At 33.5% G+C, this 230,686-nt stretch carries 208 protein-coding genes, 1 tRNA gene and 1 riboswitch (1 of these 210 cut by a window edge); of the genes, 86 read left to right on the forward strand and 123 right to left on the reverse strand.

Annotated elements, in window-relative coordinates; translation table 11 throughout:
• Positions 1 to 12 precede the first annotated feature (12 nt).
• The 6 genes from I130_RS08645 to pckA all read right to left on the reverse strand — a co-directional run bounded on the left by I130_RS08645 (position 13) and on the right by pckA (position 6,008).
• On the reverse strand, positions 13 to 369 hold the full coding sequence (locus I130_RS08645; RefSeq protein ID WP_034921718.1) for a hypothetical protein: 357 nt from the start codon (positions 367 to 369) through the stop codon (positions 13 to 15).
• 390 nt (positions 370 to 759) lie between these two features.
• Positions 760 to 2,439 (reverse strand): SulP family inorganic anion transporter, encoded by a 1,680-nt coding sequence (locus I130_RS08650; RefSeq protein WP_034921720.1) that lies wholly within the window; start codon positions 2,437 to 2,439, stop codon positions 760 to 762.
• Positions 2,440 to 2,481: 42 nt separating this feature from the next.
• Positions 2,482 to 2,859 (reverse strand): DUF983 domain-containing protein, encoded by a 378-nt coding sequence (locus I130_RS08655; protein ID WP_034921722.1) that lies wholly within the window; start codon positions 2,857 to 2,859, stop codon positions 2,482 to 2,484.
• 84 nt (positions 2,860 to 2,943) lie between these two features.
• Positions 2,944 to 4,140, reverse strand: a complete 1,197-nt coding sequence (locus I130_RS08660; protein WP_034921724.1) for an isocitrate/isopropylmalate family dehydrogenase — start codon at positions 4,138 to 4,140, stop codon at positions 2,944 to 2,946.
• A gap of 3 nt (positions 4,141 to 4,143) precedes the next feature.
• Positions 4,144 to 4,359 (reverse strand): hypothetical protein, encoded by a 216-nt coding sequence (locus I130_RS08665; protein ID WP_034921725.1) that lies wholly within the window; start codon positions 4,357 to 4,359, stop codon positions 4,144 to 4,146.
• A 41-nt stretch (positions 4,360 to 4,400) separates the two neighbouring features.
• The gene (gene pckA / locus I130_RS08670; RefSeq protein ID WP_034921728.1) at positions 4,401 to 6,008 is read right to left on the reverse strand and encodes a phosphoenolpyruvate carboxykinase (ATP); all 1,608 of its coding nucleotides are present in this window, start codon (positions 6,006 to 6,008) and stop codon (positions 4,401 to 4,403) included.
• A 143-nt stretch (positions 6,009 to 6,151) separates the two neighbouring features.
• Here pckA and I130_RS08675 point away from each other — a divergent pair, with 143 nt between their 5' ends.
• Complete coding sequence (locus I130_RS08675; protein WP_034921729.1) at positions 6,152 to 6,856, forward strand: Crp/Fnr family transcriptional regulator; 705 nt, start codon at positions 6,152 to 6,154, stop codon at positions 6,854 to 6,856.
• 210 nt (positions 6,857 to 7,066) lie between these two features.
• Here the strand turns inward: I130_RS08675 and I130_RS08680 are convergent, their stop codons facing one another.
• Together I130_RS08680 and I130_RS08685 are read right to left on the reverse strand one after the other, a co-directional pair.
• A complete protein-coding gene (locus I130_RS08680) occupies positions 7,067 to 8,416 on the reverse strand; it encodes an OprD family outer membrane porin (protein WP_051119661.1) in 1,350 nt (449 codons plus the stop codon).
• Entirely contained in the window at positions 8,413 to 9,444 is a 1,032-nt protein-coding gene (locus tag I130_RS08685) for a c-type cytochrome (RefSeq protein ID WP_034921732.1), read from the reverse strand. The genes I130_RS08680 and I130_RS08685 overlap by 4 nt, the downstream gene beginning before the upstream one ends.
• Before the next feature lie 750 nt (positions 9,445 to 10,194).
• On the opposite strand from I130_RS08685, the gene I130_RS16240 reads away from it, so the two are divergent.
• Both I130_RS16240 and I130_RS08695 read left to right on the forward strand, forming a co-directional pair.
• Entirely contained in the window at positions 10,195 to 11,151 is a 957-nt protein-coding gene (locus I130_RS16240; RefSeq protein ID WP_051119662.1) for a DUF302 domain-containing protein, read from the forward strand.
• A gap of 247 nt (positions 11,152 to 11,398) precedes the next feature.
• Complete coding sequence (locus tag I130_RS08695) at positions 11,399 to 11,659, forward strand: hypothetical protein (RefSeq protein WP_034921734.1); 261 nt, start codon at positions 11,399 to 11,401, stop codon at positions 11,657 to 11,659.
• 219 nt (positions 11,660 to 11,878) lie between these two features.
• Here the strand turns inward: I130_RS08695 and I130_RS08700 are convergent, their stop codons facing one another.
• The 4 genes from I130_RS08700 to I130_RS08715 are packed head-to-tail and all read right to left on the reverse strand — an operon-like array spanning position 11,879 to position 15,418.
• Entirely contained in the window at positions 11,879 to 12,754 is an 876-nt protein-coding gene (locus tag I130_RS08700) for a sterol desaturase family protein (RefSeq protein ID WP_034921736.1), read from the reverse strand.
• Between the two features lie 14 nt (positions 12,755 to 12,768).
• The gene (locus tag I130_RS08705) at positions 12,769 to 13,740 is read right to left on the reverse strand and encodes a sulfurtransferase (protein WP_051119663.1); all 972 of its coding nucleotides are present in this window, start codon (positions 13,738 to 13,740) and stop codon (positions 12,769 to 12,771) included.
• On the reverse strand, positions 13,724 to 14,197 hold the full coding sequence (locus tag I130_RS08710) for a hypothetical protein (RefSeq protein ID WP_034921738.1): 474 nt from the start codon (positions 14,195 to 14,197) through the stop codon (positions 13,724 to 13,726). Before I130_RS08710 ends, I130_RS08705 begins: the two co-directional genes overlap by 17 nt.
• Positions 14,198 to 15,418, reverse strand: a complete 1,221-nt coding sequence (locus tag I130_RS08715) for a sulfite oxidase (RefSeq protein WP_034921741.1) — start codon at positions 15,416 to 15,418, stop codon at positions 14,198 to 14,200. It abuts the gene before it with no gap.
• Positions 15,419 to 15,634: 216 nt separating this feature from the next.
• Between I130_RS08715 and I130_RS08720 the strand changes: the two genes are divergently transcribed.
• Both I130_RS08720 and I130_RS08725 read left to right on the forward strand, forming a co-directional pair.
• Positions 15,635 to 17,158, forward strand: coding sequence for a bifunctional metallophosphatase/5'-nucleotidase (locus tag I130_RS08720; RefSeq protein ID WP_232224044.1), 1,524 nt, complete (start codon positions 15,635 to 15,637; stop codon positions 17,156 to 17,158).
• A gap of 54 nt (positions 17,159 to 17,212) precedes the next feature.
• Positions 17,213 to 17,740, forward strand: a complete 528-nt coding sequence (locus I130_RS08725) for a DsrE family protein (RefSeq protein ID WP_034921745.1) — start codon at positions 17,213 to 17,215, stop codon at positions 17,738 to 17,740.
• Positions 17,741 to 17,859: 119 nt separating this feature from the next.
• Here the strand turns inward: I130_RS08725 and I130_RS08730 are convergent, their stop codons facing one another.
• The 3 genes from I130_RS08730 to I130_RS08740 all read right to left on the reverse strand — a co-directional run bounded on the left by I130_RS08730 (position 17,860) and on the right by I130_RS08740 (position 22,078).
• Positions 17,860 to 19,287, reverse strand: coding sequence for a bifunctional metallophosphatase/5'-nucleotidase (locus tag I130_RS08730; protein WP_034921747.1), 1,428 nt, complete (start codon positions 19,285 to 19,287; stop codon positions 17,860 to 17,862).
• 81 nt (positions 19,288 to 19,368) lie between these two features.
• Positions 19,369 to 21,432 carry a protein-disulfide reductase DsbD family protein gene (locus I130_RS08735; protein ID WP_034921750.1) on the reverse strand — a complete coding sequence of 688 codons (2,064 nt, stop codon included), beginning with the start codon at positions 21,430 to 21,432 and terminating at the stop codon, positions 19,369 to 19,371.
• A 52-nt stretch (positions 21,433 to 21,484) separates the two neighbouring features.
• Positions 21,485 to 22,078, reverse strand: coding sequence for a TlpA family protein disulfide reductase (locus I130_RS08740; protein ID WP_034921753.1), 594 nt, complete (start codon positions 22,076 to 22,078; stop codon positions 21,485 to 21,487).
• Between the two features lie 794 nt (positions 22,079 to 22,872).
• Between I130_RS08740 and I130_RS08750 the strand changes: the two genes are divergently transcribed.
• Entirely contained in the window at positions 22,873 to 24,912 is a 2,040-nt protein-coding gene (locus I130_RS08750; RefSeq protein ID WP_034921758.1) for an LTA synthase family protein, read from the forward strand.
• Positions 24,913 to 24,924: 12 nt separating this feature from the next.
• Here I130_RS08750 and I130_RS08755 read toward each other — a convergent pair whose 3' ends face one another.
• The gene (locus I130_RS08755) at positions 24,925 to 26,088 is read right to left on the reverse strand and encodes a hypothetical protein (RefSeq protein ID WP_034921761.1); all 1,164 of its coding nucleotides are present in this window, start codon (positions 26,086 to 26,088) and stop codon (positions 24,925 to 24,927) included.
• Position 26,089: 1 nt separating this feature from the next.
• Positions 26,090 to 27,397 (reverse strand): YaiO family outer membrane beta-barrel protein, encoded by a 1,308-nt coding sequence (locus I130_RS08760; RefSeq protein ID WP_232224045.1) that lies wholly within the window; start codon positions 27,395 to 27,397, stop codon positions 26,090 to 26,092.
• 446 nt (positions 27,398 to 27,843) lie between these two features.
• On the opposite strand from I130_RS08760, the gene I130_RS08765 reads away from it, so the two are divergent.
• Genes I130_RS08765 through I130_RS08775 form a run of 3 tightly spaced genes read left to right on the forward strand, consistent with a single transcriptional unit; the run spans position 27,844 to position 30,710 of the window.
• Positions 27,844 to 28,191: a hypothetical protein gene (locus I130_RS08765; protein WP_034921764.1), complete on the forward strand. Its 348-nt coding sequence runs from the start codon at positions 27,844 to 27,846 to the stop codon at positions 28,189 to 28,191.
• Complete coding sequence (locus I130_RS08770) at positions 28,191 to 29,252, forward strand: hypothetical protein (protein ID WP_034921766.1); 1,062 nt, start codon at positions 28,191 to 28,193, stop codon at positions 29,250 to 29,252. Before I130_RS08765 ends, I130_RS08770 begins: the two co-directional genes overlap by 1 nt.
• Positions 29,253 to 30,710 (forward strand): glycosyltransferase family 2 protein, encoded by a 1,458-nt coding sequence (locus I130_RS08775; RefSeq protein ID WP_034921768.1) that lies wholly within the window; start codon positions 29,253 to 29,255, stop codon positions 30,708 to 30,710.
• A gap of 194 nt (positions 30,711 to 30,904) precedes the next feature.
• Here I130_RS08775 and I130_RS08780 read toward each other — a convergent pair whose 3' ends face one another.
• From I130_RS08780 to I130_RS08820, 9 genes are all read right to left on the reverse strand, one after another.
• Positions 30,905 to 31,747, reverse strand: a complete 843-nt coding sequence (locus I130_RS08780) for a hypothetical protein (RefSeq protein ID WP_034921769.1) — start codon at positions 31,745 to 31,747, stop codon at positions 30,905 to 30,907.
• A 13-nt stretch (positions 31,748 to 31,760) separates the two neighbouring features.
• Positions 31,761 to 32,150: a hypothetical protein gene (locus I130_RS08785; RefSeq protein WP_034921772.1), complete on the reverse strand. Its 390-nt coding sequence runs from the start codon at positions 32,148 to 32,150 to the stop codon at positions 31,761 to 31,763.
• A gap of 15 nt (positions 32,151 to 32,165) precedes the next feature.
• Entirely contained in the window at positions 32,166 to 32,588 is a 423-nt protein-coding gene (locus I130_RS08790; protein WP_034921774.1) for a hypothetical protein, read from the reverse strand.
• 17 nt (positions 32,589 to 32,605) lie between these two features.
• Entirely contained in the window at positions 32,606 to 33,070 is a 465-nt protein-coding gene (locus I130_RS08795) for a GreA/GreB family elongation factor (protein WP_316928455.1), read from the reverse strand.
• Entirely contained in the window at positions 33,045 to 34,349 is a 1,305-nt protein-coding gene (locus I130_RS08800; protein ID WP_034921776.1) for a Glu/Leu/Phe/Val family dehydrogenase, read from the reverse strand. Before I130_RS08800 ends, I130_RS08795 begins: the two co-directional genes overlap by 26 nt.
• Positions 34,350 to 34,557: 208 nt before the next feature.
• Positions 34,558 to 34,743 (reverse strand): hypothetical protein, encoded by a 186-nt coding sequence (locus tag I130_RS08805; protein ID WP_034921779.1) that lies wholly within the window; start codon positions 34,741 to 34,743, stop codon positions 34,558 to 34,560.
• A 496-nt stretch (positions 34,744 to 35,239) separates the two neighbouring features.
• On the reverse strand, positions 35,240 to 36,565 hold the full coding sequence (locus I130_RS08810) for a sigma-54-dependent transcriptional regulator (RefSeq protein ID WP_034921783.1): 1,326 nt from the start codon (positions 36,563 to 36,565) through the stop codon (positions 35,240 to 35,242).
• A gap of 16 nt (positions 36,566 to 36,581) precedes the next feature.
• A complete protein-coding gene (locus tag I130_RS08815; protein ID WP_034921785.1) occupies positions 36,582 to 37,661 on the reverse strand; it encodes a sensor histidine kinase in 1,080 nt (359 codons plus the stop codon).
• A gap of 422 nt (positions 37,662 to 38,083) precedes the next feature.
• Positions 38,084 to 38,509: a PepSY-like domain-containing protein gene (locus tag I130_RS08820; RefSeq protein WP_034921788.1), complete on the reverse strand. Its 426-nt coding sequence runs from the start codon at positions 38,507 to 38,509 to the stop codon at positions 38,084 to 38,086.
• A 251-nt stretch (positions 38,510 to 38,760) separates the two neighbouring features.
• Between I130_RS08820 and I130_RS08825 the strand changes: the two genes are divergently transcribed.
• The 9 genes from I130_RS08825 to I130_RS08865 all read left to right on the forward strand — a co-directional run bounded on the left by I130_RS08825 (position 38,761) and on the right by I130_RS08865 (position 46,870).
• Complete coding sequence (locus tag I130_RS08825; RefSeq protein ID WP_034921790.1) at positions 38,761 to 39,432, forward strand: response regulator transcription factor; 672 nt, start codon at positions 38,761 to 38,763, stop codon at positions 39,430 to 39,432.
• On the forward strand, positions 39,432 to 40,712 hold the full coding sequence (locus I130_RS08830) for a sensor histidine kinase (RefSeq protein WP_034921793.1): 1,281 nt from the start codon (positions 39,432 to 39,434) through the stop codon (positions 40,710 to 40,712). The genes I130_RS08825 and I130_RS08830 overlap by 1 nt, the downstream gene beginning before the upstream one ends.
• 241 nt (positions 40,713 to 40,953) lie before the next feature.
• Entirely contained in the window at positions 40,954 to 41,805 is an 852-nt protein-coding gene (locus I130_RS08835) for an SdiA-regulated domain-containing protein (protein WP_034921795.1), read from the forward strand.
• Entirely contained in the window at positions 41,805 to 42,524 is a 720-nt protein-coding gene (locus tag I130_RS08840) for a TVP38/TMEM64 family protein (protein WP_034921798.1), read from the forward strand. The genes I130_RS08835 and I130_RS08840 overlap by 1 nt, the downstream gene beginning before the upstream one ends.
• 247 nt (positions 42,525 to 42,771) lie before the next feature.
• Entirely contained in the window at positions 42,772 to 44,175 is a 1,404-nt protein-coding gene (locus I130_RS08845; RefSeq protein ID WP_034921801.1) for an NAD-dependent succinate-semialdehyde dehydrogenase, read from the forward strand.
• Positions 44,176 to 44,330: 155 nt separating this feature from the next.
• A complete protein-coding gene (locus tag I130_RS08850) occupies positions 44,331 to 44,963 on the forward strand; it encodes a Crp/Fnr family transcriptional regulator (RefSeq protein WP_034921804.1) in 633 nt (210 codons plus the stop codon).
• Positions 44,964 to 45,041: 78 nt separating this feature from the next.
• Complete coding sequence (locus I130_RS08855; protein WP_034921807.1) at positions 45,042 to 45,845, forward strand: sulfite exporter TauE/SafE family protein; 804 nt, start codon at positions 45,042 to 45,044, stop codon at positions 45,843 to 45,845.
• Positions 45,846 to 45,856: 11 nt separating this feature from the next.
• A complete protein-coding gene (locus tag I130_RS08860; RefSeq protein ID WP_232224046.1) occupies positions 45,857 to 46,237 on the forward strand; it encodes a rhodanese-like domain-containing protein in 381 nt (126 codons plus the stop codon).
• Between the two features lie 9 nt (positions 46,238 to 46,246).
• Positions 46,247 to 46,870 carry a class I SAM-dependent methyltransferase gene (locus I130_RS08865; RefSeq protein WP_034921810.1) on the forward strand — a complete coding sequence of 208 codons (624 nt, stop codon included), beginning with the start codon at positions 46,247 to 46,249 and terminating at the stop codon, positions 46,868 to 46,870.
• Between the two features lie 200 nt (positions 46,871 to 47,070).
• On the opposite strand, the gene I130_RS08870 is transcribed toward I130_RS08865, so the two are convergent.
• From I130_RS08870 to I130_RS08880, 3 genes are all read right to left on the reverse strand, one after another.
• Positions 47,071 to 47,499 carry a sulfur reduction protein DsrE gene (locus tag I130_RS08870; RefSeq protein WP_034921813.1) on the reverse strand — a complete coding sequence of 143 codons (429 nt, stop codon included), beginning with the start codon at positions 47,497 to 47,499 and terminating at the stop codon, positions 47,071 to 47,073.
• A complete protein-coding gene (locus tag I130_RS08875; protein WP_034921816.1) occupies positions 47,496 to 47,903 on the reverse strand; it encodes a DoxX family protein in 408 nt (135 codons plus the stop codon). Before I130_RS08875 ends, I130_RS08870 begins: the two co-directional genes overlap by 4 nt.
• Positions 47,904 to 47,977: 74 nt before the next feature.
• Positions 47,978 to 48,328 (reverse strand): hypothetical protein, encoded by a 351-nt coding sequence (locus I130_RS08880; protein ID WP_034921819.1) that lies wholly within the window; start codon positions 48,326 to 48,328, stop codon positions 47,978 to 47,980.
• A 76-nt stretch (positions 48,329 to 48,404) separates the two neighbouring features.
• Here I130_RS08880 and I130_RS08885 point away from each other — a divergent pair, with 76 nt between their 5' ends.
• The 7 genes from I130_RS08885 to I130_RS08915 all read left to right on the forward strand — a co-directional run bounded on the left by I130_RS08885 (position 48,405) and on the right by I130_RS08915 (position 55,635).
• Entirely contained in the window at positions 48,405 to 49,103 is a 699-nt protein-coding gene (locus I130_RS08885; protein ID WP_034921820.1) for a nitroreductase family protein, read from the forward strand.
• 224 nt (positions 49,104 to 49,327) lie between these two features.
• Positions 49,328 to 50,662, forward strand: a complete 1,335-nt coding sequence (locus I130_RS08890; RefSeq protein WP_034921823.1) for an MBL fold metallo-hydrolase — start codon at positions 49,328 to 49,330, stop codon at positions 50,660 to 50,662.
• A gap of 199 nt (positions 50,663 to 50,861) precedes the next feature.
• Complete coding sequence (locus I130_RS08895; protein ID WP_034921827.1) at positions 50,862 to 51,347, forward strand: acetyl-CoA carboxylase biotin carboxyl carrier protein subunit; 486 nt, start codon at positions 50,862 to 50,864, stop codon at positions 51,345 to 51,347.
• Between the two features lie 63 nt (positions 51,348 to 51,410).
• Positions 51,411 to 52,853 carry an acetyl-CoA carboxylase biotin carboxylase subunit gene (accC, locus tag I130_RS08900; protein WP_034921829.1) on the forward strand — a complete coding sequence of 481 codons (1,443 nt, stop codon included), beginning with the start codon at positions 51,411 to 51,413 and terminating at the stop codon, positions 52,851 to 52,853.
• Between the two features lie 119 nt (positions 52,854 to 52,972).
• A complete protein-coding gene (locus I130_RS08905; protein WP_034921832.1) occupies positions 52,973 to 54,514 on the forward strand; it encodes an acyl-CoA carboxylase subunit beta in 1,542 nt (513 codons plus the stop codon).
• A 144-nt stretch (positions 54,515 to 54,658) separates the two neighbouring features.
• On the forward strand, positions 54,659 to 55,216 hold the full coding sequence (locus I130_RS08910) for a YeeE/YedE family protein (RefSeq protein WP_034921836.1): 558 nt from the start codon (positions 54,659 to 54,661) through the stop codon (positions 55,214 to 55,216).
• 2 nt (positions 55,217 to 55,218) lie between these two features.
• Positions 55,219 to 55,635 (forward strand): DUF6691 family protein, encoded by a 417-nt coding sequence (locus I130_RS08915; protein WP_034921839.1) that lies wholly within the window; start codon positions 55,219 to 55,221, stop codon positions 55,633 to 55,635.
• Between the two features lie 2 nt (positions 55,636 to 55,637).
• On the opposite strand, the gene I130_RS08920 is transcribed toward I130_RS08915, so the two are convergent.
• On the reverse strand, positions 55,638 to 56,276 hold the full coding sequence (locus tag I130_RS08920) for a trimeric intracellular cation channel family protein (RefSeq protein ID WP_034921842.1): 639 nt from the start codon (positions 56,274 to 56,276) through the stop codon (positions 55,638 to 55,640).
• A 170-nt stretch (positions 56,277 to 56,446) separates the two neighbouring features.
• On the opposite strand from I130_RS08920, the gene trxB reads away from it, so the two are divergent.
• Positions 56,447 to 57,427, forward strand: a complete 981-nt coding sequence (gene trxB / locus I130_RS08925) for a thioredoxin-disulfide reductase (RefSeq protein WP_034921845.1) — start codon at positions 56,447 to 56,449, stop codon at positions 57,425 to 57,427.
• A 78-nt stretch (positions 57,428 to 57,505) separates the two neighbouring features.
• Here the strand turns inward: trxB and I130_RS08930 are convergent, their stop codons facing one another.
• The 6 genes from I130_RS08930 to I130_RS08950 all read right to left on the reverse strand — a co-directional run bounded on the left by I130_RS08930 (position 57,506) and on the right by I130_RS08950 (position 61,634).
• Positions 57,506 to 57,820 (reverse strand): hypothetical protein, encoded by a 315-nt coding sequence (locus tag I130_RS08930; RefSeq protein ID WP_034921848.1) that lies wholly within the window; start codon positions 57,818 to 57,820, stop codon positions 57,506 to 57,508.
• Positions 57,821 to 57,885: 65 nt separating this feature from the next.
• Positions 57,886 to 58,707: a GIN domain-containing protein gene (locus tag I130_RS08935; protein WP_034921851.1), complete on the reverse strand. Its 822-nt coding sequence runs from the start codon at positions 58,705 to 58,707 to the stop codon at positions 57,886 to 57,888.
• Between the two features lie 60 nt (positions 58,708 to 58,767).
• The gene (locus tag I130_RS16630) at positions 58,768 to 58,932 is read right to left on the reverse strand and encodes a hypothetical protein (protein ID WP_157480562.1); all 165 of its coding nucleotides are present in this window, start codon (positions 58,930 to 58,932) and stop codon (positions 58,768 to 58,770) included.
• A 2-nt stretch (positions 58,933 to 58,934) separates the two neighbouring features.
• The gene (locus tag I130_RS08940; protein ID WP_034921854.1) at positions 58,935 to 60,776 is read right to left on the reverse strand and encodes a PspC domain-containing protein; all 1,842 of its coding nucleotides are present in this window, start codon (positions 60,774 to 60,776) and stop codon (positions 58,935 to 58,937) included.
• Positions 60,769 to 61,113 (reverse strand): PadR family transcriptional regulator, encoded by a 345-nt coding sequence (locus I130_RS08945; RefSeq protein ID WP_034921859.1) that lies wholly within the window; start codon positions 61,111 to 61,113, stop codon positions 60,769 to 60,771. Before I130_RS08945 ends, I130_RS08940 begins: the two co-directional genes overlap by 8 nt.
• Positions 61,110 to 61,634 (reverse strand): DUF4870 domain-containing protein, encoded by a 525-nt coding sequence (locus I130_RS08950; RefSeq protein ID WP_034921862.1) that lies wholly within the window; start codon positions 61,632 to 61,634, stop codon positions 61,110 to 61,112. The genes I130_RS08945 and I130_RS08950 overlap by 4 nt, the downstream gene beginning before the upstream one ends.
• 145 nt (positions 61,635 to 61,779) lie before the next feature.
• Between I130_RS08950 and I130_RS08955 the strand changes: the two genes are divergently transcribed.
• From I130_RS08955 to I130_RS08965, 3 genes are all read left to right on the forward strand, one after another.
• Positions 61,780 to 62,244, forward strand: a complete 465-nt coding sequence (locus tag I130_RS08955) for a DUF4442 domain-containing protein (RefSeq protein ID WP_034921863.1) — start codon at positions 61,780 to 61,782, stop codon at positions 62,242 to 62,244.
• A 63-nt stretch (positions 62,245 to 62,307) separates the two neighbouring features.
• Positions 62,308 to 63,108 (forward strand): TIGR00266 family protein, encoded by an 801-nt coding sequence (locus tag I130_RS08960; RefSeq protein ID WP_034921866.1) that lies wholly within the window; start codon positions 62,308 to 62,310, stop codon positions 63,106 to 63,108.
• Between the two features lie 132 nt (positions 63,109 to 63,240).
• Positions 63,241 to 63,435, forward strand: a complete 195-nt coding sequence (locus tag I130_RS08965) for a hypothetical protein (RefSeq protein WP_034921869.1) — start codon at positions 63,241 to 63,243, stop codon at positions 63,433 to 63,435.
• Positions 63,436 to 63,459: 24 nt separating this feature from the next.
• Here the strand turns inward: I130_RS08965 and I130_RS08970 are convergent, their stop codons facing one another.
• Complete coding sequence (locus I130_RS08970) at positions 63,460 to 64,416, reverse strand: LysR family transcriptional regulator (RefSeq protein WP_034921872.1); 957 nt, start codon at positions 64,414 to 64,416, stop codon at positions 63,460 to 63,462.
• A gap of 76 nt (positions 64,417 to 64,492) precedes the next feature.
• Entirely contained in the window at positions 64,493 to 64,918 is a 426-nt protein-coding gene (locus tag I130_RS08975; protein ID WP_034921875.1) for a DUF2141 domain-containing protein, read from the reverse strand.
• Between the two features lie 543 nt (positions 64,919 to 65,461).
• Between I130_RS08975 and I130_RS08980 the strand changes: the two genes are divergently transcribed.
• Positions 65,462 to 68,026 (forward strand): glycoside hydrolase family 3 protein, encoded by a 2,565-nt coding sequence (locus I130_RS08980; protein WP_034921878.1) that lies wholly within the window; start codon positions 65,462 to 65,464, stop codon positions 68,024 to 68,026.
• Positions 68,027 to 68,425: 399 nt separating this feature from the next.
• Here the strand turns inward: I130_RS08980 and I130_RS08985 are convergent, their stop codons facing one another.
• Positions 68,426 to 69,169: a peptidylprolyl isomerase gene (locus tag I130_RS08985; RefSeq protein ID WP_034921882.1), complete on the reverse strand. Its 744-nt coding sequence runs from the start codon at positions 69,167 to 69,169 to the stop codon at positions 68,426 to 68,428.
• On the opposite strand from I130_RS08985, the gene I130_RS08990 reads away from it, so the two are divergent.
• Positions 69,168 to 69,809 carry an NUDIX hydrolase gene (locus tag I130_RS08990; RefSeq protein WP_034921885.1) on the forward strand — a complete coding sequence of 214 codons (642 nt, stop codon included), beginning with the start codon at positions 69,168 to 69,170 and terminating at the stop codon, positions 69,807 to 69,809. The genes I130_RS08985 and I130_RS08990 overlap by 2 nt on opposite strands.
• A 62-nt stretch (positions 69,810 to 69,871) precedes the next feature.
• The gene (locus I130_RS08995) at positions 69,872 to 70,675 is read left to right on the forward strand and encodes a lysophospholipid acyltransferase family protein (RefSeq protein WP_034921888.1); all 804 of its coding nucleotides are present in this window, start codon (positions 69,872 to 69,874) and stop codon (positions 70,673 to 70,675) included.
• A gap of 88 nt (positions 70,676 to 70,763) precedes the next feature.
• On the opposite strand, the gene I130_RS09000 is transcribed toward I130_RS08995, so the two are convergent.
• The 3 genes from I130_RS09000 to I130_RS09010 all read right to left on the reverse strand — a co-directional run bounded on the left by I130_RS09000 (position 70,764) and on the right by I130_RS09010 (position 73,178).
• Complete coding sequence (locus I130_RS09000; RefSeq protein WP_034921892.1) at positions 70,764 to 71,684, reverse strand: sterol desaturase family protein; 921 nt, start codon at positions 71,682 to 71,684, stop codon at positions 70,764 to 70,766.
• 358 nt (positions 71,685 to 72,042) lie between these two features.
• Complete coding sequence (locus tag I130_RS09005; protein WP_034921896.1) at positions 72,043 to 72,678, reverse strand: hypothetical protein; 636 nt, start codon at positions 72,676 to 72,678, stop codon at positions 72,043 to 72,045.
• A gap of 5 nt (positions 72,679 to 72,683) precedes the next feature.
• On the reverse strand, positions 72,684 to 73,178 hold the full coding sequence (locus I130_RS09010) for an RNA polymerase sigma factor (RefSeq protein WP_034921899.1): 495 nt from the start codon (positions 73,176 to 73,178) through the stop codon (positions 72,684 to 72,686).
• A gap of 189 nt (positions 73,179 to 73,367) precedes the next feature.
• Here I130_RS09010 and I130_RS09015 point away from each other — a divergent pair, with 189 nt between their 5' ends.
• A complete protein-coding gene (locus I130_RS09015; protein WP_034921901.1) occupies positions 73,368 to 74,672 on the forward strand; it encodes an NAD(P)/FAD-dependent oxidoreductase in 1,305 nt (434 codons plus the stop codon).
• A gap of 84 nt (positions 74,673 to 74,756) precedes the next feature.
• Here I130_RS09015 and I130_RS09020 read toward each other — a convergent pair whose 3' ends face one another.
• A complete protein-coding gene (locus tag I130_RS09020; protein WP_034921904.1) occupies positions 74,757 to 75,191 on the reverse strand; it encodes a hemerythrin domain-containing protein in 435 nt (144 codons plus the stop codon).
• A gap of 204 nt (positions 75,192 to 75,395) precedes the next feature.
• Between I130_RS09020 and I130_RS09025 the strand changes: the two genes are divergently transcribed.
• The 3 genes from I130_RS09025 to I130_RS09035 are packed head-to-tail and all read left to right on the forward strand — an operon-like array spanning position 75,396 to position 77,795.
• Positions 75,396 to 76,724 (forward strand): 2TM domain-containing protein, encoded by a 1,329-nt coding sequence (locus tag I130_RS09025; RefSeq protein WP_034921907.1) that lies wholly within the window; start codon positions 75,396 to 75,398, stop codon positions 76,722 to 76,724.
• A 5-nt stretch (positions 76,725 to 76,729) separates the two neighbouring features.
• A complete protein-coding gene (locus I130_RS09030; RefSeq protein WP_034921910.1) occupies positions 76,730 to 77,023 on the forward strand; it encodes a 2TM domain-containing protein in 294 nt (97 codons plus the stop codon).
• A gap of 16 nt (positions 77,024 to 77,039) precedes the next feature.
• A complete protein-coding gene (locus I130_RS09035) occupies positions 77,040 to 77,795 on the forward strand; it encodes a LytR/AlgR family response regulator transcription factor (RefSeq protein WP_034921913.1) in 756 nt (251 codons plus the stop codon).
• Between the two features lie 368 nt (positions 77,796 to 78,163).
• Here the strand turns inward: I130_RS09035 and I130_RS09040 are convergent, their stop codons facing one another.
• From I130_RS09040 to I130_RS09060, 5 genes are all read right to left on the reverse strand, one after another.
• Complete coding sequence (locus I130_RS09040) at positions 78,164 to 78,955, reverse strand: anti-sigma factor domain-containing protein (RefSeq protein ID WP_034921915.1); 792 nt, start codon at positions 78,953 to 78,955, stop codon at positions 78,164 to 78,166.
• Positions 78,955 to 79,485, reverse strand: a complete 531-nt coding sequence (locus tag I130_RS09045) for an RNA polymerase sigma factor (protein WP_034921918.1) — start codon at positions 79,483 to 79,485, stop codon at positions 78,955 to 78,957. Before I130_RS09045 ends, I130_RS09040 begins: the two co-directional genes overlap by 1 nt.
• A gap of 94 nt (positions 79,486 to 79,579) precedes the next feature.
• Positions 79,580 to 80,161 (reverse strand): superoxide dismutase family protein, encoded by a 582-nt coding sequence (locus tag I130_RS09050; RefSeq protein WP_034921921.1) that lies wholly within the window; start codon positions 80,159 to 80,161, stop codon positions 79,580 to 79,582.
• Positions 80,162 to 80,282: 121 nt separating this feature from the next.
• Positions 80,283 to 81,500 (reverse strand): bifunctional alpha/beta hydrolase/OsmC family protein, encoded by a 1,218-nt coding sequence (locus I130_RS09055; RefSeq protein WP_034921924.1) that lies wholly within the window; start codon positions 81,498 to 81,500, stop codon positions 80,283 to 80,285.
• Between the two features lie 29 nt (positions 81,501 to 81,529).
• Entirely contained in the window at positions 81,530 to 82,423 is an 894-nt protein-coding gene (locus I130_RS09060; protein ID WP_034921926.1) for a diacylglycerol/lipid kinase family protein, read from the reverse strand.
• 63 nt (positions 82,424 to 82,486) lie between these two features.
• On the opposite strand from I130_RS09060, the gene I130_RS09065 reads away from it, so the two are divergent.
• The gene (locus I130_RS09065) at positions 82,487 to 83,455 is read left to right on the forward strand and encodes an App1 family protein (RefSeq protein WP_034921929.1); all 969 of its coding nucleotides are present in this window, start codon (positions 82,487 to 82,489) and stop codon (positions 83,453 to 83,455) included.
• A gap of 438 nt (positions 83,456 to 83,893) precedes the next feature.
• Here I130_RS09065 and I130_RS09070 read toward each other — a convergent pair whose 3' ends face one another.
• From I130_RS09070 to I130_RS09080, 3 genes are all read right to left on the reverse strand, one after another.
• Complete coding sequence (locus I130_RS09070) at positions 83,894 to 84,727, reverse strand: DUF1080 domain-containing protein (protein WP_083932895.1); 834 nt, start codon at positions 84,725 to 84,727, stop codon at positions 83,894 to 83,896.
• Between the two features lie 41 nt (positions 84,728 to 84,768).
• Positions 84,769 to 86,247, reverse strand: coding sequence for a Gfo/Idh/MocA family protein (locus I130_RS09075; RefSeq protein WP_034921931.1), 1,479 nt, complete (start codon positions 86,245 to 86,247; stop codon positions 84,769 to 84,771).
• Positions 86,248 to 86,431: 184 nt separating this feature from the next.
• Positions 86,432 to 87,418, reverse strand: a complete 987-nt coding sequence (locus I130_RS09080; RefSeq protein WP_034921934.1) for a sugar phosphate isomerase/epimerase family protein — start codon at positions 87,416 to 87,418, stop codon at positions 86,432 to 86,434.
• 153 nt (positions 87,419 to 87,571) lie between these two features.
• Here I130_RS09080 and I130_RS09085 point away from each other — a divergent pair, with 153 nt between their 5' ends.
• The 10 genes from I130_RS09085 (at position 87,572) to I130_RS09130 (ending at position 109,627) form a co-directional block, all read left to right on the forward strand.
• Positions 87,572 to 89,281, forward strand: coding sequence for a GMC oxidoreductase (locus I130_RS09085; RefSeq protein WP_034922311.1), 1,710 nt, complete (start codon positions 87,572 to 87,574; stop codon positions 89,279 to 89,281).
• 2 nt (positions 89,282 to 89,283) lie between these two features.
• Complete coding sequence (locus I130_RS09090; RefSeq protein WP_034921936.1) at positions 89,284 to 89,928, forward strand: gluconate 2-dehydrogenase subunit 3 family protein; 645 nt, start codon at positions 89,284 to 89,286, stop codon at positions 89,926 to 89,928.
• Between the two features lie 232 nt (positions 89,929 to 90,160).
• Entirely contained in the window at positions 90,161 to 93,292 is a 3,132-nt protein-coding gene (locus I130_RS09095) for a TonB-dependent receptor domain-containing protein (protein WP_034921939.1), read from the forward strand.
• A 15-nt stretch (positions 93,293 to 93,307) separates the two neighbouring features.
• A complete protein-coding gene (locus tag I130_RS09100; protein WP_034921942.1) occupies positions 93,308 to 94,966 on the forward strand; it encodes a RagB/SusD family nutrient uptake outer membrane protein in 1,659 nt (552 codons plus the stop codon).
• A 116-nt stretch (positions 94,967 to 95,082) separates the two neighbouring features.
• Positions 95,083 to 98,379, forward strand: a complete 3,297-nt coding sequence (locus I130_RS09105; protein WP_083932896.1) for a VCBS repeat-containing protein — start codon at positions 95,083 to 95,085, stop codon at positions 98,377 to 98,379.
• Between the two features lie 5 nt (positions 98,380 to 98,384).
• A complete protein-coding gene (locus I130_RS09110) occupies positions 98,385 to 101,741 on the forward strand; it encodes a VCBS repeat-containing protein (protein WP_034921945.1) in 3,357 nt (1,118 codons plus the stop codon).
• A complete protein-coding gene (locus I130_RS09115; protein ID WP_232224047.1) occupies positions 101,725 to 105,003 on the forward strand; it encodes a VCBS repeat-containing protein in 3,279 nt (1,092 codons plus the stop codon). The genes I130_RS09110 and I130_RS09115 overlap by 17 nt, the downstream gene beginning before the upstream one ends.
• Position 105,004: 1 nt before the next feature.
• Entirely contained in the window at positions 105,005 to 106,351 is a 1,347-nt protein-coding gene (locus I130_RS09120) for a vanadium-dependent haloperoxidase (protein WP_034921949.1), read from the forward strand.
• A gap of 4 nt (positions 106,352 to 106,355) precedes the next feature.
• The gene (locus I130_RS09125; protein WP_034921952.1) at positions 106,356 to 107,279 is read left to right on the forward strand and encodes a GyrI-like domain-containing protein; all 924 of its coding nucleotides are present in this window, start codon (positions 106,356 to 106,358) and stop codon (positions 107,277 to 107,279) included.
• 224 nt (positions 107,280 to 107,503) lie between these two features.
• Positions 107,504 to 109,627: a Tex family protein gene (locus tag I130_RS09130; RefSeq protein WP_051119670.1), complete on the forward strand. Its 2,124-nt coding sequence runs from the start codon at positions 107,504 to 107,506 to the stop codon at positions 109,625 to 109,627.
• A gap of 52 nt (positions 109,628 to 109,679) precedes the next feature.
• On the opposite strand, the gene I130_RS09135 is transcribed toward I130_RS09130, so the two are convergent.
• The 4 genes from I130_RS09135 to I130_RS09150 all read right to left on the reverse strand — a co-directional run bounded on the left by I130_RS09135 (position 109,680) and on the right by I130_RS09150 (position 116,052).
• Positions 109,680 to 111,695, reverse strand: a complete 2,016-nt coding sequence (locus I130_RS09135; RefSeq protein WP_034921954.1) for an alpha/beta hydrolase family protein — start codon at positions 111,693 to 111,695, stop codon at positions 109,680 to 109,682.
• A gap of 201 nt (positions 111,696 to 111,896) precedes the next feature.
• Positions 111,897 to 113,255 (reverse strand): M28 family metallopeptidase, encoded by a 1,359-nt coding sequence (locus tag I130_RS09140; RefSeq protein WP_034921956.1) that lies wholly within the window; start codon positions 113,253 to 113,255, stop codon positions 111,897 to 111,899.
• A 135-nt stretch (positions 113,256 to 113,390) separates the two neighbouring features.
• Complete coding sequence (locus tag I130_RS09145) at positions 113,391 to 113,678, reverse strand: YtxH domain-containing protein (protein WP_034921959.1); 288 nt, start codon at positions 113,676 to 113,678, stop codon at positions 113,391 to 113,393.
• A gap of 160 nt (positions 113,679 to 113,838) precedes the next feature.
• The gene (locus I130_RS09150) at positions 113,839 to 116,052 is read right to left on the reverse strand and encodes a bifunctional alpha,alpha-trehalose-phosphate synthase (UDP-forming)/trehalose-phosphatase (protein ID WP_034921961.1); all 2,214 of its coding nucleotides are present in this window, start codon (positions 116,050 to 116,052) and stop codon (positions 113,839 to 113,841) included.
• A 94-nt stretch (positions 116,053 to 116,146) separates the two neighbouring features.
• Here I130_RS09150 and I130_RS09155 point away from each other — a divergent pair, with 94 nt between their 5' ends.
• Complete coding sequence (locus I130_RS09155; protein WP_034921963.1) at positions 116,147 to 117,940, forward strand: glycoside hydrolase family 15 protein; 1,794 nt, start codon at positions 116,147 to 116,149, stop codon at positions 117,938 to 117,940.
• On the opposite strand, the gene I130_RS09160 is transcribed toward I130_RS09155, so the two are convergent.
• The 11 genes from I130_RS09160 to I130_RS09210 all read right to left on the reverse strand — a co-directional run bounded on the left by I130_RS09160 (position 117,937) and on the right by I130_RS09210 (position 134,923).
• Complete coding sequence (locus tag I130_RS09160) at positions 117,937 to 118,938, reverse strand: mechanosensitive ion channel family protein (RefSeq protein WP_232224048.1); 1,002 nt, start codon at positions 118,936 to 118,938, stop codon at positions 117,937 to 117,939. The genes I130_RS09155 and I130_RS09160 overlap by 4 nt on opposite strands.
• A gap of 190 nt (positions 118,939 to 119,128) precedes the next feature.
• On the reverse strand, positions 119,129 to 120,187 hold the full coding sequence (locus tag I130_RS09165) for a zinc metalloprotease (protein WP_034921966.1): 1,059 nt from the start codon (positions 120,185 to 120,187) through the stop codon (positions 119,129 to 119,131).
• Between the two features lie 426 nt (positions 120,188 to 120,613).
• Entirely contained in the window at positions 120,614 to 122,422 is a 1,809-nt protein-coding gene (locus I130_RS09170; protein ID WP_034921968.1) for an acyl-CoA dehydrogenase family protein, read from the reverse strand.
• 75 nt (positions 122,423 to 122,497) lie between these two features.
• Positions 122,498 to 123,688 carry an acetyl-CoA C-acyltransferase gene (locus I130_RS09175; protein ID WP_034921970.1) on the reverse strand — a complete coding sequence of 397 codons (1,191 nt, stop codon included), beginning with the start codon at positions 123,686 to 123,688 and terminating at the stop codon, positions 122,498 to 122,500.
• 39 nt (positions 123,689 to 123,727) lie between these two features.
• Positions 123,728 to 124,075 (reverse strand): four helix bundle protein, encoded by a 348-nt coding sequence (locus tag I130_RS09180; protein ID WP_034921972.1) that lies wholly within the window; start codon positions 124,073 to 124,075, stop codon positions 123,728 to 123,730.
• 56 nt (positions 124,076 to 124,131) lie between these two features.
• Entirely contained in the window at positions 124,132 to 126,537 is a 2,406-nt protein-coding gene (locus I130_RS09185; protein ID WP_034921974.1) for a 3-hydroxyacyl-CoA dehydrogenase/enoyl-CoA hydratase family protein, read from the reverse strand.
• Between the two features lie 59 nt (positions 126,538 to 126,596).
• Positions 126,597 to 127,049: a MarR family winged helix-turn-helix transcriptional regulator gene (locus I130_RS09190; protein WP_034921975.1), complete on the reverse strand. Its 453-nt coding sequence runs from the start codon at positions 127,047 to 127,049 to the stop codon at positions 126,597 to 126,599.
• 168 nt (positions 127,050 to 127,217) lie between these two features.
• Positions 127,218 to 128,993, reverse strand: coding sequence for an AMP-dependent synthetase/ligase (locus I130_RS09195; RefSeq protein WP_034921976.1), 1,776 nt, complete (start codon positions 128,991 to 128,993; stop codon positions 127,218 to 127,220).
• Positions 128,994 to 129,111: 118 nt separating this feature from the next.
• Positions 129,112 to 132,780 (reverse strand): phosphoribosylformylglycinamidine synthase, encoded by a 3,669-nt coding sequence (purL, locus tag I130_RS09200; protein WP_034921977.1) that lies wholly within the window; start codon positions 132,778 to 132,780, stop codon positions 129,112 to 129,114.
• 141 nt (positions 132,781 to 132,921) lie between these two features.
• The gene (locus I130_RS09205) at positions 132,922 to 133,701 is read right to left on the reverse strand and encodes an endonuclease I family protein (RefSeq protein WP_034921978.1); all 780 of its coding nucleotides are present in this window, start codon (positions 133,699 to 133,701) and stop codon (positions 132,922 to 132,924) included.
• Positions 133,702 to 133,711: 10 nt separating this feature from the next.
• Positions 133,712 to 134,923 carry an RsmB/NOP family class I SAM-dependent RNA methyltransferase gene (locus I130_RS09210; RefSeq protein ID WP_034921979.1) on the reverse strand — a complete coding sequence of 404 codons (1,212 nt, stop codon included), beginning with the start codon at positions 134,921 to 134,923 and terminating at the stop codon, positions 133,712 to 133,714.
• 73 nt (positions 134,924 to 134,996) lie between these two features.
• Here I130_RS09210 and I130_RS09215 point away from each other — a divergent pair, with 73 nt between their 5' ends.
• The gene (locus I130_RS09215; RefSeq protein ID WP_034921981.1) at positions 134,997 to 136,040 is read left to right on the forward strand and encodes a WD40/YVTN/BNR-like repeat-containing protein; all 1,044 of its coding nucleotides are present in this window, start codon (positions 134,997 to 134,999) and stop codon (positions 136,038 to 136,040) included.
• Between the two features lie 75 nt (positions 136,041 to 136,115).
• On the opposite strand, the gene I130_RS09220 is transcribed toward I130_RS09215, so the two are convergent.
• The 7 genes from I130_RS09220 to I130_RS09250 form a co-directional block, all read right to left on the reverse strand.
• On the reverse strand, positions 136,116 to 136,568 hold the full coding sequence (locus tag I130_RS09220; protein ID WP_034921983.1) for a hypothetical protein: 453 nt from the start codon (positions 136,566 to 136,568) through the stop codon (positions 136,116 to 136,118).
• A gap of 3 nt (positions 136,569 to 136,571) precedes the next feature.
• The gene (locus tag I130_RS09225) at positions 136,572 to 137,081 is read right to left on the reverse strand and encodes a hypothetical protein (RefSeq protein ID WP_157480564.1); all 510 of its coding nucleotides are present in this window, start codon (positions 137,079 to 137,081) and stop codon (positions 136,572 to 136,574) included.
• 38 nt (positions 137,082 to 137,119) lie between these two features.
• On the reverse strand, positions 137,120 to 137,665 hold the full coding sequence (locus tag I130_RS09230) for an RNA polymerase sigma factor (RefSeq protein WP_034921988.1): 546 nt from the start codon (positions 137,663 to 137,665) through the stop codon (positions 137,120 to 137,122).
• A 395-nt stretch (positions 137,666 to 138,060) separates the two neighbouring features.
• Positions 138,061 to 139,884, reverse strand: a complete 1,824-nt coding sequence (locus I130_RS09235; RefSeq protein ID WP_034921991.1) for an ABC transporter ATP-binding protein — start codon at positions 139,882 to 139,884, stop codon at positions 138,061 to 138,063.
• 9 nt (positions 139,885 to 139,893) lie between these two features.
• A complete protein-coding gene (locus I130_RS09240) occupies positions 139,894 to 141,624 on the reverse strand; it encodes a phospho-sugar mutase (RefSeq protein WP_034921992.1) in 1,731 nt (576 codons plus the stop codon).
• 44 nt (positions 141,625 to 141,668) lie between these two features.
• Positions 141,669 to 142,628 carry a glycosyltransferase family 2 protein gene (locus I130_RS09245; RefSeq protein WP_034921995.1) on the reverse strand — a complete coding sequence of 320 codons (960 nt, stop codon included), beginning with the start codon at positions 142,626 to 142,628 and terminating at the stop codon, positions 141,669 to 141,671.
• Between the two features lie 15 nt (positions 142,629 to 142,643).
• Entirely contained in the window at positions 142,644 to 143,123 is a 480-nt protein-coding gene (locus I130_RS09250; RefSeq protein WP_198012045.1) for a DUF4199 domain-containing protein, read from the reverse strand.
• Positions 143,124 to 143,355: 232 nt separating this feature from the next.
• On the opposite strand from I130_RS09250, the gene I130_RS09255 reads away from it, so the two are divergent.
• The 3 genes from I130_RS09255 (at position 143,356) to mtaB (ending at position 146,453) form a co-directional block, all read left to right on the forward strand.
• Positions 143,356 to 143,607, forward strand: coding sequence for a type B 50S ribosomal protein L31 (locus I130_RS09255; RefSeq protein WP_034922001.1), 252 nt, complete (start codon positions 143,356 to 143,358; stop codon positions 143,605 to 143,607).
• A gap of 147 nt (positions 143,608 to 143,754) precedes the next feature.
• The gene (locus I130_RS09260; protein WP_034922003.1) at positions 143,755 to 144,927 is read left to right on the forward strand and encodes a GlmU family protein; all 1,173 of its coding nucleotides are present in this window, start codon (positions 143,755 to 143,757) and stop codon (positions 144,925 to 144,927) included.
• Between the two features lie 191 nt (positions 144,928 to 145,118).
• Positions 145,119 to 146,453 (forward strand): tRNA (N(6)-L-threonylcarbamoyladenosine(37)-C(2))-methylthiotransferase MtaB, encoded by a 1,335-nt coding sequence (mtaB, locus tag I130_RS09265; RefSeq protein WP_034922006.1) that lies wholly within the window; start codon positions 145,119 to 145,121, stop codon positions 146,451 to 146,453.
• Here mtaB and I130_RS09270 read toward each other — a convergent pair.
• Positions 146,450 to 146,755: an N-acetyltransferase gene (locus I130_RS09270; protein WP_034922009.1), complete on the reverse strand. Its 306-nt coding sequence runs from the start codon at positions 146,753 to 146,755 to the stop codon at positions 146,450 to 146,452. The genes mtaB and I130_RS09270 overlap by 4 nt on opposite strands.
• 404 nt (positions 146,756 to 147,159) lie before the next feature.
• Between I130_RS09270 and I130_RS09275 the strand changes: the two genes are divergently transcribed.
• Together I130_RS09275 and I130_RS09280 are read left to right on the forward strand one after the other, a co-directional pair.
• Positions 147,160 to 147,843, forward strand: a complete 684-nt coding sequence (locus I130_RS09275) for an alpha/beta fold hydrolase (RefSeq protein ID WP_034922011.1) — start codon at positions 147,160 to 147,162, stop codon at positions 147,841 to 147,843.
• A 17-nt stretch (positions 147,844 to 147,860) separates the two neighbouring features.
• The gene (locus tag I130_RS09280; protein WP_034922014.1) at positions 147,861 to 148,793 is read left to right on the forward strand and encodes a lytic transglycosylase domain-containing protein; all 933 of its coding nucleotides are present in this window, start codon (positions 147,861 to 147,863) and stop codon (positions 148,791 to 148,793) included.
• Positions 148,794 to 148,878: 85 nt separating this feature from the next.
• On the opposite strand, the gene I130_RS09285 is transcribed toward I130_RS09280, so the two are convergent.
• Together I130_RS09285 and I130_RS09290 are read right to left on the reverse strand one after the other, a co-directional pair.
• Positions 148,879 to 149,586, reverse strand: a complete 708-nt coding sequence (locus I130_RS09285) for a TlpA family protein disulfide reductase (protein WP_232224049.1) — start codon at positions 149,584 to 149,586, stop codon at positions 148,879 to 148,881.
• Positions 149,587 to 149,723: 137 nt separating this feature from the next.
• Positions 149,724 to 150,239, reverse strand: coding sequence for a membrane protein (locus I130_RS09290; protein ID WP_034922019.1), 516 nt, complete (start codon positions 150,237 to 150,239; stop codon positions 149,724 to 149,726).
• Between the two features lie 162 nt (positions 150,240 to 150,401).
• Between I130_RS09290 and rpmH the strand changes: the two genes are divergently transcribed.
• The 3 genes from rpmH to I130_RS09300 all read left to right on the forward strand — a co-directional run bounded on the left by rpmH (position 150,402) and on the right by I130_RS09300 (position 153,985).
• On the forward strand, positions 150,402 to 150,560 hold the full coding sequence (gene rpmH, locus I130_RS16460) for a 50S ribosomal protein L34 (protein WP_006990417.1): 159 nt from the start codon (positions 150,402 to 150,404) through the stop codon (positions 150,558 to 150,560).
• 104 nt (positions 150,561 to 150,664) lie between these two features.
• A complete protein-coding gene (carB, locus tag I130_RS09295; RefSeq protein ID WP_034922022.1) occupies positions 150,665 to 153,517 on the forward strand; it encodes a carbamoyl-phosphate synthase large subunit in 2,853 nt (950 codons plus the stop codon).
• A 75-nt stretch (positions 153,518 to 153,592) separates the two neighbouring features.
• Positions 153,593 to 153,985 carry a DUF423 domain-containing protein gene (locus I130_RS09300; RefSeq protein WP_034922025.1) on the forward strand — a complete coding sequence of 131 codons (393 nt, stop codon included), beginning with the start codon at positions 153,593 to 153,595 and terminating at the stop codon, positions 153,983 to 153,985.
• A 12-nt stretch (positions 153,986 to 153,997) separates the two neighbouring features.
• On the opposite strand, the gene I130_RS09305 is transcribed toward I130_RS09300, so the two are convergent.
• From I130_RS09305 to I130_RS09340, 8 genes are read right to left on the reverse strand one after another with little or no spacing between them, the layout of a single operon-like run.
• Positions 153,998 to 154,957 carry a bile acid:sodium symporter family protein gene (locus tag I130_RS09305; RefSeq protein WP_034922026.1) on the reverse strand — a complete coding sequence of 320 codons (960 nt, stop codon included), beginning with the start codon at positions 154,955 to 154,957 and terminating at the stop codon, positions 153,998 to 154,000.
• Positions 154,958 to 155,503 carry an acyl-CoA thioesterase gene (locus I130_RS09310; RefSeq protein WP_034922029.1) on the reverse strand — a complete coding sequence of 182 codons (546 nt, stop codon included), beginning with the start codon at positions 155,501 to 155,503 and terminating at the stop codon, positions 154,958 to 154,960.
• Entirely contained in the window at positions 155,503 to 155,871 is a 369-nt protein-coding gene (locus tag I130_RS09315) for a hypothetical protein (RefSeq protein ID WP_034922031.1), read from the reverse strand. The genes I130_RS09310 and I130_RS09315 overlap by 1 nt, the downstream gene beginning before the upstream one ends.
• 1 nt (position 155,872) lies before the next feature.
• On the reverse strand, positions 155,873 to 157,021 hold the full coding sequence (locus I130_RS09320; RefSeq protein ID WP_034922034.1) for a serine hydrolase domain-containing protein: 1,149 nt from the start codon (positions 157,019 to 157,021) through the stop codon (positions 155,873 to 155,875).
• A 4-nt stretch (positions 157,022 to 157,025) separates the two neighbouring features.
• Positions 157,026 to 158,471: a DNA recombination protein RmuC gene (rmuC, locus tag I130_RS09325; RefSeq protein ID WP_316928456.1), complete on the reverse strand. Its 1,446-nt coding sequence runs from the start codon at positions 158,469 to 158,471 to the stop codon at positions 157,026 to 157,028.
• A 56-nt stretch (positions 158,472 to 158,527) separates the two neighbouring features.
• Positions 158,528 to 159,298, reverse strand: coding sequence for an ABC transporter ATP-binding protein (locus tag I130_RS09330; RefSeq protein ID WP_083932897.1), 771 nt, complete (start codon positions 159,296 to 159,298; stop codon positions 158,528 to 158,530).
• Positions 159,299 to 159,323: 25 nt separating this feature from the next.
• Positions 159,324 to 160,355, reverse strand: coding sequence for a FecCD family ABC transporter permease (locus I130_RS09335; protein WP_034922042.1), 1,032 nt, complete (start codon positions 160,353 to 160,355; stop codon positions 159,324 to 159,326).
• Entirely contained in the window at positions 160,356 to 161,489 is a 1,134-nt protein-coding gene (locus I130_RS09340; RefSeq protein ID WP_034922045.1) for an ABC transporter substrate-binding protein, read from the reverse strand.
• Between the two features lie 70 nt (positions 161,490 to 161,559).
• Positions 161,560 to 161,837, forward strand: a riboswitch (cobalamin riboswitch).
• A gap of 63 nt (positions 161,838 to 161,900) precedes the next feature.
• Between I130_RS09340 and I130_RS09345 the strand changes: the two genes are divergently transcribed.
• Entirely contained in the window at positions 161,901 to 163,835 is a 1,935-nt protein-coding gene (locus tag I130_RS09345) for a TonB-dependent receptor plug domain-containing protein (protein WP_034922049.1), read from the forward strand.
• Positions 163,836 to 163,907: 72 nt separating this feature from the next.
• Here the strand turns inward: I130_RS09345 and I130_RS09350 are convergent, their stop codons facing one another.
• Entirely contained in the window at positions 163,908 to 165,368 is a 1,461-nt protein-coding gene (locus I130_RS09350) for a S41 family peptidase (protein ID WP_034922052.1), read from the reverse strand.
• 133 nt (positions 165,369 to 165,501) lie between these two features.
• Here I130_RS09350 and I130_RS09355 point away from each other — a divergent pair, with 133 nt between their 5' ends.
• From I130_RS09355 to I130_RS09370, 4 genes are read left to right on the forward strand one after another with little or no spacing between them, the layout of a single operon-like run.
• Entirely contained in the window at positions 165,502 to 166,011 is a 510-nt protein-coding gene (locus I130_RS09355; RefSeq protein WP_034922056.1) for an RNA polymerase sigma factor, read from the forward strand.
• On the forward strand, positions 165,998 to 166,450 hold the full coding sequence (locus I130_RS09360; RefSeq protein ID WP_034922059.1) for a hypothetical protein: 453 nt from the start codon (positions 165,998 to 166,000) through the stop codon (positions 166,448 to 166,450). Before I130_RS09355 ends, I130_RS09360 begins: the two co-directional genes overlap by 14 nt.
• A gap of 12 nt (positions 166,451 to 166,462) precedes the next feature.
• Positions 166,463 to 166,996: a DUF4252 domain-containing protein gene (locus I130_RS09365; protein WP_034922062.1), complete on the forward strand. Its 534-nt coding sequence runs from the start codon at positions 166,463 to 166,465 to the stop codon at positions 166,994 to 166,996.
• A 3-nt stretch (positions 166,997 to 166,999) separates the two neighbouring features.
• Positions 167,000 to 167,545: a DUF4252 domain-containing protein gene (locus I130_RS09370; protein ID WP_034922065.1), complete on the forward strand. Its 546-nt coding sequence runs from the start codon at positions 167,000 to 167,002 to the stop codon at positions 167,543 to 167,545.
• Between the two features lie 71 nt (positions 167,546 to 167,616).
• Here the strand turns inward: I130_RS09370 and purB are convergent, their stop codons facing one another.
• The 11 genes from purB to I130_RS09425 form a co-directional block, all read right to left on the reverse strand.
• Positions 167,617 to 168,954 carry an adenylosuccinate lyase gene (gene purB, locus I130_RS09375; RefSeq protein ID WP_198012046.1) on the reverse strand — a complete coding sequence of 446 codons (1,338 nt, stop codon included), beginning with the start codon at positions 168,952 to 168,954 and terminating at the stop codon, positions 167,617 to 167,619.
• A 586-nt stretch (positions 168,955 to 169,540) separates the two neighbouring features.
• Positions 169,541 to 169,708: a hypothetical protein gene (locus I130_RS16990; protein ID WP_410503377.1), complete on the reverse strand. Its 168-nt coding sequence runs from the start codon at positions 169,706 to 169,708 to the stop codon at positions 169,541 to 169,543.
• 176 nt (positions 169,709 to 169,884) lie between these two features.
• Positions 169,885 to 170,067: a DUF2892 domain-containing protein gene (locus I130_RS09385; protein WP_034922070.1), complete on the reverse strand. Its 183-nt coding sequence runs from the start codon at positions 170,065 to 170,067 to the stop codon at positions 169,885 to 169,887.
• Between the two features lie 18 nt (positions 170,068 to 170,085).
• Positions 170,086 to 170,391: a hypothetical protein gene (locus tag I130_RS09390; RefSeq protein WP_034922320.1), complete on the reverse strand. Its 306-nt coding sequence runs from the start codon at positions 170,389 to 170,391 to the stop codon at positions 170,086 to 170,088.
• Positions 170,392 to 170,447: 56 nt separating this feature from the next.
• On the reverse strand, positions 170,448 to 173,648 hold the full coding sequence (locus tag I130_RS09395) for an efflux RND transporter permease subunit (RefSeq protein ID WP_034922073.1): 3,201 nt from the start codon (positions 173,646 to 173,648) through the stop codon (positions 170,448 to 170,450).
• A 105-nt stretch (positions 173,649 to 173,753) separates the two neighbouring features.
• Positions 173,754 to 174,827 carry an efflux RND transporter periplasmic adaptor subunit gene (locus I130_RS09400; RefSeq protein WP_034922077.1) on the reverse strand — a complete coding sequence of 358 codons (1,074 nt, stop codon included), beginning with the start codon at positions 174,825 to 174,827 and terminating at the stop codon, positions 173,754 to 173,756.
• 50 nt (positions 174,828 to 174,877) lie between these two features.
• Complete coding sequence (locus I130_RS09405) at positions 174,878 to 176,191, reverse strand: TolC family protein (RefSeq protein WP_034922081.1); 1,314 nt, start codon at positions 176,189 to 176,191, stop codon at positions 174,878 to 174,880.
• A 17-nt stretch (positions 176,192 to 176,208) separates the two neighbouring features.
• Complete coding sequence (locus tag I130_RS09410) at positions 176,209 to 177,360, reverse strand: NAD(P)/FAD-dependent oxidoreductase (protein WP_034922083.1); 1,152 nt, start codon at positions 177,358 to 177,360, stop codon at positions 176,209 to 176,211.
• 2 nt (positions 177,361 to 177,362) lie between these two features.
• Complete coding sequence (locus I130_RS09415) at positions 177,363 to 177,680, reverse strand: ArsR/SmtB family transcription factor (RefSeq protein WP_034922086.1); 318 nt, start codon at positions 177,678 to 177,680, stop codon at positions 177,363 to 177,365.
• A 289-nt stretch (positions 177,681 to 177,969) separates the two neighbouring features.
• Positions 177,970 to 178,650, reverse strand: a complete 681-nt coding sequence (locus I130_RS09420; protein WP_034922089.1) for an SIR2 family NAD-dependent protein deacylase — start codon at positions 178,648 to 178,650, stop codon at positions 177,970 to 177,972.
• Between the two features lie 121 nt (positions 178,651 to 178,771).
• Positions 178,772 to 178,845, reverse strand: a tRNA-Met gene (locus I130_RS09425).
• A gap of 195 nt (positions 178,846 to 179,040) precedes the next feature.
• Here I130_RS09425 and I130_RS09430 point away from each other — a divergent pair.
• Together I130_RS09430 and I130_RS09435 are read left to right on the forward strand one after the other, a co-directional pair.
• Positions 179,041 to 179,427: an START-like domain-containing protein gene (locus I130_RS09430; protein ID WP_034922092.1), complete on the forward strand. Its 387-nt coding sequence runs from the start codon at positions 179,041 to 179,043 to the stop codon at positions 179,425 to 179,427.
• Between the two features lie 56 nt (positions 179,428 to 179,483).
• Positions 179,484 to 180,329 carry an aminotransferase class IV gene (locus tag I130_RS09435; RefSeq protein WP_034922095.1) on the forward strand — a complete coding sequence of 282 codons (846 nt, stop codon included), beginning with the start codon at positions 179,484 to 179,486 and terminating at the stop codon, positions 180,327 to 180,329.
• Here the strand turns inward: I130_RS09435 and I130_RS09440 are convergent.
• The 5 genes from I130_RS09440 to I130_RS09460 all read right to left on the reverse strand — a co-directional run bounded on the left by I130_RS09440 (position 180,326) and on the right by I130_RS09460 (position 184,853).
• Positions 180,326 to 180,886, reverse strand: coding sequence for a YqgE/AlgH family protein (locus I130_RS09440; protein WP_034922099.1), 561 nt, complete (start codon positions 180,884 to 180,886; stop codon positions 180,326 to 180,328). The two genes, I130_RS09435 and I130_RS09440, sit on opposite strands and share 4 nt — an antisense overlap.
• Positions 180,887 to 181,004: 118 nt before the next feature.
• Positions 181,005 to 181,277, reverse strand: a complete 273-nt coding sequence (locus I130_RS09445) for an HU family DNA-binding protein (RefSeq protein ID WP_026838369.1) — start codon at positions 181,275 to 181,277, stop codon at positions 181,005 to 181,007.
• A 185-nt stretch (positions 181,278 to 181,462) separates the two neighbouring features.
• Positions 181,463 to 182,410, reverse strand: a complete 948-nt coding sequence (gene fmt / locus I130_RS09450) for a methionyl-tRNA formyltransferase (RefSeq protein WP_034922102.1) — start codon at positions 182,408 to 182,410, stop codon at positions 181,463 to 181,465.
• Complete coding sequence (locus I130_RS09455) at positions 182,410 to 184,311, reverse strand: ATP-dependent DNA helicase RecQ (RefSeq protein ID WP_034922105.1); 1,902 nt, start codon at positions 184,309 to 184,311, stop codon at positions 182,410 to 182,412. The genes fmt and I130_RS09455 overlap by 1 nt, the downstream gene beginning before the upstream one ends.
• Before the next feature lie 2 nt (positions 184,312 to 184,313).
• Positions 184,314 to 184,853, reverse strand: a complete 540-nt coding sequence (locus I130_RS09460; protein ID WP_034922108.1) for an AAA family ATPase — start codon at positions 184,851 to 184,853, stop codon at positions 184,314 to 184,316.
• 82 nt (positions 184,854 to 184,935) lie between these two features.
• Between I130_RS09460 and I130_RS09465 the strand changes: the two genes are divergently transcribed.
• The 3 genes from I130_RS09465 (at position 184,936) to murA (ending at position 187,321) form a co-directional block, all read left to right on the forward strand.
• Complete coding sequence (locus I130_RS09465) at positions 184,936 to 185,229, forward strand: DUF493 family protein (RefSeq protein ID WP_034922111.1); 294 nt, start codon at positions 184,936 to 184,938, stop codon at positions 185,227 to 185,229.
• Positions 185,230 to 185,352: 123 nt separating this feature from the next.
• Entirely contained in the window at positions 185,353 to 185,994 is a 642-nt protein-coding gene (locus I130_RS09470; protein WP_034922113.1) for a DUF4290 domain-containing protein, read from the forward strand.
• A 13-nt stretch (positions 185,995 to 186,007) separates the two neighbouring features.
• Positions 186,008 to 187,321 carry a UDP-N-acetylglucosamine 1-carboxyvinyltransferase gene (gene murA, locus I130_RS09475; protein WP_034922116.1) on the forward strand — a complete coding sequence of 438 codons (1,314 nt, stop codon included), beginning with the start codon at positions 186,008 to 186,010 and terminating at the stop codon, positions 187,319 to 187,321.
• Positions 187,322 to 187,396: 75 nt separating this feature from the next.
• Here murA and I130_RS09480 read toward each other — a convergent pair whose 3' ends face one another.
• On the reverse strand, positions 187,397 to 188,851 hold the full coding sequence (locus tag I130_RS09480) for a nicotinate-nucleotide adenylyltransferase (protein WP_034922120.1): 1,455 nt from the start codon (positions 188,849 to 188,851) through the stop codon (positions 187,397 to 187,399).
• A gap of 101 nt (positions 188,852 to 188,952) precedes the next feature.
• Here I130_RS09480 and I130_RS09485 point away from each other — a divergent pair, with 101 nt between their 5' ends.
• Both I130_RS09485 and I130_RS09490 read left to right on the forward strand, forming a co-directional pair.
• Positions 188,953 to 189,714: an MBL fold metallo-hydrolase gene (locus I130_RS09485; protein WP_034922124.1), complete on the forward strand. Its 762-nt coding sequence runs from the start codon at positions 188,953 to 188,955 to the stop codon at positions 189,712 to 189,714.
• Positions 189,714 to 190,211, forward strand: a complete 498-nt coding sequence (locus I130_RS09490) for a hypothetical protein (protein ID WP_034922127.1) — start codon at positions 189,714 to 189,716, stop codon at positions 190,209 to 190,211. The genes I130_RS09485 and I130_RS09490 overlap by 1 nt, the downstream gene beginning before the upstream one ends.
• Here I130_RS09490 and I130_RS09495 read toward each other — a convergent pair.
• The 6 genes from I130_RS09495 to I130_RS09520 all read right to left on the reverse strand — a co-directional run bounded on the left by I130_RS09495 (position 190,208) and on the right by I130_RS09520 (position 196,976).
• Positions 190,208 to 190,867: an alpha/beta hydrolase gene (locus tag I130_RS09495; protein WP_034922132.1), complete on the reverse strand. Its 660-nt coding sequence runs from the start codon at positions 190,865 to 190,867 to the stop codon at positions 190,208 to 190,210. The genes I130_RS09490 and I130_RS09495 overlap by 4 nt on opposite strands.
• 3 nt (positions 190,868 to 190,870) lie before the next feature.
• Positions 190,871 to 191,197, reverse strand: coding sequence for a DUF4870 domain-containing protein (locus tag I130_RS09500; RefSeq protein ID WP_034922136.1), 327 nt, complete (start codon positions 191,195 to 191,197; stop codon positions 190,871 to 190,873).
• A gap of 44 nt (positions 191,198 to 191,241) precedes the next feature.
• A complete protein-coding gene (locus I130_RS09505) occupies positions 191,242 to 192,504 on the reverse strand; it encodes a dihydroorotase (protein WP_034922139.1) in 1,263 nt (420 codons plus the stop codon).
• Positions 192,501 to 194,417 (reverse strand): BatA domain-containing protein, encoded by a 1,917-nt coding sequence (locus I130_RS09510; RefSeq protein ID WP_034922142.1) that lies wholly within the window; start codon positions 194,415 to 194,417, stop codon positions 192,501 to 192,503. The genes I130_RS09505 and I130_RS09510 overlap by 4 nt, the downstream gene beginning before the upstream one ends.
• Before the next feature lie 60 nt (positions 194,418 to 194,477).
• Positions 194,478 to 195,677: a sensor histidine kinase gene (locus I130_RS09515; RefSeq protein WP_034922150.1), complete on the reverse strand. Its 1,200-nt coding sequence runs from the start codon at positions 195,675 to 195,677 to the stop codon at positions 194,478 to 194,480.
• A gap of 90 nt (positions 195,678 to 195,767) precedes the next feature.
• Positions 195,768 to 196,976, reverse strand: coding sequence for a GAF domain-containing sensor histidine kinase (locus tag I130_RS09520; protein WP_034922161.1), 1,209 nt, complete (start codon positions 196,974 to 196,976; stop codon positions 195,768 to 195,770).
• A 247-nt stretch (positions 196,977 to 197,223) separates the two neighbouring features.
• Between I130_RS09520 and I130_RS09525 the strand changes: the two genes are divergently transcribed.
• Positions 197,224 to 197,988, forward strand: a complete 765-nt coding sequence (locus I130_RS09525; RefSeq protein ID WP_034922172.1) for a TIGR02757 family protein — start codon at positions 197,224 to 197,226, stop codon at positions 197,986 to 197,988.
• A 7-nt stretch (positions 197,989 to 197,995) separates the two neighbouring features.
• Here I130_RS09525 and I130_RS09530 read toward each other — a convergent pair whose 3' ends face one another.
• Positions 197,996 to 198,664 (reverse strand): ABC transporter ATP-binding protein, encoded by a 669-nt coding sequence (locus tag I130_RS09530; protein ID WP_034922175.1) that lies wholly within the window; start codon positions 198,662 to 198,664, stop codon positions 197,996 to 197,998.
• 48 nt (positions 198,665 to 198,712) lie between these two features.
• The gene (locus tag I130_RS09535) at positions 198,713 to 201,160 is read right to left on the reverse strand and encodes a DUF5916 domain-containing protein (RefSeq protein WP_034922178.1); all 2,448 of its coding nucleotides are present in this window, start codon (positions 201,158 to 201,160) and stop codon (positions 198,713 to 198,715) included.
• 140 nt (positions 201,161 to 201,300) lie between these two features.
• Here I130_RS09535 and msrA point away from each other — a divergent pair, with 140 nt between their 5' ends.
• The 3 genes from msrA to I130_RS09550 are packed head-to-tail and all read left to right on the forward strand — an operon-like array spanning position 201,301 to position 202,805.
• Complete coding sequence (msrA, locus tag I130_RS09540; RefSeq protein WP_034922181.1) at positions 201,301 to 201,855, forward strand: peptide-methionine (S)-S-oxide reductase MsrA; 555 nt, start codon at positions 201,301 to 201,303, stop codon at positions 201,853 to 201,855.
• A gap of 1 nt (position 201,856) precedes the next feature.
• Positions 201,857 to 202,450: a GTP cyclohydrolase I FolE gene (gene folE / locus I130_RS09545; RefSeq protein ID WP_034922186.1), complete on the forward strand. Its 594-nt coding sequence runs from the start codon at positions 201,857 to 201,859 to the stop codon at positions 202,448 to 202,450.
• 46 nt (positions 202,451 to 202,496) lie between these two features.
• Complete coding sequence (locus I130_RS09550; RefSeq protein WP_034922188.1) at positions 202,497 to 202,805, forward strand: hypothetical protein; 309 nt, start codon at positions 202,497 to 202,499, stop codon at positions 202,803 to 202,805.
• Positions 202,806 to 202,876: 71 nt separating this feature from the next.
• Here I130_RS09550 and I130_RS09555 read toward each other — a convergent pair whose 3' ends face one another.
• From I130_RS09555 to I130_RS09590, 8 genes are all read right to left on the reverse strand, one after another.
• Entirely contained in the window at positions 202,877 to 205,087 is a 2,211-nt protein-coding gene (locus tag I130_RS09555) for a TonB-dependent receptor (protein ID WP_034922191.1), read from the reverse strand.
• A 56-nt stretch (positions 205,088 to 205,143) separates the two neighbouring features.
• Entirely contained in the window at positions 205,144 to 205,479 is a 336-nt protein-coding gene (locus I130_RS09560; protein WP_232224050.1) for a hypothetical protein, read from the reverse strand.
• Entirely contained in the window at positions 205,472 to 205,780 is a 309-nt protein-coding gene (locus tag I130_RS09565) for a DUF6787 family protein (RefSeq protein ID WP_034922193.1), read from the reverse strand. Before I130_RS09565 ends, I130_RS09560 begins: the two co-directional genes overlap by 8 nt.
• A 43-nt stretch (positions 205,781 to 205,823) precedes the next feature.
• Complete coding sequence (locus tag I130_RS09570) at positions 205,824 to 206,252, reverse strand: DUF6146 family protein (protein WP_034922195.1); 429 nt, start codon at positions 206,250 to 206,252, stop codon at positions 205,824 to 205,826.
• 37 nt (positions 206,253 to 206,289) lie between these two features.
• Positions 206,290 to 206,907, reverse strand: a complete 618-nt coding sequence (locus tag I130_RS09575; protein ID WP_034922198.1) for a DUF937 domain-containing protein — start codon at positions 206,905 to 206,907, stop codon at positions 206,290 to 206,292.
• A gap of 131 nt (positions 206,908 to 207,038) precedes the next feature.
• Complete coding sequence (locus I130_RS09580) at positions 207,039 to 207,992, reverse strand: D-2-hydroxyacid dehydrogenase (protein WP_034922201.1); 954 nt, start codon at positions 207,990 to 207,992, stop codon at positions 207,039 to 207,041.
• Positions 207,993 to 208,038: 46 nt separating this feature from the next.
• Complete coding sequence (serC, locus tag I130_RS09585; protein WP_034922203.1) at positions 208,039 to 209,103, reverse strand: 3-phosphoserine/phosphohydroxythreonine transaminase; 1,065 nt, start codon at positions 209,101 to 209,103, stop codon at positions 208,039 to 208,041.
• A 328-nt stretch (positions 209,104 to 209,431) separates the two neighbouring features.
• Positions 209,432 to 210,490 (reverse strand): acyl-CoA reductase, encoded by a 1,059-nt coding sequence (locus I130_RS09590; RefSeq protein WP_034922206.1) that lies wholly within the window; start codon positions 210,488 to 210,490, stop codon positions 209,432 to 209,434.
• A 153-nt stretch (positions 210,491 to 210,643) separates the two neighbouring features.
• Between I130_RS09590 and I130_RS09595 the strand changes: the two genes are divergently transcribed.
• Positions 210,644 to 210,997 (forward strand): 4Fe-4S dicluster domain-containing protein, encoded by a 354-nt coding sequence (locus tag I130_RS09595; protein WP_034922209.1) that lies wholly within the window; start codon positions 210,644 to 210,646, stop codon positions 210,995 to 210,997.
• Positions 210,998 to 211,546: 549 nt separating this feature from the next.
• On the opposite strand, the gene I130_RS09600 is transcribed toward I130_RS09595, so the two are convergent.
• Positions 211,547 to 212,854 (reverse strand): carboxypeptidase-like regulatory domain-containing protein, encoded by a 1,308-nt coding sequence (locus tag I130_RS09600; RefSeq protein ID WP_034922211.1) that lies wholly within the window; start codon positions 212,852 to 212,854, stop codon positions 211,547 to 211,549.
• A 142-nt stretch (positions 212,855 to 212,996) separates the two neighbouring features.
• Here I130_RS09600 and I130_RS09605 point away from each other — a divergent pair, with 142 nt between their 5' ends.
• Positions 212,997 to 213,584, forward strand: a complete 588-nt coding sequence (locus tag I130_RS09605) for a hypothetical protein (RefSeq protein ID WP_034922214.1) — start codon at positions 212,997 to 212,999, stop codon at positions 213,582 to 213,584.
• Between the two features lie 32 nt (positions 213,585 to 213,616).
• On the opposite strand, the gene I130_RS09610 is transcribed toward I130_RS09605, so the two are convergent.
• Positions 213,617 to 214,069 (reverse strand): T9SS type A sorting domain-containing protein, encoded by a 453-nt coding sequence (locus I130_RS09610; protein WP_034922219.1) that lies wholly within the window; start codon positions 214,067 to 214,069, stop codon positions 213,617 to 213,619.
• Positions 214,070 to 214,332: 263 nt separating this feature from the next.
• Between I130_RS09610 and I130_RS09615 the strand changes: the two genes are divergently transcribed.
• Entirely contained in the window at positions 214,333 to 215,526 is a 1,194-nt protein-coding gene (locus I130_RS09615) for a hypothetical protein (protein WP_034922222.1), read from the forward strand.
• Positions 215,527 to 215,607: 81 nt separating this feature from the next.
• Here I130_RS09615 and I130_RS09620 read toward each other — a convergent pair whose 3' ends face one another.
• Positions 215,608 to 218,328: a TonB-dependent receptor gene (locus tag I130_RS09620; protein ID WP_034922226.1), complete on the reverse strand. Its 2,721-nt coding sequence runs from the start codon at positions 218,326 to 218,328 to the stop codon at positions 215,608 to 215,610.
• A gap of 307 nt (positions 218,329 to 218,635) precedes the next feature.
• Between I130_RS09620 and ychF the strand changes: the two genes are divergently transcribed.
• From ychF to mscL, 5 genes are all read left to right on the forward strand, one after another.
• The gene (gene ychF, locus I130_RS09625) at positions 218,636 to 219,730 is read left to right on the forward strand and encodes a redox-regulated ATPase YchF (protein ID WP_034922228.1); all 1,095 of its coding nucleotides are present in this window, start codon (positions 218,636 to 218,638) and stop codon (positions 219,728 to 219,730) included.
• A gap of 541 nt (positions 219,731 to 220,271) precedes the next feature.
• Positions 220,272 to 222,125, forward strand: a complete 1,854-nt coding sequence (locus I130_RS09630; protein WP_034922231.1) for a DNA topoisomerase IV subunit B — start codon at positions 220,272 to 220,274, stop codon at positions 222,123 to 222,125.
• Between the two features lie 3 nt (positions 222,126 to 222,128).
• Positions 222,129 to 222,617 (forward strand): hypothetical protein, encoded by a 489-nt coding sequence (locus tag I130_RS09635; protein WP_034922234.1) that lies wholly within the window; start codon positions 222,129 to 222,131, stop codon positions 222,615 to 222,617.
• Positions 222,617 to 225,280: a DNA gyrase/topoisomerase IV subunit A gene (locus I130_RS09640; RefSeq protein ID WP_034922237.1), complete on the forward strand. Its 2,664-nt coding sequence runs from the start codon at positions 222,617 to 222,619 to the stop codon at positions 225,278 to 225,280. Before I130_RS09635 ends, I130_RS09640 begins: the two co-directional genes overlap by 1 nt.
• Complete coding sequence (gene mscL, locus I130_RS09645; protein ID WP_034922240.1) at positions 225,280 to 225,732, forward strand: large conductance mechanosensitive channel protein MscL; 453 nt, start codon at positions 225,280 to 225,282, stop codon at positions 225,730 to 225,732. The genes I130_RS09640 and mscL overlap by 1 nt, the downstream gene beginning before the upstream one ends.
• Before the next feature lie 284 nt (positions 225,733 to 226,016).
• Here the strand turns inward: mscL and I130_RS09650 are convergent, their stop codons facing one another.
• Positions 226,017 to 226,394 carry a hypothetical protein gene (locus I130_RS09650; protein ID WP_051119666.1) on the reverse strand — a complete coding sequence of 126 codons (378 nt, stop codon included), beginning with the start codon at positions 226,392 to 226,394 and terminating at the stop codon, positions 226,017 to 226,019.
• Positions 226,395 to 226,526: 132 nt separating this feature from the next.
• Entirely contained in the window at positions 226,527 to 226,952 is a 426-nt protein-coding gene (locus I130_RS09655; protein ID WP_034922243.1) for a helix-turn-helix domain-containing protein, read from the reverse strand.
• Between the two features lie 280 nt (positions 226,953 to 227,232).
• Between I130_RS09655 and I130_RS09660 the strand changes: the two genes are divergently transcribed.
• The 5 genes from I130_RS09660 to I130_RS09680 form a co-directional block, all read left to right on the forward strand.
• Positions 227,233 to 228,384: a M14 family zinc carboxypeptidase gene (locus I130_RS09660; RefSeq protein ID WP_034922246.1), complete on the forward strand. Its 1,152-nt coding sequence runs from the start codon at positions 227,233 to 227,235 to the stop codon at positions 228,382 to 228,384.
• A gap of 78 nt (positions 228,385 to 228,462) precedes the next feature.
• Positions 228,463 to 228,942 (forward strand): Lrp/AsnC family transcriptional regulator, encoded by a 480-nt coding sequence (locus tag I130_RS09665; RefSeq protein ID WP_010232169.1) that lies wholly within the window; start codon positions 228,463 to 228,465, stop codon positions 228,940 to 228,942.
• 87 nt (positions 228,943 to 229,029) lie between these two features.
• Positions 229,030 to 229,548, forward strand: coding sequence for a DinB family protein (locus tag I130_RS09670; protein WP_034922249.1), 519 nt, complete (start codon positions 229,030 to 229,032; stop codon positions 229,546 to 229,548).
• On the forward strand, positions 229,545 to 230,519 hold the full coding sequence (locus I130_RS09675; RefSeq protein ID WP_034922252.1) for a YihY/virulence factor BrkB family protein: 975 nt from the start codon (positions 229,545 to 229,547) through the stop codon (positions 230,517 to 230,519). Before I130_RS09670 ends, I130_RS09675 begins: the two co-directional genes overlap by 4 nt.
• A gap of 128 nt (positions 230,520 to 230,647) precedes the next feature.
• Positions 230,648 to 230,686, forward strand: partial view of a type 1 glutamine amidotransferase domain-containing protein gene (locus I130_RS09680; RefSeq protein ID WP_034922255.1) — the 5' portion only. It continues 510 nt past the right edge of the window; the window shows 39 of its 549 coding nt (coding positions 1-39); its start codon is at positions 230,648 to 230,650; its stop codon lies beyond the right edge, outside the window.

Consider the following 230,686-nt stretch of genomic DNA (forward strand, 5'->3'; position numbering starts at 1 on the left):
CTAGAGGCATTGTTACTGACAGATCTCTTTTAAAAAAGCAGCAAACTCACTAGTTATCCTAGTTCCTTTTGCCACTAAACTCCAATCCCTTGTAACTACTTTGCCGGTAGCCTCATTGAGCCATCTGCGTCGGGTTATGTGTAAAAAAACATTCTTTCCTCGTATGGGAAAATCCTGAACAGTAGCCTCTGTGAAGAAACCTTTAGACTGAAGCTTGATCCCGATAAATTCCTTTGGAACCTCATTGAGTTCGATAAAATAGAAGTGTAGCTCTTCACCCTTGATCTCGTGCTTGGTCAGATCAAAATAGGTTACAAGTACTTCGGGAAGCAATAAATTGGCTATCGCTAATAAGGTATCTGAGGGCATGGAAATTTTAAAGCAAAGTTCTCCCATTTTCTATTACCCCACAAGTTTTTGTATTGACCCAGTTTTTGTGACTTCATCCTAGTTGTTAAATACCCTAGACGTAAAACAAAGGATTTCTAAATAGTGGAGAAAAGATGTTTGGGATTAAATTTCACCTAAACATCATTCTTCTATCAAATCATAATACCATTCCTTAGCATTTATAATGGCTTGCTCCAATGATTCACCTTCTATATATTTTCCTTTGATTATCAACGATTCTATGATTTCGAATACCCTTTCCTTAATTATCGGATCCAGTGAATCTAATTCTTTTGTGAAGTGTTTATACATTTCAATTTCTGTTTATACTGCATTTTATTATGTTCAATTTATTTTGAATTAAATCTTTCAAGATTTATTATTTTCTTTTAAGAGATATCTAGCTCTTTCTATCGCTATTTTGATATTGTCAGTAATATTATGTTTACCAATTAAAGAATATGCATCTGCTTTTAGAAGCTCTTTCTTAACCTTTCGGTTTGCACCAGAGATTATTATTTGTGTCTTATTTTCTTTGAATTGAAGACAAATTTCTTTTAGCCTGTTCATTCCTGATGCATCTATAAATGGAACATTTCTCATTCTTAAAACAAGCACTTCAGTTTTAAAATTTAAATCGGTGATTACTTCCTGAAATTTTTGGGACGCTCCAAAAAATAAAGGACCATTAATCTCATACATTAATATTCCTTTAGGAATTCCTGGAATTTCTTCTTCAAATAATTTCTCTTTATAAATTTCATTATATTTTAATAAATGCGCAGTATTCTCAAATGTCGTTTCCTCACTCATTCGTTTCATAAATATAAAGCTGGAAAGGATCATCCCAATTTCTATGGCTAATATCAAATCAAAGAATACAGTAAGAAAAAATGTGGTTAAAAGTACAATTACATCCAATCTATTGCTTTTCAATAAGGAAAAAAAGTGATGCCATTCTCCCATATGCCATGCTACCACGACTAATATTCCGGCTAAACAAGAGAGCGGAATTAATTTAGCTACCGGAGCAAATAATAGCATTATTAACAAAAGAACAATCGCATGAATAATACCTGCGATTGGAGTTCTTCCTCCATTTTTAATATTTGTGGCTGTTCTTGCAATTGCGCCAGTGGCAGGAATACCACCAAATAATCCAGAAAAAATATTTGCAGTTCCCTGAGCTATCAACTCCATGTTAGATCGGTGTCGCCCTCCCGTCATCCCATCCGCTACAACAGCCGAAAGTAGGGATTCAATACTTCCCAAGAGTGCAATAGCAATTGCAGGCTGAATTAATTGTTGAATAATGGCGAAATTTATATTAGGGATTTCAGGAAGAGAAATGCTGTTCGGGATTTCTCCAAACCTACTTTCTATGGTGTCTACAGGTAAATTAAAATAATAGACTACTACGGTACTAATTACTATAGCAACAATAGACCCCGGGATCTTTGGACTAATTTTGCTGAATTTTAATGAAATAATCACTGTGGCTATCGCGATGCTGAACGCTTGCCAGTTTACTTTTAAAAAATTACTTGTATAGGTTTCCCATTTATCAATAAAATCTACTGGAACTTCTCCCATATTTAACCCAAAGAAGTCTTTGATTTGTGATGAAAAGATAATTACTGCAATTCCGCTGGTGAATCCTACAATGAGAGGGTAGGGGATAAATTTTAAATAATTTCCCATCCGGGCTAAACCAAAACCAATAATTATAAATCCAGCCATAAAGGTTGCAATGGTAAGTCCTCCAATTCCATGTTCCTGAACAATTCCATAAATAATTATAATGAAAGCGCCTGTAGGACCTCCAATTTGTACACGGCTACCACTAAGTAGAGAGATTGTGATTCCGGCTATTACCGCTGTTATTAATCCTTTTTCTGGCGATACCCCAGATGCGATTGCAAAAGCTATAGCGAGAGGTAATGCCACAATGCCAACTATAATTCCGGATAAAATATCATTGGATAGCTGTTTTTTTGTAATACCTTCTTTAAGCAGCGTAAATAGCTTCGGGGTGAATTCTGTTTTCATTTTATGCTAATGTTATTGTAGAATTTCCATTTCTCTAGATTGTTAAAAATGTTTATTAAAATCGACATGCATATTTAATAAAATTGCTCTGGTGAAACGCATTAATGGAATTTGAAACAATAAAGATAGAACGACGATCCCAGGGTAAAGAACTGTGAAAAACATGTGAAGACTTTTTAAGGAGAATCCAAGAATTATCAATGGAATAAAAACTACAAGTACTATTGGATAGCTTATCCATAAGGCAGCAGTGTAAAAACCGGGTTCTACATTATAGCTGAGGTTACAATTACTGCATTCTTCAGGCATATCGAGAATTTGCTTGTAAACAATCCAGCCTGTATTTATAAATAAATCTCCTTTCTGGCAGCGAGGACATTTTAAATTTATAATACTATATAGTTTGGTGCCTTTCGTCATAATTTTCTTATTGCAATATTAAGCTTTGAGGAAAATTTATTACTCTAAGCTTTAGGATTTCAGGGTTTAAATCCATTAAATAAATCACATATTATATATTATTTCCTTTCCAAACTGGGAGCATTTTAATGCTGTTGTTCTTACTGTTGACCTCTTAAGATCAGAGCTTAATGTATTTTTGGCTATAGCACCCTCAAATCCTTTCAGAATAAAATTTGCTGCTTCAAACCATCCCATATATTCTAACATCATTACTCCTGACAGAATTTGCGAAGAAGGATTTTCTTTTTCTGAAGCTGTATTTCTAAGAGCTGTTGCACTACGAACTTCAAATATTGCTACACCAGTTTCATAATTAATATTAGCGCTGGGAGTAAAACTATTGCCATTAACAAGCTGTGTTAAGGCATCAGAGATGATATTTTCATTTGAATTTGGCGTTAAAATAACATCATATTGTAACGGTTCTAAAATAAATTCTTTCAGAAAAATATCAGCTTGAACATCCTTGATTATTATTTGGTAATTTTCTTTTTTAATCACCATCCAGGATCCAAATTTATAAGATATAGCACCAAATTCTGCTTTTGCTAGCTGATATGCGGTATCTCTGAATTCAACATTACTGAATTCTATATTATCTGTATTATTTACAATTGTTACAGAATGTCTATTATTTTCAATCGCATATTTTATCGCTGCTCTAATAATTCTTTGTGCAATTAATTTGGAGACAGCTTTCCCCGCTACTAAATTAGTAGGTGAGCTATAGTTGATTTCTTTTTTGAAATTACTTGTATTTGGCAATGCATTAAAGCATTCGTTCGCTTCCATGAATCTCTCAGTATTTTCATGGAATAATACTATATCTAATAGTTCAGAATTTTTTGCAAGGAAACTGGAATCCTTATAAAATTTTATAGGAATAACATGTGCAAAAAGCTCAAGTTCTTGTATAAGAGCAAGGTTAATAGATCTTGTTTTTCCAGCAATGATTGTATTTAATGGACCTTTAAGAATAACTAAGTGTTCCTTAATATTTTCCAGGGTTCTTATTGGTAAGCATTCTCCTTTTTTAGAAAATGCTTTCTCCCCGGCATAAACCTGTTTCCAAAATATTTTTCTTTCCCCTCCGTATGCTATCTCAATAGCAGTATCAATTACATCTTTAGTTGCTTTCCAAATACTCTGGCCAGCACCGTCTCCTTCTATGTACGGAATAATTGGAAACGGAGGAACTTTTAATTTTTTATTTTCAAAGATGATTTTTTCTCTAATCATGTTTTATTCTTCTAATTTTCTTGCTTTTTTTAGAATGGATTTAATCGTTGTTTCCCAACAATTTTTTCTGCTCAATATATTTTTCAGCATTTTCACATAGTAACTACGGTATACTTCATCTTCAAGAAGAGTATGCACATCTACATTCGTAAATCCAAGCCGCTTTAATTTTTCAATAGCCAAATTGTTTAATGTTCTTTCTCTATATGAATTGCTCATAAGAATGTATTAATATTCTAGAATGTAAAACAGTAGTAACTTTAAAGACTATGACTTTTAATACTCGGTCCACCTTTTAAAATTTCAGCATTAGCAAATTCAGAATATTTCTTAAAGTTGGTTTTAAACATCGAAGCAAGATTTTCTGCAATTGCATCATATCTATATTTATCAATCCAAGTATTTCTTGGATCTAATATTTCTGTAGGTACGTTTGGACACGAAGAAGGTATTGCGAGTCCGAAATAATCATCTTCATTATATTCGGCATTTTCTAGTTTCCCTTCTAAAACAGAACTTATCATTGCTCGGGTATAACTCAATTTAATGCGTTCTCCAACTATATATTCTCCACCAGACCAACCAGTATTAATTAGCCAAACTTTTACATTATGTTCTTTTATCTTATTTCCCAATATTTCTGCATATTCAGTAGGATGAAGGGGTAAAAAGGGTTCACCAAAACAGGCAGAGAAAGTCGCTTGTGGTTCATTTATTCCTGCCTCTGTTCCGGCAACCTTTGCGGTATAGCCTGATATGAAATGATACATAGCTTGACCTGGAGTTAATTTTGAAATAGGGGGTAAAATTCCAAAAGCATCACAGGTAAGAAAGAATATGTTTTTTGGTATATCTCCAATTGAGGGAACAATAGCATTATTAATAAAATGGAGAGGATATGCTGCCCTGGTGTTTTCCGTAATGCTGGTATTAGAATAATCTACTTTATTGGTTCCAGGATAGAACTCCACGTTCTCGAGTAAGGTTCCTTTTTTTATCGCATTAAATATTTGAGGTTCCTTTTCTTGGGTGAGGTTTACACATTTAGCATAACAGCCACCTTCAAAATTAAAAATTTTGGTGTCGTCCCAGCCATGTTCGTCATCTCCAATAAGTTCTCTTTCTGGATCTGCGGAGAGAGTTGTTTTTCCAGTGCCAGAAAGTCCGAAAAATATAGCTGTATCTTTTTTAGCACTACTATTAGCAGAACAATGCATAGGAAGAACTTTTCTTTCTTTTGGTAAAATAAAATTCAAAATTGTAAACACACTCTTTTTAATCTCTCCAGTATAGGCACTTCCACCGATTAAGATTTTTTTACGTTTAAAATTTATGATTGTAAAATTTGACTGTCGTGTGCCATCTATCTCAGGATTAGCATAAAAACCCGATGCAACAATTATTTCCCAATCTGGAACAAAATTTTCAAGTTCAGGTTTTGTAGGTCTTAGAAAAAGATTATTAGCAAAAAGATTTTGCCAAGGAGTTTCAGTGACTATTTTAAGATTTAATCTATATTCATTAGAGGCACAGACGTAAGAATCCCGGATATAAACATCCTTATTTTCGAGGTAAGAAATGACTTTTCTATAAAGATTTTCGAAAACTTCAGTCTCAAGAGGCTGGTTTACATCACCCCACCAAATAGTATCTTTTGTGATTTCGTCTTTTACAATAAATTTATCCTTTGGGGAGCGTCCAGTATAAGTTCCTGTATTTACTGCTAAAGCCCCAGATTCGGTTATTAAACCTTGATTTAATTTAAGTGTTTTTTCTATTAGGATCTCGGGGGGTAGATTATAAAATATATGTTTATCTCTTAGAGATTTTAAAGCATTACTTTTTGTTGATTTATCTAAAATACTCATAGTATGTTTTTTTCAAGTCAAAAGTAAGGTTAGGTATATTCTAAATTCTTGATACATATTTGATAAAAACTTGATCTTGATCAAGTTTTCTATTGATAGCAGAGATCTTTATTTACCTTTGGTTAGAACGAAATTTATTTAAAATGTCAGAAAGTATAGGTTTTCCTATCGATGATTATCATTTTAAGAGCCATTCTATTTTTGAAGAATTACCTAAGGAGGATCAAAATTTTATAAAGTCGGTAATGCTCCTGAAAAAATATAGTAAAGGAGATATGGTTTTTATAGAAGGATCTTATCCTTCCGGAATATTTTACCTAATTGAAGGAAAGATAAAAAAGTTTAAAGTAGATAAGGATGGTCGGGAACATATAATTTATATATGCAATACTGGTGAGCTCTTGGGATATCCTGCATTATTAAGCGAAGAAACATTTTCAGATTCAGCTATGGCTTTAGAGGATATAAAAGTAGGATTTATTCCCGGCAATAAATTTCTGGAATTACTTGAGAAATCTAAAGTTCTATCCAGTAAACTTCTAAAAAATTTAAGCCATGAATTTGCTGTTCTTGAAAACAACATACTAAGTATAGCTCATAAAACGGTAAGAGAGAGACTTGCACTTACATTACTTATTTTAAGAGATAAATTTAAAGCAAGTGAGAAGCCCAATGAAATTGTTGAAATTACCCTTACCCGCGAGGATCTGGCAAATATTCTAGGAACCGCTGTTGAAACACTAGTACGATTTTTAAGAGAATTTAAAAATGAGGATATTATAGAAACTAAGGGCAGAACTATTCGTATTTTGAAAGCTCACAAGTTAGTTGAAATCGCAAATATTTAGCGAGAATCTAATTAACTTAGTTTTTTGAATGTATTATTTCAGAGGTGGAAAGTATATTTATTAGACAAAATTTTTAAGCGGTCTTATTGTATTTATGAATTTTCAAATTTCACCAAGCTCTTGTTGTATTTCTTTTATATAAAAATTCATTAATGGGGAATTATTAAAATCCCTCTTTAAAATAGGATAGCTTGATATCGCAGGTGTGTTCTAAAAATTATAATTCAAAATTACATCTAAATGAAATAGATCAGTTTTATTTAAATAGAAATTTGGATTGTCTGGGAAATCCCCGCTTGCAAACTTACTTACCAATAATAATTCTGGTTTGAAATTTTTCCATTTTTTGATATCGAAGAACAGATCTAAGTTGATGTGTGTATAATCTGGAACAGCATATTTATTAAGAATAGGATCTAAAACTGAAGGTTTCCATTGATGCCCTAAACTTATAATCGATATTAAATTTAATTTGTCTTTGCCAATTGGAAGTGTATTAGTATAATAGACAACCAACGCATGATTATCTCCAGTTCCTTCACTGCGCTCTCTTTTTTGAAAACTGAATAGAAATTCTCTACCCCATTCCCTTGGAAAAACAAACTGACCTTTTTTAGGGATTCGGTTGTACGATAATGAAAGAGAAGAGTTGCTCCAATCGTAGGCTGCTTTTATACCAAAATTATCAGAAGAGTTGCTCTGAAAATAACTTAGGGAATCAATTGCATTTCCACCATTATTTATTCTATTTTGATGCAACCATTCCGCTTCAATATTGAAACTTTTTGAAACTTGATATTTAGGTTTTAAATACAGGGTATTAGAGACATTGTCTGTATAATAATTCCAGAATTCTACAGAAGTATTTTGAGTAATTTTAAAATCTGCATTGATGATAGCTAAATAATCTGAATCGGTATTCCCTCCATATAAACTCGGCTTTCCATTTTTATTTCTTCCGGAACCATAAGTTCCTATACTCTGCCCTATTGAATAAAATTCTCCTGTAGATCTTGGTGCAATTTGATTAAATATACCTGCTTGTATTTTATTTGTTTTGGGGCTGCTATAAGCATACCAAAGACCTTGAGCTAAAGTAGGAATCATACGTCCATCCTGTGGATTTACTAAAGGAGATATAATTTTCATTCTACCTACAGTAAATTCGTGCTGGGTAGTCTTGTAATTGGCATATAGTTCGCCTAAAACGAAAATATTTTTATTATCTAAATTTATTCGGTCAAACAAACCTTCTTCATACCGGCTTAATTGTCCAGTTGATATATCAGGAATCCTAAGATCTTGTATATTTAAATTATTGGAATTATATACTGCTCCTCCAAAGGTTAACTTTTCTTTGAGTTTGAGTTCATATTTAATATGGCCTCCGGTAGCCAAAGCGGTAAAGTCCTTAAGCTCCCCTTTATTATAAGTATTCATATAGTAAGATCTCAATTGTCCTGAAAATTTCCCCTTTACAATTGATTCTTCGGATTCTTGAGCGAAACTTAAGAATGGAAAAAGTAAAAATAAATAACCTAAATTTTTAAAATTCATCATTTAGTTTTTGTGATTTGGTATTGCTCCTTATAATACCTAACAATAGGAGGAAAAGGTCCAAACTTATGTTGGTTGGCAGAAAATGAATCTTCCCAAGGGCCATATGGAGTTGAAACCGGTTTTAACTTTTTATCTGGATAATCATTTTGGGTATTATTTTTTACCGGCCTCTCAAAACTGTTTATATAGCCCGCTAAATGATACGCCTCTTCATCGGTTAATTTTGGGTTATCCCAAGTCGCCTCGCCAAATGGCATATTTCCTTTTATAAATTCAGCAGAGGTAATTACCCGGTGCATTCCTGCACCAGTATTATAACTATCTTGACCCCAAAGTGGAGGGTATTGATAGCCTTTTGTTGAATCGGCAAGTTTTACCCCTTGCCCATTTTCTCCATGACAAAGCATACACTGGTTTAGATAGAGCTCTTTTCCTTTATCCAGATCTACTGCCACATTAGGAAGCTCAATTGCAACATAGCCTTTAAATTCCTTTTCTCGCTCGGGTGGTAAACCTTCTCCCAACCATTCCATATAAGCTACTATAGCTTTCATTTCTTTAGAATCTGTAGGAAGTTTTTTTCCGTCCATACTCCTTTCCATACAACCATTAATTCTTCCCTCTATGGTACTTTTACTGTTGGAGCGACCGCTAAATTCAGGAAATCTTTCTGTCACTCCTACCCAAGATGCAGAACCTGCTTGAGTTCCTGCTTTTAAATGACAATTCATACACGCCAAATTATTACCTGCAAAATGCATGGAGGGATCTTCGGCCTGAGGCCCCATATATTTTGGGGACTGTGAAATTAATTGATACCCATACTTCACCTGAGGATCCATAAATCCAAAATCAAGTTCTGCTTCAATATCTTTAGGCTGCCAATCTTCAGCACTTATTTTTTTTTCGATAAATAGATAAGGATTATTATTATATAAATAAAGCCCAGAGAAAATGATAATGGTTAAAACTAGAAGTGAGCTAAACAGATAAGCAATGGATTTTACTATTGAGCGGTATGTTGTCATTTCAAAAAAATATTATTTCAAAATTTCTTTAAATATCTAGAATAAATGAGAATGTTGATTTATTTTAAGTAATAAATACAGTAAATCTGACAAATCTAAAAATTCAAATCTTTAATTTATGTAACAAATGTTACAGATAAACCAGTGTAAGAAGATAGAAAGGTGAAGTTTATTCTAAGTATGTTTAGTAATTACTATATCGATTCTTAAAAATGATATAGTAAAAACTTCTAACTTCTGGCTGCCTTTAATTTTTAGAATCCTTTCTAACAACTGATGCGAAAATTTATAGCTTAAAAATGTTGTCAATAAATTATTGCTAAAAATTCACACTGTTAATCAGTTAATTAATATAAATTCTCATGTCTAATATCTTCATTCGTAGTGGTCTTTTATCTTTAAGAAAACAATGCTTATTCCCATATATGTTCTACAAAAATTATAAATTAATAAGTTTCAAATACTCTATAAAATTTAACTAATAAGGTTGTAAGAATTTAATGAATTTTATCTTGATAAATAAAAAAAATATTTGGTCAAAACCAAGAGCTTTAGCCTTTATCTCGGCAGGAAAATAATTTTAATATATCGAAGCTCGCTTAGGGAAATGAAATTCTATTGAAGAAACAAATTCCATATAATCTATACTTTTTTTAATTTTTGAAACCCTTAACTTATAATGGTTAAAAAAAGTTAAAGTAATTTATATCGTTATGGTTCTTGACTTAATTTACAGTAAATCAAATTTTTATGAAAAATTCAATTCTACTTTTCAGCTTATTGCTGGGTTTAAATTCTTGCTCTCAAAATGAAATAGATTCTTCTGAAAATAATATTTCACAAACTAATTTTAAGACATCCGAAAATTTAAACAATGCAGATTTTCCAATAGGAACCAATTATTCCAATAGTGCAATTGCAATTCAAGGCGCATACAATCAGTTTATTCAAAAACTAAGAAAGAACGATGCTATTAGTATTGTAGCGCAAGTAGATCATTCGAAAAATGCTAACTCTGTAGGGCTGAAATTAGATTATACTAGAATAGTTTTTTTTGGAAACCCAACTTTAGGTACTCCCTTAATGCAAGAGAACCAATTGGCAGGATTAGATCTTCCGCAGAAAGTTCTTTTTTACAGAACAGACAATAAAAGTGATATTTTGATATATAATAGTGTGTCCTATTTAAGATCGAGACACAATTTAGACGGAGTAGCAACCTTAGATAAACTCTCAAATGCACTAGAAAATTTAGTTTCTGATGTTTCCAAAAGTCCCGTAATGGAATCTTCTAATCAAAATGTTGAATTTATGGAGGGTATTATCACAAAGGAAAGCAAACAGGATTTTGAAACTTCTTATGCTACTCTTAAAAATGCTATTGTCAACAATCCTAATCTTTCAATCGTAGCTGAATTAGACCATCAAGCTAATGCTAATAGCGTTGGGTTGGACTTGAGACCAACGAGACTTATAATCTTTGGAAATCCAAACCTTGGTACCCCTTTGATGCAGAACGAGCGAACAATAGGCTTAGATCTTCCTCAAAAAATGTTGGTTTGGAAAGATCAAGATGGAAATGTGAAAGTGTCCTATAACGATATTTATTTTCTTGCTGAAAGACATGAAATTGAAGGAAATAAAGAAATTTTAGATAAAATTTCTACTGCTCTAGAAAATTTAAGTAATGCTGCTGTCGGAAAATAAAAAATAACACCTTTTTACATTAGGGTTTAATAAAACTTTTGAGATGCGGGATTTCCTATACGGATTTCCCGCTTTAGTTTATATGTTGTTTTAACAACAAAACTCGATATGGGACAAAAGCAAAAAATTTAGAGTACAACTATCAACAAGTCTTAAACTTCATTGATATAAAGGTTGTTTATCGAATAGGCAAAAGACAATTGAGTAGGGATAGATACATCAAAAAATTCAATATCTATGAGCGTTAATGATAGGTATTAATGAGGATGAGATTATAGATTTCATTAAACTTTTAGCAATACAGCCTATTCATATTCAATTTAAAGAATTTATGACTTTTGATGGCAATCAATATGACATGTCTAGAGTAGTTGCTTATAATGAGGTTTTAAATTATTTTGATGCTACTTTAGAAGAAACGAATGTTCAAAGAATAATTGATCGACATTCCCATAATTCAACAATTTATCAAGAAATGGCTATAAAGACACTTTCGCACCATAAGTAATGGGGAAAAATAAATGCTTTTTGTGATATTTGTAATCGCATACGTCTTATGGCGAATGGTCAGATCAAGAACTGCACAACAATCAAGGCTACAGTTCCATCACTTATTGAAAAAGCATCATTAGCGTCAAAAACTATTATAGGAATGGATACTTTAGAAAATGTATAGACCTATTTCCAATTCTAAAAAAAAAATAAGACTGTTTGTTTTAGGTTTATATTAATCCTGTCCTTTCTTAAACCCATAGGTATTTTGACGAATAAAATCTTTAGGGAATTTTTCATCTCCTGGAAAACCTAATTCAACATTTCCACTGTCTTCAGGAATGTAGTTGGTTTTAAATATATAATCCCACAGACTTAAACTAATACCGAAATTCACTCCATATTTACCATCAGGAAGATCATATGCATGGTGGTATAAGTGCATTACTGGATTATTAATAATGTATTTAAGCGGCCCCCAAGTAATCTTAATATTAGAGTGATTAAAGTGTCCAATTGTAATTGCTATAAAATGTACGATATATGCCTGCTCTGGCTCAAATCCGAACAATATCATTACAGCAAATGTTTTAAGCGGTTTATATAAGATATTTTCCATCCAATGATAACGTAAATGTGCTGCAAATCCCATTTCTTTTACACTGTGGTGTACTTTATGATACTTCCAAAAGAATGGATATTTGTGTAGTAACGTATGCGTAAACCATTGTACAAAATCGAGAATAATAAAAAACACGAATAACTGTAATAACATTGGCCATGACGAAGGATCAAACAATGCTAAGGATTTGTCTGAAACACCTAAATCCTCAAAACCAACCTGAAGTAGTTTATAAAACCCACTTATGGCGATAGAGAAAATAAAGAAGTTAAAAAACATATAGAAACCGTCTAACCAAAAATCCTTCCTAAAAATGGACTGTTCTTTGCGCCATGGAAAAATCATTTCTAGACTCCAAACAATAAGAGAAATAGCAATTAACCCCCAAAAGTAATTAGTATACCACGGGACTTCAAATAATATAGATTGCCATGTCCAATCTACAGTTCCAGTAAAAGCATTTACAAATGCATCTAAATATTCAATCATATTTTATTATTTTATTATTCTATTATTGTTGTTATACTATCTTGGTCAAATGATAAGTCGTCAAACTGGCTCCATTCTGTCCATGATCCATCATAATTTTTTACATTTTTATAACCTAATAGTTGAGTGAGTACAAAAGTTGTATGTGCAGATCGAAAACCACTATGGCAATAAGCTATAATCGTATCATTTTTTGAAGCTCCAAGCTTACTATATATTTGAACTAAAGCCTCTGTAGATTTCATTTTTTTATCATCATTGTATTTAACAGCATTCGCCCAATCTATTGAGATACTATTTGGTATTCTACCTGCTTTTGCCGCTCCTTCTTTATGCTTTTTTCCTGAAAACTCATCGTCTGTTCGAGCGTCTACTATCATCATCTTATTCTTTACTGCTTGTTTCATTTCTTCTTTTGAACCATAATACTTCATAGATGGCGTATTAGATAGTTTAAATACTGACTTATTTACTACTGGTATTTCCGATGAAACATTACCATTTTGTGCTTTCCAAGCTGTTATTCCTCCGTGTAATAATCTCACATTTGTAAAATCATAATTTTGCAATATCCACCATAATCTTGTAGAATCCACCAAACCATTATCGTCATAAATGATTAAAATATCATTTGAATCAATTCCTAAACTACTAAGCAGAGTCTCCATTTGCTTTTTTCCAGCCATCATGCCTTTATAAGGAAATGATACATCTTCAATATCTGTGCGCCAAATATTTAAAGCACCTTCAATATGTTCATTTGCATAAATTTCAGATTTTCTAAAATCTAAAATTTTGATGTTCGGGTCATTAGCGATTTTCAGTAACTCATCAACTTCGATCAAATAGTTAATTTTACTATCATCTTTGTTACTAATATTTAGATTAACTTCTTCATTTTTGGTAACCTCTACTTTATTTTTTTTCTCTTCCTTACAAGATGAAAATGCGAGCAAACAACATAAAAAACTAATTCTCCAGATCATACCATTCTATATTTGTTAAATTTTCACGTCTCCCTTTTTCCGTAACTGGATAATTAGTAACAAGATAATTCACGATTATCTCTTGATTATCACCTAAATCCCACAGGTTTTGAGTTTCTTGCATCCACTTAATCGTCTCATTCCAACGCTCGGCGCTCATTCTATTCTGGGTGACTAATTTGGCAGAATGACAATTGGTGCAATTATTCACAACCGCCATTAATCCTGAACCTTCAACAAGCCCTGTACGAACATGGATCCCATTCTCTATTAGGTTCTCATCTATCTCTTCTGGAGTAATAACTAAAGTTTCTGTATTATTTTTAAAGACCGAAAAATTTGGGTCGTAGTTATAATATATCATTGCTCCTCCAGCAACCATAAATATGCTGAAGATTAAAGCCATTAAATGATATAGCTTCTTAGCGAATTTTTTAAATTCTTCTTCTTTTGTCATTTAAGTTACTTTGATAGCAATTCTATGGCAGGCATTATTTAAATAACCTTTTGGATTCCAGCCGGGTAAGAGCATTGGTTGTGCGATACCTTGAGTGTCTGTTGCTCTAGCCCAAATTTCGTAATATCCTTTCTTAGGAAAATCTATAGATGCTGAAAAATGTTGCCAAGCTAGACGATTTACTGGTTTCTCTATAGGGCAGTCTTTCCAGGTTGCCCCAAAATCTATGGAATATTCCATTTTTGAAACTTCTAATTCTCCAGCCCAAGCGTGGCCTCTAATCTTTAAGGATGTTCCATCTTGTATAATCGCGCCAGATTTAGGATATGTTATTATTGATTTTACGGGCATAGATTCTATAATGCACATATCTTCATCTTTAACCTTTTCTCCTGGTGCTACTGGTTCGCAAGGCACACGGTACGCTGTACCCGTCATCTTAGTGCCATCATGTACTTTGTTTCTAATACTTATACGATTCACCCATTTTCCAGAAACGGATGCTGGCCAACCACCTGCTACTAAACGCAAGGGATATCCATGAATTAAGGGAATGTCTTTTCCATTCATTTTAAATGCTAATAGAGTTTCATCTTGAAGTGATTTAATCATAGGTGCACCTCTAGAAATAGGTTCTTTTTTGGGATCTCCACTTAAGTGCAGATCTGCTGAGTGATATCCAATATAAACAGCGTTATTTTTAATTCCTGCATCCTCTAAGACATCACGTAAGCGTATTCCAGTCCAGGTAGCACAATGTACCGCACCAACTGTCCATTGGTTTCCTTTTGCCGGCGGATTAAATTCATTTCTTCCATTTCCCCCACATTCTAAGGTTAATTGATAGGTATGTTGCTCGAATTTCGATTTTAAGTCATCCAGCGTATATGTTTTTTGGGTCACTACAGATTCTCCATCTATAGTAAGAGTCCAATTCTTAGCATCAATACCCTCAGGAACTAATCCATTATTTCTAATGAACATGGCTGTATTTGGCGTGATTTTATTATCGAGTAGGTGAGCTTGAGCTTCAATATTCCAAGGTTTATCATTTAGCACGATCATTTCCTTATTCTTATTGAACATCTTAAATGGGTCTGGATCTTGTACTGCTAGTAGATTATATCCTTCCAATAAATTGGAGCCAAAAACAATTTCGGCACCAATTAAGGTAGCCAAAGAACTCAGGGTTGTTTTTCTTACAAAATCTCTTCTTTTCAAACGATTTAATTTATAAAGTGCCTACTAACAAAATCACAATATACAATGTGCTATATTTATTTACTGTAACAAATGTTACATTTAGACTTCTCTGAGAAGGTTAATTTTAAAATTTAAAAATCTAACTTAATGAGATATAACAAATTCTTTATTCCAGTTTTAGGAATAACTTCAATTTTGATTCTAAGCTGCAATTCCACGAAAAAATCAGCATCAATGGATAAGTCAATCCCAACAAAAGTTCATTCAATTTCAATCCTTCATACTAATGATATGCATGGCTCTTATATGCCATTTGAAGCAAATTTAGATAATGCCACAGCCCAAACTGGAGACTCTATAGATAACCTTATGAATTTTGATCGCAAGGCGATGATCGGGGGATTTGAATATATGGCAAGTGCTATTAAATCTGTTAGAAAAATTAAAGGAGAAGATAATGTAATTTTATTGGATGGGGGAGATACTTTTAGCGACGACCAATTAGGCAATTTTACTAAAGGGGAAGCTATGATAAAGATGATGAATGAAGTGAATTATGATCTTATGGCGCTGGGAAATCACGATTTTGACTATGGTCTTGAAAGAACAAATGAATTACAAAAATTGGCAAACTTTCCAATTCGGGCAGCAAATATTAAAGTTAAAGAAACTGGAAATCCAATTTTTGGGGAACCATATGTGATTATAAATAAGCAAGGTGTTAACATAGGTATACTTGCATTAAGCTATAGAAACACCCCACTCACTGGAAATTCTAAAAATATAGAAGGTTTGGAGTTTGGAGTAGGTGTTGAAGCAGTTAAAGAATATCTCCCAATTATTTCGGAAAAGGCTGATATCATTATATTGTTATCACATGAAGGAATGGCGGTAGATAAAATCATTGCAGAAGAGATAGAAGGAATAGATCTTATTGTAGGTGCGCATAGTCATGATGTAATTTCCCCTCCCATAAAAATAAACAAGACTTATATAGTTCAAGCATTATCTGACGTTGCAATCTTAGGGGAAACAGAAATACAAGTAAGTAATAATAAGATAGTAAATATTAATGCAAATTATCATTACCTATGGCACGATCAAGTGTCTCCAGATATGGAATTGCAAAAAATGATTAAGCAACTTCGAGATCCATATTTATCTAAATTAGAAGAGAAAATTACAGAAACAAATACTATAATTGGAAGGCAATATAAATCTGAAAGCCCTTTTGATAAGATGGTTACTAGCATGATGATTGATAAATTAAATGTAGATGCTGCATTTTTACCAGGAGTTGGGTACGGGATATCTTTACATGGAGATATTACTTCCGAAGATATTTATAAATTATTGCCGCATCCTGCTAAAATCGTAACCTTAGAAATGACAGGTGAGCAATTGAGAAAAACGTTGGAGCAAACCGCTACCAATCTTAATCCTAATGATAAATTGAATACTGTAGGAGGCTTAATTCAATCTTCTGGTATAGAATATAATTTAAACCTCAATAAACCTATTGGACAAAGGGTTGGTGATATTAAAATAAACAATGAGGTATTGGATTTGGAAAAATCCTATAAAATTGCTACTCATACAGGGATGCTTAGTGGGATTCATAATTATGAAGAATTTGGAAAAGGCACTAATATCCAAAAAACAGATAATATCCTTACTGAATTTGTATTACGAAACCTTAGAGAAATAAAAGAGCTATCCTTTCCAAAAAGAATGGGAGAGGTGATTCTTAATAAATAATTACTTTCTTGAACATCTAACTCTTACTGAATTTTAATTTTAAATACTATAGACATGAAAAGCATAATAAGTTTAGTTTTAATATCCATATTTAGTTTCCAAATGCAAGCACAAGAGTGGCAAACTTCAAAAATTGAAGGTTATGGGAAAATTAAATATTTTGAAGATGCAGCAGAGCAACCAGACTCTACCCTAAATTATAAATTGGTTTTTGATATTAAAGATGGAAAAGAAAAAGAAGGAGTAAATGTAGGTTTGTTGAAAATTGCTCGTGCCCTTAATATGTTAGAATCAGGAAAAATTTCATCTAAAAAAATTGATGTCGTAGCAGTGGTCCATGGTGATGCGACCGATTTGGTCCTTTCTAATGAAAAGTATCAAGAGAAATATAAAAAGTCAAACCCGAACATAGAGTTATTAAAGTTATTGAAAGAAAATGGGGTGAAAATTTTTGTTTGCGGACAAGCTACAGCTGCTAGAAACATAGCGCAGGAAGATATGAATGAATCTATTCAGTTGGCGCTTTCAGCTTTATCGGTTTTATCAAATTATCAACTTAGAGGCTACGCTTTAATTCCTTAAATTTTTTTTTAATTCATTCGTATAAATAAAAAGGAGCAAATTTGCTCCTTTTTATTTATATAATATTAGAATTCAAATTTTAATATCTTCATCGTTTAGAATCACTCAATCCTTACTGCTTAAACCAGCCTGTAGCTACCTATTTTGTTTGGTGTGAAATTCGGGTTGTTCCTTAGATAATCTTTCATCGCCTCAACAGCTTTTTTATCATGATTTTCTCGGTTTTTACCGTATTTACTCGCTACACCTTGAGTGGTGACAAAACCCACTTTGTATGTCTTTTCAAAATCAATGTGCTTTCCTCTAAAGTATATTTCCTGAATGCGATGACCTTTAGGATTTTCAATTCGAAAATTTACTTGTAGTCCTATGCATCGTTTAACATAACCACCCATTTGTCCAAATGGATTACAGCAAAAGGTACGCTCTAAATTTTCCTCCAATATTTCTTTGATTTCCTTCCCGGTAAGGTCTACGGTTGAGACAGGAGGATTCATTGGGGCAATGTTATATAAGTCATTCTCAGTTATCTTACCTTTTGCGATGGGTGCTCCGTAACGCCATCCGTTCGAAAAAGCAATTTCAGTTTTTGTACTTTGGGCAATAGCGCTAAGTAGCAGTTCGTCTAAGGTGGAATTTATAGTATTATAACGATGTAAAATCTCACTTGTACTTCCTAAAGGAGTGGTACTAATTTCTTTATATGGTTTCAAAATGTCTTGAACCATAGAATCCACTTCTTTGCTTTTTTGTGAGGAAGCATCAACTTTAACAAGTTCATAATTATAGTTTTTAATTTTTTTATCTTCCACTTCAAGAGTGAATTTACCTACGAATGCACCGTGACAACCGCATTGTATTATACGTGCACCATTTACCTCTACGGGTTGATAAATTCTGTTATGGGTATGAGCACTCAGGCAAATATCAATGCCGTCCACTTTTTTTAAGAGTTCAACATCCTGCGGAAAACCGTTATGGGAAAGTAATATTATCATATCAGACCCATCGGCTTTTAGCTTTTTTATTTGTTCTGGTAACTCATCCAATCCCGATGTGAACGTTAAACCCTCACTCATCTTTTCGGGCATTACTTTATCCACAATCATTGCACAAATACCAATCACTCCAATTTTAAATCCTGCTTTTTCGAGCATGGCAGTGGGCTGTAAAAAATTTGATCCATCTTTTGTAAATACATTACATCCTAATATGGGAAAATCTAACTGACTACCGGTTTCTTTTAATCTTTCGGGGCCATATGCAAAGTCCCAATGGCCCACTAGTGCATCAAGTTTTAATGCATTTAAAATGGGAATTACGGCTTTGCCCCGCGAATCTACCAACGGCTTGGTACCGTGTAAAGTATCTCCTCCATCAAAAAACAATGTATTAGGGTTTTCTTTTCGAATACCTTCAACGAATCCCGCAATGTGAGCATAGCCGCCAGCAGTTTCTATCACTTCTCCAGTTTCATTATAAAAAAGCTCGGGATGTGGAGCTAGATAACCGTGCACGTCGTTTATAAATAAAATATTTAATTTCATATCATAATTTTTTATAGAACCTAATGTGATTTTAATCTTTTAGACAAAGGGCTACTTAAGGTACTGAATTTTTCTTTCCATTTATTCCTGAAATAGTTCATTAGCTGCAATATTTTTTTCTTGTCTTGCTACGAATTCTTGCTTACCGTTGTCCAAAAATTTAATAAAATTTTCAACATTTAGATCATAACCTTTTGGAGTTGAAAGTAGTTCCTCGTTATTTCCAACCAATGTATAATAAGGTTGTGCATTAGCATTTAGTCTTTGGATCATAAAATCCAAATTTTGTTTACCAATGGTTTTCTTTGTTTTTCCATCGTAGTCGGAAATGTACCATTCAGTTTCTGGTAATTCTGTTTTTTCATCTACATACAATGCAACTACCACATAGTCATTTTTAAGTCGTTTGAGAACCTCTGGATCACTCCAAACTGTTGCTTCCATTTCTCTACAATTAACGCATCCGTGTCCAGTAAAATCAATAAATAATGGCTTGTTTTGCTTCTTAGCACATGCTAAGGCTTGATCATAGTCATAATATCCTTGAATATTATGAGGTAGCTCCAGTAAATCATCATATTTAGGTGTCCCACAAGTTGTTATATTACCACTTTTATTATTCGGTTCAGAATAAGATTCCAGCATGTTAAAATCCTGACTACCCATTGGAGGTAAGTAACCTGCCAAGGATTTTAAAGGAGCACCAAACAGACCTGGTATTAAATAAACAACGAAGCTAAAAACCAATATGGCTGATATCACTCTATATACTGAAGTGCTTTCAGTTTTCTTCTCATGAGGGAATTGAATTTTGCCTAATAAATAGAATCCTAAAAAGGAAAAAATCACAATCCACAGAGCCAAATAGATATCACGATCTAGAAATTCCCAGTGATAAACTTGGTCTACTATACTCAAAAATTTTAGAGCTAGCGCTAATTCCACAAATCCAAGCACTACTTTAATAGTATTAAGCCAGCTACCACTTTTTGGTAAGGATTTTAACCAATGTGGAAATATAGCTAATAGTGTAAAAGGCAGTGCAAAAGCTAATGAGAAGCCAAGCATCCCAATTAATGGCTTTATAGTCTCTCCATTTGCTGCTTGCAGAAGGATTGTTCCAGCAATAGGACCAGTACAACTAAAGCCAACCAACACTAAAGTAAAGGCCATAAAGAAAATTCCTAAAATGCCCCCTTTATTAGATTGCGCATCTATTTTATTTACAAATGAATTTGGTAAACGAATTTCAAATAAACCAAAAAAGGATAAGGCAAATAATAAAAAAACAGCAAAGAAGAATAAATTGGGTATCCAATGGGTACTAAGAAAATTAGCAAAATCGGCTCCAAAAAACAATGAAAAAACCACTCCAATAAGGGTATAAATTAGAATAATAGAAAAACCATATAACAGCGCTTGTCTAATTCCATTTGCGCGACTACCGCTGGATTTGGTGAAATAAGTCACCGTCATTGGGATCATTGGAAAAACGCATGGAGTTAATAAAGCTGCCAATCCCGCTCCAAAGGAGAGTAGAAAAAAGCTAAGAAGAAATACTCCACCCTCCTCGTTTTCTTCAACTTTAAAATCATTTTCAAAGGATTTTAAATCTTTGGTAGAGGTATCATCAATTATTTTTTCTGATGCCGTATCTCCGTCAACCTCATATCCTTCATTTTCATTCCACATCAGATCTGTTTCAAAAGGAATACACTGTCCAGTAACATCTGAACAGATCTGATATATCGCTACAGCTTTGATTACTGGACTGTTTTTTAGAAGCCTTAAACGTTGTTGGAATTCAGCTTTACCAGTGAAATAGGTGTATTTACCTTCCCATAACTCATCATATTTCTCTTTAGATCCTATAGGAATAAGATCCCCAATAATTTCATAATCAGAATTTTTACTGAAATTAATTTCGGTAATCATTGGTCCCAAGTCGGGATCAAAGTCATTGGAATATAAATACCAATCCTCGGGTATTTCAACCTTAAAGCTAACCACTACAGTATCTCCGATTTTTGGATTTTCTTTGGTAACTGAAACCTCCCAGTTAGGAGGTTCCATTACCTGTCCAAAAGTTGAGAGCGATGGTATAAAGCCAACTAACAAGAGGATAAACAGTTTTATAAATTTCATAAGTGTGTTTTTAACTGAAGATTTAAATGAATAATAGATAACAGAATAGTATCTATTTAAGATTGGTTAAAAACTCTTTGAATTCCTCGCTATCATAGTCTCCCATACCTTTATGTGTTAGAGCCAAATTGCCTTCTGTATCTATTACATAGGTGGTTGGAATTGCTTGGGACGCATACATAGGCGGCAAACTACCTGCTAGTTTATAAACTTCAAAATCATATCCTTTTCTTTTATTAAAATCAATTGCCTTTTGAAAGTCATTATCTACAGAAAGCATAATAAAGGCAACATTCTCATCCTTCATATCATTGTACATATTATTTATACCAGGCATTTCTGCAACGCAAGGAGGACACCAAGTAGCCCAAATATTGAAGAAAATCACTTTACCTCTAAGCGCTTCCATTTCAACACGTTCCCCTTTGGAGTTGATGAGGCTCATGTTAAAATCTGCTTTAGGTTTTTTTGATTGAACGGTGGATGCTGGTTTCGTTTCCAAATCAGGATCCATTATGCCAGTTTTTAATATACCTCGTTGTACAAAACCGAAAACTTCAGTATGTAATCCGGTTAAAAATAATGTGAGGATTATTGTTCCTGTAATACCAAACTCTATGAGATTCTTTTTTACTTTTTTATTCATCTTAAAATTATTGAAAGCAAGAGCATACGTGCGTTAAATATTAAAATAAACACATCGTGATGATTCTTTTGCCTGATTATTAATTGAGTATGAAGCAGAATTTACCAGCTTCTTAGAAAATTGAAAAGTTCAATTAGATTTAGAACTTTATAATAAATCAGGAATATTTAGGAGGAGGAATAAATTTGTAATTATACGCCCTAGTTTCAGCGAAAATCGGCCTAAAATTGCGTTTAAATTTTGTTGGAGAAAATAGTTCGTAATTAACAAAAGAATCTATCTGGTACACAGAATTGCAAAAAGAATTAAATGTAATCTGAATCCCATCATGAGTTTGATTAAATTTTGTATCGTCAGATTTTTTATGTGAATTAAAATCACATTTTTTCTTTACATAACTGATTTCGTCAGTATTCACTATCTCGCCCAAGACATTAGAGTCCAAGGCTAGCATTTTACCAATCATAATAAAGATTAGAAAAAGTGATATGTAAGTTTTCATTTTCATCGACTTCAAATATAAAAAGTCTTGAATGAACTATATGTAACTTATGTTACTCACAGTTTTTTCCGACTTAAATATGTCATCAAAATACTATACCAATAGTTTTAAAAATAATCTCTGAAAAGAAATGTATTAAATCTAAAATCTTCACAGCTGAAATAAGAGGAACCTGCAGTTTTTCAAGTTTTTATATTATCCCAAAAGAGTAAAGCACTATTAAAAATTAATTCTATTTTTGAATGTTTAAAAATACAGCTTACCTCAAATCACCTATTTTAACAATTATAGAATGGCAAAGAATACTAGTAGAGTATCATTAAAGGAACGATTAATTCACGCCACAAGAACATTTGCAAGTTTCTCGCTTATTTGGTTGATCCTGATGTTTGTATTTAGTGTTGCAGAATTAACATTAAACTCCTTCACCAATGGATTACCTAGTGGGTTTTTTAATTTGATGCTATGGAGTTGGTATTTAGATCTTTTGTTTTGGCTTAAATGGGTACTTATAATTTATATTATATATGTGCCTATATATCTATTGTCTCCAAGATTCGCGAAAATCACATTCCAAGGGCTTTTGCTGCTCTTTTTTATAATTCAAATAATATTGCTTAATTATTTTAATGCTGCTTTGGTAATGCTGGGAGCAGATCTTTTTGGATATAGTATAGAAGACATAAAGCAAACAGTAGGATCATCTGGAGGCTTAAATGCGATAACTATTATTATATTTATTTTGCTAATAAGTATAGTTTTATTTTCTACCCATTTCTTCACTAAAAAGGTAAGACCTTCTATTTATATAGCATTAGGATTGCCTATTGTTTCTCTCTTGTTCATGTCTTTTAGCGGGTATAAAGCAGTAGGGAAAGTTAATTTGGAATCAGATTTTGCTAACAATTTGGTGACCAATAAGTCCGATCATTTTTACAGCAGCGCGTATTCATATTATAATCCTGTTATTTTAGAAACTGATATTTATGCAGACAATTACATTGGTGATTTTTTCGACAAGTTTAGTGAAGGAATTGCTTTTAATTTTATAGATGAAGAAAATTATCCATTTTTACATGGAGAAGTAACGAATGATGTGCTAACTCCTTTCTTCACTCCTAAAGAGAAAGCGCCTAATATTGTTATAATCGTAGTGGAAGGTTTGGGTAGAGCATTTACCAATGAGGGTGCCTATTTGGGTAATTTCACACCATTTTTAAGTGATCTGGCTGAAGATGGTATGTATTGGAAAAACTTTTTGAGTCAAGGTGGCCGAACTTTTGCTGTTTTACCTTCTTTACTTGGATCTCTCCCATTTGCTGAAAACGGATATTTAGGAATGGGAAATAATATGCCTAAACAATTATCCTTATTAAACACCCTTAAATTTAATGGCTATAATACATCTTTCTATTATGCTGGTGACGCGAATTTTGATAATATGGCGCTCTATCTCAACGCAAATAAAGTAGATGAAATTAATGATGAAGAAACCTTTCCTGCAGGATATAAAAAATTGCCTCAAAACAACGGATTCTCATGGGGATATAATGATAAGGAACTCTATAGGTATTTTCTAAATTCAAGAAAAGAAGTAGAAGAAAAACCGCAGTTGAGTGTACTTCTTACGGTTACCACACATAGTCCATTTTTAATAGATGAGGTAGATAAATATAATGCTAAGTTTGAGGAACGCCTAGAGTATCTAAGGTTTGATGAAGCTGAAAAGGAATCACATAGAAATTATTCAAAACAATATTCAACTATTATGTATGCAGATGATGCATTGAAAAACTTCTTCGAGGATTATAAAAAAAGAGCAGATTATGATAATACTATATTTTTAATAACAGGAGATCACAGGATTCCAGAGATCCCTATGAGTACTAAGATAGATAGATATCATGTGCCTTTAATAATTTATTCTCCATTATTAAAAAGAACCGCAGAAATTGAATCTATTTCTACTCACTTCAATGTTACCCCAAGTATATTGGCTTACTTAAAAACTAACCATGATATAAAACTGCCAGAATATACCAGTTGGGTGGGGAAGGGGCTAGACACTACTCGAAGCTTTCAGAATATTCACTATTTACCGCTGATGCAAACAAAAACGAGCTTGGATGATTTTATCATGGGAGAATATCATTTAAATGGTGATAATCTCTATAAATTGAATAAAGAAATGGGAGAAGACGTAGTTGAAGATGAAGTAGAAAAAAATAGAATAAAAGGAGCTTTTGAGCAATTTAAGCAGCGTAATTCCCAAATTATTATAGGGAAACAAATAATTCCCGACTCTATTTTTTCAAATTACACTCCAAAATAAAAAAAACACCAATTAATCTTTACTTGATTCTTCAATATATTCTTCAAGGATGGTATTAATTAATGGGCGATAGTATTTCCAGAAAAAGCTAGTTCTTTCTGTAATATCATCATCGTTGTAAAACATGCCTTTAAAATATCCGATACCTTTAAAATAAGAAGAATTATAGTTTATAGGATTATCACTAAAATCTCCAGAAAAGTAGAAGAAGCTATAATCTGAATCCTTATGCATAGTTATTGCAGGGAAGTTATTAGGAATTCCATACTTGTTTAACTCCTCATTACCCTCCTTATTGGTACTGATGTTAAAAGATGATATTACTAGATTCACCTTTTTATTAGGTTTCATTACATCAAACCAAAAGGAATATTTCATCTCCTTAGGTAATCCATAGTGATCTTGCGCAAACTGATTACTAATTATGTGCGGCATTGAATTGGTAAGATGCGTATCCTCTTCCAAGATCACTACTTGATCTTTATCATTTACAAATGCAATTCCAGATTTTTTAAAAGGCCATTGGTTGTTATTCGCTTTTTTATAATTATTAATTAACCAATTTGGTAACTCTTTATTTACTTCCAGATCTAAATTATTGAAATATCGAGCGGTCCATCCTGTCCATTCTAAACCAAACATCTCTTCGAATAATGCTCTATTTCTTGACTGAGTAGGAGAACCAATAGTGTTGAATTCAGTTATTATCAACTTTTTTTTCTCCTTCATTAAAGCAAGTAATTCTATATCCTTATCGCTTAGCCCTCCATATAACATTCCGGAACGTTCATTGAGATTGGTGTGCTGAAACCATTCGTTGTTATAAATCCCATAAGTATCTGTGAAATAGACCATATCTGCATCATCACTTAATTGATCTAGCTGCTTTGAGGTAAATCTCTCTAAACCTTTTAATTTATACTCCTCGTTTTCTAATGGAAAAAAGCCAAAATAGTCATGATCTATCTCGTAAGGATCTATAGAAGTTTTGGTATATCTATTATAATTGAGGATCCAATTAAAAGAGATATGTTCCTGACCTTGTTTTGTAAGTACTGTTTTATCTACAATTGCTGCTACAAATTTTGTTTTAGGTGTAAAAACCCAAGCAAGCCACATAAATAAGGGTAAAAAAAGGAGCAGTAAAATTATTGTAAAGACAATGTTCTTTTTCATTTTAAAACCTTTTGGTAAATCCTGCGCCAATAGTAAATTGATATCCCTTTTTGTCTAAAGCATATTCTTGATTTTCTGCACTTAAATCTATTGAGAAAATGTTAGACTGATTAATGGATTTTCTATAACCTAAATTAATGTTACTAGATTTTAAATTCTCTTGATCTAGAGATCCAATAACATTGTTATTTTCATCTAATAAAATATAGTTTTCAGGTCTATCTGGGGAAAGTCCAGAACCCACTCTCAAACTTAAGTAATCATCTGCTCCGGCTAAATAGTACCTCACAGTTAAAGATATAGATTTAGAAAGAGAACTATTAGATGGCGTTAAATAGGTTCTTAAATTAAACCAGTAATTGCTATAGTATTTACCTACAGAGGCTGTATAAATCCATGTAGATTTGCTAAAACTTAGAAATCTAAACCCTGCATCTGCTTCAAATGACTTTGGAAGATTTGCATACAAAGAAAAGCCAGCACGATATCTAGGAAATATCCCTCCATTTTCTGAAATTCCTCCACTCACGTAGGCATAAAATGTATCGGAAATTCTTGGGTAGGCATCTACTTCAAATTGTACTCCGTTGGTTGTAAATCTATTTGCATAATTAAGCCTACCAGTCACAGAACCAATCCCTGTTCGCCTTCCATAACTCACGCTGGCCAAGTGCCAAGGGTCGCTAAAACGTTCGTCAAAATAAACAAAATCATAGTCTATCCCAATTTGATTATTTGATGAAAGGTCTTTAATTTTCTGACTAAAGGCTCTGGCTTCAGAATCCTTTGGATGAAAAACTAATAATTCTTCGAGTGTTTTATTTGCTTCAGTAAATTTTTCTAGATTATTCTGAATTTTAGCCTTTAGCATCATGAGACTTTTAGAGCCTGGATTTTTATCTATTCCAGGTTGAATAATTTCCAACGATCTTATGGGATTATCATTCCAATATTCTAAATATCCATAAGCCAAATGCGCATCTTCATACCCAGGATTTGTTTCAATCACTCTGTCAAATTCTTTTCTTGCCAGAGCCACTTCATCTGTCCAAGTATACAGCCTTCCGAGAAAAATACGGATATCAGAATAATCCGGGCTAATCTCTAGAGCTTGCTTGGTAATTCTTATGGCTTTAGGATAATCATCTTCATCAAATGCTGCTGTTCTTGCATTTATAAACAGTTCGTCTGAAGATAAGGTGTCTTGTGCATGTAAGTTTGCAGAAATAACCACAAAAAATAATAACAAACTGAAGGATGGAAAAAAACTAATTTTTCCAGCAACTAAGTTGGGTAGGTGATGTTTCACAAAAGGGGTTTTTAGGGTAATTTTAATTAATTGGTTAAACATAATTCGCAATAACTATCTAATATATTGTGAGTTATAAAATTGCTTAATCAAATAAAAAAATAAAGATAAATAAATAATAATGTCTCAAAAATTAGTTTGTACTTTATTTAATTCATTTTCACATTATTGCTCTGGAGTGTTTAAAAAAACGACATACTATTGATTAAAATCTAAAACCGAGATTTCAGATTTATCGTAAATATATATTGTTCAATTACAGACAGATGAATAGAAGGTCTTCATAATTGTAATATATCATTAATAAGTGTTATTATTACAAGTTCCTATTTAATAAATTAATAAAATTAGAATCGCCTATAGAAAAAAAATTACCGTTTGAACTTTTAAAAATCCCCAATGAATATTTATACTTTCTACGGTGTTATAAATTTTCGTAAGTTTTAATGCGAAAAGCACTGGTTATACAAGAGGATATTATTATCCTAAAGATCATAGAACGTTTGGTTATCTTAAACCAATACGAGTGCAGGGCTATTAGATCTATTAACGATCTTGATATTGAAGATCAGTCTGCAAATTTTGATGTAATTATCTCCGACATCCTTTTTGAAGGAATTGCACCCTTAGATTTTGTGTTTCAGATTCAAGAAATCATCCTTCATAAATCTTTGATTATTGTCACGAATATGGGACAGAATAAGATTGAGAAGGAAATATTGGCTTCACAAAATGTTAGAGGATTCTTTCCAATTCCTTTAGATATGGATAATATTCAAAAGCTTATAGCCTAATGAAAGCTGAAATATTAATATTATTAATAAAAATTTTATTGCTTGTATTAGTAATAGTATTTGGGTCTATTGCTTACAGCATGATTTATAGAAGATGGCGAACAAAGCGGTTGCAATTAATTGAATCTACTTTTGCTAAAATTTGTTCTTTATACTTATATCCTGCGCCTAATGAAGAATCAAACTTAATTGAGATTCAAAGAGAATTGAAAGCTGTGGGAATTGTACCATCCAAACCAAGAAATGTACAATATTTAATAGATTTAATGATTAGGACACAAAGATCTATTCTGGGGAATAATTATACTAAACTAAAAAAACTTTTTACTCAAATTCCTCCATACGGCGCTTCAGCTAGTAAGTTAACAAGCTCAAAATGGTACATAAAAGCAAGGGGAATACGGGAGATTTATGAAATGGATCAAAGTCAGTATACTCGGGATCTAATTAAACTTAGGAACGATGATAATATTTATGTAAGGAGAGAAGCTCAAATTGGGATTGTAATTTTTCTTGGTTGGAAAAGTCTGAGATTTTTGCCATATCTAAAAAGACAAATGACGCTTTGGCAACAAATAAAAATCGTAGAAAAATTGAATGATCTCTATCCTATTCCAGATCTAAATCATTTAAGAAGAGCATATAATAGTGATAGGCCATATGCGAATGAATTGATAATGAGAATTATTAGAAAATTCCATCTCACTGAAGACATTGCTTATATTATTCAATTTATAGATAATCCAAAATTTGAAATAAGAGAAGCAGCAATTTACTGTATTTCTTCATTTTCATTAAGTGCAGAACAACTGAGAGAAATAAAGGAAAAATTTTATCATATTAGCAATACAGAACAGCAACTAATGCTTCTTAAATATATACAGAGAATTTCAATGGATATAGACTTGCCTTTCTATAAAGATCTATTATATAATGGTAGCGATATTATCAAACTAAGCACTGCAGATATTCTTTGGAATAACGGTTATAAGGAAGAAGTTCAAGAATACTATTACCACCAATATACCCAAAAGGCGGATAGTGAATCTATTTCAGTTTAGATGGTTATTTTAGTGGAGATAGATCTTTATTATTACATATTCTGGATCTTAAATTACTTTTTCCTGTTATATGGTTTGTGTTTAATTGCGCTCTATTTTTTTGCAATTATTCTCTCTACAAGATCTGTTAATAGGAATAAGAGGAAAGCTCGTTTCTTACAAGTAAATGATATTGTAAGCGCCACAGATATTCCTTCCATTACCTTAATTGCTCCTGCTTTTAATGAAAGCAAAACAATTGTAGAAAATGTAAAATCATTATTAGCTCTTCAATATCCTTATTATGAATTAATCATAGTAAACGATGGCAGTACAGATAATACACTACAACTATTAATAGATAAATACGATCTAGAATCGTTCGATTCTACCTTTATAACACAACCCATTCCTACTTCAACCGTCAACAAGATATACCGAAGCAGGAAATTACAGTTTAAACAACTTACAGTAATAGATAAGAATAACGGTGGAAAATCTGATGCCAACAACGCGGGAATCAATTTTGCCGCTACAGAATTAGTGCTTTGTACAGATGCAGATTGTATTATAGAACAGGATGCATTATTAAAAATGGTAAGGCCTTATTTGGAGGAATTTAATCAGGAGATCGTTGCTTGTGGTGCTGCAATTGGAATTATTAATGATTCTATCGTTAAAAATGGGGTAGTAGAAAAACTTCGTTTACCAGACAGCTTAATACCGATGATCCAAGTTGTAGAATATATAAGAGCTTTTTTATTGGGTAGAATGGCATGGAGTGAAATTAATGGAGTAATGTTAGTTTCGGGTGCTTTTGGGCTTTATGCTAGAAACAGAGTTATAGAAGTAAATGGATTTAATATTCATACCGTAGGAGAAGACTTGGAACTTGGAATTCGATTGAGAAAACATATGGAGGAAATTAAAGTTCCTCATAAAATGGTGTATCTGCCAGAAACCCTTTGTTGGACAGAGGCTCCAAATAATATTGATGTTTTAATAAAGCAAAGGGATAGATGGGCCCGTGGACTATGGGAAACTATGACACTGCACAAGGATTTATTCTTTAATAGGAAGTATAGAGATATGGGATTATTCTATTATCCCTATTGGATGGTTTTTGAGTTAGGTGCACCTATAGTGGAATTTCTAGGTTTATTAAGCTTAATCGTATTTACAATGCTGGGTCTTATCAATTGGAATGTTGCAATTCTTCTTTTTACCAGTATATATCTTTTAGGGTGTATATTTTCTACTATTTCAATATTTATCTACGTTAAGAATTTTAAACATTATAATACAGGCAAAGAGGTAATAGAGTTGTTACTCGCTGCTTATCTGGAACCTTTTCTATATCATCCAATTTTGGTTTTAGGACAGATTCAAGGATATTATAAAAAGATCTTTGGAGTTAAATCTGGATGGGGCAATATGGATAGAAAAGGATTTAAAACACTTCCAAAAGAAAGGCTTTAGCTAAGAGATTTTAGCTTAGTTTCTACTTATTATTTTTGAAATAAACTAAATTAAATTTATTTTCTATTGGTTGTTTTTTTTTCTCCGAATTCATCAAAAATGGAAGCCGGAAATAACCAATATAACAACATAATTCTAGAATTGCCAAGTAGAATTATAAACAGAGAAAATTTAAGATAACTATTATTTGTATTTTAACTGTGAAGAGCAATTAGAGGAGCGTGTTGCAAAGGTCCAAAATTCGTAATCCAAGAAGTGCTTAGTCCACACATCCTCCAAATATTTGGTTTTTTATCTATTAAGCAAATAATGTAACTACAAGCAATATTTGATCTTTCTTTTAATTCATTAATAGATTCAATATTTTCCAATTTTATTTTATTGTTGGAGAAGTTCGCTACTTCTAAGAAAGCAAGGTTTTGATTATATTTTTGTAATGTCGTCATTTCATCCTTTTTGGAAAGCGTGACAATTTTTATAGTTCCTTTGGTGATTTTCACTAAATGACACCAACTCTGAAGGTCAGATGTAGAGAGCTCATTCTCAAATTTTGAAACTAGAATAAATTCTGGTTTTTTATGAAACTTAGCCGTAGGAGGGAGGATGATTACGGGGCATTCTCTTATGTTTTCAATGATGCGTATTGTATTTCTACTGTACTTTTCGCTGCTATTGTTGGTATCCTTTTTCCCTGGAAAAACAACAATATCAATTTCATTTTCTTTAATAGCTTTTTTAATACCTTCAATCAAATTGGTACAATCAGTTAGGGCACTAAAAAGATGTTTTTTTGCTCGATTGTTATAGAGGTACTTATTAGTTACTGCCCTCATTTTGTTTTCAGAATAATTTTTAGGTTTTTCGAACCAATTTTCATCTGCCTGAAGCAGTTGTATCGCATTTAAGCCCTGTACATCATAAGTAAAAGTGTTGAAAAAGTAAAAATGACACGCCTCGTCTTCAAAAAATTTAATAGCATAGTTAATTGCTTCATAGCCATTAAAATTAAAGTTGATTGGTATTAAAATCTTTTTCATGTCTTTAAAGCTTCTATCTGCGCTGATACATAGATAGGTCAAGGTATATTTCTCGTTTAACCTGATTGAATTCTGAGATAAATGATGAGTGAACATCACGTTTCTTTTCGTGCTCTTCTGCCCGTGTTAGATTATATTCACTTTTTCCATACTCATATTCTGTTTTTAATTCTTGCTCATATTTACACAACATTCCCATTAATAATGTATTTTTTCTTCGTAAGCCTTGAAGGTTCGCTTCAATATTGCTGTTCTTCAAAAGCTGCTTCTCAATTAATTTTAAATAGCCTAATTCCTCATTAATGTTGGAAAGGATATCTATCCAATGACTCAGTTCTATGAGATCTTTCTTGATACACAGCTTTCTTTGAACATCAGTTTTGTATGGTAATGTAGTTTCCAATTAGTATCTACTTTCTTAAGATTTGTTATTAATCCAAGAAAATTGTCCCTGTACTTTGCTGAAAAAGTCATCTTTCAACTTTCTATATTTATCCAGATGATATAAATAACTTCTTCTGTAACTCTCATGTTCGGTTATATAAATCATATCGCACTGGGTATCTTCACACTCCCGAATATCCCCTCTAGAACCCATGTATTTATGGAGTGCCTTTAACAATAAATCGTTTTCTGAATCTTTCTTTTGAAATTTTTGAAGTATAGTTTCGTCCTTAAATTCACTACTTAGATCCTCTCCATAGAGGCCAATAAGATTGCTCAATTCTTTTTTTATATATTTTAAATGATTGATCCAATTATCTAATTCAATCGAATTTATCTTATGAGTCACATCAATTTTAGAATCGTGATTATATATTTCAGTTTGTAATATTTCCATTTTTGATGTTTTTAAATTTAGACTTCAACTTTTTTCTGAAGCTCATCTTGTACAACCGCAATTATTTTTATTACTTGTTTGCCAGAAGGAAAATCCCATTCTATGGTATCTCCTTCGGAATAACCAAAAAGAGCAGCGCCCATTGGGGTTAGAATAGAGACCTTATCTTGCTTGACATCTTTATCTTGCGGTATTACAAGTTGTATAGATTTTTCCCAGCCACTTTCAGAATACACCATTATTCTACTATTAAATCTAATGACGTCCGTAGGCATTTCAATTTCATCTACAATTTGAGCGTTCTTAAGTTCATCAATCAGCCTTTGCAAAGATTTCTTTGTTTGAAAATCTTCTGCATAGCCCGAGATGTTGAGTATGCGCTTTAAATACACATACTCTTTCTTATCTATTATTAAACTCCCGTATTTCATCTCATTTGTATAAAAGTGTTCTACATTATGGGAATATCCCTCTTTGTACATAAGCTTTTTCTATGCGTTTAATAGCAATACAAAAAGCTGCCGTACGTAAATCCATTCCTTCTCTTTCAGAATATTCATAAACTTTATTAAAAGATTCCAGCATCTTCTTATCAAGTTTTGCCATCACCTCATCTAATTGCCAAAGCTCTCCATTTCGGTTCTGTAACCATTCAAAGTAGCTACCTACAACACCCCCAGAATTACATAGGATATCAGGAATTATTGTTATTCCTCTTTGCAAAAGAATCTTTTCACCTTCTACGCTTGTAGGACCGTTTGCACCTTCAGCAATTAATTTTGCTTTAATGTTAGTAGCATTAGTTTCCGTGATCTGGTTACCTAAAGCCGCAGGGATACAGATATCACAATCAGTTCCGTAGAAATTATCACTTGCTATATCCTTTGCCTCAGGAAATGAGACGATACTACCATTATTTGCTATACTGTAGTTAAATAGATTTTCAACAGAAATTCCATTTTGGTTTTCTATACTTCCAAAAGCATCTTGAACTGCTACTAATTTTGCTCCCTCTTTTTCTAGAAAATGAGAAGCCCAATAGCCAACATTCCCAAAACCTTGAACAATAAACTTCTTGCCAGAAAGAATTTCGTTATTGCGCTTTGCCCAAAACTTTATATTTAAGAATACCCCGTATCCAGTTGCACGATCACGACCTTCCAATCCACCACTACCATCTGGTTTTCCTGTTACCACATGCTGATTTGCAGTTCTTTCTGCGGGAGGACGTGTGCTCATGTAAGTATCTGCGATCCAAGCCATTGTCTGGCTGTTTGTGTTTACATCTGGAGCAGGAATATCATGTTCTGGTCCAATATTATCGGCTAAAGCAAAGGTAAATCTACGAGTGATTCGTTCTAGTTCTCCCTCAGAGTATATAGAAGGATCTAATTGGATTCCTCCTTTACCACCTCCATAAGGTAAACCTGCAAGAGATGTTTTCCATGTCATCCACATAGCAAGAGCTCTTGCCGCATCAATATCTACTGTTGGATGATAGCGTAAACCGCCTTTATACGGTCCAAGTGCATTATTATGTTGCACTCTATATCCAGTAAAAATTTCTACCTCACCATTGTCCATTTTCACAGGGAAATGTACTACGATCTCATTGTTTGTAATACTTAATATCTTACGAATATTAGGATGAAGATTAATATGATCTGCGGCAGTATTAAATTGCTGCATCACATTCTCCATCATACCCTTAACAGGAGCCTTTTTTGTTTTGTTATTTAATTTTGCTGTAATTGTTGTCATAATTATAGACTATTTATAAAGTGTATTATTGGATTTGGTTTATTTAAAAAGACGGTTACTTATACGTCTTTGTTCATATCTGCTATTATGAGAAACCTCATTTGAATCTGATTTTTCGATTCCTGATTGCAATTTATTTTTTACTGAATTCCTGTTTGTAAATGTTGTTACTAGGGAGTTAAATATCATGGTTACTATTATTAGAAAATTATGCCATCGCCATTTCTGGCTGACCTTCAATACTTATAGAAGATTCTGAATTATTGTGGTGATCTGACTCAGATATATCCTCGTCATATTCACTACAAGACCAAACTTGGTTCTTTTGTTGAGTCAACACACAGGTCTCTTTATGAATGCACGTGGGACAAATATTAAATGGATTAGATTTCATAGTACATGGTTATTGTTTTATAGGAAAAGGCAAGCTGTGTGCCAGCACTTATAAGTTCAGGTCTAGATGCACCTAAAAACAGTGAATCGCTTGCTGTATAGGGATTGGAAGAAATTATTGAATGTAGCGTATATAATGGCAATCGATACAAAATCTCCCACCTGGGAAAAATTGTATCATTATTTTGTTATTAAATAGGGCTTAACGATTTGCGAATAAATTATAGATCAATTCTATATTTAAGGATCAATTATTTAATTGGCACAATGGCATTGCCTTGCTTTGAAGTTTTGGAAGTCCAAAGCTGGAAAATAATTTAAAATAAAGATGATTGAAGAAAGATCTCATCAATATTATTGAAATCTTTTAAAAGTGAAAAATGGAAGATTGTTGATATCACTTTCCTTTAGATGGAAAAGAAATTTATTTCAAGGATTTTTAATCCTAGTTGCTGAAAATCTAGAATAAATGTAATATCGAGAATGTAAAGAAATGTTTAATCTTCTAATTTCATTCTAATTGTTTTTCGATCGATGCCTAATATCTCTGCAGCCTTGGTTTTATTGTTATTAGTTAGGTTGAGCACTTTTTGGATATATCGTTTCTCCATATCTTTAAGTGGCATCAATTCATTTTCAGGGAATTGAATACTGTACTTTAAGGAATCTGGGAGACATTCAACTTCTACTGTTTTATCACACATTATAACAGCACGTTGAATCACATTTTCAAGTTCTCGTATATTTCCCGGCCAGTCATAACGTTCTAAAATAGCAGAAGCTTCTTGACTAATTTTCACAAAGCGATCTTTGTATTCCACACCATATTTAAAGAGAAACTTTTCTACTAATAATGCAATGTCTTCTTTTCGCTCTCTCAATGGTGCTACCTCTATTTCCACCACTGTTAGCCTATAGTACAGATCTTCCCTAAAAGTTTCTTTTTTGATCATTTCTTTTAAGTCACTATTAGTCGCGGCAATGATGCGAACATCAATTTTTTCTGCTTTTTGAGCTCCTACTTTTACTACTTCTTTTTCTTGAAGAACACGAAGTAAACGAGATTGAACAGCTGTGGAGGCATTACCTATTTCATCTAAAAAAATGCTTCCGCCATTTGCTGCCTGGAAAAATCCATCTCTATTTTTTTCTGCTCCCGTAAATGCTCCTTTGGTATACCCAAACAATTCTGCTTCCAATAGATTTTCAGGAATTCCTCCACAATTTACAGTGATAAAAGGTGCTCGAGAAAATTTACCCTGATAGTGTATAGCGCGTGCAACTAATTCTTTTCCCGTCCCACTTTCACCTTTAATAAATATTGTAGCTTTATTATCTTTTACCCGCTCTATTATTTGAATAACATCATTAATCTTTTCGGAATTTCCTATAATTTCTCCGTAAGCTTTCTCATGTGTAGGCTCTACTTTAGAAGAACTAATAGTATCTGTCTTACCTTTAACAGATTTATTGATCGCTTGTTCCAATTCTGCCCTAGTAAATGGTTTTGTTAGATAATCTACCACGCCAGATTTGATTGCAGAAAGTGAATCTTGTACTGAAGGATAACCTGTTATTACAAGCTTGGGCAGCTTTGGATAATGTTCTGAAACAAATTTTATAAGCTCCGAACCATCGATGTCCGGCATTCTTAAATCTGTGATGAGTAAATCAATTTTAGTATCCCGTAAGATCTGTACAGCTTCCTTTACAGAAACTGCTTTATAGGTATGGTAATTCCAGGATTGTAGGTGACGCTGCAATAACTCCCGGATATTGATGTCGTCATCTACAATTAGTATGTTTTCTTTTTTTAATTGCATAGCATCACTAAATTAATCAAGTTTTAGGAAGTCGAACTGTAAAGGTCGCACCTTTTTGTGGATTGTTTTCTGCCATAATAGATCCATCATGGCTGGCTACAATACCATGAACCACACTTAGTCCTAAGCCAGATCCATCGCCTGTAGGTTTTGTAGTGAAAAAGGGTTGGAAAATTTTTTCTAAGGATTCTTCAGCTAGTCCGGAGCCTTCATCTGAAATTTTAAATATGATCTCATTTTTAGATTGAAATGCCTCTATCGTAATTAAGCCATCTTTAGGTGAAAAGTAAATTGCATTAATTATTAAATTGAATATAATTTGTGTTAACTGAATTGTATCTGCTCGTAAAAACAGTTTTTCCTCTTCAATTTTTACAATATATTTCACTTCTGCTTTTTTAAAGGAAGCATCTAATAAAGTCACCGCATTTTTAATGCTTGGAACAATGTTCACTTTTTGCATTTCCTGAGGCATTTCACAAGCAAAGAACATGAGTTTCTTAACAACTTCTCGAGAGAAAATTGCATTTTGAATGATCTTATCTAAATCTTCTGATATATGTTTATCTTTAGAATGATCATTTTTCAAGAGTTCTGCGAAACCAAGAATATTAGCCAGTGGAGTGTTGAGCTCATGGGAGATCCCAGCGGTGATCTCTCCTAAAATAGATAAACGGTCAGATCGTTCCATCTGTCTTTTTAATGAGGTCTCATTTCTCTGAATCTCAATGCGCTCTAAAAGATTTCCGATTTTTAAAGCAACACTATCTAATAATTGTTTTTCTTCCTTTAGAAAAGAGCTCTTATCATTTTTTAAAGATGCAATGATGGCTCCATTAGTTTTATTAAAAACCCTAATTTCTGAAGTTAGATTTATATTCTTATTAATGTTACCAGTTTCTATGGCACTAAGCGATGTTTCAATGGCAATCTCAGTATGTTTAGGGTATTGAAACCCGTTTTTAAGACTGAATGCAATAGCATTTAAAGCCTCATCCATTTCCTCAAAATCGGCATTTACTATTATAGATGATACTTCATAAAGACAGGTAAGTTCTTTGATTCTTTCTTTAAGTGCTTTTTCGGTATTTTCCATTTTCAACTTTATACATCAATTTTTTAAAGATAACATACATTCTATATTATGAAATAGATCATGGCTTATTCTATTTGTATAATAAGATTCTTAAATGATTTTCTTCATATATAAAATTAAGTCAATCCTATTGTGACTTCTAAAGATCTATTTTAATACCAAAAATAAGGAATAGCTTATGACTTGAGTATCGATTGCCATATGTTATGCGACATTTAGAGTAATTTTTATTACATGACCTTGAGTATAAGAAATAAGCTAGCTCAATTTCAGATTTTAATTCTGAATTAGAGATCTCTTGAAATAAAATTATATTTAAAGCAAGATTTGTAAAATCTCATTCAATTTTTTCAAAAATTAAAAAGGCTGAAAACACATCCAGCCTGTTTTAATTCATCTATAGCAGTGCTTAGATTTTCTTCCTATAAGATACTTCCATCTTCAGCGATCATCAATTTTACATCTTCATTAAACCATTTTTCCAATTCTACTTCATAGGTTTTTTTACCTTTTGCTTCACTTAGCTCAACTTCATCTATATCGTATTTTGGATATTTACTCTTAATAGTTGCTATTACTGCACTTGGTAAATCTTCTAAAGTTAGCTCCTTTTCGGTTTTCAATATTTCCCCGTTATTAGAATACCAGATTTCGTTTTCCATATTGTCCTGATCAAACTCCACTTTGAAATTTACTCCATCTTTTTCCCATTCAATATCTGAAGCATTAGGAAAAGCTTTTTGAAAACTACTATTTAGACTAGTTGGAACTTTATCATTTGCAATGTCCTGTGCAGAAACAGTTGCCGTTGCTAATAAAGCAATTGCAGCGATCTTTAAATTTTTCATTTTTTAGGTTTTTAAATTTATACAAAACAAGAAACTAAATCTGGAAAGAAAAGGGAATGTAAGCTCCAGGATTGTAAATATTATCTTATTATGTTTTTCTAGTTTCGGCTACTTTGATTTTTATTAAAGCCAAATTGATACTATGTTATACTTTATTGTAATTATTCTACCAGATAAAATTTTGCGATTAATTATAAATTCCAGAATGTTTATAGAATTCTATTATATTATTGTAAAAATATAAAGAGAACATGAAAATTCTTATTGTTGAAGATGAACCGCAAATGCTTCAGAATATGCGACAAAGCCTAGAAAAGGAGCATTACAATGTGGAAGCTGTTTCAGATTTTAGCTCGGCATCAGAGAAAATAGGAGTTTATAATTATGATTGTATTTTGCTTGATATAGGTTTGCCAGATGGTAATGGATTAGAATTGCTGAAACTGCTAAAGAAATTAAATAAAGATGGAGGAGTGATAATTGTTTCAGCAAAAGATTCTTTAGATGATCGGTTAAAAGGATTGGATCTGGGTGCAGATGATTATCTGCCTAAGCCATTTCATATGGCAGAACTACATGCCCGTGTAAAGGCCGTAATGCGCCGTCGTAATTTTGATGGAAATAAGATCGTTGAAGTAGGGAATGTAATTATCAATCTTGAAAATAGGTCTGTACATATAGAAGAGAAAGAAATTAATTTTAATCGTAAAGAATATGATATCCTAATGTATCTTATTACCAATAAAGCGAGATTGGTAACAAAAGCGGCTTTAGCAGAACATGTATGGGGAGATCATATTGACCAAGCCGATAGTTTCGATTTTATTTATTCTCAAATGAAGAATCTGCGAAAAAAATTAGAAAATGCGACAATTAATGTAGAAGCTGTTTACGGGGTAGGTTATAAATTACAAATTAGTTAATGAAATTACTTAATTATACCTCTAGATATTTAGCTCTACTACTACTGTTGCTTATTTCGGTTTGGGCGGTGTTATTTTATTATGCAATGCTAGATGAGATATATGACAGTCTTGATGATGGACTAGAAAATCAAAAGTTTTTAATGGTGGAAAGGGCTACAGAAGATCCCAGCATACTTTTACAAGATGACCCTGAGTTTAAAAAGCATATTTATAATTTCACTCCAATTTCAAAGGAAACCTATCAAAATTTTAAAGAAAGTTACCGGGACACTTTAATGTATATGCTTAACGAGAAAGACTTTGAGCCAGTTCGAGTTTATGAAAGTGCAGCGGTCTATGGCGACAAGTATTATAAATTAAAGATTATTACTTCAATGGTGGAGGAAGATGATCTCGTGCAGCATCTCGCAGTTTATTTAATTGGTTTATACCTAATATTATTAGTTAGTATATTATTCTTGAATAATTTATTACTCAAAAGAATATGGAAACCTTTTTATAGTCTCATAGATCAACTTCGTAAATTTAAAATTGAAAAAGGAATACCTATAGTGATTCAATATACTCCTATAGAAGAGTTCAATTTGCTAAATACAACAGTAGAAAAGTTAATCCGAAAATCTTCAGATAGTTATATTGCTCAAAAACAGTTTATAGAAAATGCTTCTCATGAGTTACAAACACCGCTCGCCATATCCATTAATAAACTAGAATTGCTACTTGAAAATAATGATCTTACTAAAGATCATACTGAAGACCTTGCTACAATATTAGATAATTTAGGTAGGCTAACACGAATGAATAGATCTCTAGTGTTATTATCTAAAATTGAAAACAAACAATTTGAAATAGAAGAAGAAGTAGATTTTGCGATCTTGACAAAACATATAGTTGCAGATTTTGAAGATCTTGCAGAACATAGGAATATGAAAATAAAGATCGTTTCCAATCATTTGCTGAAACTTCAAATTAATGAAGACCTTGCTATTGTTTTACTTATAAACCTTATAAAGAATGCTTTGGTACATGGTAAAAAAGGTTCAGAAATTAAAATTGATATTCAACCAAATAGTTTGCAAATTAGCAATTTTGGAGATCCAGAATCTATAGATGAGACTTCTATCTTTAAGCGTTTTGCTACAGCAAGTAATAGTAAAAAATCCACAGGTCTCGGCTTGGCAATAGCTAAAGCCATTGCAAATCGTTATTCAATAAATTTGAGCTATAACTTTAATAAAACTCATAACTTCTTATTAGAATTTCCCTCTGGAGATTAAATAATTCAACTCTTATCTTATATATCCTTATTCCAAATTCTTTACAGATTCATAACTCATTTTTGTAGTTGAAAAGAGTATTCCTTTAAGTGGTACACAGCTAAGATTAATTCTGGCTTTTATATTTTAATGCTAGAATTTTTTTCTACGGAATGCCTATAGCAATAGCTTACACTTTTAGAATTTAGAACAACTAATTATATAGTACAGCATATTGCATTTTAACCAATAAAATTAGATTATGAAAACTTTAAAATATGCAGTAGGAATAATTATAGCGGTATTCGCCCTAGTAGCGATTTTCAGCTTTATGATACTCAGTAAAGACGAGAATAAAGTAGTTAATATAAATTATAGTATAGAACAAGTTTGGGAGTTGCCAAAAGAACTCAAAGAGGTGAGTGGTATAGCTTGGCTTAAAGATGGCAAAATTGCAAGCGTTCAAGATGAGGAGGGAATAATTTTTATTTACCATCTTGAAAAGAGGAAGATCGTAGATGAAATTAATTTTGCTGAAGAGGGAGATTATGAAGGTATCGCCATCAATGATGATGATGCTTATGTCTTACGTAGTGACGGTACTATCTTTGAAATATTAGATTTTCGGGGAAGTAATAAGTCAACAAACAATTTTGATACAGGTTTTTCAGCGAAAAATAATATGGAAACACTAGAAATTGATAAAAAAGATAATAATCTTATAATTGCTCCAAAGGATAGAGATCGTACAAAAGATTTCAAAGGTTTATACCAGATCTCAATAAATTCAAGAAAGACCGAGGCTATTCCTAAAATTAAAATTAATATGAATGACGCTGCTTTTAAAAATAAGAAAAGGCAGAAGCTCTATAACTCATTTAATCCCTCAGATATGGCTATCCATCCTAAAACTGGTGAATATTACGTGTTAGAAGGAATAAACCCTAAACTCATGATCCTCAATAAAAGTGGAGCCATTAAAAAAATATATGAATTAGATAAAAAAAGCTTCGCGCAACCCGAAGGGATCACGTTTGGTGCAGATGGAACCCTATATATATCAAACGAAGCAGGAGATAATGCTGCTAACATAATGGAGATATCATTAAAATAATGAATGACTATAAAAGCAATAAAACTGAGAAAAGTAATCTTCCTCTCTATTTATCCATTGTTTTGGTAGTAGGATTAATAGCATGTTATTTTTTAATACCTAGTGTCCAGCAATTTTTAGATAAAGCGTGGGGTGTTTTAACAAGTAACGACAATCAACGTATCAAACAATGGGTTGATGGGTTTAGATGGTATGGTCCAATGGTTATTATTTTGGCAATGATTCTACAGATGTTTTTACTAGTTATTCCAACAATAGCGCTTATGGTAGTGTCCATTTTAGCTTATGGACCTATATGGGGAAGTCTTATTATTTTGGTCTCTGTATTTGCTGCCTCAACTGTTGGTTATTTAATAGGGAGATATCCAAGTCAGAGTTTTATAATAAAACTATTAGGTCAAAGGACCAAAAAAAAGATTGAAAATTTCATAGAAAATTATGGTTTTTGGGCGGTAATTGTAACGCGTCTCAATCCATTTCTGTCTAATGATGCCATTAGCTTTGTGGGTGGAATTTTAAAAATGGGATATTGGAGATATATAGCCGCAACGATGGTTGGTATTATGCCTCTTACTGTTTTAATTGCTATTTTAGGAAAGAGTACTGACCAATTAAAATCAGGTTTATTATGGGGATCTTTGGCTAGCTTAATTTTGTTTGGCGCTTATATCTTTTGGGACAAATCTAAATCTAAAAACTCTGCAAAAATTGAGAGCTAGTTTTACGGAAAACAAAATTAGTCTTGTCTTATAGATTGCTACTTAGGATCCAAATTTCATGGCTTTTCTCAATCTTTTATCTAGATGGAAGAATAATCACAAGTCTAATCAGTAGATTCCACGCATTCATCAACTGTTAAATACCTACTAAAAAAAACACTGATAATAAAGGTTTAACGTCCATTTAAGAGCGATTGCCTTTGCTTTATTTTACTTTTAAATATTGATAAAATTTAAACAAAATAATATGTCTTCAGAAACTGATAAAAATAAAGATGAAATAGTAACTATTAATCCAGCTACTGGCGAAAAAATAAAATCTTATAAATTAATGAGCTCAAAAGAGGCAGAAGATGCTGTAAAAAAGTGTCATGAAGCCTTTTTAAAATGGAGGCTAAAATCTCCAGAAGAAAGAGCAAAGGTAATAAAGGCAATTGGTAAGAGTCTTGGAAAATATAAGGATGAATTAGCAAAGTTAATGACCCAGGAAATGGGGAAATTAGAATCTCAAGGAGGCGATGAAGTTGATCTTTGTATTGGAATATGTGATTGGACAGCAGAGAATGCTCCAGAAAGTTTAAAATCTGAGGAAAGAGATCTCCCAGATGGTGGTAAAGGACATGTGACTTATTCCCCAATGGGAGTTGTGTATGGAATTCAACCTTGGAATTATCCAACATATCAAGTTATAAGATATGCCATCGCAAGTTTAATGGCAGGAAATGGAGTTTTGTTGAAACATGCCGCAAATGTTACGGGATCTGGACTTTTAATTGAAAAAGCATTTTTAGATGCCGGATTACCAGAGCATTTATTTACCGTATTAAAAATTTCTCATGATACTTCAAATAAAATCATCGAAAATGATCTGGTACGCGGAGTTACCTTAACTGGAAGTCCAACAGCTGGGAAAGCTATTGGTGAATTAGCGGGGAAAAACTTAAAGAAATCTGTTTTAGAATTAGGGGCGAATGATGCCTATATGGTTCTGGAAGATGCAGATGTGGATTTAGCAATAGAAATGTGTGTAAAAGGCCGTCTTTATAATAATGGAGAAACCTGTATTGCAGCTAAACGTTTTATCGTTGTGGACTCAGTTTTTGAAGAGTTTAAAAAAGGCTTTGTTTCTAAAATGAGCGCTATTAAATATGGAGATCCTACAAAAGAAGGTAATGATATTGGCCCAATGGCAAGAAAAGACCTTCGCGAAGATCTACATGAACAGGTGACTGAAAGTGTGAAAAATGGAGCAGAGATCTTATGTGGTGGAAAAATTCCAGAAGGGAAAGGATATTATTATCCTGCAACTGTCTTAGGTAATGTAAAACCGGGTCAACCAGCTTACAGCGATGAACTTTTTGGACCTGTAGCCTCATTAATTCATGCTAAAGATGACGAAGATGCAATGAGACTTGCTAACGATAGTAGATTTGGACTTGGTGGTGGCATCTTCTCTAAAAATGAAGATAAAGCTATTGAGCTGGCTAGTAAGTATTTTGATACTGGAATGGTGTTCATAAACTGCTTTGGACTAGCTATACCTAATATGCCTTTTGGCGGGGTGAAAAATTCTGGTTATGGTAGAGAACATGGTGGTTTTGGATTACTAGAGTTTGTAAATGTGAAATCAATAATGTTGATGAAGAATTAATTTGCATATATAATATTGAATTAAAAAAGGTGATGTGAAAACATCACCTTTTTTTTATTATAAGGTATACTTTTCAAAGAAATAAGTGACCTAATTTAAATTTTGCGATATTATCAATTAATTAATATTATTTTTAATCTTTAGAAATATACTAGATGTTACAAGAGGTTTTTGATGCATATTCGTTTGTTTTTGAAAAGGAACTTTTAGAAGAAATTTCAGAAGTTGGGATTCTTAAAGATTTCGAAGCAAATGAAAAGATAATAGAAATTGGTGATAGTGTTAGCTCTATGCCTTTGCTACTAAGTGGAGCCATAAAAATATTACGGGAAGATCAAGATGGAGATGAATTGCTTCTTTATTTTCTAGAACGCGGTGATACTTGCGCTATGACTCTTTCATGTTGTCTAGGTAACACCAAAAGTGAGATACGTGCAGTTGCCGAAATGCCAACTAAATTGATTATGATTCCCATTGAAAAAATGGAAGAATGGACTTCTAAATATAAAAGTTGGAGAAATTATGTTTTTGAAAGTTATCACTCCAGACTCTCTGAAATGCTGGACACAATAGATACCATTGCATTTTTGAATATGGATGAGCGATTGCTGAAGTATCTTAGAGATAAAGCGAAGATTAATCAAAATGAACTGGTTCAAATAACACATCAAGAAATTGCATACGATCTGCATACATCTAGAGTAGTAATCTCTAGATTATTAAAGAAATTAGAGCTAAAAGGAACTATCGCACTTAATAGAAATAGCATTAAGGTGATAGATTTGTAAATTGAACTATCTGTGTAACCAATGTTACTGTATAAGGAATGTAGGAATAATACATTTGCCGTATTATAAAAAAATATAATGGGGATTATAGAAATCTTAGGTTACGTTGGTGCTTTGTTAATTGGCGGTGTGTTAGGTTTAATTGGTGGTGGTGGTTCAATTTTAACGGTTCCAGTATTAGTATATTTATTAGCAATAAATCCGGTTACCGCAACTGCTTATTCTCTTTTTGTAGTAGGATCTGCTTCCTTGGTTGGGACCGTAAAAAATATTCAAAAAGGATTAGTAGAATTTAAAACGGCTATTTCTTTCGCTATTCCTGCCTTTATCGCGGTTTTTAGTACTAGAAAATTTCTTGTTCCCGCAATTCCTGAAGAAATATTTACCGTTTTTGAGTTTACACTTACCAAGGATATTGCGATTATGTTGTTTTTCGCAATTCTTATGTTGGCCGCCTCTTTTTCTATGATCAAGGACAGAGACAAACTACTTGCTAACAAAGATGAAAATGCAAAACCCAAATATGGGGCACTAATTCCTTTAGGTTTTGTAACTGGAATTATCACAGGTCTTGTAGGTGCTGGCGGTGGTTTTATAATTATCCCTATTCTAGTGATTCTCGCTAAACTCCCAATGAAAAGCGCAGTAGGAACCTCACTATTTATAATCGCAATTAATTCTCTAATTGGTTTTTTAGGAGACTTAGGCAATATTAATATAGACTGGGTGTTCTTACTTATATTTACTGGTTTATCTATTGTAGGGATATTTATAGGGATCTACTTCAGTAAATTTATAGATGGTAAAAAGCTAAAGAAAGCTTTTGGATGGTTTGTTCTAGTCATGGGTATTTATATTATGTGGAAAGAATTAAGTGCTTAAAAATTAAAAATATGTCAAAATTAAAATTAGTTATTGTTATGGGATTTTTCGCTTCAATATTTGGTTTAAACGCTCAAAGTACAAAAGAGATTACTGTTTTAGATGCAACAGAATTCAAGCAGAAAATTTCTGAAGGAAAAGTTGCATTAGTAGATGTAAGGACTGCAAATGAATTTAATGCGGGAAATATAAAGAAAGCAGTAAATATAGATTTTTTCGATCCTGAATTTATTACCTGTTTTTCAGAGTATGATAAAGATGAACCTATCTATTTGTATTGTCAAAGTGGTAATAGAAGTGGAAAGGCTTCAAAAAAGCTTGCTGCCTTAGGCTTCACTAAGATCTACGATCTAAAAGGAGGATATTCTGGTTGGAAGACTACTTCAAAATAAATTATTTATATGGATCATATTGAGTCTAAAAAGAAGCATTGGGAAAATATTTATGACACCAAAAAATTAAATGAAGTTAGTTGGTACCAGCCTGTTCCTGAGAGTTCTTTAAATTTTATCAATTCTGTTGAATTAGCTAAGGATGCTCGAATTATCGATATTGGAGGAGGAGATAGCTTTTTAGTAGATAATTTAATTAGTCTGGAATATACCAACCTAAGTGTGTTGGATATTTCTTCAAATGCTATAGCCAGAGCAAAGCAGAGATTAGCTGATAAAGCTGATGAGGTAAAATGGATAGTTTCAGATGTTACCGATTTTAAACCGAGTGGAACTTATGATCTTTGGCATGATCGCGCCGCATTTCATTTTTTAACTTCATCAGAAGATATTAAGAAATATTTGAATACAATGGAATCTGCAATATCACCAAATGGCTATTTGATACTTGGAACTTTTTCTGATAAAGGTCCTACCAAGTGCAGTGGGATAGAGATCAAACAATATTCTATAAAAGGATTAAAAGCTTCAATTCCAGATACCTTTACATTCATTGAAGGGAAAAATATAGATCATACAACCCCCTCTGGTAGTATACAGAATTTTACATTTTGTAAATTTAAAAAGAAATAGATAGTAGAATATAATTTAATATTATTACTCTCCAGAAAAGATAAAAAAGCCTCAATGATTTGAGGCTTTTTTATATTTATGTATCTAAGAAATTTTTTTAAGCTCATTCTATCTATAGATTATCAACACACAAAATTTAATTTTTGAGCATTATAATCTCCCTTAATTTATATCAAACTGAGGGAGATTTTTAATAAAAATTATAGTGCGATATTATAATAACCCTTCTTCTGAAGCTGAAAATCATAAAGAATGCCATTATCTACAACTTCAACTTGTTCCGGCAGATCGTCTTTTGAAACTTTGAATTTTTTAAGAGAAAAACCACAAGCTACAATGCTTATATGTTGTTTTTCTGCCTGATGTAAGAAATCGTGCATCAACTCTTTATTTACTAGATCTTCAACTGTTTTTCCGCAAATAATAACTTGGAAGTCACCATAATTACTACCGTCTTCAGAAGCTAATACTTCCGCAGCTAAAAAGATGGGTTTTAATTGGGCTACTTTTTTTGTTAATACTACGTAGTTATTCTTTGAACTGTCATGCTTTTTGTGTTCTAAAGTTTGTGCGTTTAAGGATGTAATCCCTATTAATATAAGGAGTGCACTAGTGAATATGGTTTTCATAAGTTATTTGTTTTTGTTTTATTAAAATCGTTTAAAATAAAGAATAGGAGACCTCCTAAAATGGCAATGTTTTTAAACAAAGGTCCAAGAGTGGTGATTTGTCCTACTTGAATAGTTAATGTTATAGGGATAAGTACAGCGCAAAGAATTATTGCCGCCCATTTTATTTTGTATCCCAGCAACAGGCTAATACCGGCAATAAGCATAACAATTCCTGAGGAAATGACCATTAATTTAGGTTCTCCAAAAAAATGTGCCAGGCCTTTAAATCTTGCTTGTTCTATTCGTAGTAGTGTTTTTTCCAAGTTTAGTAGGTGGCTTAAACTCGCCACTAAAAAAATACCACTGAGCATCACTCTAAATATTACCAAAGAGCGCTTACTTACCAAAATTTCAGTTTTCATTTTTATAATGTATTTGTTATGATCATTAAAAGTGAATTCACTTATAATGATAGAAAAAATTATGTAAAACTGATTTAAACTTTTGGTGGAGGGTACTGATTATTAAAATAATCTGAAGGAATTGTAGATATTTTATAATCTATTTTTTGAAGATACTTTGGCTGAAATAAATTATCCCAATTGGATATTTCTAAATTATAAGGTGTAGCACATACATATTGAAACGTATGATTTATATCTGAATTCAGAATAGTAAATTGAGTAGTAGTGTTGGTGGATGGAGGCTTTATTTTTTTACAATGCGGATTTATATGAGAAACAAAATTAGTTTCTGTAGCAAATTCAATAAATTTAGCATCTATAGAAATTAGTTTTCCTATAAATACAATTAGTAATATAAAACCTATGTAATTTTTGTGTCTCATATATTTTAGCAAATATATAATACATGCATAGAAATATATGTGACAAATGTTACAATTAAATTTATACCTCAACATTATGAGTGCAGCAGTAGAAAAAAATAAATTAATAAACGGATATAAACATAGTCTATATGAAGCTGTCTCAATACCTGAAGAAGAACTTTTGAAGACTTCAAATCAGTTTTTAGAACATCTAGACAAAAGACGTTCGGTAAGGGAATTTTCAGATAAAGAGGTTTCAAAAGAAGCTATAGAAAATATAATAAAATCTGCATCTACAGCTCCGTCTGGCGCTCATAAGCAGCCATGGACTTTTTGTGCTATTTCAAATTCAGAATTAAAATCTAAAATAAGAGAGGCTGCAGAAGTTGAGGAGTTGGAAAATTATTCTGGGAGAATGAGTGAAAGCTGGCTTAGAGATTTAGCTCCATTAGGAACAACCATGGAAAAGCCATTTTTAGAAGAAGCTCCTTGGTTGATTGTGATTTTTAAAAAGGTTTACGAATTTGATGAAACTGGTGCAAAACATAATAATTATTATGTAAATGAGTCTGTGGGAATTGCATGTGGAATGCTTATAACTGCAATTCATAATGCAGGCTTAGTTACACTAACGCATACTCCTAGTCCAATGAATTTTCTTACTAAAGTTCTGGGTCGACCTGCTAATGAGCGTCCTTATTTATTAATGCCTGTAGGGTATGCAAAAAATCCGGCTTATGTTCCAGATATCCAGCGAAAGGAACTTGATAAAATATCTCAATTTTACGAATAATCCATAGAAACTGATTACCTAAGAAAAACCGCTTCCAATTTTATAAATGCTTCTCGATAATTGATAATTAGAAGTGTAACATATGTTACTTCCTTAACGCATACAAATGTTTATTTTTGCAGTGTAAACCTAAAAAAGGTTGGAAAAGTATTTAAAAAACATAAAAGAATCATTCTCAGATATTCTAATTATCTGGTATAAGAAATAATAAAAAAACGTAGAAGATGAAAGTAAAACAATTTAACGATGCCCCTTTGGCACATTATTCCTACGCAATTGTAAGTAACGGTAAAATGGCTTTGGTAGATCCTAGTAGAGATCCAATGCCTTACTACAAGTATGCTGAACAAGAAAACGCAGAAATCGTTGCGGTATTTGAATCACACCCTCACGCAGATTTTGTTAGTAGTCATTTACAGATAAGTCAGGAAACTGGAGCTGATATTTATGTGAGTAAATTATTAGGTGCAGATTATAAGCACAAGGCATTTGATGATGGTGACTCTTTGAAATTGGGAGATATTACTTTTAAAGCCATAAATACTCCTGGACATTCTCCAGATAGTATCACTATAGTTGCTGAAGAAGGAGAGGAAACCATTTTATTTACTGGAGATACTTTGTTTATTGGAGATGTTGGGAGACCAGACCTTCGTGAAACTGTTGGAAATATGACTGCTAAGCGAGTAGAACTTGCTAAAGATATGTATCATACCATTCAGAATAAATACGATGCACTACCAGATGATGCAATTGTATACCCGGCTCACGGTGCAGGATCTTTATGTGGAAAGAATATGAGTACAGATTCTTCTAGTACTTTAGGAAACGAACGTCGAGGAAACTGGGCTTTCCAAAAGCAAACGGAGGAAGAATTTCTTGCTGAAATATTAAAAGATCAACCCTTTATTCCTTCTTATTTTGGTTTCAACGTAGATATCAATAAAAAAGGAGCTGAAAACGTAAATAAAGCCAAAGGAATAGATCTTAGATTGAATGTGAATGAATTAGATTCTAGCATCATTAAAGTTGATGTAAGGAACGAAGAAGTTTATAAAAAATCACATCTTTTTAATAGCATTAATATTATGGCAAGTACTCCAACTCAAAAATTTGAGACTTGGTTAGGAGCTATAATAGAGCCAAATGAAGCTTTCTATATTGTTGTAGATAGTGTAGAAGACATAGAAGAAATTTTAAGCAGAGTGGTTAAGATTGGTTACGAAAAGCAGCTGATGGCTTTTGTTACATTATCTAATGATATTTTAAATGCTTCAGATGAATTAGATCTGGTGGATTTCAAAAAAAATATAGATAAATATACTATAGTAGATATTAGAAACGAAGGAGAAATTGCTGAAGGTAAGATATTCGAAAAAGCGATTGGTTCTCCTTTAAATGAGTTGAGAGATAATTTGAATGAAATTCCAACAGATAAGCCAATAGTGGTTCATTGTGCTGGAGGATATCGTTCTGCAGCGGGGAGTAGTATTCTTGAGAATAAGTTTAAAAACACTAAGGTTTATGATTTAAGTGATGCTATAAACGATTTCAACTAAATAATAATAGGACGAGAGAAAAAGCTTTCTTTAACATTTTCTACCCCAACTAGAAATTTAAAAACCTTTAAAGTGTAACAACTTTAAGGGTTTTTCGTTTTTTGTAGGTGCCAATTTCGTTGCGGAATTATTAAATTTTCCTTTGACATTTTTCTATATTTACAACCTTCAAAGGATTTTGGCATTCAAACTATGAATAATGGATAAAAAATATAAAGTAAAGGTGAACGGTTCCTATGAACATCAATTCACCGATAAGGATATTAACTCACTCGATACCCAAGAAGTTTCACCTTCTAAAATTCACGTGTTAAAGGATAGCTCCTCCTTTAAAGCTGAAATTATAAAATCAGATTTTCTTAAAAAGACTTATTCTGTAAAGATCAATGCAAACGTGTATGATGTGGAGATCTCTAATGAATTGGATCTTTTGATTGAAGAAATGGGTCTAACTATAGTTTCCTCTAAAGTTGTGAATGATATAAAAGCTCCAATGCCTGGATTAATTCTGGATGTTTTAGTGGAGCAAGGAGCCAGCGTTAAAGAAGGTGACTATTTAGTTGTGCTTGAAGCAATGAAAATGGAAAATACACTTACTGCGCCTAGAGATGGTGTAGTGAAGGCTATTTCAGTTAAAAATGGCCAAACAGTAGATAAGAATCAGCTTCTTATTGAAATGGAGTAGAACAAGTCCTTCGGGTTTTCTTCCGAAGATTTCAAAATATAATAGAATATAATTCTAGATTAAATGAAAAAGATATTAGTTGCCAATCGTGGGGAGATCGCATTACGAGTAATGAAGACCGCGAGAAAAATGGGCATTAAAACAGTTGCTGTTTTTTCTAAAGCAGATAGAAACGCACCACATGTGAAGTTTGCAGATGAGGCGGTTTGTATTGGTGAAGCGCCATCTAATCAATCTTATTTATTGGGTAGCAAGATCATTCAAGTGGCAAAAGAACACGATGTAGATGCAATTCATCCAGGATACGGATTTTTAAGTGAGAATGCAGATTTTGCCGAGGAAGCAGAAAAGAATGGGATCACATTTATTGGACCTGGTTCTAAAGCAATTCGAGTAATGGGAAGTAAGCTTGCAGCTAAAGATGCGGTTAAAGCTTATGATATCCCAATGGTGCCGGGAATAGATGAAGCCATTACAGATGTAGAGAAGGCAAAAGCAATTGCCAAAGACATAGGATTTCCAATTCTAATAAAAGCTTCTGCCGGCGGTGGAGGTAAAGGAATGCGAGTGGTAGAAAAGGAATCTGAATTAGGAGATCAAATGAAACGAGCGATCAGTGAAGCAGAATCTGCTTTTGGAGATGGTTCGGTTTTTATTGAGAAATATGTAGGTTCTCCAAGGCATATTGAAATTCAGGTTTTAGCAGATACGCATGGAAATTTTGTTCACCTTTTTGAGCGGGAATGTAGTATTCAAAGACGTCACCAAAAAGTTGTAGAGGAAGCTCCTTCAGTGGTTCTAGATGAAAAGCTTCGAAAAGAAATGGGAGCAGCAGCAATTAAAGTTGCACAAGCTTGTGATTATGTTGGTGTTGGGACTGTAGAATTCTTGATGGACGAACAGAAAAAATTCTATTTCCTAGAAATGAATACCCGTTTACAAGTAGAACATCCAGTAACAGAATTTATTACGGGAATAGATTTAGTTGAACAACAAATTAAAGTTGCCAGAGGCGAGAAATTAGCGTTTGGTCAAGAAGACTTAAAGATCAAGGGACACGCATTAGAATTACGTGTGTATGCAGAAGATCCTATGGAAGATTTTATGCCTAGTGTAGGGACCTTAGAACGTTATAGAACCCCAAGTGGCGAAGGTATAAGAATGGACGATGGTTTTGAAGAGGGAATGGAAGTGCCTATTTATTACGACCCGATGTTGGCAAAATTGATCACTTATGGAAAGACCAGGGAAGAAGCCATTCAATTAATGATCGCTGCAATAGATTCTTATGAAATTATAGGTGTAAAAACCACCCTTCCTTTCGGGAAATTTGTGTGTGAACATGAAGCCTTCCGTAGTGGAAATTTTGACACTCATTTTGTGAAGAATTATTACTCTGCAGAAAAACTAGCTTCAAAGATCGAAGAAGAGGCAGAATTAGCTGGGATTATTGCAATAAAGCAATATTTAAAAGATCAGGAAATAACAAGATTACCGCATAATTAATGAGAAGGCACCCTAAACTTGATTCAGGGTCTCTTTTAAACCTGCAGAGATGCTGAAACAAGTTCAGCATGACGGAAATTTGAATAAAACTAGTTTAAAAGAAAAATCATAACAAAATTATGAGCAAGAATATAGAAATTTTAAATAATAAGATTGCTGAAGCTCATTTGGGTGGAGGTGAAAAACGTATTGCTAAGCAGCACGAAAAAAAGAAACTTACCGCTCGTGAGCGTGTGAATTATTTTTTAGATGAAGGCTCTTTTGAAGAGATTGGGATCTTGGTAACCCACAGAACTACAGATTTTGGAATGGAGAAGCAGCAATTCTATGGAGATGGAGTTGTAACAGGATATGGAACAGTGAACGGAAGATTGGTTTATGTATTTGCTCAAGATTTTACAGTTTTTGGAGGAGCGCTTTCTGAAACACATGCCGAAAAGATATGTAAGGTTATGGATCATGCCATGAAAGTGGGTGCTCCTATAATTGGATTAAATGATTCTGGTGGTGCTAGAATTCAAGAAGGAGTTCGTTCTCTAGGCGGATATGCAGATATTTTCTACCGAAATGTACAAGCTTCTGGAGTGATTCCGCAGATCTCGGCTATTATGGGACCTTGTGCTGGTGGAGCAGTATATTCTCCAGCAATGACAGATTTTACTGTTATGGTTGAAGGGAGTAGTTATATGTTTGTTACTGGCCCAAACGTGGTGAAAACTGTAACCAATGAAGAAGTAACCTCAGAAGAATTAGGAGGGGCAAGTACTCATTCTACCAAGTCTGGTGTAACGCATTTAACTTCGAATAATGATATTGCTTGTTTGGAAGATATCAAGCATTTATTGAGTTATTTACCGCAGAACAATAAGGAAACCACTACTAAGTTGCCTTATGAATTAACAGATGAAATAAGAGAGGTTCTGGATGATATGATTCCAGATAGTTCTAATAAACCTTATGATATGCATGAGGTGATCAAAGGAATTATAGATGAAGATTCTTTCTTTGAAATTCATAAAGATTATGCAGATAATATTATTGTTGGTTTTGCAAGATTAGGCGGTAGAAGTATTGGGATTGTAGCAAACCAACCTATGAGTTTGGCTGGAGTTTTAGATGTAGATTCTTCTAAAAAAGCAGCTAGATTCACAAGATTCTGTGATTGTTTTAATATTCCTCTTTTAGTATTGGTAGATGTTCCAGGATTCTTACCTGGTACAGATCAAGAATGGAACGGGATCATCTTGCATGGTGCAAAGCTTTTATACGCATTAAGTGAAGCAACGGTGCCTAGAGTAACAGTGATCACTAGAAAGGCCTATGGAGGCGCTTATGATGTTATGAATTCTAAACATATTGGAGCCGATCTAAACTTTGCTTGGCCTACAGCAGAAATTGCCGTGATGGGAGCAAAGGGAGCTAGTGAGATTATCTTCAGAAAAGAGATTCAAGAATCTGAGAATCCAGAGTTGATCCTTTCTGAAAAAGAAGCTGAATACGCAGAGAAATTTGCTAATCCATTTGAAGCAGCTAAACGCGGATTTATAGATGAGGTGATCATGCCGAGAGATACAAGAAAGAAATTACTAAAAGCCTTTAGTATGTTAGAAAATAAGAGTGTGCATAGAATTGATAGAAAGCACGGGAATATTCCTCTATAAAATTAATCACAAGTTGATGAGCCGGATCAATTGTATTGATCCGGCTTTTATTTATAAGTTTTTCAATTTAATTACGACTGTAACAATTGTTACTGTAAACACTCACAAAATTGGTGTTCTTTGCACCTAAATAAAAATTTAAATATGGAATGGATCTTTGAACCTTGGCCTTGGTATGTGGCCGGACCACTTATAGCTTTTATAATGTTTCTTTTAATATTTATAGGAAAGCAATTTGGAATGTCTTCTAACCTTCGGACCTTTTGTACGATGTGTGGAGCAGACAAAACTGCTAGTTTTTTTAATTTCGATTGGAAATCACAAAGATGGAATTTGGTTGTTGTCGTGGGTGCCGCTTTGGGAGGCTTTATTGGAGCGCATTATTTATCTAATGATGTTGCAGTTGCAATTAACCCAGATACTATTGCTATCCTAAAAGATTTAGGATTTAATAGTGCAGGATCTGCTTATCTACCAGATGAACTTTTTAGTTTAGATGCTTTAACAAATGTAAAATCTGTCGGACTTTTATTGCTTGGTGGATTACTTATTGGATTTGGTGCTAGATATGCAGGAGGCTGTACTTCTGGACATGCAATTTCTGGATTAAGTAATTTACAATTACCATCGCTTATTGCCGTAATAGGATTCTTTATAGGAGGATTATTTATGGTTCATGTATTATTCCCTTTAATATTTTAGAAATGAAAAAAACACTTAGTTATTTATTTATAGGAATGTTCTTCGGAATCGTAATGTACAAGTCTGAAGCTGCATCATGGTTCAGGATCTATGAAATGTTTCAATTTCAATCTTTCCATATGTACGGAATCATAGGATCTGCATTGGTTCTTGGAGTTATAGGAGTACAATTGATCAAGAGAAATAACCTTAAATCTATTTATGGGGAACCTATAAAATTTGTTCCGAAAGAAAAAGGAATTACAAGGTATTTACTTGGAGGAACTATTTTTGGTCTTGGTTGGGCATTGGCTGGGTCTTGCCCTGGACCCATTTACACATTAATTGGAGCTGGATATGTATCAATTTTAGTCGTACTTTTTGGAGCAATCGTAGGGACTTTTATCTACGGCTTGTTAAAGGATAAATTACCTCATTAACATTAAGGGGTATCTACATCTGAAGGATCTATATAAAAGGAGGGAAGTGCGATTTTAAACTTCACCACAACTAGTCTTATACTGATAACAATTAAAGAGGTGACTATATAGATAATGTCTTTATCTACATTAAGGTCATATAGGACTACATACGCAAGAGATCCAATAATACAAGCGGTAGCGTATATTTCCTTTCTAAAGATCACGGGAATTTCATTACAAAGAATATCCCGAATAACACCTCCAAAAGTTCCTGTAATGGCACCAAGAGCAATGGATATTATAGGGCTTAATCCGTTTTCTATTCCTGCTTCGACTCCAGTAATTGTAAAAACTCCTAGGCCTATAGTATCAAATAGAAAAAGGGAGGTCTTTAGATGATTAATTTTATGTCTAAATACAATTGCCAAAAAGGTAATAATGCTAATTAGGTAGATGTAAAATGTATTTTCCATCCACATTACAGGATTATTACCAATTAGAATATCTCTAACTGTTCCTCCGCCGGTAGCAGTAACAAAAGCAATTATAAAAATACCGAATATATCTAGCTTTCGGGACATAGCGGCTAGTGCTCCAGAGATAGCAAAGGCCACGGTTCCTAAAAGATCGAAAGTGCTAAAAAGTGAAATGTCTATCATTGACGGCAAAGTTAATTCTTAAAATAATATATACTAATAGGATCTATTAAAATCGCCTTTTTTAAACCTTGCTATTCAATAGAATTATAAACAAATAGTAAATCTTAATAACAATTCTTGTAAGTTTTTAACTAAACTCCCTACTTTTACAAGAATAAATAAATATTGAAATGTCAGATACTGTAGAAAAAATAAAATGTTTGATTATTGGTTCGGGACCTGCTGGTTATACAGCAGCCATATATGCAGCCCGTGCAGATATGCATCCAATTATGTACACTGGAATGGAGCCTGGAGGACAATTAACAACTACAACAGAGGTTGATAATTTCCCTGGTTATCCAGAAGGAATAGATGGTCCTGCAATGATGGTAGATCTTCAAAAACAAGCTGAGCGTTTTGGAACCCAAGTAAGATTCGGGATGGTTACAGAAGTACAGTTTAATGAAGAGCCAGGTGGAATTCATAAAGCCTGTATAGATAATTCAACTTGGGTAGAAGCAGAGTCGGTTATTATTTCTACTGGAGCTACTGCGAAATATTTAGGATTACCTAGTGAGCAACGTTTGCGTGGAGGTGGAGTCTCTGCTTGTGCTGTTTGTGATGGGTTCTTCTATAAAAATCAGGATGTTGCCATAGTTGGTGGGGGAGATACTGCTGCTGAAGAAGCAACTTATCTTGCTAATATTTGTAGTAAAGTAACAATGTTGGTTCGTAAAGATGAGATGAAAGCTTCTAAAGCTATGCAGCATAGAGTTACCAATACGAAAAATATTGTTCTAAAATATAACACTCAAGTAGATGAGGTATTGGGAGAGCAAGTAGTTGAAGGTTTAAGAATGGTAAATAATGAAACTGGTGAGAAAGAAGAAATTGCTATCACTGGATTATTTATAGCAATTGGGCACAAACCTAATACAGATATCTTCAAGGGACAACTGGATATGGATGATATGGGATATCTTGTAACAAAAGGGAAAAGTACCAAAACCAATATTCCGGGAGTTTTTGCATCTGGAGATGTACAAGATAAAGAATATAGACAAGCAATTACTGCTGCAGGTACGGGTTGTATGGCAGCATTAGATGCAGAACGCTACTTGAGTTCTGTTGAAGAATTAAAAGAAAATGAAGCTGAAGCCAATATGTAATCTTTTAAAAATTACATTATTAGTACAATAAAAAAAGCCTCTGCATTTGCAGAGGCTTTTTTTATTGTTAAATGAGGACTAGTTATCCCTTTTTACTTTTACCTCACCACCATCAACTTTTACCTTAGATTCACTACCATCTGCTCTGTCTACTTTTTTCTTATATTCTCCATCATCTTTCTTAATTTTAATTTCATCGCCTTCAGCGGTTTCAATTTTAATCTTATCTCCATCCTTACTTATTTCTACCTTATCATCAGAATCTAAGTTCATTTCTTGACGAATAGCACTTTCATCATCTACATCATCTGCCGCATTTTTTTCATCTCGGCAAGAAACCAAGGCTATAGATAACAAAGAAAAGATCAAACCATTTCTTAAAATATTTTTCATTCTATTGTAATTTAGAGATTAATAGGTGTAAACATAGTGTAATTTAAAGAACGTCTATCTAATAATTAATTTTTTTTAGAAAGAACTGCTTTTTGTGAAAACTCCACTAAATCTATTTCTGGAGAATTATAAAGATCTATTTCACTTTTATCTTTTGCAGAAAGTTTTAAGTTTTTGGAAACATTAATACTATTCTTAGAATTCCCGGTTGTAAAAACTTCCGCAGTTTTAGAAGTTAGTTTTTCGCCATCAAATTTTGCGGATTTTGCAGCACTAAGATTTAGTTGATCAATAGCTCCTTTTAATTTTGCTGACGATTTATCTAATGCTTTTACACCTAATAAAGGTGATTTTAATGATCCTTCTAATTCACTTGATTCTTTTAATTCTAAAATTATTTCTTCTGAAGTTATCTCTACTTCAACTTTGGCATCTCCAGAGTTGTTTAATTTGAAGATGTTCGTGGTTGCAGATAACTTGCTTTTCGATTTTCCTTTAGCAATAAATTCAAAATCTTGTAAATACAGCTCTTGAAGGGTTTCAAATTCTACCTTACCATCAATACTAATCCTTGTTAAAGTATCATTGAATGTGATGCTTAATTTCTGAGATTTGCTATTAGAGATCTTTGCAGATGGCTTTATATAAAGAACATTATTCACCACTTCAATTTGAATAAGTTCATGTAAATTGTCATCTGCTTCAACTTCTACCATAGATCGGCTTCCTTTTAAAAGTCCCACTTCAAATTCTCCATCCATTTCTATGGATGTAAATGATTTAATATCTATTTGCTCTGTAGTTACATTTCTGCTTCCCTTTACATTTTTTTGTGCTTGAGAATTTAATCCTATTAAAAGAAAAGCTACAAGTATATATTTGTACATAATTTTATAATTATAATTCAGGCAAATATAGAAAAAGCCCCCAAACTTTGGGGGCTTTATTTAGCTAGCTACAAAGACTTGTGAAGGCTTTATAAATATTTTTATTTTTTGTTGGTTTTGGTATAGTTCTAAATAATGGCCATTTTCACTTACTTTTTCTTCAGTTGGCTCACCTGAGAAAACAGATAAGACTAATACGATTATGAGCTTAATTAATGCAATCATGACTAGTTCTTTTTAATTTCTATTCCGTTTTCATCAATCTTAATTTTCTTATTATTTTTCTTTTCAATTTTAATTCCGTCTGAATTTAATTGGATGTTAACTTCATGAGGTTCATCAAAACTGTCAGATTCTTCCCAGTTATCTGCATTCTTTTTAATTTGTACTCCATTTGCGTTTATTCGAACCTTTATTTCATCGTCATCATTAAAAGAATCTGACTCTTCCCAACTATCATCTGTGTTCCAAGAGTCGTCACTAGAATCTATATGTACTTCAGGACAAGTTTCGCAAAGGGTTTCATTCTCAATCACTTTTACAAAGTGCTCTTCTTGGTCATATTTTAAAATTCCTCCAGCGTTGTCTGAGTATCTATAATAATCACTTACATTATTATCTACAAATAATACAGTTCCTTCTGGGACATAAACCGTTACTTTAACTTCTTGGTCTCTATAGTATTCATTCAAATTAGAGGTAAGATAGGAATCCAGATAAAGTTTGTTTCCGGCAAAACTGGTCTTATAGCTAATATTTTTCGCCCTGTTTTTAGCGTCTTTATAGTCACTCCCATCCGCGGTTTTTACGATTTCTATTTTACCGATAGAATCTTTGGTAGATTTTACCACCACATTAATATCTGTTATGTACATGATTTTGTTATCATTATTATCGTACATAATTTCAACATCTTTTCTCCAGGTATTAGAAGAATAGTCTGGATTAGACCTCATTGCTAAATACAAAGTATCTTGAGGTTGGATTGGCAATTTTTCAGTAATTACTATTTCTCCATCAAACGCTCTTAAGGTTGCTTGTTTTACTCCCAAAAATATTAAACCAATTACAGACAATAACCATAAACCTAACAAAACCATTTTAGCAAGTGTACCTATAGACTTTAGTTTTCTTACCATAATTTTCAAGCCTAAGATGAAAAGGAAGAAAAATGGAATCCCTACAGCAAAAAATGTAAGTAGAGAGATTGCCCAAATCGGAGCACCAATAGCAGCCATCTCAATATAATCTGTCCAAGGTGCTTCTACAATTCCAAAGGTTCCAACAGTAAATAGACCAATAAATAAAGCAATTAAAGTAGATCCTGCAATCAATAGAATAAGTAAGCCTATAAATTTAACGAAGATATTAAGGATTGCTAAAATAGCTGAACTAATCCCTGTAGCAGCAGAACTGGCACCAGATTTTACTTGTCTACCATACTTATCGTAATCTGCATTTCTAACTTTTCCAGCAACATCATCAAAACCTTCTTTGATCTTGCGTTCTATGTTAGAGATATTTACTTCTTCTCCCCGCATAGAAAGTTTATCTGCAGTTGTTTTAGCTTCAGGAACAAAGATCCATAGCGCTATATAGATAAGGATGAATGCGCCACTAGATGCAATGGTTAGGATTATCCATAATAAACGTACCCAAATGGCTTGTATTCCTAAGTAGTGACCTAATCCGGATGAAACTCCTCCAATATAAGAATTTTCGGTATCTCTAAAAAGCTGTTTTCCTGTAGTATTTGCAGTGTTAGTAGTTTTAGCATAAGAAGGTTCATCTTCAAAAATCTCATCATCTAACATATAATCTTCTGGTTGGCCCATTGTTGCGATTACTGCTTCCACTTCTGTATTTCCAATTACCTGCTTTACGTCTTTTATCTTCTCATTAAAAAGTTCAGCAATACGAGCTTCTATATCAGCAATGATCTCTTCTTTACCCTGTGTATTAGTAAGCGAGTTTTTTATTGCCTCTAAATAATGTTGAAGTTTGGCGTATGCATCTTCATCAATATGAAAGAAAATGCCGGCAAGGTTTATATTTACTGTCTTATTCATGATTTTTATTTTTTTGAGTGGTTACAACTTTTACAGCGGTTTGTAGTTCATCCCAAGTATGGGTTAGTTCAGTTAAAAATGATTGGCCAGTATCTGTTAAGCCGTAATATTTTCTTGGTGGGCCACTGGTAGATTCTTCCCAGCGATAGCTTAATAATCCAGCATTTTTAAGTCTGGTAAGCAAAGGATAAATTGTTCCCTCCACCACTAATAATTTTGCGTCTTTAAGGGTGTCTAAGATCTCTGCCACATAGGCATCGTTATCTCGTAACACCGATAGAATACAATACTCCAGCACTCCTTTACGCATTTGTGCTTTGGTGTTTTCAATCTTCATAGCGTTTGGTTTTGAATGTTGTTAAACTGTTCATTGTTTGATTGATTTGTACCAACCTGAGTTGGTTTGATGAAATTGATGGTTAACGGATATTTATATAGTTGTCCTTCACTTGCTTTGATGGTAGCAAGAATTACAGCTACAAAATCCAGAACGAATAGTCCTACTAATAGGAGTCCTAGGATTGCTGCAAAAACGAACAACGATATTAAATTTTGTGGATGTCCTGTACTTATATAGTTGTCAGAAATTATAAAAGGGTCATTTAAATTAAAATGAACTCCCCAAAAAACAACACCTGCAACTCCTATACATACTAATAGTATAAAATACAGAAACATACTTATTTGAAAATTTAAAGCTTGTTTTCCATGATGATCTACAAATGGATCTTTTTGCTTAGCCGTCCAAAATATTAAGGGAAAAATAAAATTTCCGAAGGGAAATAAATACTTACTAAAGGTTGATAGATGGATAAAAGCTGCGATTGTTTTATCCGGATGTGATGATGTAGTTTCCATAGCTGATTGATTTTCTTATACAAATATATATCTTTAAGATGGTATTATGCAAAACAAAGTACTGTATGTTAATTAATTTAAGAAAAGTTTAACATTTCGCTGTTCAGTATTTTTTAGATACTTTTAAGGAAAATTAAATGCTATAATGAAAATAACACCCGGAAAACTTAATAAATTTTTAATTCTGAAATTGCCAAGTGCATGGTTATGTGGTGTAAGAGTTAAAGAGATAAATGAAGAAAGTTGTACTGTAAAGGTCCGGCATAGATGGATTAACCAAAACCCATTTAATTCTATGTATTTTGCAGTACAAGCAATGGCTGCCGAGCTTAGTACAGGAGCTATGGTTATTGGTCAGATCAAGGAAAGTGGAAAAAAGATCTCTATGTTAGTTGCACAAAATAAAGCACACTTCACTAAAAAGGCAACTGGTAAGCTAGAATTCACTTGTAAGGATGGTCATTTAATATCTGAAGCAATACAGGAAACTATTAGTACAGGTGAAGGACAAACTTTCTGGATGAAATCTATAGGCTTAAATGAAGATGGAGTGGAAGTGTCCACGTTTGAATTTGAATGGACAGTTCGGCTAAAAGGTAAAAAACAATAAAATCGTTTATAGTAGTGTAACGTTTTTGACGATTCAACTACTTATTTCTTTAAATAAGTTATTATGAATTCACATGAAATAGATTATAAGATATTTGGAGAGGAGATGCAATATGTGGAATTAGAGTTAGATCCTAATGAAGCAGTAATTGCTGAAGCAGGTAATTTTATGATGATGGATAGTGGGATTAAAATGAACACTATTTTTGGAGATGGATCCAAACAAAACGAAGGTTTTCTTGGCAAAGTACTTGGCGCAGGAAAAAGACTTCTTACAGGAGAAAGTTTATTTATGACAATTTTTTCTAATGAAGTCTCTGGTAAGAAAAAGGTAAGTTTTGCATCTCCTTATCCCGGGAAAATACTTCCCTTAGATCTCAATAAATATGGAGGAAAATTCATTTGTCAAAAAGATGCTTTTCTATGTGCGGCTAAAGGTGTTTCTATAGGAATAGAATTCAGCAGAAAATTAGGAAGAGGGTTCTTTGGAGGGGAAGGCTTCATTATGCAAAAAGTAGAAGGAGATGGAATGGCCTTTGTACATGCCGGTGGAACTATGGCCCGAAAGGAGTTAGCTAGTGGAGAAAAATTATGTGTAGATACTGGATGTATAATCGGGTTCACCCAAGATATTAATTATGATATTGAATTTATAGGTGGTATCAAAAACACCATTTTTGGTGGGGAAGGATTATTCTTTGCAACCTTGACAGGACCAGGAGTAGTATATGTGCAATCCTTGCCTTTTAGTAGATTAGCCAACAGAGTACTTCAAGCTGCACCTCAGGGCGGAGGTAAGGATAAAGGAGAAGGCAGTATTTTAGGCGGGATAGGAGATATTATAAGTGGGGATAATAGATTTTAAATTTATTAACATTATATTACCATTGTAATATACATGAAATTTCCTATCTTAGAGAGGATTTAATAATACCTGCCTATAGTATAATTCTACTTTTACTTAAATTAAATCATCAACTTAAAACAGTATCAAATTATGGCGAGAGCGATGTTTGAATACACCAAAACAATACTTGATAAAGTAAGTTTTGATGCCGTATTATTCTGCAAAGAAGTTAAAAAGGCACTTCAAAGATTATTACCTCATGAAATTGAGGAATTGAAAATCTGGATAGTTTCCCTGACTCAGCAGAACCCAGAATTAAATAAATGTCTAATATATTTAAACTAAAAGATCGGCCTTTTGGCCAATCTTTTAGTTTACTATATTTTTTCTTTTATTTACGGGACTTATGATCTTTACGTTTTGGAAAGCGATAGCTCCTTTCACAACGCCCGCAATCGTAGTGCGAAGCGCTTCTATAATCTGCATTTTTAATTCACTTTTCGTGTAAATTAAACTTACTTCTCTAGCTGGTACTGGCTCCTCGAACATTTTTAGTCTCTTGTTTTCTTTTTCTCCAAGATCCATGGTATGTAAATAGGGGAGCAATGTCATTCCTAATCCTTCATTAGACAGTTTTATTAAAGTTTCAAAACTTCCACTTTCTAACTGAAAATGATCTCCATCATAATTTCTAGATGCTTTACAGAGATTAATAATCCCATCTTTAAAGCAATGTCCATCCTCTAAAAGCAACATATCATCAATATCTAAATCCTCTACTTTTAAATTACTTTCGGTTGCTAAGCGATGTCCTTCAGGAATATAAGCCACAAATGGTTCATAGTATAAAACTTGCTCTTTTATCCCATCTAGTTCCAAAGGGGTTGCAGCAATAGCAGCATCTAAGTGCCCGTCATTTAAACGTTCAATTATCGCTTCCGTATTTAACTCTTCGATCTTTAGCTTAACTTTGGGATATTTTTTTATAAAGTTTGTAAGAAACATAGGTAGAAGCGTTGGCATAATGGTAGGAATTATACCTAATCTAAATGTACCTCCAATAAATCCTTTTTCTTGATCTACAATATCCTGAATACGATCACTTTCATTAACAATATTTCGTGCCTGATTTACAATCTTTCTCCCAGTCTCGGTTAATTGAATTGGTTTCTTTGTTCGGTCAAAGATCTTTACACCTAGTTCATCTTCCAATTTCTGAATTTGCATACTCAAAGTAGGTTGAGTTACAAAAACCTTTAGCGCTGCTTTTGTGAAATTTTGATGTTCTGCAACGGCTAGAACATATTGAAGCTGAGTTATAGTCATATAATAGAATTAATACGTTTACAAAGGTATTGATTTATTCTATTATAAAATATAATTCAGCTTCGCTTACCTATAGTTAGTTTGTCAGCTTTATAGTCATATTTACAGACTGGTCTTCAAGTTCAAATTTAGCATCAGTCCATTGAGGTGGTCCATAATTATCGATTCTATTATTCGAAATTCCGTAAGGTTCTAAAGGCATTCCTGTTGGTTCGAAGTCCATTTGCGAATTTCCGTTTTTATCATGAAAGCAAGATATTGCATAGGTTCCTGGAGGAAGGTCCTTAAATGTTATGCTTGCTGCTCCATCTACAATTTCGCTTTGGCCGCTAAATTTTGGCGCCGCTTTTAGAAAGGTGTTCTCAGTATACACCCCGAATATAATTTTTCCGGTATCATTTTTTATGTTTTCTACACTTACAGATATTTCTGGAGAACTATCGTTTTGTGCATAAAATAGTTGAGTTAAAAATAACGCGATCAATACTGCAATTGTTTTCATAATTAAAGGTTTTTAGATGTTATAAGATCAAATGTAGTTTCAGTTCTGTTTTAAAGAATATTTAATTTACTGAAATGTACAGATTTAAAGATGAATTGAGTTTTAATAGAACTATGCTAATATATATAAATCTGCTTCAGGACTAATAATCTATTCTCCTCTTTGAAATTGTTACGTTACCCTTTCTCCTAATATTGATTCTCAGGATATAAATAACCCATATGGATAATGAAAAAGGTTAAAGCCAATTTTGGCAATGTGGCTCATATAGATAGATTTACACTTTTTATGGAAAAACAAATATGTATGTTTAAGATGAAAATAGTTTTCCTAAACACTAAACTGACCTAACCAAGATACAGCTATGATTTTAAATATTGCACGTATGGAAAATGTTCAGCAATCCATTAGGAGACTAAGGAATATGATGTTTCTGGCTCTGAAATTTATAATTAAATAAAGAAATATGGTAACTTATGCCGTAAACTTATAATCTTTGTAGCCAACTACTATAGTATCAATACCACTAAAAAACTCTTCATTATGCAGGCTATCAGGTCTTTTTTATCATTCATTTCACTCGTATGTGTTATCTCTATTCTTATTGTTGGCTGCACTCCACTAAAAACTCCTGTAGAATCATCTAATGGAATAGATGCAGAAAAAAAAACAGAGGTAGTTCAATTAACGTCAGAAAATAAAGTTACTCCTGAAGATTGGCCAGTCATTAAACAGCTACCATTAGACCCAGCTATTGAAGCACAAATAGATGAATTATTGCCTAAACTAACTTTGGAACAAAAAGTAGGTCAGGTTATTCAAGCAGACAATGCATCGATCACTCCAGAGGAGTTGAAAAAATATCGATTAGGGTCAATACTCAGCGGTGGTAATTCAGCACCGGGACCGCTGCCCTACGCAGATACCAAAACATGGTTGGCAATGGCTGATAAATATTATAATGCCTCAATTGACCCTGAAGGTGTTGAGGTAGCTATCCCGTATATATGGGGAATTGATGCGGTACATGGGCATACCAACCTGCGCGGAGCTATTGTCTTTCCACATAACGTTGGACTTGGCGCTATGCACAACCCAGATCTAATAGAAAAAATAGCAGCAGTGACCGCTCACGAACTCACCATATCTGGTCACGATTGGACTTTTGCACCAACCTTAGCGATACCCCAAGACTTACGTTGGGGTAGAAGCTATGAAGGATTTTCTGAAGATCCAGAAATTGTTAAATCGTACGCAGACCGAATTGTATATGGTCTGCAAGGTCATATTGGCGATCCAGATTTTATGGGTGATGGCCGCGTCATATCTAGTGCCAAACACTTTTTAGGTGACGGAGCTACAGAAAATGGGATTGATCAAGGTGACGCCAAGATTAGCGAAAAAGAATTGCGAGAGGTTCATGCTGCAGGGTACTACAGCGCTATACCTGCAGGTGTGCAAACTGTAATGGCCTCTTTTTCTAGCTGGGAAGGCAGAAAACTGCATGGTGATAAAGAACTGTTAACAGATGTATTGAAAGGTAGATTGGGTTTTAATGGTTTTGTTATTGGAGATTGGAACGGTCACGGTCAAGTTACCGGTTGTACGAATACTGATTGCCCACAGTCTTTAAACGCAGGCCTCGATATGTATATGGCTCCAGATAGTTGGAAAGGTTTATATGAAAGCACCTTAAAGCATGCGAAGAATGGCACAATCCCCATGACCCGCTTAGATGATGCGGTGCGACGTATACTTCGAGTAAAAATTGCATCTGGTATATTTAGCAAAGGGGCTCCTAGCACGCGTAAAAATGCAGGAGATGAAAGCCTTTTGGGCCTTCCTAAAAATAGAGCCATTGCCCGGCAAGCAGTACGGGAGTCAATGGTTTTACTGAAGAATAATGGTGGCGTATTGCCATTAGATGCAACTAAAACGATTTTGGTAATTGGTGATGGGGCAGATAATATTGCTAAAACCAGCGGTGGTTGGACTCTTTCATGGCAAGGTACGGGCCATACAAATGATGAATTTCCGAATGGCCAGTCCATACTTGAAGGGATCAAGGAAGCCGTTAAAAGCGCTGGCGGACATGTAATTTTTTCAGCCAATGGCGATTCAAACGAAGCAGCTGATGTGGTGATTGCAATATACGGTGAAAACCCATACGCGGAATTCCAAGGGGACCTTGAAAATCTGGACTTTATTCCAAACGGTTTTGACACCAACATACTTGAAAAATTTCGTAGTAAAGGTATACCTGTGGTGTCGGTTTTTCTATCGGGCCGCCCAATGTGGAGCAATCCTGAAATAAATAGATCAGATGCATTTGTAGCTGCATGGTTACCTGGCAGCGAAGGAGGTGGTGTCTCTGACCTATTATTTCAAATAGACCCGTTATATGACTTTACTGGTCGCCTATCTTTCTCTTGGCCAAACAGTGCAGTAGTGCCAGAAGATCTAGCAGAACGAGAGTCTACAATGTTGTTTGAGTTAGGTTATGGTCTAACTTATGAAAACGATGTGGTCATTGATCAACTTTCAGAAGATGCTGGTTTAGAAAATATTGAAGTAGTTTCAACAGGTGTTTTTTTTAGCAAAGGTGCTTCTATCGCGCCTTGGAATTTATGGCTAAAAACAGGAGACTTGAACAAACAAATCGGCAGCTTTCCAACCTCTGTAGGAGGGCTGATTGTTAGCAAAACTGACCACACCGCACAAGAGGATGCATTACGCATTAATTGGACGCTACCAGATTATGACCAACTAATTTTAAGTGCGGCTTCGCCAAGTAATATGAGTCGTCAAACCAATGGCGCGATAGAACTGACCTTCTCCGCAAAATCCTTTAATGCCAAGTCCGCGACTGTCAAAATTGGCATGTGTAATGAAGGTGCGGCTTGTGATAAAACTGTTAATATAAATATCGCTGCCAATGAGTGGCGAGAATATAGGATAAGCCTAAGTTGCTTTGCTGATCTTGGTGTTGATATGAGTAAAATTAGCAATGCATTCATGGTGACGGCTAGTGAAGGTGTAGATATAGGACTTAGCAACATTCGCTTAGAACCAGATATGGATGCTAAGCCAGGATGTAACGGCAAGTAACACCTTTAAGTTTCATTTAGAACTGAAGAGATAAGGCGTTTAGTTTATACTTTTTCAACCATAAATTGTTAAGAAACAAAAACTAAATAGGTTGGAAAAGAATAGGGTTCATGCAACAGGAGATTTTATATACTAACAATTGGAAAAAGGAGATTACTAGATTTCAACACATTTAAAACCTAATTTGGAGAATAACTTTGATAAAATAGAAATGCGATAGATAAAAACTTACCTTTTTTACTTTCATTATTAGTTTAATCTTTGGAAACTAGTTAAAAATTTCATTATAAGATTTCATAGCAGATCACTTTACTACATTTAACAGATCTTAGAATGATTGAAACTATCTCTTTTGAAATATTTAAAACTATTCACTTGTAAAAAAGTTACAACCAAATTTTATTCTATGATCTCTACAGTGATTGGAATGTTGATTAATGGCCATTCTCCTTCTCCAATTGGTTGCTTGGCAATTTCATCTACAACATCCATTCCCTTTGTAACTTTCCCATAAACTGTGTGATCGTTGTCTAAATGATGCGCTCCACGATCACTTTGTACAATAAAAAATTCAAAAGGGGAAGAGGCTTTGCTAATATTTTGTTCTGCATATTTGGCTGCGGAAAATGCTCCTCGAGTGTGTCTATGGCCAGCTTCAAATTCGCTTGGAATTAAATAGGAACCCATATTATTCCTTTTGGTACTAGTCTCTCTATTATCTGAATTACCTCCTTGGATGACAAATCCATTAGCAACTCTATGGAAAAAAGTACCATTAAAATATCCTTTCTTAATCAACAATATCATATTTGCCCTATGTAAGGGAGTGTCATTGTACAGCAAGACTTCAATATCGCCAAAACTCGTGCTAATTCTAAATTTATTCTCATGATTCTTCTTTCCATATTCGGTTAAAAAAGGGATTAACTTTTCCTGAACAATCATGGGTTCGTCATGTAGATATAATTTATCTTTCTTTGGTTTTGCAGTATTAATATTATTACTATCTGTAGTGTCCTTTATCTTAATACTAGTCTTGTTTGTGGAGGCTTTTGTATTATTGATCTTTGATTTTTGTGTATCTTCACAACTTGCAGTTAATAGAATAATAAAAGCGAAAAAGAAAGTAAGTCGTCTAGTCATGAAATTCACTGAATTTAATTATAAAATTTCAAAATTAAAGAATTTAGAACTTCCAGGGGTAGAGGCACAGCATAAATTGGCTCCTTTACTTCGTATTCAGGAATTGACAGATTTAGATATTGAAGCTAAAAAACCAAATAAAGCAGGTGTAATGGCACTTTTTTACCCTGATAAAAACGAAATCACCCATTTAGTATTAATTCTAAGAAAGACCTATAAAGGTGTTCACTCCAATCAAGTAGGTTTTCCTGGAGGACGAGTAGAAAATTTCGATAAAAATTTAAAACACACAGCTTTACGGGAGACAGAAGAGGAAGTTGGAATTCCAAAAGCTGATGTAAGGGTTGTAAAAAAGTTAACCAAGTTATATATTCCTCCAAGTAATTTTTGGGTGCATCCATATGTTGGACTTATAGATAGAACGCCTAATCTTATTCCGCAAGAGTCTGAGGTTGAGAAAATATTAGAAATAGACCTTGAACATTTTATGGACGAACGAAATTTGATCTCACAGGAGTTAAGTACTTCATACGCTAAGAATATTCAAGTTCCTGCATTTTCTCTGAATGGTCATGTTGTATGGGGAGCAACTGCGATGATGCTAAGTGAATTAAAAGATTTATTGAAGTTAGCTCTTTAAAGTTTATTAGTATCTTTGACTTCTTTAAGATAACATTAACAATTTAAGATCAATAATACAACATGGGGCTACTTACAAAAAATCCATTTGGACATTATCTTTTTATAAAAAAATGGCTAATTCGTATTTTTGGTGTTTTATCGCATAGACGTTATAGAGGATTTAATGAGTTGAATATTGAAGGATCCGAAATCATTAAAAATCTTCCAGAAACAAATGTGCTTTTTGTTTCTAATCATCAGACCTATTTCGCAGATGTCACAGCGATGTTTCACGTTTTTAATGCGAGTTTAAGTGGGAGAGTGGATAATATAAAGAATGTGGGATATTTATGGCAACCCAAACTAAACCTTTATTATGTTGCTGCCAAAGAAACCATGCAAGCAGGATTGCTAACAAGAATTATGGCCTATGCAGGAGCAATTACGGTTGAAAGAACTTGGCGCTCTAAAGGGCAAGATATTAAGCGGGAAGTTAATACAGAAGATACAGATAATATTGGAGTTGCTTTAGATGATGGATGGGTGATCACTTTTCCACAAGGAACAACTAAGCCTTTTAAGCCAATTAGAAAAGGAACTGCCCACATTATTAAACAGCATAAACCTATAGTGATTCCTATTGTTATAGATGGCTTTAGAAGGTCTTTTGATAAAAAAGGAATCCGACTTAAGAAGAGGGGGATACTACAAAGTTTTCAGATTAAACCAGCATTAGAATTCGACTACGAAAATGATTCTATAGAAGATATTGTTGAGAAATTAGAATATGCAATAGAGCAACATTCTTCATTTTTAAAGGTTATTCCACAGGAAGAAATTGACCATATGGAGGAATTGAATGAGAAAAGGAAGTGGGAATATTAAATCAATTTAAAATTTAGTATTCAAGATTATTTATTCTCCCAATTTTATCTATTATTTCTTCAAACTTAACGAAAACGAGATTCAAAAGTTAACTATCTATTTTTAATGCTTTTCGCATCTGTTTAACCGTTTTGGTACTCCCATCGTGACTCCAACCAGGAGGTCCAAAAACATACATGAATTTATGTTTCCAATTTTTAGTTTTTTTGGTATCCTCCCAAATATTCTTGTATTCATGAGTTAGGATTACCCATAAGTTATATGATTCAGGTGGTGTAGATACCCCATATTCTATGTCAACTTGAGGATCTAGCTCTTTCCATGTACCAAAGATCCTGTCAAAAACATTTAAAATACCTCCATGGTTTTTATCCATGTATTCCAGGTTCTTCGAATGGTGGACTTGGTGCATGGTATGAGTATTGAGAAACTTTTCTATAATTCCCATTTTAGGAACATATTTAGTGTGTAACTGGAATTGCCAGAGGGCTTCAATTCCAAGGCATACCACCACCATTTCTGGGGAAAATCCTATTATGACTATCCACACGTAAAAAAAAGGTTTGTAGAGAATTGTGAACCAACCATTACGAACTGCAGTTCCAAGATTAAAATTATCTGAGGAATGATGAACTATATGGGCTGCCCAAAAAAATCGAACCATATGGTTTTGTCTATGAAACCAGTAATAACTAAAATCGTCTAGTAACATACATATAATCCAAATATACCAAGCATACCCAAAGGACTCATATCCCATAATATTTGTTCTTACCCCTTCAACAAATGGGTTAAACAATTCATAGACAATTTCGAATAAAAGAATAATAGAAACGGTTTTTATCAATGCAGCGATTACCGCAGATCCAATCCCCATAGAAAGGCTCGAAAAAAGATCTTTCCATTTATACAGATCTGTGTTGTGATGAGTTTTACTATAGGTTAGTTCTAACAGAATTAGCGCTAAGAAAGCTGGCACCCCATAGATCAGGGGATTTGTAAATTCCATTCTTATGATTTTTTAATAGTGGAGGGAAAAAACTATTTTTTGCAAAAGTAACCTATTTAAAGGGTTATTACTGAATAAACCTAAATTAAAAAAGGAAACAACAGTTAATAGGGATCTTTCCTGAGATAAGAATAAAGCTCATTTTCTAAGCAATTAGTTACATCTCAGCCTTTCAATGAACAAGTAATATTGCTTATTCTATAATTGACAATCCTCAACATTCAACAAAAATATAGTTCTTAAAATTACTCAAATATTAATTACAGTATTTAGAGATGAAAGTAATAAGTGGAAAAAGCAAATAGCAATTTATAATTCAAATTCAATATTGAATCAATTCCTCTTTCTAATATCTCAATTACATTTCTAACTTCTTTAATTCTATATAATTTCTGTGTAGCCTTTTAAGCAAAATCCCATAAAGCAATCTATAGAACAACCAGATTAATCCTAGAAATATTCCTAAAACCAATGCACTTATTCCAATAAACTTAAGCCAATCTAAAGCGTCAAAGGCATATTTGGAAATAGGTTCTACCTCTTTATTGCTATGTTTTATAATCATAAATCCAAGTATTCCTACCACTGTTAATCCTGTAGAAATTAATACATATGCAATGTAAAACTTTACTGTTCTTCTAGTTCTTAAAATATTCTTCATTAAAGTTGCAGCATCATCTGTAGTAGATATCCTTTGGTAATTCCTATAAAATCTATAAATAAAATAGAAGGTGATTGCATAACTAACAATATATAATATTGTAATTATTTCCTCTAAATTGTTCTTTTCTATTCCTTCCCAATACTTATTACCGGAGAAAATTATATTTATAACAGTACCAGCCAACAATTCTATTAAACTAATATAGAATATCCATTTCACAATAGAATGAGAACGCTTCCATATCATTTTGTAGATTTGGTCAAAGCTAAGCTTGGGATAATTCCCTTGCTGCTTATTCCAATCTCTTTTTAATAAATCTAACTCATCCATACGCTTTACGGATTTAATATTTTTTTAAGCTTAGTTTTAACTCTATTCATTTTTACACGTGCATTTACCTCACTAATACCCATTGTTTCGGATATTTCTTTATAATTTTTATCTTCCAGATATAAAAATATTAAGGCTTTATCAATATCATTCAATTCTTTAACCGCATTATACATCAGTGACAATTGTTGCTCTGTAGCATCATCATACTCGTCTACCTTAATTCTAAACTGAACAGAATCGTAATCCTGAGTCTGAATTCCACGTTTTTTCTTACGATATAAAGTAATAGCTGTATTCAATGCTACCCGATACATCCAAGTACTAAATTTTGCATCTCCTCTGAATTTTGGATATGCTTTCCAGAGTTGTATGGTTATTTCTTGAAAAAGGTCGTTGTGGGAAGCCTGATCATTTGTATAAATCCTACATATTTTGTGAACAATATTCTGGTCCCTCTCCAGATTTGTTACAAACTGATGTTCTAATTCTTTCTCCACAGATGCTATTTACAATTTGTTAGTCTTTGATTCTTGCACAGTGTTACATCTAGTAGGGTAAATTCTAAACTGCCAGCTTAAATTCTTTTAAAAGCTAAATTATTCTTATTTTCGAAGATATATAAATTGAGGAATAATAGATTACCTTAATACATATTTATACGAATAAAATAATTTTGAGCTTTATAAATGAATATACCTAAGACTGATTTACCACGTGTTGTAATAATAGGAGGAGGATTTGGTGGAATTTCGTTAGCCAAAAAACTTCTGAAACTTAAATTACAAACAGTTTTAATAGATAAGCATAACTATCATACATTTCAACCCTTGCTTTATCAGGTTTCCACTTCAGGTTTAGAACCAGATTCCATCGCTTATCCACTTCGTAAAATTATTAGATCTAGTGACTGTGGTTATTTTAGAATGGCTGAAGTAACAGAAATTGATGCAGAAAATCAGTTAATTCACTCAAATATTGGAGAGATCTCCTATGATTATCTGGTGATCGCAACAGGTTCTAAAACTAATTTTTTCGGAAATAAAAGTATAGAGGAGAATGGGATCTGGATGAAAACCGTGCCTCAGGCCCTAAATATTAGGAGTTTGATCTTACAAAATTTAGAGCAGGCTGTTATAACAGATGATCCTGAAGAAAGAAAAGCATTATTGAATTTTGTAATTGCGGGTGCTGGGCCAACAGGAGTTGAATTAAGTGGTGCCATTGCAGAGCTTCGAAATAATATAGTAGCTAAAGATTATCCAGACTTGGAACCTTCAGAAATGGAAATTCATCTTATTGAAGGAATGGACAGGGTACTGCCCCCTATGAGCGAAAAATCTTCTGTAAAAGCAGCTAAATTCTTAAAGGAGTTAGGTGTTCAAGTGCATTTGAGTACACAAGTAAAGTCTTATGATGGTGTGCTGGTGGAAACGAATACAGATGTTAGTTTTAGAACCTATACATTTATATGGAGTGCGGGAGTTACCGGAGCTCCAGTAAAGGGACTTAATGCTTCTGCACTTATAGAAAAAGCAAATAGATACGAGGTTAATCAATTTAATCAAGTGAATGGTTATTCTAATATTTTCGCAATTGGGGACATTGCGGTGATGGAATCTGAAGATTTTCCAAAAGGCCATCCGATGGTAGCTCAGCCTGCTATCCAACAAGGGAGTCATCTCGCAAAAAACATTAAAAATATTCTTAATAATAAAGAATTAGAACCTTTTAAATATTTTGATAAAGGAACTATGGCCACGGTAGGTAGGAATAGGGCAGTTGTAGATCTGGGCAAAATTAATTTTGGAGGATTCTTCGCTTGGTTTGTTTGGATGTTCGTGCATCTCTGGTTTCTTATTGGATTTAGAAATAGACTTGTAACCTTCTTTAATTGGGTTTACAATTATGTGAATTACGATAAAGCTGCTAGATTAATCATAAGGCCATATAAAAAGCCATATAATAAGATAAATGAAAGTCAAGAATTATAGTATCCTATATTATTAGCTTTAAATGAAGTAATAAAAATACCCAGAACTGCTTCTGGGTATTTTTTTATAAAAACTTGAAAGACTTTATCTATTTTTTGTAATTGCCTTATTATAATCATCGGCAAGAGATAATTTTTGTTTTTCGGTAAGAACTTTTCCTGCCATTTGGAAAACTTCGTGCTCTTCCTCATCTAAGTGGTGTGTAACTTTATGTTCTAGATCTTTCGCGATCTTTAACCAATTAGAGGCACTCATTTCTGCATCTTCTAGCTGTTCTACAAGTTCATCCATCTCATGATGCTCTGCTACACTATGTCTTGCTTTTTCTTGAGTCATATCCTTTTTTATTAAAGGAATATAAAAATGTCTTTCTTCAGCATCAGCATGTATTGCAAGCTCATGTTTTAATTGAGTGAAGATCTTTTTTCGTTCCTCAGTATCACCATGTGTTTCAACAAGTTTTTTTACAAGATCTCTTTGGATTTCATGTTCCTGACGTAAAGCTTCAAAAATATTCATAATTTAGGTTAGATTGTTTTAAGATTTCAAGATATAAAATATAGTGTTAAGGAAAATTTAAAATCCTGAAACGAGTATCTTTTGGTGACAATTTCTCTGGTTTACAATTCATCCTGAAATTATCACAGTTCGGTTTCTAATATTTTCGACACTCATATGTTTTGAAGATATTCGAAGTATAATAACTGAAATTTAAATTCTCAGATGTATAAATACATTTACAAATTATTCAAATTAAGTATTCTCATCACCATAATTCTGGTTACGTTAGAGATGGTTTTTGATCAGTCTACATCCTTAAAGGACCTATTTGATATCAGTTTTCTAGGTATTTATTTCTTTTACAGTTTCGTGTTGTCTTTAGTAAATGGATTGTTCTTTTATTTTATGAATTATAAAATAAATTGGGAAGGGAAAGGGGTAAAAAGAATAATCGTTGGAGTTATTGGAGGAATCGCAGTAACGCTGGTAGCTTTCTTCTTCTGCAGACTTGTACACATGGTGTATTTTATTAATAGATATAATGTATCTGAATTTTTAGAGAATGAAAAAATAAGTACCTATTTATTTCCTCTATTATTTACAGCAATAGTATCTCTAAGTTTTCACCTCTTTTATTTTTATAAAGCATTACAGGAGCGAAGAGTTGCTGAACAAAAAATTATTGCTGGAACTGCTTCAGCAAAATTTGATGCCTTAAAGAATCAATTAGATCCGCATTTTCTTTTTAATAGTTTGAATGTCCTCACTTCTCTGATAGAAGAAAATCCAATAGCTGCACAAAAATTCACCACTTCATTATCTAAAACTTATAGGTATGTATTAGAGCAAAAGAATAAAGATCTAGTTGAACTTTCTGAAGAAATTAAATTTGCGAAAACTTATATAAATCTACTCAAAATGAGATTTGAAGATGGAATTAATTGTTCTATTCCATTAGAGCTTAATCTTGCTGAAGCTAAAGTAGTGCCTTTATCGCTTCAATTACTACTAGAAAATGCAGTTAAGCATAATAGAGTTTCTCCACAACAACCATTACATATAGAGATCTTTGAAGATAAGAATGAATTGGTAGTAAAGAATAACCTTCAGAAAAAGGAAATATTAGGAAAGGGAAGTAAGGTTGGCTTGATTAATATACAGCAACGATATGGATTGCTTACAACAAGAAAAGTCCAAATAAATAAATCTGAACTTTATTTCGAAGTTCGATTGCCATTACTAACTAGAAAAATTGAAGTTATGAAAAAGGAAAAGACATGGAATTCAGACAAAAGTTATTTGAGAGCTCAGGAAAAGGTTAAAAAATTAAGAGGCTTCTATGGTAATTTAACCTCTTATTGTATAATAATTCCGGCTTTAGCAGTCTTTAATTTTCTTTCCAATAGCGGTTTTCCTTGGGTGATCTTTCCAGCAATTGGGTGGGGAATTGGTTTGCTTTTTCATGGTATGGAAGTATTTGGCTATAATCCTCTATTAGGTAAGGATTGGGAGGAAAAGAAAATTAAAGAATTTATGCAACGTAATAAATAATAAACATGGAAAATTCAGAAAATAGTTACCAGAGAGCTAAAGAAAGAGTAGAAGAATTAAAAAAATTCTACAGTCATCTTCTAAGCTATATTGTAGTAAATGTCTTTCTTGCAGCATTAAATTTTTATTCAAATGAGTGGAGAAACCCTTGGTTTCTATGGGTGACTGCAGGATGGGGAATTGGGATTGTTTTTGACGCTTTAAGAGCATATCAAATAAACCCAATGTTCAACAAAGATTGGGAAGAACGAAAAATAAAATCTTTTATGAAAGAAGAAGAAAAGCAAAGATGGGAATAGTACTTAAATTTATTTGATGCGAGCAGTAATAATTGAAGACGAAAAACCGTCTGCGAGGAGACTTAATAGAATGCTAGATGTATTGGATCTAGATGTGATCACCATGTTACATAGTGTAACAGAAGCTATAGAATGGTTTAAGAATAATGAGCATCCTGAACTCATATTTCTGGATATTCAATTAAGCGATGGTTTATCTTTTGAGATCTTCGAAAATGTTGAAATTAAGAGTGCCATTATATTTACTACTGCTTATGATGAATATGCATTGAAAGCTTTCAAATTGAATAGTGTAGATTATTTATTAAAACCAATAGATGATGAAGAGTTAAGCGAAGCGATTCAGAAATATATGTCTAATAGAGTTAAAAAGAGCCCAAATTTTATAAAGGCAGAAGATATTCACAAAATGTTTGAGCAATCTAACCAAAAGGATTATAAAAAGCGATTTACCATTCAGGTAGGGCAACATCTTAAGATCTTTGAAGTAAATGATGTTTGTTGTTTTTATTCAGAAAATAAAGGTACCTACTTACATACCAATAGTGATAGAAGTTATTTATTAGATCTTAGCTTGGAAAAATTAGAAGTAGAACTAGATCCAGAGAAATTCTTCAAAATTAGTAGGAAATTTATAGTAAACCTTAGTGCTATAAAAGATATTGTAAGCTATTCTAATTTGCGTTTAGAAGTAAAATTGGACCGCTTCAATAAGCAACAGTTAATTGTAAGTAGGGAAAGAGTGAAGCTTTTTAAGGAGTGGTTAGGATAATTTTTCTTTATCCAAATGTTAAAAAACTCAAAATTTAAAACCCTATCATTTTTATTCTCGTAAGTATGGTATAAGAGAGTTACTGTGGGTAGCCTAAGAAATTGAATTTAGCCATTTTGCTAGCTAATATTTAATTTAATCTGCCCCCTTAAATTAAAAATTGGTTAGCCTAATTATTTTTTAAATTCTACTCTTAGAATAAATGCTTTTGATTTTTTTGGTTGGTTAGTGAAGAGTTTGTTCCTTAACGGTGCAGACTCTTTGCATTTAAAAGTACTTTTAGATAGTGTTTATAAAGAAAATCACCTTTAAAATCACGCTAATTTGCGACTTTAAAGGTGATTATTTAATCTGTTAAGAGAGATCTTTTAAGAGGATACTACTCCTAAAGTATACAATTGTTCCATAGTTGGAGTTTTGCTTCCACCAGCAGGTTCCAAGGTAATTCCAAATGCTTCAGAAGAATTCATATTCTCCAATGCAAATATTTTATTGTCGTCTTCTGCATATTTATCCAATACCCCAATACTCGTTGGTGTTAATGGTTCTAGTTGTAAAGACCACACTTGATAAACCATTCCTCTTGGGGGCTCTGGTAAATCTTTCACATCTATATAGGTAATGTTTGTATTCTTATCCCAATAAGCCGCTGCATAGGCATCTGGAGCAACTGCTTGTCCAGCTAAAGGAACTTTTACAATATTCTTATCTCTTATTATAGATAGAAGCTCTTTAGATTTATCTGCATCAGTTCTAGCTTCAGCAATTTGAGTTTCCATTTGTGCTTTTTCACCTTGTAATGCTTGTAAATCTTTTCTTAGCTCCTGATTCTTATTAAACATTAAAAACAATCCAATTAAGAAAAGTAAACTGGCAGCCCATCCAATATACATAGGTATATTAGACCTGCGGTTTTCCATGGTTACCACTTTGGGATTATGGGCAAGCTTCTGCTTAATAGATAATATTAAATTCTCGGCATTTGCAGGTGCTACTGCAGCAGAAAGTTGAATAAGTACATCTTCAATCTCCTCTACTTCAGATTCTACTTCGGGGTATTGTTTTAATATTCGGGTAACTTCTCTACTTTCTGTTTCTGAAAGAGCGCCATATACATAGAGCTCAAGAATACCAGATGATACATAATTGTTAATATCCATTATTGTAATACTTTAGATCGTAATTTATCGATACACACCCTGTTCTTTGTTTTAACAGTTCCCAGTGGCATTTGTAGTTCTTCTGAGGTTTCTTTTTGAGTATAGCCTTTAAAGAACAGCAAGTCTATTAGACTTTTACATGTTTCTCCTAGAGCATCAATGTATTTCTGTAATCCAATAGCATCGATTTGTCCAAAAAAGTTAGTCTTAGACTCCAATATATCTACGAAATTATCACTCTTAAGGTTTAGCTTTTTGTTTTTAAAATCTTTAGATCTAATTTTATCTATTGATGCATTCCGTGCAATATTGAGAACCCACGTAAAAAATCTGCCTTTATCGGGATTATAACTTGAAGCATTATTCCATATTTTAATAAAAACATCTTGTAATATTTCTTCTGAAATAGGAGTGTCTTTTATTATACTATATATGATACCATAAGTACTGTGTGAGTAAAGTTCATAAATACGTTCAAAGGCTTTTTGGTTACCAGCTTGAAGCTCTTCAATTAACTTATCTTGTTGCATAGAATTAAATTATGCTTAAAAATAGAAAATAAATCTATTTAAAACAGAAAAAGCAACCCGAAGGTTGCTTTTATTATTACATCTTTAAAATGTACTACATTTTAATTGTTCCACATCCAACTCTAGTTCCAGCTGCGCCAGATGGTTGAGACGTGAAATCATCTACACCATCATGAACTACTACAGCTTTACCAATGATGTTCTTAGCATCATCATCACAGCCAATACACCATTCATCTGTAGTCATTGTAATAGTTCCATTTCCATTTCCATCAACTTTGAAATTCCCTATATCTCCTTTATGATATCCTGCGGCATCACCCCATTTCCCATGTTGTTTAAAAGTAGGATTCCAATGTCCTCCTGCAGAAGATCCATCTTTTGCAGAACAGTCTGCATTTTCATGAATATGTATGGCATGCATACCTTGAGATAACCCATCTATAATTGCTGTCATAGTTACTTCACCATTTTCCTCGGTGAATACAACATTTCCAGATAGTTTACTGTCACTCTTAGAATCTAAAGTGATTTTCACTTTTTTAACCTCAACTTCCTTTTCCTGAGTCATCTCAGTGTCTGAAGTTTTATTTTCATCTTTTTCTTTTTTGTCATTTTTACATCCTATAATTAATAGGGATGCACAGAATAAAAGTGATAAACTAATACGTTTCATAATTTATATAGATTGGTTTTACATTGAATTCATCTAAAGTACTTGTATATTCAGGAACCTCCAAAGATTTAAGGATTGCTTAACATAGATTTCTTGCTAATAAAAAATGATATAAAAACCTCTATTCATTATCTCTCAAGCTAGTAATGATTTGTGTTTCTGAATGCAAGGTTTTATGAACAGGACATTTATTTGCGATCTCTAATAATCGCTGTCTCTGTTTATCATCTAAATCACCTTTAATGATAAGCTCCCGTTTGAAAGTGTCTATTTTTGTCCCACCTTCTTCGCATTTTTCACAATCCAAAGCATGCTCTTTTCCGTAATTTACTTGCGTATCTACAGAGTCTATCACCCAACCTTTACGCTTAGCATACATTTGGAGAGTCATAGAAGTACAAGCTGCTAAACCTGCAGAAACATACTCATAGGGGTTAGGTCCAAAATCATTACCTCCTACCTTCTCTGGTTCATCGGCTATAAAGTTATGTCTTCCAGCTTTTATTTGTGTGGTAAAACCTTCTGGTCCTAAATGAGCAATGACATCTAGATCGGTTTTTAATTCAGTTTCTATAGGAATGTCTATGTATCTATTTGCCCACGTTCCAATCACTTCACCTGCATAGTTTGAATCTACTCTATTAGATAATAAATGATCTGCACCATCTAAAGAGATAAAGCTTTTAGGATGCCTGGCAGCGACATATATTTCTTCAGCATTTTTAATACCTACAATACTATCTTGGGGCGAGTGAAGAATTAATAATGACTTATTTAAATTTGAAATAATATCTGGAAGATCATTATTTTCCAGATCATCTAAAAATTGCTTTTTTATATTGAAGTTTCTGCCTCCTATATTTACCTCGGCGATTCCATTTTTATTGATATCTTCTACATCATTTTTCAAAAGATTCTTAACATGTCCAATATGTGATGGTGCTCCAATAGTTGCTACTGCTGTGATGGAATCTAATAAAGTTGAAGCAAATAAAACTGCCGCACCTCCAAGAGAATGACCAATCAACAATGAAGGAGCTTTATAATTGGTTTCTAAATAGCCAGAAGCGCATACAAGATCTTCTACATTTCCGGAAAAGTTTGAATCTGCGAAGTCGCCCTCACTTTCACCCAATCCAGTAAAATCAAATCGTAATACTCCAAAACCTTTAGCCGTTAATGCTCGACTTATATTTTTTACCGCTAAAAAATTCTTATTACACGTAAAGCAATGCGCAAAAAGCACAAAATTATGCGGAGTTCTATTATCAGGTAATTCTAAACTTCCTTTCAGGTCTAAGCCTTCTTTGTTTTTAAATGTAATTTTTGAAGTGCTCATATTATATTTTTAAGAATTTGTATTTCAATTTATGCAGGTTTAAAATTTTCCGGCACAGCAATTTTCAGTTTTTTGTCTGAAACATTCACCTTAACTTTCTTTCTCTTTCCAATAAACTCTCCATCAATTTGAAATGCGACGGGCTTTTTGCAATTAATCACTGCTTCCTCAACAGAAATAGCTTCCACAAAATTGGAATCCATTTCCGAATTTTTGAGCAAAGTTTTTATAATTTGAAAGATGTTCAATCTTTTAAAAATAAGAATTTCAAATTTTCCATCATTCAATTTTCCGTTGGGATTTATATTTGCTCCAGTGCCAAATTTATTTGCATTAGCAATAGCTAAAAGCACTCCTTTTTTTACATATCTATGTCCATTAGCGTCAATTGTAAACTTATAAGGAAAATTAGATTTAAATAAGGTTGGGAATGATTGAAGAAAATATCCCAACTTTCCTCTAATACTGGAATGCTCATAATGTCTAATGAGTTCTGCATTTATACCTAAATCTGAAATATGCAGGCACATTTCTCCATTTAATTCTAAAGTATCTATAGTAAATGTTTTATTGCCTGTGGCAATTTTAATTTGATCTAGAAGATTATCTGGTAGCTCAAGATTAATTGCAAAACCATTTGCAGAACCTGCAGGTAAGATTCCCATAACAAGATCAAAGTCTTTAAGAACTTTTGCTACAAGTTGGATAGTTCCATCTCCTCCAGCTACTAATAATCGCTCTGGCTGTTGTTCTTTTATTAACTTTCTTATCGCCGTTTTATCTCCTTCACCTTGAGTTTCATAAATAAGAAGTTTAATATTGTTACTAGATAGTTCTGCCTCAACTGTTCTAATGAGATTAGCTTTGTCAAAACTTCCTGAAATTGGATTTACAACAAGTAAAATTTTATTTTTTGGTTCCATGCACTGTAAATTGTTGCTAAAATTAACTATTTTGGAAGTATTCTTTCGTTAATAAAATCTCAATTGACAAAAATCGACTTAAAATTATATCGTGGATATTTAAACGAGCAGCAGCTGGTAGTTTTTGGCCATGTGTTTAAGTCTTGGGCTCCAGATAAATACAGAATAGATAGACGCGGAATTAAGCATGCCATGTCTATTATACATATGTTTAATATAAAACCAATTCCCAATATTAGGGTCAATCTAGAATTTCAGGGTATAGAAGTTCATACTAAAACATTGAACGATGGATATTTTAGATTTAATATTCCATTTAATAAAGAATTGGATAGTGGTTGGCATCAGTATCAAGTGTCTTGTGATTTTAATGGATTTGGAATTATAGATACTGGTGAACTTCTGAAACCTTTCGAAAGTAAATATGGGATAATATCTGACATTGATGATACTTTTCTAATTTCTTATAGTGGTAATTTTTTCAAGAAACTCTATGTAATGCTACTTAGGAATATTAATAAAAGAAAAATATTTGAAGATGTTGTGCCGCATTACAAAGCATTAAGTTCTTACGGGCAAGATAATGATCAAGCTTTCAACTCCTTTTTTTACGTCTCTAGTAGTGAATGGAATTTATACGATTTTATAAATGAATTCGCTAAAAGACATGAGCTACCTAAAGCTGTAATAAAGTTAAAAAAGATTAAATCAGGGATTTCAGATTTTTTGATGACGGGCCGTGGAGGACACGATCATAAATTTGAAAAAATTAAGGATATCATCTCATTTTACCCTAATCTAAAATATGTGCTTATTGGAGACGATTCTCAAAAAGATCCCTATATATACGAGCGAATATGTAAAATTTTCCCTTTGAGTATAAAGGCAGTTTATATTAGGAGAACCAATTCTAAAAAAAAGGACAAGGTTATTACAGTACTGGAAAATCTTAAAGGATTAGGAGTAGAAACTTGTTATTTTATACATAGTGAAAAAGCAATAGAACATTCCAAAGAGATCGGGATAATTTAGTAGGTATATTCGATTTTTAAAATGATTCATTATAATTTCTAGGTTTAATAGTTATATATTTCAATAAAAATTTACTATATCCACCATGGTAGTTCATAAATAGACTTAGCCTATAAAAGTCATAACGAATAAACAGACTCTTTCATATTGGATAGTTGGCCACTGGGCACTAACTGGAAATACAATAGTTTTATTAAGACTTTCAAATTCATTAGATATCTAATTTTAGCATACGCCGCCTTTTTATGTTTTTTGAGAATTTATAATATAAATAGTTGTAAAAAACAAACTGAGAATTAAACGTAAATTAAAAGTCCAATTAAGATAGTTTGCACTAGCATAATTGGACTTTTTTAAATCCAAGAATATTTCAGCTTAGATTTGGAATTAGTTAACATAAATTAAACTATAAGTACAAAACTTATCGATACTTATTCTTTACATTTTTTTTATTTTGATATTTCTAAACCACACATCATCTCCGTGATCTTGCAAGCCAATAAAGCCTTGTTTATCTTCTCCGCCTGCATTTAGAAAGTTCTCCCAATCTTTAAATTTGCTGTTTTTTACCATTTCCTTCCAGTTATCTGTCCATAAATGATATTCCACCACATTTTCACCATTTTGGTTATGTACAACGGTACCGCGGTAAACAAGTATAGAAACTTTATTCCATTCTCCTACGGGCTTCGCGTTTTGAGGTTTAGCTGGAATAAGGTCATATAAAGAACCCGCCTGTCTATTTCCATCTGTTCCTAACCTTGCATCAGGATGTTTGTCATTGTCAAGAACTTGCATCTCCGGTGCTGAAGTATAAATAGGTTCACCTTCTATTTCCTGCGCCAAATAAAAAATACCGCTATTACCTCCTTCAGAAACTTTCCATTCCAGTGTTAATTCGAAATCCTTGAATTGCTCATCATAAACAATATCGCCACCGCCACCAGCTTCCCCGGCACCCGATCCTTGAACTTTTATAGCTCCATTTTCAACAATCCAACCTTTAGTAGGGAATGCCTTATTATTATAACTTCTCCATCCATCTGTAGATTCACCATCAAATAGTAATTTCCAACCTTCATCTTTCTCCTTCTGAGAAAGTTCGTTCACTTTTGCTTCAGAAGCAACTTCTGTAACTTCGACCTCTTGAATTTCTTCAGTGTCTTTCTTTTTCTCACCACAAGAAGTGAGTAAAGATGCGATCAGGATTAATGATACTGGTAATGTATAGATTTTCTTTATATACTTAGTTATCAAAATAGTTTTTTTCATTTTATGTATTGATTAAATTATTTTTTCAATTTTTAAAAAGATTAAGATAATTCCCAACCTTCCCTGTAATTGTGTTTAATATACTCTTCTGAAGCCTGTTTTGCATTTATTGTTTCGTACTGAGTATCAAATTTTGGATCACCGTTAATAACTGTAAACTTATCTGTAGTTACAATTTTAACTTCCTCATTGTCTCCAATATTTGTAATCTTCATATTCTCACCATCCCAATCTAGTTTTTTCTTAAGATCCTGCAACCTAATGGCAAGATTACCCATTACAACTACTTCATTGAAAGGTCCAGCATAAGCGAAGTTAGAACTCGCTTCAACACGGCTTGCTTTAGGCTCCTTACATGCACGTACCCAGTCCATTTCATGGCTAAGTTCTACACGTGGAATTACTTTTTTAACTTGTGGAGGATTGTTTTCTCTTCCTATAATATAAGGATCGCGTCCGTATGTACTACATATTATAGTTCCTTTGGTACCAACAACCATAGCACCGCCGCCACCGTCACCCATTATTTTACCAGGTTCCATTCCCGCAGGTCTTTCAGGCAACAATCCGCCATCATACCAATTAAATTTAAGTGCAGGCATTTTTATTTTATCTAGACTCTTTCTTTCAGGAAAATAATAAGTGACCATTCCCGCAATAGGTGCGCTCTCTGTGTTTACTTGGGAAGAACTTCCCTCGAATGCGGTAGGATGTCCAAGATTAAGTGCTAAATACACAGGATCCATAAGATGGCATCCCATATCTCCTAATGCTCCTGTTCCAAAATCCCACCAAGCTCTCCAGTTCCAAGGTGTATATGCTGGGTGATAAGGTCTGCTTTTAGCTGGTCCAAGGAAAAGATCCCAGTCTAATGTGGATGGCACTGGGGGTTGCTCTTCGGGTCTTTCCAAACCTTGAGGCCAAATAGGACGATTTGTCCATGCATGTGCCTCTATTGGATCACCAATTTCACCATTCTGAATCCATTCTGCGAATAATCTTGTACCTTCATTGGAATGACCTTGATTTCCCATTTGGGTAGCAACGCCTGTTTGTTTTGCCATTCCTGTTAAATACCTGGATTCATAAATTGAATGGGTAAGTGGCTTTTGGAGATATACATGTTTTCCCATACTCATGCTTGCCCCGGCTGTAAGTGCGTGAGTATGGTCTGGAGTTGCAATAACAACTGCATCTATATCCTTATCCATTTCCTCAAGCATTTTACGATAATCTAAATATTTTTTAGCATTGGGATAATCGTTAAAAGTTTTTGCAGAATAATCCCAATCTACGTCACAAAGCGCAACAATATTTTGACCTGTGATGTTTGTTAAGTTTGCTCTTCCCATACCTCCAATACCAATACCGGCTATATTGAGAGTATCACTAGGGGCTGTAAAACCTACTCCTCCAAGTACGTGTCTTGGAACGATCATAACTCCCGCTGCGGTCAAAGCTGTACTTGCAATGAATTTCCTTCTGGAAACACTATTAGTTTCTTTTTTATTTTCTTCCATGATACTAGAATTTACATTTTTAAGGTTGAGAAAAAGTTTGTTAAAATTGTATGGTTAATAATATACAATTTAAAAAAAACCAATGCATATTGTTAATAAAATCTAAATATAATTAGATTCTTATTATTTAAATTTGTTTCATAATTCATAAACAATTGACCATCAATTACTTACGAATATTAATTTACTGTAATTTTTTTCCTTCTGAAATTAAAAGTTTTTTTGTTGCAATTATACCTTCTTCTGCAGAGAGATTTTGGCCTTCATATTCAACGCCTATATAGCCTGTATACCCTGCATCTTTTACGATTTTAAGAATCTTCTCAAATTCCATAATAGTTTCTTGACCTTCCAAATTAAAATTATAAGATTTTGCGCTTACTGCTTTCGCAAACGGCATCATTTCTTTAATCCCCTGATATCTTGGGTATTCTTCTACACATTTGGCTTCCCAACGTTCTCCTCCCTCACGTTTTAAGCAAAAATTACCAAAATCAGGAAGGGTACCAACATTGGAAAGGTTAACACCTTCCATTACCTCGACAAGAAGTTTTGCATTGGAAGATAAGTAGCCGTGGTTTTCTACCAAAACATTTACCCCTTTGGTGGCTGCATATTCTCCTATATTTTTAAGACCTTTAATAGAATTTTGTTTCCATGTTTCAGCATCATTGCTTCCAAACAGATTTACTCTAATAGAGTGGCATTTTAAAAATTGAGCGGCGTCTACCCATTTTTTATGATTATCTACTGCTTTATTTCGCTCCTCTGTACTAGAGACAGCAAGATCTCCTTCCCCATCAATCATAATGAGAACATTTTCAACATTAAATTTTTCACTTCTCGCTTTTAAAGTATCCAGGACAGTTTGTAAATCACTTTCTTCAATTTGGGTAGAGTAAAGTCCACTAACATATTCAATACCGGAAAATCCCATATCATGAGCTTTCTCAGCAAAATCCATAGGGTTCATTTTTCCTTCTATTATTGGCTTACTAAGGGACCATTGAGCTAATGACAGTTTGAAAAACAATTCTTTTTCTTTGGATTGCTCTTGGACTATTTCTTGTTCAGAAACTTTTTCTGGTTTGTTCTTACAGGATGCAGTTACTATTAATAGCAGAAAAGTAAATAGTAAAAACTTTGAAAATTTTGCACTTTGGTCGATCATAAAACAATGGTTTAGAGATTGATTAAATAATTTTATTAACAATAAGTTTAGAAATTTAAAAATAGACTTAATTTTTGAATCCCATTTTATTTTAGCTTTAATTGATATATTTGGAAATACAGATTGGATTTAACTTTAATAAATATTAAAAGCTTGAGCAAAAATTTAGAATCGGAAACCTTTGATGCAATTGTTGTAGGTACCGGAATTAGCGGCGGATGGGCTGCCAAAGAATTATGTGAAAAGGGATTTAAAACACTTGTTCTTGAACGAGGTCGTATGGTAGAACATATTAAGGATTATCCAACAATGAATGACGATCCATGGGATTATGAATTTAAAGGTCAAGTTCCCAGAAAAGAAGCGAAAAGACAAGAAAAACAGGCCAGAACAGGTTATACAGTTAATGAAGTATCCAAACATTGGTTTGTGGACGATATTAAACATCCTTATAATGAGTCTAAAAGGTTCGACTGGATTCGTGGGTATCATGTTGGAGGGCGATCTATTATGTGGGGTAGGCATAGTTATAGATTAAGTAATTTAGATTTTGAAGCCAATAAAAAAGACGGTATAGCTGTAGACTGGCCTATTCGTTATAATGATATAGCCCCTTGGTATGATTATGTTGAATCTTATATAGGAGTAAGTGGAGAGAATCTAGGACTTCCACAATTACCAGATGGTAAGCTTTTACCAATGATGGACCTAAATTGTGTAGAAGATCATCTTAAACAAAATATTGCTAAAAATTTTACAGACAGAGTGCTTACTGCAGGTCGCGTAGCTCATATTACAAATAATGATTCCTTTGAGGGAAGAGCGCCTTGTCAATACAGGAATCGCTGTATAAGAGGCTGTCCGTATGGAGCATATTTCAGCAGTAATTCCTCTACTTTACCTGCTGCAGCTCGCACAGGAAATATGACCTTACGTCCAAATTCTATTGTGAGTGAGGTAATTTATGATGCCAATACTAAAAAGGCAACAGGGGTAAAGGTAATTGATGTGGAGACTAAGGAAGTGCATGAGTTTAGTGCAAAAGTTATATTCTTATGTGCATCTACTATTGCATCTGCCAGTATTTTAATGCAATCCAAATCAGATAGATTTCCTAATGGGATGGGAAATGATAGTGGGGAACTTGGTCATAATGTTATGGATCATCATTTTGATGCCGGAGCTACGGGGAAATATGATGGTTTTGAAGACATGTATTATAAAGGTAGAAAACCAAATGGAATATATTTGCCACGATTCAGAAACCTATCAGAAAACGAAAACTTCAATTTTATACGTGGCTATGGATATCAAGGTGGAGCAAGCCGGGACAATTGGAATGATACGATTGCCGAAGCTAGTTATGGAAAAGAATTAAAGGATGCGATATCTAAACCGGGAGGCTGGACAATGGGATTAATGGGATTTGGGGAAACGCTCCCATATCATGAAAATAAGATGACTCTTAATTATGATAAACTAGATGATTGGGGACTTCCAACTGTAACGTTTGATGCAGAATTCAAAGAAAATGAATTGAATATGCGAAAAGATATGATAGAACAAGCCGTATTAATGTTGGAAAAGGCAGGATTTAAAGATGTTCAGGGTTACGATAATTTAGGTGCTCCTGGACTAGGAATCCACGAGATGGGTACAGCAAGAATGGGTAGAGATCCTGAAACATCGGTTTTAAATGAAAATAATCAGTTACACTCAGTATCTAACGTATATGTAACAGATGGTTCCTTTATGACATCGGCGGCTTGCCAAAATCCATCGTTAACATATATGGCAATGACAGCAAGAGCAGCAGATCATGCAGCTAAACATTTTAAAGTAACCGAAGCTGAAATTTTATAATTATGAACAGAAGACAAGCTTTAAAAAACTTTGGCCTAGGTGCGGGAATTCTTATAATAGGACCGAGCACTTTAAGTTTACTGCATAGTTGTAAAGGAGAAAATAAATACGATTGGGAACCAAACTTTTTAAGTGTTTCTAATGGTTTTGCTTTAAAACAAATACTAGATATTATACTGCCAGTTACAGATACTCCGGGTGCGGGAGATTTAAATATAGCTCAATTTATAGATTCCTATATGGATGAAGTTGCCACTAAAAATCAACAAGAAAATTTTTATCGAAATGCAAATGCTTTTGCCTCAGTGTTTAAAAAGGAATATGACAAAGAGCTCGAAGAAGGTTCCGCAGAAGAATACGAGAAAATAATAGCAAAGTATTTGAGAGCAGCACCAGAAAAGAGAGAGGAATATGCAAAAAGAAATACCGAAACACAAGATCCACAGGATAATGACCCTAATATTAAAGATGATATAGATGTTAGTAGCTATGGTTATCTTACAATAATAAGGGAGATGGGAATTTGGGCATGGAAAACAAGTGAAGAAATCGGGGAAAATATACTATGGTACGATCCTGTACCAGGACGATATATTGCTTGTGGACCTCTAAAAGAATTAGGAAATGGAAAGGCGATGTCTTTATAGAAAGCAATTTTTCCTTTAACAATGCGTCTTTGGCAATTTTGTGATTGATTAATTAATATTTATCCTTAAACATTTATTTTTTAGAAATTATTTAAAAAAATAAATGTGCTATTTTCTACGAAATCGATTTCGTGGATATAATTGTTTTTTTCCTGTTATGAACAATATTTTACATAAATTTATTAGATTCTTAATGTTTAATTAAGAAAACTACCAACTAAAACTAATTCTTATGAAAAAAATTACTTTCAGGAGCTTTTTGTTTGCTATTGTTTTTCTATGTTTCGGAATAGTGAATGCGCAACAAACTGTTTCCGGAACGATTACAGATGGAAGTGGGCCAATGCCTGGTACAACTGTTGCAATTAAAGGTACATCTACAGGAACCACTTCTGACTTCGATGGAAAATATACTTTGAACAATGTACCAGCCGATGGAGTTTTGGTATTTAGTTTTGTAGGATATGAAATCCAGGAAATTGGAGTTAATGGTCGTTCTACAATCGATGTAAATTTATTAGCAGATGCCTCAGAATTGGAAGAGGTTGTGCTTATTGGATATGGAACTACTACCATAAAAGATGCTACAGGTTCTGTTTCTTCTGTTACTTCCGAAGAATTTAATAAAGGGGTCATTGCTTCCCCAGAGCAATTAATTCAAGGTAAAAGTGCTGGGGTACAAATTTCAGAAACATCTGGTGCGCCTGGTGCGGGTATAAATGTTCGTATTAGAGGATCTAACTCTATTCGTTCTGGTAACAATCCTTTGTTCGTTGTTGATGGAGTTCCACTTGCTTCAGGCTCAGCTCCTTCATCTAGCGTTGGTGGAATTGGTACTGCTGGTGGTCAAAATCCATTGAGTTTCATTAACCCGAACGATATAGAAAGTATATCTATTCTAAAAGATGCTTCAGCAACAGCGATCTACGGTTCTCGTGGCGCCAACGGAGTAATAATTATACAAACCAAAGGAGGTAGAGGTGCTTCAGAGGGTAGATTTGAATTTAATTCTAGCTTAGGGATTGGAACACCTGCTAGTGAATATGACCTATTAAATAGAGAACAATATTTAACCGCCATCGCTTCTGTAGGAAACGATCCTGATGCTTTGGACTTTGGTGCCGATTCTAATTTCCAGGATTTTTATACTCGTACCTCTTATTCAGAAAACATTGATTTAAGTTACTCAAAGAGTTATACAGGAGGAAATGTTCGTGCTTCTATTGCTTACAACGATCAAGAAGGAGTAGTAAGAAATAGTTATTTGGAACGGTTAACAGGTAGATTAAATGCCAGCCAACGGTTATTAAATGATAAATTAACTTTAAGCATTCAGGCCTCTATTTCTAAGATCGATCAGCAAAGTGCTCCTATTAATGGAGAGGCTGGATCTACAGGTGATTTAATTGGTGCTTCTATTACACAAAACCCAACAGCACCTATAGATCCAACATTTAACCCAGGAGGAAATGTTTTGAACCCAACGAGCTTACTAAATAGCTATCGAGGTCTTTCTGAAGTTGAAAGATTTTTAGGAAACGCTTCAGCAGAATATGCTGTTACTAATGAATTAAGTGCCAAAGTAACCATAGGTTACGAAAAGGCAGATACGGAAACTACTTCCGTGTTTGGTTCAGATGTAATTGGTTTAAATGGAATTTCCGGAATTGGTAGAGGTAGATATGACACTTTCGATCAGGAAAACTCTCTTCTTGAAGCAACCTTAAACTATAAAAAAGAATTTGACAACTCTGTTCTCGATGTGGTTGGAGGATATTCTTATCAGAAATTTGACAGAAATGGTTTCGGATCTGAAGGAGCAGGTTTTAATACTGCAGATCTTAGAGTGATGGCGCTTCAGTTAAAAGATGCTTATAGAAGTGTTACAGGAGCTATAAATGGTCCTTACACTGTATTTGGTTACGGAAATGATGGGACTTATTTAAATAATCTTTTACCTTCTTTTACAAGTGGTGAACTACCAGAAGGTTTTGACAGACCAATCCCAGCATATGTTTTAAATTATACTTTCGATAATTTTGATGAATTACAGTCATATTTTATGAGAGCAAATTATACACTTGCTGAAAAATATTTGTTTACAGGTACGTTTAGAGCAGATGGTTCTTCAACATTTGGTGAAAATAATAGATATGGATACTTTCCTTCAGGAGCAGTTGCATGGCAGATCCATAAAGAAGATTTTATTGGAGATACATTCTCTACCTTAAAGCTTCGATTAGGTGCTGGTATTGTAGGTAGTCAAGAAGGTTTAGGATATGGACGTTTTGTTCAACGAGAACGTGCTGCAGGAGGAGGAATAAGTAATGACCTTAATGTACTTGGAGCACCGGGAACTTTTATAGATGGAGATCCAAATCCAGACCTTAAATGGGAGGAAACTACAGATTACAACGTAGGGGTAGATTTTGGATTTAACAATGACAGGTTTAGTGGAACGGTAAACCTATATCGTAAAGAAACAAATGACCTATTGTTGCCAAGACCATCTGCCGCTCCAAGTAGTGGTAGTATAATTTTTAGTAACCTGTTGGATGGTAAAGTAATTAATGAAGGTGTAGAGCTTTCTTTAGATTACGATTTTGCAAATACCGAAGACTTTGGTTTCTCTGCTAATTTCAATGTAGCTTACAATAGTAATGAAGTACAGGATACACAATTCACAATTCCAACCGGTGCTATTAGAGGTAATGGATTAACCAACGCTTTTGCTCAGCAATTACAGGCAGGACAACCTTTATTTTCTTATTTTATGGCAGAGTTTACAGGTTTTGATACAGATGGAAATCCTACATACCTTGATGTAGATGGAAATGGTATTGGTGATCCAGATGCCGATAAATTCTTTGTTGGTAAAGATGCTCAGGCAGATTGGAATGCTGGTTTGTCTTTAAATGCGAGATATAAGAATTTTGATCTTTCTACGTATCTTAATGGACAATTCGACTTCTATGTGTATAATGCTACTAAGAACGCATTTTTCACAAAAAGTGCTTTACTTATTGGTAAAAATACAACACAAGAGGCAGCATCAAATAACGAGAACCCAGCATCTTCAGTTGCTGTTTCAACAAGATTTCTTGAAAAAGGTGATTTTATAAGACTTTCATCAGCATCATTGGGTTATAGTGTACCATTAAATGAAACCAGTCAAGTAAGTTCTCTTAGATTAAGTGTAACAGGACAAAACTTATTCCTAATTACTGATTATAGTGGATTAGATCCTGAAGTTTCTACGAATACTGGAAACTTAAACGATTCTGGAATTCCAACTGTAGGTATAGATTATGCAGCGTATCCAAGACCGCGTACTATATCTTTTGGTGTAAGTGCAACATTTTAATAAAAAAAAAGGACAATGAAAAATAAAACAATTTTTAAAACTTCAGCCAGGTTGCTATCGGGATCGCTAATTCTAGCGACTGCTTTCCTTTCCTGTACAGATTTAGAGATAGAGGGAACTGACTCTATTATAGTAGATGCCAGCGAAGCAGGCTTTCAAGGAGTTAGTGATCCAGATTCTTTTTTGGACAATGCCTATAATAGTTTAAACGGGTTAATAGGAAACCAAGCAGACCTTTATGCTCTAGCTGAAGTAACAACAGATGAGGCTTTGGTGCCTACGAGAGGTTCTGACTGGGGTGATAATGGTATTTGGAGACAACTGCATCAACATGATTGGACAGCCAATCATAACTTTCTTTTAAATGTTTGGAATCAATGGAATACTTTACATTTTCAGGGAGCTCAGGTTCTTTCTGATTTAACTAATAGTACGCCGCAACAAGAAGCAGATGCTCATTTTTTAAGAGCACTTGGAATGTGGATTATCTTGGATAATTTTGGACAAGTACCCGTACGTGATCCAGATGCTCCAGTATTTGATGACCCTATTGTGCTAAAAGGCCAAGAAGCTGTAGACCAAATAGTTTCTGATCTTAATTTAGCAATTGCAGATTTAAACGCAATTGGACCAGGAGCGGGAGTAGGAGATGCTGCTGCACCTAATGCGCGTCCGGGAAAAGCTGCTGCAAAATATTTACTTGCAAAAGTTCTTCTTAATAAGCATATTTATTTGGGCACAGAGCCTAATAGTGCAGACATGAACCAGGTTGTAAGTCTGGTTGACGAAATTTCTGGTGAAGGATATGGACTAGAAGACGGATATTTTGATATTTTTAAAAGACAATTGGATAGAGAAACAATCTGGTTTATACCTACTGCCGTAGGAAATAGAATTTGGAACGGACTTCACTACAATATGGCGCCAGATCAAGCTGGTGGTGGATGGAATGGTTTTTCTACCCTTTCTGAATTTTATGATATGTTTGAAGGAGATCCTAATTCTAATAGAGGAACGGCACAAGGTGAACCCTTAGATGGGCAAGAAGAACGTAGAGGATTTGTTCCTCCATCTGGTTTACCAGCAGGATCTTTTCCTGGCTCAATAAATGATAACGGGGATGCATTTGCAGATGGATCTAGTGTAGGTTTCGGTTTCCTTGTTAATCAACAGTACGATTATGATGGTACTCCTTTAAAAGATAGAGGTGGTAATCCATTAACTTTTAAAAGAGATTTTAAAGATGGATCTGGAAACATCAGTCTAATTAATAACAGTGAGACTACAGGAATTCGTACTATTAAATATAACCCTCGCAATGGAGCATTTACAGAACATGAAATTTTCTTTAGATATTCAGATGCACATTTAATGAAAGCGGAAGCAATGATGAGAGCTGGCGGAGATCCTTCAGCTTTAGTTAACGAATTAAGAATCCTTAGAAAAGCTCAACCACTTGGAAGTGTAACCGAAAGTGATCTTTTAGAAGAAAGAGGAAGAGAATTATATATGGAATTCTGGAGACGAAATGATATGATTCGATTTGGAGAATATACGAGAAATTGGGAATTAAAATCACCTTCTGCAGTTGGTGATCCAACCAGAAATTTATTTCCAATACCTGCAAATCAATTGATTTTGAATCCTAATCTTACTCAGAATCCTGGATATTAATATAAAGTTATAATTAAAAAAAAGAGGGCGAATTCGCCCTCTTTTTTATATGAATTATTTTAATTTAATTAATATTTTATAATAGATTACTTCAACATACATTGTAATAATTCTTCGTGAAAAATAAAAAATTCTTCTTGTTTTTTTGCTTGATAAGCCTGCTTATTCAGGGGTGTACTAAGACAGAATATCTTTTTGAAAAAATAGAAGCTTCGCATTCTAATCTATACTTCTCTAATCAACTTGATTCAAATTCAGAAATAAATATCTTTAATTATCTATATTATTATAATGGTGGAGGAGTCGCAGCAGGGGATTATAATCAAGATGGTCTTATAGACTTATATTTTACTTCTAATGAGCAAGAGGATAGGCTTTTTTTAAATCTCGGTAATTTTAAATTCAAAGAAATTACCTCAGCCTCCAAAATTGAAAATTCCAAAGGATGGACTACAGGAGTTAGCAATATAGATATAAATGGGGATGGTTTACTAGACCTTTACATATGTAAAGTAAGTGATTTCCTTAATTTAAAAGGACATAATTTGCTCTATGTTAATCAAGGACTTAATGAAGATGGGATTCCCATCTTTAAGGAACAGGCTGCAGAATATGGGCTCGATTTTTCAGGTTTTTCTACTCAGTCTGTGTTCCTAGATTATGATCTAGATGGCGACCTTGATATGTATTTACTAAACCATTCCGTACATCCTAATAGGAATTATGGAAGAGGTGAAAAAAGGAAGAGTTATGATCAAAAATCTGGCGATCGATTGTTTAAAAACGAGAATGGATTTTATAAGGATGTCTCTTCTGAAGCGGGCATCTTTCAGGGAGTAATTGGCTATGGATTAGGTGTGGCAGTGGGAGATCTTAATAACGATCTATATCCTGATATATATGTTGGAAATGATTTTTTTGAAAATGATTATTTATACATTAATCAGAAAGATGGAAGTTTTCATGATCTTATTTCAAATTATCCTGAAAAGTTAGGGCATACAACGCATTTTTCAATGGGCAATGATATTTCTGATATAAATAATGATGGACTAGCCGATATCATTTCTCTGGATATGCTTCCTGAGGATCTTCAATCTTACAAAACCTCCGGATTGGAATATCCATTTCAAACGTATGCTTCTTATTTAAAGAATGGTTTTTCTCCGCAATACATGCAGAACACCCTACATTTAAATACAGGAAACCTTAATTTTTCTGAAACTGCATTTCTAAGTGGTATTTCTGCAACAGAGTGGTCTTGGGGAGCTCTATTTGCAGATTTTGATAATGATACCTATAAAGATCTTTTTATAACCAATGGAATAAAAGGCGCTACCAACGACATGGATTTTATTAAGTATATTTCAAATGAAAAAATTCAGAAACAATTAAGTCAAGGAAAATTTGATAATTATGATGATCTTATAAAAGAGCTACCACAAAAAAAAATATCCAATTATATATTTCAAAATCAGGGAGACAATACTTTTGAAAACCGTAAAAATGAATGGCTAAATTCTGAACCTAGCTTTAGTCACGGTGTTGTATATGCAGATCTTGATAATGATGGGGATTTGGATTTAATAGTGAACAACACGGACGAAAATGCTGGAATTTTTAAAAACAATTCAGAGAAAACAAGTAAGAATAATTTTATCAAGGTTCAGTTTAAAGGAGATACATCTAACAAACTTGGTATTGGTGCAAAAATTATTCTTTTCTACGGAGATGAAATTCAACAACAGGAACATTATTTAAGTAGGGGATATCTTTCTTCTTTGGCTCCCGGATTGCATTTTGGTCTCGGCAGTAATTCAATAATAGATTCTTTAAAGGTAATTTGGCCTGGATCTTTAACTGAAACTAAATACAACGTTAAAGCAAATAGTACTATTGAATTCAATATAAAGGATGCCAACTCTTTTAATTTCAAAAAACCTCCAATCGATTCTGTATTTATTATAAGAGATTCTTTGATAGGTTACAAACACGTAGAGCAATCTACCTTAGAATTTAATCGTGAACCTCTAATCCCTTTTGGTTATAGTAATTTAAGTCCGCGAGCTGCTGTAGCTGATATTAACAAAGATGGACTTGATGATTTCGTAATTGGTGGAGGAAAAACACAAAGCTTGAAATTATGGTTTCAGAATAAAGATGGAAGTTTTAAAAGATCTGAGCAAAAAATATTTGATGAATTTGCTATATCTGAAGATACCGATCAAGTATTTCTAGATGTAGACGGGGACTTAGATGAAGATTTAGTAGTAGTAATGGGTGGTAATGAATTTACCAAGGGAAAACCTATACAACCGCAATTATACCTGAATGAAAATGGAAAATTTAGATTGGACGATCAACAATTTAAAGGAATTGCACTTAATGCTTCGCGAGTAACATCGGTAGATTTAAATGCAGACGGTTTTCCCGATCTTTGTTTTAGTGCAAACATAGTCCCGGGGGAATATGGTATAACTCCTATTCAGTTCCTATTTTTAAATGATGGCAAGGGTAATTTCACCGAAGCTACTAGTCAATATTCTGAATCATTCAAGAATGTCGGAAATGTTCAGGATATATTTTGGATAGACATTAATAAGGATAATATTAAAGATGCCATACTGGTTGGTCATTGGATGCCTGTTACTATATTTCTCAATAATGGCGAAAAGCTGAGTAAACTGGAGGCAGGGCTTGAAGATTCGAACGGTTGGTGGAATGCGGTGATTGCAAAAGATTTTGATGGTGACGGTGATATAGATATAGTTGCAGGAAACTGGGGTCTTAATTCCAAGCTTAAGGCTTCCGTAGAAAAACCATTGAAACTGTATCTTGGAGATTTTGATGGAAATGGCTCTATAGATCCCGTAGTGAGCTATTTTTATAAAGATAAAGAAACTGCATTTGCCTCTAAAGACGAACTTGATCACCAAATGCCATTTTTAAAGAAGAAATTTCCTAGTTATAAGGAATATGCAGATGCAGATTTTTCTGAGATTCTATCCCCAGAAAAACTGAAGAAGGCCCAAGTGAAGCAAGTTTTTGAATTGGCAAGTTGCTATTTCGAAAATAACGGTGATAATACTTTTACAAAACATATTTTGCCTTTAGACACACAGGTTTCTGCGATCTTTGCTATAGATTCACAGGATCTTAATAGTGACGGTTTTCCCGATCTGTTTTTGGTAGGAAACAATTATGAAATTAGCACTCAATTGGGTAGATTAGACGCCAGCCATGGAACTGTTCTTATCAATGATAAGAATGGGTTTTTTCAAACTTACAAAAAAGAAATACCTGATATTTTAGGGGCTGCACGGGATATTCAGGAAATTTGCATTAATGGCGAGTTACATCTCATTGTAACCTTTAATAATAGTACCCCAACAATTATGAAAATTAATAATTAGTAAAAATGAAAGCCCTATCATATTTGTCAATTTTCAGTATAATTATTTTTTCTACACTTCTCTCCTGTAATACTAAAGAGGAAAAAGGAGAAAAATCTGAGGTGAATAAAAACACCCTCTTTTCTTTAATGCCATCTGAAGAGACCGGAATAGCTTTTATAAATGAAGTAAAGAACAGTCCCGATTTTAATATTTTTAAGTATCGCAATTTTTACAATGGAGGAGGAGTTGCAATTGGTGATATCAATAATGATGGTTTGCCCGATATTTACTTTACGGCCAATATGAAACCCAATAAACTTTATTTAAATAAGGGCGATTTTCAATTTGAAGATATTTCAGAAACTGCGGGTGTTGTTGGAAATAAGCCGTGGTCTACTGGTGTAAATATGGTAGATATTAATAATGACGGTTTGCTTGATATTTACGTGAGCAACGCAGGTAACATGGAGGGCGACAATCATAATAACGAACTATATATTAACAACGGGGATCTTACTTTTACTGAAAAAGCTAAAGAGTATAACCTTGCCGAAACAGGTTTTAGCACTCATGCCACTTTTTTTGATTATGATAAAGATGGCGATCTGGATGTTTATATCTTGAATAACAGTAATATACCTGTGAGTAGTCTTGGATTTGCAGAACAACGTGAAGTAAGAGCTCAAGACTGGAAAGGTGTTCCAAAAATATTTCGAGGAGTAGGAGATATGTTATTGCGAAATGATGATGGTAAATTTGTAGATGTTAGTGAAGAAGCAAATATTTATGGGAGTTTAATTGGGTTTGGACTTGGCGTGGTGGTGAGTGATTTTAATAATGACTTGTATCCAGATATTTATGTTTCCAATGATTTTTACGAAAGAGATTATCTCTATATTAATAATCAAGATGGAACTTTTAACGAAGAAATTGAAAACTGGACCTCACATTTAAGTCTATCTGCGATGGGAGTGGATATCGCAGATATTAATAATGATGGTTTTGCAGATATATTCGTCACCGATATGTTACCTGATTCAGATGAGAGAGTAAAATCTGTAATGGAATTTGAAAGTTATAATGTTTTTAAACTCAAACAAAGTAAAGATTTCTTTCAACAGTATATACATAATACGCTTCAGCTAAATAATAAAAACAATACTTTTTCTGAAATAGCTCATTTCAGTGGAGTTCAAAGTACAGATTGGAGTTGGGCAGGTTTAATTTTCGATATGGATAACGATGGCAATCGTGATATTTATGTTACCAACGGAATTAATCATGATCTTACTGATCTTGATTTTGTAGATTTTTTTGCTAATGAGATTATTCAGAAAATGGCACTCACAGGAAAAAAAGAGGCAATAGATTCTATCATAAATAAAATGCCCGTTACACGGCTTCCCAATTATGCGTTTCAGAATATGGGAGACCTCAATTTTGAAAATTCGGCAGGAAGATGGGGTTTAGGAATTCCTAGTTTATCCAATGGTAGTGCTTATGGAGATCTGGATAACGACGGGGATCTAGATCTTGTGGTGAATAATGTAAATATGGAATCCTTTATTTACAAAAACAATACTGATAAATTAAAAGACAGAAATTTTTTGCGAATCCAGTTAAAAGGTGCTCCTAAGAATAGTTTTGGGATTGGGAGTATCATCAGGCTATACCATAATGATAAGATTATTATGCAGGAGCAAAACCCGTCGAGAGGTTTCCAATCGTCTATGGATTATACAATGAATATTGGTCTTGGAAATATTAAAGAAATAGATTCTCTAAGGATAATATGGCCAGATAATTCTACACAATTGCTCGAAAGTCTTAAAACTAGTACTACCCTAATTTTAAAACAGAGTGAAGCTCTGGAAAAATATATTCCGGAACCTATTAAAAAACAGGCTCAGTTATTCACTGAATTATCAAACAAAACCTTTGAAACTCATAGAGAGAACTCCTACACAGATTTTGATTATGAAGGAATGATCTATAAAAAATTGTCTCAGGAAGGACCATCTCTTACTATTGCAGATATTAATGGTGATGGAAATGAGGATGTATTTATTGGAGGAGCAAAAGGACAACCGGGAATTATCTATATAAACAAGGGAAATGGAAAATTAGAGAGATCTGCGCAACCGGCTCTGGATACAGACTTTCTATTTGAAGATACTGCCGCTGCTTTTTTTGATTTTGACAATGACGGCGATCAAGATCTTATGGTTGGCTCTGGTGGTAATGAAATTGGTGAAGAGAGTAATTATAGACCCCGACTATATATTAATGATGGAAAAGGAAGAATGTCACCTTATAAGGGGGTTATACCGGCTGTGAACCAAAATGTTGCAGTAATTGCTCCTTATGATTTTGATCAGGACGGTGATATGGACGTCTTTATAGGTTCTCGAAGTGTAGTGCTAAATTATGGTATAGATCCGCAGCATTTATTTTTGGAAAACACAGGAGATGGTAATTTTTCAAATGCGACGGAAAGAATTCTTTATGATGTTAAATATGCGGGCATGATCACCGATGCTATTTGGGAAGATATAGACGGGGATGGAAAAAAAGACCTCATAACGGTTTCAGATTGGGGTGCACCTATGATTTTTAAAAATTCAGGAAGAAGACTTTCATTTTTCAAAAGTAATTTAACCGAGTATACAGGCTGGTGGAATACCATAAAAGCTGCCGATATAGATAATGATGGCGACCAAGACCTTATAATAGGGAATAAAGGTTCCAATATTCCCTATAAGCCATCTATGGAACAACCTGTAAAAATGTGGATCAACGATTTTGACGGCAATGGGAGTATAGAGCAAATTGTGACGCAGCATAAAAACGGGAAAGATTACCCTGTACACATGAAAAGGGAGATGGTCTCGCAACTGGTTTTTCTGAAAAAAGAAAATTTAAAAGCATCAAATTATGCCAAAAAATCTATAAATGAACTAATGCCGAAAGCCAAACTGGAAAATGTAATTGTGAAAGAGGTTGCAATTTCAGAAACAGTTATTGCTATTAATAACGGCAAAGGGAATTTTGAAATTAAAAAAATGCCCAGTCGCGTCCAGTTTTCTAATGTAAATAGTATTTCTTGTATAGATGTGAATAAGGATGGTAATTTAGACTTACTAATGGCTGGGAATAATTACGAATTCAAACCCCAGTTTTCAAGGCAGGATGTTAGCTATGGAGATGTATTACTTGGGGACGGTAAAATGAACTTTGATTTGCAAGAGTATGCCAAAAGCGGATTTACTATTAAAGGGGAAGTAAAACACTTAGGACGTTTTAAAGATAAAAATGGAAAACAATATATAATAGTGGCTATGAATGATGAAAAACCTAAAATTTTTGAAATCAATAATTAGAAATGCATTATTCTTCCTGGCCTTCATCGCTATTCTCTTTGGATGCGCGAAAAAGGAGGAAAAGTTTTTTTCAATCCTGCAGTCAGAAACTACGGGGATAGATTTCATAAATAAACTTACCGAAAACCGGGATCAAAATATTCTCGATTATCTTTATTTTTATAACGGAGGGGGAGTAAGCTTAGGTGATATAAATAATGACGGTTTACCTGATATATATTTTACCGGAAACCAAGTGAAAAATCGCCTTTATCTCAATAAAGGAAATTTGAAATTTGAGGATATTACAGAAAAGGCCGGAGTACAAGGCAATAGCACTTGGAATACAGGAACCACAATGGCAGATGTTAACGGAGATGGTCTTCTTGATATTTATATTTGTGCAGTTGTAGGAGTAAATGGGTTTGTTGGTTATAATGAACTTTATATCAATAACGGAGATCTAACATTCTCGGAAAAAGCTAAAGAATACGGGCTTGATCTTGAAAATTACTCCTCTCAGGCAGCTTTCTTTGATGCCGATAATGATGGCGATCTAGATATGTACCTTCTAAATCATGCTATTCATACAAATAAGTCTTTTGGGCCCGCCATAATTAGAAACAACAGAGTTTACGAGAGTGGTGATAAATTATTTCTGAATGAAAACGGAAAATTCATAGATGTAAGCGAAAAAGCTGGTATTTATGGAGGAGCAAATAGTTATGGACTTGGAATAAGCACCGCCGATTTTAATAACGATGGATTCACAGATATTTACATTGGAAATGATTTTCATGAAGACGATTATTATTACCTGAATAATCGAGATGGTACTTTTACTGAAAGCCTAAAAACTAAATTTGGGCACGTGTCTAAGTTTTCAATGGGAAGTGATGCGGCCGATATTAATAATGATGGATTTATAGATCTAATTACGCTGGATATGTTGCCAGAAGATGAGAAAATCCTCAAAGTCTCAGCAGGTGAAGACGATGTAAATCTTCATAATCTAAAAATAGATAGACTGGGGTATCATCCTCAATATAGCCGGAATATGCTGCAATTGAATATGAATGGGGATTATTTTGCTGAAACTGCACTTATGAGCGGAGTTGCTGCGACCGATTGGAGCTGGGGCGCCCTTTTTACAGATCTCGATCAGGATGGGCAACAGGATCTTTTTATTACCAATGGGATCCCAAAACGCCCGAATGATCTAGATTATATTAAGTACACTTCTAATGAACAAATAAAGCAACAACTGGATCAAACAACTTTGGTAGATACCGAAGCGCTTGAAAAAATGCCTACAGGAGCGGTTACCAATTATGTTTTTAAAGGAAATTCCAACGGTACATTTGAAGATATGTCGAATATCTGGATTGCAGATGATTCCGTGATCTCTACAGGTGTAGCGTACGCCGATCTGGATAATGATGGGGATATAGATATTGTAACAAATAATATTAATAATCCACCGAGCTTCTATATAAATAAAGAAGCAACTGGTAATTTTCTTAAAATAAAATTAAATGCGGGGAATGCTAACACTTTTGGAATAGGCAGTAAAGCAATACTTTATACCAATAAAGGAAAACAATATCGCCAATTATATACTACGAAAGCATATCAGTCCTCTTCAGAGCCAATCATACATTTTGGAATTCCTAAAAATGCCCGTATAGATTCACTTAGTATAATTTGGCCAGACCAGACATTAGAAACATTAACTTCAGTGAATCCAAATAGCATTCTGGAAATAAAATGGAATGCAACTAATAAAAAAGCCGATCTAAGGGAATTGTTTCACAAAAGGAATAAAAAATGGTTTTCTCTAGCCGAAACTGATTTCGGACTTACTTATAACCATGAGGAAAATCTTTTTGAAGATTTTGATCTTCAAAAATTGATACCTCATAAGATCTCAGATATCGGACCTTCTGTAAAAGTAGCAGATCTCAACAAGGATGGCTTAGATGATGTGCTATTTGGTGCATCTAGATACAAACCTTCTATGGTGTTTTTTCAAAATGATAAAGGTTTTAGCATTGAAAAATTTAAAGATATTTCCAATGATTCCATTTACGAGGATACCGATATTGAAATTGCCGATTTTAATAATGATGGAAAACAAGATGTTTTAATTATTTCTGGAGGTGGAGAATCTGTAGGAAAAGATAAATGGTTATTAGACCGACTTTATTTAAATGAACTTGCAGGTTTTAAAAAAGATAGCCTTTTCCCGAAAATATATGCAAATTCTTCAGTTATAAAGTCGGCAGATTATGATAGGGACGGAGATCTTGATATCTTTATTGGTTCCAATGCAGTCAACTACAAATATGGAGAAATTCCAAAGGCTTATTTACTCACAAATGAGAATGGAAAATTCTTAGTGAGTAATCAAACTGGAATTTTTGAGAATTTGGGAATGATAAATGACGCAATTTGGGAAGATTTCGATAAAGATGGAGATCTAGATCTTATTGTAATTGGCGAATGGATGGCTCCAAAGTTTTTGGAGAATAAGAAGGGAGTGTTTATAGATGTGACCGGGAGCCTAATTTCTCAAAAACTAAATGGATTATGGCAGAAAATTTTACCCTTCGATATAGATAAAGATGGGGATACAGATTATCTTCTTGGGAATTGGGGATTAAACACAAAATTTAAAGCTTCTGTAGAAAATCCTCTTTTGATGTATTTTAAAGATTTTGATAATAATGGCTTACCTGAAACATTATTGGCGTCTGAAAAAAACGGAAATTATTATTTTATAAACGGCTTAGATGAGCTTGCTTCTCAATTACCCAAACTCATAAGAAAAAGGTTTGCCAACTATAAAGATTTTGCGGGTAAAACTATTGAAGAGATTTTTATTAATAAAGAATTAGAGACTGCTTCCAAAATGGAAGTGCATACTTTGGCTTCAGGATATCTTGAAAATAAGAATGGAAAATTTGTTTTTAGGGAGTTCGATATGCAGTTACAGGTGGCACCGTTAAAGGCCATGCTCAGGTATGATTTTAACAAGGATGGTAATGAAGAAGTTTTGATAGGTGGGAATTATTTTGGGATTACTCCTTATCAAGGAAAGTTTGATGCATTTGGTGGGGCCCTTCTAACAAACTCCGGTAAAATTCTGAATTCCAGTGAAATTGGTTTAAATTTATCGCAAAAATCGGTTAGAGATTTTTCTATAATCCAAATACAGCAGCAAGCTTATTTATTGATTACAATAAACAATGCAAAAACTGAACTATATAACATAATTGATTGATATGAAGAGTTTCATTTTACTTATTTTATCTTCTATACTTCTCTCATCCTGTAAAGACAAGCCTCAAAATATTGAAGTGACTTCAGAAGATTTCCATGCGGCTAATGATCATCTAACCAAGGTAATGGTGCATGACATATTTTCTCCACCCGTAGCAAGCCGGGTTTACACTTACTCAAATATCGCCGCTTACGAAGTAATTGCGCAGTATGATACAAATTATAATAGCCTGGCTGGTCAATTAACAAATCTTGGTCCGGCTCCTATTTCTACATCAAAACAAATAAATCCTGAAATAGCTGCCTTGGTTGCATTTTATGAAATTGGTAAAAACCTTGTTTTTTCAGAAGAAAGGCTTATAATTAATAGGGATAGTATTTTTAATATTTGGAAATCCAAAGACGAACAAACTTTCAAAGCTTCTGAAGCTTATGGATTGCAGGTAGCTTACCATATTAAAGAATGGATGTCTAAGGATAACTATTCTGAAACTCGCACAATGCCTAAATTTTCTGTACATACAGATGAAGAGAGTCGATGGCAGCCAACCCCGCCATCTTATATGGACGGTATAGAACCGCACTGGAGCAAAATACGCCCATTCGCTATTAATGCAGCCAACCAATTTAAACCGGTGCCACCACCAGAGTTTTCTATGGAGCCGGGAAGTCGTTTCCATACCGAATTGATGGAAGTTTATAATATTCGTGATGAAATTTCAAAAGATGAAGAGAATAGTGACAAGATGGCTATAGCTAAATTTTGGGACTGCAATCCCTATGTTTCTATCTCAAGAGGACATCTTATGTTCGCAACAAAAAAAATCACTCCCGGAGGACACTGGATGGGAATCGCTAAAATAGCCTGTCAAAAATCTAAGGCCGATTTTAATAAATCTGTTTATGCATATACCAAGGTATCTGTGGCTCTTGCTGATGGTTTTATTAGTTGTTGGGACGAAAAATACAGAAGTAATTTAGTTCGACCAGAAACTATTATCAATAAATATATTGATGATAGTTGGACTTCAGTATTACAAACTCCGCCATTTCCTGAATATACTAGTGGACATTCGGTAGTTTCGGGTGCAGCGGCTATTATTCTTACTAATATTTTTGGAGAAGATTTTAGTTTTGACGATGATACTGAAATGGAATACGGCCTTCCAGTAAGAAGTTTTAAATCATTTAAGGATGCTTCATTAGAGGCAGCAAACAGCCGATTATATGGAGGAATTCATTATAGGGCTGCTATAGAAGTTGGTTTAGATCAAGGCCAGGCAGTTGGAAATTTTATTATAAATAAGTTAGAAATGACCAATTCCAAAGATAAATTTGCGGCTAAATAGCTCTATGAAAAAAATTATTTTAGTATCCCTTACGTTAGTGCTTTTGGGATTGATATGGTACTTATTTATAAAAAAGTACGATTATCAATTTACAATGGAAGCGAAATATGGTCCCGGTTCTGTGTATCACGAAATATTAGAGTGGAAACGTTTTAATCCTGAATCTGCCAAAGATAATATTGAGTTTATTCAAGGTGAACCTTTCAGAAATCTTACACAAAAAGTAAATTCTATTACAGATTCCCCTGTAGATTTCTATTGGGAATTTAATAAAAGCAATGACAGTATTACAGAGGTCGTTTTAAATATTAGAACGGAAGAAAATTCTCTTGGGAATCGTCTAGACATTATTAATCCTTTTTCGAAAAGTATATATATAGATAGTTTAAAACAAAATTTGCTAGCTTTTAGACAGAGATTGAAAAATAATCAAGAGGCCTATCGTATCCAAATCTCCGATAGTATAGTTATTTCACCCGCTTTAGACTGTATTTGTCATATTTCTGAAAACATTCCGGTAAAAACAAAGGCCATAGAAATGGTACAGACCATTGATATTTTGGAAGATTACATTCAGAGTCGTGATCTCAAATTAACAGGAAATCCGTTCGTAAAGATTATTAAATGGAATAGAGAAGAAGATATTATAGATTTTGAGTTTTGTTTCCCTGTGAATCTTGTGCAAGATATAAGGCCTACGACCAATGTGAAATTTAGGCAAATTCCATCCTCTACTGCATTAAAAGCTGTATTTAATGGTAACTATAGGTTATCTCATAAAGCTTGGTTTGATCTTCTTTATACAGCTAAGGAAAAGGGTTTAAAAACTAATGGTTTGCCTCTGGAGGTTTTCTTTAATAATCCTAACGTAGAAAGTACTCCTTCACCTACTTGGAAAGCTGTAATCTATTTACCAATAGTGAAATAGAATTATACTTGGCTATACTTTTTTCTTGATTCAGAAATTTTTAACACCAATTTTCATATTTAATTCTCATATCATAAAATGCTAACGGGATAATTGTACTAAATAGTAGCGATCTTATTTTTATATCTGCACTTAATATGAAATTATGAATTAGTGTTTTGGACTTTTAGAGATGCTATAATTGTACTTTTGTTTTGTATAAAAATCCATTTAAAACCATTCCGTTGAAGTTATTAGATTTTATTAAGTTAGAAGTAAATTTTCCTGAAAAAGCTATTTTCAATACAGTGGCATTATTAGAAGATGATGCTACGATTCCATTTATTGCCAGATATAGAAAAGAATTAACAGGAAATCTGGATGAAGTGGAAATTGAAAAGATTTCAAATTTAAGAAAAGCTTTTCTAGAATTGGAAAAAAGAAAATTGACTGTCATTAAAGCTATTGAAGGTCTACAAACAATGAGTGATGCACTCTTGTTAAAGATCCATCAAGCCAATTCTTTAGTGATTTTGGAAGATCTTTATCTCCCTTTTAAAAAGAAGCGCAAAACAAAAGCGGAAGCTGCCAAAGAAGCGGGCTTAGAATCACTTGCTAAAATAATTATGTCTCAAAATGGAGCCGATATCGTTTTGGTTTCAAAAAAATATATTTCTAAAGATATCTCTTCTGTAAACGAAGCTATAGAAGGAGCAAAAAATATTATAGCTGAATGGATAAGTGAAAATCCTTATGTACGTAAAAGACTTAGAAAATTATTTCAAAATTCGTCAGAAATTGCTTCACGAATAGTCAAAGCTCAAAAAGAGAATCCTTCAGCTCAAAAATACAATCAGTATTTTGATTGGAATGAGCCTTTACAAAAAATTCCTTCTCATAGATTTCTAGCAATATTAAGAGCGGAAAATGAAGGTTTTTTAAAAATAAAAATAAACGTAGATCAAGAAGAAGCATTACATTCTATCTCTAATGTTCTTCATTTTAAGAATACTTCAGCAACAAAATATATAAATGAGGCAATCGAAGATTCTTACAAGAGACTTCTAAAACCTTCTTTTACAAATGAAGTGATATCTGAAGCCAAGAATAGGGCAGATGAGGATGCAATTCAGGTTTTTGCAGATAATTTAGAGCAACTATTATTAGCTCCACCCCTTGGTAATAAAAGAATTTTAGCTTTGGATCCAGGTTTTAAATCGGGTTGTAAGTTGGTATGTTTAGACGAGAATGGGATGTTGCTTCATAATGAAACTATTTATCCCCATCCACCGCAAAAAGAAATGACCATGGCAATTAAAAAAGTGAAGTCTTTGGTTAACGCCTATAATATTGAAGCTATTTCAATTGGTAATGGTACAGCATCTAGGGAAACAGAACAGTTTATTAAGAAAGTTCCTCTAAATAAAGAGGTAGAAGTATATGTGGTTAATGAAGCTGGGGCCTCCATTTATTCAGCATCTAAAATTGCCAGGGATGAATTTCCGAATTATGATATCACAGTGAGAGGTGCAGTATCTATTGGAAGAAGATTAATTGATCCTTTGGCAGAATTGGTTAAAATAGATGCGAAATCTATTGGAGTAGGGCAGTACCAACATGATGTAGATCAAACCAAATTGAAAGAAAAACTGGATGCGGTTGTAATGACTTGTGTAAACCGAATTGGGATAAATGTAAACTCGGCAAGTAAAGAATTACTTTCTTATATATCTGGAATAGGACCTGTACTTGCAGAAAACATTATTAACTATAGATCAGAAAAAGGGAGTATTAATAGTAGGAAAGAGCTATTAAAAGTTCCTAGATTAGGAGCTAAAGCTTACGAGCAGTCTGCCGGTTTTTTGAGAATTAAAAATGCAGAGAATCCACTAGATGATTCTGCGGTTCATCCTGAACGTTATGGCCTGGTTAACAAAATTGCCAAAGATGCGAAAATAGCATTACATCAGATAATTGGAAACAAGGAGATACTTCATAAAATTCAGTTAGAGAATTACGTGAAAGAAGACCTCGGACTTCCAACCTTGAATGATATTATTAAAGAACTTGAAAAACCCGGAGTAGATCCTAGAAGTAAGATTAAAGTTTTTCAATTCGATGAGAATGTAAATACAATTAAAGATTTAAGAACTGGGATGAAACTACCTGGAATCGTGAATAATATCACCAATTTTGGATGTTTTGTAGACATTGGAGTTAAAGAAAGTGGACTCATTCATATTTCTAAGTTGGCAAATGAATATATAAGCGATGTGAATTCTGTTGTGAAATTAGGACAGCATTTAATGGTAACGGTTTTAGAAATTGATCTGGATCTAAAACGAATTCAACTTTCGCTAATAGGATAAAAAAGCTGCGAATAGAAATTCTATTCGCAGCTTAATAAAATAATTCTAGTTATTATTTATCCTTATAATTGTCGAACCAAGATAAGATAGCTGCAACCTTAGCTATAAGGTTACTTGGTCTATTTGCTATTCCGTGTCCAGATCCAGGAATTCTAACCATTGCGGTTTCTACTCCTTCTAATTTTAAAGCAGAATAAAATTGCTCAGATTCAGCAATTGGAGTTCTGTAATCTTCTTCTCCAGTTAGTAACATTGTTGGAGTTGTAATATTTGCTACATAGTTTAAAGGAGATCTTTTGAAATAACTTTCCGGATCTTCCCAAGGCTTTTTACCAAACCAATATTTAGCAAAGAATCCAGGGTTATCTGCATATAACACAAAACTCGTCCAGTTTATCACTGGTTTTGCCACTACCGCTGCCTTAAATCTGTCTGTTTTACCTACTATCCATGCGGTTAAAACACCACCTCCGCTTCCTCCAGTAACAAATAAATTTTCTTTGTCTACATACTCTTTTTCAAGCACTGCATCTACTCCAGACATTAGATCATGATAATCGTTATTTGGGTAATCATGATGTATTAAATTTCCAAATTCTTCTCCATAGCCTGTACTTCCTCTAGGGTTCGTGTATAGAACAACATATCCTGCGGCCGCCATAAGTTGAATTTCTGCTGAAAACACATTTCCATAACTGGCAAAAGGTCCACCATGAATCTCTAGAATCAACGGGTATTTTTTGCTTGGATCAAAATCGGGCGGAGTTACGATCCATCCTTGGATATCTCTTTGATCTACAGAGGATTTCCACCAGATCCCTTCTACTTTTCCTAGTTTCTTAAAGGAAAGCAAGTCACTATTAACATCTGTTAGCACTCGATCATTTCCTCTATTCCCAACTCCTAGATCAGATAACATTGCATATTTACCAGAGGTGAAAGCGTAATTTCCATTATCTGCAACGCTATAAGATGCAGAATTATAAGGTCTTCCCAAGGAGAGCCCACCCATATTAGATGTTATGTCTTTTACTTTACCGCTTGTGGATAGATACCCTAGTTTTGTACTGCCTTTATCGTTATATTGAAAATAAAGTCCATCTCCATTTTTATCCCATGAAATATCACTAATATCTCTATCAAATTCTTCTGATAGGTTTTTAACATCACTACCATCTGTATTCATGATATATAACTGACTTAATTGATACCCTTGTAATCTATCATCGAATCCTAAATAGGCTATTCTCTTGCCATCGGGAGAGATTATTGGGTCGCTATCCGGACCCTGTCTATTAGTTAAGGCTGTTATCTTTCCATCTGCAACATTCAATCTATGAATTTCTGAGTTCATTGGGTCTAATTCATGATCTTCTCCAAAGTTGGCTGAAAAATATAAGCTTTTACCATCTTTACCCCAAATTGGAGTTCCATGATCAAAAGGATTAAACGTAAGTTGCCTTGGAGTATGTTCATCTATTGAGACAATAAAAAGTTGGTTATTTCCACTTTTTAAATATCCCGCTCCATCTGCACGATAATTCATATCTGTGATATACTTAGGAGCTTCGTTCCACTTTGCACCCTCCGGTTTCTTTGGCATTTTAATAGGAGAAACATTTTCTTTTATAACAAATTTTGAAAAGGCAATATTTTTGCTATCCGGAGACCAAGAAACCGCACCTGGTAAATCGTTGGAATTAGAAAGTACTTGTGGTTGTTTGGAATCTATCCACATTAAATATAATCGCATTTCCCCATCCATATTCGATTTGAAAAGTAATTTTTCCCCATCAGGAGACCAACGAGGATAATTATCTGAAGTATTTCCAGTGGTTAAAGGTCTATTTTGAGAACCATCGAAATTTACTATCCAAAGATTGGATAGATTCTTATCGGTCATTACATCCTTAAAGTTTCGCACATACACTACTTGTTTTCCATCTGGAGATATTTGCGGGTCGGATATATATTCCAAATTAAAAATGTCTAATAATTCCAGCTTATCAGATTGTTGTGCAACGATAAATTGGCAGAATAGGAATAAAAACAATGTGATTTTTTTCATAAATCGAATTTTTAAATTGAATTCAATATAAATGGTTGATCTGTACTTCTGTAAAGTGTCATAAATTGATAAAGTACGTCATTCTGAACTTGTTTCAGAATCTTAAAACACTAATATCAGAATTATAAATTTAGACCCTAAAATAAATTGAGGGTGACGAAAGATATATATGACTAACAATGGATATACAAAATGGTTGATTTATCTAAAAGTTGAAGATGGAAAAGAAACCAAACTTTCATGTCCGTTTTTTCCAACTGCGACTACACCAAAAAAGTAATTATCTATTACGATTCCCTCCAATATAAATTCAGACACATTTCCAACAAATCTAGAGTGTTGCCAAACAGGGGAGGTGGTATCTCTCCAATAAATTTTATACCCAGCAATTTCTCCGGAAACCTTTTCCCAACGTAATTTGGTAGATGGCTCAACTATTCCACCAATAGCAACTTTAATAGGAGCAGGTGGAGCCCAAGCCAAACTAGCTAAATTGATTGCATTTACAGCGGTAAGTTTTGCGGCATAATTAAAATTCAAGCCTTCTATTACATCCCCGTATTCAATTCCGTTCTCGGTTCTAATATCTTGATGTTGTCTATTATAATTTTCATGAGCTTCCATAATTCTAATCCCTGCAAACCCTAAATCATTAAAAGATCTATGGTGACCACCACGACCAAATCTGTCTAAACGGTAGATCATCATTGGGTTCATTTCCGGCATATAAGTTTCTACTGTTTTGTGAATATATCTTGCTAATTGTCTTGATATCCCATCTACTTCACCACCATAATATCTACGAGCATTACGCTCTTGCTCAGTCTCTGTGGGAGGTACAGGTTCAGAGAAAATTCTAAAACTTCTATTATCAATCACTCCATCCACGCCTTCAATGTTACCAATCATATCATTATTCAAGATTCCAATGATCTCCCAATTCTTGTCTTTAGCATATTGAGCAAGCCCTTTTCCTCCAAATAATCCTTGTTCTTCTCCAGACAGCCCAACATAGATAATACTATTTTCAAATTTAAATTTAGATAGGACTCTCGCAGCTTCCATGGTGCCAGCCATTCCGCTTGCGTTGTCATTAGCTCCTGGCGCATCGGTTTCAAAGTCCATAGTATCACTAGCGCGAGAATCTATATCTCCACTCATTATGATATATCTATTTGGATATTTAGTTCCTTTTTGGATTGCTACAACATTTACAACCCAAGCCTCTTTTGGTACACGATTTCCATCTTCTGGCGTTACCAAATCTTTTTGATAGAATACATTTAAACAGTTATTACAATCTTTAGAGGTTTTATCAAATTCAGATTTAATCCAACGTCTTGCAGCTCCAATCCCTCTGGTGGTTGACACTGTATCGCTAAATGTATTTCTAGTTCCGAACCCGGCTAATTTCCTAATATCACTTTCAATTCTATCTGAAGAAACCGATTCAATTATATCATAGATTTTGGAATCTGTATCCTGTGCGTTTATATTATTGAAGGCAAGAAAAACGAATAAGCAACTAGTAATATTTAATAGGGAGGAATTAATTTTCATTATTATAAATTTATTTAATTAGTTTTCTAAAGTAATAAATGTTTTTTAGATGGATTTCGAAAGATAATCGGGAATTTGAAAAATAAAAAACCCTCGAAAGAATCCGAGGGTTTATATAAAATATTTAAGCTTAGTCTAGCTAGCTCTCATATCATGAATATCTGCTTTAGTTTCATGATATTTTTCTTCAACTTTAGAACCAGTTGTTGCTGCTTTAGATCTTTCTTTGATCGCTTCAACTTTTTGGTTTAAACTTTCTGAAAGATCGTTCATCTTTCCTTTAGCACCTTTAAAATAGCTATCTCCAGATTCAGTAATTGATTTACGAGTATCAGCTCCTTTTTTTGGTGCAAATAATAAACCTATTGCTGCTCCTATAGCTGCTCCTGATACTAATCCTGTAATTAACTTTCCTGCTTTCATAATTATGATTTTTTAAATATTGGTTGTATAAATTTGATATTGTAAAAGTACTTCTAATAAGAAACTTAGGGAATTTTCTTTAGTTAAGTTTGATATAATATTTGAGCAGAATTATTAAGGATTTTAACAGTTTTGATTCTTGCCTTGAACTATAGCGCCCTTATTCAGTTTCTAAAAATCCTTGCAGTAACTCTCTAACCTTTTTAGTATTATTTAAATAATACGTGGCACTGGTATTCTTTAAACCAACTTTTACAGTTACCGCAGAATCTGGCAATTCCTGAAATAAATATTCATCTGTCCAATCATCTCCTATGGCAAATATAAAGTCACTCTCTTTTCTTAATAGGAATTTTGTTGCGGCCTTTCCTTTATTAACTCCACTACTTTTTATTTCTAGAACTTTGTTTCCATCTAATACACTCAATCCGTGATTAGAGATAAGATCTTTTAATACTGAAGAAAGTTCATTAGCCCTTTTTTCACCTAGATCTGGATCTGATTTTCTGTAGTGCCAGGCAAGCGAATAGTTCTTTTCTTCAATAAAACTTCCCGGGGTTCTATCCACATAGGCCTCTATAACGGGACGAATAGATTCCATCCAATCATTTCTTACATTTTCATTTAGTCTCCATTCTTTATTTGGTTTTAACGCCCAAACTCCGTGTTCTGCAATTAGCTGTACATCCACTTCTCTCCACCAAGTACCCAGAGTTTCTTTATCTCTACCGCTAATAAGTACGACAGTGATATTATCCATAGCTGCTAATTGGCTAATTATGGAAATAATTTCTTCATCTGGTTTTGCATCTTCTGGCTGATCTACAAAATCTACCAAGGTTCCATCATAATCTAGAAACAAAACTCTGTTTTTAGATTTTTTAAAATCTGAATATATTGATTCTTGGATCTCTTTAGTGATATGAATAGCCTTATTGCTTTGTCTGTTTTCTTGTGTTTTAGTCAAGGATTTCATAAAGTCGTTTGCCCATTTTTCTACATCATAACGCTTTAAACGTTTCTGAAGGATTTTATTTCTCTTAATTTGTTCTTCTTCCGGCATTTTTATAGCCTGATTGATAGCATCGGCAATCTGTTCAAAATTATTTGGATTAATTAAGATCGCCTCATTCATTTCTTGAGCCGCTCCTGTCATTTCACTTAATATAAGCACTCCTGTTTGATCTTTCCTGCTTGCTATATATTCTTTTGCCACCAAGTTCATTCCGTCTCTTATAGGTGTTAACAATGCGATATCGCAAGAAGCGTAGAGATCTATTAAGTTATTAAAAGGCATCGATCTGTAGAAATACCAAATTGGGGTCCAGCTTACTGTCGCGAATTTCCCGTTTATCCTACCTACTAAAGCATCAATTTCTTTTTTTAATAATTGATACTGAGGCACTTCAGATCTGGAGGGAACTGCAAGCATCACCAATCTAATTTTTTCTATATACTGCGGATATTTCTCCAGGAAATATTCAAAAGCTCGTATTCTGTGAGCAATCCCTTTTGTATAATCCAACCTATCTATACTTAATATTAATTTTGCTCCAGGTGCTTCTTTTCTATGGTGATCTAATCTGCGTTGAAGATCAGATTGGTCCTCCATGGTATTTTCAAAATGGTTTTTGGCTGCCTGCTCAAACTTATTATAATCTATACCCATAGGGAAAGAATCTACTTTAACTAATCTATCTGGTAAGCTAACTTCATCAAAATTTACTTGATGCCTAAGGATACGGCTTACCGAACTTAAGAAATGTCTTTCGTAGTCGTAGGTATGAAAACCTATTAGATCTGCTCCTAATAAGCCATTTAGAATTTCTTCTCTCCATGGCATAGTTCTAAAAACTTCATAAGAAGGAAATGGAATATGATTAAAAAAACCAATGGTTGCATTAGGAGATTGTTCTCGAACCATATTTGGAACTAAAAGAAGTTGATAATCATGAATCCAGATTTTATCGCCTTCCTTATAATGTTCTAGAATAGCATCAGCATATTTTTGATTTACACTTTTATAAGTTTCCCAATGCCAAGTTTCCCATTCTGTAAATTCCATAAAGTAATGGAAAAGAGGCCAAATACTTCTATTACTAAATCCATAATAGAAGCCTTCTATTTCTTTTTCAGTAAAATTTACAGCAATACAGGCCTGGTCTTTTGCTTTCTGAGTTACTTCATTTCTTAATTCTTCAGGTAGCTCTTCCATAGTTAAGCCACTCCATCCAATCCAAACACTATCTCCATCTCTGTGAAAAGATTTTAAACCTGTAGCTAAACCTCCAACGCTAGGGGTAACGTCTAGTTTTCCTTTTTTTATAGAAATTTGTAATGGTAATCTATTGGAAATAATGATCGTTTTACTCATAATTTTCTTAAAATTGAGGGATAAAAATTTGATTTTCCTTAAATTTCCGAAAATGAATTGTTTTAACCTTCCTTTTTAAAGAATTTATTATTTTATGGAGAATTTAGATTATGGGATTATCGGAAATTGTAAAAGTGCAGCCCTAATTTCCAAAACAGGATCACTAGATTGGTGTTGCTTGCCAAATTTTGACTCTGCTGCAGTATTTGCTAAATTATTAGATAACAAAAAAGGCGGTAGTTTTGAACTTAGGGTAACTGAGGATTATAATATCTCTCAGGAATATTTATGGGGTACCAATATATTAAGTACAGTGTTTGATAATGGCACAGACGCCTTTCAATTAATAGATTTTATGCCTCGCTACCAACATCAGGATGGATCTTACTACTCTGCTCCAGATGTTATTCGTTTTCTTAGACATATTAAAGGGAAGCCATCATTTAAGGCTTTATATAATCCTCGATTAGATTTTGCAAGAGAGAAAACCTATAATGAAAATAAGGAGCACTATATAAAGAGTTATACAACCGAGGGGAAATTTGAGACCCTTTTTCTTTATTCCAGTTTCGATCTTGATGCTATTTTAGATCAAAAGGAAATTGAATTAACAGGAAATGGCTATTTCTTAATGGGGTATCATGAAAAACTGGTTGAACAGTCTTTGGACAGAACTTATCTTAAATACCAACGCACCAAGACCTATTGGATGAATTGGAGTGAGCATACTACAAAATACAAATATTACAACGAAGAGATATTAAGAAGCGCATTAGTACTTAAGGCTTTAACCTTCAAAAAGTCGGGGGCGGTTCTTGCAGCTGCTACTACTTCACTGCCCGAAACTATTGGTGAAGAACGTAACTGGGATTATAGATTTTGTTGGATTAGAGATGCCTCTATGGTTATTAAAGTAATGGCTGGATTAGGGCATGATAAATCTGCAAAAGATTTTCTTCAATTCATTCTTAATTTGATACCACATAAAGATGAAAAGATCCAGATTATGTATGGTATTAATGGAGAAAAGAATTTAACCGAGCATATACTGGATCATTTAGATGGATATCAAAATTCAAAACCTGTACGGACAGGAAATGCTGCATATATTCAAAAGCAGAATGATATTTACGGGATATTGATGGAAGTTATCTATCAGCAATTTGTTCAGTTTGAAACTAATTTAGAAAACAGTGAAGAATTGTGGACTGTAACTAGGGGAATTGTGAAAATTGTAGAATCTCACTGGAGAGAACCTGATAAAGGAATTTGGGAGCTTAGAACAGAGGAGAGGCATTTTGTGTTTTCTAAGTTGCTATGTTGGGTAGCAATAGACCGCGCAGTGAAAATAGGGGAGATCCTTAGGAAAGGAATAAATGATACTAAATGGGTCTCTTTAAGGGCTGAAATTTATGATGATATTTATAATAATGGATGGAATGAAGAGGTACAGGCATATACACAATCCTATGGTTCTAAAGATTTAGATGCTTCTACACTTTTAATGGAGAATTATGGATTTATAGATGCCAAAGATCCTAGATACATTAGTACAGTTAAAGCTACAGAGAGAGAACTTTCCCGAGATGGTTTGATGTATCGTTATAAGAATAAAGATGATTTTGGTTTGCCCACTTCCTCATTTACCATTTGTACTTTTTGGTTTATTAACAGCTTGTATAAAATTGGTGAGAAGGAAAAATCTAAAAAACTATTCGATCAGCTTTTATCCTATAGTAATCACCTAGGATTATTTAGCGAAGATATCGACTTTGAGACAAAACGATTGTTAGGGAATTTTCCGCAAGCATATTCTCATTTGGCATTAATAGAAGCAGCTACGAATTTTAGTAAAACTTATACTTCAGAAGAAGAGATTAAGTTTTAATCAGTTTTTAAACTTATCCTGGATTTCGGAAGACTTTCAGGATAATTTTCTTTAATAAAAACAAGTAGTTGTTCTCTAATATATACCCTAAGATCCCATGAAGTGGGAGAATCTTTTGAACTCATTAATGCTCTAATTTCAACAGATCTATCTGTAGCATTAGTTACTTGTAAAACATTAGTTTTTTTATCCCATAAAGTGGAATCTTCCAGTAGTCTTGTAAGTTCTTCTCTTAATCTCTCAAAAGGAACTTCATAATCTGTATAAATAAACACAGTTCCTAATATTTCTGAAGAGTTTCTAGTCCAGTTTTGAAAAGTGTTTTCAATAAAATAGGTAGAAGGAACTACAAGCCTTCTTTTATCCCAAATTCTAACCACCACATAAGTGAGAGTTATTTCTTCTATCCAACCCCACTCTCCCTCAACAATTACTACATCTTCTATTCGTATTGGTTGCGTGAGCGCTATTTGAATTCCAGCTAGTAAAGTTGCAATTGCCTTCTGTGCTGCCAAACCAATAATGATCCCTGCAATTCCCGCTGAGGTTAACAAACTAATACCTATAGATCTAATACTATCAAAACTCATTAAGGCGATGCCTACGCCTAGCACAATAATTATAAAGATTATTATATTTTCTAAGATCATGAACTGAGTATATACCTTACGGGCTTTTAAATTATCTGATGTAGATACATCATATTTCCTCAGCACACGAGCTTTAAATATCTTTAGAATAATAATTAGGAACCAAGCTGTGCTTAAGATGATTCCTATGCTGCTTAAATGGCCTACAATTGTATAAGTGTAATCAAACCTAAATAGCTTTACTATAATTGCTATTTGACAGAATAAGGATGCCATAAATATGAGTAATGGGATCCATATTTTATTTGCAAAATTTACAGGGAGTATATTTCTAGGATCTTTACCTATTTTTTTTATTGCGTAGTATGCTAGAAGAAAGCAAATAGTGACCGCAATTATGCCTACCATTAAATAGTTTATTAGTTCTTGATTTATTGAAACCATAATTATTCTTAATAATATCTTTTACAATACCGTTAAAAATAAGGTTTCTGGTTAAACTGTTATATGAAATTTCTGAAATATTAACCTATAAGGATTTCGTGAAAACAAAAAAGCCACCCGACTTGGGTGGCTTTTAAATATTATAAATTGAGAATTAAGGCGCCATTGCAGCTCTAGGTCCTGAACTAGCAAATACAGTTCTCAAACGAGATTTCTGACCTGTAGAGAACATCGTCATACAAGCATCATTTGTGTAATCCATATAGTTCATAGTCATATCTGTAGAACGACAGTTTACAGTTGGATATGAAGGACATCCGTAGTTTGGTCCATCTGAAGATGGAGTATCAGCTACAAAATCATCTTGTTGACATCTTCCATCACCCCAAATGTGACGTAAGTTTAAGTAGTGACCAACTTCATGAGTCATAGTTCTACCTTCATCAAAAGGAGCAGAAACATAACCAGTAGTACCAAAGTAATTAGGACCTACAACAACCCCATCAGTTTCAGGCGCACCTCCTGGGAATTGTGCATAACCTAAGATTCCACCACCAATATTACAAACCCATATATTAAGAGTTGTAGCTGGAGTTACTGGAGGATATTGTCCTTTTACAGCATCGTTAGTTCCCCATTGAGTAGTAGAGTTACTATAACGACGTACACCAGCAAGAGTAAATTGTACTTCAGTATCTGCTATTAAACCTGCAAATTCAGAAGGAGTACTCGAAGCATCAGAATTTTGAGCTCTAAAATCTGCATTTAAAACAGCAATTTGAGAATCAATTTGGGCTTGAGAAATATTTTCATTGCTATTGCTATAAACTACAGTAACAATAACTGGAATGGTTACAATTCCTAAATTATCTGATGGAGGAGGAGTAGTTCCACCACCATCACCACTTCCAGGTTTCCCTTTAGCAGTGTTTCCTTGTTTAGCAAGAATAGATCTTGTATTCTTTTCAATATCATACATTTTTCTATAAAGCTTATCATCTTCCTTTAACAGTCGATTTAAGTTTTTCATAGAGTAACAATTTTTCCCGTTTTGCGCTGCTTTACCATCCTCATCGTTAAAATCGGTGTGCACGTAGAAATCGCTCATATCTACACTTTCTTGAGCTAAATCATTAGCATTTTCTGGTTGATCCTTTTCACAGGAAGTGAATAGTAGGGCTATTGCAGCCATTCCCATAATTAGTTTTTTCATTTAATAAGTTTTAATGGTTATAATTCACAATATAGAATAATCTTTAAAAGATATTGCCTAATAATCATTTTAATTATTAAGGTTTTCGTTATTTAACATATTAAACTTTGAAAACTTAGCAATATTGGGGTATAAAGACTATAAATAAATGAAAACAATATTTTGAATACTGTATTTTAAACAATAATCCATAATTTGTTTAATTATAGATGAATTCCATATAAAACTGAACAATTGTAATGAATAATTATGTGAGAGTAAACTTTCATGGCAGATATCCTTAATGTATATGAATTTCCCCTCTCACTAAATTTTGAGAGATAAAATAAGATTGTCGGTCTAAAATTTCAATAAAATAGGAAAAGCCAATTCTTTTTATAGAATTGGCTTTTAGAAAATTAGTAAAAAGTACTAATTGTATTAAATTTAATAGCAGTATGAGTTTTCTGAAGTTAATTTTTCAGCAATTATATTTCTAAGATTAACAACATTTGGTTGATTGTCATATTTCGTAAAACGTTTAAGTCCCATTAACATCATACGCTGTTCGTCACCTTCAGCAAAAGATACAATTCCTTCTTTTGCTTTTTGGTTTATAATATCTACAGCATGATATAAATATAATTTAGACATTGCAATTTGCTCTTTTTGCGTGTCTTCTCCGAATCTGTTTACATTTTTTTCAGTTCTTAAGATAGCAGATTCTGCCATATAGATCTCAATTAAGATATCTGCAGAAGCCAAAAGCAATTGTTGATGCTCTTCTAATTTCGGCCCAAATTTTTGAACTGCACTTCCAGCTACCATTAAAAATACTTTTTTTAATCTTTTCAATAAATCTTTTTCTTCGGCAAAAAGTACTGAGAAATCTGGTTTATCAAAGGATGGAATTCCGGTAAGTTCTTCTCCTACCTTAGTTGCAGGTCCTAGAAGATCTACATGACCTTTCATTGCTTTTTTAACAAGCATTCCTACCGCTAACATTCTATTTATTTCATTGGTTCCTTCATAGATCCTAGAAATACGAGCATCTCTCCAAGCAGATTCCATAGGAGTATCTGCAGAAAAGCCCATCCCTCCAAAAACCTGTATACCTTCGTCACTACAATTTTGAATATCTTCTGAACAGGCAACTTTTAAAATAGAACATTCAATAGCATATTCTTCTACACCCTTTAATTCTGCTTCAGCATGGGAATTTCCTTCTTCTAATCTTTTACTAATTCTATCTTCAATATTCTTAGCAGCTCTATAAGATGCAGATTCTCCAACATATGCTGAAGTTGCCATTTCTGCTAATTTCAGTTTAATAGCGCCAAACTGTGCGATAGGAGTGTCAAATTGAATTCTGTCATTAGCATATTTTACCGCTTGGTCAGTCACTCTTCTTTGTGCGTCTAAACATGCAGCAGCTAATTTTATACGACCGATATTTAATGCATTCATAGCAATTTTAAAACCATCACCACGTCCTGCAAGCATATTCTCTACAGGTACTTTAGTTTCATTAAAGAAAACTTGACGAGTGGAAGAGGAGTGAATTCCTAATTTTTTTTCTTCTTCACCAAAAGTAATACCATTAGAGGGATCATTTTCAACGATAAAACCTGTAATATTCTTGTCATCTTCAATTCTTGCAAAAACAATAAAAACATTTGCAAATCCTGCATTGGAGATCCACATTTTTTGCCCACTAATACCGTAAGATTTTCCATCTTCAGAAAGTACAGCTTTTGTTTTACCAGAGTTAGCATCACTTCCTGCTCCTGGTTCTGTTAGACAATAAGCTCCAAACCATTCTCCGGTAGCTAATTTTGGAACATATTTTTTCTTTTGCTCTTCTGTACCATATAAGGTAATTGGCATAGTTCCAATTCCTGTATGAGCACCAAAAGCAGTTGCTACAGATCCTGTTGCACCACTAATATAGTCACAAACAAGCATGGTAGAGACAAATCCCATTCCCATTCCGTCATATTCTTCAGGAACAGAAATGCCAAGAAAACCAAGTTCTCCAGCCTTACGCATTATCTCTTCAGTCAAAGCATAATTCTTTTTCTCAAATTCCTCCTTTTTCGGCCAGATTTCACGATCTACAAATTCTTTAACCGAATCTTTCATCATTTTTTGTTCCTCGGTAAAGTCCTCTGGGGTGAAAACATCTTCACTCCTAGTTTCTTTTACCAAAAACTGACCTCCGCGAAGTAATTCCTTATTAGTTGTCTCTGTGCTCATTTTATTTGAATATTAATTTTTTAAAATCAGATCTTAAATTTCTGATGTAAATATTTTTATTTGATTGACTTGATGTTAAGATAAAAACTCATAAACTCCCGCAGCTCCTTGTCCAGTACCAACACACATGGTTACCATTCCATATTTATTCTTTAGATCACGTTTACGCATCTCATCGAATAATTGGACAGATAGTTTTGCACCAGTACAACCAAGTGGGTGTCCCATAGAAATTGCTCCACCATTCACATTTACTCTATCTGGATCTAAACCTAAAGTTCTAACTACAGCTAAAGATTGAGATGCAAACGCTTCGTTTAATTCAATTAGCTCAAGATCATTTTGTTGAAGTCCAGCTTGTTTCAATGCTTTTGGAATAGCCGTAATAGGAGCAACCCCCATAATTCTTGGCTCAATTCCAACAGCGGTATAACTCACCAATCTTGCAATAGGTTCTAGATTAAATTCTTTAACCATTTCTTCACTCATAATCAGTGCAAATGCTGCACCATCACTCATCTGAGAAGAATTTCCAGCAGTTACACTTCCACCATCTGCAAAAACAGGTCTTAATTTGGCAAGAATTTCCTTTGAAGTACCTGCTCTAGGCCCTTCATCTTTATTTACAGTATAGGATCTGGTTTGTTTTTTACCATTTTCATCTACATAAGTTTCATCAACAGTAATAGGCACTATTTGATCCTGGAATCTATCTTCGGCTAAAGCTTTTAAAGATTTTTGATGAGAGTTAAAAGCAAATTCATCTTGATCTTCTCTACTTACTTTATAGTCATTAGCAACTGCTTCTGCAGTAAGTCCCATTCCCCAGTAATAATCTTCATGACCTTGTGCTGCAAGTTTATAGTCTGGAACTGGCTTATATCCACCCATAGGAATATAACTCATGCTTTCTGCACCACCTGCGATAATACAATCTGCCATCCCTGCTTGGATCTTTGCAGATGCTATTGCAATTGTTTCTAATCCAGAAGCGCAATATCTATTTACTGTTACTCCAGGAACCTTTACAGTATCTAATCCCATTAAAGAGATCAATCTACCTACGTTTAATCCTTGTTCAGCTTCCGGCATTGCATTTCCAACAATAACATCGTCTATTCTATCTTTATCAAAATTTGGAAGTTTCTCCATCATATACTGGATGGTTTCCGCAGCTAATTCATCAGGTCTTTTAAATCTGAATACACCACGAGGTGCTTTCCCAACTGCTGTTCTGTATGCTTTTACTATATATGCTGTTTTCATTTTAATAGATTTTAGATTTTAGTACTTAGTATTGAGATTTTATAAGGATTTTTGAAATCCATAATTCATTTTTTGTATCTCAATTATATTTTCAAGTATTGGTTTTATTATGTCTTCTGAAATTAATTTAAGTTCCATAGAAAGCATGAGCTGAGTTTGCAATTCGTAAGAAGAACCATTGGCAATAGAAAGAAAGTGAGCGAATTCTTTTTGTGAATTTCTTCCAGCACCTTCAGCAATATTTGAAGGTATTGAAACTGCACATCTTTTTATCTGAGATATAAGCCCGAATCGTTCATCGGAAGGTAATTCAGCACAAATTTTATAAACTGATTTAGTCAACTCCATAGATTTTCTCCAGATTTTTAAATCTTCAATTTTATGCATTTTCTTTATAATTACTCAATACTCAATGCTCAATGCTCAATACTCATTACTCAATTCTAATTCCTAAGCGGCTTTCCTTTTTTGATCATGTGCTCTAAACGCTCTAAAGTTTTGCGCTCTCCGGTAAGAGAAAGAAATGCTTCACGTTCTAGATCTAGTAAATATTGTTCACTAACATAATTTGCATCAGAAAGATCTCCACCAGCCATAACGTAGGCTAATTTATTAGCGATCTTCTTATCATGCTCGCTTATATACTTTCCTGCAAACATTTGGTCTGTTCCAACATAGAAAGTTCCAAGTGCTTGTTTTCCTAGAACTTTAATATCTGTTCTCTGGATTGGTTGCGTATATCCTGTTTCAGCCATTAGCAATGCATGCTTTTTAGCAATTGCTAATTGTCTATCTGGATTCACTACTACGATATCTTTTCCTTTCTGAAGAATATTTGTATCGAAAGCCTCATATGCAGAAGTAGATACTTTAGCCATTGCAATAGTTAAGAAATGTTCTCTAAGTCTGTTTAACTCTACATCATCCTTGTGGTAAGTGTCTGAAGCTCTTAAGGTCATTTCCTTAGATCCACCACCACCTGGTAGCACACCTACGCCAAATTCTACTAATCCAATATAAGTTTCTGCTGCAGCAACTACCTTATCTGCGTGAAGAGAAAGTTCGCAACCTCCACCCAAAGTCATAGCGTGCGGAGCTGCAACAGTTGGAATAGAAGAATATCTCATTCTCATCATGGTATCCTGGAAATATTTAATAGCCATATTTAGCTCATCATATTCCTGCTCTACAGCCATCATAAAGATCATTCCGATATTTGCTCCCACAGAGAAATTTGCTCCGTTGTTCGCAACTACTAATCCTTGATAATCTTTTTCAGCAATGTCTAATGCTCTATTCAAACCATCTAAAACATCACCTCCAATAGAATTCATTTTACTTTTGAATTCTACATTCAGGATTCCATCGCCAAGATCTTCTACTATTACTCCTGTATTTTTATATACTTCTTTGGATTCTCTAATATTATCTAGAATAATAAAAGCATCCTGTCCAGGAACTTTTACTTGTTCTTTTTTAGGGATATCATAATAGTAAGTATTTCCTTCCTTAACAGTATAGAAACTCTTAATTCCAGAATCTACCATTTCTTTAACCCAAGCAGCAGGTTCTTCACCCTCTGCCTTCATCATTTCAATTCCTTTTTCAACACCTACTGCATCCCAAATTTGGAAAGGACCATGCTCCCAGCCAAAACCAGCTTTCATTGCATCGTCTATTTTATATAATTCATCTGTGATCTCCGGAATTCGATTGGATACATATGCGAAGAGAGCCGATAAATTTTTTCGATAAAACTCCCCGGCTTTATCCTTTCCGCCTATCAATACTTTAAATCTATCTACAACGTTGTCTATAGATTTAGTAAGCTCTAGCGTTGCAAAACTTGCTTTCTTTGCAGATCTATATTCTAGGGTTTTAAGGTCTAGAGACTGAATCTCACTAGAACCATCATCACCCTTTATTTTTTTATAAAAACCTTGACCACTTTTACTCCCTAACCATTGCTTGTCCATCATAGAATCGATGAAATTTGGTAAGGCGAAAAGATCATGTTTTTCATCTGTAGGTACACCTTGATGTAGTCCATTTGCTACATGAACCAAAGTGTCTAAGCCTACAACATCTACCGTTCTAAAAGTGGCAGATTTTGGTCTTCCAATTACGGGACCTGTAAGTTTATCTACTTCCTCTATTGTTAATCCTACCTCATCCACCATATGGAAAAGGCTCATAATACTAAAGATCCCAACTCGGTTACCTATAAATGCAGCAGTGTCTTTTGCTACCACAGATTTTTTTCCTAGGAATTTCTCTCCGTACTCATTCATGAAATCCAGCACTTCTTTTGAAGTTTCTGGTCCAGGAATGATCTCAAATAATCTTAAATAACGAACAGGGTTAAAGAAGTGAGTTCCGCAGAAGTGCTTCTGAAAATCTTCACTTCGACCTTCACTCATTAATTTTATTGGGATACCAGAGGTATTCGAGGAAATTAAAGTTCCCTTTTTACGATGCTTCTCTAATTGTTCAAAAACCTTCTTTTTAATATCAAGTCTTTCTACAACAACTTCTATAATCCAATCTACTTCTGAAACCTTTGAAATATCATCTTCTAAATTCCCAGTATGAATTCTACTTGCGAAAGATTGACTATAAATAGTAGAGGGTTTAGATTTTAAAGAAGCTTGTAAAGAATCATTTACAAGTCTATTTCTTACAACTTTATCTTCTAAGGTTAATCCCTTACTTTTCTCTTTATCTGTAAGTTCACGGGGAACTATATCTAATAACAATACTTCTACGCCAATATTTGCGAAATGACATGCAATCCCGCTTCCCATGATCCCGGAACCTATAATTGCAACTTTATTAATTCTTCTTTTCATATGTAAATTTTAAATAGAAATTGTTTCAGGCAAAACCTGAAATTTATCTTTTGTTATATTTATTTTAAACTTATTTCTTGATTATAGATCTTTTTATTTGAAATAAGATCTGTAATGGAATTAGCTACTTTTATAAAAGTCTTGAGATCTTCTTCACTTACATTTTCCTTTACAGCTTCATCAAATTTTAAAACGACCCCTTTAGAGAATTCTCTCATTTCTTTTCCGAAAATGGTAAGATGGAGCAATACACTTCTTCCGTCGTCTGGATTCCTTTTACGAATAATTAACCCTTTCTCTTCCATAGATTTTAGAATTCGGGATAAACTAGTAGCTTCCATACCCATTTTTGGGCCGAGTGAGGTAGAGGGGGTTCCTTTTTCGGGATCAATACTTAAAAGAGCAAAACCTGTAGCCATAGTACTTCCAGCTTTTCCAGCTTCTTCATTATACATTTTAGAAACGGCCATCCAAGTTGCCCGCAAAACGTAATCGATGGTTTTTTCCTTCATGTGAATATTAGAATGAACCCAAAGTTAAGAAAATTTATTATGCACGCATAATAAATAGCCATTTTTTTTTCATCTATCTAACAATCTGCTTAAAATTACTCTAAATACATAAAAAAACTCCCCTAAAAAGGAGAGTTTAACAATAACTTAATGATATGGATGTTAATTCTATCTTTCGTAAATAGAATTATATAAGTCTAAATATCTTTCTTTAATATTTCTTCGCTTTAATTTCATAGTAGGGGTAAGTTGATCGTTTTCTATACTCCACACTTCAGGAGTAAGTTCGAACTTCTTAATCTTCTCCCAGCTACCAAATTTTTCATTGTAGAAATCTACTTCTTCCTGAAGTCTTGCGATTACTTCCTTATTCTTTACGATCTCTTCATTAGTTTTCCCAATATCAAGATTTTTACGATTTGCCCATTCTTCCACAAACTCAAAATTTGGTTGAATAAAGGCTGCAGGCATTTTTTCGCCCTCGCCAATAACCATAATTTGTTCAATAAAACGAGATTGTTTCATTGTATTCTCGATAATCTGAGGCGCTACATATTTACCACCAGATGTTTTAAACATTTCTTTCTTTCTATCTGTGATCTTTAAGAAACCATCAGCATCAACTTCTCCAATGTCTCCCGTATGAAACCAGCCATCAACATCTATGGCTTCATCTGTTTTTTCTTTGTCTTTATAATAGCCTATCATCAAATTAGGTCCTTTTGTTAGGATTTCTCCATCTTCAGCAATTTTCACTTCTACATTTTCTATCACTCTACCAACTGTTCCAATTTTAAAACCTTTGTCACGCTGATCGTTAACTGCTACTACCGGAGATGTTTCTGTTAATCCATAACCTTCCATAATTGGGATTTCTGCAGCAGCAAAAACTCTCGTAAGTCTAGGTTGAAGGGCTGCGCTTCCAGAAACAATAAGTTCTATATTTCCACCTAATCCATCTTTCCATTTAGAGAAAATCAATTTTCTTGCAAGGCTTAGTTGTGTTTCATACCACCAACCATTAACTCCGTATGGTTCGTATTGTAAACCTAATTCTACTGCCCAATAAAATAATTTTTGTTTAATTCCCCCTAATGCTGTTCCCTTCGCTATAATTTTGTCGTACACCTTTTCTATCACTCGAGGTACTGCAGAAATAACATGCGGCTTAACTTCCTTCAAATTATCACCTAACTTATCGATAGATTCTGCAAAGTAAATGGAGACACTGTAGTATTGATATAAGTAAGAGATCATTCTCTCAAAAATATGGCAGATAGGTAAAAAACTTACCGAGACGTATTTTCCAGTCTCAAATGGAACTCTTTTCCCACTATTTATGACATCACTCACAATATTTTTATGAGAAAGCATAACACCTTTTGGTCTTCCTGTGGTCCCGGAGGTATAAATTATAGTAGCAAGATCGTCCTCTAAAACTGCATCTTTAAGAGCATCTACTTCTTTTTGATTGCTTTCATCTTTCCCCTGCTCAATAATTTCTGACCAGTTTTTACAGGTATCTATGTTATCAAAACTATAAACTTCTTTTAGTTCAGTATTATGTTTAATCGCATTAACCTTATCAAGCACTTCTTTATCTGAAACAAAACAATAAGTTGCACCACTATGATTTAGCACATATTCATAATCCTCCTGAGATATTGTAGGATAAACAGGCACGTTTTGAGCCCCAATTTGTAAAATACCGATATCCATAACATTCCACTCTGTTCTATTGCTAGAGGAGATTAATGCAATTTTATCGTTTGGTTTTACGCCTAGGCGCAATAATCCTCTACTTATAGCATTAGCTTTATCTATATATTGTTGAGTGCTTAAAGCTTCCCATTTGCCATTATATTTTGTAACTAATGCTTTCTCTAATGGATGATTTTCTAATTGGTAGTATGGAAAATCAAAGATGCGTTTAATTTCGATCATGTGGTTGGATAAGATATTCCTTGCAAAATAGCAAAATTGATAGCTATATCAAATGAATCTTATAAAAAAATAAGGGAAATTTTACCTTCCCTTATTAAATTCTAATTATTAATTGAAATTACTTTTTCTCTTTTAGCCATCTGTTCGCATTCAAAAATCCTTCTAACCAAGGTGTTACTTCATCCTGTCTGTCTTTAGGATAGTGTGCCCAGTTCCAAGAAAAAGTAGATCGCTCTAAGTGAGGCATCATAACCAAATGTCTCCCGGTAGTATCTGTTAACATAGCGGTATTGAAATGTGAACCATTTGGATTAGCAGGATATTCCTCATATCCATACTTACCAACAATATTATAACTGCTTTCTTCATAAGGAAAACTGAATTTTCCTTCTCCGTGAGCAGCCCAGATTCCTAGTTTGCTTCCTGCAAGACTAGAAAGCATTACAGAATTGTTCTCTTGAATTTCTACGGAAGTAAAATTACATTCGAATTTATTCGATCTGTTATGAAGCATTTTTGGCTTTTGCTCATGATCTTGATTTATAAGTCCTAATTCTATGAACAATTGGCAACCATTACAAACTCCTAGAGATAAGGTGTCTTCTCTTTTGAAGAAATTGTCTAATGCAGCTTTTGCTTTTTCATTATATAAAAATGCTCCTGCCCAACCTTTTGCACTTCCTAATACATCTGAATTAGAGAATCCTCCAACTGCTGCAATGAATTGAATTTCTTCCAAATTTTCACGACCTGAAATCAAATCGGTCATGTGAACATCTTTTACATCAAAACCTGCTAAGTACATTGCACGAGCCATTTCTCGCTCAGAATTAGAGCCTTTTTCACGAATAATAGCGGCTTTAATTCTTGGGATTCCTTCTTCGATAACAGGTAGTTTCCCTGAAAAATTCTCTGGAAACTTAAATTCTAGTGGCTGATTTTTATAATTATTGAAACGTCGCGTAGCATGATCTGTTCCGCTCTGTTTCTTATCTAGCATAAATGACGTATTATACCAAACATCTCTATAAGTAGGAATGTCAAAATCGAATGAATCGTTTCCATTGATCACAGAAACTATATCTCCTTCAGTTGGAGTTCCAATTTTATAGAATTGGATATTGTTTTCATTTAAAACTGCTTCAACTGAAGTATCCTTTGCTTGAAAGATAATTCCGCAGTTCTCATTGAAAAGCAACTTAACCGAATCTTTTTCATTTAATGATGAGAGATCTAATTTTGCACCTCTATTCACTTCAGAAAAACACATTTCTAATAAAGTGGTAATCAATCCACCCGAAGCAACATCATGTCCTGCAAGAATTTTACCTTCAGAAATTAAATTTTGAACCGTATTAAAAGTATTTACAAAGTTCTCTGAATTTTTAATAGTAGGAACTTCTGTTCCTACTTTATTATGAGTTTGAGCAAAAGAACTTCCGCCCAATTTAAATATATCTTGGGAAATATTAATATAATAAATATCGCCTTCTGGCTGCAGGACAGGCTCTACAACTTTTGTAATGTCTTTACAATGTCCAGCTGCAGAAATAATTACCGTTCCTGGAGAGATCACCTCACTACCATCCTCACTGTATTTTTGCTTCATAGATAGAGAATCCTTACCAGTTGGCACATTTATTCCTAACTCTATCGCAAAATCTGATACTCCTTGAACAGCTTCATATAGTCTTGCATCTTCCCCTTCATTATTACAAGGCCACATCCAGTTTGCAGACAAGGAAATAGATTTTAAACCTTGCTCCATTGGTGCCCAAATAATATTGGTAAGTGCCTCTGCAATAGAATTTCTAGAACCTGCCACTGGATCTATCAATGCAGAAATAGGGGAGTGCCCAAGTGAAGTTGCTACACCTTCTTTTCCATTGTAATCTAATGCCATAACCCCACAATTATTAAGGGGTAATTGCAATGCTCCGGCGGTTTGCTGTTTTGCAACCCTTCCGGTAACACATCTATCTACTTTATTTGTTAACCAGTCCTTACAAGCCACTGCTTCTAACTGAAGCACCTGCTCTAAGTAATTGTATATTTTATCTTGAGAATAATTTAATTCCTTATAATTTCTCTGTACAGTATTATCTGTCATAATTGTTTTTGGAGAACTTCCAAACATATCTTCCAATTTAAGATCCATCGGTTTCTCACCGGTGGTCTTACTTTTGAACATAAAATTATGATCTTCTGTTACTTCTCCTACATCATACATTGGAGCTCTTTCCCGTTCAGATACACGTTTTAAGACATCCATGTCTTTTTTAGGAATAATTAAACCCATTCGCTCTTGAGACTCATTCCCTATAATTTCTTTAGCTGAAAGCGTTGGATCTCCAACAGGTAATTTATCCAGATCTATATTTCCACCAGTTTCTTCCACCAATTCACTCAAACAATTCAAGTGTCCACCTGCACCATGATCATGAATAGAAACTATAGGATTTGTTTCACTTTCTACCATACCTCTTATGGCATTGGCAGCACGTTTTTGCATTTCTGGATTGGCACGCTGTACAGCATTTAGTTCAATCCCACTGCTAAACTCTCCAGTATCTGCGGAAGAAACTGCTGCTCCACCCATTCCAATTCGATAATTATCACCACCAAGCACAACAATTTTATCACCTTTTTTAGGTACATCTTTTATAGCCTGATCGGCTTTTCCGTATCCAATTCCTCCTGCAAGCATAATCACTTTATCATATCCTAAGAAGCGATTTTCTTCAGCATGCTCGAATGTGAGAACAGAACCAGTAATTAAAGGTTGTCCAAATTTATTCCCAAAATCTGAAGCTCCATTAGAAGCTTTTATAAGAATATCCATGGGAGTTTGATATAGCCATTTACGCTCTTCAGTGGCTTTTTCCCATTCTTTAGTTCCATCTAAACGAGAGTAAGAAGTCATGTAAACCGCAGTTCCAGCTAAAGGAAGAGATCCTTTTCCACCTGCCAATCTATCTCTAATTTCTCCGCCGCTCCCAGTAGCAGCACCATTAAAAGGCTCTACAGTTGTTGGAAAGTTATGGGTTTCAGCTTTTATGGATATAACAGAATCGAAATCTGTATTCTGATAAAAATCTGGTTTATCTGGAGTTTTTGGTGCAAATTGCTCTACTCTTGGTCCTTTTACAAAAGCTACATTATCTTTATATGCCGAAACGATATCGTTAGGATTAACTTCCGAAGTCTTTCTGATCATTTTGAAAAGAGAAAATGGTTTTTCTTTTCCATCTATCACAAATGTTCCATTAAAAATCTTATGACGGCAATGTTCTGAATTCACCTGTGAGAATCCGAATACTTCAGAATCTGTTAAAGGTCTTTCGAGTTTAACAGATAATTCTTCTAAATATTTTACCTCTTCATCATTAAGAGCCAAGCCTTCCTGTTTATTAAAAGCATGAACATCTTTGATTTCTAAAACGGATTTCGGTTTTGAATTTACCGTAAATATCTCTTGATTTAGACCTTGATATTTCTGTGAAATCATAGGGTCAAAATCATGGAAATGAGAGTCGACTTTTAAAAACTCCTCAGTTCTAATTATTCCTGAAATTCCCATCGTTTGGGTGATTTCTACGGCATTGGTACTCCAGGGAGAAACCATAGCGGCTCGGGGACCAACAAAAAAATCTGCCAGTGCAGATTTGTTAAGTAGTTGAGCGTCGCCAAAAAGCCAGTCTAATTTTGAAATATTTTGAGCAGATAAGGAAGAGTGCGTTTGCACAGCATAAACCTTTGAGGTTTGTGTTCCGAAGAATAGGATCATTCTAAGTTTTTTTGTGTGTTGATGTGAGCACAAAAATAACTTTTTTAGAGAGACTTATTAGCCTAAATTCAAATTATTACAAATAGCTTATTGACTATATTTATCGTAAAAAGCTAATTATAAAACCTTATAATTTGTGTGTTATTTCCAATTATTTTCAGCCGTAGTGCCACCCCAAATTAGAGACGCTAAATATGGATTGTCTATAAATGGATTTCGATTTCCTTGAGCTTTGAATATGACTTCATTTCTCTGAATTTCAATTGTCGAGACTGGATCTTGGGCGTTCCACCTCAAGAATAACTCTAATTTACCCACAGATGTAAAATCTTCGTTATATCTCAAATTCAAATAGAAAATCATTCGAGCCACATCTCCAACCCACTCATCTCCAGGATACCAAGAATTGTTAGAGACCAATTTATATTTTCCGCTCCCTGAGGTAAAGCGATAATTTTTTCTTTGAGCATTGATTTTAATGTCTGCGGTTCGCAAATGGTGAAGATCTGCTTCTGCAGTATTTTCTATAAAAGAGCGAGGATAAATATGCTCTGTATTAAAAGTTTGAGGTTTGTGCTTATTACTACCAGAATAAAACTCTCTTTTATCTCGACTCTCCCCAGAGTAGATCAACAAAACATTTCTTGTATTCGAAGGATCTTCGTCTGCCAAATACAAAAACTGATGTCTTTCAAAATATTCTAGAAATCGAGTGTGTTTTGCAATTGTAGTAATTGCGAGATCTTCTTTTAAATCATCTCCTGTAAGACCAAAATCTACCTTATTATAATAGTTTTTTAGTTCAGTAGGGATATGTAGTTCTTCAAAATTCTCAAGAGCAATTTCTGAATTTTTATTTTCAGTTTTGCATCCCGAAAGGATTAGTAAGGGAAATAGTAAATAAAACACCCTAATTCCCATCACTTAATTCTTAGTTTTTCTGAAGAAGTGCCATATAAAATCCATCATAACCAGATTCTGATGATAGTAATTTCCTGTCTTTAATCAATTTAAAATCTTTTCCGTGTTCACTGGAAAGAAATTTTTCTACTTGTTCTTGATTTTCTGATGGTAAAATAGAACAGGTTGCATAAACTAATTTTCCGCCATCCTTTACTATTCTAGAATACGTATTTAAAATTTCGGCTTGCGTATTTTTGATTTTTTCAATAAACTCTGGTTGAAGTTTCCATTTTGCATCCGGGTTTCTGCTTAGAACTCCCAAACCACTACAAGGAGCATCAATAAGTACGCGGTCTGCAGTTCCATAAAGTTTTTTGATGACCTTGGTAGATTCTATAGCTCTTGGATCTATATTGTGAGCATGTGCTCTTTTTGCTCTTCTTTTAAGTTCCTTTAATTTATTCTCATAAATATCAGTCGCTATAATTTGCCCTTTATTTTCCATTAAAGCAGCAATGTGAAGGGTTTTTCCTCCGGCACCCGCACAAGTATCTACAACTCTCATTCCTGGCTTTACATCTAGAAATTCTGCTACTAATTGAGAATTAGCATCCTGAACTTCGAAAAAGCCCTTTTTAAAGGCCTCCGTTCTAAAAACATTAGATCGTTCCTCCAACTGTAATGCATAAGGATAACCTTTTACAGGCTCTGCCTTAATTCCTTCGTCATTTAATAGACTTCTTAAATTGTCTCTTGTGGTGTTTAAGGTATTTACCCTAAGAACAACTGGAGCTTGTTCATTTAGTGCGTGGATCTCTTTTTCCCAAACCTTTTCGCCTAATTCTTTAACTCCTAATTCATCCATCCAATCTGGAATAGACTCTTTGTACTTTCTTATTTTGCTAAGCTCATCAAACTTTCCTTTGATCTTTCTGCTGGGAGTAGGCTCAATTTGTTTCCAATCTGGAAGAGTAACCCCTCTCAAAGTGGCCCAAACAGCAAAGACTCTGAATAAATTCTCTCTGGAATATGGCGCTTTAACTTCAGCAATTTCAGTATATAGTCGTTTCCATCGTACAATTTCGTAAACAGTTTCTGCAATAAAACTTCTATCACGGGAACCCCAACGCTTATCGCGTTTTAGTGTTTTCTCAATTACTTTATCGGCATAGTTTCCTTCATTGAAGATATCTGATAATGCATCGATGGTTGCAAAGACTAAATTTCGGTGTAAACGCATAGTTTAATTTTAAGGTGGCAAAGGTACTCAATTTTGACGTCGATTATTTTATATTTGAATCAAATTCTTATAGATGAAACTATTCTACCTTATTGGTCTGTTATTAGTAATTAGTTGTAATTCCAAAGAGAAGAAATCTGCTCCTTCTTTTTTTACTTCAGTTGAAGTGCATACAATATTAGAAGACTCTATTAGCGTGAGAGCTATTGAGCTGATGGGAAATAATTTAGCTTTTGCAGCAAATAATGGGATGTATGGGATGTACGATTCCCAAAAACAAATCTGGAAAACCAATGTTCAAAAGTATGATACTCTCGCTCCAGAGTTTCGTGCGGTGGCAAGTACCTCTACAGATTTTTTTATGCTAAGCGTTGCAGATCCAGCACTTTTATACAAAACAGGTGATTCTGGAAAAATGGAATTAGTGTACAAGGAAGAAAATGAAAAAGTGTTTTATGATGCTATGTCTTTTTGGAATGATGAAGAAGGAATTGCCATGGGAGATCCCGTGGAAAATTGTCTTTCTATAATTATAACCAGAGATGCTGGTAAAACATGGAATAAAATTGCGTGCGAAAATTTACCCGCTGCGGAAGAAGGAGAAGCGGCATTTGCTGCAAGCAATTCTAATATTGCTATACAAGGAAATAAAACTTGGATCTTATCTGGTGGTATGAAATCTCGAATATTTTTCTCTGCAGATAAAGGTGAAACTTGGGAGGTATACGAAACTCCAATTATTCAAGGTTCTGCTACGCAGGGAGGTTATAGTTTAGACTTTTACGATGAAAATAGAGGTTTCATTATTGGTGGTGATTATACTAAGCCTGATGAAAATCAATCTAATAAAGCAATTACTATAGACGGTGGAAAGACTTGGGAATTAGTTGCGGTGGGGCAGGAGCCAGGTTACAAAAGTAGCGTGAGGTATGTGCCGGGAAAAAACGGAAATGAATTGGTTGTTGTAGGATTTACAGGGATCTCCTATTCTAAGGATGCTGGTAAAAAATGGAAAAATTTATCCTCTGAAGGATTTTACACAATTCGATTTTTAAACGATTCTACAGCCTATGCCGCAGGAAAAAATAGAATTGCAATATTAAAATTTAAGAAATAAGTCTAAAAGCGAAAATCCGGATCGCGAGATCCGGAAATTCTAACTAACCAACCAAAACTTATTTTTATTTTATTTCTAATTTCTTTTTCGTTCCCCTTCTTTGCGGTCTCTATATTCCTTCCAAAGTTTTTTGTTAAAATCTGACTCTAATTTTTGAAGTTTAATAATTTCTTTTGCAGAGATTATCTTTTTAAGATCTGAAAACAGTAATTTTTTAATTTGATATTCTTCGTTTTCAATATCTTGATATTCTTTAATCAATTTTTCAGCCTCATTCTCAGTGAGTGTTTCAATATTATCAATTTCATCATGCTCTCTTCTGCGTAAATCCATTTTTTTACATTCATAATTGTTATAAATAGGCCAGAATTTTTGAGCCAATTCAGGATCCATTTTCATTTCCTGAGTTATAAATGCCACTTTCATAGCTTTAATTTGTTTTCTGTGATCTTCTTTATCCTTGCTGTTTTGAGCTTGAATTCCAAAAAAGCTTATAAAGAGTATTATTATAAGTGTAACTTTTTTCATATTTTATTCTAAAATTAAACCTGAATCTTCTACATTTTCATTCAGATATTCAAAAACCGCTTGATCGTTAAGACTGTAAGAATCAAAGTTGTCCATTATTAATCCTTCTTCATAAATAAGGTTGGAAATATCGTTATAATCCAAATCCTCATCTTCGATATACTGCTCCATTGCAGCGTAATCTAAATTATTTAAATCTGAAGCTTGTGGAGATTTCAATAATACAGTACTAAATAATATCAAAAATATCGCTGCTATTGAAGCTGCATAATAAACTTTCTTTCTAGAAAATAATTTTATTAATTTTCCTCTTGTGCTTTCAGCATTTACTCTTTCCTGAATTTTTCCTTCTATAGTTTCAAAATAGTCGGTAGGTACTAGAAAACCGGGTTTGATATTTTTCAAACTGTCAGAAGAGATTTCCAATTTCTCAAATAAATTAGATTCAAAATCGTCCATATAATTATTGGGGATCTTAAAACCAGATTTCTTTTTATATTTCTCTAAATTCATTTTCATGTAATAATTAGACTCAAATTCTTTAGCAAGGTTTAATCCATTTTTAAATATTCTTCAATCTTTTTTACAGCAATATGATAAGATGCCTTAAGTGCCCCTTCACTGGTGCCTAAAATATCTGAAATTTCTCGATATTTTAATTCTTGAAAATATTTCATATTAAAGACTAATTGTTGTTTCTCGGGGAGAGTTGCAATAGCTTTTTGAAGTTTAAGCTGAATTTCATCTCCTTCAAAATAAACATCACTTTCTAAATTTTCAATTAAATTCTTCTGAAGTTCTTCTGAATTTAAATGAACGCGTTTAGACTTATTATTTAAAAAAGTTAAGGATTCATTAGTTGCAATACGGTACATCCAGGAATAAAGTTGGCTGTCTCCTTTAAAACTATGTACATTCTTAAAGATCTTAATAAATGTGTTTTGAAGGATATCATCTGTATCGTCATGATCTTTAACTATATTCCTAATATGCCAATACAAGCGTTCTTTATATTGCGTAACCAATTCACCAAAAGCTTTTTTAAGAGTATTAGGATCTTTAAGTCTTTGAATTAATATTTCTTCTTCTAATTTCAAAAAATAGAATTGTTTATAATTAATGTATTAAAATTAGCGGACTTGTTGAGTAAAAATTTAAAATTTTCGTAGGAATTATGTAGGAAATTTTATTAGTCTTAACGACTAAGTACATTATTTTTAGGTTAACTACATTATTTGTTTGGTGAATCCAGTTTTTCTTATATCTTTGAAGTGTTAATATTATTTAATCTTTTTTTGCCCCAAAGATTATAAATTGAATTAAACCTAAGTTTTCATTTCCCCAAAGTGAAAACTAATTTAAAAAAAGGATGAACCTACTTCATCCTTTTTTTTATTCCAAAAAGTTAATATTGTAAAGCAGCTTATTTCCTTTATCTAATTGTTAACCTAAATTGTGAAATTTCTAGTTTTTCTTAAATCTTTAATTAATATTATTCGAAAGACTGCATATCTACTAGCTTTCTATATGTTCCATTTTTAAGCAGAAGTTCAGTATGTTTTCCTTGCTCTACAATTTCTCCTTTTTGCATTACCACAATTAGATCTGCATTTTGAATCGTTGATAGCCTGTGGGCTATTACTATGGATGTTCGATTTTTCATCATATTTTCCAATGCATTCTGAACCAATTTTTCACTTTCGGTATCTAATGCCGAAGTTGCTTCATCTAGAATCATGATTGGTGGATTTTTAAGAACCGCTCTTGCTATGGAAAGTCTTTGTTTTTGGCCACCACTTAATTTATTACCGCTATCTCCAATATTGGTGTCCAAGGCTTTAGGTAAATCCTTTACAAATTCCCAAGCATTAGCTATTTTTAAAGCTTCAATAATCTCCTCCTCTGTAGCATTGGTTTTACCTAAGGCTACATTATCTCTTATAGAATCATTAAATAAAATAGAATCTTGAGTCACCAATCCCATAAGATCTCGTAGCGACCTTTTTGTGATCTCACGGATATCTACTCCATCAACCTTTATACTTCCAGAGTTTACATCGTAAAAGCGGGTTACAAGGTTCGCAATTGTAGATTTTCCGCTACCAGACTGTCCCACTAAAGCAACAGTGCTTCCTTTTGGCACATTTAAGCTGAAATTCTTAAGTACTAATTCATCTTCATACTTAAAGTCAATATTTTTTATTTGTACATTAGAATTAAAACCAGTTGCAACTACGGCTTTTTTGGAATCGACTATAGTAGAAGGAGTTTCTAATACCTCGATAATCCTTTCTGCGGCTGCATTCCCTTTTTTGACAGAATATGTAGCTTTAGATATTTGTTTTGCTGGGGTTAAAATATTGTATGCTAATCCTAGAAAAGCGATAAAGGAGGCTGCATCTAAAGAGCCTTCAATTAAAACCATATTCCCACCAAACCAAAGAATGATCACTATTACAAAGATCCCTAAAAATTCGCTGGTTGGTGAGGCTAAATTCTGCCTGTTTATTAAACTGTTTAGGATAGTATTAAGTCTATTTGTAGAATCCTCAAATTTCTTCTGAAATTTATTTTCAGCATTAAAACCTTTTACAATTTTAAGACTAGAAAGTGTTTCTTCTACTATAGATAAGAAATGCCCATTTTCTTCTTGAGCCTTTTGAGATTTTTTCTTTAGCGTTTTACCAATCAAGGAAATAATAAATCCTGAAATTGGTAGAAAAATGAAAACAAAAATCGTGAGTTCAGCACTCAACATCAACATTGCTATAATAGTAAATATAATAGTTAGCGGTTCTCTAACTATTAGTTCTAGAATAGAAAGGAAAGATGTCTGTACTTCGTTCACATCTGCAGTAATTCTAGAAATGGTATCTCCTTTTTTCTTTTCAGAAAAATAAGAGATTGGTAAATGAAGAATCTTATTATATAGGGCATTTCTAACATCCTTTAGAACTCCATTTCTTAGAAATGTAATAAAAAATGCTGCTAGATATCCAAATAGATTTTTTAGGAAAAATAAGATCACTACAATTCCGCAGATAAATACTAATGCAGAAATTTCATCTTCAATTACCCTTAGGGTGACATTGTAGTTGAAATAATCTACTAAATAGTCTTTGATGCTAGCTATACCATCGTATTCAGGTTTTAATAAAACTCTTTTGCTCTTATCGAATAAGATTTGAATAACTGGTATAAGGGCAATAAATGAAAGTGTGCTAAAAAGCGCATAAAAGATATTACAAATTATATTTAAAAATGCGAAACGTTTATAAGGTCTCGCATATTCAAGGATTTTTCTAAAATAGGTCATTCGTTTATATTAATCTACCTGAAGATCTGCTCTTATTCCGGCAATTTTTTGTTGTAGTAATTTTTGTGCTTTTTCAAAATCCTCTGAAGATTTTAATTCCTCATTGACGCTGATATAAAATTTTATCTTTGGCTCAGTACCACTTGGTCTCGCAGCTATTTTTGAACCTTCCTCTGTATAATAGATTAAAACATTGGATTTAGGAAGATCTATTACAGTTTCTGTATGATCCTGTTTATTTTTAGAGATAGAAGATTGATAATCTTCTATAAGTACCACTTTTTCTCCATTGATTTCTTTTAATGGATTCTCTCTAAGATCTACCATCATTTGCTTGATCTGCGATTCTCCCTCTATGCCTTTTTTTACCAAAGAGATTAACTCTTCTTTATAAAAACCAAACTCCGTATAGAGTTCTATAAGTTGCTTATAAAAAGAACTGCCATTTTCTTTCATTTGCGCTGCAATTTCGCAAGCGAGTAGGGTAGCGGTAGTTGCATCTTTGTCTCTTACAAAGTCTCCTACCATATATCCAAAACTCTCTTCACCACCACCAACAAAGTGCATTTCTGGACGATCTTTAATCATTTTAGCGATCCACTTGAATCCAGTTAACACCTCCTGATATTGCGCACCATATGCTTGAGTGATATTTTTAAGCATTGGTGTAGATACTATTGTGGAAGCCACAAAGGAATTTTGGTTTAATTCATTTCTCTTTTTCCATTGCTCCAATAAGAACCACGTCATTACTACCATAGTTTGATTCCCATTAAGTAATAGCAGTTCATTATTTAAATCTCTTACAGCTATTCCCAAACGATCTCCATCAGGATCTGTTCCTATCACAATATCTGCATTTTCCTTTTCAGCAAGTTTTATAGCCAATTTTAAGGCTTCAGGTTCTTCTGGATTAGGGGATTTTACTGTAGGAAAATTGGAATCCGGTGCTGATTGTTCTTTAACTAAATAAACATTCTCATAACCAGCTTTTTTTAAAACTTGAGGAGTTGCAGTACTCGAAGCTCCATGTAGTGAAGTAAAAACTATTTTTAAATTTTCTTTTGCTGAAGTAGAAGTGCCAAAACTTCCGTTTTTTACTGAAGCAGTTTGAAAAGCCTCGTCCACTTCTTTATCTATATATTCAATTAATTCAGGTTTTGATTCAAATTTTATTTCAGAGTAATCTAAAGACTCAATTTCTTCAATGATTTTGGTGTCTTGTGGCGGAACTAATTGTCCACCGTCTTTCCAGTATACTTTATAACCATTGTATTCAGGAGGATTATGACTTGCTGTAAGTACAATTCCGCAGTGACAATCCAAATGCTTTACTGCAAAAGACAATTCTGGAGTTGGTCTTAATTCAGAAAAAAGAAAAACTTTTATTCCATTTGCTGAAAAAATATCGGCAACTATTTGTGCGAATTCTTTACTATTTTTTCTACAATCGTATGCAATTACAGCCCGAATTTCTTCACCTTCAAATTCTCTTTTAAGATAATTGGAAAGACCTTGCGTATTTTTTCCTAAAGTATATTTATTGATCCTATTTGGACCCGCACCCATAACCCCACGCATTCCTCCAGTTCCAAATTCAGCATTTTTATAAAAGCTTTCCTCCAGTTCTTGTGGATTATTTTCTATGAGATTATTTACTTGAGTGTGTGTCTCTTTATCAAAAGTATCGGTTAGCCAAAGTTTTGCTTTAGAAAGGATATCGGATTTTATTTGAGTCATGAGATAAAATTTTAATCAAAAATAGCGAATAATGCGGAAAGTGTTTATTGGATTCCAGTAGTTTTACTTATTAAATACCTTTCGGTGTCTCGTCTACTTCTTAGTATTAGCTCGCCTAAAAATCCTGCAAGGAAGAATTGAGTACCTATCACCATCAAAATTAGAGAGATAAAAAACCAAGGATTTTGGGTGACTAATATATTTGGTAACTGGTGATAAAGTTTATAAAGTTTGGAAATCCCAATCCATGCTGCAGCAGAGAATCCAAAAAAGAACATGAGTACTCCAAGTGCGCCAAATAGGTGCATTGGTCTTTTGCCGAATTTAGATAAGAACCAGATACTAATAAGGTCTAGAAATCCGTTAATAAACCTATCCATTCCAAATTTGGTCTTCCCGTATTTTCTGGCCTGATGTTGTACTTCTTTTTCTGTAATGTTGCTGTAGCCTGCATTTTTAGCCAAAACAGGAATGTATCTGTGCATTTCTCCATACACATCAATATTTTTTACTACTTCTTTTTTATAAGCTTTAAGTCCGCAATTAAAATCGTGAAGCTTAACTCCTGAAGTTTTTCTTGCAGCAGCATTAAAAAGTTTGGATGGTAGATTTTTGCTAAGTAAAGAATCATATCTTTTCTTTTTCCAGCCTGAAACCAAATCGAAATGTTCTTTCTGAATAAGGTCGTAAAGTTCAGGAATCTCTTCAGGATTATCCTGAAGATCTGCATCCATGGTAATTATAACGTCGCCTGTAGCTTCTAAAAATCCGGCATGTAAAGCTTGAGATTTTCCGTAATTCCTGTTGAATTTAATTCCTTTTACATTGGTATCTTGAACAGAAAGCTGAGAAATGCTTTTCCACGAGCCATCTGTACTACCATCATCTATAAAAATTATTTCATAAGAATAGGAATTGGATTGCATCACAGATACAATCCAATTATATAACTCTGTTAAAGATTCTTCCTCATTTAATAGAGGAATTACTATAGATAGTTGCATTCAATATTATTTAGACTATCCTTCCATAGGATTTTTATTCTTCATTATAAGCCCTACGATTAAGGAAATAATCAATCCAAAAAACAAGTTTCCAACTAGTGATAATGCAAATGCTATTGGAGGTGAGCTAAGTTTAGATGTCATTCCCATAGCTGCATCAATTTGAGCTTCTGACATATCTGGTTGTGCCTCTATCATTTTTTCACGTGTTGTTTCCATCACATCATTCATGAGATTCGGTTCAATATAAGTTGTAAGTGCAAAAGTCCAAATAGCAGCAATTATACCTCCTATAACAGCAACACCAATTCCAACCTTTAGTGCTTCCGATAAACTAAGAAAACCACCATTTTCAGCTTTAAAGGCTTTAATTGCAAGAGTAACCAGCACTATAACAATTAAGTACGAAATAATTCCATAAGTAATACTTGGATCAAGATATACGTTAGTTACATACATGATAACTCCATAAATCACAGAAATAATTCCGAGCATGACCCCATAATTAAGCACGAATTTTTTAGCGGTAGCTTGTTGATTTTCCATAAAATTAAGATTGAAAGATTAGTTTTGTGGTTAGTAAACAAATATAGCAATTCGTTACAAACATAGATATTTAATGTTTTGTTGATATCATTCAAAAAATAACGTGGATATAGTTTGATATTTATTAAAATTGATTAAATTTGCCACTCGAAAAACGAACACCATTTTAAAGAATAAATAGATGAAGCAGGGAATCCATCCGGAAAATTATAGATTAGTAGCATTTAAAGACATGTCTAACGAAGAAGTCTTTCTTACTAAATCTACCGCGAACACTAAAGAAACTATTGAAGTTGACGGAACTGAGTATCCATTAGTTAAAATGGAAATCTCAAGAACATCACATCCATTTTATACTGGTAAATCTAAATTATTAGATACAGCAGGAAGAATTGATAAATTCAAGAACAAATACGCTAAATTCAAGAAATAATCCTTGTTTTAGTGATCCTTTAAAGCCTTCAGAAATGAGGGCTTTTTTTATGGATTACCTTTTCTAATTAGTTACAAACAAAATTTACTAAACAAGCAATTTAAATAATGTAATTTCATTAGTATTTTTGCATTCAAATTATAGGATATGAATTATATACTTTTTGATGGTTCTTCAAGGAATCAACTCTTACCCTTTACTTTTACCAGACCGGTTGCTGATATTAGGATAGGAATTCTTACCATCCGAGAGAAGTGGGAGAAATTATTAGGTTCAACAACTTCAACTATTACAGAGGATTATTTAGCTAATAAATGGCCAATGGTTGAAATGGAGCAAAATATTATGATAAATGCTTCCTTTCTTCCAACTCCAGAATTATTAATTCAAATAGAAAATCTAGAAAAAAATCAAGCTATCTTTTTTGAAGAGGATGTGGTTGCATTTTACACTTTAGAAGATCAAGAAGTAGATTTTTCTACCTATACTGCCTTGGAACTCGAGGGAGAGCCATTTCAAATTGAACATACTTGGGATATATTCTCTAAAAATGGAGAAGCTATAGCTGCAGATTTCGAATTGCTTACAGAAGACAGAGAGTCTCAGCCAATCTCTGCTTCTAACAATGTGATAAAGCCAGAAAATATTTTTATAGAAGAAGGAGCTAAGGTGGAATTCGCAACATTAAATGCTTCTGAAGGGCCAATTTATATAGGTGCAAATTCAGAAATAATGGAAGGTAGTTTGGTTCGAGGACCTCTTGCACTTTGTAATAATGCTACTTTAAAATTAGGTGCTAAAGTATATGGTGCTACTACTGTGGGTCCACACTCGAATATTGGTGGAGAAGTGAAGAATGTTGTGATTTTTGGTTTTTCTAATAAAGGACATGATGGATTTCTTGGAAACTCTGTATTAGGGGAATGGTGTAATATTGGAGCTGATACTAATAATTCGAATCTTAAAAATAATTATGCTGAAGTTAGACTTTGGGATTACGAATCTGAAGGTTTTGCAAAAACAGGACTTCAGTTCTGTGGATTAATGATGGGCGACCATAGCAAGTGCGGAATCAACACTATGTTTAATACTGGTACAGTGGTTGGAGTGAGTTCAAATATTTTTGGTAGCGGATTTCCACGTAATTTTATTCCGAGTTTTAGCTGGGGTGGAAGTGCAGGAATGACTACTTATAAAACTTCTAAAGCCTTTGAGGTAGCAGAAATTGTAATGAAACGAAGAGGCATAGAGTTTACTGAGGATGATAAGGAGATTTTAGAGCAGGTGTTTGAAGAATCTAAAAAGTGGAGAAGAGAATAAACACTAAATTCTCATTCCATATACATTTTATCAACCCAAGATTAGTTGGTATATTTGCAGCCCAAAATTTAACGGAATTCAGTAGAGGATCTGAGGCTTGAAATTAGCAGGCAATGGATTTTAGGACTAATTTCATTATCGAGTTAGATCTCGTAAAATTCACCCTCATTTAGGGATTAAAGATTTAATCAATGGCAAATCTTCAAAAAGTAGCTTTTTATACTTTGGGTTGTAAACTCAATTTTTCTGAAACCAGTACTATTGCTCGTTCTTTTAAAAGTGAGGACTTTCAAAGGGTGGATTTTTCTGAAAAAGCAGATATTTATGTGATAAATACCTGTTCTGTTACAGAGAATGCCGATAAAAGATTTAAATCTATAGTAAAGCAAACACAAAAAGTAAACGAAGAGGCTTTCGTGATTGCTATTGGATGCTATGCACAATTAAAACCAGAAGAACTTGCAGATGTAAATGGTGTAGATCTTGTTCTTGGAGCTACTGAAAAATTTAAAATTACCGACTATCTGAATGATTTAACGAAACAGGAATTTGCAGAAATACATTCTTGTGAGATTGCAGATGCCGATTTTTATGAAAGTGCATATTCTTTTGGAGATAGAACCAGAGCATTTTTAAAAGTACAAGATGGCTGTGATTATAAATGTACTTATTGTACAATTCCACTAGCCAGAGGAATTTCAAGAAGTGATAATCTAGAGAATGTTTTAAACAACGCTTCAGAGATTGCTGCTAAGGGAATTCAGGAAATTGTTCTTACTGGAGTTAATATAGGCGATTATGGTAAGGGCGAATTTGGTGATAAAAAGCATGAGCATACCTTTTTAGATCTAGTTAAAGCTTTAGATAAAGTTAAAGGTATTAATAGATTGAGAATTTCATCAATAGAGCCTAATTTACTTGAGAATGAAACTATAGATTTTGTAGCTCAAAGCAATAGTTTTGTACCTCATTTCCATATTCCTTTACAAAGCGGGAGTAACCAAATTTTGAAGGCAATGCGCCGTAGATACATGCGGGAACTATACGTGAAAAAGGTAAGCCAGATTAAAAAAGTGATGCCAAATGCTTGTATAGGAGTAGACGTGATCGTTGGATTTCCTGGAGAAACTAATGAGCACTTTTTAGAAACTTATAATTTCTTAAATGAATTAGATATCTCTTATCTTCATGTTTTCGCCTATTCTGAAAGAGAAAACACGCTAGCAGCAGAAATGGAAGATATAGTTCCATTAAGTACTAGAAAAAAGAGGAGTAAAATGTTAAGAGGCCTTTCTGCTAAAAAGCGAAGAGCTTTTTATGAAAGTCAGTTGGGAACTATTCATACTGTTTTATTTGAAGGTGAAAATAAAGAGGGATATATTCACGGATTTACAGAAAATTATGTAAAAGTAAAAACTCCGTGGAATCCGGAGTTAATAAATACTCTTCATCAAATAAAATTAGATAAAATTGATGAAGATGGAATTGTGAGATTTACTTATAACGAATTGGAAATCACGAATTAAATATTCATTCCAACTGGTAAAAGATCTTTGTATTTCCTTCTATTCTTGCGCATATATTTAGCGATTTCAGGATTGGTAGGTACTACTTTGTGAGTTCCTTCCTGGATATAACTTAATAGTGCTTCTAAAAATGGTTCTAAATACCCAGCTTCTTTAAGCACTTCTGGCATTTTAAGTTTTGTTAAGAACACTTTTCGCTCTTGCTGGGAGTATTCTACAATTACCAACTCTTCGTTAATCACAGATTCAAATTGTCTTAAAAATTCATTATCTGTAATCTTTATTTCTACATCAATCATCATCGTAAGATTTTATTCAAAGATACTTCAATATGAGGTAATTTTAAGGCTTGTTTAATTATCATTTTAAATATGTATTCATTTCTGCCTTTTTTAACATTGTTGGTCAATGATATAATAGAAATTAATGGACAATATTAAAAAAATGAGTACATTTTTTTAATTCGCCTATATTTTAGAAGAGATAATGTTAGATTTTTAAAATTTATAGTGTTCCATATTACAATTATAAGATCAATAATATCACATATATACATGTTTTAATCTATCTTCTTTACAAAGGCAGCTAGTCAAATTCTCTATTATAATTTAATAGTTGATATTTGTATAAGCCGAAAAAATAGTGGTTATTATGAAAAATAAATTTATATCAATACGTACCTCATTAATCATACACACCGGTTATAATGCTGATTAACAATGAAATTGTGCATGTGTATTTCGTGCCAGGATTGGCTGCCAATCCATCTATTTTTGAGCATATAAAGTTACCTGAAGATCAATTCCAAATTCATTGGCTAGAATGGTTGATACCAGAATCAAATGAATCTTTAAAGGACTATGCTTTAAGAATGAATTCTTTTATAGAATATGATAATATTGTCTTGATTGGTGTTTCTTTTGGAGGGATTGTTGTGCAGGAAATGAGTAAATATTTAAATTTACAAAGACTAATTATAATTTCCAGCGTTAAATCTAGGGCAGAATTGCCTAGAAGAATGAGATATGCATCTAAAAAAGGCTTAGTTAAATTTATTCCTACCAGTTTATTAAATCATATAGATCAATTTGAGAGATTTGCATTTGGAGATTTTTTAAAGAAGCGAGCAAATCTTTATAAGAAATACTTATCTATAAGAGATGTGAGTTATATAGATTGGTCAATAAAGAATATGATTAATTGGGATTGTAAATCTCCAATTCCAGGAATTGTACATATTCATGGAGATGAAGACCTTGTTTTTCCATTTAAATATATAAATGGTTGCATACCTGTGAAGGGAGGGACTCATATAATGGTAGTGAATAGATTTAGATGGTTCAATAAAAATCTACCATCAATTATTTTAACTGGTAAAATAGAAGACTAAAAATAAAAACTGTAAATATGAAAATTTTGAAAATATTATTGATGAGTGTTGGATTCATTAGTATTTGTGCTGTAAGTATACAAGCAGTACAGGAAGCGCCGGACGCTCAGATCATTACAGATCCAACAACTAAGGTTGTAGGGGAGAATTATGCAATTTATGCATTGCCTATGCCAGAAAATTTAAATTTTGCAGGAGAAGCTGTACCTATAGAGAATCCAGATATTTATGAAAGAATGGATAGGGAGTTATTAGTGAATACGTATTGGCAATCTAATGCCTTATTATTGTTGAAGCGTGCAAATAAATATTTCCCTGTTATTGAGCCAATTCTTAAAGAATATGGGGTGCCAGATGATTTTAAATATTTAGCTGTTATAGAAAGTGGACTTACTCAAGCCGTTTCACCTGCTAAGGCTGTTGGGTTTTGGCAAATTTTAGAAGGGACAGGAAAAGACTTTAAACTTGAGATCAATGACAATGTTGATGAGCGTTACCATATTGAAAAATCTACCAGAGTAGCTTGTGAATATTTAAAGAAGTCTAAAGAACGCTTTGGGACATGGACTATGGCTGCGGCGGCTTATAACGCTGGGAATACAGGGGTTTTAAGACAGTTAGAAAGGCAGGATGTGAGTAAATACTACGATTTGCTTTTAGGAGAAGAAACAGGGCGATATGTATTCAGAATCCTTGCTCTTAAGGAGATTATGAGCAATTCCAAAAAATATGGATTTAATTATAACGAAGATCAGTTGTACAAAGATATTCCTACTTATAGGGTAAAAGTAGACACTGCAGTTACAGATTTTGCAGCTTTTGCTAAAGACCTGGATATTAATTATAAAATATTGAAGATTCACAACCCATGGTTAAGAGATTCATATTTAAATAACAAATCTGGAAAAACTTACTTTTTAGATATTCCGGAAAAGGGTATTTATAATTAGCAAGTCTGAATTACAAAAAAAACTATAAAAAAAAGGAGACCAAATTTGGTCTCCTTTTTTTTGTTAATTGCAAATAACGAATGCCTTAATTAATGGCAACAGTTTCTTGATTTGTATTATACTTCTTATCACTCAATAAATGATTAGCAATCCCATCATACATCAAATTATAATTTAAATCGAAAGATTCTTCGAAGCTCTTATTTAGAGAGTGCGTAACGCCTCTTCTTACGTCCAGGACTTTCTTATCCTTATCTAATAAAAAAGTTGTTGGAAGGCCTAAAGCATGCTTCAGTTGGCTAACGACATATGCGCCTCTGTTATTCAATTCATTTACATATAGCACTCTAATATTTTTGTTATATGATTTTGCCATTTTCTTTGTGGTTTTTTGATCATCCCAAAAAAGGATTACAAAATCTATTTCTTCACTATATTTATTGGCAAGTTCATTAATTGCTGGAATTTCCCCTTCAGTAGTTACGCACCATGAAGCATATGTTATTAAATAAGTGGGTTTTTTAAAATCATATAAAGAGACTTCTTTGCTGTTAAGTTTATTAAATTGGAAGTTGTTCATATAGCTACCATTTAAGCTATATTCTACCAAAGAATCAAATAGCCTGGTAGCTTCATTATAATCGCGTCTGTGATAAGCCTTTTCTGCGTTGGATTTGTATTTTGGGAGGTGCAAAGCAAGAGCTTCAGAAAAGAATAATTTATTTTCTTCCTGCTGTGCGAAAATGGGAGATACCAATAAGAGTAAACTAAAGAGGGGTAATAGTTTTATCATGTGTTGCATTTACATACTTACACTATCAAAGATAAGTTAGATGTTAATGGATGAAAAACTTATTCGTTCAAACCCCTTTAAATTAGTTAAAGTGCGTGTTTAAAAAGTTATCCCCTAAGTTATTAACACTTATGGGATTATATTTTTTTCATTTGCTGTTTCATCATGGTTATTTGCTCCTTTAGCATGCCATGTTTATCGAGTTTTTTAGCTTCAGTTAAAAGCATTTGAGCTTCTCTTTTTCTTCTTTTTGTCATTGCAATTCCGGCAAGATTTAATTTTGCCATAGCAAGATCTTGATCCATTGCTAGACCTAATTTTATAGCTTTCTTAAAATATTTTTCAGCCTTGGTTATATTTGTTTGAGAGAGCATTAAACCATTTAAGTACCAATAGTACCCTTGCTGTTTTTGAGTAAGTGCAATTTCTGGATCTTTTATTCTGTCCAACCATTTTTTTGCTCCAGGGAAATCTTGCTTTCTTAACCTTAAAAATGCCATAAGGATCATTTCATTTTTAAAATATAAAAAAATAAAGATCAAAGAGAGAAGAATTAGCATAATACCATTTCCAATGTGACCCTCTATGAATTGCCACACAGATGCGATTACAATTAATCCGGCTATTATTAATTTGAAATTTTTATTGAACATAAGGCTGCTTTTTTAAGAGCGCAAAGTTAATAAAAACAATTACAAATTATTTTAAATTTGTTTTTGGAAGATATATAAGTCTTTGTATATTTGCCCGCAGTTTTAGAGATAGGTCTAAACTAGTTAAACCAAGAATTCCACAGAAGATTAAAGATAATTAAAATGAAAAGAACATTTCAACCATCCAAGAGAAAAAGAAAAAACAAACACGGATTCAGAGAGCGCATGGCGAGTGTGAACGGAAGAAAGGTGTTAGCTAGAAGACGTGCAAAGGGTAGAAAAAAATTATCTGTTTCTTCAGAAACTAGACACAAACACTAGTGAAAATTAGTATTTAAATAATAAGGTGTTACTTTTATAAGTAGCGCCTTTTTTTATATCTAATCATTTCTTTGTCATTATATAACTATTAAATTTCTCTTTAAATGCCTAAAAACAGCCAACTTAAATGTGTTTTATTAATCGGTTCGGGTCCAATTGTTATTGGTCAAGCTTGCGAATTTGATTACGCTGGTGCACAATCTCTTAAATCACTTAGGGAAGAGGGAATTGAAACAGTACTTATCAATTCCAATCCTGCAACTATTATGACCGACCCATCAATGGCGGATCATGTATACTTGTTACCTCTTACTACTAAATCTATTGTTGAGATCCTTAAAAAACATCCAAATATAGATGCAGTTCTTCCAACAATGGGAGGACAAACTGCTTTGAACCTATGTATTGAAGCAGATGAAAAAGGAATATGGAACGATTTTGATGTGAAACTTATAGGTGTAGATATAGATGCTATAAATATTACTGAAGATAGAGAGAAATTCAAGCAATTAATGGGAAGGATAAATGTTCCCGTAGCTCCAGCTAAAACAGTAACTTCTTATCTGCAAGGAAAAGAAGTTGCGCAGGAATTTGGTTTTCCCTTGGTTATTCGTGCTTCATTTACTTTAGGAGGAAGTGGTGCTGCCTTTGTTCATAAAGCAGAGGATTTTGATGAGTTGCTTACTCGCGGACTTGAAGCATCGCCTATTCATGAAGTTTTAATAGATAAAGCCTTAATTGGATGGAAAGAATACGAGTTAGAACTTTTAAGAGATAAGAATGATAATGTTGTAATTATCTGTTCTATAGAGAATATGGACCCTATGGGTATACATACAGGAGATTCTATTACAGTTGCTCCTGCCATGACATTAAGTGATGTTACATTTCAGAAAATGAGAGATCTCGCTATCAAAATGATGCGCAATATTGGAGATTTTTCTGGAGGTTGTAACGTTCAATTCGCTGTAAGTCCAGATAAAAATGAAGATATAATTGCTGTGGAGATCAATCCTAGAGTATCAAGATCTTCTGCACTGGCCTCTAAAGCAACTGGGTATCCAATTGCAAAGATAGCTACAAAGCTGGCAATAGGATTTACATTAGATGAATTAGAGAACCAGATCACTAAATCTACTTCGGCATTATTCGAACCTACTTTAGATTATGTAATCGTGAAAATTCCTCGATGGAATTTCGATAAATTTGAAGGTAGCGATCGTACGTTAGGGCTTCAAATGAAATCTGTAGGTGAAGTGATGGGAATTGGAAGATCTTTTCAAGAAGCTTTGCATAAGGCCACACAATCTTTAGAAATAAAGAGAAATGGACTTGGAGCAGATGGGAAAAGTTATACCAATTACGAACAGATTATAGATAAGTTAACTCATGCAAGCTGGGATAGAGTATTCGTGATTTATGATGCAATCCAAATTGGAATTCCCTTAAGCAGAATTCATGAGATCACGAAAATTGATATGTGGTTCCTTAAGCAATACGAGGAATTATATGCATTGGAGGTTGAAATTTCAAAATTTAATATAGATACTTTACCCAAGGATCTAATGCTAGAAGCTAAGCAGAAAGGTTTTGCAGATAGACAGATCGCGCATATGCTGAAATGTTTAGAAAGTCAAGTTTATAAAAGACGAGATGAGCTAAATATTAATAGAATCTTTAAATTGGTAGATACTTGTGCAGCCGAATTTAAAGCAGAAACTCCTTATTACTACTCCACATTTGAAGCAGAAATTGAAAGGGCAGATGGATCTAGGTATGTGGATAATGAAAGTAAGGTAAGCGATAAAAAGAAAATAGTTGTTTTAGGATCTGGACCTAATAGAATAGGTCAGGGAATAGAATTCGATTATAGTTGTGTACATGGGGTGCTTGCAGCTGCAGAATGTGGTTATGAAACTATTATGATCAACTGTAACCCTGAAACTGTTTCAACAGATTTTGATGTTGCAGATAAATTATATTTCGAACCAGTTTTCTGGGAGCATATCTACGATATTATTAGACATGAAAAACCAGAAGGCGTAATTGTTCAACTTGGTGGACAGACTGCTCTTAAACTTGCTGAAAAATTAGACAGATACGGGATAAAAGTAATAGGAACAAGCTTTCAATCTTTAGATCTTGCGGAAGACAGAGGAAGTTTTTCTAAATTATTGAAAGATAATGATATTCCATTTCCAGAATTTGGAGTTGCTGAAACTGCAGATGAAGCCTTGGCGATTGCAGATGAACTTGATTTTCCAATATTAGTTAGACCATCCTACGTTTTAGGAGGACAAGGAATGAAGATCGTGATTAATAAAAACGAATTAGAAGAACATGTTGTAGATCTCTTAAGTAAGATGCCTAACAACAAATTGCTTTTAGACCATTATTTAGATGGCGCTATAGAGGCTGAAGCAGATGCTATTTGTGATGGTGAGAATGTATACATTATTGGGATCATGGAACATATAGAGCCATGTGGAGTTCACTCTGGAGATTCTAATGCTTTACTTCCTCCTTTTAATTTAGGAGATCTTGTAATGCAACAAATCAAAGACCATACAAACAAGATTGCATTAGCCTTAAATACCGTTGGACTAATTAATATCCAATTTGCTATTAAAGACGATATAGTTTATATCATAGAAGCTAATCCTAGAGCCTCTCGTACCGTTCCTTTTATTGCGAAGGCATATGGAGAGCCATATGTGAATTATGCAACTAAAGTAATGCTAGGTGAAAAGAAGGTGACAGATTTCGATTTTAATCCTCAGTTAACAGGATACGCAATTAAACAGCCGGTATTCTCTTTTGACAAATTTCATAATGTTAATAAACAGTTAGGACCAGAAATGAAGAGTACCGGAGAAAGTATTCTTTTTATAGATAGTTTGAAGGATGATATCTTCTACGATCTATATGCGAGAAGAAAAATGTATTTGAGTAAATAATTTAAGGTTTATAGAAAAAAGGCTATTCATTATTGGATAGCCTTTTTTATTTTTAATTAATAAATTGTAAAGATCATGAAAGAATTAATGCTGATTTTTGGGGGCGTTTATGGAGGCTTGGCTGTTTTATTTGGCGCTTTTGGTGCCCATGCCTTAAAGAAAAGATTTTCAGAAGAACTTCAAAAAAGTTTCGAAACCGGCGTGCGTTACCAAATGTATCATGCTTTAATAATTATAATTTCTGGTGTGATCTTTCCATTTATAGAGACCTCTCAACAAATTATGGGTTGGTGTTTTATAATTGGAGTAGTTCTATTTTCATTTAGTATCTATGGATTATGTTTGAGTTCTGCTAACAATAGTAAATGGAAATTTCTTGGACCAATTACTCCATTAGGAGGTTTATTATTATTAATTGGTTGGATCTTGTTCACTATCAATGCTTCAGAAATTGCTCTGTACCTATAGATTAGGATTTGGTTATTCTGAAATTGTGTCTATTCTCTTCCTATATTTTTCAGCAAAAATGGTTACTATTAAGAGTTGCAGAATATGATATAGCATGATTGGCAGCAGAAATATTCCTACGCTAGCACTTGCACCAAATATAATTTTTACCATTACCGATCCATGAACTAAAGATTTTTTTGTTCCGCAGAATTTTGCGGTAATAGTATCTTGAATACTGAAATTTAGCCATTTACAAATCACTCCAATTAGAAAATACATTGTGAAGAATAATAAAATTACTATACCCGTGATCTTTAAAAGATCATAAATATTGATATTCTCGAATAAGCCAGAATTAAAGGAATTGCTAAAACTTGTATAAACAATAAGTACAATAACTGCCTTATCGAAGTAACCAAGCTTAGTGTTATGTTTACGTGCAAATTTACCTAAATATCTTTGTAGTAAAAGTCCTAAAATTAGTGGAAGAACAATTTGCAAGCAGAGTTTATACAGGATCACTAAAAAGTCAAAATCTCCAGATTTAGCCATGAAAAAACTCAACCATAATGGAGTGATTAAGATTCCAATAAGCCCTGAAATACTTGCATTAAAAATGGCTGTAGGAAGATTCCCTTTAGCAATGGCAACCATTACCACCGAGGATGAAACGGTAGAGGGTAAAACACCTAAGAAAAAGACAGAAAGCCATAATTCCGATTGCGTGCCGCTTTCAAATAGTGGAATGAATAAAAAAGTAAGCAGGGGAAAAATTAAAAATGTTGAAAGTTGAATAAGGATGTGAGCTTTAAAATTTAGAAAGCCTAACTTTAATTCTTCTGGCGCAAGTTTTAAGCCATAGAAAAAGAATATAAAAGCAATTCCAAGGTCGGTAATTGTCCCAATGGGAAGATTGGAGAGTGCTGTTGGAAAGAAAAATGCTAATAAAATTGCTAAAAATAAGCTTAGAATAAACCCGTTGAATTTCAATTATAGCTCAATTTTAACGTTATATTCATCTAGTAAGTGAATGTATTCCTTAGAAGAGAAATCTGTTTCATGAAATTCTTTTTGTCGCTTAAATTTCATTTTATTTCGCTTAACACATTTTACAAATCTTCTTATATCATCATCAGTCTCCAAAATAAGTCCTGGTACGGGTAATGATTTTCCTTCCTTGTCCTTTGCAACCATTGTAAAATAAGAGGAATTACAATGGTTCACTTTTCCAGACTGGATATTTTCAGATTCTACTCTTATTCCAATTACCATAGAACTTGTACCCACATAATTTACAGATGCCTTAAGTGTAACCAATTCGCCAATTTCTATAGGTTTCAAGAAATCTACCGTATCTACGCTCGCAGTTACACAATATGCTCTAGAGTGTTTTGAGCCACATGCAAAAGCAATTTGATCTAATAATGAAAGTAGGTGGCCTCCATGTATCTTTCCATTGAAATTAGAATGGGAGGGAAGCATTAATTCTGAAATCTCTACCTGAGATTCGGTTATTTTTTTGTGTGATTTTTCCATTATCGGTCTCTAAAATGTGGGGATTGGGCTTCTTCAACTTCGGTAATAAAATAAGAGGAATCGCCCCAAAAGAAAAATTTAGTATAGCGCTCAACATAGGTGAGTTTGACATAATTCCCTTCATTGTTTTGAAGCTTCTTAATAACTTCTTCCTTACCACTTAAAACTGAAAATTGAAAAATCTGTGCCCCACTAATCCCTTGGCTAATCTCTCCTTCCCAGGTTTTTACAATCACTCCTTTATTACTAAACTTAATAAGCTCGCCACTTCTGGTTCCTTCGCTGTAAGGCACCAAACTCACGAATACGAAATATAGGATGTACAGTAAAAAGAGTGCTCCAAGAAAATAAAATAAAAATCTTTTCATATTATAAGGCGTTATATACTTTGTTCATGAATGTTTCAATTTGAGATGGCTCTAGCCATCTTGTTACTATTACTAAATTTTCAGCTTGGTCTATCACTATAAAATTACCTCCGAATCCAGCCGCATAAAAAATATCCTCAGAAAGTCCTTTCCAATGCCTATCTCCAAGTTTATTTAGCCACCACATATACCCATAATTTGCATTTGGAATAGAGGGTTGAATAGCTTCTTTTATAGTTTTAGCGGAAATTAATTGCGTATCATTCCACTTACCATTATTCTCGAAAAGCAATCCAAATTTAGCCATATCTAGGGAATTTATAAACATACCACCCCCGGAATGTCCTCCACCTGTAACAGATTGCATTTTTTGTCCGTCAAGATCTATCCAGCTATTTTCAGACCCAAACCATCGCCAGGTGGTAGAAGCACCAATAGGATCCATTATTTTTTCCTTTAAAACTTGTGGAAGTGGATTCCTCCAAACTTGTAAAAGGGAGTAAGCCAGTAAATTAACTCTAACATCATTATATTCGAATATGGTTCCGGGAATATTTAATTTTCTATTTTTCCAATCGTCTAAATCACCTTCAGATGGAGGTCTATCAGCCCAATCTAAGCCTCCCCAGAGTTCACCACTCCAATCTGAATTTTGTTGTAATAAGTGTTTCCAGGTAATTTCAGCATTATGTTTACCATCAAAAGTACCATCCCAAACATATTTGGTCAGAGGATCCTCAAAATTATCAATTAATCCTTTATCCAAAGCGAGTAGGGCGGTGGTGGATAAAAAACTTTTAGTTACACTAAAGGTCATATCTACTCTTTCTGGATTTCCCCATTGAGCTATAATATATCCATCTTTTAAGATAACCCCTGTAGGACCACCACGTGTCTTGGTTGGCCCAGTGATCCCATGGAATGGTTCTTTACTAAATCCCTCTAGAATTGCAATTCTTAGGTCCTTAGAACCAGAATATTCGTTTTCTGTAGCAAATTCTATTGCATCATTTAACTTTGCTGCATCTATTTTAAAATCCTTAGGATCTTTCAATTCCCACGAACTTCCAGTTGGGAAGTAAGAAGTTTGAGAATATAACGAACTAGTAAAAAAGAAAGAAAGGAAGAATAGCCTAATTAATAGTTTCATATAATTATTGAGTTAATGTATTGCTCTTTGTTTCTATATTTTCATCTAAATCTTCCTGAGATTGAGCTAACAATTTAGTGTTTAATTGTTTATTGGCTTTAGCCCCCAGCTTTTTTAAACGTTCTACTTTTCTAATAAGATTTCCTTTTCCAGTCAACTTTTTCATGGCACTGTCATAGGTGTTTTGTACAGTTCCTATTTGCTTGCCAACCTTTATTAGGTCTTCGGTTAAATTAGCAAAAGAATCGTATAAAGCTCCGGCCTGAGTTGCAATATCTATGGCATTTTGCTTTTGCTTCTCATTTTGCCACATACTATCTATAGTTTTGAGAACGGCCAAAAGGGTAGTAGGAGTTACAATAATAATATTTTTATCAAAAGCATCATTATATAAATGAGGATAGCTATTAGATGCCACGGCAAATGCAGCTTCTATTGGAATAAAAAGCAAGACAAAATCTGGGCTTTCCATTTGATACAAGGCATGATAATTTTTTGCTCCTAATTCGTCTACCCGTTTTTTTACTGAAATCACATGGTTCTTTAGATGTAGTGATTTTTGAGATTCATCATCGTCATTCATATAACGCTCATAAGCATTTAGAGAAACCTTAGAGTCGATGATCATTTTCTTTTCTCCCGGCAAATGGATCACCACATCGGGCATCACTCTTTTCCCATTCTCATTGTGAAAGTTCTGCTGAACAAAATATTCGCTGTCTTTCTGGAGTCCGCTTCGTTCTAAAACCCTTTCCAATACCATTTCTCCCCAATTCCCCTGCATTTTATTGTCACCTTTTAATGCTTTGGTAAGATTGATTGCTTCTTCGCTGATTTTAAGATTCTGTTTGTTTAAATGCACTAGCTGTTCGCCTAGTTGAGCATGTCTTTGAATGAAATCGGTATTGTTTTTATCTACCTTTTGCTCGAAGCTTTTAATTTTCTCTCCAAGTGGATCTAATATATTTTGAATATTCTCTTTATTCATCAAAGTGAATTTCTCCGATTTTTGCTCAAAAATCTTGTTGGCGAGATTTTCAAATTCTTTACTGAAGCGTTCTTGTAATTGTTCAACTTCCTTTTTTTGTTCAGAATTTTTATGAGCTAAACTTTCAAATTCCGAGTTCCTAGTAGCCAGTTCTGTACTCAAGAAATCTTTTTCTTTTCTTATAAATTCCCTCTCAGTTTCAATTTTAGTCAATTGTTTTTCTAAAAGTTGTTTGGCTTCATAATTAGTTTTTTTAATATCTTCTAAGCTGTTGTTATGCTGATTTTTAACTTCTTCTAAATGATGTTTTAATTGAATATTTTCGGCATTGATTATTTCAGAAGAAGCTTTCATCTTAAGCTTGGTTAGAAGATACCCAGTCCCTATTCCTAGAACTAGGGATATGCTAAAAATGAGGGGTATTAAAATGGATTCAGTCATAGATGGATTCCCTTTCTTCAAATATACTTAATTGAATTTCTTTTGAAGAGAATAATATTGAATTCGAAAGGAACCTATTAAGTTCTAATTTTAAATGAAACCGATTCATTATCAAAATAAATAAGATCGCTAGGAAAGATGTTTGAAAATGAATTTTTTTCTATAAGCTCCTTGGGAGTGCCAGCAATTACCTTGTCATTTTCCATGATTATAATTTTGTCACAGAGCTGAAGCGCTAAATTAATTTCATGTGTTGCAAAGAGAATACTTTTATTAGTCTCTGTAGTAAGTTTTTTTAAGAGTTTAAGCACATAAGCTTGATGATACATATCTAAGTGCGTGGTAGGTTCGTCTAGAATTATAAAAGGAGTATCCTGCGCTAATGCTCTTGCAATTAGCACTTTTTGAAGCTGACCATCGCTCAACTCGAAACATCTTTTATCTTTAAGAGCTTCAATATTCACCAATTCTATTGCAGTTTGAATTTTATATCTGTCTTCTTTTGATAATGATCCGATCCAATTAGTATAGGGCTGTCTTCCTAAGGCGATCAATTCAGAAACGCTTAAATTTTTGGATATCGGTTGTTCTGTAAGCACCACGCTAATGGTTTTTGCCAGATCTTCAGAAGAAAGTTTATGTAGATTCTTATTCAAAATTGAAACTTCTCCCTTTAAATACGGTTGTACACCGCTTAGACTTCTTAATAGCGTAGATTTTCCAACACCATTTACACCTATAAGTCCTACCAATTCGCCTTCATCAATTTCGAGGTTAATAGCACTAGCAATGCAGGTATCACCCGATTTATTTCGGTAACCAATACTTAGATTATTGGCGCTAATCACTTTATTTGAAGTAGATGTTTTGATATTAAAATATGAATTTTCGTTTTCTAATCAACAACCAAATTACAACTGGAGCTCCAATTAAGGAAGTAATTGCATTAATGGGTAAGGTGTATTCGCTTCCGGGTAATTGAGCGGCAATATCGCAAACTAACATAAGTATCGCTCCACCAAAAATTACAGCTGGCAGCAAAATTTTATGATCGTTTGTTGGAATTACTTGCCGTATTAAATGAGGCACAGCCAGTCCTACAAAAGCAATTGGTCCCGCGAATGCAGTAATACTTCCGGCTAATAAACTGGTAGCAATAATTATTATAAACCGATTAGTACTTATTTTAACCCCTAGACTTCTTGCGTAATTTTCACCCAATAGAAGCGTGTTTAAATTCTTAACACAAAATACGGCTAACACAATTCCAACGAACCAGAAAATCGCCAAAATAGAAACTTCTTGCCACGATAAATTTCCAAGACTTCCAAATGACCAGAATATGTATTGTTGCAATTGTGCTGCCGGACTAAAATAGGCTAAAACACTTACTACTGCAGCGGTTAGACTGGCAAACATAAGGCCTATAATAAGAATTGCCATAGTGTCCCTTAGTTTTGCTGAAGCCAATAAAACGGCTATAAGTACTAATAAACTTCCTAAACTAGAAGCAATCACTAAGCTCCATTTTGAAAGTAATAAAGCTGCGGTTCCTACACCAAAAACCGATGCTCCCATAATTACTATTGCGACTCCCAAACTGGCACCACTACTTAGTCCTAAAACATATGGTCCTGCCAGTGGATTTCTAAATAACGTTTGCATTAATAATCCACTTACGGCAAGTCCAGAGCCTGTGAATATGGCTGTAAATACTTTTGGAAGCCTATATTCTAGAATAATATATTGCCAACTTTCTTGGCTTGCTTCTTTTGTAAATAAGATACTAAATATATCATTTAAAGGGATTTCTACAGATCCCAGACTAACATTTACAAGTGCCATAAGTATCACTAATACAAAAAGCAATAGCAAAAGTCCTTTATATCTTGCTGTATATGGCATTTATTGCAAGGCTTTAAAAAATGTGGGCTTATAATCTGATAATAGCGATGGATGAAATATGCTTATTAGATCTTTTAAAACCAGATCTGGCCTAGTAGGTGCAAGCTCGTAATACAAAACTCCTCCAGTGGAACCTGTAGAATTACTATAGGTAAAAACATTTCTATCTTGAACTGCTTTAAATTGGTTATAATGGGTAGAAGTTTCCAATAATTGCTGAAAAGATTGAAATTGCCCTGGAGCTACCCAATACTCTGCATCTTTACTCTTATCTAAAACACTTTCAAAAGATAATGCAATACTACCAGAACCTTTGGTATCCTTGTAAATATAATTGGCGTTGGCATCTTTAATAAATTTAGCTTGCCACGAGTTTCCATAAGGAACATACCATTGATCTTTATACATAGAACCACTGAGAACGGTTGGTCTGGACTTTGCGTTTTTCGCTAACTCTTTTGACTCAAGATAGGATTTCTTTATTGCATTAAATTCTTCTGAAGCTTGTGCGTCTTTGTTATAAAACGCTCCGAAAAATTTGATCCATTCTGCTTTGCCTAGCGGAGATTCTTCTATCCAATCTCCATTATAGATAACCGGAATTCCGCTTTTCTGGATGGTATTAAGAGTTTTATTATTTCCATCTATGGCAAAACCAACCACGAGATCTGGATCTAATGAAATAAGTATTTCAGTATTAATAGATTCGTTTTGACCTAATTCGGTAATAAGACCTTTAGTGATGCGTGCTCTGGTTTTTTCTGAAGAGACATAATCGAGTCCAGGAAAACCTACTAAGCTTCCTTCTTCATTTAGAATTTCTAAAGATGGAATATGAGTGGTAGAGGTAACAACAATTTTTTGAATTGGAATAGTTACTTTCAGGTCATACTCAAGTTCAGAAGGGATACTAGTCCCTTTTTTAGCTAACAAATAGGTAAAGCTTTTATCAGCTTTTGGCCACGGATCTTTTACGATTAGCAATTTGTATCCTTCAAACTGTTGTATGCTGAATCCTTTTGCAAATTCAACAGGAATAACTTTTCCAGAAGGTTCTGAATAAATAATCTTTGACTCTTCATTTTTACATGACGAGAAAATAATAAGACACAAAAGAAAATAAAGTTTATGCAAAGTTCACCTGTTTGAGGTTCAAAAGTAATATTATTTAAAATTTTTAAAGCCTAAGATGTATAAATGTTTAATTTCGCACAGAATTTTTGGTTTGGTGCCATCTTCAAATAAATAGAAATTGCATCAATTAAAAGGGAATTTGGTGATTTAATTTCAGAATTAATTATTCAGAAAATAAAAAATCCAAAGCTGTTCCCGCAACTGTAAGTTTAGTCCCGAGTCCTGATAATTATCGGGATAATTGGGATGCCTATTGTTACTACTTCTTAAAACCACTGTGCGAATACGCATGGGAAGGTAAACAATAGGACACAAGCCAGGAGACCTGCCAAAATTCGCTAATGTCAAACTTTCGGGATAAGAGTTTGGTGTAGGTGATTCTACATCTTTTTTCCTGGCAAAAAATTAATTATGCTAAAAAAATTATGGATTTGTGGTGCCTTGTTGTGCACCGGATTGTTCTATGGACAACAAAAACAAACGGCAATGGACACTTTGGATGAAGTAGTCCTGATCGATTCTAAATTTAAACTGAAACGCGAAAACAGCGGTAAAGTTATTACGAAAATTACGGCTAAAGATCTGGAAAGAAGCAGCGGACAAAGTTTGCCTGAAGTAATTAACAGAGTAAGTGGGATCGAAATTAATGGAACCCGTAGTAATGACGGACAAAATTTAGGATATTATGTTCGTGGAGGGAGAAACCGGCAGGTTGTAATATTGGTAGATGGAGTACAGTTGAGTGATCCTTCGGCAATTTCGAACGATTTCGATTTGCGTCTTTTACCTTTAGATCAGGTAGCTTCCATAGAAATTATTAAAGGTGCATCTAGCACACTTTATGGTTCTGGTGCTGCTGCTGCAGTTATTAATATTACTACAAAATCCCCGGTAGATAAAAAGATTGGATTGCAATTACAATCTGTATTGGGAACTAATCAAACTCAAAATAACGCCAATTATAACATTGCTCAATTTGATAATTCTGTAGGCTTAAGTGGTAAGCTTTCTAAATTCGATTATCAAGTTAATTTCAGTAATAGGCATTCAGAAAATATGTCTGCGGTAGCTTCAGAAAATGAAGAGGAAAACTTTGAAGACAATCCATTTTCAAAATACAATGTGTATGCAAGAGTTGGATATAAGATAAGTGAAAAATTAAAATTTTACTTCTACGGAAATTATGACGATTTTGAATCGTCTTTTGATGATGCCTTTATGTATGCAGATGCAGATAATGTATTGGAGAGTCAGCAGTTTAGAACGGGTAGCCATTGGGTGGCCACTTATAAAAATGGAAGCTTCATATTTAGCGACAGCTATTCTGAATTAAAACGTGAGATTATTTCGGATTTCCCGAGTAAATATGACAGTAAAGTCTATGCTTTTGATGCTCATAATAAATATATATTCAATAATAAATTTCATACTATAATTGGTTTAAACGGTGTTTTTAGCAGTTTTAATAGTTATAGCATTCCTTTTGGTGAAACCGATTTTGCTCAAACGGTAAATGAAGATGTTGCAAAATTTGATATTTTAGATCCTTATTTCAATATGGTTTACATATCTGGTAAAGGCTTAAATATTAATTCCGGGGCTAGACTAAATATTCATAGTGAATACGGTACAAACTTGGTATATAATATTAATCCATCTTATAATGTAAAATTAAAAAATGTAGATGTAAAAGCTTTGGCTTCTTATAGCACTGCCTATATTACTCCTTCCTTATATCAATTATATGATAGTACTTATGGAAATATTGAATTAGATCCAGAAGAAAGTGCTACAGTAGAAGCAGGATTTGAGTTAAACTCGGATGCGTTTAGGCTTAGTGCTGTTTATTTTAATAGAGAAACAACCAATTATATAGATTTTGTAACAGTAGATCCCGTTAATTTTGTTTCTGAATATAGAAATATAGATGAAACGTTCAATGCAAGTGGGGTAGAGTTAGAGTTGGATTATGTGTTTTCAGATAAACTTAATATGAAGACTAATTACACTTTTACTGAAGCTGAAGAAAGATTTGCTTTGAGAATTCCAAAGCATAAGCTGAATGCTTCTCTAAATTATAATATTTCAGCTAATTCTTTTGCATCCTTAACCTACCAATTTAATGATGATAGAACAGATTCATATTTTGACAGCGCAACTTTTGAAAGCAAAGAAGTGACATTAAAAAGCTATAATCTATTAGATTTTTATATTAGTCACAGAGTAAATGAAAACATAAAGATCTTTGGAGGGGTAAGTAATCTTACGAATGAAGATTATGAAGAAATTTATAGATTCAATACCCGTGGTAGGAATGCAAGGTTTGGATTGGCATTGAATTTTTAAATATAAACTTTAAAATAAAAAAAAAGGGTTTCGATAGCATCGAAACCCTTTTTATATAATTATTATTAGATATTATTTTTCGATCAAAGTAGGAACTTTATCAATATACATTCTTTGATAATTTAAATCTTTCATAGTGCTTTCGCCTACAAATTCATACTTCTGGAAATCGTTATTAATTGAAATTCTATTTCCAACTACAGCATTAACTGCTGCGTTTAGTAACGGGTCACTTACTTCACCTAAAGTTCCAAGATTTCTATAATCTTCAAATATTTCAATATCTGGAACTAATCCGTTGATGTAATCTGAAACACCCGCAGAATTCACAGATTTTAAAACTAAAGGCTGAATAGCGTATGTATGACTTGGATTTGCATTTTGTCTTCCAAAATTACTAGAATCATATAAGGTTACAGAAGCTTGAAATTTACCAGTAGTAGTTTCACCTACCTGTACAACATTTATATAAGGATTAAGTCCATTAATAACTAACTCGCTAGCAGATGCAGAACGACCCGTCGTTATAATATAAACACGATTTAAGTTTAAACTATTTATTGCGTCTCCAGATTTAATAGAGGTATTAAAATTATTGAGTAATCTTTCGGGAGCTTCACTTTCAAAATATGCTTGGTATTCCGCATTCCAAAACTCCTTCATAAATAACTGTCCAGAAAATTGTCCAGTGATCATAGAAGCAAGATCTGTTGCCGTTCTAACAGAACCACCACCATTATATCTTAAATCTAAAATAAGATCTGTAACTCCATCTGCTTTAAATTGACCAAACGCATCGTTCAATTGAGGATCATAATCTGCGGTAAAACTATTGTACATTAAATAACCAACTTTCTGTCCTTCTACATCTAAAGTTTTAGATATAAATACTGGGTTAGTATTATAATCAGCAATTTTGGTAAGGTCAAAAGTTTCATCAGTAGGAGTTATAGTACTTCCTTCTAAAGTGGCTAATCCAACAGTAAAAGCATCTGGGGCAAATAATTGAGTAAAATTAGCATCTGTAATTTGTTGTCCATCTACTCTATTGATAATATCTCCTCTTTTTAAACCTGAAGCTGCAGCAGGAGTATTTGGTAATATATAGCGAACATATGCAAATACCTCACTACATCCTTGACAATATCTTACTAAGCCATAAGATAAACCGCTGGTTTTACTAATTCCGCTAAAAGAATTTTCCAACTCTATATAATCATCAACTATAAAGCTAAATCTATCTTGAGATGCGGTTAATCCATCATAAAAAAGATCTTCAGGAGATGCATAATTATCTAAAAAGTCATTTTTCGCCTCTTCAGAAGCAAAATAATTATCAGCTAATACTGGGACATCAGCCTTATAAAGATAAATATCATTCATTCCGCGATAAACAAACTTCTCAACAGTTAAATCTACGGTTGTTGGGGTAGGTTCAATTACTGTTGGCTTTTCATCATCTTGATCACTGGAACAAGAGACAAAAAATGTGCTAAAAAGCAGGGTGAATAGTACAGATTTAAAAATTTTCATAGCAGTTTTAATTGATTTTTAATTAAGATTCTAAAAATAAAGACAAAATTGCAATAAATACAATATTGTTGTTACAAAGTTCGATATAAATCGTCTTAAGTATAAGAAGGTCTTTAATAAACCAACCAACTTAATGAAGCATCATACCTTTTTAAGGTTAATAGATCCCGTAAAGGATAAAATGTTCCGTTTGGCACTGCGTTTGCTTATATCTAAAGAAGCAGCTGAAGATGCAACACAGGAAGTGATCTTAAAGATCTGGAATCGAAAGGATAAGGTCAAGGACTATGCCAACATAGAAGCTTTTATGATATCTGTTACTAAAAATTACTGTTTGGATCAATTAAAAGCTAAGTCTAATAATAATTTAAGGATAATTCATACTAATTATGATAGTAACGAATTATCGGTTCATTCTAAGACAGAGTTGAATGATGAGATGAAGCATATAGAAAAAATTGTTGAAATGCTTCCAGAACAACAAAAAGTAATTTTTCAGTTAAGGGATATTGAAGAATTTGATTATAGCGAAATAGCTAAAATTACTAAGATGAAAGAACCGGCAATTCGAGTTACACTATCTAGAGCAAGAAAAAAAATTAAAGAAGAGTTACTAAAAGTACATAGGTATGGAATTAAATAATTTGCGAAGGATATTGCAGAAATATGAGGAAGGAGAAACATCTCTTAAAGAGGAAAGAGATCTAAAGGAATATTTTAGTACTAATGAAATTCCCGAAGAATTTGTTGCTTATAAAAGTATTTTCAATTTTAATATTGATGCTAAAAAAATCGAGTATAAAAAAGAAATTCTAGTAGAATCGGTGCTTAGAAAGAAATGGGCCTTGGCAGGAATTGCGGCAAGTATTTTAATTGTTATGAGTTTTTTATTTTTTAATGATTTTACGAATAACAAGCTGGAAGATCAAAATTTAGGAACTATTGAGGATCCAGAACAAGCATATTTAAAAACAAAAGAGACATTGCAGATGGTGGCTAATGTTTTTAGCGATGGAAAAGAAGATTTGCAATATTTAAATGAATTCAATAAAACCAAAAACAAATTTATTAAAGATCAATAAAAATCAATACAAATGAAAAAATCAATATTAGTTATTGCCTTAAGTTTAGTTTCATTATTAGGATATTCTCAGAGTTTTGAGAAATATGAAAATATGAAAGAAGTAGATGCCATGATCATGACCAGTAAAATGTTTAAATTATTGGCAAAAGTAGACTTAAGTTCAACAGATCCAGAAGCACAACAATATATAAAGCTTATTGAGAATTTAAAGGAAATACGAATGTTCACCAGTTCGGCTCCGGGAGTACGTTCTCAAATGCAGTCGGATGTGGCTTCCTATCTAAGTAATGGTTCTTTAGAGCAATTAATGAGAGTTAATGAAGATGGAAAGAATATTAAATTTTATTCTAAAGCCGGTAGAAACGATAATTTTGTAAGTGAGCTTTTTATGTTCATGGATGGGGAAAAAGACGGGAAGCCAATTTCTATGATCCTAAGTATTACTGGGGACATTGATCTTACACAACTTTCTAAACTTGCTACAGACTTAAAAGTTCCTGGTGCTGAGGAATTGAAGAAAGCAAACAAAAAATCTAAAATCTAAAATATGAATATACTTAAACGAATAGCTCTTTTTGGTTCGGTGATTTTAATGATGTCTTGTGATAATAATCAAAGTTTGCAAGAATATTATGTACATAATCAAGGTGATAAAGAATTTGTCGCTGTAGATTTACCAACTAGCTTGTTTGCAAATACAGAAAAGTTGACTGAAGATCAAAAAAAGACATTGGAAACAGTTAAGAAGATCAATATTTTAGCGATTCCTAAGAAACAGGAAAATGAAACTAAAATAGAGGCTGAAAAGACAAAGATTTCTAATATTCTTAAAGATGAAAAATATCAGCTCTTAATGAAGTTTGGTGGAGGTAGTTCTAAAATGGCAGTATATTTTACAGGGGATGATGAAGCTGTAGATGAAATTATAGTTTATGGAGAGGATGAAGTACGAGGGATGGGAATTGCTAGAGTTTTAGGAGATGATATGAATCCATCGGATATTTTGCAATTGGTAAGATCTCTTCAAAAAGGAGATATAGATCTGGATGGTTTGGAAGGTATTTCCAAGATGCTATCTAGTGACCAAATGTAAATGCATTATTATATAAGTAAAAAAGCCCTTGAAATTTATCAAGGGCTTTTTTACTATTTATAAAATAGGTTTTATATACCCGTATAATTTTGCGGAGTAATTACTTTTAATTCATTCTTGATCTCTTCAGTTACTTCAAGAGTTTCAATAAAGTCAGCCATGCTATGTTTGGTAATGGCAGCATTAGTTCTCGTTAAACCTTTAAGAGCCTCATAAGGATTAGGATAGCCTTCTCTTCTTAAAATAGTTTGAATAGCTTCTGCTACTACAGCCCAGTTATTTTCAAGGTCTAATTTTATCTTATCTTCATTTAAAAGAAGCTTGTTTAAACCTTTAAGCGTAGACTGAAATGCAATTAGGCTGTGTCCAATTGGTACTCCAATATTTCTTAGAACCGTACTATCCGTTAGATCTCGTTGTAATCTACTTATAGGTAATTTTGAAGATAAATGTTCGAAAATAGCATTTGCAATTCCAAGATTCCCTTCGCTATTTTCAAAATCTATAGGATTCACTTTATGCGGCATTGCAGAAGAACCTACTTCTCCTTTTTTTATACTCTGTTTAAAATAATCCATAGACACATAGGTCCAGAAATCCCTATCCAGATCTATAAGAATATTGTTAATACGCTTTAAAGCATCAAACATAGCAGCCATATGGTCGTAATGTTCAATTTGAGTAGTTGGAAAAGAATGATGTAAACCTAAAGTATCTTGAACAAAACTAGATCCAAATTTTTTCCAATCTATTGTTCCATACGCTACCTTATGAGCATTAAAGTTTCCTGTGGCACCTCCAAACTTGGCAGCATTAGGAATGTTGTTTAAATACTTAAGCTGTTCATTCAATCTGGTAGTAAAGACCTGCATTTCTTTGCCTAAGCGAGTAGGGGAAGCGGGTTGCCCATGAGTTCTTGCTAATAGAGGAATATTTGCCCAATCTGCACTTAAACTTTCTAGTTTTTCTATTATTTCATTAAGAGCTGGAATATATTCGTTAGAAATCGCCTCTTTTAAACTTAAAGGAACTGCCGTGTTGTTGATGTCTTGTGAAGTAAGACCAAAATGGATAAATTCTTTAAACTGACTCAAAGAAAGCTCCTCGAATTTTTCTTTTATAAAATATTCTACAGCCTTTACATCATGATTTGTTGTCTTCTCAATTTCTTTGATTGCAGATGCATCTAGTGAGGTGAAATTCTCATAAATATCTCGTAACTTTGGGAAAATGGAAGTGTCTACTTCTTTTAACTGAGGCAGAGGCAATTGGCATAAGGCTATAAAATATTCAATTTCAACTCGAACTCTATATTTTATTAGAGCTTCCTCACTAAAATAAGCCGATAATTTTTTGGTTTTTTGATGATATCTTCCATCAATTGGAGAAATTGCACTTAAGGGTGTCATTCTAAACAGCTTTTAAAAATTAAGGCTCAAAGGTAAGGCTTCATAATTATCTATAGAACAGCTATTCTAATTTCTTTAATTTATTTCTCGGTCTAGCTTTATAAGTTTGGGATTATGCGTTGTATTTTATTTAAATGGCCTCAAAATTATTCTTAGCACACAAATATTTATTGATAAGTAACAATAGATTATCCATACTAAACACTTTTACAGTTCTTTTTCTTCAAAAAGTAATCAATTAAAACAAATTGAAGTTACTTCTACTTTTTATTGACGATCTAAAAGAATACTGGGTTGTAACACAAAACTGAATAAGTTTTTTGACAAAGCTCTGGTACCTGAAGGTTCAGAATAATGTTTTGCCCAATTGATATATAATCTAAAAAAGCAATTAAATAGTTGTGTTTTTTCTGAAAGTTAAAATTCTGAAACCCAATATTTTAGTTTGTTAAAATTGTCATGTACAATTTTTTAAATGCCAAATTAAGATATGATAGCTTGTTAACATGATCCTTTCCTTTCTAAGATGAATAATTATTTACATTAATTCATGAACCTCTGTTAACGCAATTAATTCCTTGCCGCCTCAAAAATATTTCCGCCTGCCCTCTTCTATTTCCTGAAGCGCAACAAAGAACAATTGGTTTTTCATGGTTTTAATTTCATCGATACGGTCAAGAATTTCATTGAGAGGAATATTTATAGCATTCGCGACCTTACGCCCTTGATATATTTTAGGGTTTCGAACATCCACGATGCTACCATTTTTTTTTTCTTTTAAATCAATATCGTATTATTAAGATTTTAATCTAATTTTTTTTTCAAGGAGGTAGCCCACAAATTTTTATAAAAGGAATACTGTGATAGTAGCTTTCAACTAATGTGAGAAGATTAACTATACCCTCTCTAAACTATAGTATTTTAATAAATCTAATTTACTCCCAGCTTTTTAAGTATATCTTCCATCAAACACCATTTAGTGAAGGAAGACTGTAATAAATTAGCTCCTACAAATGCGGTAAACCATAGCCAATTTAAATTGACATATATAGCTAAAAGTAAACTGATAAGGATAAAACTTCCTGCTATTCTTCGTACCATTCTATTAATCATCTTTTTTATTGTTAGGGGTTAAATAAATTTCTCGATCCCAACGACCGCTGCCCTCACAGGGTTATTTGTTGGGAGGTTCTTATTATATTCTTTTATAAGTTCGAAAAACGGAGCTATAAGTTTCTCTTTCGTAATAGAAAAGTAGAGTATAGCCTCATTACCAGTCTTTTCTCCTGGGAACCAACTTAGGGCTGCAATAAAAGAATTTGCATTTTTATGGCCTTCTATTTCAGAACTGCTGAAAGCTTCAATTTCGGCAGCTTTCAATATTTTTAATACATCTTTTTGAAATTCAGCAATGGCAGTTATAATTAATAATTTCATAATGTTTTTATTTTTCATTTAACTTTAAAGGACTTTTGATTTTTATGAGCGAAACCTTATTTGTAATTTTTCTTTTCAATCATATAATAAACAAGAGGCACTACTAGCAATGTGAGTATGGTAGAAACAATAGTTCCACCCATCAGTGAGATGGCAAGCCCTTGGAAAATTGGGTCAAAAAGAATCACAAAAGCTCCTATTACCACAGTCCCTGCGGTAAGCAAAATGGGTGTGGTCCTTACTGCTCCAGCTTCTATTACAGCCTGTTTTAACGGGATACCATCTTCAAGCCTTAAATTCACGAAATCTATTAATAGTACCGAGTTCCTTACCATAATTCCTGCCAGCGCGATCATTCCAATAAAGGAGGTGGCTGTAAAGAATGCCCCCATGATCCAGTGGCCCAGTACAATCCCTATTAATGATAACGGGATGGCTACCATCATTACTATTGGGGCTTTGAAGTTCTGAAACCAGCTTACAATAAGAATGTAGATGATAATGATTGCCCCCAAGAAGGCTATTCCCAGATCCCTGAATACTTCAAGTGTAATTTGCCATTCCCCGTCCCATTTCACGGTATAATTATCTTCATATTGTGGTTGTTCCAGATAAAGTTCGTTCATACTGTAACCCTTCGGAAGTTCAATTTCTTTAAGTTTATCTTCCATTCCAAGGATGGCGTAAACCGGGCTTTCCAATTCTCCGGCCATATCTGCCATTACATAAACCACGCGTTTCTGGTTTTTACGGTAGATGCTTTTATCAAGCGTTTTTTCTTTCACTTCAACTAAATCGCCAACAGAAACCATTTGCCCATTTAGTGAAGTTATTTGGATCTGGGAAATATCACTTATAGAAGATTTTTCTTTTTCATCCAAGGCCAATACAATTCCTACCGGCTGGGTAGCATTTTCATCATAAAGAAAGGTGATTGCCCTTTCTCCCAAGGCACTTTTTAAGGTATATACAATTTGCTGAGGGGCAATTCCATACAACATTGCCTTTTCTTTGTCTATTTCAAAATCATACTCGGTTTGATCGGCTTCTACCATCCAGTCCACATCAACCACATCTTGGGTATTGTTTAGGATAGTCTTTACTTCCTTGGCGACTTCGATTTGTTTTTCATAATCTAGCCCGTAAATTTCGGCTACGATGGTAGAGAGCACGGGTGGTCCCGGCGGTACTTCTACAATTTTTACATTGGCGTCATACTTTCCTGCTATTTTTTGAATGTCCGGTCTTAGCAATTTGGCAATATCATGGCTTTGAGCACTGCGGTCTCCTTTTTTGGTCAGGTTTACCTGAATATCTGCCGTATTACTGGCACCACGTAAATCGTAATGCCTAACCAGTCCGTTAAAGGTGATTGGCGCTGAAGTACCCACATAACTTTGGTAATTAACGATTTCAGGACGTTGCGAGAGATACTGGCTAATCTCTTTGGTTACTACCGCTGTTCGTTCCAGAGTAGTGCCTTCGGGCATGTCTATAATAATCTGAAATTCATTTTTATTATCAAAAGGCAACATTTTTACCAAGACGGTTTCTGTAAAAAAAAGAGCAATAGAGCCTAGTAAAAGCAAAAAGGTAATCCCTAAAAAGAGCCATCGTTTCTTAGGATTTTCAATCAGTGGCGTTTCAATCCTGGCATAGAGCCTGTATATAAAACTGTCTTCCAGGCGTACCTCTTTTTCTTCTTCCTGTTTTAGGCCTTTTTTAACCTTTCCTCGCAGAAAGATGTATCCCAGATATGGAGTAATAGTGAGAGCGACAAACAAGGACAAGATCATCGCGATGGAAGCCCCAATTGGCATAGGGCTCATATAAGGCCCCATGAGTCCGCTTACAAAGGCCATAGGCAGAACTGAAGCGATTACAGTTAAGGTGGCCAGAATAGTCGGGTTCCCAACTTCATTAATGGCATAAATAGCAGCTTGTTTAAATGGGAGGCGTTTCATCTTGAAATGCCTATGCATATTTTCGGCTATAATAATAGAATCATCTACCACAATCCCGGTTACAAATACCAGGGCAAATAGAGTAATCCTGTTAAGGGTATAATCCAACATATAATAACTAAGTAGGGTAAGGGCAAAGGTAATAGGAACCGAGAGGAACACTACCAGGCCGCCCCGCCATCCCATTGCAAGCATTACCACTAGGGTTACTGCTAAAATCGCCCCCAAAAGATGCATTAGCAGTTCCGACACTTTTTGGGAAGCGGTTTCGCCATAATTTCGGGTAACCTCAACATGAACATCATCGGGAATTAAAGAAGTTTTTAGATGTTCTACTTTTTCAAGGATCACATCGGCAATTTTCATGGCATCGGCCCCTTTTCTTTTAGCTATAGAAATGGTCACTGCAGGGTATTCTGAGGAATAGTCTGCCGCCTGCTCGTCGGCCTGGCCATATCCAAAATTAACATATTCCTTGGGTATTTCAGGCCCATCCACAACCTTGGAAACCTGTTTTAGGTAAACCGGCTGTTTGCCCTGTACCCCTACAATAAGGTTCTCGACATCTTTTGCCGATTCTAGAAAACTACCTGTAGTTACAAGGAATTCTGAATCTTGGGAATCAAAACTTCCCGAAGAAAGTTGTTGATTGTTCGCTTTTATTTTTTCGGTAATGCTTAGAAAATCGACTCCGCTGGAAGCCATTTTATCTTTATCAAGTACCACCCTTACCTGGCGGTTTCTACCACCTATTTTTTTTGTAACAGAGACATCCGGTACTTTTTCAATTTCCTGAGTAAGCTCGTTGGCTATTTGCCTAAGCTGGAAGTCGTTATAATTCTTACTCCAAAGGGTGAGTCCCAAAACGGGAACATCATCAATGGATCGGGTTTTTATTAGAGGCTGTGTGACGTTGGATGGCATTTGATCCATATTTTTCATCAGCTCGTTATAGAGCTTCACATAAGAACGCTCTATATCTTCGCCCACATAAAACTGAACGATAAGCATTCCCTGCTCCTTCATGGAAGTGGAATACACATATTCTACCCCCTTAATATTTGAAATTATTTTTTCAAGAGGCTTAGTAACCCGTGATTCCACCGCGGTAGGGCTGGCTCCTGGGTACCCAACAAATATGTCGGCCATGGGAACGTCTATTTGCGGCTCTTCCTCGCGCGGAATTAAAAACGAACTGTAAACCCCAACTACCATGAACACAATCATGAGGAGTACCGTAAGTTTAGAACTTATAAATCCTTTGGCAATTTTACCGGCTAAACCTTCTTTCATCTGTTTATTATATTGGTTTTAATCATGTCTTTGGCGTATCCCCATTGTGGGGTCGGGCTTTACGCGCTGCATGGCAGCAAGCTTCAATCCCTCACGCAAAAAAAATTACTCTACGGTAATTTTGGCTCCGTTATAAAGCTTTCCTTCGGCACCTGTTATATATTGCTCCTCGGCTTTAAGGCCCGATAATACTTCAATATTATCACCGTAACTTCTGCCGGTACGAATCCATCGAAGCACAGCAGTATTTTGAGTGCTCACTGTGTAAATACCTTTTAAATCCCCACGGGTAATTATGGCCGATTCAGGTATTAATACTGCTTGGGAGGTTTTTGTTTTTTCAATTGGAAACTGTATGCTCACATACATTCCCGAAAGTATATTAGCATTGGTTTCCTGCAAACTTATTTTTACAGGATACTGCCCGCCGGTATTTTTTGCTGAAGTTCCTACCTCGCTTACTTTTCCATCGATAGTTTTATCTATGGATTTCACAAGTACCTTCACCGGGGCTCCTTGTTGAATTGATGAAATTTCCGATTCGGGAACTGTTGCCCTTACTTCGAAAGCTCCGGGAGCTTCCATTGCCAGCAGGGGCATTCCAGGGTTGGCCAGAGTACCCTCTTCCGCAAATTTATTAGTAATCACTCCACTAAAGGGAGCCCTAATATTCACATAGGCAAATTGAGATTCTGTTTCATTTTTCATTTGCCTGGCGGCTTCTAGCCTGGCTTTGGCCATTTCGTAATTGGACGTAACATCATCCAGTTCATTTCTGGAGGCGCTATTTTCTTCAAATAAAGCTTTAAAGCGCTGGTAATCTTTTTCGGCATTGTTATATGCTGCAGTAGCTTCGGTGATTTTAGCGTTTACCTGTGCCAGCTGTGCCCGCAAATCGGAATTATTTATAGATATCAATAGCTGGCCTTTTTTAACCTTATCACCAATGTTTACATGAATTTTGTTTATAAAACCCATCATTCGGGTGCTCAGATTTGCATTGTTTACAGCTTCAATTTTTCCGCTCATGGTTACAAACGGGCTGATGCCCTCAGTGGGCGAACTAAGGCTGACTTTAATGGCGGCCTTTTTATGGGTTGCAGTTTTGTCTTCGTTCCCGACACAGCTTATTAAAAGTCCAGCGGTTAAAAGAGCAAGGGTGTATAATTTAATTTGCATAGTGTATATATTAATTCTTTATGTCAGAATTGTTCAATGTTTTTCTGGACTTATCTAGCACTTAAAAATTCCAAGTAGGCCAGCGCATAGTTATATTCATAAATGGTCTGGAAATACTCCAGTTCTTTTTCCGAATATTGGGTTTCGGCCATCAATAGGTCCGTGGTTTTTTCCAGTCCCTGTTCAAAACGGTTTGTTCGTATGCGCAATGATTCTTTAGACTGCTCCAAGGCGAGACTGGTAAGTCTAAGTTTGTTTTCGGCATCGGTTAAAGCACGTTTCGCCTTGTTCAGTTCCAATTGACTTCTAGATATATATTGTTCATATTCAAGCTTTGTCTTTTCATATTCAGCTTTACTTTTATCGGCTTTTCCAAAACGTTTTGTTCCCTGCAGGATGTCCCAGCTTAGTGCCATCCCGGCCATATAGCCATTGGCATCGCCAGTGAATAATTCATCGTCATACAGCTCGTAGCTCCCAAAAGCATTCAGTCGTGGCAGAAAAGCCATTTTATCGGCTTGGTATATCTTTTTACGGGCTTCGGTAGCCATTTCCATGGCTTTAATATCAGCACGTTCCTCGGGTACTTTTAGAAAGGATTCTTCAGGCAGATATTCCAACTGAAGAGAATCCGAAGGTTGCAGTATGACTCCCTGAGGTTCATTCATTAGAAAAGACAGGTAATCTGAAGCATTCTTAACATTACTCTTGGCATATTGCAATTGATTGTCAACCTCGGTTACACGCACTTCTACTATTAGCACATCAGACCTTTGTAAATAGCCTTGTTTTAATCTGTCATCGGCAAGTTTTTTATTTGCGAGGGTAGCTTCCTTTGCTTTTTCCAGAACAGCTATCGCCTTGTGAGCCAACTGCAGCAACATATATGATTTTTCCACTTCCAACATCATATTTTCTTTGGCTCGAAGGGTATTAAATTCACTGGCTGCCATTTTATTTTTTGCCGCTTTACGCTGATAAATCCCGTCTACATTAATTAAGGGTTGTTGTACCTCTAACCTTGTAGAAAAATTTTCAATTTTGTCGGGATTATTAAGTAAATCCGGATTGAAATCGCTCTGGGAAATAATCTCCTGGTTTAACTTTGAACCAAAAGCCATTAGCGGATTATTAGTGGTAAACCCGGTATGGGACAATTTTATATTTGGGAGGAAGACTGAATTGGTTTGCCGATAATCGGCCCTAGCTTCGAAGAATTCCTGTTCAGATATTTTAAGTTTTTGGTTATTTTCTATCACTCTAGAAATAACTTCTTCTTTTTCTATGGTTCTTACTTCCTGGGCCCTAAGAACTAGTCCAAATAAGAAGATAGTGATCCATAATGGAAGTTTATTAGCTATCATAATTTTAGGTGTTTTCTCTAGAAATTTTTAAAAAGCCAATACTTTTCTGACCACCATTTTTTTATGTGCCCCCAATTATCGGGAGAATTCACTTCTACTTTTTCACTAGAAGGATCATAAAAATGTGCCTTGGCGGGTATTGCTTTGCCATCTCCTGACTCAATATAATATTGACCTTCAGCATTAAAAGTTTTGTTGGCTTCCTTATTTCCTATTCTCCTGCTTATATTATGGGCTACAATTTTTGCCTGACTTCGAGCAAATACGCCTAGTTTAGGTAATGGAATTCCCGAGCCCAGTTTTAACTCAACAATATCTCCTATTGCATAAACATTGGGATATGCTGTTTCCATGCTGAGTTCATTTACTTCAATCCAACCAGATTTCCCTACTAAACTACTTTTTCGGATAACGGCTGGACATAAGTGTTCAGGAGTAAAAGCCAATAAATCAAAATTATAATTCTCATAGTTGTCAAATTCCAATGAATCTTTTGAAGCAGAAGTAATTTGATGAGAACTATAGTATTTAATGCCCTTCTTCTCTAGTAAGGATTTTAACTCACTTGAAGGACCTTCCCCGGCAAATTCCATAGGTTCTTTTTCGGGGGTATAAATGGAAATTTCGGTTTTATCGCTTAAGCCTTTATTAGTTATGTAATCTTGAATTAACATAGCTGCCTCGTAAGGGGCGGCAGGACTTTTATAGGGTAATGAAGAAACTAAAACAGCGATTTTCCCTCCCTTAAATTTTTCTAATTGTTCATGAAACCCCTCGGCACCTTTAAGCTGAAAAAAATTATATCCATAGTCATCAAGCTTAAATTTGGCTTTCTGTTCCACACCTAAGGAGACTACCATATAATCTCCTTTGAATGTTTTATTCTTAACGGTAACTGAAATGTTTTCAGGATCTATGTTTTCAATCTCACCCTTTACAACTTCAAGACCAGAGGCCTCTATGTTTTTTGTCGATTTATAAATTTGATCGGTTTCTCTTTTTCCCACCATTAACCAGGGTAGAGATGGAGAAAAAACACTCTTATCCTCTTTTTCGAAGACAATAATTTTAATTATTTGAATATCATCCTCATTACCGCTATTTATACTTAGTTCACGGGCTATTTCTATCCCTCCAATACCAGCACCTAATATTAAAACTGTTTTCATTTTTATATGTTTTTTATTAATTCTTGTTGATCTTTTATGTTTTGAAATAATACTTCATGCATTAATTGACAAGCTTGTCCAACCTTTCTTGATAAAAGAGAATAATACCGACATTGCCCATCCCTTCTAACTTTTAAAACTCCCTTATCAATCATTATTTTAAGATGTTGGGAAAGATTCGATTTTAAGCAGCCAGTGGCTTCTAAAATTTTAGCAAAGCATAACTCTTCTTCCCTTAACAAGTGGATGATCTCCATTCTTATAGGATGAGCCAAGGCTTTGCAAACATCTGCCTGTAATGCAAAAATCTTTTTGTTCATTATAGTAACTGTTTATTAGTTTATAAAACACTAAACAAATTTTGTAAATAGTTGAGGTATAAGGCTCGCGATTTATCTTTACAAATGAAAGTATTGTGGTTAAAGTGTAATATGATGAATGTCATATTTTACTCAATCTTTTAACTAAGTAATTCTCAAAGCCTTGAAGTTCTGAAGCTTTAGAAATGTTTTTTGGAATGTTAACTGAAGAAATTAGTAGAGGTCACTAATTTTGATTGTGAATTTAGGGTTATCAAGAATTTTGACTAGTTCATTTTGAAAATTGTAATTATAAAGAAAGAAGTGACTCTACTAATTGAACCACACCTGTCGTTGCCTTTTTAGAAATAATAGTCAGGTTCTTAGCTGAAGTAATATTAGGTTTAGGATCTATAAAATAAACGGGAGTTTCATTAGGCAGATAATCTAAAAGTGCTGCGGCCGGATATACTTGCATAGAAGTGCCAACGATAATCAATATATCTGCATTCTCAACAACATCTACAGCTTTTGGGAACATCGTTACAGCTTCTCCAAACCAAACTACATGTGGCCTAAGTTGATGGTGATGTTCGCAGAAATCGCCTAGGTTCAAATCCTTTTTCCAATCTAACACTAGATCATCGTCAAAAGTACTTCTCGCTTTTAATAATTCACCATGTAGATGAATAACTCTGGAGCTTCCTGCACGTTCATGGAGATCGTCTATGTTTTGAGTTACAATACTTACCTTATATTTTTCTTCCAGTTCTACCAAAGCCTTGTGAGCATTATTTGGAGTTACCTCTAATAACTGCTTTCTACGCTGATTGTAAAAATCTAAGACTTTCTCTTTATTTCTGGCCCATCCCGAAGGAGAAGCAACCTCCATAATATCATGTCCTTCCCAAAGTCCATTAGAATCACGAAAAGTTTTAATGCCACTTTCTGCACTAATTCCTGCACCAGTAAGAATAACGATATGCTGCATTAGATATTAAATTAAAACCTGATCTATCAAGAAATTAAGCTTTAAGATATAACATTAAAATAGGAAAGAGAATTTTGAGAATAAAAAAACCGACCAGAATATGATTTCTGATCGGTTTTAGTAGCGAGAACGAGATTTGAACTCGTGACCTCTGGGTTATGAATCCAACGCTCTAACCAACTGAGCTACCTCGCCATAATTGTATTCAATTGCAAACAAATAGATTAGAACAACAGCTAATGATATTAGGCGTTACAACCTGAAAGTTTGCGGCTGCAAATATAAAAACTATTTGTTTTAGCGCAAGTTTTATTTTACGAAACTTTTAATTTGTTTCCTTTCAAGGTTTGCAATTAATATTTATATTGCCCAAAATCTAATAAAATAAGCATGGAAGATAAAGTTAAGTACGAAATGGAATTTCCAATACAAGCTTCCCCTTCGTTATTATATCAATATATTTCAACACCTTCTGGTCTTAGCGAGTGGTATGCGGACAATGTGAATTCTCGTGGGGAATTTTTTACTTTCATTTGGAATGAATCCGAAGAAAAAGCAAAGCTTTTAAGTAAGAAAAATGGTGAACGCATAAAATTTAGATGGTTGGAAGATGAGGAATCTCCTTATTTTTTCGAAATCAGAATTCAAGTTGACGAAATTACTAAAGATGTTTCTATTATGATCACAGATTTTGCCGAAGAAGATGAAATAGAAGAAGGGAAGATGCTTTGGGAGAACATGATTTCAGACTTAAAACAGATCTTAGGTTCGTCCTAATTTTTATATTTTAATAGTACCTTTGCCCCGTTTTATAAATATTACGGGGTTTTTTTATGATAAATATTAATGGGAATTTAGTCGAGGATAAAGATGCAACTATATCAGTTTTTAATAGAGGGCTGGCTTATGGAGATTCGGTATTCGAAACTTTGAGAGTTATTAACGGGAAGATTATTTTTTGGGAAGATCATTATTTTAGGTTAATGTCTTCTATGCGTATAATGCGTATGGAAATCCCAGCAAATTTTTCTCCTGAATTTTTAGAGGAAAAGATCATACAATTGCTTAAGAATAATGAGCTTAGTAATTCTCCTGCGAGGGTGAGATTCACTATTTTTAGAACAACCGGAGGTTTTTATAGACCCGACACTTTAGATATTGAATATATTATTACTTCAGAATCACTGAATGATCCTTTTTATTTGCTGAATGAAGAACCGTATGAAGTGGAATTATTTAAAGATCACTATGTAACCAGCGGTCTTCTTTCTACGATTAAATCTAATAATAGGGCTGTGAATGTTTTGGGAAGTATTTTCGCCAAGGAAAATGATTATCAGAATTGTCTTCTGATAAATGAAAAAAAGCAGGTAGTAGAAGCGCTAAATGGAAATATTTTCATAGTGAATGGAAATAAAATTAAGACACCACCATTACAAGATGGTGCTTTAAATGGGATTTCTAGAAAACAAATTATCTCTGTTGTGAAAAAAATGATGGATTTAGAAATAGAAGAATCCAGTATTTCTCCTTTTGAACTTCAAAAAGCAGATGAATTATTTATTTCGAATGTAATTGTAGGAGTGCAGCCAATCTCAAAATACCGTAAAAAGGAATATGATAATACTGTTAGTAAAGAAGTACTAACTAAGTTGAATGTAAAAGCAAGATTGGGCTAATTATAACTAGGGTTTTCAGGAGCGTTGGACCATAACATATAGTTTCCCCCAAGTTCCATCATTTTATCTTTCCAGAAGGATCTGTAAGGTCTTTCAATAATGTCTTTTGCATCTTGGTGCTCAGTAATTATCCAAGAATTGGAATTTAGCTCCTCAGTTAGTTGTTTTGCATCCCAGCCAGAATAGCCAAGAAAAAATCTAATTTCTTTATCTGAGATTTGATCGCTAATAATAAGTTGCTTTACTGCCTCAAAATTTCCTCCCCAATAAATTCCATTCGCAATCTCTATGCTCTCAGGAATTAGATCTGGTATTTTATGAATAAAATAAAGATTATCCTGTTCTACTGGACCACCGTTATATATCTTAAAACTTTTTTTAAGACCAGGAATTAAATCTTGTAATGTGAAGTCAAGTATCTTATTTAAAATAAATCCAATAGAACCAGATTCAGAATGTTCTGCTAACAATACCACGGAGCGGTTAAAAGATGTATCTCCAATAATAGTCGGCTCAGCAACCAATAAAAGACCTTTTTCTGGTTTTAAAGCAATCATAATTCTATACTTTTTATTAAAGCTAAAGATTAAATTAACAATTTCAAATAAATTGATACATATTTTCAAAAAAAAACTCCCCCGAAGGAGAGTTTTGTCTTTTTATAGAAAACTATAACTAGTTTACAGCTTTTTGTAAATCTGCACCTGCTTTAAATTTCACTACATTTTTAGCAGCAATCTTAATAGTGTTACCAGTTTGTGGGTTTCTACCTTCACGAGCAGCTCTTTTTGACACTGACCATGAACCGAATCCTACTAAAGAAACACGATCTCCTTTTTTAAGAGAACCTTCAACATTTCCTAAGAATGACTCTAATGCTTTTTTAGCTGCTGCTTTAGAAATTCCAGCATGTTCAGCCATTGAATCGATTAAATCTGTTTTGTTCATAATTTCAATTTTAAATTAATTGTTGGTTAAACGTTTACGTTAATTTGCTTTACAAATTTATGTGGATTTCTCAGCCACGCAAGTAATATCAAGGGAAATGCGGGATTTTGTTAATAACTTAGGTTTATTGTTAATAAATATACTAAATTTTTTTAATAATCAGTCATTTCAATAGGGATAAGGCTTCACAGAACTTTAGCCCCGTTTTCAAATTGATAGCCATTTAGAAGTTCTTTTGTTTTCATTTTTCGTTTTCCAGGTAACTGAATTTCATTAACTACAATATATCCATCTGATACTGCAATTTTTAATTTATTATCTTCTTTAAAAATTATTCCTAGATCCCTATCATGAGATTCTAATAAGATGTCTATATCATACAATTTAGCATTTAATTCTGCCTCTCCATTTTTAATTACAGTCCACGCAGCCGGATACGGATTTAAGCCTCTTATAAAATTATAAAGCTTATTAGCGCTTAATGCCCAATTAATTTTGGTGTTTTCTTTAGTTAATTTAGGTGCGTCCCTTAGATCTTCACTTTCTTTTTGTGAGATAGTCTTTACCTTATCTTCTTTTATAAGTTCTAAAGTATCTGTAACAAGACTGGCACCAAGGCTCATTAACTTATCATGAAGGCTTCCTACAGTATCATTTAGTTCAATTGGTGTCTCCTTTTGAAGGATCATGTCACCAGTATCTATTTTATCATCAATAAAGAAGGTAGATGCTCCTGTTTGGGTTTCCCCATTTATAATAGCCCAGTTAATTGGAGCCGCTCCTCTATATTGTGGTAACAAAGAAGCGTGTAGATTAAAAGTTCCAAATTCTGGTAATTGCCAAACAATTTTAGGTAGCATTCTAAATGCAACAACAACTTGTAGATTTGACTTTAGATCTTTTAATTCTTCTAAAAATTCTGGCGATTTTAAATTGGTAGGCTGTAATACTGGAAGGTTATTTACTACAGCAAATTCCTTTACAGCACTCTGTTGCAATTTTCTTCCTCTACCTGCAGGTCTATCCGGTGCCGTAATAACACCTACAACATTATATTTGGCTTCTATAATATGTCTTAGGGTGGTCACAGCGAACTCTGGAGTACCCATAAAAACTATTCTTAGATCTCTCATTAATTTTTTAATTTATATGTATTGGTTGGAGTAATAGAAATTAATTCTTTATCCAACATTAAATCTATCACTTTTAATATGGCTTTTTCTGGATATGGGAGTGTACTGATGATAGTTCTAGAACTTTCATCTTTTTGCTTTAATAATATAATCACATCATTATAAATACTTCTTATCAATTCCTTTTTTAGATATCTTTCTTTAGGCATACATACAGAACAGATTCCGCATTTTACTGCATCTTTATCACCAAAATAATTTAATAATTGTTGACTTCTACATTTTTTATCATTTTCAATATAATTTAATAATGCTTCAACTTTATTAAGCTTACTAATTGATTGGTTCTTGATATATTTTGAAAATGGATAAATAGTATTCTCATCTTCTCTAGGTACTAAAAAGGTTATGGAAGCATCATTTTGTTGATGTTCAAAGTCAACAATTTTATCTTTATGTAAAGTATTCAAAATAGAAAGAGCTTCATTTTCTGCAACGCCTGCTTTCTTGCAAACTGAGACTATATTTATTTGAATTTTATTATCAAAAATACCACCATAGGTTCTTAAGACCGCTTTTACCACGGGATCAAACTTGGGGTTTTCTTCTAAATAATAAAGTAATTGCTTATTGGAAATAATAAATTGAAGACTGGTAGCTTTTTGAAACTGCTGAGATAGTTTTAATACACTTATTCTATCCAATAATTGCAGCGTATTATATGTTTTTGTATTGTTTAACTGATAGTGATGGCAAAAATCTGCAAAATTAAAATCGTGCACCGTATTTAATCCTTCCCCGTAAGCTATCTGAAAATAGGAGGTAAGTTTTTTATAAATTAATATAGCAAAAGCTAAGTCTGGAAGAGAATTTATAAATTGATTCTTTAATACTGGTATATCACTTTTGTTTGTAATTATAGAAGCAACAGAAGGCTTTCCATCCCGACCTGCTCTCCCAGCTTCCTGAAAATAACTTTCTATGCTTTCCGGTAAATTTAGATGAATAACATGTCTCACATTTGGCTTGTCTATTCCCATTCCAAAAGCATTGGTAGCCACCATGATCTTAGTTTTCTCTTTTAGCCAAGAATTTAATTGTTTAGATTTTTCTTTTGAAGAAAGTCCTCCATGGAATGCTGCTGCGGAATATCCATTTTTAATTAAAGATCTACTTATTTCTAAGGTTGCATTTCTGCTTCTTACATAAACAATTGCACTTTCATCACGATCCTGCAATAATTGATGCATTCTAAACTCCTTATCTTCTGAGGTTATCACATTAAAACGAATATTATTTCGCTCCAGAGAATTTTTAAAAACCTTAGGATTATTCAATTTTAATTGGTCAGCAATATCCTTAACAACTCTGCTGGTAGCTGTAGCTGTAACCGCCATTATAGGGATTTCTGGATGCAAATCTCTTAATGCTGAAACATTTAAATAGGCTGGCCTAAAGTCATGTCCCCACTGAGATATACAATGAGCTTCGTCTATTGCAATTAAATTAACAGGCATTAATTTTATGCGTTCACGAACAAGATCTTGTTGTAAACGCTCTGGAGATAGGTATAAAAATTTATAATTCCCATAAATGCAATTATCCAGAAGGGTATCCAGTTCTGCATAAGAGATTCCTCCCGTGATAGCCATTGCTTTAATTCCTTTTTCTTGCAATGCTGTTACTTGGTCTTCAATTAAAGCAACTAGGGGAGATACAATTATACAAATTCCTTCTTTTTGTAATGCAGGAATCTGGTAACATAAAGATTTCCCTCCTCCAGTTGGAAGAAGGGCAATGATATCTTGATTTTTTTCCGCAGCTAGAATGATATCCTCCTGTAAAGATTTAAAAGAAGAATACCCCCAGTACTTAAATAATATGTCTTTGGCTTGCTGCAAATTTATCCATCTAAGGAATTCATTATAAAGCTACATCTATTGGCAACGGTACCTTTAGGCACTACAATAGGGTCGTAACCATAAGTAATATAAGAATTTTTTAAGTTCTCGTGTATCACTAGGGCCTGCTCATAAGATTCGTATCGCTCACTATCGCTTGTATAGATCTCTTTCCAAGGTGGTAGCAAGAATATTTTATCGTATGTATGGTTCTTACAGGCTACTACAAATTCTTCTGGATAGGAGGTGCCAAAATAATCCATATAAGCAACTACGTCTGGAATTCCACGATCTAAGAAAATATGCTCTTTAGATAGTTTCACGGCTTCGTAATGCTGATTTATTCTTGCTTCCAACAACTTCTCGCTGAATAAAAGGGGTTTTTCTAAAAATAACTGCTCAATTCCTTGTTGTTGAGCTTCTATAGTTATTTGTCTTGATACCTCATGTAGACAATGCTGCCCCTGGGATTCCAAGTAATTAATAATAGAAGATTTTCCTGTACCGGGACCGCCGGTAATAACTATTTTTTTATTTTGCACGATGCAAATTTCGGTATTTGTGATCGATAAAAAAAATGAAACATAACTCGTATATTTGCAGAAGTAGGAATGAAAAGATATTATGGAATCAGAGAAAAATCCAGAAGAATTTTACGATAAATTAAAAGTCCAATTAAAAGAAACAAGTTCTTGGCCTTCAGTCTATTTGTATAAGTTTATTGTACTTACTAATAAATCAAAAATTGTTCAAATTCATGATATTTTTGATAATATGGGCGCTGTTATTAATACAAAGGAGTCTAAAAATGCTAAATATACAAGTGTTTCTGTAAATGTTAAAATGAGCGATCCAGATGCGGTTATAGCAAAATATAAGCGAGTAGGGAATGAAGTGGAAGGAGTAATTTCCCTTTAAAACTTAAAACAAGCTACTTTATGCTATTTAATTGTTTTCCTGCATAGGGAGGTTGAATAATATTTAGTATTTTGCAATCGGTATAATTTCTACCAAATTAGTTATCACCAATAAATTTCAATTTTGACGTACGAATTAGAATATAACTCCGAAAGGAGCAAGTTAATCATTCCAGAATATGGTCGGCATTTACAAAAAATGGTTGAACATGCAGTTGCCATTGAAGATGAAGAAGAGCGTAACAAAGTAGCTAAATCTATTATTGCTGTAATGGGAAATATGAATCCTCATTTAAGGGATGTTCCAGATTTTCAGCATAAATTATGGGATCAATTATTTATAATAAGTGATTTTAAATTAGATGTAGATTCTCCTTTCCCAAAGCCTTCCAGAGAAGTTTTAGAAGAGCATCCAGAACCAATGCCATATCCTCAAAATTTCCCGAAATATCGTTTTTATGGAAACAATATAAAAAGAATGATAGATGAGGCTGTAAAATGGGAAAGTGGTGAGCTTAGGGATGCCTTAGAGTATGCCATTGCTAACCACATGAAAAAGTCTTATTTAAATTGGAATAGAGAGACGGTAGATGACGATGTGATCTTTAATCATTTAAAAGAATTAAGTGATGGTAAGATAAATCTAAAGAATAGTGAAGAAGATCTTAGCGAAGCTGCAAGCTTGCTTAGAGGAAATAAAAAATATAGCAATACCCCTAAGAAGCCTGTTAGTAACAGGAATCCTCGCGGACGTAAACGCTACTAAAAATCTTAATTTTATGGGTACTTTTCAAATTGAGGGTGGTCATTCCTTAAGTGGAAGCATACAACCTCAAGGCGCTAAGAATGAAGCGCTTCAAATTCTTTGTGCAGTTTTATTAACTCCGGAAAAAGTTATAATAAATAATATTCCTGATATAATAGATGTCAATAAGCTAATTAAACTTCTAGGAAATTTAGGTGTTAAAATTGAAAAATTAGGTAAAGGCAGTTATAGTTTCCAGAGCGATGCTATAGATCTAGATTATTTAGAGAGTGATGCTTTTAAGAATGAAGGTAGTGGTCTTCGAGGTTCTATTATGATCGTTGGTCCTTTATTAGGGAGATTTGGAAAAGGATATATTCCTAGACCAGGTGGCGATAAAATTGGAAGAAGAAGATTAGATACCCATTTTGATGGGTTCGTGAAACTTGGGGCTAAATTTAGATATAACAAGGAAGAGCGTTTTTATGGTGTGGAAGCTCCAAACGGTTTAACTGGAAGCTATATGTTACTGGAAGAAGCTTCTGTAACTGGAACTGCCAATATTCTTATGGCTGCGGTTTGGGCAAAAGGAAAAACTACGATTTATAATGCGGCATGCGAGCCTTATCTTCAGCAATTATGTAAGATGCTGAATTCCATGGGAGCTAAGATCGAAGGAGTTGGCTCTAACTTATTAACGATTGAAGGAGTTGAAGGTTTTACAGGTTGTGAGCATACAATCTTACCAGATATGATCGAGATTGGATCATGGATTGGTTTGGCGGCCATGACTAAAAGTGAGATTACTATTAAAAATGTAAGTTGGGATAATTTAGGTTTAATACCTACAACTTTTGAAAAGCTTGGTATTACCATTGAAAAAAGAGGAGATGATATTTTTGTCCCTGCACATATAGATGGTTATGAAGTACAAAATTTTATAGATGGTTCTATAATGAATATTAGCGATGCACCATGGCCAGGATTTACTCCAGATTTATTGAGTATTTTATTGGTAGTTGCAACACAGGCAAGAGGAAGTGTGCTAATACATCAAAAAATGTTTGAGAGCAGATTGTTCTTTGTAGATAAACTAATAGATATGGGGGCGAAAATTATCCTTTGCGATCCACATAGGGCTACCGTAATAGGACACGACTTTAAATCTAGTTTAAGAGCTACCACCATGACTTCGCCAGATATTAGAGCAGGAGTTTCTTTATTAATTGCTGCAATGTCTGCAAATGGAACCTCAACTATTCATAATATTGAACAAATTGACAGAGGTTATGAGAATATAGATGAAAGACTTAGAGCTATTGGGGCTAAAATTACCCGAATAGATTAAGTATAAGTTCTTCTGAATTAAACAAAAAAGCTGGATAATTATTTATCCAGCTTTTTTGTTTATATAATTTAATTATTAGGACTTATCTTGAAGAGAGTGTTCTCTATATCCAAACAATTTTTGATCTTTAATCATACTGGCAGTACGTTCTGGTAACATATTTTCCCAACCGGTTTTACCTTCATTAATCATTTGTAAGATCTCTCTAGAGAAAACATCTAAAATATCTGGGTTATATTTTTCAATATCAACCACTTTCCCATTATGTTTAAAGAATTTAAATAATTCTTTCATTCGAGGATGTACTTTTAAATTTTCACTTGTTATAATTTCACCAGTTTCAGGATCTTTAAGAGGGTAGAGGTATACTTTAAGATCCTTAAAGAATAGTTTTCCAAATGCTTCTAAGATTCCACCACTTAAATGACGGTAGTATTTCTCATCAAAAATATCGATTAGGTTATTTACTCCCATGGCTAATCCCATTCGCTCTTTGGTATAGCGAGAGAAATATTCAACAACTCTATAATATTCCTGGAAGTTAGAGATCATTACAGTTTGTCCTAAAGAACAAAGCAATTCGGCACGATCCATAAAATCCCTTTCATCTATTTCACCCTCTGCACGAAGGTTGGAAAGAGTGATTTCAAAAATAACTTCTGTGTTTTCTTCCTCTACTTTATTTTCTTGTATAAAAAGTTCTAAAGACCTTTTATACATATCCATATTTACATTAGTAACAGGTCTAAAACTCCCTCTTAATGCAAGAATATTCTTTTTATAAAGTATTCTGGCTGGTAAAATATTATTTCCATCTGGTGCAAACATAACCGCATCGGTCATGCCATTTTTTACCAGTTGAAGACTCATTAGCCTATTATCAACTTTTTCAAATCGAGGTCCAGAAAAATTAATAGTATCTATTTCTATCTGATCTTTATCTATATGATCATAAAGATATCTCAATAATTTTTTAGGATTATCATACTTATAATAAGCCCCATAAATAAGGTTTACACCTAAAATACCTAAAGTGTTTTGCTGAAGTCTTGCATCATTTTCATGAAAACGAATATGCAAACTTATCTCATTATAATCTTCATTTGGATCTACTTGGTATCGTATCCCAATCCAACCATGACCTTTGTATTTCTTAGCGAAATCTATGGTAGCAACAGTATTTGCGTAACTAAAGAATAATTTATTAGGATGTTTTTCTCTGGAGATCCTATCTTCAATTAACCTGATCTCGTAAGAGAGCATTTTTTTCAACCTGGCTTCAGTAACATACCTTTTATCATCTTCAACTCCATAAATGGCATCACTAAAATCTTTATCATATGCACTCATTGCCTTTGCAATAGTACCCGAAGCTCCACCAGCTCTAAAGAAATTTCTTACAGTTTCCTGCCCTGCACCTATTTCAGCAAATGTGCCGTAAATATTTTCATTTAGATTTATTCGTAAAGCTTTACTTTTAATTGAAGGAACGTTTTCAAACTCACGGTCCCCCATAATGGTAATGGGCATAGTTTTATCTTTTTGAGAAAAGTGTTACTGGAAACAAAGGTAGTAAAAACAGAAGCCTGCAGAAAAAATATTATACTTACTTTTGTCTTAAAATAATAAGCTTGCAAGTAACATTTTTAGGTACAGGAACTTCACAAGGAATCCCAGTTATTGGTAGCAAACATCCAGTTTGTTTAAGTGAAAATCCAAAAGATAAGCGTTTAAGAGTTTCTGTTCTTGTGGAATGGGAGGGATCCATTATTTTAATTGACTGTGGGCCAGATTTTAGAGCCCAAATGCTAACGAACAAAGTAGATAGACTAGATGCTATTCTTTTTACACATGAGCATAACGATCATACTGCTGGTTTAGATGATATTAGGCCCTTTTTTTTTAAGCAAGGGGATATCCCAGTATTTGCGCATTCAAGAGTGTTGCAAAATTTGCATAAACGTTTCGAATATATTTTGGATGATCATGATAAATATCCTGGAGCGCCCAGTGTTCAGATAAACGAAATTGAAAACAAACCTTTTCTTTTTAAGGACTTAGCTATTATTCCTATTAATGCATTGCACAACAGGTTGCAAGTATTTGGATTTAGATTAAAGGATTTCGCCTATTTAACCGATGTAAAAACAATAGAGCCTGAAGAAACAAATAAATTGGAGGGAGTAAAGGTTTTAGTGATAAATGCACTAAGACAGGAGTCTCATCATTCTCATTTTAGTTTGGAAGAGGCTTTGACTTTTATTGCTGAAGTAAATCCAGAACAAGCATATATTACTCATATAAGCCACTTATTAGGATTCCATGATGAGATTCAGGCTACTTTGCCAAAAAATGTTTTTTTGGCCTACGATAATTTAAAAATCACTATTTGATGCGAAGTAAAATAATTTCTTACCTATTAATATTTATGTTCTTGTTCACAATATTTATTTATGTGAACGATAAAAAGATCCTTGACGCTAAAGAAGAAAAAATAGAAAAATTCCAAGATAGAGTAGCAGAATTAGAGAAGGAGAAAGAGCAATTAGAAAGTGAAAACTTGAATTTAAATTATTTTTCTTTAGCTGAAAATGAAGAAGCAATATCTTATTTTGAACGTTTAGGAATCAATTCTAAAGAATTAGCGCAAGCTATTGAAGATGAAATTATAGGACGAAATAAGGCCGCTGAAGATAATGACCTAGTTCCTTTCGCTGGTATGGAAGGAGTAATGCGCATTAATAAAGTAAAGATCCTAAACCATAAATGGATCATTGCAGATTTTACCGATGGTACTTACTGGGGAGAGATACTCATATCTTACGAGTTAGATGAAAACAAAAATCTAATCTTGAATACGGAAAAGTCATTTCTCTATCCACAGGATTAAAGACGATCTATTAACCACTTTTTAAGTTCGGTAAAGTTTTGTGGATGCACTCCGTGTCCCACTGGAAATTCTGAATAGCTATGCTTAACTCCTAATTTATTTAGAAACTCTGGAGCTTTTCTAGCCCAAGATACAGGTATTACCTGATCTTGACTTCCGTGGGAAGCATATATAGAAAGGTCTGAAAAATCATTATTCTCGAATTCAGGAGAAATAATTTCAGTATTTATATACCCACTCAGCGCAATCACGTTTTTAACTTTAGCTGGTTCACTTAGTGCTACTGCGTAACTTAAAATAGTGCCCTGACTAAAGCCTAGAAGCGTAATATTATCTTTATCTACAGGATAATTGGCAATCACTTCATCTATAAAATTAGAGATCGCTATACGAGATTCTTTAGCTTGTTCATTATCACTGAATTTTCCTTGAACAGCATCAAAATTTATAGCATACCATGCATTTCCATATGGTTGAAGCTGATAAGGAGCCCTTGCGGAAATAATTAATAATTCTTCTGGTAATTCGCTAGCAAACGAAAATAGATCGTTCTCATCGCTACCATACCCATGCAACATGATTAATGTTGGTGCCTTTCCAGAAGTTATTGAAGAGGGTCTTACAAGATGCGTTAAAGAAAGAGGGATTGTTGTCATTTTTTAATTTACAGTACTAAACCATTTTTGAAATTGTGCTCCTAATAAAGGAACTTCCTTTTGTTCTCCTTGAATTGCAGTGACTAAACCGTATCCCCAAAGAATTATGATAAAGATCCAAAAGGAATATGAAACCATCCAACTATCAAAAATGCTTACAAATGCTCCTAATACAAAATAGGTAATATGGATTCCTAAAGCTTGTCTAATATGAAAACTAGCGAAACTATTTTTAGTCTCGTTGTTCATAAAATAAGCTATAATGGTCCCAATAATAGTAAGATACGCCACGATTGCGGCAGATTTTCCATTTTCTATGTTAGTATTCATGATGTTTAGATTTTAATTGATTGATGAATTGCAAAAATATGCAATTAACCTTTAGATGGCATGCTATATCTCATTCCATTTATAATTCCATAAACTTCACCTTTTATCTTTAAGTCGAGAAACATACTGTTTTTGGAATTTGAATATATGTTTTCTTTCCTAAAATAACTTTGCACTTCAGGATTGAAAAAACTTAGATTTGCCTGATGTCCCTCTTTAATTTCTACTTCGGGAATATTAAAACGCGCTCTTCCTTTAGTTAATAGACTTATAGTTTCATCTAGATCGAAGATAGTAGAAAGTGCACCAAAAGCTGATTCTAAACCAATGGTACCGTAAAGAGCATGTTCAAATTCTACTTTTTTATTTTCTAGATCTATTGGGGTATGATCTGAAGTTACCATATCTATAGTTCCATTCAGAACTGCTTTACGCAAAGCGTTTATATCTGGCTTAGTTCTTAAAGGAGGTAATACTTTATAGCGAGTATCAAATTCCACCAATTCGTCATCGGTATAGATCAAATTATGTATTGCGACGCTACAGCTTACATCTAAGCCCTTTTTCTTGGCATCTTTAATTAGTTTTACCGATTTTTCAGTAGAAATAGTTGGGATATGTAACTTGCCGCCGGTGTATTCAAGAATATAAAGGTCCCTAATTATTTGTAGCTCCTCTGCTAAAGCAGGGATTCCATTAAGACCAAGCGAAGTACTATTTATATGCTCATTTACCAATCCATATCCCGCAATTTGATCGTCCTGCGGGAAAGATTGCACAAGTCCGTCGAAATTTTGAGCATATAGTAAGGAGAGTTTTAAAAGATTTGGATGTGCGATAGCCTTCTTATAATCACCAAAGGCAATTGCTCCAGCTTGATACATATCGTATAATTCAGCAAGATCTCTACCTTCAGATTTCTTAGTTAGCGCACCAATGGTAAATAATTGAACTGCGTTGTTTTCAGCTTTAGACTTTACAGAAGTTATACTTCCGTTATTATCCAAGACTGGGTTTGTTCCTGGGTTGAGTGCAATTTGAGTGAATCCACTTTGCCCAGCTACCTTGAGTCCGTTTTTAATGGTTTCGCGTTCTTCATATCCTGGTTCGCCAAAGCTTACACTGCTATCAAACCAACCTTTTGATACATGAAGATTTTTAAGATCGATCACTTTATCTAAATCCTTTATATTCAAAGAAGATCCAATCTTTTTAATAATTCCACCCTCAATTAAAATATCTACCTTTTTGTGATGGTATTTAGATCCTGGATCTATTATTTTGGCAGCCTTAAGGAGTAGCTTCATTTAAAATATTTTAGGAGTAAAGTTTCAATTATTAAAAATAACAGTGCAAAAGTAACAAACCATTTCCAAAATGTATTCTTTTCATCTACATAGCCTTCAGAAAAAAAGAATTGTTTCAGATCCCTAATCTGTTGGAAATTTTTAGTGTTATCTAGATCTGTATAGTTCATATTACTTTCATCTGTAGATACATTATAACTAATTGCCATAAGTGGCTTATCTCCTAGTTCAACGGAATAATTATCGGGAATATGTGGCAGCTCATTGGTAGTGATTTCAATATCCCCTATAGAGCTTTTTTGCTGGGGGATAAACGATAATTTGTCGGATCTTAATTTAACAATTTCGTCATTATTAGCAATTATAGGAAGAGTAATCTTATTCTCAATTCCTATGTAACTATATAAAGAAGGAGTTTTAATTTTAGAAATAGCCATCTTGTAAAATGTAGGAACCACTAAAGGGGACTGGGTAAAATTGGAGTTTTCAGAATTTAGGGGTGCCGAAAAAATAAATGAATTGCCCTTCTGAAGTAAAAAGGGTTGATTATCCTGCAATGATAAAATGGTATTAGAATCTGAATTTAAATTATAACTGATCTGTACTTTTGGATATTCAAAATTCTTGACCTGTTTATCAAATACTCCATTGTATAAAGGATGCTGAAATTTAATCCCAGTTACTAATTTCTCCTCTAACTGTTTTTTATCAAACCCAGAAATTCCCATTGATTTAAGAAAATCATTAAAATTAGATCCTAAATTTTCTGCGGAAGGAATAATGATAACAATTTTATTTTTTGAAGCGAGCTTAGAGAGACTAGAAGTTAGTACATCACTGATCTCTGGAATTTCATTCAAAATGATTACATCTGCATCATTAAGGACATTGTAATTAATGGAAGTAGCTAAAAAACTAGAGTAGTCAAATTCGGAAGCGGTATATATGCGTTGTAAAAAATCACTTTTTCCCGGATTAATGCTACAAACTTTAATAGGTTGAATTTTATTCAGTGAAAAATAAATAGAATTGTCAAATAAGAGTCCGTTATCTTCTATCAGGATCTTCCCTTGATGTATTTCAGGATCATTAATAGGAAAAGAAAGTCTAGTTGAACTATTAGATTCTATATTAGCGCTAGTTTTTCCAATTAGTTTGTTGTTACTGTAAAGTGATACTGGAGTACTTTGTGAACTTTTTCCAGTATTACTTATCCTGAGATTCAGAATTCTAGAATCCATATTTTCAGAAGAAATAAATGCAGTATCTATTTTTAAGTTTTCTTTTCGCTCCAGAGACTTTTGATAGATATAAAGATCAATCTCTGAATTTTCATTGTTTAATGGAAGCTGAAAATTCTGCTGAAGGTCAGAAATTATTAGAAATTTCTTTAGGATACTAGAGTCCTTTGAAAAACTATTTGCTGCTTTTAATATTGCCGTTTTAAAATCCAGTTGATTTCCAGAATATTCTATGTTTTGAAGGTTTTCTTTAGTAACATTTTTATGATTTTCTGAATTAGTAAATAAAGTAATATTCTTATTTGAAAAATCGCTTTCTAACAATTCCTGTACACTTCGCTCTAATAATTTTCCTTTTTTTCCGATAGCTTGCATACTATAGGAATTATCCAAATAGATTACAGTTTCCACATTTTCAGAATTTAGAATTTTTGAAGGGAAATAAGGTTGAGCAAAGGAAAATATTATAGCAGTAAGGGCCAACAATCTGGTGGTAAGAATTAACCACTTTTTTATTCTGGAACTTTTTCTGGTTTGGAGGCTTAGTTTTTTTAGAAATTTTACATTAGTAAAATATTCTGTCTTAAACTTTCTAAGTTGAAATAAATGAACAATAATTGGAATAATCAGCAGTATAAGCGTGTATAATACTTCTGGATAATAAAACTGCATGAATATTTAATTGTTTCTCAAATATATAAAACAGCTTTTTAATATAGTGATTAAGGGGAACTAAACTCGTTTAATAGTAAACTGAAAGTTACTCCCTTCTCCAAGTGTAGAATTTACTTTTATACTTCCTCCCATACTATTTATAAGTTTCTTTACAGTTGCTAGTCCAATACCGCTTCCTGGGTTTCCATCGCGATCATTAGTATCTAAAGTTGTGAAAAGCTCAAAGATCTTTGAGGAATTTTCTTCAGAAAAACCATTACCATTATCTATTACCGCAAAGTGATAGTAAGTCTCAGTCTGTTTAAAAGTGATTTGGATCTTTCTGTGGTCTTTGGTATTATATTTTAAGGCATTAGTTACCAAATTCAGGAAAACCTGTGTAAGAGCTGCTTTATTCACATTATTTAATGCTGCAGTTTCTGGATAATCTATTTCCACATCGTTTGCAACATCATATAAATGTGCAATACCACTAAGAAGATTATGGAGATCTACATTTTCATAATCTTTCTCTAAAATATGTTCGCTTCTGTAAAAACTTAAAATTCCATCTACATAATTCCGTAGGGAATAAGAAGATTCGTTTAAATAATTTAAATATTGAGTGGTTTCGTCATCAAATTTACCTTGATTTTCAACCTTAAGTAATTCAGTAAGCGAGATTATATTTGCTAAAGGAGACTTTATATCATGAGAAACTACACTTGCAAATTTCTCTAATTCCTGATATTTTTGTTTAAGTTTTTTCTGAACAATTCTAAACTTTTTATTCTGCTTAGCAAATTCGAATAATTTCATACATTGGTTTCCCAAAGCTTTCAAACCTTCAATCTGATATTTTTTTAATTGACGTTCTTTTGTATCTAGAACACTTAAAACTCCAATAACATATCCTTGGGCATTAGATATTTTAATGCCTACATAGAATTTATATTGATCTTTATAATGAATTTTTGCTTTATCAAAAATAAGAGGAGCTTCAGAATAATTCAAACAATATTGGTGATCTTCAGATTCTAAAGTGAGTTGGGCAAATGCATCTTTTCGCTCTATCTCATTTATATCTATTCCTGTTTTTGACTTAAGCCAGATATGATTTTTATCTATTATACTTAAAAAAGCGGTAGGCGCATGGCAGATGGTTGCTGCCAAAAAGGTAAGTTGATTAAAATCTTCTTCAGTAGTCGTTTTGGAAATATCATAATCTGTTAGTACAGATTGCCTTATTTTCTCATTAAACGCTATTTTTTGCTCCATATTACTCCCTACTTCTAAAATTATCTATACGACAGTCAATAATATGAAATTTTTCTCAGCTATTTTGCTGGAAATCAATGATATTTTATTTTATAGCGCTCTTTTAATAGTAAAATTAAAAGTTGTGCCTTTATTTACTTCAGATTGTACTGAGATTTCTCCTCCTAAATTATGCACTAATTTTTGAACGGTAGATAGTCCAATTCCGTTTCCACGATTACCACTTCTATCTGATTCTTCTACAATGGTAAAAAGTTCGAAGATGGCTTCTTGCTTATTTTCAGGAATACCAATTCCGTTATCTGTTATAGAAAAATGATAATATCCATTTTTTTCTACTCCTGTAACATCTATAATAATCTTTTCTTGATTATTATATTTAAGACTATTTCCAATGAGGTTGAAGAATATTTGTTGAAATGCCGCTCTATTGCAATGAACTATTAAGTTATCTTCAGGCAAATTTATCTCACAATCAAATTTTATATTTAATAAATCTATAATCTGCTCTAAAACATCTTGTAAATCAAAATCTTCAGTGTGAGAGTCTAATAAAGTGTCACTTTCATAGTGGTTAAGAATGTCTGTAATATAATTGCTTAATCTAAAAGAAGATTGTTTCAAATAAGTTAAATAATTAAGCCCTGTGTCATCCAACAACTTCCCGTATTTCGCTTTAAGGAGATCTGATGTGATAATCATATTTGCCAGGGGCATTTTCATATCGTGAGATACTGTTCCAGCAAATTCTTTAAGTAGATTGTTTTTTATCCCTAACTCCTTCTTCACCTTCTCTAATGCAAGATTTTGACGACGTAATTCGAACAAACTTTCTACTTGTTTCGCTAATGCCTTAAGTGCATCTTTTTGTTTGTCATTTAGAGAATGAGGTTTTTTATCTATAACACACAAGGTGCCAAGAGCCTCTCCGGTCATAGATTTAATAGGCATTCCGGCGTAAAATCTTATGTCAGGATCAGAGGTGACAAGAGGGTTGTTTATGAATCTTTTATCAAGATGTGTATCTTTAACTTCCATGATTTCATCTGGCTGTAGGATAGCATGAGAGCAAAACGAAACATTTCTATCTGTGTCTTTTAGATCTGTTCCAACTTTAGCCTTGAACCATTGTTTTTCCTCTCCAACTAGGGTTATTAAGGAAATAGGAACTTCACAAATAAATGATGCTAATAGCGCAATATTATCGAAATTAATCTCTGTTTCGGTGTTTAGAATCTGGAGTTCGTTTAAAGAAGCTATTCTAGCAGTTTCGTTTTCAGGTTGTAAAGCTTTAATCATATAAAATTAGATCTTGGTTGGAATCTGGTTACAAAAGTATTAAATGGTTAAAGCTAATAAAACATTAATTTTAACTCAAAGCACTAATCTTTTCAATAATGATGCCATTAAAAATTTTTAAAATTTTTGTTCCTCATTTAGTGATGCAACCCTTTAACTTATTAAGCGAACTGGTAAAAATGTAAAGCATTATAAGTAATTGATTTTGAAACTTTATCTTTGAATTCATTATTTTAAATATAGCAATTTGTCACCTACAGAATTAAAGGAATTTCTCGATTCTAAATATGTACAATATAATAATTTCAATTTTATTGAAAGCGACCCTATAAGCATCCCGCATAAGTTTAGCCTTAAAGAAGATATTGAAATAGCTGGGTTTTTAGCTGCTACTATAGCTTGGGGTAATAGGAAGAGTATTATTAAAAATGCAAATAAAATGATGGATCTTTTAGGAAATTCTCCCTACGATTTCATATTAAATCATTCTGATTCTCACTTGGAACCTTTAGATGATTTTGTTCATAGAACCTTTAATGGATTGGACTTTCAAACTTTTATAAAAGCCTTAAAACATATATATCTTAATCACGGTGGACTAGAATCAGTTTTTTCAACAATTGATACAAATGGATCTCTACAGCAAAATATCTCTGAGTTTAAATCTATTTTTTTTGAAATTGATCATTTGTCCAGAACAGAAAAACATGTGAGTGATCCTTTAAAAGGATCGGCAGCGAAGAGAATAAATATGTTCTTAAGATGGATGATACGTAAAGACAATGCAGGTGTAGATTTTGGCATCTGGGAAAACATTTCACCTTCGTTATTGTCCTGTCCATTAGATGTTCACTCAGGAAATGTAGCAAGAAAGTTAGGCTTGCTAAATAGGAAACAAAATGATGCAAAGGCTGTTTTTGAATTAGATATAGCTTTGAGAAAACTGGATAAAAATGACCCCGTAAAATACGATTTCGCCTTATTCGGATTGGGTGTTTTTGAGAAGTTTTAGTTTCAAATTAGATTCCAGAAACTATTTCTCCATCAACCATCGTTAATTTTCTATCGGCCATATTAGCCAATTCTTCATTGTGTGTAACAATTACGAAGGTTTGGTGAAATTCTTCTCTTAGCTGAAAAAACAACTTATGTAAATTTTCAGCAGATTCACTGTCTAAGTTACCAGAAGGTTCATCGGCATATATCACGGCAGGATTGTTAATCAATGATCTTGCAACGGCAATTCTTTGTTGTTCCCCACCACTTAATTCGGCAGGTTTGTGATTTGCTCTTGGAGATAAATTCAAGAATTCCAATAACTCGTAAGCACGCTTTTCTGCATTCGCCTTTGAAGTTCCTTTTATAAAAGCAGGAATACAAATATTTTCTAAAGCGGTGAATTCTGGTAATAACTGATGAAATTGAAAAATAAAACCAACTTGTTCATTTCTAAATTTGGAAAGCATTTTAGAATTCTGCGAATAAATGTCAATACCATTTACTTTTAATGTGCTGTCAGGTTTTTTATCTGGCTGATCTAAGGTGCCTAAAATATGTAAAAGAGTAGTTTTACCAGCACCCGAAGCACCTACTATAGAAACTATTTCACTTTTTCCAATATGTAAATTAACTCCTTTTAGCACGTGAAGGTCCCCGTAATACTTATGAATGTTGTTTGCGTAGATCATGAATTTAAAAGACTTAAGGTTTCAATATTAAAGTTAGACTAGAGGGCGTCAGCCTTTAAAAATATTTTTAGCAATATTATAATCTATATAATAAACGAGTCTCAAAGATAGATTTTGTCTAAGATCTTGATTGAATAAATTTTGTAAACTTTCTGTAAATTGTATATCACTCTGCTTGTCAAAATTAAATATTGAGTTTCTATATAAGAGTATTGCCTCACTGCCCGGTGCAAACTGCCAATTATAACTAAGGTCAAAATTCCATATATTAAAGTTAGCATTAGGATCATTATCAGAGGTTACCTGATAATTTAATGGAGAAAGATCTCCATCCTCCTGTAAAAGGCTGTAATTATTTTCCTTAAAATCTGCAATAGACCAAAAATTCCGAAAACTCAAGTTTAAAGCCTGTTTCGTGCTGAAATTGTAACTAGCTTGTATGGAATTTTCTACGCTTTGTACATCTCTTAAGCCGAAAATTTCCTTATCAGGCTCTAAGGCTACGAAGCTATTTCTGTTTTTTGAGGTCGAATAATTAACACTGTAAATCATTGAAAATTTGTTATTGAACCTAAATCGTGGACTTATAGCAATTCTAAAATAATCTTGTTCAGATTTGAAGTAACCTTGATAATTTGCATTTATATCTAGTGCAAATCTCTTTCTATAGTCTGATGAAATAAAACCGTCTATGACAACATTCGCATTATAATTCACAAATTTCCCATTTCTTCTAGCTTCAAAGAAATCTTTGCGTTTTGTGGTGTATTTAATAAAATTTCCGAAAGCAAACCTTTCTAAATTTACTGCAAAGTAGTTTGCGCCAATATTAAATGAGGTTTCAACATTAGGAATATACCGTCTTTGTTGATCTGCGAACAGTCTAATATTAAATGTATTTAAACTTTTGGTAGGTTCAAATATTCTATAGGAAGTTTCTACGTGAAAATTATTATAATTGTTAATGAAATTCAATCCTAGATCGTTAATGTCATAAGTTTCGTTTGCAAATTCATGAGCTAGCGCATATCTAAAATTTCCTTTAGTTCTGTCTATATAAAATTCTGAAGCAAAACCTGAAATATTACCTCCCAGTTTATTCACATTACTCATTTTTGCTTCTCCAGTATAATTAAAGGAATTTGATTTATTATTAATATCAAATAAAAAACCAGTTACATTCCCATCGCGGGCGTGTCCATTTCTAGTAACATTGGTATTAATAAGAGTGATAGATGAATTTTGATTGTATTGCTGATCCAAGACTAGGATATTATAATTAGCGAAGGGTTCGGTTATAATTTTTCTATTTAAACCACTTAAGGTATCCCCAATAATAGCTTCAGTCTCTTGGGTAATTGCGTTGAAAAAACCAATGCCTAATCCGTTATCTGTTCTCCCAGAGATCTTTACCGCATTTAAAAGATCTGCCTTATCGGGATTTTCTACTAAGATTTCATTATCCAATAAATTAGTTTGTGCCGAATTAAAACCTAGTGGTGCATCTCCTATACGTCTGGAATAGAACAGATTTCCCTTGGTAAATAGTTCGGTTCCTTCAGTAAAAAAAGCTCGGTTTTCTCCAAATGCCTGTTCGAAAGGTCCTAAATTTAATTCAACTTTATCAAATGCGGTCTGTCCAAAATCTGGTATTAGTGTTGCATCTAAAGTAAAAGCATCAGAAATACCATATTTAAAGTCGAGTCCAGCACTAAAATTACTTGCTGTGCTTCCATTAAAATTATCAACTTCAGCAGAAGCATAAGGGTAAAAGCTCAACCTCACTGGAGGGTCAATATTTTTTATTCCAGTTAGTAAACCATTGTACTGGGTATCCTTTCCAATAGATTTGTCTATATAGTTCCAAGTATAAAATTCATTTAAATGCAATATTTTTCTCCCAAATTGAATACTCCATAATTGTTCTTCCTTTTTTGGAAACCTTAAAGCAGCGTAAGGAATCTTTATTTCTGCATACCATCCATTTTCATCATAAGAAATTTCTCCTTCCCAAACTACATTATAACTATAGTCTTCATCATTCCCAGACATTTTAGCATCTGCAATAGCCCCTGCTGAAGTGATTACAAATCTGGTTTGATTCTCGCCATCATTATAAGTATTAATATCTATCAAGAAAAAATCTGATTGTTCTATGTTATCTCGCTGAGTAAATTGGCGTAATATTCGCTCTGGTTCATTGTCTTTCATGGAAGCTGCGATGTAAATAGCTTCATCATCATAAGCCAGCTTAACTATGGTTGGATGGGTTGTTCTACTTGGAGTTCCATTTCCGGGTTCGGACATAACAAAGTCTGTAGCGCTTGGAACTTCTTTCCAGATAGTATCATCGAGCAATCCATCTATTATGGGAGCATTGGCAATTCTTTGTGCTTGATAAGACTTTCTTGAAATTTTGGAGTCAAGGCTGTTTTGAGCTTGTAATGTAAAGAGAGGTAAACAGACCAATAAAAGGAAAATTTTTTTAAGAGACATAAATACATTATAAAATAACAGCAATCCTTGGGATTACAACATTACGAAAGAATTGCGATTTATTTTCAACAGAACCCAATTAATCGTTAAAAACTCTTCTTTTTTTATTAATTCACTAATTTTAAATAACATTTGTAAGTATGGAAAATATAGAATTTAATATAGCTACTCTTGCGGGAGGATGTTTCTGGTGTACAGAGGCTGTTTTTGAAAGAATAGAAGGGGTAAGTAAGGTGATTCCTGGGTTTACTGGAGGACAAATAAAAAATCCTGCTTACAGGGAAATAATTTCGGGAAGAACTGGTCACGCTGAAGCTATTGAGGTTCATTTTGATTCAAAAGTTATATCCTTTAAAGAATTATTGCTAATTTTCTTCAGCACTCACGATCCCACAACTTTAAATAGACAACAGTACGATAAAGGAACTCAATATAGAAGTGCTATTTTTTATCATTCTGAAGGTCAAAAGCTAGAGGCTGAAGCAATTGTGAAGACTCTTGAAGATGAAGACGTGTTTATAGACCCTATCGTAACTGAAATCACCCAAGCTTCTCCTTTTTACGAGGCTGAAGCTGAGCACAAGGAATATTACTCTAAGCACAGACAACAACAATATTGTCAAGTAATTATAGATCCAAAGATTAAAAAATTACAACAGTTATTTGCTGATAAATTAAAAAAGGCCAAAATATAGTATGTATCAATTTTTTGAAGAATATAACGAAGAGGTTACTGAAGATCTCACAAATAATTTCAAGCAAATTATTCATGCGCTAGGGGAGGATACTTCCCGGGAAGGGATTCTTAAAACTCCCGAGCGAGCTGCAAAAGCGATGCAGTTCCTTACTCAGGGCTACGATGCAGATCCTGTTAAGATTTTAAACGATGCCAAGTTTAGTGAAAGCTATGACGAGATGGTTGTTGTAAAAGATATAGAAGTTTATTCCTTATGTGAACACCATATGTTACCATTTTTCGGAAAAGCACATATTGCGTACATCCCAAATGGTAAAATCGTTGGGTTAAGTAAAATACCAAGAGTTGTAGATGTATTTGCCAGAAGATTACAAGTGCAGGAACGTTTAACACATGATATCTTAGAATGCATCAATAATACCCTAAAGCCTCAGGGAGTAGCGGTTGTTATAGAGGCGCAACATATGTGTATGATGATGCGTGGAGTTCAAAAACAAAATAGCGTTACAACTACTTCAGGATTTAGAGGACAATTCAAGCAAATTGAAACTAGAAATGAGTTCCTCAAACTTATAAGTTCTGATCTAAAATAATTGGCATTTTTTTTGATTTGTATTAAATATAAAATTTAAAAAACCGATGAAAAATATAAAAAACAAATTATTAATAAAAGGATTAATGTATGATGTAGTGGGGATGGCAACTATGGCAATTCCATTAGTTGGGCCTTTTCTAGATCTAGCCTGGGCACCATTTGCTGCTAATAAAATGACTCAAATGTATCCTGGTAAGAAAGGTAAAATTGCTTCAGTTTTAGTTTTTATTGAAGAGCTATTGCCATTTACAGATATAATTCCAACATTTACTTTAATGTGGTTCTATACATTTGTTTGGAAGAAAGAATCCATTCAAGAAGAGTATATTATGGAAGCAGAAATTGTGCAATAAATAAATTAAAAAAAGTTAAAATATAAGCCTCCAAGAATTAAATCTTGGAGGCTTAATTTATTAATTTATTTTTAAAATTTCGTCTGAATACCAAAAGAAATATTTCTTCCCATATTCGCTATTCCATCAGGTTTTAACCGAGATAGGTGAGAAATATAGTTTTTATTTAAAAGGTTATTTCCACTAATTCTTAATTCCAGAGGTAATTTATTTAGAAATATAGTTCCTCCAATTCCTGCATTCACCAAGGTATATCCGTTAGTACTAGTTTCAAAATTGCTAATCTTATTTTGAGCGCCGGTAGTTTTTACGGTCACAAAAGAGTAACTATTAGAAAAACCTTTTAACTGGCTAAACTCTACTCTTAATGTGTTGGTAACAGAGGTTGCCGGTATAAATGGTAAGTTTTCACCATTATCTTTTTCACCAATTACTAGCTCTAAACTACTTTCCAGGTGTAACCAATCTATAGGGTGCGGATGCAAGTGAAAGCCGGCCTCTCCTCCGTATAATCTTGCATTGTCTTGGGTATATCCAAAAATTCTATTTTCCTCTATAAAATCATCTGTAGGAGCAATAAATATATAGTTATTGATCTTGTTGTAAAAAGCATTTCCAAAGAGTTCAAAATGCTCGTTGCGATATTCCAGCGATAAGTCTAGCTGAATATTTTGCTCGTTTTCCAAGTCAGCATTTCCGATTTCATATCTATTGGTTCCTTCGTGAACACCGTTGGAACTAAGTTCTGCCAGATTGGGTGCTCTAAAACCAGTTGCAGCATTTATTCTGGTAACAAAGTTTTCAAATAAATTGAATTTAACACCCAAGGAACCATTATAACTTGTAAAATCTCGATCTATAGCCTGAAAATATCCAGGTTCTCCTATTGTCCCATTTTCTTTGGTAGTGATATTCCTTGTATCAAATCTAAATCCTCCTTGAATATCCAGGTTTTCTAAGTGATAATGTGTAGTTCCCAAAATTCCAAAATCACGGACGGAAGCATCTGGAATCAATAATTCCTCTCCAAAGTTTTTATTGGTTTGGAACAAGCCCTGTACCCCAAAAATAGTTTCGAAATTTCCCCAAACAGCGGCGTTATATTTGAGGTCGTAATTCAAAGTTTCCAAATGCATATCTAAGGCAGGATCTGGAGATCCTTCCTCAAACTCTTTTCTGTCATTAAAAAGATATCCCACTTTTAGATCTACACTGGAATTTTGTAGAAATATTTTATTGGTAAGGCTCGCAATATGGTTGTCTAACTTCTGATAAGGAGAAATTAAGTCTTTTGAAGTAGTTTGCTCTCCAATTTCCTCGGGAATTCCAATATAGGTATTGTTATAATTGTATCTAAAGTCCCCCTTATATTTAGTGTCTTGATATCCTACTCCTGCTTTTAGATCTTTCTCTTCAAAACGGGAATTGGTAACCCGAACCCCATCACCGGTTTCATAATCACTGTGTACGGCATAATTACCACGCACTAGACCGCTCCAATTTTCGCCAGAAGTTTTTAAACCTAGATTAGCTTCAGAGCCAATTGTATTCGTAAAATAATTATAACTTGCATCTATACTGGTACTATCTGCATGGGCATATTTTTCAGGATTTAAATATAACACTCCACCTAGGGCATCGCTTCCATATAATAAAGACGCAGGTCCCTTAATCACTTCTACACTTTCTACCCCGCTAGCACTAATTCCCAATCCATGTTCATCACCAAATTGCTGATTTTCTAATCTAACACCTTGTGCATAAACCAAAACTCTATTGGCACTTAGGCCTCTTATCACCGGTTTACCAATACCCGCACCGGTAGTTATACTTTCTACACCGGCTATTTGGGTAATACCTTCAGCTAAGGTTACTGCCCCTGTTTTTCTAAGATCCTCTAAAGATTCTCGTTCTACTTTAACAACATTTTCACTTTGTAATTTATGAAAAGGAGTAGAAACAATTACTTCCTCCATTTCTATAGCAGAAGGTTGTAATTCTATTATTATTGGATCTTTTGAAGGGGACTTAATACTAACGGTTTTCGTGGTATAACCAATAAAGGAAATTACCATTTGCCAATCTCCATCTGGGACATTGGATAATTGGAAATCACCATCCAGGTTGGTAATGGTTCCTTTTTCTAATTTTGAAATATATACATTCCCTCCAATTATAGGCTGCTTTGTTTCGAGATCTATGAGTTTACCGGAAATAGAATTTTGTGAATATGTTGATATACATACTGCGCATAGCAGTATACTTAAGATTGCTTTTATCATTATAAAAAATTAAGTGATTTGAAATTGCAACATTTTAGATGTTGCGAGAAAACTAATTATGCATTCTGGTATAAGGCAGGTGGGCCTCTTAACGAAAATGATAGTTTCTGAAAATCACTTAAAAATTCGTAAGAATTAAAGAATTTTTTATTGGGCAATAAAACTTCATCCAGATTAAAATTCAAAAATTGATAAACAATTATTGGTCTTGGATGAAAGTCACATAATTCACAGTCTAGAGAAGATTGATGAAGATGTGTTGTGCTATGGTCGTCGCATGCAAAATTGAAATCATGCGCAAAAACGTGATTAAAACTTAAAATAGAGGGAAGCAACATCATAAATGTTAAACCTAAAATCCCATATTTCTGAAATAAATTCAAATTATTCATGATTTAAATAACGCCCGAAGCCTAGTCTCGTAAGCATTTTCTTTTCAAAGGCCCAAAAGAATTCAAATTGGCCAAAAATCCATCCGAAGAGAACTAATAAAACTTGATAAATAGGAAATATTAAAAGTATCCTTAAAGACCAATAGATGTACCAAGCAGATGTTTCACGATAAATCCCGAAGAATTCAACCACCGGAGATGCTAATTTTGCGGCAGAAGAGCCGGTTATAGCAAATACCAATAAAATAATTACAAGTTGAAAATTAGTAACTATTCCCCAACGTTCTTTTAATTTATTCATAGTGCAAATATATCACATCACTTGGCAACTAAAAAACTTGAGCCTATATTCGTGTGGATACTGAAAATCGTTGATTATACTCCCTAGAGAAAAACACGAAATAATTATAGAGCATATAATTTACTTCGTAACCGTAGTCCACGGAATTATTGTAATTAATTTCTTGAATATATAGGTTAGGGTTATAACTGAAAGGTTGTGCAACCCGACTATTATATTCCTGAACTAAGAATTTATTCTTACTCTCAAGATAAGATTGGGAATAATAACCTCTTGGTCTTGCAATACTATTAATAAATAAGTTGAACCCCGGTTCAATAACAATTATCTCATATTCTAAACTGTCATTTGCAATACGAACAGTATCGTTGGCATTCGCGGTGATTTCTTTTTTAGTAAAATCCCGATTCTTTGTAGAACTACAGCTATATATAAAAAGCCCTAGAACAAATATGAATATTATGTTTTTCATTTTGATTTATTTAAAAATGATAAATATTATAACCAAATTATTTTCCCCCTAGCATTCCGCCAAGAAGTCCACCGCCGCCTTTCTTCTTTCCACCAAAAATCATTCCTGTTACATCGTCAATCACACTTCCGTCTCCATTTTTATCCAATAAAGTTTCTATTAAAGAAGCGTCATGCGCTCCAGAGGATCCCATCACAGAATCCAACAAGCCGCCTAAGCCAGATGAAGATACGTTCTCCTTACTTTTTTGACTCGCCAAAACACTCATAAGTAAAGGCGCTGCCATTTTGATAATGTTGGAAACAGAAGACTCACTCATATTAAGAGTACTACCAATAGTCTTTGTAATCATATCCTGTTTTCCTCCTAATAAGTGTCCAAGAATTTTTTCACCTTCAGAAGTCATGTTTGTGGAATCAGCAGATTTTATATTTTTTAATAAAACATCGCCATGTTTGTTATCATTTAAAGCCTGGTTTAAGCTTTCTGCACCAGTTTCGCTTTTTATGTTCTCTTTCATTGCACCCAACAAAATTGGTAAGGTCATACCCAGGACAGCAGAAATATTATCTTTATTTTCATCTGTGCTTTTACTTGCTTTAGCAATAAAATCCTCTCCAACAGAAGTGTTTAATATATCTAGAATGGATGCCATAATTTTTAAATTAAGTTAGGAACACAATTTACAATATTTATCTAGGAGCTCTACTTAAGGAAATAATAAATCCTTCTAGAACATGAAATTCTAGAAGGATTATTGGTTATTATAAATTGAAATATATATTCTTAGATCTTTGAAATTGCTATAATTTGTTTAGCTAATTCCATCCCAATTCTATCTTGTGCTTCTAAGGTTGCAGCACCAATATGTGGAGTTAATGAAATTCTTTCGTTCATTAAGACCTTAATGGAAGGAGATGGTTCATTTTCATAAACATCTAACCCAGCGAAGGCTACCTTACCATCTTCTAAACCATCTAACAAGGCTTCTTCATTAATAAGGCCACCTCGGGAAGTGTTTATAATCCCAACACCATGCTTCATTTGTTCAAATTCCTTCTTACCCAAAATAGGTTTAGCTTGTGAAGGGACATGAATTGTTATAAAATCTGAATGTTTTATTAGATCTGAAACTGGTTCTGTCTTAATAGGCACAGTCACTATTTGATCGTTGTAAAATTTAAGAGTGATATCTAATTCACCAACATGGTCATCACTGGCAATAACTTTCATTCCTACACCCAAAGCCAATTTTGCAACTTCTTTCCCGATTCTTCCAATTCCAATAATCCCAAGAGTTTTTCCTCTTAGTTCTGTTCCTGCCGAATAATTCTTTTTTAAGTCTTTAAAATGTGAATCTCCTGATAATGGCATATTTCTATTGGAATCATGAAGATATCTTACACCACCAAAGAGATGAGCAAATACCAATTCTGCAACAGACTCTGAACTAGCCGAAGGTGTATTTATAACTTTTAGATCTTTACTTTTAGCGTAAGAAACATCAATATTATCCATTCCAACACCACCACGCCCAATAACTTTAAGGCTAGGGCAGGAGTCAATAAGTTCTTTTCTTACCTGTGTAGCACTTCTAACTAATAATACATTTATTTTTTCTTCATTTATAAAATTCGCTAATTGCTCTTGAGCAACTTTTGCAGAGATCACTTCAAATCCGGCATTTTCAAGAGCGTTTATACCACTCTTTGAAATACCGTCGTTTGCTAAAATTTTCATGCTTTTTTTGTTGTTTGAATTCTGATAGCTTAATTAGCTAAATATTTTATGCTTTTCTTTCTAGATCGCTCATAACATCTACCAAAACCTGAACGCTTTCTAATGGTAAGGCATTATACATAGATGCTCTGTAGCCTCCAACACTTCTATGACCATTCAATCCGTTGATTCCTGCTTCTTTCAACATAGCTTCAAAATCTTCTTTCAAGGATTCATCTGAAAGATTAAAAGTCGCATTCATAATAGAACGATCTTCTGTTGCAGTATATCCTTTAAATAATGGGTTAATATCTATTTCAGAATAAAGTAGAGCGGCTTTCTTTTCATTTTTTTCTTCAATAGCCTTAATTCCACCCTGAGCTTTTAGCCACTTTAAAGTTAGGTAGGATACATAAACGGGATATACCGCAGGGGTATTAAACATGCTATCCTTTTCTATATGAACCTTATAATCTAACATAGAAGGTATTTGTCTTGTAACTTTCCCTAATAAATTTTCTTTTATGATAACAAGCGTGGTTCCTGCAGGTCCCATATTTTTTTGTGCACCTGCATAAATCAAATCAAATTTTGAAAAATCCAGTTCTCTAGAGAAAATATCACTACTCATATCACAAACCATTGGCTTAGGAGTGTTAGGGAAAACCTTCATTTGAGTTCCAAAAATGGTATTATTACTTGTGCAATGAAAATAATCTACATCTGTAGGAATCATATATCCTTTAGGGATATAATTAAATTTTTTATCTTCAGAAGATGCAACTACATTAACCTCCCCGAACATTTTAGCTTCTTTAATTGCCTTACTAGACCAAGTTCCTGTATTTAAATAGGCCGCTTTTTTTTCTAAAAGATTATAAGCAACCATTAAAAATTCCAAACTTGCACCTCCTTGAAGAAAGAGCGCTTTATAGCCTTTACCTTCCAAACCTAGTAATTCTAAAGCAAGTTGTCTTGCATCTTCCATTACAGCAATAAAATCTTTACTTCTATGAGATATTTCAAGGATAGATAATCCAGTGTTATTAAAGTCTAAAACTGCTTGTGAAGCCTCTTCAAAAACTTCCTGTGGAAGAATACATGGACCCGCACTAAAGTTGTGTTTTTTCATAAAAATATAATTTGAAACAAAGATGATAAAAGTTCCTGTGAATTTGTGTTATAAATATAATAATTGGTGCTTTAGAAGCCTAAGGAAGAATTCTAATTCCGGCAATTTTTTAATATTTTTTACCTAACCCGTATTGTTTCCCCTGAGTAATATTCAACTAAAATTTCCAATTTATTCTACTGGTGCTGTTCTTAAAATTATTGAGATTGAATAGGTTATCATTTGAATGCTTACTTTAAAATGTTGACCCGAGGTTTCATGACGGACTGAGGCAACCCATCCTAGATTATAATTAATTATTGGAACTAATTTGAGTTTAAATAAGATCTTAAATATTCTGAAGAAATTCTAAAGTGTCAATATTATCTGCATAATCCCATAATTGTGGGTACTGCGTTTTACCAAAAGGAATTTCATTTTCTATAAAATCATTGGCAACCACACACTGTAGATTCTCTTTATTATCTTGGATCGTGGCTTTCAATGATTCTAAATCTGAATATTTTTCAAAGAATATAGTTGCTATTGGAGATCCAAAACTTTGATCTCCTTTTAAGACTAAGAATCCATTATCTAACATTTTAAACTCACTCATTAAATAGACAGCCTTGTTATAATCGTAATTATTAGCATATTTAGCATGATTCATCAAAGTTGCCCAAGGAGCTAAAGCCTTATAAAAAGCATCGAAATCATATTGCTCTGGCACATATAATTTAGATACACTTCTGCATCCTAAACCAAAATATCTAAAAATATCATGTCCTAAAGCTGTTAAGTCTTCAGTAGTCTCATTTCCAGTTAAAATAGCAACAGAGTTCCTGTTTTTCCTGATAATGGATTTTTTATTCGCAAAATAATATTCGAAATATCTTGAAGTATTATTGCTTCCGGTAGCTATTACCGCATCAAAATTGCTCATTCTACCCTCCGTGAACTCAATTTTCTCTTTGTAATCTGGATCTAAAGAAATAAGATATTTCGCCAGTATTGGAAGCAATTTCATGTCATTTGAAGATTGTTTAATCAATATTTTATGCCCTGATATTAGAACCGATATAAAATCATGAAATCCAACCAAGGGTATATTTCCCGCCATGATGATTCCTACCCTTTTAGGATCTACATTATTAAAATCATAAGGTTTCACCCATTGATCTAAATTGGAGCCTTTAAGAGATTCGCTCCAACCCTCCAATGCGAAAAGAATGTTATCTGGAGTAAACCAACCATTATGGTGGATTGCCCTTTCTATTTGTTCTTTAAAATCATAAAAAAAGTCCTCGTTATTTGTCACATCCTTGTGCTTTTCTATTCCATCTCTTCGAAATTGGTTTAAAAACTTACCTAGTTCTATAAAATGTGATTTTCGCAGTTCGATTGACATAAGGCTTATTTGGTTATGAATTGTTTTGGCTTTAAATTTGTGCTTGCGAAATTAAAAGTTATAGAATTAAGATCGCCTATAAATCAATGAAATATTGAACCCAGATTACTGGCGATTTATTGATTAAAATTTAAATTTACTAATAAAAGAGTTATGGCAATTATAATAACAGATGAATGTATAAACTGTGGTGCATGTGAGCCAGAGTGTCCAAATACTGCAATTTATGAAGGTGCAGATGATTGGAGATATGCCGATGGAACGGACCTAGAAGGGAATGTGGTCTTAACAGATGGAAAAAAAGCCGATGCTAATGAAGCGCAAGAGCCAATTAGTGATGAGATCTATTACATAGTTCCAGATAAGTGTACAGAATGTAAAGGTTTTCATGATGAGCCACAATGTGCAGCAGTATGCCCGGTAGATTGTTGTGTGCCAGATGATAGCCACGTAGAAACCGAAGAAGAATTACTTGCAAAGCAAAAATTTATGCATGAAGATGCTTAAATAGCTGTATTACATTATTACCATCCCGTTTAATTTTTTAAACGGGATTTTTTATGAGGTTTTCTTTTTACTCATATGCCAAATTTGAAGTTTTTAAACTATTATGCTTAAAGCTTTCTGTATGTTTTTTCTTGAAATATATCTTAAATAGACAATTCGTCACTCATGATTTCCTTTTTTAATTTATGACTAACCATAAATAAGACTCCAACCCATCATTAATCCAAAGTAATTTTTTTATTAAGCACAGCAAGATTAAAACCCACATAAAGTACCTGCTTCTATATCTTATGATAAATATGTATAAAAGGGAAAAATAAATAATTTATTAGAGTAAAAGATACCATGGAAATTCTTAAAAATTTTCATCTTCATTTACCTGTAAAGATGGAATTAGTATTGAGAGGTCTTTTATTTGCAATAGGTTATATTCAGAATAAGATATTCCAATTAGGATAAGCAGTCCCCTAACTATTTTAAGAAGATTGGATTTAATAATTAATTATTACAAATCTATATAACCGAAATGTGAAGTATGATAATATTAAATCAATCTTTTTCGTTTTCTAACTGTCGCTGAATTTTCTCGATTGCATTCTGAATCGATTTCTCAGGTTCTATTATATTATTGTTCCCCCAAAATTCTGCATCGGCAAATCCAGAAACATCGTCAACCATAACTACAGACGGTCTAATATAATTTATTTCATTTGTGGGTTGTTTATCGCTGTAATCCTCCCAATTTGTTACTACCATTTCACTATTTAAAGTATATCTGGAATTAAACAATCTCTTATTCCAATTTACCACAAATTCTAATTGAGCGTTGCCATAACTATAATACCATTTACCATTGCTTTGCAAATAATCTATTTGATAATTCACATCTATAGGATAAACCAATGCTCTATTAGGTTTGCTTTTTACAAACATTTTTGAAGCTACATTTTTGTCGTCTACATTCAATTTATAGGTTGACTTTACCAAGCTATTCGTTTCAGCATCAATAAAAAGTTTTCCATAATACCAGGGTAAGGATTTATTAATCTCTTCAAAATCTACAACATACACATATCGGTTATTGATTTTTGCAGGCTGATCAAAACTGAATTTGAATTCTTCAAGATTGTCAGTTTCAAAAACAAATTCGGTATACTTCATAAGATCTACATATAAAGTATTAAAAGGACCACCTCTAAGTTTTATTGCCAAAGTATCTAACCTATTATAATCCGTACTTTTTCTAGCTTTATATATTGCAACCACATCTTTTTTACTAGAGCTGTTTGGCTCTTTGTAGATTTTTACAACAGCTTCAGATAGTGATGCATTTTTGCGTCTTTTTTTAATTATTTCTCTATAAAATGCTGTCATCAACTTAGGTTCATTAAAATAATTTGTGCCTCTGTTTTCCAGCATGTTTGAAACTAATTTTTTAGCATCCTTGGATTTGAATATACTTACCTCTGTAAGAACTTCTACAGATTCTGCCAAGAGTATTTGATTTCCATCTTTTGTAAATGTATTTAGGGGTATACTTTTGCTTTTATAACCTAAAAAAGAAACCGTCACTTTAGAACTCATAAGATCTGCTGGAATTTTCAAAGAAAACTCTCCTTCACTATTCGTTATGGTGGAAATGTTACTACCATCAACAGTAAGATGTGCAGAAATTATTGGGTCTCCGGTTCTTTCGTCTACAACCACTCCTTTAAATTCCACATATTGAAATTTATTTATTTCTATGTTTTGTTGAAAATAATTTGAATAACTCAGTTTTGGAGTGAAGAAAATTAATACTAGAAATAATAAAGATATAATGTGGTTAAATTGAAAGCCAATGAATCGCGTTTTCATAACTAAGTATTTTAGATTAGTGTGAGCGGAATGCTTACTAATATATCGATTTTTGCTAAATTATTAAGCTTATTAAAAGTATTTATGTTTTGTTTAATTTCAGATTAAAATGACCACATTTAGATAAATACAAATTTGAGTTATGGATGATATTCTTTATAAAGCTTGCACCTCTAAAATGGAAATGCTAAATATCTTGGAACTGCAGAGGGAAAACCATTTCGCATCCCTTTCCGCAGAGAATATAGCTTCTGAAGGATTCTTAACCTGTACACATAGTTTAGAATTAATAAGAGAGTTAAATAATATTGCGCCTCATATTATCGCTGTATGCAATAATAAGGTGATTGCATATTTACTAACAATGACAAAAGTAGCCGAATCTAAAATGCCTTTATTGATCCCAATGTTTAATGAATTTAGAACAATAGTTTTTAAAGGTAAGATGATATCAGAATATAATTATCTAATAGTTGGGCAAGTTTGTGTTGGAAAAGGCTTTAGGGGACAAGGGGTTTTGGAGAATTGTTACCAAAGCTATGAAAGCTTTTATAAAGACAAATTTGATTTTGCAATTACGGAGATCGCTAATGGAAATAAACGTTCTATAAATGCCCATAAGAGAATTGGTTTTGTAGAAGTTAATAGATATTTTTCTCCTGAAGGTGAGGAGTGGAGTGTAGTGATTCTAGAATGGTCCAATATGGGAATTAAAAAAGCCAGAAAGTAATTTCTGGCTTTTTTGGCTAATTTAGAAAAAGTTTACTTTTTCATAAACCTTTTAGAATGTGTTCTTCCTTTATCAGTTATTATTTGTATTATCATTAAGCCCTTACTTAGATGAGATACGTCCAGATTAGCGGTATGTCCTGAAGCATCGTATTGAGAATCTACTAATCTTTTACCTTCTAAGTTATAGATTGCTATAGATTTTATATGTGAATTTGACATTGCGACACTTATTTTATCTGATGTTGGATTGGGAGCCATTTTTACTTGAATTGATTCTTCACCCTCTACACATGGACAAAAATGCATTGCAAATGAATCGTCTACTAAATTATCATACCCAGAAACGGCATGAGTGTGAGCGTTCTTTCCTCCAGAATGGGAATGATCTGGCACCTGAGCGACAGTTTGAGCATTTATAGAGTAAACTCCAATTAGACTAAATGCTGCAAAAGCTAGCAGATTACTTTGTAATTTTTTCATCATGTAATGTTTTTTTTTGGTTAGTAAATATATATAATGAGTTGGTTGTTCAACAAATAATAGATATGCAAATATAGTACACTCCTTTGATTATCAGTTAAAAGATACGTTTTTATCGATGAAATACACTATAATTTAAATTTAAATCATGTTTTCAATTGTGAGGAAGTCAAATATTTACAAAATCTTTGTTAATTCTAACAGATTTTCAAAATATGAATTTGTTCTATTCGTTATTAAATTTAATTTAGCGTGAATAATATAATATGAAAAATAATATTTTTTTACTTTTTCTAATAGGCTTGTTATTTTCTTTAAACAGTTTTAGCCAATCTTTAGATGAAAATAAATCGGTATCAGAATTGGTTTTATACCAGCTTAATAAAGAAAGATCTTTACTTAAGGAAAATGTGGATAGCAGGATCAAACAGATGGATGCTAAGATCACAAACCTCGATGAGAGTATTCGCAATACAAGTTCTTCTTCAGAAAAAATAGATAAGCTAGTAGAGCGAGTTCAAATTTTGGAAGAGAAGCAACAGGAATTAGATAAAAATGTGATTAGCGTTTATAAATACAATTATAGCTCAGCAGTACTAAACTTGGCATCCATGGAACGAGAGATCAAACCCTTGAATCTTTTTAATAGTTCCCGAGATTTTTATACTACGCTAGATAAAGTGAGTAATCCTATGAATTATGAAGGGTATGCTGCTTGGTTTAAAGAATTTGAAAAATATATTGAAGAGAATAAAAAAGATGAAGCAAGATTGGATGCACTAAGCCACATTATTCAAGTAACAGGAAATTTGGCTGAAGGAACTCCATTTACTGGAATGTTTGCAGGAAGTTTGTTTGAAGGGATTGGGAGTTTTGTTAATAGCCTTGGCAAACGAGATAGAGATCTTAGAGAAAAGAGTATGAAAATGTTTAAACTAACTACTTCTGTTTCTCAGTTCACTCACGATAAGGATTTAATTGAAACAGAATGGAACGCAATTGCTAAAAGTTTAGATGAGTTGAAAGAGCTTCAAGAGAAATCTATGAATGATAATATTGTTAGTATTCTGGGTATTAATAAAAACGAGTTTAAAAAGCGATTTACAGATGAAACAGATGCGAAGAAAAGAACACAGTATATATTGGATATTTCAAAAATAGCTGAAGACAAAATTGTTGAAGAACGCAATAAGAATGGAGAAAACTGGAAACAAAATTTCTATAATCAGATGGTGACAGTTCAGAATTTAAAAATTAGGTTCGGAACCTTAACTTTTAGAATTCTTGAAAATTTAGATAAATACAAGGTGCTAATTTCAAAATATAAGCAAGATGAATACCTGAAGGATCGTGTAGATCAATTGGATCTAAAACTTAATTTGGTGAGGAATAGTTTTGAAGCCACGTTTAATCCTCAAGATTATATTAAGGCTTCTAATGAAATGTATATTGTAGAATAGGGCAATCTCAAAATAAATCTGATAATAAAAAAGCCGAGGGGATTTCCTCGGCTTTTTCTATTTATATTAAATAAGAAGTTCTTAGAACTGCAGGTTCAATTTAGCATAATAATATGCACCTCCAAAGCCCATTTGAACAGAATCCCAATATCCACCACCTTCAACCCAGTCATCTTGTTGGTCTGGGTATACATTAAACAGGTTATTACTACCAATATTTAATTTTAAGTTATCACTTATTTTATATCCTAAGTTCAAATCGGTAGTGATCTTAGAGTCATAGGTATCTGTAGCAGCTGCTATTTGATTATCAAAATTATTGTCATATTCGGCAATATCTTCAAAGGTTTGAAAATCTAACAATTTCACTTCACTAAACCTATTTATACCTACAGCAACATCAAATTTATTGATGTCATATTTTAAGTTTAAGATAAATTTACTATCTGGAGCAGATGCTAATAAGAATGCTTTATCACGTTCTCCAAAGAAAGTTTGTTCATCTAAAACACCATTCTTAACATCGGTGATTTTCATACTATTAATATTTCCAATAAGACTAGAAGTAAAAGTCCCAGCTCCTAATCTCGCTTTATGTGAAAGTACAATGTCTAATCCAACAGTTTCAGTGTCTGCGCCGTTCGCAAAGAATTGTGCTGCTTCAACATTTTCTATTTCTGGAGCATCAAAATTCCCCGTAAGAACTATACGGTCTTGTATTTCTATATAATAACCATCTACAGTAGCTGTAAAACTTCCAATATTTGCAGTAAATCCTAAAGAAGCATTTAGGGCAGTTTCTTCTTGTAAAGGGCCAATTCCAAACGAGGCTGTAACCGGACTATTATTTGGAGATAATAAAGATTCTAAAGCTTCTCCACCCACAAAATTGGTGAATTTTAAGTTGTAGTAGATCTGTGCCAAAGACGGTGCTCTAAAACCTGTACTTACAGAACCTCTAATATTTACATCATCTGAAACTTTATAGCGAGCCGCTAACTTACCATTAAGTGTACTTCCAAAATCGCTATAATCTTCAAATCTCGCTGCTGCTGCCACTAAGAATTTATCTGTGATATCAAATTCTCCATCTACATATAAAGAAACATTAGATCTACTTCTATCCACTTCGTTTGTTGGTCCATATCCAGGAAATCCTTGAGATCCACCAGGCCCAGCTGGTAATAGCGCTGTAATTGGATTTGGAATAGGATCTTCATTCTCGTCTAAAATAGGTTCGCCATTATCATCTCTTACCACATCATCATAAGCATTATTTACAATCCCAGTACCATCATAAGTGGCATAAGAACCTTCTTCACCTGCAAAGATCACAAAGTTTTCTGTTTTATATTCGGCACCAAATGCAAAGTTTACACCCTCTAATATATCTTCATAGTATTTAGAGAAATCAAGATTAACAGTGTTCTGACTTAAACTGTGTCCACCGGCATCAAAATTAGTTGGTGAGCTTCCTTGTAGGGAGGCATTTAAAGTTCCCTTAATATAATAGTGAAAGAAGTTCTTTCCCCAAGTATTACTCACATCTATCTTCCAACCGCTTTCAGTCTCTGTTCTAAAACCAGCAGCTACAGAATTATCTGTAATAATTGAAGTTATTCTTGGAGTAAAACCATCAGGATAGATGCTTGTAACATTTCTATCTGTAGAACTATCTCTTGTAAAGGCATAAGCATCGGTATCTCTATAATTTCTACCTCCAAATGCGTAGAATTCAGAGTTATCTGTCAAAGGAACTGCTAGATTTCCGAAGAAATTAAAACCATCTATTGCAGCTTCCCCAAAACCTCTTCTAAAATCGAATCCAGGTCTCAGTGTTTTATTTTTACTGATGTATTCTGTAGTGAAATTGGCAAAACCTTCTTCCCCAATTCCTACACCGTAGTTTGCAGTTACTTTTACAGAGCCACCATCAAAGGACTTATCGTCTCCAATCTGGTTTCCGTCTTTCTCTGTGTCTAATCTGTTTCCATCTGTATTCGCAGTTCCATCAGGAAAATCACCTTGAGGATTGTTGCTATAAAAACCATAATTCACATTACCTGTAAATTCGCCAACCTTATCATTCAATACAATATTTATTACCCCTGCAATTGCATCAGATCCATATTGTGCAGATGCACCATCTCTTAAGATCTCAATTCTTTTAATTGCTGAAGCTGGGATCGCGTTTAGATCTGTTCCAGTATTTCCACGCCCTCTAGTTCCAAAAATATTAATAAGCGAAGATTGGTGTCTTCTTTTTCCATTTATTAACACTAAAGTTTGGTCTGGTCCTAATCCTCTTAAAGAAGCTGGATCTATATGATCTGCTCCATCAGAGCCAGACTGTTTATTTGCATTAAAGGATGGCGCAGCATATTGCAATAATTCATTTACTTCAATACGCCCGGTTTGGGTTGTTACTGAGCTAACGTCTATGACATCTATAGCCACAGGAGTATCTGTAGCAGTTCGGTTAGGATTTCTAGATCCAGTTAGTTGAATTTCCCCTAAAGAAACTCCATCTGCTAATGCAACATCTATTGTGGTTCTACCAGCAACAACTTCTTCAGTTTCTTCAAAACCAACATAACTAAATACCAGTGTGGCATTTTCATTAACCGTGATGGTGTAATTTCCGTCGAAATCTGTGGTAGTACCGTTTGTAGTGCTCTTTTCGAATACATTAACGCCTGGGAGCGGTACACCCGAATTGTCGGTTACGATTCCACTGATTTGCTGAGCGATTAAAAACCCGGGGGCTAATATTAGAATAAAAATTAATAAAAATTTGTTCATGGATTTAATTTTAGTTGGTGAGTTAGTAATAAAATTGATGAAAATTTTGAAATTAACCGAATAATAATTGTTAAATACCCTAAAATGGTTGAAGAATTATAATTTTATATCTGGATATCGCAAAAATTACTTAGAATATTAAATAGGTAGTTCTGAAGAGAGTATCCATTTAATCTTTTCAAAATGCTTCCATGTCGGCTTAAATAATAATATAATACTTCCTATTCTTTAGTAATCACACCCTTTAAACTTCCAAGATTAAAACCTATCTTTGCAGCCGCAAAAACATAGCATTAAATTATATTTTATGAAAGCTGGAATTGTAGGATTACCTAATGTTGGAAAATCAACACTTTTTAATTGTTTATCTAACGCAAAAGCGCAAAGTGCAAACTTTCCATTTTGTACCATAGAACCAAATATTGGGGTTGTAAACGTTCCAGATATGCGACTTCAAAAATTAGAATCTTTAGTAAATCCAGAGCGTGTGCTACCTGCAACCGTAGATATAGTAGATATTGCCGGACTTGTAAAAGGAGCAAGTAAAGGGGAGGGTTTAGGAAATCAATTTTTAGGAAATATTCGTGAAACTGATGCTATTCTTCATGTTTTGCGTTGTTTTGAAGATGACAATATTATCCATGTAGATGGATCTGTTAATCCTGTTAGAGATAAGGAGACCATAGATATGGAGCTACAGCTTAAGGATCTTGAGACTATAGATAAGAAATTAGAAAAAGTTAAGAGAGCTTCTAGAACTGGGAATAAGGACGCGCAAAAAGAAGAATCTGCTTTATTGAAAGTGAAATCTGGATTGGAAGCAGGTAAATCTGTAAGAGCCCTAGATCTTACTGAATCTGAAAGAGAAGAATTTATTAAAAATCTTCAACTTATTACAGATAAACCGGTAATGTATGTATGTAATGTAGATGAGAAAGCAGCTGTAGAAGGAAATGCATTTGTAGAACAGGTAAAAGTTGCTGTGAAAGATGAAAATGCTGAGGTAATTGTTTTGGCGGTAGGAACGGAAGCCGATATTACAGAACTTGATGATTACGAAGAAAGAAAAATGTTTCTTCAGGATATAGGGTTGGATGAACCAGGTTCGGCAAAACTAATTCGAGGAGCTTATAGACTTCTAAATTTACAAACTTATTTTACGGCAGGAGTTAAAGAAGTTAGAGCTTGGACCATTCCTGTTGGTTCCAGCGCACCTCAAGCTGCAGGAGTGATTCATACGGATTTCGAAAAAGGTTTTATCCGTGCTGAGGTGATCGCTTATGAAGATTTTGTTTCTTTAGGAAGTGAAGCTAAAGTGAAAGAAGCCGGTAAAATGAAGGTAGAAGGAAAAGAATACATTGTTAAAGACGGAGATGTAATGCATTTTAGATTTAACGTGTAGTTCAAAATAAAATATAATTCAGAATAAAAATCTTGCAGAAATGTGAGATTTTCTGTTTTTAGTAATTATATAAAGATTGTTCGTTAAGCATTATATGTTGAAAATACGTCATTGTGTCCCGGTTCCTATAAAAATATAAATCATTATAATAAATTAAGACCTTGAAATATTCGGAAGCTTCGGGATATGTTGAGATGAAAATATCTAACTTTAAAGAAATAAATTGAGTGAAATATCCAATTTTATGTATATCCGTTTTTTTTTTGTCCTAACAGTTCTTTCGTCACCCTGAAGTTACTTCAGGGTATCAATATGGTATTGATTTACATTGAAATGAGATTCTGAAACAAGTTCAGGATGTCGCTCTTTTTCCATTAAGGTTGCTTTTCGGATAACTAAATCATCAATTAAATTTCTTTAGAAAAATAAAAGCAATTCTTACTAAAATTGTCTTAATTTCTTTGTTAATTACTTTGTTGGCTAACTATTTCAATTTTTTAATGTAAGCCTTATATTAGCGACTCAACGGCACAAACTATTTATGATAGAAGAAACTAAGTATACCGAAGATAATATTCGTTCTTTAGACTGGAAGGAGCATATTAGAATGCGCCCCGGAATGTATATTGGAAAACTTGGTGACGGTTCTACTGCAGACGATGGGATCTATATTCTTCTTAAAGAAGTTTTAGATAACAGTATAGATGAATTTGTGATGGGAACAGGTAAGACCATTGAGATTTCTGTTCAAAACCAGCGAGTTATTGTTCGGGATTATGGGCGAGGTATTCCATTAGGGAAAGTGGTAGATGTGGTTTCTAAGATGAATACCGGGGGAAAGTATGACTCGCGTGCATTTAAGAAATCTGTAGGTTTAAATGGAGTGGGTACTAAAGCGGTGAATGCTTTGTCTTCTAATTTTAAGGTCGAATCTACGAGAGATGGAAGATCTAAATCTGCTGAATTTGAGCAGGGAAATTTAATAAACGAGGAAGAACTCGATGAAACTTCAAGACGTCGTGGCACAAAAGTTTCTTTTACTCCAGATGAATCTATTTTCAAAAATTTTAAATATCGTAATGAGTACATCGAGAAGATGCTCAAAAATTATGTGTATTTAAATCCTGGGCTTACCATTATGTTTAATGGTGAAAAATTTTATTCGGAAAACGGATTAAAAGATCTTCTGGGAGATAGTATAAAAGAAGAAGATCAATTATATCCAATCATTCATCTTAGGGGTGAAGATATAGAATTGGCGCTTACTCACAGTAGAACTCAATATTCTGAAGAATATCATTCATTTGTAAATGGTCAAAACACTTCTCAAGGAGGAACGCATTTAGCAGCTTATCGGGAATCTTTGGTAAGAACAATTCGTGAATTCTTCGGTAAGAATTATGAGTCTTCAGATATTCGAAAATCTGTAGTTACAGCAATAAGCATAAAGGTAATGGAACCGATTTTTGAAAGTCAGACCAAAACTAAATTAGGTTCTACAGATATGGGAGGAGATCTTCCTACTGTTCGAACTTATATAAACGATTTCTTAAAAAAGTACCTAGATAACTATCTTCATAAAAATCCGGAAACTGCCGAGAAATTGCAAAGAAAAATCCTACAAGCTGAACGCGAGCGTAAGGAACTATCAGGAATCAGGAAATTAGCCAAGGATAGAGCTAAAAAATCGAGTTTACACAATAAGAAACTTCGTGATTGTAGAATTCATTTAGGCGATAGTAAAAAAGAGAGATATTTAGAATCTACATTATTTATTACTGAGGGAGATTCTGCGAGTGGTAGTATCACTAAATCCAGAGATGTAAATACGCAAGCTGTTTTCAGTTTAAAAGGAAAACCTTTAAATAGTTACGGACTTTCTAAGAAGATTGTTTATGAGAACGAGGAGTTTAATTTATTGCAAGCAGCCTTAAATATTGAAGAATCTATTGCAGATCTAAGATATAATAACATTGTAATCGCAACGGATGCCGATGTGGATGGAATGCATATTAGGTTATTATTAATAACGTTTTTTCTTCAGTTCTTTCCAGAACTTATAAAAGAAAATCATCTATATATTTTACAAACTCCATTATTTAGGGTTCGGAATAAGAAGGAAACAATATATTGCTACAGTCAGTTTGAAAAGCAACAGGCACAAGATAAATTAAGCGGTAAAGTAGAAATCACACGATTTAAAGGACTTGGGGAAATATCTCCAGATGAATTCAAGCATTTTATTGGAGAAAATATTAGATTAGATCCAATAATGTTAGATAAGGAAATGTCTATTGAAGAATTATTGAGTTTTTATATGGGTAAAAATACGCCAGACAGGCAAGAATTTATAATTGATAATTTAAAAGTCGAACTCGATTTGATAGAGGAGTAGCCTATGAGGTTTAAAAATACTAGTGAAACTAAGATTGTTCCCTCTATTTATATGATAATTATTGCAGCTTTTGTAACAAATATCTTTGTGAATTTAGAGCTAATGGCTTCGGATAATGAGAGTACTATTACTTTCAGTCATTTTCTACCAAATATTTTACTTATAGTTTTTGGAATTTATTTCCACAGGATCGGTCAACTTTTCGATTTTGATAGTGATGGAGAAACCCTGAATTTTAAGAACAACGGATTGTTTTTTTCAAAATTCATGGAATACCGAGTAAAAAGAGCCGAATTCCCAAAAGGGAAGCTAATAGATTTTAGAGTAATAGATTTCTTTTTTTATGCTTCACTTAAAATTTATATTAGAAGTAGAAGAAAAAAAGGACCAAGGTCATATACCTTCAATATTACCTTTTTAAATAAAAAGAAGAAACGAGGAATGATCGAGTCGCTTAGAAAAGTAGTCGAGAAAAACAAAGTAGAGGCTTAATGGATTTAGAATTTCAGGATAATTCCCAAGAAGTACCAGAAGAACAAGAGCAGTCTAAAGAAACACTTATCCGGGTTACAGGAATGTACAAGGATTGGTTTTTAGATTATGCTTCTTATGTTATTTTAGAACGTGCGGTTCCAGCTGTGGAAGATGGATTTAAACCAGTACAGCGTAGAATCATGCATTCTATGAAGGATCTGGATGATGGGAGATACAATAAAGTAGCCAATATTGTAGGGCACACCATGCAGTATCATCCTCACGGAGATGCTAGTATTGGGGATGCTATGGTGCAGGTAGGTCAAAAAGATCTTCTTATAGATATGCAGGGTAACTGGGGGAATGTTTATACCGGGGATCGCGCGGCTGCACCTAGATATATTGAAGCTAGATTATCTAAATTTGCTTTAGAAGTTATTTATAATCCTAAAATAACAAACTGGCAGCTCTCTTATGATGGTAGAAAAAAGGAACCAGTAAATCTACCTGTTAGATTTCCATTATTACTTGCTCAAGGGGCTGAAGGAATTGCTGTAGGTTTAAGTACCCGAATCTTACCTCATAATTTTATTGAACTTATAGATGCCTCTATAAAGCATTTAAAAGGAAAGAGTTTTAAGTTATTTCCAGATTTCCCAACAGGAGGTGAAGCAGATGTTTCAAATTATAATGACGGGAAACGTGGAGGGAAAGTTAGAGTTCGTGCAAAAATATCTCAGTATGACAAGAATACGCTGGCTATAACAGAGATACCCTTTGGAACTACAACTACTTCTTTAATTGAGTCTGTACTGAAAGCGAACGAAAAAGGCAAGATAAAAATCAAGCGTATTGAAGATAATACTGCCGAGTTTGTAGAGATCTTGATTTATTTACCGCCAAATGTGTCTCCAGATAAGATGATAGATGCGTTGTACGCTTTCACTACCTGTGAAAATTCTATTTCCCCTTTGGGATGTGTGATTATAGACAACAAACCAATCTTTCTTGGAGTTTCCGAAATGCTTAGACGATCTACAGATCATACCTTAAGCTTGCTTAAGAGAGACCTAGAGATTAGATTGGAAGAGTTTGAAGAGCAATGGCATTTTGCTTCTTTGGAAAGAATTTTTATTGAAAATAGGATTTATCGGGATATTGAAGAGGAAGAGACTTGGGAAGGCGTTATTAGTGCAATAGATAATGGTTTAAAACCACATACTACACATTTAAAACGTGCTGTTACTGAAGAAGATATAACTAGATTAACAGAGATTAGAATTAAAAGGATCTCTAAATTTGATATTGATAAAGCACAACAAAAAATTGATGCTCTAGAGGATGAAATAACGCAGGTTAAACATCATTTAGATCATCTAATAGACTTTGCTATTGCCTACTTCACGAGGTTGAAAAAGGAATATGGAGCGGGGAGAGAACGTAAGACAGAGCTTAAACTGTTTGAAGATATAGAAGCTTCTAAAGTGGCTATGCACAATACAAAGCTCTATGTAAATAGGAAAGAAGGCTTTATTGGAACCTCTTTAAAAAAGGACGAATTTGTAGCAGACTGTTCAGATATAGATGATATCATTTGTTTTACAGCAGATGGAATAATGATGGTCACTAAAGTAGATTCTAAAACTTTTATAGGGAAAGATATTGTTCACGTAGCGGTGTTTAAAAAGAAAGATAAGCGTACGATCTATAATTTGATTTATCGTGACGGAAAAGGTGGTTCTTCTTATATAAAGCGCTTTGCGGTGACTTCTATAACCAGAGATCGGGAATATCCTATTTCTCAAGGTAAAAAAGATTCTAAGGTCTTATATTTTTCAGCAAACCCAAATGGAGAGGCTGAAGTGGTAACGGTGTATCTAAGACAGGTAGGCAGTATTAAAAAGCTAAAATTTGAACTAGACTTTGCAGATATGGCCATTAAAGGACGAAATGTAAAAGGTAATATCGTTACTAAATACGCGGTCAAAAAGATAGAGCTTAAAGAAGAAGGAGTTTCTACATTAAAACCTCGAAGAATTTGGTTTGATGAGAGTGTTAAGAGACTTAATGTAGATGAGCGCGGGGATTTACTTGGAGAATTTAGGGGAGAAGATAGGATATTGATTATTACGCAAGATGGAGTTGCTAAAACCATCAAGCCAGAATTAACTACTAGATTTGATGATGAATTTATCATTCTTGAAAAATGGGTTCCTAAGAAGCCAATTTCAGCAGTTTATTGGGAAGCAGACAAGGAGCGTTATTATGTGAAGCGATTCTTAATTGAACATGAAGATAGAGAAGAGCAGTTTATAGGAGATCATGAAAAATCTTATTTAGAGTTGGTTTCTACAGATTATATTCCGCAAATGGAGCTTGTTTTCTCTAAAATTAGAGGAAAAGAAAGCAAGGAAAACCAAGTTGTCAATATTGAAGATTTTATTTCGGTAAAAGGAGTTAAGGCTCTTGGAAACCAGTTGACTACAGAAAAAATAAAGCAGATTAATTTGCTAGAACCTGCACCTTATGAAGAAGAGGAAGTTGTAATTGAGGAATTGGAAGTAGAGGAAGAAGAAGTTGTGGAAGGAGAAGAAAAGAACCAAGACAATAGCTCTTCAGGTATTATATATAAGGAGAAAAATAATGGTGAAGAAAGTCAAACCAAATTATTTGATGAGTAATGGGCTTATTTAAGGAATTCAAGGAATTTGCTGTTAAGGGCAATATGATAGATATGGCGGTAGGTATCATTATAGGTACCGCCTTTAATAAAGTGGTGGATGTTCTTGTGAAACAAGTAGTGTTGCCACCTCTTTCTATGCTCACAGATGGAATTAATTTTGCAGATAGAAGGATTATACTTCGAGATGGGATTGAGACTGCACAGGCTGGTTCTGTAGAAGTAAAGGAAATAGCAATAGGCTACGGCGCGTTAATAGAGGCAATGTTGGATTTTGTGATCATTGGTTTCACCATTTTTCTTGTTGTAAAATTCATGAATAATTTCCGTAGAAAAGCGCAAGATCCTAAAGATAAAACAGTTGAAACTCCTAAAGAAATTCAGTTGCTGTCTGATCTTGCCGATTTAATGCAGGAACAAAACGAGCTACTTAAAAACAGAAAAAGTGACTAATTGAACTGTTTTACCCTAGTAATTATTTTCAAATAGTAATATTAAATTTGACGTTATGCTATCTCGGTAGCTACCAGGATCGGGATTAAAATTGAACTCAATGTCATTCTGAGGTCGAAGAATTTCAATGAGCCAGCATTTCATTATAAAGGAGATCCCTCCTTCGTCGGGATGACAATAGAATATCGTTGTGTTTGTAGTTAACTAATGAGGCCATGAAACACCCCGATTGTACAGGACTTAATGGAAAAGAAGGTCAGTAGGGTTAAGCCTTCAATGAAGTGTTAATTTTCAATTTTTGTTACCGTCCCTTTCTTTTTCTTTGGATCTCCAACCAAGCCATATTCAAATGTATATGAATCTTTTTTTGTAGTGAGAATTTTAATATGCAAAGGTTTTCTTTCTGCAATATTTTTAGGGTGTAAATTCTTTATTATATACTCACAATCGTTGATCCATCTCACAGAGGACGTGTCAACCGAGCCTTGAAAGGTATCTACTTCTAAAGTGTCATTCCTGGTAAAAGTAGAGGTTACAAGCTCTCCATTTAAATAAGATTCAAATTTAAAGCTGCCGGTATGGAATTCCTTGCATTTTTTCTCTGGAGAATAACAAGAGGATAGTAAAGAAAATATAAAGAGGCACAGGAGAAGTTTTTTCATTTAAATTGGCTTTCAACAATCTTCGATTTCCTATCAATAATAGGGGTAAAAACTAAGATTGTTTAATAAGTTATATTTAAGATCCACAACGGACTTTAGTTCCGCAAAAATAAAGATAATATAGGCTAATAATCAATTATCGAAGGCCTCAAAAGTGCCATCTTCATAAAAAAGTACCACTCGTTTAATTTTTTTCGAAGAAAAGCTCGTTTCAGTGAGATTCTCTGGTCTAGCAGGACTATCGGTTAGTTGTTCGGTTTTAGCTTTTTCATCTCTTATTAATGGGGCAGGAGTTTCAGACTTATTTAAAGAAGGTGCTTTCTCGGGCTCCGATTTCGGAAAATTTCCTTTCCCATTTAAGAGCCAATACAATTCTACTTCAGGATATGTCTGCACAATTTTAAGCACAAAATCTAAGCTTGGTTTATTTCTTCCAGAAAGGATATGGGATATGGAAGAGCGTCCAACTTGGATGGCATCTGCAAATACTGCGGCGGAAATATCGTAATAATCTAAGATTATTTGAAGCCTTTTTGAGAAGTCATCGCTGTTTACCATTGTAAATTAATTGTTCATCTTTATATGTTTACAAATGTAAAGTAATAGGAGGGATATAGCAAGTTACAATTGTAATTAATGTAGTACAATATAAACTAAAGGTTGATATAATAACACTTAAATAACTAACAAATAGAAATTTAAACTAATTATTATAACGTATTGGAATTTTTCCATTTCGCATCTTAATAGATTTTGATCAATTGTTTACTTATGTAAACAAACTAGTAGAATTTACTTGTTTACAATTGTAAATTAATGATTATTTACTTTTGTAAACATGATAAAAACATTCTCCACTATAATTAATAAGTACGTCACTATAAAAGAGGTAGGGCTAAATGGTAGATATATAAATGCTGCTCATATTTCTAAACCTCTTAAAAAGGCAGCATTAAATTTCAAGGTTGAAGTTTTGGGAAACTCAACTTTGGGCGAATCTATACATCTTATAAAAGTGGGTTCTGGAAAACTTAAAATTCTAATGTGGTCTCAAATGCACGGAAATGAATCTACTACCACAAAAGCAGTTTTTGATATGCTGAATGTTTTTGGTGAATATCCTGATGATTCTGTTATTAAGAATATTTTGAATAAGTGTACGATTTATATAATTCCAATGCTTAATCCGGATGGGGCTAAAGCTTATACTCGTGTAAACGCGAATGATGTCGATTTAAATAGAGATGCAAAGAACCTCAGTCAGGTAGAGAGTCAAATTTTGAGAAAGACATTTGACGATTTTAAGCCAGATTTTTGCTTTAATCTTCACGACCAGCGGACTATATTTAGCGCTGGTGCCAATGATTTTCCAGCAACTTTATCTTTTCTAACCCCATCAGAAAATATGGAAAGATCTATAACAAAGTCTCGCAAACAGTCTATGAAAGTTATAGGTGCCATTTATGAAGATCTCTCTAAGCTTATCCCAAATAGAATTGGGAGATATGACGATGGTTATAATGACAATTGCACTGGGGATACCTTTCAAAGTCTGGGCGTTCCAACTATTTTGTTTGAGGCTGGACATTCTAATGACGATTATGCTCGCGAAAAAACAAGAGAATATGTGTTTTATGCACTTCTTTCAGGTTTAAGTTCTATATCTACTCAAGATTTTAGAAAGTTGGACAAGTCTATATATTTTAATATTCCAGAAAATGAGAAACTCTTTTATGATGTTATTTTAAGAAATGCAGATATTAATGGGAGGAATGTGGACATAGCGATTCAGTTCAAGGAAATTTTAAAAAATGAAAAGCTTGTTTTTTTAGCGATCGTAGAAAATATCTCAAACAATCTGGCTTTTTTCGCGCATAAAGAAATCCAATGTAATTTTCAAAGTGTCACTCTACCTGATCATAAATCGATTACCGAAAACGTTATAGTTGATAAAATTCTTCTAAAAGATGAAGTATTAATGATAAATTAGGAAAAAAATTAAATTTCTTTGCTATATGTCTAGTGAAATTGTACTAATTTTGTGTTTCATTAAAAGACTTTAAGAATTATGGCAAAATATAAATTAGACGAAACCGATCATCAGATTCTGGATATGTTAATCGAGAATACACGTACACCGTTTACTGATATTGCTAAAAAATTGAATATATCTGCAGGTACGGTACATGTACGTGTTAAAAAGATGGAAGAGGCTCAAATAATTTTGGGTTCTACATTGACACTGAACTACGAAAAATTAGGTTATGCTTTTATAGCTTATGTAGGGATATTTTTAAAGAATACTTCTCAAACAAAATTTGTTTTAGAGCGTATTAACGATATTCCATTTGTAACTGTTGCCCACGTAACTACTGGGAAATTTAATGTTTTCTGTAAAATTCGAGCAAAAAACACACAACATGCAAAAGAGATAATATTTCAACTAGATGATATTGAAGGTGTTTATAGAACTGAAACTATGATCTCTCTAGAAGAAAGTATGAACGATAAAAAGCGTTTAATGCACTCTATATTTAAAGAATTATAGATCATTTAATTTTTTCATAAAACCCTTTATTCCGTTTGGTCTAAAGGGTTTTTTTATACCTTGAAGTTTGAAACATTAGATAAAAATATGACAACATCACAATTGCAGAACTCAGAATATCATGCATTTTATCAAACCTATATAGATAAATTGCCAGATGAAAATTTAATCTCCATATTAAAAGATCAGAAAGAGGAATTCGTGATTTTTTTAAAGGGTCTTCAAGAAGAAGATTTAAAGTTTTCTTATGCAGAAGGAAAATGGACAGTTGCGCAGTCACTTCAGCATATAATAGATACAGAACGAATCTTTCAATATAGAGCTTTAACGATTGCACGTGAGGATCTAACTCCACTTCCGGGATTTGATCATGATGCTTATGTTCCTGCTTCTAAAGCAGATAGAAGAAGTCTTAGTGGTTTTATTAGAGAATTTGAAATGGTAAGAGATGCGGGGATCGCTCTTTTTGAAAGCTTTCAGGAAGAAATGTACTGCAAAATTGGAGAAGCTAGTAAATCTCAATTAAGCCCGCGTGCAGCTGGTTTTATATCGGCAGGACATCAAAAACACCATCTAGTATTGTTTAAATCTCAATATGGGTTATGAATAAATTGAAAACTTTTTGGGAACTTTTCAAAAAAGCATATACAAGTTGGAACAGCAATGATCCATGGGCAAGAAGTGCTATTATAGCTTACTATACATTATTTTCACTACCCTCTTTACTTATTATTGTAGTGAGTATTGCTGGCTATTTTTTTGGCAGAGAGGCAGTACAGGGACGAATTACGGGTCAAATTGCAGAATTTATCGGTAACGATTCAGCAAGTATTGTTGAAAATATGATAAGCAATGCAGCTTTAAGCAGTAATTCCACAATAGCAGTTATTTTCGGGGTCTTCATGTTAATATTTGGAGCAACTGGAGTTTTTTTTCAGCTTAAAAAAGCGATGAATAATATTTGGAATGTAGCAGAGAAGAAGGAAACTTATTTTAGAATGTTCATGGATAGAGTCATTTCCTTTGGGATGATTTTAGTTATTGGATTTTTAATGCTTCTGGGATTAATTGTTTCAGCAATTATTAGAATGCTTAGCGATTATATAGAAAGTTATGCTCCAGCTTTAACCGCCTTGGGTTTAGATTTAGTAAACTCCTTTCTCTCTCTTGTATTTATTACCTTGCTTTTTGGAGCAATCTTTAAATTGTTACCAGATATCAAGATTAGATGGAAAGTTACACTTTATGGGGCCGCCCTAACAACTGTGCTTTTTTTAATTGGAGAATATTTAATAGGGATCTATTTCGGTAGAACAGATCCTGCTTCAGTTTATGGTGGAGCTTCCTCTATGGTGCTTATTTTATTGTGGGTGAATTATACTTGTTTAATTATGTTCTTTGGGGCAGAATTTACTGTTCAATATGCACAACATAAAAAGGAGAAAATAACTCCAACAGAATTTGGAGAACCTGCAATTAATCAAGAATTAGAAAAGTTAGAACAGAAAAAGCAGAAATTAAAAGACGATGATAAAGTGAGGAAGGATCTGGAGTCTAATTCTCCTAACACAGATTAACATATTAAATCTTAATTTAGGAGAGGTTTAACCATATGTTTCTTTTTTTATAAACCTCTTAATACAAACAGAAAGTCTTACAAAGTATCTTTGGAATTAGTTATAGTTTAATAATAAAACCAATAATTATGAAAAAGAGAATAGCCATTTTGGCAACAGATGGATTT

It is taken from the genome of Gillisia sp. CAL575, assembly GCF_000403785.1.
Classification (GTDB): Bacteria; Bacteroidota; Bacteroidia; order Flavobacteriales; family Flavobacteriaceae; genus Gillisia.

Bases quoted from the DNA above. Each gene is read 5' to 3' on its own strand.
- I130_RS08645 (WP_034921718.1), bottom strand. From the start codon at position 369: ATGCCCTCAGATACCTTATTAGCGATAGCCAATTTATTGCTTCCCGAA.
- I130_RS08650 (WP_034921720.1), bottom strand. From the start codon at position 2,439: ATGAAAACAGAATTCACCCCGAAGCTATTTACGCTGCTTAAAGAAGGT.
- I130_RS08655 (WP_034921722.1), bottom strand. From the start codon at position 2,859: ATGACGAAAGGCACCAAACTATATAGTATTATAAATTTAAAATGTCCT.
- I130_RS08660 (WP_034921724.1), bottom strand. From the start codon at position 4,140: ATGATTAGAGAAAAAATCATCTTTGAAAATAAAAAATTAAAAGTTCCT.
- I130_RS08665 (WP_034921725.1), bottom strand. From the start codon at position 4,359: ATGAGCAATTCATATAGAGAAAGAACATTAAACAATTTGGCTATTGAA.
- pckA (WP_034921728.1), bottom strand. From the start codon at position 6,008: ATGAGTATTTTAGATAAATCAACAAAAAGTAATGCTTTAAAATCTCTA.
- I130_RS08675 (WP_034921729.1), top strand. From the start codon at position 6,152: ATGTCAGAAAGTATAGGTTTTCCTATCGATGATTATCATTTTAAGAGC.
- I130_RS08680 (WP_051119661.1), bottom strand. From the start codon at position 8,416: ATGATGAATTTTAAAAATTTAGGTTATTTATTTTTACTTTTTCCATTC.
- I130_RS08685 (WP_034921732.1), bottom strand. From the start codon at position 9,444: ATGACAACATACCGCTCAATAGTAAAATCCATTGCTTATCTGTTTAGC.
- I130_RS16240 (WP_051119662.1), top strand. From the start codon at position 10,195: ATGAAAAATTCAATTCTACTTTTCAGCTTATTGCTGGGTTTAAATTCT.
- I130_RS08695 (WP_034921734.1), top strand. From the start codon at position 11,399: ATGATAGGTATTAATGAGGATGAGATTATAGATTTCATTAAACTTTTA.
- I130_RS08700 (WP_034921736.1), bottom strand. From the start codon at position 12,754: ATGATTGAATATTTAGATGCATTTGTAAATGCTTTTACTGGAACTGTA.
- I130_RS08705 (WP_051119663.1), bottom strand. From the start codon at position 13,740: ATGATCTGGAGAATTAGTTTTTTATGTTGTTTGCTCGCATTTTCATCT.
- I130_RS08710 (WP_034921738.1), bottom strand. From the start codon at position 14,197: ATGACAAAAGAAGAAGAATTTAAAAAATTCGCTAAGAAGCTATATCAT.
- I130_RS08720 (WP_232224044.1), top strand. From the start codon at position 15,635: ATGGATAAGTCAATCCCAACAAAAGTTCATTCAATTTCAATCCTTCAT.
- I130_RS08725 (WP_034921745.1), top strand. From the start codon at position 17,213: ATGAAAAGCATAATAAGTTTAGTTTTAATATCCATATTTAGTTTCCAA.
- I130_RS08730 (WP_034921747.1), bottom strand. From the start codon at position 19,287: ATGAAATTAAATATTTTATTTATAAACGACGTGCACGGTTATCTAGCT.
- I130_RS08735 (WP_034921750.1), bottom strand. From the start codon at position 21,432: ATGAAATTTATAAAACTGTTTATCCTCTTGTTAGTTGGCTTTATACCA.
- I130_RS08740 (WP_034921753.1), bottom strand. From the start codon at position 22,078: ATGAATAAAAAAGTAAAAAAGAATCTCATAGAGTTTGGTATTACAGGA.
- I130_RS08750 (WP_034921758.1), top strand. From the start codon at position 22,873: ATGGCAAAGAATACTAGTAGAGTATCATTAAAGGAACGATTAATTCAC.
- I130_RS08755 (WP_034921761.1), bottom strand. From the start codon at position 26,088: ATGAAAAAGAACATTGTCTTTACAATAATTTTACTGCTCCTTTTTTTA.
- I130_RS08765 (WP_034921764.1), top strand. From the start codon at position 27,844: ATGCGAAAAGCACTGGTTATACAAGAGGATATTATTATCCTAAAGATC.
- I130_RS08770 (WP_034921766.1), top strand. From the start codon at position 28,191: ATGAAAGCTGAAATATTAATATTATTAATAAAAATTTTATTGCTTGTA.
- I130_RS08775 (WP_034921768.1), top strand. From the start codon at position 29,253: ATGGTTATTTTAGTGGAGATAGATCTTTATTATTACATATTCTGGATC.
- I130_RS08780 (WP_034921769.1), bottom strand. From the start codon at position 31,747: ATGAAAAAGATTTTAATACCAATCAACTTTAATTTTAATGGCTATGAA.
- I130_RS08790 (WP_034921774.1), bottom strand. From the start codon at position 32,588: ATGGAAATATTACAAACTGAAATATATAATCACGATTCTAAAATTGAT.
- I130_RS08795 (WP_316928455.1), bottom strand. From the start codon at position 33,070: ATGTACAAAGAGGGATATTCCCATAATGTAGAACACTTTTATACAAAT.
- I130_RS08800 (WP_034921776.1), bottom strand. From the start codon at position 34,349: ATGACAACAATTACAGCAAAATTAAATAACAAAACAAAAAAGGCTCCT.
- I130_RS08805 (WP_034921779.1), bottom strand. From the start codon at position 34,743: ATGAAATCTAATCCATTTAATATTTGTCCCACGTGCATTCATAAAGAG.
- I130_RS08810 (WP_034921783.1), bottom strand. From the start codon at position 36,565: ATGCAATTAAAAAAAGAAAACATACTAATTGTAGATGACGACATCAAT.
- I130_RS08815 (WP_034921785.1), bottom strand. From the start codon at position 37,661: ATGGAAAATACCGAAAAAGCACTTAAAGAAAGAATCAAAGAACTTACC.
- I130_RS08820 (WP_034921788.1), bottom strand. From the start codon at position 38,509: ATGAAAAATTTAAAGATCGCTGCAATTGCTTTATTAGCAACGGCAACT.
- I130_RS08825 (WP_034921790.1), top strand. From the start codon at position 38,761: ATGAAAATTCTTATTGTTGAAGATGAACCGCAAATGCTTCAGAATATG.
- I130_RS08830 (WP_034921793.1), top strand. From the start codon at position 39,432: ATGAAATTACTTAATTATACCTCTAGATATTTAGCTCTACTACTACTG.
- I130_RS08835 (WP_034921795.1), top strand. From the start codon at position 40,954: ATGAAAACTTTAAAATATGCAGTAGGAATAATTATAGCGGTATTCGCC.
- I130_RS08840 (WP_034921798.1), top strand. From the start codon at position 41,805: ATGAATGACTATAAAAGCAATAAAACTGAGAAAAGTAATCTTCCTCTC.
- I130_RS08845 (WP_034921801.1), top strand. From the start codon at position 42,772: ATGTCTTCAGAAACTGATAAAAATAAAGATGAAATAGTAACTATTAAT.
- I130_RS08850 (WP_034921804.1), top strand. From the start codon at position 44,331: ATGTTACAAGAGGTTTTTGATGCATATTCGTTTGTTTTTGAAAAGGAA.
- I130_RS08855 (WP_034921807.1), top strand. From the start codon at position 45,042: ATGGGGATTATAGAAATCTTAGGTTACGTTGGTGCTTTGTTAATTGGC.
- I130_RS08860 (WP_232224046.1), top strand. From the start codon at position 45,857: ATGTCAAAATTAAAATTAGTTATTGTTATGGGATTTTTCGCTTCAATA.
- I130_RS08865 (WP_034921810.1), top strand. From the start codon at position 46,247: ATGGATCATATTGAGTCTAAAAAGAAGCATTGGGAAAATATTTATGAC.
- I130_RS08870 (WP_034921813.1), bottom strand. From the start codon at position 47,499: ATGAAAACCATATTCACTAGTGCACTCCTTATATTAATAGGGATTACA.
- I130_RS08875 (WP_034921816.1), bottom strand. From the start codon at position 47,903: ATGAAAACTGAAATTTTGGTAAGTAAGCGCTCTTTGGTAATATTTAGA.
- I130_RS08880 (WP_034921819.1), bottom strand. From the start codon at position 48,328: ATGAGACACAAAAATTACATAGGTTTTATATTACTAATTGTATTTATA.
- I130_RS08885 (WP_034921820.1), top strand. From the start codon at position 48,405: ATGAGTGCAGCAGTAGAAAAAAATAAATTAATAAACGGATATAAACAT.
- I130_RS08890 (WP_034921823.1), top strand. From the start codon at position 49,328: ATGAAAGTAAAACAATTTAACGATGCCCCTTTGGCACATTATTCCTAC.
- I130_RS08895 (WP_034921827.1), top strand. From the start codon at position 50,862: ATGGATAAAAAATATAAAGTAAAGGTGAACGGTTCCTATGAACATCAA.
- accC (WP_034921829.1), top strand. From the start codon at position 51,411: ATGAAAAAGATATTAGTTGCCAATCGTGGGGAGATCGCATTACGAGTA.
- I130_RS08905 (WP_034921832.1), top strand. From the start codon at position 52,973: ATGAGCAAGAATATAGAAATTTTAAATAATAAGATTGCTGAAGCTCAT.
- I130_RS08910 (WP_034921836.1), top strand. From the start codon at position 54,659: ATGGAATGGATCTTTGAACCTTGGCCTTGGTATGTGGCCGGACCACTT.
- I130_RS08915 (WP_034921839.1), top strand. From the start codon at position 55,219: ATGAAAAAAACACTTAGTTATTTATTTATAGGAATGTTCTTCGGAATC.
- I130_RS08920 (WP_034921842.1), bottom strand. From the start codon at position 56,276: ATGATAGACATTTCACTTTTTAGCACTTTCGATCTTTTAGGAACCGTG.
- trxB (WP_034921845.1), top strand. From the start codon at position 56,447: ATGTCAGATACTGTAGAAAAAATAAAATGTTTGATTATTGGTTCGGGA.
- I130_RS08930 (WP_034921848.1), bottom strand. From the start codon at position 57,820: ATGAAAAATATTTTAAGAAATGGTTTGATCTTTTCTTTGTTATCTATA.
- I130_RS08935 (WP_034921851.1), bottom strand. From the start codon at position 58,707: ATGTACAAATATATACTTGTAGCTTTTCTTTTAATAGGATTAAATTCT.
- I130_RS16630 (WP_157480562.1), bottom strand. From the start codon at position 58,932: ATGATTGCATTAATTAAGCTCATAATCGTATTAGTCTTATCTGTTTTC.
- I130_RS08940 (WP_034921854.1), bottom strand. From the start codon at position 60,776: ATGAATAAGACAGTAAATATAAACCTTGCCGGCATTTTCTTTCATATT.
- I130_RS08945 (WP_034921859.1), bottom strand. From the start codon at position 61,113: ATGAAGATTGAAAACACCAAAGCACAAATGCGTAAAGGAGTGCTGGAG.
- I130_RS08950 (WP_034921862.1), bottom strand. From the start codon at position 61,634: ATGGAAACTACATCATCACATCCGGATAAAACAATCGCAGCTTTTATC.
- I130_RS08955 (WP_034921863.1), top strand. From the start codon at position 61,780: ATGAAAATAACACCCGGAAAACTTAATAAATTTTTAATTCTGAAATTG.
- I130_RS08960 (WP_034921866.1), top strand. From the start codon at position 62,308: ATGAATTCACATGAAATAGATTATAAGATATTTGGAGAGGAGATGCAA.
- I130_RS08965 (WP_034921869.1), top strand. From the start codon at position 63,241: ATGGCGAGAGCGATGTTTGAATACACCAAAACAATACTTGATAAAGTA.
- I130_RS08970 (WP_034921872.1), bottom strand. From the start codon at position 64,416: ATGACTATAACTCAGCTTCAATATGTTCTAGCCGTTGCAGAACATCAA.
- I130_RS08975 (WP_034921875.1), bottom strand. From the start codon at position 64,918: ATGAAAACAATTGCAGTATTGATCGCGTTATTTTTAACTCAACTATTT.
- I130_RS08980 (WP_034921878.1), top strand. From the start codon at position 65,462: ATGCAGGCTATCAGGTCTTTTTTATCATTCATTTCACTCGTATGTGTT.
- I130_RS08990 (WP_034921885.1), top strand. From the start codon at position 69,168: ATGAAATTCACTGAATTTAATTATAAAATTTCAAAATTAAAGAATTTA.
- I130_RS08985 (WP_034921882.1), bottom strand. From the start codon at position 69,169: ATGACTAGACGACTTACTTTCTTTTTCGCTTTTATTATTCTATTAACT.
- I130_RS08995 (WP_034921888.1), top strand. From the start codon at position 69,872: ATGGGGCTACTTACAAAAAATCCATTTGGACATTATCTTTTTATAAAA.
- I130_RS09000 (WP_034921892.1), bottom strand. From the start codon at position 71,684: ATGGAATTTACAAATCCCCTGATCTATGGGGTGCCAGCTTTCTTAGCG.
- I130_RS09005 (WP_034921896.1), bottom strand. From the start codon at position 72,678: ATGGATGAGTTAGATTTATTAAAAAGAGATTGGAATAAGCAGCAAGGG.
- I130_RS09015 (WP_034921901.1), top strand. From the start codon at position 73,368: ATGAATATACCTAAGACTGATTTACCACGTGTTGTAATAATAGGAGGA.
- I130_RS09020 (WP_034921904.1), bottom strand. From the start codon at position 75,191: ATGAATATTTTTGAAGCTTTACGTCAGGAACATGAAATCCAAAGAGAT.
- I130_RS09025 (WP_034921907.1), top strand. From the start codon at position 75,396: ATGTATAAATACATTTACAAATTATTCAAATTAAGTATTCTCATCACC.
- I130_RS09030 (WP_034921910.1), top strand. From the start codon at position 76,730: ATGGAAAATTCAGAAAATAGTTACCAGAGAGCTAAAGAAAGAGTAGAA.
- I130_RS09035 (WP_034921913.1), top strand. From the start codon at position 77,040: ATGCGAGCAGTAATAATTGAAGACGAAAAACCGTCTGCGAGGAGACTT.
- I130_RS09040 (WP_034921915.1), bottom strand. From the start codon at position 78,955: ATGGATATTAACAATTATGTATCATCTGGTATTCTTGAGCTCTATGTA.
- I130_RS09045 (WP_034921918.1), bottom strand. From the start codon at position 79,485: ATGCAACAAGATAAGTTAATTGAAGAGCTTCAAGCTGGTAACCAAAAA.
- I130_RS09050 (WP_034921921.1), bottom strand. From the start codon at position 80,161: ATGAAACGTATTAGTTTATCACTTTTATTCTGTGCATCCCTATTAATT.
- I130_RS09055 (WP_034921924.1), bottom strand. From the start codon at position 81,500: ATGAGCACTTCAAAAATTACATTTAAAAACAAAGAAGGCTTAGACCTG.
- I130_RS09060 (WP_034921926.1), bottom strand. From the start codon at position 82,423: ATGGAACCAAAAAATAAAATTTTACTTGTTGTAAATCCAATTTCAGGA.
- I130_RS09070 (WP_083932895.1), bottom strand. From the start codon at position 84,727: ATGAAAAAAACTATTTTGATAACTAAGTATATAAAGAAAATCTATACA.
- I130_RS09075 (WP_034921931.1), bottom strand. From the start codon at position 86,247: ATGGAAGAAAATAAAAAAGAAACTAATAGTGTTTCCAGAAGGAAATTC.
- I130_RS09080 (WP_034921934.1), bottom strand. From the start codon at position 87,418: ATGATCGACCAAAGTGCAAAATTTTCAAAGTTTTTACTATTTACTTTT.
- I130_RS09090 (WP_034921936.1), top strand. From the start codon at position 89,284: ATGAACAGAAGACAAGCTTTAAAAAACTTTGGCCTAGGTGCGGGAATT.
- I130_RS09095 (WP_034921939.1), top strand. From the start codon at position 90,161: ATGAAAAAAATTACTTTCAGGAGCTTTTTGTTTGCTATTGTTTTTCTA.
- I130_RS09100 (WP_034921942.1), top strand. From the start codon at position 93,308: ATGAAAAATAAAACAATTTTTAAAACTTCAGCCAGGTTGCTATCGGGA.
- I130_RS09110 (WP_034921945.1), top strand. From the start codon at position 98,385: ATGAAAGCCCTATCATATTTGTCAATTTTCAGTATAATTATTTTTTCT.
- I130_RS09120 (WP_034921949.1), top strand. From the start codon at position 105,005: ATGAAGAGTTTCATTTTACTTATTTTATCTTCTATACTTCTCTCATCC.
- I130_RS09125 (WP_034921952.1), top strand. From the start codon at position 106,356: ATGAAAAAAATTATTTTAGTATCCCTTACGTTAGTGCTTTTGGGATTG.
- I130_RS09135 (WP_034921954.1), bottom strand. From the start codon at position 111,695: ATGAAAAAAATCACATTGTTTTTATTCCTATTCTGCCAATTTATCGTT.
- I130_RS09140 (WP_034921956.1), bottom strand. From the start codon at position 113,255: ATGAAAATTAATTCCTCCCTATTAAATATTACTAGTTGCTTATTCGTT.
- I130_RS09145 (WP_034921959.1), bottom strand. From the start codon at position 113,678: ATGAAAGCAGGAAAGTTAATTACAGGATTAGTATCAGGAGCAGCTATA.
- I130_RS09150 (WP_034921961.1), bottom strand. From the start codon at position 116,052: ATGAGTAAAACGATCATTATTTCCAATAGATTACCATTACAAATTTCT.
- I130_RS09155 (WP_034921963.1), top strand. From the start codon at position 116,147: ATGGAGAATTTAGATTATGGGATTATCGGAAATTGTAAAAGTGCAGCC.
- I130_RS09160 (WP_232224048.1), bottom strand. From the start codon at position 118,938: ATGGTAGGCATAATTGCGGTCACTATTTGCTTTCTTCTAGCATACTAC.
- I130_RS09165 (WP_034921966.1), bottom strand. From the start codon at position 120,187: ATGAAAAAACTAATTATGGGAATGGCTGCAATAGCCCTACTATTCACT.
- I130_RS09170 (WP_034921968.1), bottom strand. From the start codon at position 122,422: ATGAGCACAGAGACAACTAATAAGGAATTACTTCGCGGAGGTCAGTTT.
- I130_RS09175 (WP_034921970.1), bottom strand. From the start codon at position 123,688: ATGAAAACAGCATATATAGTAAAAGCATACAGAACAGCAGTTGGGAAA.
- I130_RS09180 (WP_034921972.1), bottom strand. From the start codon at position 124,075: ATGCATAAAATTGAAGATTTAAAAATCTGGAGAAAATCTATGGAGTTG.
- I130_RS09185 (WP_034921974.1), bottom strand. From the start codon at position 126,537: ATGAAAAGAAGAATTAATAAAGTTGCAATTATAGGTTCCGGGATCATG.
- I130_RS09190 (WP_034921975.1), bottom strand. From the start codon at position 127,049: ATGAAGGAAAAAACCATCGATTACGTTTTGCGGGCAACTTGGATGGCC.
- I130_RS09195 (WP_034921976.1), bottom strand. From the start codon at position 128,993: ATGATCGAAATTAAACGCATCTTTGATTTTCCATACTACCAATTAGAA.
- purL (WP_034921977.1), bottom strand. From the start codon at position 132,780: ATGATCCTATTCTTCGGAACACAAACCTCAAAGGTTTATGCTGTGCAA.
- I130_RS09205 (WP_034921978.1), bottom strand. From the start codon at position 133,701: ATGGGAATTAGGGTGTTTTATTTACTATTTCCCTTACTAATCCTTTCG.
- I130_RS09210 (WP_034921979.1), bottom strand. From the start codon at position 134,923: ATGCGTTTACACCGAAATTTAGTCTTTGCAACCATCGATGCATTATCA.
- I130_RS09215 (WP_034921981.1), top strand. From the start codon at position 134,997: ATGAAACTATTCTACCTTATTGGTCTGTTATTAGTAATTAGTTGTAAT.
- I130_RS09220 (WP_034921983.1), bottom strand. From the start codon at position 136,568: ATGAAAAAAGTTACACTTATAATAATACTCTTTATAAGCTTTTTTGGA.
- I130_RS09225 (WP_157480564.1), bottom strand. From the start codon at position 137,081: ATGAATTTAGAGAAATATAAAAAGAAATCTGGTTTTAAGATCCCCAAT.
- I130_RS09235 (WP_034921991.1), bottom strand. From the start codon at position 139,884: ATGACCTATTTTAGAAAAATCCTTGAATATGCGAGACCTTATAAACGT.
- I130_RS09240 (WP_034921992.1), bottom strand. From the start codon at position 141,624: ATGACTCAAATAAAATCCGATATCCTTTCTAAAGCAAAACTTTGGCTA.
- I130_RS09245 (WP_034921995.1), bottom strand. From the start codon at position 142,628: ATGCAACTATCTATAGTAATTCCTCTATTAAATGAGGAAGAATCTTTA.
- I130_RS09250 (WP_198012045.1), bottom strand. From the start codon at position 143,123: ATGCTCGGAATTATTTCTGTGATTTATGGAGTTATCATGTATGTAACT.
- I130_RS09255 (WP_034922001.1), top strand. From the start codon at position 143,356: ATGAAGCAGGGAATCCATCCGGAAAATTATAGATTAGTAGCATTTAAA.
- I130_RS09260 (WP_034922003.1), top strand. From the start codon at position 143,755: ATGAATTATATACTTTTTGATGGTTCTTCAAGGAATCAACTCTTACCC.
- mtaB (WP_034922006.1), top strand. From the start codon at position 145,119: ATGGCAAATCTTCAAAAAGTAGCTTTTTATACTTTGGGTTGTAAACTC.
- I130_RS09270 (WP_034922009.1), bottom strand. From the start codon at position 146,755: ATGATGATTGATGTAGAAATAAAGATTACAGATAATGAATTTTTAAGA.
- I130_RS09275 (WP_034922011.1), top strand. From the start codon at position 147,160: ATGCTGATTAACAATGAAATTGTGCATGTGTATTTCGTGCCAGGATTG.
- I130_RS09280 (WP_034922014.1), top strand. From the start codon at position 147,861: ATGAAAATTTTGAAAATATTATTGATGAGTGTTGGATTCATTAGTATT.
- I130_RS09285 (WP_232224049.1), bottom strand. From the start codon at position 149,586: ATGATAAAACTATTACCCCTCTTTAGTTTACTCTTATTGGTATCTCCC.
- I130_RS09290 (WP_034922019.1), bottom strand. From the start codon at position 150,239: ATGTTCAATAAAAATTTCAAATTAATAATAGCCGGATTAATTGTAATC.
- rpmH (WP_006990417.1), top strand. From the start codon at position 150,402: ATGAAAAGAACATTTCAACCATCCAAGAGAAAAAGAAAAAACAAACAC.
- carB (WP_034922022.1), top strand. From the start codon at position 150,665: ATGCCTAAAAACAGCCAACTTAAATGTGTTTTATTAATCGGTTCGGGT.
- I130_RS09300 (WP_034922025.1), top strand. From the start codon at position 153,593: ATGAAAGAATTAATGCTGATTTTTGGGGGCGTTTATGGAGGCTTGGCT.
- I130_RS09310 (WP_034922029.1), bottom strand. From the start codon at position 155,503: ATGGAAAAATCACACAAAAAAATAACCGAATCTCAGGTAGAGATTTCA.
- I130_RS09315 (WP_034922031.1), bottom strand. From the start codon at position 155,871: ATGAAAAGATTTTTATTTTATTTTCTTGGAGCACTCTTTTTACTGTAC.
- I130_RS09320 (WP_034922034.1), bottom strand. From the start codon at position 157,021: ATGAAACTATTAATTAGGCTATTCTTCCTTTCTTTCTTTTTTACTAGT.
- I130_RS09335 (WP_034922042.1), bottom strand. From the start codon at position 160,355: ATGCCATATACAGCAAGATATAAAGGACTTTTGCTATTGCTTTTTGTA.
- I130_RS09345 (WP_034922049.1), top strand. From the start codon at position 161,901: ATGCTAAAAAAATTATGGATTTGTGGTGCCTTGTTGTGCACCGGATTG.
- I130_RS09350 (WP_034922052.1), bottom strand. From the start codon at position 165,368: ATGAAAATTTTTAAATCTGTACTATTCACCCTGCTTTTTAGCACATTT.
- I130_RS09355 (WP_034922056.1), top strand. From the start codon at position 165,502: ATGAAGCATCATACCTTTTTAAGGTTAATAGATCCCGTAAAGGATAAA.
- I130_RS09360 (WP_034922059.1), top strand. From the start codon at position 165,998: ATGGAATTAAATAATTTGCGAAGGATATTGCAGAAATATGAGGAAGGA.
- I130_RS09365 (WP_034922062.1), top strand. From the start codon at position 166,463: ATGAAAAAATCAATATTAGTTATTGCCTTAAGTTTAGTTTCATTATTA.
- I130_RS09370 (WP_034922065.1), top strand. From the start codon at position 167,000: ATGAATATACTTAAACGAATAGCTCTTTTTGGTTCGGTGATTTTAATG.
- purB (WP_198012046.1), bottom strand. From the start codon at position 168,954: ATGACACCCTTAAGTGCAATTTCTCCAATTGATGGAAGATATCATCAA.
- I130_RS09385 (WP_034922070.1), bottom strand. From the start codon at position 170,067: ATGATTAATAGAATGGTACGAAGAATAGCAGGAAGTTTTATCCTTATC.
- I130_RS09390 (WP_034922320.1), bottom strand. From the start codon at position 170,391: ATGAAATTATTAATTATAACTGCCATTGCTGAATTTCAAAAAGATGTA.
- I130_RS09395 (WP_034922073.1), bottom strand. From the start codon at position 173,648: ATGAAAGAAGGTTTAGCCGGTAAAATTGCCAAAGGATTTATAAGTTCT.
- I130_RS09400 (WP_034922077.1), bottom strand. From the start codon at position 174,827: ATGCAAATTAAATTATACACCCTTGCTCTTTTAACCGCTGGACTTTTA.
- I130_RS09405 (WP_034922081.1), bottom strand. From the start codon at position 176,191: ATGATAGCTAATAAACTTCCATTATGGATCACTATCTTCTTATTTGGA.
- I130_RS09410 (WP_034922083.1), bottom strand. From the start codon at position 177,360: ATGAAAACAGTTTTAATATTAGGTGCTGGTATTGGAGGGATAGAAATA.
- I130_RS09415 (WP_034922086.1), bottom strand. From the start codon at position 177,680: ATGAACAAAAAGATTTTTGCATTACAGGCAGATGTTTGCAAAGCCTTG.
- I130_RS09420 (WP_034922089.1), bottom strand. From the start codon at position 178,650: ATGCAGCATATCGTTATTCTTACTGGTGCAGGAATTAGTGCAGAAAGT.
- I130_RS09430 (WP_034922092.1), top strand. From the start codon at position 179,041: ATGGAAGATAAAGTTAAGTACGAAATGGAATTTCCAATACAAGCTTCC.
- I130_RS09435 (WP_034922095.1), top strand. From the start codon at position 179,484: ATGATAAATATTAATGGGAATTTAGTCGAGGATAAAGATGCAACTATA.
- I130_RS09440 (WP_034922099.1), bottom strand. From the start codon at position 180,886: ATGATTGCTTTAAAACCAGAAAAAGGTCTTTTATTGGTTGCTGAGCCG.
- I130_RS09445 (WP_026838369.1), bottom strand. From the start codon at position 181,277: ATGAACAAAACAGATTTAATCGATTCAATGGCTGAACATGCTGGAATT.
- fmt (WP_034922102.1), bottom strand. From the start codon at position 182,410: ATGAGAGATCTAAGAATAGTTTTTATGGGTACTCCAGAGTTCGCTGTG.
- I130_RS09465 (WP_034922111.1), top strand. From the start codon at position 184,936: ATGGAATCAGAGAAAAATCCAGAAGAATTTTACGATAAATTAAAAGTC.
- murA (WP_034922116.1), top strand. From the start codon at position 186,008: ATGGGTACTTTTCAAATTGAGGGTGGTCATTCCTTAAGTGGAAGCATA.
- I130_RS09480 (WP_034922120.1), bottom strand. From the start codon at position 188,851: ATGCCCATTACCATTATGGGGGACCGTGAGTTTGAAAACGTTCCTTCA.
- I130_RS09490 (WP_034922127.1), top strand. From the start codon at position 189,714: ATGCGAAGTAAAATAATTTCTTACCTATTAATATTTATGTTCTTGTTC.
- I130_RS09495 (WP_034922132.1), bottom strand. From the start codon at position 190,867: ATGACAACAATCCCTCTTTCTTTAACGCATCTTGTAAGACCCTCTTCA.
- I130_RS09500 (WP_034922136.1), bottom strand. From the start codon at position 191,197: ATGAATACTAACATAGAAAATGGAAAATCTGCCGCAATCGTGGCGTAT.
- I130_RS09505 (WP_034922139.1), bottom strand. From the start codon at position 192,504: ATGAAGCTACTCCTTAAGGCTGCCAAAATAATAGATCCAGGATCTAAA.
- I130_RS09510 (WP_034922142.1), bottom strand. From the start codon at position 194,417: ATGCAGTTTTATTATCCAGAAGTATTATACACGCTTATACTGCTGATT.
- I130_RS09515 (WP_034922150.1), bottom strand. From the start codon at position 195,677: ATGGAGCAAAAAATAGCGTTTAATGAGAAAATAAGGCAATCTGTACTA.
- I130_RS09520 (WP_034922161.1), bottom strand. From the start codon at position 196,976: ATGATTAAAGCTTTACAACCTGAAAACGAAACTGCTAGAATAGCTTCT.
- I130_RS09530 (WP_034922175.1), bottom strand. From the start codon at position 198,664: ATGATCTACGCAAACAACATTCATAAGTATTACGGGGACCTTCACGTG.
- I130_RS09535 (WP_034922178.1), bottom strand. From the start codon at position 201,160: ATGTCTCTTAAAAAAATTTTCCTTTTATTGGTCTGTTTACCTCTCTTT.
- msrA (WP_034922181.1), top strand. From the start codon at position 201,301: ATGGAAAATATAGAATTTAATATAGCTACTCTTGCGGGAGGATGTTTC.
- folE (WP_034922186.1), top strand. From the start codon at position 201,857: ATGTATCAATTTTTTGAAGAATATAACGAAGAGGTTACTGAAGATCTC.
- I130_RS09550 (WP_034922188.1), top strand. From the start codon at position 202,497: ATGAAAAATATAAAAAACAAATTATTAATAAAAGGATTAATGTATGAT.
- I130_RS09555 (WP_034922191.1), bottom strand. From the start codon at position 205,087: ATGATAAAAGCAATCTTAAGTATACTGCTATGCGCAGTATGTATATCA.
- I130_RS09560 (WP_232224050.1), bottom strand. From the start codon at position 205,479: ATGAATAATTTGAATTTATTTCAGAAATATGGGATTTTAGGTTTAACA.
- I130_RS09565 (WP_034922193.1), bottom strand. From the start codon at position 205,780: ATGAATAAATTAAAAGAACGTTGGGGAATAGTTACTAATTTTCAACTT.
- I130_RS09570 (WP_034922195.1), bottom strand. From the start codon at position 206,252: ATGAAAAACATAATATTCATATTTGTTCTAGGGCTTTTTATATATAGC.
- I130_RS09575 (WP_034922198.1), bottom strand. From the start codon at position 206,907: ATGGCATCCATTCTAGATATATTAAACACTTCTGTTGGAGAGGATTTT.
- I130_RS09580 (WP_034922201.1), bottom strand. From the start codon at position 207,992: ATGAAAATTTTAGCAAACGACGGTATTTCAAAGAGTGGTATAAACGCT.
- serC (WP_034922203.1), bottom strand. From the start codon at position 209,103: ATGAAAAAACACAACTTTAGTGCGGGTCCATGTATTCTTCCACAGGAA.
- I130_RS09590 (WP_034922206.1), bottom strand. From the start codon at position 210,490: ATGTCAATCGAACTGCGAAAATCACATTTTATAGAACTAGGTAAGTTT.
- I130_RS09595 (WP_034922209.1), top strand. From the start codon at position 210,644: ATGGCAATTATAATAACAGATGAATGTATAAACTGTGGTGCATGTGAG.
- I130_RS09600 (WP_034922211.1), bottom strand. From the start codon at position 212,854: ATGAAAACGCGATTCATTGGCTTTCAATTTAACCACATTATATCTTTA.
- I130_RS09605 (WP_034922214.1), top strand. From the start codon at position 212,997: ATGGATGATATTCTTTATAAAGCTTGCACCTCTAAAATGGAAATGCTA.
- I130_RS09610 (WP_034922219.1), bottom strand. From the start codon at position 214,069: ATGATGAAAAAATTACAAAGTAATCTGCTAGCTTTTGCAGCATTTAGT.
- I130_RS09615 (WP_034922222.1), top strand. From the start codon at position 214,333: ATGAAAAATAATATTTTTTTACTTTTTCTAATAGGCTTGTTATTTTCT.
- I130_RS09620 (WP_034922226.1), bottom strand. From the start codon at position 218,328: ATGAACAAATTTTTATTAATTTTTATTCTAATATTAGCCCCCGGGTTT.
- ychF (WP_034922228.1), top strand. From the start codon at position 218,636: ATGAAAGCTGGAATTGTAGGATTACCTAATGTTGGAAAATCAACACTT.
- I130_RS09630 (WP_034922231.1), top strand. From the start codon at position 220,272: ATGATAGAAGAAACTAAGTATACCGAAGATAATATTCGTTCTTTAGAC.
- I130_RS09635 (WP_034922234.1), top strand. From the start codon at position 222,129: ATGAGGTTTAAAAATACTAGTGAAACTAAGATTGTTCCCTCTATTTAT.
- I130_RS09640 (WP_034922237.1), top strand. From the start codon at position 222,617: ATGGATTTAGAATTTCAGGATAATTCCCAAGAAGTACCAGAAGAACAA.
- mscL (WP_034922240.1), top strand. From the start codon at position 225,280: ATGGGCTTATTTAAGGAATTCAAGGAATTTGCTGTTAAGGGCAATATG.
- I130_RS09650 (WP_051119666.1), bottom strand. From the start codon at position 226,394: ATGAAAAAACTTCTCCTGTGCCTCTTTATATTTTCTTTACTATCCTCT.
- I130_RS09655 (WP_034922243.1), bottom strand. From the start codon at position 226,952: ATGGTAAACAGCGATGACTTCTCAAAAAGGCTTCAAATAATCTTAGAT.
- I130_RS09660 (WP_034922246.1), top strand. From the start codon at position 227,233: ATGATAAAAACATTCTCCACTATAATTAATAAGTACGTCACTATAAAA.
- I130_RS09665 (WP_010232169.1), top strand. From the start codon at position 228,463: ATGGCAAAATATAAATTAGACGAAACCGATCATCAGATTCTGGATATG.
- I130_RS09670 (WP_034922249.1), top strand. From the start codon at position 229,030: ATGACAACATCACAATTGCAGAACTCAGAATATCATGCATTTTATCAA.
- I130_RS09675 (WP_034922252.1), top strand. From the start codon at position 229,545: ATGAATAAATTGAAAACTTTTTGGGAACTTTTCAAAAAAGCATATACA.